The 230,686-nt window shown below is 63.3% G+C and carries 198 protein-coding genes and 5 pseudogenes (2 of these 203 running past the window's edge); 125 read left to right on the forward strand and 78 right to left on the reverse strand.

Going from position 1 to position 230,686, the window contains the following annotated elements:
- Positions 1 to 18: the 3' end of an SDR family oxidoreductase gene (locus tag ACVIIW_RS23290; RefSeq protein WP_456702868.1), read on the forward strand. 738 nt of this gene lie to the left of the window's left edge; the window shows 18 of its 756 coding nt (coding positions 739-756); its start codon lies off the left edge, out of view; its stop codon occupies positions 16 to 18.
- A 45-nt stretch (positions 19 to 63) separates the two neighbouring features.
- Complete coding sequence (locus tag ACVIIW_RS23295; protein WP_456702869.1) at positions 64 to 945, forward strand: NAD(P)-dependent oxidoreductase; 882 nt, start codon at positions 64 to 66, stop codon at positions 943 to 945.
- A gap of 4 nt (positions 946 to 949) precedes the next feature.
- Here the strand turns inward: ACVIIW_RS23295 and ACVIIW_RS23300 are convergent, their stop codons facing one another.
- From ACVIIW_RS23300 to ACVIIW_RS23330, 7 genes are all read right to left on the reverse strand, one after another.
- Complete coding sequence (locus ACVIIW_RS23300; protein ID WP_456702870.1) at positions 950 to 1,855, reverse strand: SMP-30/gluconolactonase/LRE family protein; 906 nt, start codon at positions 1,853 to 1,855, stop codon at positions 950 to 952.
- Between the two features lie 18 nt (positions 1,856 to 1,873).
- Positions 1,874 to 2,212 (reverse strand): hypothetical protein, encoded by a 339-nt coding sequence (locus ACVIIW_RS23305; protein WP_456702871.1) that lies wholly within the window; start codon positions 2,210 to 2,212, stop codon positions 1,874 to 1,876.
- 104 nt (positions 2,213 to 2,316) lie between these two features.
- Positions 2,317 to 3,417 (reverse strand): ABC transporter substrate-binding protein, encoded by a 1,101-nt coding sequence (locus tag ACVIIW_RS23310; RefSeq protein ID WP_456702872.1) that lies wholly within the window; start codon positions 3,415 to 3,417, stop codon positions 2,317 to 2,319.
- 103 nt (positions 3,418 to 3,520) lie between these two features.
- A complete protein-coding gene (locus ACVIIW_RS23315) occupies positions 3,521 to 4,573 on the reverse strand; it encodes an ABC transporter permease (protein ID WP_456705242.1) in 1,053 nt (350 codons plus the stop codon).
- 54 nt (positions 4,574 to 4,627) lie between these two features.
- On the reverse strand, positions 4,628 to 6,127 hold the full coding sequence (locus ACVIIW_RS23320; RefSeq protein WP_456702873.1) for a sugar ABC transporter ATP-binding protein: 1,500 nt from the start codon (positions 6,125 to 6,127) through the stop codon (positions 4,628 to 4,630).
- Between the two features lie 150 nt (positions 6,128 to 6,277).
- Positions 6,278 to 7,327, reverse strand: a complete 1,050-nt coding sequence (locus ACVIIW_RS23325; protein ID WP_456702874.1) for a LacI family DNA-binding transcriptional regulator — start codon at positions 7,325 to 7,327, stop codon at positions 6,278 to 6,280.
- A gap of 218 nt (positions 7,328 to 7,545) precedes the next feature.
- Positions 7,546 to 8,457: a LysR substrate-binding domain-containing protein gene (locus tag ACVIIW_RS23330; RefSeq protein WP_456702875.1), complete on the reverse strand. Its 912-nt coding sequence runs from the start codon at positions 8,455 to 8,457 to the stop codon at positions 7,546 to 7,548.
- Between the two features lie 204 nt (positions 8,458 to 8,661).
- Here ACVIIW_RS23330 and ACVIIW_RS23335 point away from each other — a divergent pair, with 204 nt between their 5' ends.
- The 9 genes from ACVIIW_RS23335 to arfA all read left to right on the forward strand — a co-directional run bounded on the left by ACVIIW_RS23335 (position 8,662) and on the right by arfA (position 18,896).
- Positions 8,662 to 9,996, forward strand: a complete 1,335-nt coding sequence (locus tag ACVIIW_RS23335) for a C4-dicarboxylate transporter DctA (protein ID WP_456702876.1) — start codon at positions 8,662 to 8,664, stop codon at positions 9,994 to 9,996.
- 24 nt (positions 9,997 to 10,020) lie between these two features.
- Positions 10,021 to 10,527: an ureidoglycolate lyase gene (locus ACVIIW_RS23340; RefSeq protein WP_456702877.1), complete on the forward strand. Its 507-nt coding sequence runs from the start codon at positions 10,021 to 10,023 to the stop codon at positions 10,525 to 10,527.
- A gap of 2 nt (positions 10,528 to 10,529) precedes the next feature.
- Positions 10,530 to 11,369 carry a bifunctional allantoicase/(S)-ureidoglycine aminohydrolase gene (locus tag ACVIIW_RS23345; protein WP_456702878.1) on the forward strand — a complete coding sequence of 280 codons (840 nt, stop codon included), beginning with the start codon at positions 10,530 to 10,532 and terminating at the stop codon, positions 11,367 to 11,369.
- Positions 11,370 to 11,632: 263 nt separating this feature from the next.
- Complete coding sequence (locus tag ACVIIW_RS23350) at positions 11,633 to 13,534, forward strand: ABC transporter substrate-binding protein (protein ID WP_456702879.1); 1,902 nt, start codon at positions 11,633 to 11,635, stop codon at positions 13,532 to 13,534.
- 56 nt (positions 13,535 to 13,590) lie between these two features.
- Positions 13,591 to 14,595, forward strand: a complete 1,005-nt coding sequence (locus ACVIIW_RS23355) for an ABC transporter permease (protein WP_456702880.1) — start codon at positions 13,591 to 13,593, stop codon at positions 14,593 to 14,595.
- The gene (locus ACVIIW_RS23360; protein ID WP_456702881.1) at positions 14,595 to 15,458 is read left to right on the forward strand and encodes an ABC transporter permease; all 864 of its coding nucleotides are present in this window, start codon (positions 14,595 to 14,597) and stop codon (positions 15,456 to 15,458) included. The genes ACVIIW_RS23355 and ACVIIW_RS23360 overlap by 1 nt, the downstream gene beginning before the upstream one ends.
- Positions 15,458 to 16,489, forward strand: coding sequence for an ABC transporter ATP-binding protein (locus ACVIIW_RS23365; protein WP_456705243.1), 1,032 nt, complete (start codon positions 15,458 to 15,460; stop codon positions 16,487 to 16,489). Before ACVIIW_RS23360 ends, ACVIIW_RS23365 begins: the two co-directional genes overlap by 1 nt.
- Positions 16,486 to 17,355, forward strand: a complete 870-nt coding sequence (locus ACVIIW_RS23370) for an ABC transporter ATP-binding protein (protein ID WP_456702882.1) — start codon at positions 16,486 to 16,488, stop codon at positions 17,353 to 17,355. Before ACVIIW_RS23365 ends, ACVIIW_RS23370 begins: the two co-directional genes overlap by 4 nt.
- Positions 17,352 to 18,896, forward strand: coding sequence for an arabinosylfuranosidase ArfA (arfA, locus tag ACVIIW_RS23375; RefSeq protein ID WP_456702883.1), 1,545 nt, complete (start codon positions 17,352 to 17,354; stop codon positions 18,894 to 18,896). Before ACVIIW_RS23370 ends, arfA begins: the two co-directional genes overlap by 4 nt.
- 39 nt (positions 18,897 to 18,935) lie before the next feature.
- Here the strand turns inward: arfA and ACVIIW_RS23380 are convergent, their stop codons facing one another.
- Entirely contained in the window at positions 18,936 to 25,172 is a 6,237-nt protein-coding gene (locus ACVIIW_RS23380; RefSeq protein ID WP_456702884.1) for an AAA family ATPase, read from the reverse strand.
- A gap of 443 nt (positions 25,173 to 25,615) precedes the next feature.
- Here ACVIIW_RS23380 and ACVIIW_RS23385 point away from each other — a divergent pair, with 443 nt between their 5' ends.
- Together ACVIIW_RS23385 and ACVIIW_RS23390 are read left to right on the forward strand one after the other, a co-directional pair.
- Positions 25,616 to 26,758, forward strand: a complete 1,143-nt coding sequence (locus ACVIIW_RS23385) for an AI-2E family transporter (RefSeq protein WP_456702885.1) — start codon at positions 25,616 to 25,618, stop codon at positions 26,756 to 26,758.
- Between the two features lie 16 nt (positions 26,759 to 26,774).
- Positions 26,775 to 27,230, forward strand: coding sequence for a potassium channel family protein (locus tag ACVIIW_RS23390; protein ID WP_456702886.1), 456 nt, complete (start codon positions 26,775 to 26,777; stop codon positions 27,228 to 27,230).
- Between the two features lie 34 nt (positions 27,231 to 27,264).
- Here ACVIIW_RS23390 and ACVIIW_RS23395 read toward each other — a convergent pair whose 3' ends face one another.
- Positions 27,265 to 27,948, reverse strand: coding sequence for a helix-turn-helix domain-containing protein (locus ACVIIW_RS23395; RefSeq protein ID WP_456702887.1), 684 nt, complete (start codon positions 27,946 to 27,948; stop codon positions 27,265 to 27,267).
- 302 nt (positions 27,949 to 28,250) lie between these two features.
- Here ACVIIW_RS23395 and ACVIIW_RS23400 point away from each other — a divergent pair, with 302 nt between their 5' ends.
- Together ACVIIW_RS23400 and ACVIIW_RS23405 are read left to right on the forward strand one after the other, a co-directional pair.
- Positions 28,251 to 28,874, forward strand: coding sequence for a response regulator transcription factor (locus ACVIIW_RS23400; RefSeq protein WP_456702888.1), 624 nt, complete (start codon positions 28,251 to 28,253; stop codon positions 28,872 to 28,874).
- A 182-nt stretch (positions 28,875 to 29,056) separates the two neighbouring features.
- Positions 29,057 to 29,425: a response regulator transcription factor gene (locus ACVIIW_RS23405; RefSeq protein WP_456702889.1), complete on the forward strand. Its 369-nt coding sequence runs from the start codon at positions 29,057 to 29,059 to the stop codon at positions 29,423 to 29,425.
- A gap of 16 nt (positions 29,426 to 29,441) precedes the next feature.
- Here the strand turns inward: ACVIIW_RS23405 and ACVIIW_RS23410 are convergent, their stop codons facing one another.
- Together ACVIIW_RS23410 and ACVIIW_RS23415 are read right to left on the reverse strand one after the other, a co-directional pair.
- The gene (locus ACVIIW_RS23410) at positions 29,442 to 30,026 is read right to left on the reverse strand and encodes an invasion associated locus B family protein (RefSeq protein ID WP_456702890.1); all 585 of its coding nucleotides are present in this window, start codon (positions 30,024 to 30,026) and stop codon (positions 29,442 to 29,444) included.
- Between the two features lie 188 nt (positions 30,027 to 30,214).
- Positions 30,215 to 31,903, reverse strand: coding sequence for an aspartate:alanine exchanger family transporter (locus ACVIIW_RS23415; protein ID WP_456702891.1), 1,689 nt, complete (start codon positions 31,901 to 31,903; stop codon positions 30,215 to 30,217).
- A gap of 135 nt (positions 31,904 to 32,038) precedes the next feature.
- Here ACVIIW_RS23415 and ACVIIW_RS23420 point away from each other — a divergent pair, with 135 nt between their 5' ends.
- The 6 genes from ACVIIW_RS23420 to ACVIIW_RS23445 all read left to right on the forward strand — a co-directional run bounded on the left by ACVIIW_RS23420 (position 32,039) and on the right by ACVIIW_RS23445 (position 40,141).
- A complete protein-coding gene (locus tag ACVIIW_RS23420) occupies positions 32,039 to 32,719 on the forward strand; it encodes a YoaK family protein (RefSeq protein ID WP_456702892.1) in 681 nt (226 codons plus the stop codon).
- On the forward strand, positions 32,716 to 34,419 hold the full coding sequence (locus ACVIIW_RS23425) for a SulP family inorganic anion transporter (protein WP_456702893.1): 1,704 nt from the start codon (positions 32,716 to 32,718) through the stop codon (positions 34,417 to 34,419). Before ACVIIW_RS23420 ends, ACVIIW_RS23425 begins: the two co-directional genes overlap by 4 nt.
- A gap of 137 nt (positions 34,420 to 34,556) precedes the next feature.
- Positions 34,557 to 37,310: a decarboxylase gene (locus tag ACVIIW_RS23430; protein ID WP_456702894.1), complete on the forward strand. Its 2,754-nt coding sequence runs from the start codon at positions 34,557 to 34,559 to the stop codon at positions 37,308 to 37,310.
- Between the two features lie 18 nt (positions 37,311 to 37,328).
- Positions 37,329 to 39,029, forward strand: coding sequence for an aspartate:alanine exchanger family transporter (locus ACVIIW_RS23435; RefSeq protein ID WP_456702895.1), 1,701 nt, complete (start codon positions 37,329 to 37,331; stop codon positions 39,027 to 39,029).
- A gap of 32 nt (positions 39,030 to 39,061) precedes the next feature.
- Positions 39,062 to 39,493, forward strand: a complete 432-nt coding sequence (locus ACVIIW_RS23440) for a hypothetical protein (RefSeq protein WP_456702896.1) — start codon at positions 39,062 to 39,064, stop codon at positions 39,491 to 39,493.
- Between the two features lie 195 nt (positions 39,494 to 39,688).
- Positions 39,689 to 40,141, forward strand: coding sequence for a hypothetical protein (locus ACVIIW_RS23445; protein ID WP_456702897.1), 453 nt, complete (start codon positions 39,689 to 39,691; stop codon positions 40,139 to 40,141).
- A 38-nt stretch (positions 40,142 to 40,179) separates the two neighbouring features.
- On the opposite strand, the gene ppk2 is transcribed toward ACVIIW_RS23445, so the two are convergent.
- Positions 40,180 to 40,980: a polyphosphate kinase 2 gene (ppk2, locus tag ACVIIW_RS23450; RefSeq protein ID WP_456702898.1), complete on the reverse strand. Its 801-nt coding sequence runs from the start codon at positions 40,978 to 40,980 to the stop codon at positions 40,180 to 40,182.
- A gap of 21 nt (positions 40,981 to 41,001) precedes the next feature.
- On the reverse strand, positions 41,002 to 41,454 hold the full coding sequence (locus ACVIIW_RS23455; RefSeq protein ID WP_456702899.1) for a hypothetical protein: 453 nt from the start codon (positions 41,452 to 41,454) through the stop codon (positions 41,002 to 41,004).
- A 155-nt stretch (positions 41,455 to 41,609) separates the two neighbouring features.
- On the opposite strand from ACVIIW_RS23455, the gene ACVIIW_RS23460 reads away from it, so the two are divergent.
- From ACVIIW_RS23460 to ACVIIW_RS23490, 7 genes are all read left to right on the forward strand, one after another.
- Positions 41,610 to 42,035: a hypothetical protein gene (locus tag ACVIIW_RS23460; RefSeq protein ID WP_456705244.1), complete on the forward strand. Its 426-nt coding sequence runs from the start codon at positions 41,610 to 41,612 to the stop codon at positions 42,033 to 42,035.
- A complete protein-coding gene (locus ACVIIW_RS23465) occupies positions 42,028 to 43,260 on the forward strand; it encodes an HlyD family secretion protein (protein WP_456702900.1) in 1,233 nt (410 codons plus the stop codon). The genes ACVIIW_RS23460 and ACVIIW_RS23465 overlap by 8 nt, the downstream gene beginning before the upstream one ends.
- A gap of 103 nt (positions 43,261 to 43,363) precedes the next feature.
- The gene (locus ACVIIW_RS23470) at positions 43,364 to 45,247 is read left to right on the forward strand and encodes a sensor histidine kinase (RefSeq protein ID WP_456702901.1); all 1,884 of its coding nucleotides are present in this window, start codon (positions 43,364 to 43,366) and stop codon (positions 45,245 to 45,247) included.
- Positions 45,248 to 45,340: 93 nt separating this feature from the next.
- On the forward strand, positions 45,341 to 46,321 hold the full coding sequence (locus ACVIIW_RS23475) for an ABC transporter substrate-binding protein (protein WP_456702902.1): 981 nt from the start codon (positions 45,341 to 45,343) through the stop codon (positions 46,319 to 46,321).
- Positions 46,322 to 46,430: 109 nt separating this feature from the next.
- A complete protein-coding gene (locus tag ACVIIW_RS23480) occupies positions 46,431 to 48,152 on the forward strand; it encodes a DUF3300 domain-containing protein (protein ID WP_456702903.1) in 1,722 nt (573 codons plus the stop codon).
- Positions 48,149 to 49,066 (forward strand): DUF2950 domain-containing protein, encoded by a 918-nt coding sequence (locus ACVIIW_RS23485; RefSeq protein ID WP_456702904.1) that lies wholly within the window; start codon positions 48,149 to 48,151, stop codon positions 49,064 to 49,066. The genes ACVIIW_RS23480 and ACVIIW_RS23485 overlap by 4 nt, the downstream gene beginning before the upstream one ends.
- Positions 49,050 to 49,508 carry a hypothetical protein gene (locus tag ACVIIW_RS23490; RefSeq protein ID WP_456702905.1) on the forward strand — a complete coding sequence of 153 codons (459 nt, stop codon included), beginning with the start codon at positions 49,050 to 49,052 and terminating at the stop codon, positions 49,506 to 49,508. The genes ACVIIW_RS23485 and ACVIIW_RS23490 overlap by 17 nt, the downstream gene beginning before the upstream one ends.
- 3 nt (positions 49,509 to 49,511) lie before the next feature.
- Here ACVIIW_RS23490 and ACVIIW_RS23495 read toward each other — a convergent pair whose 3' ends face one another.
- On the reverse strand, positions 49,512 to 50,048 hold the full coding sequence (locus ACVIIW_RS23495; protein WP_456702906.1) for an N-acetyltransferase family protein: 537 nt from the start codon (positions 50,046 to 50,048) through the stop codon (positions 49,512 to 49,514).
- 158 nt (positions 50,049 to 50,206) lie between these two features.
- On the opposite strand from ACVIIW_RS23495, the gene ACVIIW_RS23500 reads away from it, so the two are divergent.
- The 4 genes from ACVIIW_RS23500 to fabI are packed head-to-tail and all read left to right on the forward strand — an operon-like array spanning position 50,207 to position 55,432.
- Positions 50,207 to 52,435: a DUF3141 domain-containing protein gene (locus tag ACVIIW_RS23500; protein WP_456702907.1), complete on the forward strand. Its 2,229-nt coding sequence runs from the start codon at positions 50,207 to 50,209 to the stop codon at positions 52,433 to 52,435.
- Between the two features lie 29 nt (positions 52,436 to 52,464).
- Entirely contained in the window at positions 52,465 to 53,427 is a 963-nt protein-coding gene (locus ACVIIW_RS23505; RefSeq protein WP_456705245.1) for a phosphate acetyltransferase, read from the forward strand.
- A 5-nt stretch (positions 53,428 to 53,432) separates the two neighbouring features.
- The gene (locus tag ACVIIW_RS23510) at positions 53,433 to 54,647 is read left to right on the forward strand and encodes an acetate/propionate family kinase (RefSeq protein WP_456702908.1); all 1,215 of its coding nucleotides are present in this window, start codon (positions 53,433 to 53,435) and stop codon (positions 54,645 to 54,647) included.
- Entirely contained in the window at positions 54,644 to 55,432 is a 789-nt protein-coding gene (gene fabI / locus ACVIIW_RS23515; protein WP_456702909.1) for an enoyl-ACP reductase FabI, read from the forward strand. Before ACVIIW_RS23510 ends, fabI begins: the two co-directional genes overlap by 4 nt.
- Positions 55,433 to 55,605: 173 nt before the next feature.
- Here fabI and ACVIIW_RS23520 read toward each other — a convergent pair whose 3' ends face one another.
- The 5 genes from ACVIIW_RS23520 to ACVIIW_RS23540 form a co-directional block, all read right to left on the reverse strand.
- Complete coding sequence (locus tag ACVIIW_RS23520; RefSeq protein WP_456702910.1) at positions 55,606 to 56,064, reverse strand: MaoC family dehydratase; 459 nt, start codon at positions 56,062 to 56,064, stop codon at positions 55,606 to 55,608.
- 12 nt (positions 56,065 to 56,076) lie between these two features.
- Positions 56,077 to 56,727 carry a 3-oxoacid CoA-transferase subunit B gene (locus tag ACVIIW_RS23525; RefSeq protein WP_456702911.1) on the reverse strand — a complete coding sequence of 217 codons (651 nt, stop codon included), beginning with the start codon at positions 56,725 to 56,727 and terminating at the stop codon, positions 56,077 to 56,079.
- A gap of 4 nt (positions 56,728 to 56,731) precedes the next feature.
- Entirely contained in the window at positions 56,732 to 57,379 is a 648-nt protein-coding gene (locus ACVIIW_RS23530; protein ID WP_456702912.1) for a CoA transferase subunit A, read from the reverse strand.
- 76 nt (positions 57,380 to 57,455) lie between these two features.
- Complete coding sequence (locus tag ACVIIW_RS23535) at positions 57,456 to 58,070, reverse strand: hypothetical protein (RefSeq protein ID WP_456702913.1); 615 nt, start codon at positions 58,068 to 58,070, stop codon at positions 57,456 to 57,458.
- Positions 58,067 to 58,993, reverse strand: a complete 927-nt coding sequence (locus tag ACVIIW_RS23540; protein WP_456702914.1) for an alpha/beta fold hydrolase — start codon at positions 58,991 to 58,993, stop codon at positions 58,067 to 58,069. Before ACVIIW_RS23540 ends, ACVIIW_RS23535 begins: the two co-directional genes overlap by 4 nt.
- 128 nt (positions 58,994 to 59,121) lie before the next feature.
- Between ACVIIW_RS23540 and ACVIIW_RS23545 the strand changes: the two genes are divergently transcribed.
- Both ACVIIW_RS23545 and ACVIIW_RS23550 read left to right on the forward strand, forming a co-directional pair.
- A complete protein-coding gene (locus ACVIIW_RS23545) occupies positions 59,122 to 61,629 on the forward strand; it encodes an alpha/beta hydrolase (protein ID WP_456702915.1) in 2,508 nt (835 codons plus the stop codon).
- A 9-nt stretch (positions 61,630 to 61,638) separates the two neighbouring features.
- Complete coding sequence (locus tag ACVIIW_RS23550; protein WP_456702916.1) at positions 61,639 to 62,502, forward strand: alpha/beta fold hydrolase; 864 nt, start codon at positions 61,639 to 61,641, stop codon at positions 62,500 to 62,502.
- A 114-nt stretch (positions 62,503 to 62,616) separates the two neighbouring features.
- On the opposite strand, the pseudogene ACVIIW_RS23555 reads toward ACVIIW_RS23550, so the two are convergent.
- Positions 62,617 to 64,256 (reverse strand): annotated as a pseudogene (locus ACVIIW_RS23555) (acyl-CoA synthetase).
- Positions 64,257 to 65,075: 819 nt separating this feature from the next.
- On the opposite strand from ACVIIW_RS23555, the gene ACVIIW_RS23560 reads away from it, so the two are divergent.
- From ACVIIW_RS23560 to ACVIIW_RS23570, 3 genes are all read left to right on the forward strand, one after another.
- The gene (locus ACVIIW_RS23560) at positions 65,076 to 66,971 is read left to right on the forward strand and encodes a primary-amine oxidase (RefSeq protein ID WP_456702917.1); all 1,896 of its coding nucleotides are present in this window, start codon (positions 65,076 to 65,078) and stop codon (positions 66,969 to 66,971) included.
- Between the two features lie 100 nt (positions 66,972 to 67,071).
- Entirely contained in the window at positions 67,072 to 67,716 is a 645-nt protein-coding gene (locus tag ACVIIW_RS23565; RefSeq protein WP_456702918.1) for an MFS transporter, read from the forward strand.
- A gap of 26 nt (positions 67,717 to 67,742) precedes the next feature.
- Positions 67,743 to 68,219 carry an MFS transporter gene (locus ACVIIW_RS23570; RefSeq protein ID WP_456702919.1) on the forward strand — a complete coding sequence of 159 codons (477 nt, stop codon included), beginning with the start codon at positions 67,743 to 67,745 and terminating at the stop codon, positions 68,217 to 68,219.
- Between the two features lie 15 nt (positions 68,220 to 68,234).
- On the opposite strand, the gene ACVIIW_RS23575 is transcribed toward ACVIIW_RS23570, so the two are convergent.
- Positions 68,235 to 69,272 carry a response regulator transcription factor gene (locus ACVIIW_RS23575; RefSeq protein WP_456702920.1) on the reverse strand — a complete coding sequence of 346 codons (1,038 nt, stop codon included), beginning with the start codon at positions 69,270 to 69,272 and terminating at the stop codon, positions 68,235 to 68,237.
- A 639-nt stretch (positions 69,273 to 69,911) separates the two neighbouring features.
- On the opposite strand from ACVIIW_RS23575, the gene ACVIIW_RS23580 reads away from it, so the two are divergent.
- The 14 genes and pseudogenes from ACVIIW_RS23580 (at position 69,912) to ACVIIW_RS23645 (ending at position 86,904) form a co-directional block, all read left to right on the forward strand.
- Complete coding sequence (locus ACVIIW_RS23580) at positions 69,912 to 71,195, forward strand: ABC transporter substrate-binding protein (protein ID WP_456702921.1); 1,284 nt, start codon at positions 69,912 to 69,914, stop codon at positions 71,193 to 71,195.
- Positions 71,195 to 71,971, forward strand: a complete 777-nt coding sequence (locus ACVIIW_RS23585; RefSeq protein ID WP_456702922.1) for an ABC transporter ATP-binding protein — start codon at positions 71,195 to 71,197, stop codon at positions 71,969 to 71,971. Before ACVIIW_RS23580 ends, ACVIIW_RS23585 begins: the two co-directional genes overlap by 1 nt.
- Positions 71,968 to 72,735, forward strand: a complete 768-nt coding sequence (locus tag ACVIIW_RS23590; protein WP_456702923.1) for an ABC transporter ATP-binding protein — start codon at positions 71,968 to 71,970, stop codon at positions 72,733 to 72,735. Before ACVIIW_RS23585 ends, ACVIIW_RS23590 begins: the two co-directional genes overlap by 4 nt.
- Before the next feature lie 3 nt (positions 72,736 to 72,738).
- The gene (locus ACVIIW_RS23595; protein WP_456702924.1) at positions 72,739 to 73,620 is read left to right on the forward strand and encodes a branched-chain amino acid ABC transporter permease; all 882 of its coding nucleotides are present in this window, start codon (positions 72,739 to 72,741) and stop codon (positions 73,618 to 73,620) included.
- Between the two features lie 3 nt (positions 73,621 to 73,623).
- Positions 73,624 to 75,273 carry a branched-chain amino acid ABC transporter permease gene (locus ACVIIW_RS23600; RefSeq protein ID WP_456702925.1) on the forward strand — a complete coding sequence of 550 codons (1,650 nt, stop codon included), beginning with the start codon at positions 73,624 to 73,626 and terminating at the stop codon, positions 75,271 to 75,273.
- A gap of 61 nt (positions 75,274 to 75,334) precedes the next feature.
- A complete protein-coding gene (locus ACVIIW_RS23605) occupies positions 75,335 to 77,656 on the forward strand; it encodes a N,N-dimethylformamidase beta subunit family domain-containing protein (protein ID WP_456705246.1) in 2,322 nt (773 codons plus the stop codon).
- 79 nt (positions 77,657 to 77,735) lie between these two features.
- The gene (locus tag ACVIIW_RS23610) at positions 77,736 to 78,101 is read left to right on the forward strand and encodes a hypothetical protein (protein WP_456702926.1); all 366 of its coding nucleotides are present in this window, start codon (positions 77,736 to 77,738) and stop codon (positions 78,099 to 78,101) included.
- A gap of 59 nt (positions 78,102 to 78,160) precedes the next feature.
- The gene (locus ACVIIW_RS23615; protein ID WP_456702927.1) at positions 78,161 to 80,500 is read left to right on the forward strand and encodes a N,N-dimethylformamidase beta subunit family domain-containing protein; all 2,340 of its coding nucleotides are present in this window, start codon (positions 78,161 to 78,163) and stop codon (positions 80,498 to 80,500) included.
- A 103-nt stretch (positions 80,501 to 80,603) separates the two neighbouring features.
- Positions 80,604 to 81,299, forward strand: coding sequence for a glutathione binding-like protein (locus ACVIIW_RS23620; protein WP_456702928.1), 696 nt, complete (start codon positions 80,604 to 80,606; stop codon positions 81,297 to 81,299).
- Between the two features lie 84 nt (positions 81,300 to 81,383).
- Positions 81,384 to 81,980, forward strand: a pseudogene (locus ACVIIW_RS23625) (DsbA family protein); the annotation flags it as partial.
- 261 nt (positions 81,981 to 82,241) lie between these two features.
- The gene (locus ACVIIW_RS23630; protein ID WP_456702929.1) at positions 82,242 to 83,234 is read left to right on the forward strand and encodes a LacI family DNA-binding transcriptional regulator; all 993 of its coding nucleotides are present in this window, start codon (positions 82,242 to 82,244) and stop codon (positions 83,232 to 83,234) included.
- On the forward strand, positions 83,231 to 84,769 hold the full coding sequence (locus tag ACVIIW_RS23635; protein ID WP_456702930.1) for a sugar ABC transporter ATP-binding protein: 1,539 nt from the start codon (positions 83,231 to 83,233) through the stop codon (positions 84,767 to 84,769). Before ACVIIW_RS23630 ends, ACVIIW_RS23635 begins: the two co-directional genes overlap by 4 nt.
- Positions 84,762 to 85,814 carry an ABC transporter permease gene (locus tag ACVIIW_RS23640; RefSeq protein ID WP_456702931.1) on the forward strand — a complete coding sequence of 351 codons (1,053 nt, stop codon included), beginning with the start codon at positions 84,762 to 84,764 and terminating at the stop codon, positions 85,812 to 85,814. Before ACVIIW_RS23635 ends, ACVIIW_RS23640 begins: the two co-directional genes overlap by 8 nt.
- A gap of 97 nt (positions 85,815 to 85,911) precedes the next feature.
- Positions 85,912 to 86,904, forward strand: coding sequence for a substrate-binding domain-containing protein (locus ACVIIW_RS23645; protein ID WP_456702932.1), 993 nt, complete (start codon positions 85,912 to 85,914; stop codon positions 86,902 to 86,904).
- Between the two features lie 206 nt (positions 86,905 to 87,110).
- On the opposite strand, the gene lpdA is transcribed toward ACVIIW_RS23645, so the two are convergent.
- The 5 genes from lpdA to ACVIIW_RS23670 are packed head-to-tail and all read right to left on the reverse strand — an operon-like array spanning position 87,111 to position 92,280.
- Complete coding sequence (lpdA, locus tag ACVIIW_RS23650; RefSeq protein ID WP_456702933.1) at positions 87,111 to 88,505, reverse strand: dihydrolipoyl dehydrogenase; 1,395 nt, start codon at positions 88,503 to 88,505, stop codon at positions 87,111 to 87,113.
- A 7-nt stretch (positions 88,506 to 88,512) separates the two neighbouring features.
- On the reverse strand, positions 88,513 to 89,769 hold the full coding sequence (locus ACVIIW_RS23655) for a dihydrolipoamide acetyltransferase family protein (protein WP_456702934.1): 1,257 nt from the start codon (positions 89,767 to 89,769) through the stop codon (positions 88,513 to 88,515).
- Between the two features lies 1 nt (position 89,770).
- Positions 89,771 to 90,784, reverse strand: coding sequence for an alpha-ketoacid dehydrogenase subunit beta (locus ACVIIW_RS23660; RefSeq protein WP_456702935.1), 1,014 nt, complete (start codon positions 90,782 to 90,784; stop codon positions 89,771 to 89,773).
- A gap of 3 nt (positions 90,785 to 90,787) precedes the next feature.
- Positions 90,788 to 92,047: a thiamine pyrophosphate-dependent enzyme gene (locus tag ACVIIW_RS23665; protein ID WP_456705247.1), complete on the reverse strand. Its 1,260-nt coding sequence runs from the start codon at positions 92,045 to 92,047 to the stop codon at positions 90,788 to 90,790.
- Positions 92,044 to 92,280 (reverse strand): hypothetical protein, encoded by a 237-nt coding sequence (locus ACVIIW_RS23670; protein WP_456702936.1) that lies wholly within the window; start codon positions 92,278 to 92,280, stop codon positions 92,044 to 92,046. Before ACVIIW_RS23670 ends, ACVIIW_RS23665 begins: the two co-directional genes overlap by 4 nt.
- 165 nt (positions 92,281 to 92,445) lie before the next feature.
- On the opposite strand from ACVIIW_RS23670, the gene ACVIIW_RS23675 reads away from it, so the two are divergent.
- Together ACVIIW_RS23675 and amaB are read left to right on the forward strand one after the other, a co-directional pair.
- Positions 92,446 to 92,958, forward strand: a complete 513-nt coding sequence (locus tag ACVIIW_RS23675; protein ID WP_456702937.1) for an Lrp/AsnC family transcriptional regulator — start codon at positions 92,446 to 92,448, stop codon at positions 92,956 to 92,958.
- Positions 92,959 to 93,464: 506 nt separating this feature from the next.
- On the forward strand, positions 93,465 to 95,030 hold the full coding sequence (gene amaB / locus ACVIIW_RS23680; RefSeq protein WP_456702938.1) for an L-piperidine-6-carboxylate dehydrogenase: 1,566 nt from the start codon (positions 93,465 to 93,467) through the stop codon (positions 95,028 to 95,030).
- Positions 95,031 to 95,206: 176 nt separating this feature from the next.
- Here amaB and ACVIIW_RS23685 read toward each other — a convergent pair whose 3' ends face one another.
- Positions 95,207 to 98,503, reverse strand: coding sequence for a PAS domain S-box protein (locus tag ACVIIW_RS23685; protein ID WP_456702939.1), 3,297 nt, complete (start codon positions 98,501 to 98,503; stop codon positions 95,207 to 95,209).
- 354 nt (positions 98,504 to 98,857) lie between these two features.
- On the opposite strand from ACVIIW_RS23685, the gene ACVIIW_RS23690 reads away from it, so the two are divergent.
- The 3 genes and pseudogenes from ACVIIW_RS23690 to ACVIIW_RS23700 all read left to right on the forward strand — a co-directional run.
- Positions 98,858 to 99,649 carry an alpha/beta fold hydrolase gene (locus ACVIIW_RS23690; protein ID WP_456702940.1) on the forward strand — a complete coding sequence of 264 codons (792 nt, stop codon included), beginning with the start codon at positions 98,858 to 98,860 and terminating at the stop codon, positions 99,647 to 99,649.
- Positions 99,650 to 99,687: 38 nt separating this feature from the next.
- The gene (locus tag ACVIIW_RS23695; RefSeq protein ID WP_456705248.1) at positions 99,688 to 100,821 is read left to right on the forward strand and encodes a PAS domain-containing sensor histidine kinase; all 1,134 of its coding nucleotides are present in this window, start codon (positions 99,688 to 99,690) and stop codon (positions 100,819 to 100,821) included.
- Positions 100,822 to 101,369: 548 nt separating this feature from the next.
- A pseudogene (locus tag ACVIIW_RS23700) lies at positions 101,370 to 101,573 on the forward strand (hypothetical protein); the annotation flags it as partial.
- A 72-nt stretch (positions 101,574 to 101,645) separates the two neighbouring features.
- Here ACVIIW_RS23700 and ACVIIW_RS23705 read toward each other — a convergent pair.
- The 5 genes from ACVIIW_RS23705 to ACVIIW_RS23725 all read right to left on the reverse strand — a co-directional run bounded on the left by ACVIIW_RS23705 (position 101,646) and on the right by ACVIIW_RS23725 (position 106,104).
- Positions 101,646 to 102,875 (reverse strand): aminotransferase class V-fold PLP-dependent enzyme, encoded by a 1,230-nt coding sequence (locus tag ACVIIW_RS23705; RefSeq protein WP_456702941.1) that lies wholly within the window; start codon positions 102,873 to 102,875, stop codon positions 101,646 to 101,648.
- 177 nt (positions 102,876 to 103,052) lie between these two features.
- Positions 103,053 to 103,844 (reverse strand): amino acid ABC transporter ATP-binding protein, encoded by a 792-nt coding sequence (locus ACVIIW_RS23710; RefSeq protein WP_456702942.1) that lies wholly within the window; start codon positions 103,842 to 103,844, stop codon positions 103,053 to 103,055.
- Positions 103,841 to 104,503 (reverse strand): amino acid ABC transporter permease, encoded by a 663-nt coding sequence (locus ACVIIW_RS23715; RefSeq protein ID WP_456702943.1) that lies wholly within the window; start codon positions 104,501 to 104,503, stop codon positions 103,841 to 103,843. Before ACVIIW_RS23715 ends, ACVIIW_RS23710 begins: the two co-directional genes overlap by 4 nt.
- Positions 104,504 to 105,220, reverse strand: a complete 717-nt coding sequence (locus tag ACVIIW_RS23720) for an amino acid ABC transporter permease (RefSeq protein ID WP_456702944.1) — start codon at positions 105,218 to 105,220, stop codon at positions 104,504 to 104,506. It abuts the gene before it with no gap.
- The gene (locus tag ACVIIW_RS23725; RefSeq protein ID WP_456702945.1) at positions 105,217 to 106,104 is read right to left on the reverse strand and encodes an amino acid ABC transporter substrate-binding protein; all 888 of its coding nucleotides are present in this window, start codon (positions 106,102 to 106,104) and stop codon (positions 105,217 to 105,219) included. Before ACVIIW_RS23725 ends, ACVIIW_RS23720 begins: the two co-directional genes overlap by 4 nt.
- A gap of 281 nt (positions 106,105 to 106,385) precedes the next feature.
- Between ACVIIW_RS23725 and ACVIIW_RS23730 the strand changes: the two genes are divergently transcribed.
- The 7 genes from ACVIIW_RS23730 to ACVIIW_RS23760 all read left to right on the forward strand — a co-directional run bounded on the left by ACVIIW_RS23730 (position 106,386) and on the right by ACVIIW_RS23760 (position 113,718).
- Entirely contained in the window at positions 106,386 to 107,393 is a 1,008-nt protein-coding gene (locus tag ACVIIW_RS23730; RefSeq protein WP_456702946.1) for a LysR family transcriptional regulator, read from the forward strand.
- Between the two features lie 265 nt (positions 107,394 to 107,658).
- Positions 107,659 to 108,366, forward strand: a complete 708-nt coding sequence (locus ACVIIW_RS23735; RefSeq protein WP_456702947.1) for a gluconate 2-dehydrogenase subunit 3 family protein — start codon at positions 107,659 to 107,661, stop codon at positions 108,364 to 108,366.
- A 24-nt stretch (positions 108,367 to 108,390) separates the two neighbouring features.
- Positions 108,391 to 110,160 carry a GMC family oxidoreductase gene (locus ACVIIW_RS23740; RefSeq protein WP_456702948.1) on the forward strand — a complete coding sequence of 590 codons (1,770 nt, stop codon included), beginning with the start codon at positions 108,391 to 108,393 and terminating at the stop codon, positions 110,158 to 110,160.
- Positions 110,161 to 110,171: 11 nt separating this feature from the next.
- Positions 110,172 to 110,537 (forward strand): c-type cytochrome, encoded by a 366-nt coding sequence (locus ACVIIW_RS23745; protein ID WP_456702949.1) that lies wholly within the window; start codon positions 110,172 to 110,174, stop codon positions 110,535 to 110,537.
- Positions 110,538 to 110,662: 125 nt separating this feature from the next.
- Entirely contained in the window at positions 110,663 to 111,877 is a 1,215-nt protein-coding gene (locus ACVIIW_RS23750) for a hypothetical protein (RefSeq protein ID WP_456702950.1), read from the forward strand.
- A gap of 61 nt (positions 111,878 to 111,938) precedes the next feature.
- Entirely contained in the window at positions 111,939 to 112,850 is a 912-nt protein-coding gene (locus ACVIIW_RS23755) for an AEC family transporter (protein WP_456702951.1), read from the forward strand.
- A gap of 25 nt (positions 112,851 to 112,875) precedes the next feature.
- Positions 112,876 to 113,718: a DUF1932 domain-containing protein gene (locus tag ACVIIW_RS23760; protein ID WP_456702952.1), complete on the forward strand. Its 843-nt coding sequence runs from the start codon at positions 112,876 to 112,878 to the stop codon at positions 113,716 to 113,718.
- 289 nt (positions 113,719 to 114,007) lie between these two features.
- Here the strand turns inward: ACVIIW_RS23760 and ACVIIW_RS23765 are convergent, their stop codons facing one another.
- Both ACVIIW_RS23765 and mhpA read right to left on the reverse strand, forming a co-directional pair.
- Complete coding sequence (locus tag ACVIIW_RS23765) at positions 114,008 to 114,853, reverse strand: fumarylacetoacetate hydrolase family protein (RefSeq protein ID WP_456702953.1); 846 nt, start codon at positions 114,851 to 114,853, stop codon at positions 114,008 to 114,010.
- Between the two features lie 21 nt (positions 114,854 to 114,874).
- Positions 114,875 to 116,389, reverse strand: a complete 1,515-nt coding sequence (gene mhpA, locus ACVIIW_RS23770) for a bifunctional 3-(3-hydroxy-phenyl)propionate/3-hydroxycinnamic acid hydroxylase MhpA (RefSeq protein WP_456702954.1) — start codon at positions 116,387 to 116,389, stop codon at positions 114,875 to 114,877.
- Between the two features lie 208 nt (positions 116,390 to 116,597).
- On the opposite strand from mhpA, the gene ACVIIW_RS23775 reads away from it, so the two are divergent.
- On the forward strand, positions 116,598 to 117,746 hold the full coding sequence (locus ACVIIW_RS23775) for an ABC transporter substrate-binding protein (protein WP_456702955.1): 1,149 nt from the start codon (positions 116,598 to 116,600) through the stop codon (positions 117,744 to 117,746).
- Positions 117,747 to 117,914: 168 nt separating this feature from the next.
- The gene (locus ACVIIW_RS23780; RefSeq protein WP_456702956.1) at positions 117,915 to 118,955 is read left to right on the forward strand and encodes a cytochrome P450; all 1,041 of its coding nucleotides are present in this window, start codon (positions 117,915 to 117,917) and stop codon (positions 118,953 to 118,955) included.
- Here ACVIIW_RS23780 and ACVIIW_RS23785 read toward each other — a convergent pair.
- Positions 118,952 to 119,743: a DNA-binding transcriptional regulator gene (locus ACVIIW_RS23785; protein WP_456702957.1), complete on the reverse strand. Its 792-nt coding sequence runs from the start codon at positions 119,741 to 119,743 to the stop codon at positions 118,952 to 118,954. The genes ACVIIW_RS23780 and ACVIIW_RS23785 overlap by 4 nt on opposite strands.
- 161 nt (positions 119,744 to 119,904) lie before the next feature.
- On the opposite strand from ACVIIW_RS23785, the gene ACVIIW_RS23790 reads away from it, so the two are divergent.
- The 4 genes from ACVIIW_RS23790 to ACVIIW_RS23805 all read left to right on the forward strand — a co-directional run bounded on the left by ACVIIW_RS23790 (position 119,905) and on the right by ACVIIW_RS23805 (position 124,545).
- Positions 119,905 to 120,888: a VOC family protein gene (locus tag ACVIIW_RS23790; protein ID WP_456702958.1), complete on the forward strand. Its 984-nt coding sequence runs from the start codon at positions 119,905 to 119,907 to the stop codon at positions 120,886 to 120,888.
- 461 nt (positions 120,889 to 121,349) lie between these two features.
- A complete protein-coding gene (locus ACVIIW_RS23795; protein WP_456705249.1) occupies positions 121,350 to 122,027 on the forward strand; it encodes an RraA family protein in 678 nt (225 codons plus the stop codon).
- 123 nt (positions 122,028 to 122,150) lie between these two features.
- Positions 122,151 to 123,209 carry an amidohydrolase family protein gene (locus ACVIIW_RS23800; RefSeq protein WP_456702959.1) on the forward strand — a complete coding sequence of 353 codons (1,059 nt, stop codon included), beginning with the start codon at positions 122,151 to 122,153 and terminating at the stop codon, positions 123,207 to 123,209.
- A gap of 73 nt (positions 123,210 to 123,282) precedes the next feature.
- Positions 123,283 to 124,545 (forward strand): MFS transporter, encoded by a 1,263-nt coding sequence (locus ACVIIW_RS23805; protein ID WP_456702960.1) that lies wholly within the window; start codon positions 123,283 to 123,285, stop codon positions 124,543 to 124,545.
- Positions 124,546 to 124,596: 51 nt separating this feature from the next.
- On the opposite strand, the gene ACVIIW_RS23810 is transcribed toward ACVIIW_RS23805, so the two are convergent.
- From ACVIIW_RS23810 to ydiJ, 3 genes are all read right to left on the reverse strand, one after another.
- Complete coding sequence (locus tag ACVIIW_RS23810) at positions 124,597 to 125,520, reverse strand: SMP-30/gluconolactonase/LRE family protein (RefSeq protein ID WP_456702961.1); 924 nt, start codon at positions 125,518 to 125,520, stop codon at positions 124,597 to 124,599.
- A gap of 155 nt (positions 125,521 to 125,675) precedes the next feature.
- A complete protein-coding gene (locus ACVIIW_RS23815) occupies positions 125,676 to 126,440 on the reverse strand; it encodes an IclR family transcriptional regulator (protein ID WP_456702962.1) in 765 nt (254 codons plus the stop codon).
- A 529-nt stretch (positions 126,441 to 126,969) separates the two neighbouring features.
- Positions 126,970 to 130,002: a D-2-hydroxyglutarate dehydrogenase YdiJ gene (ydiJ, locus tag ACVIIW_RS23820; RefSeq protein WP_456702963.1), complete on the reverse strand. Its 3,033-nt coding sequence runs from the start codon at positions 130,000 to 130,002 to the stop codon at positions 126,970 to 126,972.
- Positions 130,003 to 130,192: 190 nt separating this feature from the next.
- Between ydiJ and ACVIIW_RS23825 the strand changes: the two genes are divergently transcribed.
- Genes ACVIIW_RS23825 through ACVIIW_RS23835 form a run of 3 tightly spaced genes read left to right on the forward strand, consistent with a single transcriptional unit; the run spans position 130,193 to position 133,828 of the window.
- Positions 130,193 to 131,560, forward strand: coding sequence for an MFS transporter (locus ACVIIW_RS23825; protein WP_456702964.1), 1,368 nt, complete (start codon positions 130,193 to 130,195; stop codon positions 131,558 to 131,560).
- 2 nt (positions 131,561 to 131,562) lie between these two features.
- Entirely contained in the window at positions 131,563 to 132,477 is a 915-nt protein-coding gene (locus tag ACVIIW_RS23830) for a DUF1932 domain-containing protein (protein WP_456702965.1), read from the forward strand.
- Between the two features lie 22 nt (positions 132,478 to 132,499).
- Entirely contained in the window at positions 132,500 to 133,828 is a 1,329-nt protein-coding gene (locus ACVIIW_RS23835) for an MFS transporter (protein ID WP_456705250.1), read from the forward strand.
- 251 nt (positions 133,829 to 134,079) lie between these two features.
- Here the strand turns inward: ACVIIW_RS23835 and ACVIIW_RS23840 are convergent.
- A pseudogene (locus ACVIIW_RS23840) lies at positions 134,080 to 134,343 on the reverse strand (hypothetical protein); the annotation flags it as partial.
- A 406-nt stretch (positions 134,344 to 134,749) separates the two neighbouring features.
- Between ACVIIW_RS23840 and dusA the strand changes: the two are divergent.
- The gene (gene dusA / locus ACVIIW_RS23845) at positions 134,750 to 135,802 is read left to right on the forward strand and encodes a tRNA dihydrouridine(20/20a) synthase DusA (protein ID WP_456702966.1); all 1,053 of its coding nucleotides are present in this window, start codon (positions 134,750 to 134,752) and stop codon (positions 135,800 to 135,802) included.
- Here the strand turns inward: dusA and ACVIIW_RS23850 are convergent.
- The 5 genes from ACVIIW_RS23850 to ACVIIW_RS23870 all read right to left on the reverse strand — a co-directional run bounded on the left by ACVIIW_RS23850 (position 135,799) and on the right by ACVIIW_RS23870 (position 140,525).
- Entirely contained in the window at positions 135,799 to 136,353 is a 555-nt protein-coding gene (locus ACVIIW_RS23850) for a TIGR02281 family clan AA aspartic protease (protein ID WP_456702967.1), read from the reverse strand. The genes dusA and ACVIIW_RS23850 overlap by 4 nt on opposite strands.
- A gap of 28 nt (positions 136,354 to 136,381) precedes the next feature.
- Positions 136,382 to 136,585, reverse strand: coding sequence for a DUF1289 domain-containing protein (locus ACVIIW_RS23855; RefSeq protein ID WP_456702968.1), 204 nt, complete (start codon positions 136,583 to 136,585; stop codon positions 136,382 to 136,384).
- Between the two features lie 43 nt (positions 136,586 to 136,628).
- Entirely contained in the window at positions 136,629 to 138,224 is a 1,596-nt protein-coding gene (locus ACVIIW_RS23860) for a sensor histidine kinase (RefSeq protein ID WP_456702969.1), read from the reverse strand.
- A 138-nt stretch (positions 138,225 to 138,362) separates the two neighbouring features.
- A complete protein-coding gene (nhaD, locus tag ACVIIW_RS23865; protein ID WP_456702970.1) occupies positions 138,363 to 139,640 on the reverse strand; it encodes a sodium:proton antiporter NhaD in 1,278 nt (425 codons plus the stop codon).
- Positions 139,641 to 139,652: 12 nt separating this feature from the next.
- On the reverse strand, positions 139,653 to 140,525 hold the full coding sequence (locus ACVIIW_RS23870; RefSeq protein WP_456702971.1) for an NAD(P)-dependent oxidoreductase: 873 nt from the start codon (positions 140,523 to 140,525) through the stop codon (positions 139,653 to 139,655).
- 192 nt (positions 140,526 to 140,717) lie between these two features.
- Between ACVIIW_RS23870 and ACVIIW_RS23875 the strand changes: the two genes are divergently transcribed.
- The 5 genes from ACVIIW_RS23875 (at position 140,718) to ACVIIW_RS23895 (ending at position 145,666) form a co-directional block, all read left to right on the forward strand.
- Positions 140,718 to 141,158, forward strand: a complete 441-nt coding sequence (locus ACVIIW_RS23875; protein WP_456702972.1) for a VOC family protein — start codon at positions 140,718 to 140,720, stop codon at positions 141,156 to 141,158.
- A 108-nt stretch (positions 141,159 to 141,266) separates the two neighbouring features.
- Positions 141,267 to 142,409 carry an Mrp/NBP35 family ATP-binding protein gene (locus ACVIIW_RS23880; RefSeq protein ID WP_456702973.1) on the forward strand — a complete coding sequence of 381 codons (1,143 nt, stop codon included), beginning with the start codon at positions 141,267 to 141,269 and terminating at the stop codon, positions 142,407 to 142,409.
- Positions 142,410 to 142,605: 196 nt separating this feature from the next.
- Complete coding sequence (locus ACVIIW_RS23885; protein WP_456702974.1) at positions 142,606 to 143,697, forward strand: TRAP transporter substrate-binding protein; 1,092 nt, start codon at positions 142,606 to 142,608, stop codon at positions 143,695 to 143,697.
- Positions 143,698 to 144,161: 464 nt separating this feature from the next.
- The gene (locus ACVIIW_RS23890) at positions 144,162 to 145,250 is read left to right on the forward strand and encodes a TRAP transporter substrate-binding protein (RefSeq protein WP_456702975.1); all 1,089 of its coding nucleotides are present in this window, start codon (positions 144,162 to 144,164) and stop codon (positions 145,248 to 145,250) included.
- Positions 145,251 to 145,321: 71 nt separating this feature from the next.
- Positions 145,322 to 145,666, forward strand: a complete 345-nt coding sequence (locus ACVIIW_RS23895) for a YunG family protein (RefSeq protein ID WP_456702976.1) — start codon at positions 145,322 to 145,324, stop codon at positions 145,664 to 145,666.
- A gap of 352 nt (positions 145,667 to 146,018) precedes the next feature.
- Here ACVIIW_RS23895 and ACVIIW_RS23900 read toward each other — a convergent pair whose 3' ends face one another.
- A complete protein-coding gene (locus ACVIIW_RS23900; protein WP_456702977.1) occupies positions 146,019 to 147,014 on the reverse strand; it encodes an alpha/beta hydrolase family protein in 996 nt (331 codons plus the stop codon).
- A gap of 29 nt (positions 147,015 to 147,043) precedes the next feature.
- Complete coding sequence (locus ACVIIW_RS23905) at positions 147,044 to 147,349, reverse strand: hypothetical protein (protein ID WP_456702978.1); 306 nt, start codon at positions 147,347 to 147,349, stop codon at positions 147,044 to 147,046.
- A gap of 103 nt (positions 147,350 to 147,452) precedes the next feature.
- Between ACVIIW_RS23905 and ACVIIW_RS23910 the strand changes: the two genes are divergently transcribed.
- On the forward strand, positions 147,453 to 147,725 hold the full coding sequence (locus ACVIIW_RS23910) for a hypothetical protein (RefSeq protein WP_456702979.1): 273 nt from the start codon (positions 147,453 to 147,455) through the stop codon (positions 147,723 to 147,725).
- Positions 147,726 to 147,760: 35 nt separating this feature from the next.
- Here the strand turns inward: ACVIIW_RS23910 and ACVIIW_RS23915 are convergent, their stop codons facing one another.
- The 4 genes from ACVIIW_RS23915 to ACVIIW_RS23930 form a co-directional block, all read right to left on the reverse strand.
- Entirely contained in the window at positions 147,761 to 149,311 is a 1,551-nt protein-coding gene (locus ACVIIW_RS23915; protein ID WP_456702980.1) for an efflux transporter outer membrane subunit, read from the reverse strand.
- 1 nt (position 149,312) lies between these two features.
- Positions 149,313 to 152,579, reverse strand: a complete 3,267-nt coding sequence (locus ACVIIW_RS23920; protein ID WP_456702981.1) for an efflux RND transporter permease subunit — start codon at positions 152,577 to 152,579, stop codon at positions 149,313 to 149,315.
- Positions 152,580 to 152,627: 48 nt separating this feature from the next.
- Positions 152,628 to 153,833 carry an efflux RND transporter periplasmic adaptor subunit gene (locus ACVIIW_RS23925; protein WP_456702982.1) on the reverse strand — a complete coding sequence of 402 codons (1,206 nt, stop codon included), beginning with the start codon at positions 153,831 to 153,833 and terminating at the stop codon, positions 152,628 to 152,630.
- A 417-nt stretch (positions 153,834 to 154,250) separates the two neighbouring features.
- A complete protein-coding gene (locus ACVIIW_RS23930) occupies positions 154,251 to 155,015 on the reverse strand; it encodes an outer membrane protein (RefSeq protein ID WP_456702983.1) in 765 nt (254 codons plus the stop codon).
- A 145-nt stretch (positions 155,016 to 155,160) separates the two neighbouring features.
- Here ACVIIW_RS23930 and ACVIIW_RS23935 point away from each other — a divergent pair, with 145 nt between their 5' ends.
- Positions 155,161 to 155,385 carry a hypothetical protein gene (locus ACVIIW_RS23935; RefSeq protein WP_456702984.1) on the forward strand — a complete coding sequence of 75 codons (225 nt, stop codon included), beginning with the start codon at positions 155,161 to 155,163 and terminating at the stop codon, positions 155,383 to 155,385.
- Between the two features lie 171 nt (positions 155,386 to 155,556).
- Here the strand turns inward: ACVIIW_RS23935 and ACVIIW_RS23940 are convergent, their stop codons facing one another.
- The 4 genes from ACVIIW_RS23940 to ACVIIW_RS23955 form a co-directional block, all read right to left on the reverse strand.
- On the reverse strand, positions 155,557 to 155,784 hold the full coding sequence (locus ACVIIW_RS23940) for a hypothetical protein (protein WP_456702985.1): 228 nt from the start codon (positions 155,782 to 155,784) through the stop codon (positions 155,557 to 155,559).
- Positions 155,784 to 156,509, reverse strand: coding sequence for a response regulator (locus ACVIIW_RS23945; protein ID WP_456702986.1), 726 nt, complete (start codon positions 156,507 to 156,509; stop codon positions 155,784 to 155,786). Before ACVIIW_RS23945 ends, ACVIIW_RS23940 begins: the two co-directional genes overlap by 1 nt.
- Positions 156,502 to 158,094, reverse strand: a complete 1,593-nt coding sequence (locus tag ACVIIW_RS23950; RefSeq protein WP_456702987.1) for a sensor histidine kinase — start codon at positions 158,092 to 158,094, stop codon at positions 156,502 to 156,504. The genes ACVIIW_RS23945 and ACVIIW_RS23950 overlap by 8 nt, the downstream gene beginning before the upstream one ends.
- Positions 158,095 to 158,460: 366 nt before the next feature.
- Complete coding sequence (locus ACVIIW_RS23955; protein WP_456702988.1) at positions 158,461 to 159,069, reverse strand: hypothetical protein; 609 nt, start codon at positions 159,067 to 159,069, stop codon at positions 158,461 to 158,463.
- Positions 159,070 to 159,511: 442 nt separating this feature from the next.
- Between ACVIIW_RS23955 and ACVIIW_RS23960 the strand changes: the two genes are divergently transcribed.
- From ACVIIW_RS23960 to ACVIIW_RS23975, 4 genes are all read left to right on the forward strand, one after another.
- The gene (locus tag ACVIIW_RS23960) at positions 159,512 to 161,143 is read left to right on the forward strand and encodes an outer membrane beta-barrel protein (RefSeq protein ID WP_456702989.1); all 1,632 of its coding nucleotides are present in this window, start codon (positions 159,512 to 159,514) and stop codon (positions 161,141 to 161,143) included.
- 68 nt (positions 161,144 to 161,211) lie between these two features.
- Entirely contained in the window at positions 161,212 to 161,934 is a 723-nt protein-coding gene (locus tag ACVIIW_RS23965) for an outer membrane beta-barrel protein (RefSeq protein WP_456702990.1), read from the forward strand.
- A gap of 222 nt (positions 161,935 to 162,156) precedes the next feature.
- Positions 162,157 to 162,438, forward strand: coding sequence for a hypothetical protein (locus ACVIIW_RS23970; protein ID WP_456702991.1), 282 nt, complete (start codon positions 162,157 to 162,159; stop codon positions 162,436 to 162,438).
- A gap of 241 nt (positions 162,439 to 162,679) precedes the next feature.
- Positions 162,680 to 162,898 (forward strand): hypothetical protein, encoded by a 219-nt coding sequence (locus ACVIIW_RS23975; RefSeq protein ID WP_456702992.1) that lies wholly within the window; start codon positions 162,680 to 162,682, stop codon positions 162,896 to 162,898.
- A gap of 47 nt (positions 162,899 to 162,945) precedes the next feature.
- Here the strand turns inward: ACVIIW_RS23975 and ACVIIW_RS23980 are convergent, their stop codons facing one another.
- Positions 162,946 to 163,782 carry a DUF2927 domain-containing protein gene (locus ACVIIW_RS23980; RefSeq protein ID WP_456702993.1) on the reverse strand — a complete coding sequence of 279 codons (837 nt, stop codon included), beginning with the start codon at positions 163,780 to 163,782 and terminating at the stop codon, positions 162,946 to 162,948.
- Between the two features lie 627 nt (positions 163,783 to 164,409).
- Between ACVIIW_RS23980 and ACVIIW_RS23985 the strand changes: the two genes are divergently transcribed.
- Both ACVIIW_RS23985 and ACVIIW_RS23990 read left to right on the forward strand, forming a co-directional pair.
- Positions 164,410 to 165,084 (forward strand): response regulator transcription factor, encoded by a 675-nt coding sequence (locus ACVIIW_RS23985; protein ID WP_456702994.1) that lies wholly within the window; start codon positions 164,410 to 164,412, stop codon positions 165,082 to 165,084.
- Between the two features lie 31 nt (positions 165,085 to 165,115).
- Positions 165,116 to 166,495 carry a sensor histidine kinase gene (locus ACVIIW_RS23990; RefSeq protein WP_456705251.1) on the forward strand — a complete coding sequence of 460 codons (1,380 nt, stop codon included), beginning with the start codon at positions 165,116 to 165,118 and terminating at the stop codon, positions 166,493 to 166,495.
- 3 nt (positions 166,496 to 166,498) lie between these two features.
- On the opposite strand, the gene ACVIIW_RS23995 is transcribed toward ACVIIW_RS23990, so the two are convergent.
- The 6 genes from ACVIIW_RS23995 to ACVIIW_RS24020 form a co-directional block, all read right to left on the reverse strand.
- Positions 166,499 to 167,788: a M20/M25/M40 family metallo-hydrolase gene (locus tag ACVIIW_RS23995; protein ID WP_456702995.1), complete on the reverse strand. Its 1,290-nt coding sequence runs from the start codon at positions 167,786 to 167,788 to the stop codon at positions 166,499 to 166,501.
- Positions 167,789 to 167,897: 109 nt separating this feature from the next.
- Positions 167,898 to 169,499 carry a TRAP transporter large permease gene (locus ACVIIW_RS24000; RefSeq protein ID WP_456702996.1) on the reverse strand — a complete coding sequence of 534 codons (1,602 nt, stop codon included), beginning with the start codon at positions 169,497 to 169,499 and terminating at the stop codon, positions 167,898 to 167,900.
- Entirely contained in the window at positions 169,496 to 170,035 is a 540-nt protein-coding gene (locus ACVIIW_RS24005) for a TRAP transporter small permease subunit (RefSeq protein ID WP_456702997.1), read from the reverse strand. Before ACVIIW_RS24005 ends, ACVIIW_RS24000 begins: the two co-directional genes overlap by 4 nt.
- Positions 170,036 to 170,348: 313 nt before the next feature.
- Entirely contained in the window at positions 170,349 to 171,401 is a 1,053-nt protein-coding gene (gene moaA / locus ACVIIW_RS24010; protein ID WP_456702998.1) for a GTP 3',8-cyclase MoaA, read from the reverse strand.
- 120 nt (positions 171,402 to 171,521) lie between these two features.
- Positions 171,522 to 172,040, reverse strand: coding sequence for a hypothetical protein (locus ACVIIW_RS24015; protein ID WP_456702999.1), 519 nt, complete (start codon positions 172,038 to 172,040; stop codon positions 171,522 to 171,524).
- A gap of 138 nt (positions 172,041 to 172,178) precedes the next feature.
- Complete coding sequence (locus tag ACVIIW_RS24020; RefSeq protein WP_456703000.1) at positions 172,179 to 172,871, reverse strand: HAD family hydrolase; 693 nt, start codon at positions 172,869 to 172,871, stop codon at positions 172,179 to 172,181.
- A 154-nt stretch (positions 172,872 to 173,025) separates the two neighbouring features.
- On the opposite strand from ACVIIW_RS24020, the gene rpiA reads away from it, so the two are divergent.
- Genes rpiA through gor form a run of 3 tightly spaced genes read left to right on the forward strand, consistent with a single transcriptional unit; the run spans position 173,026 to position 175,707 of the window.
- Positions 173,026 to 173,739 (forward strand): ribose-5-phosphate isomerase RpiA, encoded by a 714-nt coding sequence (rpiA, locus tag ACVIIW_RS24025; protein ID WP_456703001.1) that lies wholly within the window; start codon positions 173,026 to 173,028, stop codon positions 173,737 to 173,739.
- A 2-nt stretch (positions 173,740 to 173,741) separates the two neighbouring features.
- A complete protein-coding gene (locus ACVIIW_RS24030) occupies positions 173,742 to 174,263 on the forward strand; it encodes a DUF2059 domain-containing protein (protein WP_456703002.1) in 522 nt (173 codons plus the stop codon).
- Positions 174,264 to 174,318: 55 nt separating this feature from the next.
- Complete coding sequence (gene gor, locus ACVIIW_RS24035) at positions 174,319 to 175,707, forward strand: glutathione-disulfide reductase (protein WP_456703003.1); 1,389 nt, start codon at positions 174,319 to 174,321, stop codon at positions 175,705 to 175,707.
- A 40-nt stretch (positions 175,708 to 175,747) separates the two neighbouring features.
- On the opposite strand, the gene ACVIIW_RS24040 is transcribed toward gor, so the two are convergent.
- From ACVIIW_RS24040 to ACVIIW_RS24050, 3 genes are all read right to left on the reverse strand, one after another.
- A complete protein-coding gene (locus tag ACVIIW_RS24040; RefSeq protein WP_456703004.1) occupies positions 175,748 to 177,394 on the reverse strand; it encodes a porin in 1,647 nt (548 codons plus the stop codon).
- Between the two features lie 225 nt (positions 177,395 to 177,619).
- Complete coding sequence (locus ACVIIW_RS24045; RefSeq protein ID WP_456703005.1) at positions 177,620 to 178,018, reverse strand: hypothetical protein; 399 nt, start codon at positions 178,016 to 178,018, stop codon at positions 177,620 to 177,622.
- A gap of 172 nt (positions 178,019 to 178,190) precedes the next feature.
- The gene (locus ACVIIW_RS24050; RefSeq protein WP_456703006.1) at positions 178,191 to 179,330 is read right to left on the reverse strand and encodes a hypothetical protein; all 1,140 of its coding nucleotides are present in this window, start codon (positions 179,328 to 179,330) and stop codon (positions 178,191 to 178,193) included.
- A gap of 289 nt (positions 179,331 to 179,619) precedes the next feature.
- Here ACVIIW_RS24050 and ACVIIW_RS24055 point away from each other — a divergent pair, with 289 nt between their 5' ends.
- Positions 179,620 to 179,925: a hypothetical protein gene (locus ACVIIW_RS24055; protein ID WP_456703007.1), complete on the forward strand. Its 306-nt coding sequence runs from the start codon at positions 179,620 to 179,622 to the stop codon at positions 179,923 to 179,925.
- A 54-nt stretch (positions 179,926 to 179,979) separates the two neighbouring features.
- Here the strand turns inward: ACVIIW_RS24055 and ACVIIW_RS24060 are convergent, their stop codons facing one another.
- A complete protein-coding gene (locus ACVIIW_RS24060) occupies positions 179,980 to 180,609 on the reverse strand; it encodes an FMN-binding negative transcriptional regulator (protein WP_456703008.1) in 630 nt (209 codons plus the stop codon).
- 95 nt (positions 180,610 to 180,704) lie between these two features.
- Between ACVIIW_RS24060 and ACVIIW_RS24065 the strand changes: the two genes are divergently transcribed.
- The 5 genes from ACVIIW_RS24065 (at position 180,705) to ACVIIW_RS24085 (ending at position 183,548) form a co-directional block, all read left to right on the forward strand.
- Positions 180,705 to 181,085 carry a nuclear transport factor 2 family protein gene (locus ACVIIW_RS24065; protein WP_456703009.1) on the forward strand — a complete coding sequence of 127 codons (381 nt, stop codon included), beginning with the start codon at positions 180,705 to 180,707 and terminating at the stop codon, positions 181,083 to 181,085.
- 399 nt (positions 181,086 to 181,484) lie between these two features.
- Positions 181,485 to 181,934, forward strand: coding sequence for a TerB family tellurite resistance protein (locus ACVIIW_RS24070; RefSeq protein WP_456703010.1), 450 nt, complete (start codon positions 181,485 to 181,487; stop codon positions 181,932 to 181,934).
- 2 nt (positions 181,935 to 181,936) lie between these two features.
- Positions 181,937 to 182,299, forward strand: a complete 363-nt coding sequence (locus ACVIIW_RS24075; protein ID WP_456703011.1) for a hypothetical protein — start codon at positions 181,937 to 181,939, stop codon at positions 182,297 to 182,299.
- Positions 182,296 to 182,934 carry a TerC family protein gene (locus tag ACVIIW_RS24080; protein WP_456703012.1) on the forward strand — a complete coding sequence of 213 codons (639 nt, stop codon included), beginning with the start codon at positions 182,296 to 182,298 and terminating at the stop codon, positions 182,932 to 182,934. The genes ACVIIW_RS24075 and ACVIIW_RS24080 overlap by 4 nt, the downstream gene beginning before the upstream one ends.
- A gap of 41 nt (positions 182,935 to 182,975) precedes the next feature.
- The gene (locus tag ACVIIW_RS24085; RefSeq protein ID WP_456703013.1) at positions 182,976 to 183,548 is read left to right on the forward strand and encodes a TIGR00645 family protein; all 573 of its coding nucleotides are present in this window, start codon (positions 182,976 to 182,978) and stop codon (positions 183,546 to 183,548) included.
- Positions 183,549 to 183,569: 21 nt separating this feature from the next.
- Here the strand turns inward: ACVIIW_RS24085 and ACVIIW_RS24090 are convergent, their stop codons facing one another.
- The gene (locus ACVIIW_RS24090) at positions 183,570 to 184,508 is read right to left on the reverse strand and encodes a LysR family transcriptional regulator (protein WP_456703014.1); all 939 of its coding nucleotides are present in this window, start codon (positions 184,506 to 184,508) and stop codon (positions 183,570 to 183,572) included.
- Between the two features lie 157 nt (positions 184,509 to 184,665).
- Between ACVIIW_RS24090 and ACVIIW_RS24095 the strand changes: the two genes are divergently transcribed.
- Positions 184,666 to 185,235 carry a hypothetical protein gene (locus ACVIIW_RS24095; protein WP_456703015.1) on the forward strand — a complete coding sequence of 190 codons (570 nt, stop codon included), beginning with the start codon at positions 184,666 to 184,668 and terminating at the stop codon, positions 185,233 to 185,235.
- Between the two features lie 250 nt (positions 185,236 to 185,485).
- Positions 185,486 to 185,749, forward strand: coding sequence for a hypothetical protein (locus ACVIIW_RS24100; protein ID WP_456703016.1), 264 nt, complete (start codon positions 185,486 to 185,488; stop codon positions 185,747 to 185,749).
- Here the strand turns inward: ACVIIW_RS24100 and ACVIIW_RS24105 are convergent.
- From ACVIIW_RS24105 to ACVIIW_RS24115, 3 genes are all read right to left on the reverse strand, one after another.
- Entirely contained in the window at positions 185,746 to 186,531 is a 786-nt protein-coding gene (locus ACVIIW_RS24105; protein WP_456703017.1) for a COG4705 family protein, read from the reverse strand. The genes ACVIIW_RS24100 and ACVIIW_RS24105 overlap by 4 nt on opposite strands.
- A gap of 69 nt (positions 186,532 to 186,600) precedes the next feature.
- Positions 186,601 to 186,999 (reverse strand): hypothetical protein, encoded by a 399-nt coding sequence (locus tag ACVIIW_RS24110; RefSeq protein WP_456703018.1) that lies wholly within the window; start codon positions 186,997 to 186,999, stop codon positions 186,601 to 186,603.
- 59 nt (positions 187,000 to 187,058) lie between these two features.
- The gene (locus ACVIIW_RS24115) at positions 187,059 to 187,841 is read right to left on the reverse strand and encodes a COG4705 family protein (protein ID WP_456703019.1); all 783 of its coding nucleotides are present in this window, start codon (positions 187,839 to 187,841) and stop codon (positions 187,059 to 187,061) included.
- A 193-nt stretch (positions 187,842 to 188,034) separates the two neighbouring features.
- On the opposite strand from ACVIIW_RS24115, the gene ACVIIW_RS24120 reads away from it, so the two are divergent.
- Together ACVIIW_RS24120 and ACVIIW_RS24125 are read left to right on the forward strand one after the other, a co-directional pair.
- Complete coding sequence (locus tag ACVIIW_RS24120) at positions 188,035 to 188,694, forward strand: response regulator (RefSeq protein WP_456703020.1); 660 nt, start codon at positions 188,035 to 188,037, stop codon at positions 188,692 to 188,694.
- Positions 188,691 to 189,986: an ATP-binding protein gene (locus tag ACVIIW_RS24125; protein ID WP_456703021.1), complete on the forward strand. Its 1,296-nt coding sequence runs from the start codon at positions 188,691 to 188,693 to the stop codon at positions 189,984 to 189,986. The genes ACVIIW_RS24120 and ACVIIW_RS24125 overlap by 4 nt, the downstream gene beginning before the upstream one ends.
- Before the next feature lie 93 nt (positions 189,987 to 190,079).
- On the opposite strand, the pseudogene ACVIIW_RS24130 reads toward ACVIIW_RS24125, so the two are convergent.
- Positions 190,080 to 190,481, reverse strand: a pseudogene (locus tag ACVIIW_RS24130) (alpha/beta fold hydrolase); the annotation flags it as partial.
- 179 nt (positions 190,482 to 190,660) lie between these two features.
- On the opposite strand from ACVIIW_RS24130, the gene ACVIIW_RS24135 reads away from it, so the two are divergent.
- The 6 genes from ACVIIW_RS24135 (at position 190,661) to ACVIIW_RS24160 (ending at position 196,235) form a co-directional block, all read left to right on the forward strand.
- Complete coding sequence (locus ACVIIW_RS24135; RefSeq protein ID WP_456703022.1) at positions 190,661 to 192,049, forward strand: class II 3-deoxy-7-phosphoheptulonate synthase; 1,389 nt, start codon at positions 190,661 to 190,663, stop codon at positions 192,047 to 192,049.
- Between the two features lie 4 nt (positions 192,050 to 192,053).
- On the forward strand, positions 192,054 to 192,407 hold the full coding sequence (locus ACVIIW_RS24140) for a diacylglycerol kinase (protein WP_092230217.1): 354 nt from the start codon (positions 192,054 to 192,056) through the stop codon (positions 192,405 to 192,407).
- Between the two features lie 16 nt (positions 192,408 to 192,423).
- Positions 192,424 to 194,181 carry an NAD+ synthase gene (locus tag ACVIIW_RS24145; protein WP_456703023.1) on the forward strand — a complete coding sequence of 586 codons (1,758 nt, stop codon included), beginning with the start codon at positions 192,424 to 192,426 and terminating at the stop codon, positions 194,179 to 194,181.
- Between the two features lie 343 nt (positions 194,182 to 194,524).
- Positions 194,525 to 194,890 carry a hypothetical protein gene (locus ACVIIW_RS24150; protein ID WP_456703024.1) on the forward strand — a complete coding sequence of 122 codons (366 nt, stop codon included), beginning with the start codon at positions 194,525 to 194,527 and terminating at the stop codon, positions 194,888 to 194,890.
- Positions 194,891 to 195,181: 291 nt separating this feature from the next.
- Entirely contained in the window at positions 195,182 to 195,799 is a 618-nt protein-coding gene (locus ACVIIW_RS24155) for a hypothetical protein (protein ID WP_456703025.1), read from the forward strand.
- Positions 195,800 to 195,872: 73 nt separating this feature from the next.
- Positions 195,873 to 196,235, forward strand: a complete 363-nt coding sequence (locus ACVIIW_RS24160; RefSeq protein ID WP_456703026.1) for a hypothetical protein — start codon at positions 195,873 to 195,875, stop codon at positions 196,233 to 196,235.
- Here ACVIIW_RS24160 and ACVIIW_RS24165 read toward each other — a convergent pair.
- Together ACVIIW_RS24165 and ACVIIW_RS24170 are read right to left on the reverse strand one after the other, a co-directional pair.
- Positions 196,198 to 197,235 (reverse strand): hypothetical protein, encoded by a 1,038-nt coding sequence (locus tag ACVIIW_RS24165; protein ID WP_456703027.1) that lies wholly within the window; start codon positions 197,233 to 197,235, stop codon positions 196,198 to 196,200. The genes ACVIIW_RS24160 and ACVIIW_RS24165 overlap by 38 nt on opposite strands.
- A 70-nt stretch (positions 197,236 to 197,305) precedes the next feature.
- Positions 197,306 to 197,887: a hypothetical protein gene (locus ACVIIW_RS24170; protein WP_456703028.1), complete on the reverse strand. Its 582-nt coding sequence runs from the start codon at positions 197,885 to 197,887 to the stop codon at positions 197,306 to 197,308.
- A 177-nt stretch (positions 197,888 to 198,064) separates the two neighbouring features.
- Here ACVIIW_RS24170 and ACVIIW_RS24175 point away from each other — a divergent pair, with 177 nt between their 5' ends.
- The 3 genes from ACVIIW_RS24175 to ACVIIW_RS24185 all read left to right on the forward strand — a co-directional run bounded on the left by ACVIIW_RS24175 (position 198,065) and on the right by ACVIIW_RS24185 (position 200,141).
- The gene (locus tag ACVIIW_RS24175; protein ID WP_456703029.1) at positions 198,065 to 198,706 is read left to right on the forward strand and encodes a DUF4145 domain-containing protein; all 642 of its coding nucleotides are present in this window, start codon (positions 198,065 to 198,067) and stop codon (positions 198,704 to 198,706) included.
- A 149-nt stretch (positions 198,707 to 198,855) separates the two neighbouring features.
- Complete coding sequence (locus tag ACVIIW_RS24180; protein ID WP_456703030.1) at positions 198,856 to 199,206, forward strand: hypothetical protein; 351 nt, start codon at positions 198,856 to 198,858, stop codon at positions 199,204 to 199,206.
- A 116-nt stretch (positions 199,207 to 199,322) separates the two neighbouring features.
- Positions 199,323 to 200,141, forward strand: coding sequence for a hypothetical protein (locus ACVIIW_RS24185; protein WP_456703031.1), 819 nt, complete (start codon positions 199,323 to 199,325; stop codon positions 200,139 to 200,141).
- Positions 200,142 to 200,381: 240 nt separating this feature from the next.
- On the opposite strand, the gene ACVIIW_RS24190 is transcribed toward ACVIIW_RS24185, so the two are convergent.
- Both ACVIIW_RS24190 and ACVIIW_RS24195 read right to left on the reverse strand, forming a co-directional pair.
- The gene (locus ACVIIW_RS24190) at positions 200,382 to 201,569 is read right to left on the reverse strand and encodes a DUF2865 domain-containing protein (protein WP_456703032.1); all 1,188 of its coding nucleotides are present in this window, start codon (positions 201,567 to 201,569) and stop codon (positions 200,382 to 200,384) included.
- 143 nt (positions 201,570 to 201,712) lie between these two features.
- Complete coding sequence (locus tag ACVIIW_RS24195; RefSeq protein WP_456703033.1) at positions 201,713 to 201,994, reverse strand: hypothetical protein; 282 nt, start codon at positions 201,992 to 201,994, stop codon at positions 201,713 to 201,715.
- A gap of 295 nt (positions 201,995 to 202,289) precedes the next feature.
- Here ACVIIW_RS24195 and cysS point away from each other — a divergent pair, with 295 nt between their 5' ends.
- The 4 genes from cysS (at position 202,290) to ACVIIW_RS24215 (ending at position 206,273) form a co-directional block, all read left to right on the forward strand.
- Positions 202,290 to 203,687, forward strand: a complete 1,398-nt coding sequence (gene cysS / locus ACVIIW_RS24200; RefSeq protein WP_456703034.1) for a cysteine--tRNA ligase — start codon at positions 202,290 to 202,292, stop codon at positions 203,685 to 203,687.
- The gene (locus tag ACVIIW_RS24205) at positions 203,687 to 204,178 is read left to right on the forward strand and encodes a GNAT family N-acetyltransferase (RefSeq protein WP_456703035.1); all 492 of its coding nucleotides are present in this window, start codon (positions 203,687 to 203,689) and stop codon (positions 204,176 to 204,178) included. The genes cysS and ACVIIW_RS24205 overlap by 1 nt, the downstream gene beginning before the upstream one ends.
- Positions 204,175 to 205,773, forward strand: coding sequence for a citramalate synthase (gene cimA / locus ACVIIW_RS24210; RefSeq protein ID WP_456703036.1), 1,599 nt, complete (start codon positions 204,175 to 204,177; stop codon positions 205,771 to 205,773). The genes ACVIIW_RS24205 and cimA overlap by 4 nt, the downstream gene beginning before the upstream one ends.
- A 122-nt stretch (positions 205,774 to 205,895) precedes the next feature.
- A complete protein-coding gene (locus ACVIIW_RS24215) occupies positions 205,896 to 206,273 on the forward strand; it encodes a VOC family protein (RefSeq protein WP_456703037.1) in 378 nt (125 codons plus the stop codon).
- On the opposite strand, the gene ACVIIW_RS24220 is transcribed toward ACVIIW_RS24215, so the two are convergent.
- The gene (locus ACVIIW_RS24220) at positions 206,274 to 206,879 is read right to left on the reverse strand and encodes an LOG family protein (RefSeq protein WP_456703038.1); all 606 of its coding nucleotides are present in this window, start codon (positions 206,877 to 206,879) and stop codon (positions 206,274 to 206,276) included.
- A 200-nt stretch (positions 206,880 to 207,079) separates the two neighbouring features.
- Between ACVIIW_RS24220 and ACVIIW_RS24225 the strand changes: the two genes are divergently transcribed.
- The 12 genes from ACVIIW_RS24225 (at position 207,080) to ACVIIW_RS24280 (ending at position 221,252) form a co-directional block, all read left to right on the forward strand.
- A complete protein-coding gene (locus ACVIIW_RS24225) occupies positions 207,080 to 209,035 on the forward strand; it encodes an ABCB family ABC transporter ATP-binding protein/permease (protein ID WP_456703039.1) in 1,956 nt (651 codons plus the stop codon).
- 84 nt (positions 209,036 to 209,119) lie between these two features.
- Positions 209,120 to 209,818 (forward strand): phosphatidylserine decarboxylase, encoded by a 699-nt coding sequence (locus tag ACVIIW_RS24230; protein ID WP_456703040.1) that lies wholly within the window; start codon positions 209,120 to 209,122, stop codon positions 209,816 to 209,818.
- Positions 209,819 to 209,904: 86 nt separating this feature from the next.
- Entirely contained in the window at positions 209,905 to 210,786 is an 882-nt protein-coding gene (locus ACVIIW_RS24235; protein WP_456703041.1) for a CDP-alcohol phosphatidyltransferase family protein, read from the forward strand.
- Positions 210,787 to 210,908: 122 nt separating this feature from the next.
- Positions 210,909 to 211,628 (forward strand): RraA family protein, encoded by a 720-nt coding sequence (locus tag ACVIIW_RS24240; RefSeq protein WP_456703042.1) that lies wholly within the window; start codon positions 210,909 to 210,911, stop codon positions 211,626 to 211,628.
- A 15-nt stretch (positions 211,629 to 211,643) separates the two neighbouring features.
- On the forward strand, positions 211,644 to 212,468 hold the full coding sequence (locus tag ACVIIW_RS24245) for an SDR family NAD(P)-dependent oxidoreductase (RefSeq protein WP_456703043.1): 825 nt from the start codon (positions 211,644 to 211,646) through the stop codon (positions 212,466 to 212,468).
- A 214-nt stretch (positions 212,469 to 212,682) separates the two neighbouring features.
- Positions 212,683 to 213,456 (forward strand): motility protein A, encoded by a 774-nt coding sequence (locus ACVIIW_RS24250; protein WP_456703044.1) that lies wholly within the window; start codon positions 212,683 to 212,685, stop codon positions 213,454 to 213,456.
- A gap of 21 nt (positions 213,457 to 213,477) precedes the next feature.
- A complete protein-coding gene (locus tag ACVIIW_RS24255) occupies positions 213,478 to 214,305 on the forward strand; it encodes a flagellar motor protein MotB (RefSeq protein WP_456703045.1) in 828 nt (275 codons plus the stop codon).
- Positions 214,306 to 214,478: 173 nt separating this feature from the next.
- Positions 214,479 to 216,377 carry a potassium transporter Kup gene (locus tag ACVIIW_RS24260; RefSeq protein ID WP_456703046.1) on the forward strand — a complete coding sequence of 633 codons (1,899 nt, stop codon included), beginning with the start codon at positions 214,479 to 214,481 and terminating at the stop codon, positions 216,375 to 216,377.
- Positions 216,378 to 216,531: 154 nt separating this feature from the next.
- A complete protein-coding gene (locus ACVIIW_RS24265; RefSeq protein WP_456703047.1) occupies positions 216,532 to 218,460 on the forward strand; it encodes a potassium transporter Kup in 1,929 nt (642 codons plus the stop codon).
- 159 nt (positions 218,461 to 218,619) lie between these two features.
- The gene (locus ACVIIW_RS24270; protein WP_456703048.1) at positions 218,620 to 218,946 is read left to right on the forward strand and encodes a rhodanese-like domain-containing protein; all 327 of its coding nucleotides are present in this window, start codon (positions 218,620 to 218,622) and stop codon (positions 218,944 to 218,946) included.
- A gap of 7 nt (positions 218,947 to 218,953) precedes the next feature.
- Positions 218,954 to 220,132, forward strand: a complete 1,179-nt coding sequence (locus ACVIIW_RS24275; RefSeq protein WP_456703049.1) for an aminotransferase — start codon at positions 218,954 to 218,956, stop codon at positions 220,130 to 220,132.
- Positions 220,133 to 220,139: 7 nt separating this feature from the next.
- Positions 220,140 to 221,252: a polyamine ABC transporter substrate-binding protein gene (locus ACVIIW_RS24280; protein WP_456703050.1), complete on the forward strand. Its 1,113-nt coding sequence runs from the start codon at positions 220,140 to 220,142 to the stop codon at positions 221,250 to 221,252.
- A gap of 215 nt (positions 221,253 to 221,467) precedes the next feature.
- Here the strand turns inward: ACVIIW_RS24280 and ACVIIW_RS24285 are convergent, their stop codons facing one another.
- On the reverse strand, positions 221,468 to 226,615 hold the full coding sequence (locus tag ACVIIW_RS24285; RefSeq protein ID WP_456703051.1) for a beta strand repeat-containing protein: 5,148 nt from the start codon (positions 226,613 to 226,615) through the stop codon (positions 221,468 to 221,470).
- 246 nt (positions 226,616 to 226,861) lie between these two features.
- Between ACVIIW_RS24285 and ACVIIW_RS24290 the strand changes: the two genes are divergently transcribed.
- Positions 226,862 to 228,595 carry a winged helix-turn-helix domain-containing protein gene (locus tag ACVIIW_RS24290; protein WP_456703052.1) on the forward strand — a complete coding sequence of 578 codons (1,734 nt, stop codon included), beginning with the start codon at positions 226,862 to 226,864 and terminating at the stop codon, positions 228,593 to 228,595.
- Between the two features lie 2 nt (positions 228,596 to 228,597).
- On the opposite strand, the gene ACVIIW_RS24295 is transcribed toward ACVIIW_RS24290, so the two are convergent.
- The gene (locus ACVIIW_RS24295; RefSeq protein WP_456703053.1) at positions 228,598 to 229,530 is read right to left on the reverse strand and encodes a lipid A biosynthesis lauroyl acyltransferase; all 933 of its coding nucleotides are present in this window, start codon (positions 229,528 to 229,530) and stop codon (positions 228,598 to 228,600) included.
- An 11-nt stretch (positions 229,531 to 229,541) separates the two neighbouring features.
- A protein-coding gene (locus ACVIIW_RS24300) for a beta-ketoacyl-ACP synthase (protein ID WP_456703054.1) crosses the window boundary here: on the reverse strand, positions 229,542 to 230,686 show its 3' portion. The gene runs 133 nt beyond the window's last position; only the last 1,145 of its 1,278 coding nucleotides appear in the window; the start codon falls outside the window, past its right edge — the gene reads right to left on this strand; its stop codon occupies positions 229,542 to 229,544.

Genomic DNA, 230,686 nt, shown 5'->3' on the forward strand with positions numbered 1-230,686 from the left:
ATTACGGCTTCGCTCTGAGGCTTACCGTCGAAGCATCCACTAGGTCACCGCGGAGATGTCGTGATGCCCCGTCCAGTCGCATTGATCGGCGCCGGCGCCATGGGCGGCGCGATTGGCGCTCGCCTTGCCGAGACCGGGACCCGCGTCCTGGTGTTCGATCTCGATCCTGCCAAGGTCGCTGGTCTCGTTGAAAAAGGCGCAATCGCAGCCGCGTCTGCCGCGAGCGCTGCGGCCGAAGCCGACGCGGTGGTCCTCAGCCTCAACTCGCCGAGAATCGTGCGAGCGGCGGTGTTTGGACCGGCGGGCGTCGCGGAGGGCGCGCGGAAAGGCACGCTGATCATCGACATGTCCTCGATCGATCCGCAATCGACGCGCGAGCTGGCGAAAGACGCTGAAACAGCCGGCCTGCGCTGGGTCGACAGCCCGCTGTCGGGCGGCGCGCCGAAGGCCGCGGTCGGTCAGCTGACCTGCATGGCCGGCGGAGAGGCAGCGGATGTCGCGGAGGCACGAGTGGTGCTCGCCGAGGTCGCCTCGAATTTCACGCATATGGGCCCGAGCGGTGCAGGACAGACCACCAAACTCATCAACCAGGTCCTGTGCGCTCTCAACTTCGTCGCGGTTGCCGAGGCGACCGCACTGGCGGAGGCCTCCGGCGTCGATGCGGCCAAGATCCCGCGCGCGTTGCGCGGCGGCCGGGCGGACAGCGCCATCCTGCAGGAATACATGCCGCGCTTCGCCGCGCGCGACTACCGACCGACGGGACGCATCGACAACATGGTCAAGGATCTGAACGGTGCGCAGGATCTGGCGCGCCAGACCGGGATCGCGATGCCGATGACCGTCGTCTGCGCCGAGATCCATCGCCTTCTGACCGCAATCGGCTGTGGTGCGATGGACCAGGCTGCGCTGATGGAATTCTGGGCGGCGCGAACGCCGCCAGCGTGAGAATTCAGGAAAGCCCGTGCGCGTTGACGTAGATCGCATAGAGCGAAGTCTGCGCGGTGATGTAGAGCCTGTTCCGCTTCGGCCCGCCGAAGGTCAAATTGGAGACGATTTCAGGCACCGGAATGCGGCCAATCAGCGTGCCGTCCGGCGCGTAGACCGCAACTGCATCCGCCGTCGACGTCCAGATGTTGCCGTTCCGATCGACGCGGAATCCATCGTAGAACCCGGCCGGAGACGTCGCGAAGATGCGGCCTTCGCCAACCGCAAGCCCGCTCGATGCCACGTCGTAGGCGCGAATGACGGCTGGCAGGCCAGGCACGTGCGTCGCACCGGTTTCGGCCACATAGAGCAGCCGCTCGTCGGGCGAGAAGGCGAGACCGTTCGGCTTCACCATGTCGGTCACGACAGCGGACAACGCGCCGCTTGCCGGATCGAAGCGATAGACGCTGCTGGCGCCGATCTCGGTCGGTCCGGCATGCCCCTCATACTCGCTGTCGATGCCGTAGGTCGGGTCGGAGAACCAGATCGTTCCATCCGACTTGACGACGACATCGTTCGGGGAATTGAAGCGCTTTCCTTGAAAGCGCTCGACCACTCCGATCCATTGACCATCTGCTTCGAGCCGCGAGATCCGACGGCCACCGTGCTCGCAGGCGATCACGCGACCGAGCGCGTCGCGCGTATGGCCGTTGTGATAGCCGCAGGGGCTTTCGAACACCGAGACCGAGCCGTCGGTCTCGTCGAAGCGCAGCACGCGATCATTGGGAATGTCGGACCACAGCAGCGATTTGGCGGCCGGCACGTAGACCGGGCCCTCGGCCCAGCGGCTGCCGGTCCAGAGCTTGTCGAGCTTGGCGTGCCCGATGATCAACCCTGGGAAGCGCGGGTCGAGAATGTCGTAGGTGCTCACCGTGTCAGATCTCCGCGACTAATCCGTCGGTAGCGCAAAGTCGTCGGCCTTGAAGACCGTGTGGAAGATCGAGCCATCGAACATCTCGGTCAGCCCCTTGGTCACTTCGCGGCTCTCGAAGCGAACCGGCGAAGCAAGCGCCTCCTCGATGGCCTCGCGCGAGGGATAGCGGATCGCGAGCACCATCTCGTAACGCTGGGCATCGCTGTCGCTCTCCTCCTGCCGCAGCACGCGAACCTCCTCGGCACCGGGAAAGCGCGTCCACAGCGGCACGAGCTTCTCGCGAACATAGGCGGTGAATTCGGCTTCGCGTCCGGGCTTGACGCTGCCACTGAAGAAAGCACAACGGATATACATCGGCATTCGCTCGTCTGTCTGATAGTGGAAGGAAAATCGGCGGTCAGCTTGCGACCGACCGCCGAGGGAGCACGGTCATCGTGCTCGGGGAGCGGAGAGGAGGCTTACTGGAGGCCCCAGGCCTTCTTGTAGGCGTCGCGGTAGCCATTGCCCGGATCGAACGTGTTGGTCGGGCCGCCGTCGAATTCGATGTTGGCCTTGGTCACGACGTGCAGCGGCGAGACGTAGCCCGACCACTTCTCTCCGGCGATGGCGCGGTTCAACTCGTCGACGAGCTGCCAGCCCTGAAGATTGAGCGGCTCGGCCACGGTGACGGCCTGGTAGGCGCCGGAGCGGATGCGCTGATAGGCGCTTTCCGAGCCGTCGCCGGCGGCGACGTTGACGGGAGCGCCGGTGCCCTTGATGCCGGCCGCGGAGAGCGAGGGCGCCATGAAGTCATAATAGAGGTCGTTGATCGCCAGCGAATGCGTCCAGGCCGCACCATGCTTTTGCAGCAGCGAGGTGGTGAGCTGCGGCATGCGTGTCGAGGTCTCGGCGATCGGCGTATCGACCCATTCGAGGACCTTGCCCCCGAGTGCCTCGATGACCTCTTTCATCTTCTTGGCCTTGGCGATCGCGATCTCGTAGGTCGAGTCGGTGAAGATGATCACGCCCGGCTTGCCACCCGCGTCGACGAAGGCCCAGTTGGCCGCGGCGGTAGAGACCGCCATCGGATCGGTCGTCACATTGGCGAACACGCCGGCTTCGGGCACCGGACCGATAACGGGAGCGGCGTGCCAGGACACCATCGGGATCTTGGCGGCCTTGGCTGCTTCCATGCCGGGCTTCTGCTCGACCGCGTCGAAGCCGCAGATGACGAGGCCGTCGGGCTTGAGCGTCATGGCCTGGCCGAAGGCGGCGGTGCGGCCGGAGACCGAGCCGGCGCCGTCAAGCGTGCGCACGGTCCAGCCGGCGGCCTTGGCAGCCTCCTCGATGCCCTTGGTGACGCCGAGCACGCCGCCGTTCTTCATGTCGGACGCGAGCACGACGATGGTCTTGCCCTTCGCGATTTTCGGAGCGGTGGTCGGACCATCCCACTTGTCGACCCTGGAAGCATATTTGTCGACGAAGGACTTGGCGTCCGCGAGCGAGTCGGCGTGGGCAGACGCGAGACCGAACGCGAGCCCGGCGACGACGGCGCCGGTTCGGATGATCGAATGCAACATAGAGCGTTCTCCTTGGTGTGATGCCGTTTCTGTGTTTCGCCGGCCCTGCGCCGGACTTTCCGTTGTGACCGGCTCGTCGCAGGTCACGAACTTCATCAATGTTTCAGGGCTTTCGATCAGGTGCGCCGGCCGGGACCTTCGCAACGGCGCCGCGCTTTCGCTGCGCGTAGCCCGCCATGCCGATCGCGGCGAGCAGCGTCAGCCCATTGAAGAGCGGCTCGACCCAGAAGGAGCCGCCGAACTGCTGGATGCCGGCGATGCCGACCGCGAGCACGGCCACTCCGATGATGGTGCCCCAGACGTTGACGCGCCCGGGCTTGATCGTGGTCGAGCCGAGAAAGGCGCCAACCAGCGCGGGGAGCAGATATTCGAGGCCGACGCTGGCCTGACCGATGCGTAGCTTCGAAGCAAGCAGGACGCCGGTGACCGCGGTGAGGATGCCGGAGGCCATGAAGGCGCCGACCGTGAAGCGCTGCACCGGAATGCCGTTGAGTGCGGCCGTCTTCGGGTTGGCGCCGATGGCATAGATGTAGCGGCCGATCGGCAGATATTCGAGCATCAGCCACATCGCGACAGCGAGGACGAGCACATAGAAGCCGGTGATCGGCAGGCCGAAAACCATCGTGCCGTTGAGGGCGAGGAAGCCGTCCGGCAGCATCGCGACGACCTGCCGACCGCCGGTGTGCCAAAGCGCCAGCGCATAGAGCACCGTGCCGGTGCCGAGCGTGGCGATGAAGCTGTCGATGCGCGCGACCTCGACCAGCAGACCATTGAGGAGGCCGGTGAAGGCGCCGAGGCAGATCACGACGAGGACTGCGATGGGCCAGGGCAGGCCGAAAGCGGTTTGCAGGCTGATCACCAGGATGTGCCAGAGCACGATGCCATAGCCGACCGTGAGGTCGATCTTGCCGGCGGCCATGGGGATCATCGCCGCGAGCGAGAGCATGGCGATGATCGATTTGTCGGAGACGATCGAACGCAGATTGAGAAGCGTCGGAAACGTGTTGGGCAACAGGATCGAGAACAGGGCGATCAGCGCCACCGTGATGATCGGCAGGCCATAGACCGGCAAGAGGCGCGTGATTTTATGCGAAAATGACGCGCCGGCGAGATCGGCGCGCGTCGGCTCCAGTGCATTCGACTCGATCGAATTCATTCCCATGCGTTCCTCCCGGCGGGCGCCTTGCGTCGGCGTCGTGCGAATTGTCCGTTACGCGGCCTCGGAGGCCGAGGCGGCGGTGATCAGGGCTTCCGTCGTCAGAGCATCGGCGGCGATTTCGGTAATGATCCGGCCGCGGTTGAAGACGAGCGCGCGATGGCAGATATGCGCGACTTCCTCGAAGTCGGTGGAGACAACGACCACGGCGAGCCCTTCGGCGATGGCACGGGCGATGAGCCGATAGATCTCGGCTTTGGCGCCGACGTCGACGCCGGCGGTCGGATCTTCGGCCACCAGCAGCTTGCGTCCGGTCGCAAGCCAGCGGCCGACGACGACTTTCTGCTGGTTGCCGCCCGAGAGTCCTTCGATGGCGAGATGCGGATCATTGGGCCGCAAGCCCACCAAGGCGCCGAGCTTGACGGCCTCTTCCGCCTCGCGTCCTGGCGCGAGCACGTCGAGCAGGCCGCGCCCGGAGGCGCCTGGGTTGAGGAAGACATTTTCGCGGATTGACAAGGATGCTGCGATCGACTCCTCCGTTCGGTCGCGGGCAACCAGCCCAATGCCACCGGCCATTGCGGCCACGGGGCTGGATAGATCCGGCGCCGCGCCGTCGATGAGGATCTCGCCGCGATGCGCCACGGCGCCGAATAGCGCGCGGCCGACTTCCTCCTGGCCTGCGCCCCGCAACCCCACGAGCCCCAGGAGTTCGCCCTCGCGCACATCGAAATCGACCGGTCCGGCCTTCGGCGTGATCAATCCCCGCACCGTCACGCGCGTCTTGCCGGAATGGGAGGTGGCTTTCTCGAACATGTCGAGCAGGGGCCTGCCGACGATCAGGCGCACCAGATCCTCGGGCGAGGTCTCGCTGATCGCCTTCTCGCCGACGAGCAGGCCATCCCGCAAGACGACGACGCGATCAGCGATGCGGAAGATCTCGTCAAGCCGGTGCGACACATAGATCATGCCAACGCCCTGTGCGCGCAGGCGCCTCAGCGCCGCAAACAGGCGCTCGACCTCGTCGGCCGGCAAACTCGCCGTCGGCTCGTCGAGCACCAGGAAATCGCAATTGACGACGAGCGCGCGGGCGATGGCGACCAGCGACTTCTCGGTGCGCGACAGGCTCGATACGCGCGTGGTCGGATCGATATCGCAGCCCACCAGCGCGAGCGCCTTGGTCGCGCGTGCCTCGGCGCCGCGCCAGTCGATCAGGCCGAACGGCCGGGTTCGAGGAAAGCCCTGGGCGAGGCCAACATTCTCCGCGATCGTCATCCATTCGATGAGACCGAGATCCTGATGGATGAAGGCGACCGGCTGGTGCCCGGCGCGGCCGCCCGCGGCATGGTGATAGGGCTCGCCTGCGATCGTCACCGCTCCGGCATCCGGGCGATGGATGCCGCCGAGCACCTTGATGAGGGTCGATTTGCCCGCGCCGTTTTCGCCGAGCAAGGCGACGATTTCGCCTCGACCGACGTCAAAGCTCACACCCTTGAGTGCACGCGTGCCGCCGAACGACTTGACGATTCCATCGAAGCGCAGCGCAGCCGATGCCATCCCCGGTTCTCCTCCCGAAATCACCAGCCGATCGCGACCGGTTGGAGGGTGCCCAACCGATGACCAGGCGCTTGGCATCGCCATCCAGCAATGGCGTCATGTTTGTTATCGATAACATGCACCCGGCGGGGCGCCGCTGTCAAGCCGAGCTCAGGTGCTTTCGCGCTCGATCATTTGGAACGGCACGATCAATGTCTCCGGCCCGGGGCGCCTGTTTTCCCGAACGCCATCAATGGCGCGAAGCATGATGCGGCCGGCCTCCTGACCGATGTTGCGGCAGTCGACCGCGACGGTCGTGATCCGCGGCCAGGAGCAGCGCGACACCTCGAAGTCGCCGAAGCCTGCCACGGCGATCCGGCCCGGGACCGACCAGCCGCGGCGATGGCACTCCATGATGGCGCCGAACGCAGACAGGTCGGAAACGCAAACGGCAGCATCCACATCCGGCCATTGCTCGATCAGATGGACAATGGCCTCGCCGCCCTGTTCCATCGAAATCGGGGGATTGCCGAACGAGATGGTGCGTCCAACGGGCAGGCCGAGCTCCTCGACGGCGCGCCTGTAGCCCAGACGGCGATCGGCGCCGCGCGTGTCGCGGCGGCTTGCTCCGCCGATGAAGGCGATGTTGCGATATCCCTTCTGGTAAAGCCGATGCACGAGCGCACGCGAGGCCTCGGCGTTGGAGAAGCCGACGACGTGGTCGATAGGCTCAGCCGGCAGGTCCCAAGTCTCGACCACGGGAATGCCGGCGGATTGCAGCATGCGGCGCGCCTTCGGCGTGTGTCTTCCGTCCGTGACGATGATGCCGTCGGGTCGGCGCGTCAGCATCGCACGCACGAGGTGCTCTTCCTTCTCCATGTCGTAGTCGGTGTAGCCAAGCAGCATCTGGAGCCCCTGGCCTTCAATTGCTTCGGTGATGCCGCGTGCGGTATCGGAGAAGTTGGAGTTGTTGATGGAGGGGATCAGCGCCGCCACGAATCCGGTTCGCTTCGACGACAACGCGCCTGCAGACAGGTCGAGCACATAGCCGAGCTCTTCGACGGCGGCGAGGATCCGGCTTCGCGTCTCCTCCGAGACGGCGCCGTCGCTCCTCAACGCGCGCGAGACGGTCATCGCGGACACGCCCGCCCGCGCTGCAACCTCAGCCATAGTCGTCGACCGCTTTGGGCTCTTTCCGGTCTTCGCCCGAGTTTGTTTCATCTCATGCGATCTCTTCCTGGGCGCGCGTTGCGGGATCGAAGCTGGTACCGCCGCAGCACGCGTTAAAAGGATACATTGCTTACGATATCGATAACAATCCGCGCTGCAACGGTTTTGACCGGCTGCGTCCGCCGTGTGAGTGGTTCGATACGAACTGCATGCCCCGGCGAGGTCAGCGGGCGGACCACGGCAGGGGCCTGAGCGCGTTTGCGAAGTTTTTAGTCCCTTCGGCGCGCGCCTAAGCGGCTCCTGTGGCTCAGGAGCTGACCAGCAAGCTTGATGAAATTGTGGACCACCATCGATGTCTCGTCTTCTCTGAACACCAGGAACACGTCGGCTGCAGGCGGAGAGGGCCTGATCGGGCGAAACGCGATGTCGGCTGTGGTGAAGCGCGCGATCGACTGCGGCACGAGCGCGACGCCGAAGCCTGCTGCGATCAGGCTAGGGATCGACTGCGCGTCGACGACTTGCTGGGACACTTTTGGCAGGAAGCCGGCATCGACGCAGCAGGTCTGCACGTAGCGAGCGAAGTCAGAGCTGTTCGGGTCGAGGATGACGTGATCCTCAGACGCCAGTTCGCCAAGCGCGACGCGCTTGCGTTTCGCCAAATGGTGAGTACGGGGCAGGGCGAGAACGACCTCTTCCCGCCATGCCAGCTTGCTGGTCAGGTCGCGCTCGCTGGGGTTGCCGCGCATGAGCGAGATGTTGGTGGTTCGGTTGAGCAGCGCGGCGATCTGGAGCGCCGGCGCCTGCTCGTGCACGGTCATCCGGACCAGGGGCGCCACCTCGCGGTAGGCCGCCAGCAGCTCCGCGAGGCGGCCGCGCAGGATGGAGCCGGTTGCGCCGAGATCCAGCGTTCCGATCAGGCCGGCGCCGATCGAGCGCACCTCGTCCTCCGCGGATTTGACTTGTTGCAGGATCGCCCGCCCGCGCAGCAGCATTGCTTCGCCCGCCTGCGTCAGCTCCACCTTGCGGCTCGTCCTGTAGAGCAGGGAGGTGCCGAGCTCGGCCTCGAGCGCCTGGATATGCTGGCTGAGCGGCGGCTGCGACAGGTTCAGCCGCCTTGCGGCGAGGGTGAAGCTGCGCTCTTCGGCCACGGCAATGAAGTATCTGAGCTGGCGAAGATCCATAGCGAAAACCTATCAATCGTGTCGTTCTATATATTGGACTTGATGTCGCACCTGGTCAACGAATGAGCGATGGAGCCATTCCGGCCCGCGAACGGCGGGCGGCTCCGTGCGCAGCGGCGTCACGCCGCTGCCAATGACAAGAATGGCAGAGGCCTAGAGCCTGCCAAGCCAGACAGACACGAGCCCCCGCGAGCGAGGAAAGCCATGCCCAGGATATTCAAGTCACTCTTCTTCCAGGTCGTCGTCGCACTCGCACTCGGCATTGCGCTCGGCATGGCCTATCCGGATACGGCCTTGCAGATGAAGCCGCTCGGCGACGGGTTCATCAAGCTGATCAAGATGCTGGTCCCCGTCATCGTGTTCTGTGTCGTGGTGCAGGGCATTTCAGCGGCCGGAGACCTCTCGAAGGTCGGCAGGGTCGGCGTCCGCGCGCTGCTCTATTTCGAGATCGTCACCACCGTCGCCTTGGTGTTCGGCCTTGCGCTGGCCTATTATTTCCAGCCCGGCGCCGGAATGAACATCAACCCCGCGACGCTGGACGCCAGGGCGCTCAGCGGCTTCAGCCAGACCGCGGCGCAGGTCGCCGGCGGCGGCGTCTCCGAATTCCTGATGAAGCTGATCCCCTCGACGATCGTCGGCGCGTTCAGCTCGGGTGACGTCCTGCAAGTCCTGATCGTCTCGATCATGTTCGGCTGCGCCGTGTCGTTGTGCGGCGAGCGGGCAAGGCCGGTGGTCGATTTCGTCGAGCGCGTCAACGAGATCATCTTCAAAATGATGAACTTCGTCGTCCGGCTCGCGCCGATCGGCGTGTTCGGTGCGATCGCCTTTACCGTCGGCAAGTACGGCATCGGTTCGCTCAAGCAGCTCGGCGGGCTCGTCGGGCTGTTCTATCTCGCCGTCTTCCTCTTCGTGGTGATCGTGCTCGGCTCGATCATGCGGCTGTCAGGCTTCAGCCTGTTCAAGCTGCTCGCCTATCTGCGCGAGGAGCTGATGATCGTGCTCGGCACGGCCGCGGGCGACAGCGTGCTGCCGCAGACCATGCGCAAGCTCGAGCTGCTGGGCATCAAGCGATCGACCGTCGGCCTCGTCATTCCCACTGGGTACTCGTTCAACCTCGACGCGTTCTCGATCTACCTGACCCTCGCGGCAGTCTTCATTGCGCAGGCAACCAACACGCCGCTGGCCCTGGGGGACCTTCTGGCGATCCTCGGCGTCGCGCTGCTGACCTCCAAGGGCGCCCATGGTGTTCCCGGCTCGGCCATCGTCGTCCTCGCCGCGACGCTGTCAGCCATCCCGGCCATTCCGGCGATTGGCCTCGTGCTGATCTTGTCGGTGGACTGGTTTATCGGTATCGCTCGTGCGCTCGGCAATTATATCGGAAACTGCGTTGCGACGGTCGTTGTCGCCGCATGGGAAGGCGATCTCGATCGCGCGAAGGCGCATCGCGTCCTCAACGGCGAGATCGATGCCCGGGGTGAGGCGATGCGGGCGGAACCTGATGTTGCGGATGCTCCCGTAGCGGGTCTGCAAACGCTGTAAACGTGGAAGCACGCGAGGTTGACGATGGTGACACTTTCGATTGAACCCCTGACGAAGCAGGCGTTCGCGCCGTTCGGCGAGGTCATCGAAACTGCAGGGGTGACCCCGCTGTCGATCAACCAGGGCTTTGCGAGGCGTTTCAACGACCTTGCCAATATCGATGTGACCGTGGAAGGCGGACAGACCAACATCAGCTGGTTTGTCGCCTCGTTGCGTCCTGTGCCGATCGCAATTCGCCTGATGGAGCGTCATCCGCTGGGAAGCCAGCTGTTCATGCCGCTGGGCGGCGTGGACTGGCTGGTCGTCGTTTGCGCGAATCCGCGCGATGTGGCGAGCTATCGGGCGTTCGCGGCGACTGGGGAGCAGGGCGTGAACTATGCCCGCAACTGTTGGCACCACCCGCTGCTGGTTCTCAAGGAGGCATGCCCCTTTCTTGTGGTCGACCGCAAGGGCAAGGGTGATAATCTCGAAGAATATTGGCTGGACGAGACGATGCAGCTCGATCTGATGCCTGAGCACCACGAGGCCTGACGATGACATCGCGAAATTACCACGTCCCGCAGGGCGGTCTTCCGCCGCAGACCGATCTTCTGAGCGGCCGCGCGGTCTTCACGACCGCCTACGCCGTGATTCCCGGCAACGTGCAGCGCGATATCGTCGTCAGTCTCCTGCCGCATTGGGACAACACGCGCGTCTGGGTGCTGGCGCGCCCGCTTTCCGGTTTCTCCGAGACGTTCTCCCACTATCTGATGGACATTGCCCCGAATGGCGGCAGTGAGGTCCCAGAGCCCGAGAAGGGCGCCGAAGGCGTGCTGTTCGTCGTGGGCGGCCAAGTCACGCTCAAGCTGGCAGGCAAGGATAGCGAGCTGAAGGCCGGCGGCTTCGCTTACGTGCCGCCCGGTTGCGAGTGGACTCTGCGCAATCGCGGCCCGGTTCCGGCCCAGCTGCACTGGATCCGCAAGCTGTACCAGCGCGTGCCGGGATTGGCCGCTCCCGAGCCGATCGTGACCGACGAGGACTCAATGACACTGGTGCCGATGCCGGACACCGACGGGCGCTGGGCCACCACGCGCTTCGTCGATCCCGCCGACCTCAGGCATGACATGCATGTCAACGTCGTGACGTTGGAGCCGGGGGGAACGATTCCCTTCATGGAGACACACGTCATGGAGCACGGGCTGTATGTGCTCGAGGGCAAGGCGGTCTACCGTCTCAATCGCGACTGGGTGGAGGTTGAGGCCGGCGACTATATGTGGCTGCGCGCGTTCTGCCCGCAGGCCTGCTACGCCGGCGGTCCCGGCCGGTTCCGTTATCTGCTCTACAAGGATGTCAACAGACACATGAATCTGCGGCAGGGCGCGCCGCTGATCTAGTCGAAGCGCCAGATCAGCAGCCATAGCATGGAGAGCGACAGCGCGATCGGCGATCGCCACCGTTGGCGGCTCGCCCCGTAGCAAGGCGAGGGCCGCCGCGACGTCAGCGGATGCGCATGGACCGTCGGTGCTTGCGGCGGCGATGTGGCCGGAAACCCGCGGCGACCATCGTCGCCCTGCAAGATTCCTATTGTCCCGTGACTCCGGCGCCTCTAGCATCGCGTCAAAACGGGCGTCGGGACGAATTGTGCCGCGAGGACATCATGCGCTGCATTCGTGCATTGCTGCTGGCCGCGGGTGTGCTGGGGTCGCTGGTGCTCGCATCGGTGGTTCCCGGCCATGCGCAGGGGATACCGCAAAACATTCCGAGGAAGGATCTGCTGATCCTGGAAAACCCGGAAGGCACGGTCAAGAACGCCGGCTGGTTCAACATCTGGGTGATCAATGCCAGCTCGCAGAGCAACGGCCTGCAGCAGGCCGCGCTCGATACGCTCTGGTACATCGATCCCGAGAGCGGCCTCGACGGCGTCTGGGACAACTCGCTGGCCGCCGACAAGCCGCAATACAATGCCGACTTCACCGAGATGACGGTCAAGCTGCGCAGCGGCATCTTCTGGAGCGATGGCGTCGAGTTCACGGCCGACGATGTCGTCGCGACGGTAATGACCCAGATCAAGCATCCGGCGATGCGCTTCAGTGCGGTGCTAACGAGCAACGTCGCCTCCGTCGATGCGCCGGATGCGCACACCGTCGTGTTCAAGCTCAAGAAGCCCAATTCACGCTTCCACACCAATTTCACGGTGCGCTGGGGCGCCATATGGATCCTCCCCAAGCATGTTTTTGACAAGGTCGAGGATCCCGTCAAATTCGATTTCAATAAGCCTGTCTCGCTGGGCGCCTACGTGCTGCATAGCTACGATCCTGATGGCAAATGGTACATCTGGCAGCTTCGCGATGACTGGCAGCGCACTACGCTCGCGCGCTTCGGCAAGCCGGGTCCCAAATATCTCGCTTATGTCGACCCCGGCCCGCCCGAAAAGCGGGTGATCGCGCAGCTCAACCACGAGCTTGACGTGATCCACGACATCGCGCCGGAGGGCATGTTTGCCCTCGCCAAGCAGAGCAAGACGACGCGGGCCTGGTTCAAGGGATTCCCCTATGGCCATCCCGATCCCACGCTTCCCGCGGTGATCTTCAACACGCAGAATGAGAACTTTAGAAATCCGGACGTCCGCTGGGCGCTGGCGTTGTTGATCGACATCAAGGCCGTGGCGATGGCAGCCTATCGCGGCGCCGCTACCATATCGGCGATCGGCGTGCCGCCGACCGGAACCCATCCGGCCACCTACCACGCGCCGATGGAAGACTGGCTCGAGAGTTTCGAGATCGATACCGGCAAGCGCAAGATCAAGCCGTATGACCCGACAATCGGCAAGCAGATTGCCGACATGCTGCGGCCGTCCATGGGCGACCAGATTCCGGCCGATCCGGCTGATATCGCCAAGGCCTTCGGCAGGGGCTGGTGGAAGACGGATCCGGTCGCGGCGCAGGAGCTGCTGGAAAAGGCCGGCTTCAGCAAGCGCGGGGCTGCCTGGATCACGCCGGATGGAAAGCCCTTCAGCGTGCGCGTCATGGTGGAGGGCGATTTGCGTCCGGTGATGACGCGGGCCGGGACGATGATCGTGCAGCTGTGGAAGCAGGCGGGCATCGACGCCAAGATCGATGTCGCGCAAGGAACGCTGCCGACACGGCGGGCGGCCGGCGATTTCGACACTTTCATTGGCTGGAGCGTCGAGACCTGGGGCGGCCACCCGGACCTGTCCTACTTCCTCGACAGCTGGCATTCGCAATTCGTCGCCGAGCCGGGCAAGCCGCAGCCGCTGCGCAATTGGCAGCGCTGGTCCAGCCCCGCGCTCGACAAGATCATCGAGGAGATCCGCACGGTCGGCTTCGACGATCCCAAATCGATCGAGCTCGGCAAGGACTATGTCAAGCTCGCGGTGAAGGAGATGCCGACCATCCCGCTGATGGCCTACAACGTGTTCACCGCGATGGATCAGACCTACTGGACGGGTTTTCCGACCGCGGAGAATCCCTACACCAATCCCGTGCCGAACTGGGGCAATTCTCGCTACATGTTCGTCCGGCTGAAGCCGGCCAGCTAGGGCGCGATGATCCCGCTTTGCCCGCAACGACCTTGTCGAGCATCTCGGGTGCTGCCTTGAGCGGGTACGCCGGCTATGTCGGCCGCCGGCTCGCGCAGTTCCTGCTCGTCGTTTTCATCGGCATCAACATCGCCTATCTCGTTACGCATGCCTCGCCGATCGATCCCGTCGAGCAATCGATTTCGGCGGTGACCTCCTTTGGCAACACGGCGCCTGATGCGATCGAACAGATGCGGAATTCCCTCCGCGAGCTCTATGGTCTCGGCGGCACGCCCGTTCAGCAATATCTGACCTTCTGGAAGCGGATCCTGAGCGCCGATTTCGGCCCCTCGCTGTCCGCCTTTCCGACCCCCGTCGGCACCTTGATCGGACGCGCGCTGCCTTGGACGGCGGGCCTCCTCGCAGTCTCGACCCTCGTCGCCTGGGTGCTCGGAAATCTGTTGGGTGGACTTGCGGGCTACTACCGGCAGAGCCGCGGGCTGAAGCTGCTGGGGGTGATCGCCATGGGTCTTCATCCGATCCCCTATTACATCCTGGCCATGCTGCTGCTGATCCTGTTCGGCTTCATCTGGCCGGTGCTCCCGATCAGCGGTGGGGCGACGATGAATTTGCCACAGACCCTGACACCCGAATTCGTGTGGAGCGTGCTGCAACATGCGATCCTGCCGGCGCTCTCGCTGATCCTGATCGGTGTCGGCAGCTGGTTTCTCGGCATGCGTTCGCTGGTCTCCAACGTCCTGGCGGAGGACTACGTCGTCTATGCCGAGCTTGCAGGCGTGAAGTCCTGGCGCATCCTGACATCCTACGTAATGCGCAACGCGCTCGTGCCGCAGGTGACGGGCCTGGCGATGTCGCTGGGCGGAATCTTCAACGGTGCCGTGATCACCGAGAAGGTGTTCGGTTATCCCGGGCTCGGCTCGCTCCTTGTCGATGCCGTCTATGCCGGTGACTACGGTTTGGTCCTCGGCGTCACCACCGTCTCGATCCTCGGCGTATCGGTTGGCGTGCTGGCGATCGATCTTCTGTATCCACTGCTTGATCCCAGGGTGAAGGTCGGCTGATGGCGGTCTTTCTCCGCGACCTCTTGCGCTACAGGGCCGAGTTCCGGATTGGGGTCGCGCTGGTTGCCGTCGTCCTGCTGCTGTCCGTGCTGGCGAGCTTCTCGCCATATCCGCCTGACAGCGTCTATCTGGTACCGCCCGACCTGCCGCCGTCGTTGACTTACTGGTTCGGCACGACATCGCGCGGTCAGGACGTGTTCTGGCAGTTGAGCTTTGCGATCCGGAATACGTTGCTGTTTGGGGGGACGGTGGCCCTGGTCAGCCGCCTTGTTGCGCTCGCCGTCGGGTTGATCAGTGGCTACAAGGGCGGCTGGCTCGATCGCGTCCTGATGTCCGTGAATGACACCTTCATCGTCATCCCGCTGTTGCCGATCCTGGTGCTGTTCTATTTCGTGATGCGTGACCGGATCTCCTGGTTGATGCTGGCGCTGATCATGGCCTGTTTCGGCTGGGCTTACGACGCGCGGCTGATTCGTTCGGTGGTCATGAGCTTGAGGCAGCGCGAATTCACCCAGACCAGCCTGTTCTCCGGAATGAGCACGCGGCAGATCCTGACCGAGGAGCATCTGCCCTATGTCATGCCGATCCTGTTCTCCACGACCATGAACAACATGGTGTGGTCGATCGGACTCGAGGTGACGCTTGCCGTGCTCGGCTTCACCGATGTCAACACGCCGACGATCGGCGGCATGATCTATTGGGCCAATCAGCACACGGCGATGGTCGCGGGCATCTGGTGGTGGATCGCTTTTCCGACCATCACGGTGGTCATGGCATTCATCGGGCTCTTCCTGCTCGCGGTCTCGGTGAACGCGCATATCGATCCGAGAAGCCGCCTCTGGAGCGTTGGAGGGGCCTCGTGATACACGCCTACGCTGAGCAGCCGCACCGGGATCAAGATGCCCAGCCGCTTCTCAGCGTTCGCGACCTGCAAGCCTATTACCAGACCAGCCAAGCCGGCCTCAGGCGCGGCATCCGGGCGGTCGACGGTGTCAGCTTCGCTGTTCGCCGCGGCGAGATCTACGGTCTCGCTGGTGAATCGAGTTCGGGCAAGACGACGCTCGTCAAAAGCATCGCAGGCGCGATCAGGCCTCCGCTCGAGATCGTCGGCGGCAGCATGGAGTTTGCCTTCCTGCCCGGCTACGACGGATTGCATCGCGCGCCGCCGGCGGCGTTGGAGCGCATACGCTGGCGGCACCTGTCCTACATCATGCAGGGTTCAATGAACGTGCTGAATCCGGTGCGTCGGGTCCGATCCTCGTTCGTCGATTTCGCTTACCCGCATATCGGCGGTAGCCGAAGGCGGTTCGAGCAGCAGGTGGTCGCCCATCTGGCCCGGGTCAAACTTGATCCCTCTGTCCTCACCGCCTTTCCACACGAACTCTCAGGCGGGATGCGACAACGCGCCGCGCTGGCCCTTGCGACCATCTGCCGTCCCGGATTTATCATTGCCGACGAGCCGACCACCGCACTCGACGTGGTGGTGCAGAAGGAGGTGCTCGGCATGCTCAGGGGCATTCAGCGCGAGACTGGCTCGTCGGTTCTATTGGTCACGCACGATATGGGGGTGCACGCGCAGTTCACGGACCGACTGGCCATCATGTACGCCGGCCGTCTCGTGGAGGAAGCCGCGACCACCGAGATCTTTGGCAATCCCCTGCATCCCTACACCAAGCATCTCATATCGAGCCTTCCACGCATCGGTGACGACGCGCCGCGCCAGGGTCTTGGCGGCGCGCCGCCAAATCTGGCCGATCCGCCGTCTGGTTGCCGTTTCCACCCGCGGTGTCCGCTTGCAGGCGAGATTTGTCGCCGGGAGACCCCGGTGATGCGTGAAAGCGCCCCCGGGCATCGCGTTGCATGCTTCGCCGTAGACCAGGGCGTACGGGCATGAATGATGTGCTGCTCGACGTCATGGAGGTCAGCAAAACCTTCTTCCGCGGAGGGTTGTTATCGCGGGAGACGATCGTCGCGGTGAACACGGTAAGCTTCCGGCTTGGTGTCGGGCGACCCGAGATCCTGGCGATCATCGGCGAATCCGGCAGCGGCAAGACGACCCTTGCCCGGATGATCCTGAACACGGAAACCCCAACCAGCGGCAGACTGCTGCTGGATGGTGCCGACCTTGCGGCTATCAGCGGCAGTGCCGGCCGGCTGGCATTCATGCACAAGGTGCAGCCGATCTTTCAGAATCCCTTCGAATGCTTCAATCCCCTGAAGCGCGTTGAGCGGTATCTGCTTATGACGCGACGCCGGTTTTCCGGCACGGCAGAGGATAGCACGGCTGCGGCCGTTGATGCGGCGCTGCACAAAGTGGGGCTATCGCTCAAGGAGGTGAGCGATCGATATCCGCACGAGCTATCGGGCGGGCAGCTTCAACGGGTCGCGATTGCCCGTGCGCTGCTCGCCGAGCCAAAATTGATCGTGGCGGACGAGCCGGTCTCCATGATCGACGCCTCCTTGCGGATGTCCATCGTCAATCTGTTCAAGACTCTGAGGGACGACCTCGGGATATCGATCATCTATGTCACGCATGACCTGGCGACCGCCTACTACATCAGCGACCGCATCATGATCATGCAGAAGGGCAGTGTGGTCGAAAGCGGTGATGCGAGAACGGTGCTGAAGGCGCCGCGACATCCCTATACGCAACAATTGCGCGAAGCCGTGCTATTACCTGAGGTGAGCGACTCTACGGCAAACGTCAATCCCGGCATCAACGGTCCCATCGGCCCCGCGGCCCCCGAGAGAACAGCATGAGGAAAGCCAGAGTTCTGATCGACCGTGACTTCGCCATCGGTCACACCGACCCCCGCTTGTTCGGTGCCTTCGTCGAGCATCTCGGCCGATGCGTCTACGGTGGCATCTACGAGCCGGGCCATCCGACCGCAGACGAAAGGGGGTTCCGGAAGGACGTGCTCGCCCTGGTGAAGGAGCTTGGCCCGACGCTCATCCGGTACCCCGGCGGCAATTTCGTCTCGGGCTACAATTGGGAGGACGGCGTTGGTCCGCAGGAGACGAGGCCGGCACGCCTGGACCTTGCCTGGTTCAGCACCGAGCCGAACAGTTTTGGCACCAACGAATTCATGGACTGGTGCCGCGCTGCGGACGTCGCGCCGATGATGGCGGTCAATCTCGGCACCCGCGGGGGCGATGCCGCGCGCAACCTGGTCGAGTACTGCAACCATCCCGGCGGCACGGCATTGTCCGAGCTGCGTCGTACCCACGGCTGGGACAAGCCGCACGGCGTCAAGCTGTGGTGCCTCGGCAACGAGGTCGACGGGCCCTGGCAGATGGAGCACAAGAGCGCCGACGATTACGGAGCGCTCGCGCGCGAGGCCGCCAAGATGATGCGCTGGGTGGACCCAACCATCGAGCTGGCGGCATGCGGGTCCTCCGGGCGTAACATGCCGACCTTCGGCCAGTGGGAGGACACGGTCCTCGAGCACACCTTCGATCACGTCGACTACATTTCACTCCACACCTATCTCAACAATTACAAGCAGGACACGGCCTCGTTTCTCGCCAGCCCCGATCTGATGGACAGCTTCATCGACGAGGTCGTCGCGATAGCGGACGCGGTCGCTGCCAGGCGGCGGTCCAACAAGCGCTTGATGCTGAGCTTCGACGAATGGAACGTCTGGTATCGAACCCGCCGCAATCGCGCCGACCGGGTTAGGGAAGGCTGGCCGGTGGCGCCACCGATCCTCGAGGAAATCTATACGATGGAAGACGCACTCGCCTTCGGCGGCGCCTGCATCTCATTGCTCAATCATGCCGACCGGGTGAAGGTCGCCTGCCTCGCGCAACTCGTCAACGTCATCGCGCCGATCATGACCGAGACGGGCGGAGAGGCGTGGCGCCAGACCACCTTCTTCCCATTTGCGCATTTGAGCCGTTTCGGCCGCGGCAAGGTTCTCCGCACGCAAGCGGAGTCCGAAACATACGATTCATCGTACTACGATCCCCGCGGTACCCAGGAGCAGAGTTTTCCCGTCCCTGATGTGCCGTATCTGAAGATCGCTGCGGTGGCGACCGAAGACGGTGGCCTGTCGCTGTTTCTGCTCAATCGCGATCTGAAGCAGGAGATGGAGGTGAGCGTCGAGGCCAGACGTTTCGGCCGGATGAAGGTGAGCGAGAGAGTTGAACTCCGGCACGATGATCTGAGGGCGACGAATACCAAGCATGCGCCGGACACGATCAAGCCGGCGCCGTTGCAGGATGTGACCTTCGACGGCGGTCGATTGCAGGCGACGCTCGAGCCCGCGTCCTGGAACGTGATTCATCTCTCGGCAAGCTGAGCATAGCGCTTCGTACCGGCGCGGACATGAATGGAGAATTCAACGCGCGGCGTCCGGACCTTTCCGGGAGGCGAGGGCCTGACGAATGGCATGCGCCAGATCTGCCGGCCGGTACGGCTTGCTCAGCAAGGTGACGTCAGGGTCCAGCCGACCGTCATGCATCATGGCGGCTTCCGGATAGCCCGACATATAGAGCACGGGCAGGCCGGGGCGCCGCTGAAGGACGGCGTCGGCAACTTCGCGGCCGTTCATCCCGCCAGGCATGACGACGTCGGTGAATAGCAGGTCGAAGACGGCGCCCCGGTCGACGAGCTCGAGGGCCTCCGGGCCGTTGGCGGCCGTTATCGTGCGATAACCGAAGCTCTTGAGCTGCGCTGCAACGTATTTACGGACCAGATCGTCGTCCTCGACCAAAAGGATGGTTTCATTGCCGCGCTGCAGCTCGCCTTTCGCCGCAACGCTTGCAGACTCCGCGCTCTGGGTCGAGCGCGGCAGGTAGAGGCTGAAGGTCGTTCCTAGCCCTTCTTCGCTATCGATTCTGATGTGACCGCCGGATTGCTTGATGAAGCCATATACCATGCTCAATCCGAGGCCTGTTCCCTTGCCAAGCTCCTTGGTCGTGAAGAAGGGCTCGAATATCTTGTCCCGGATCACCTGTGGAATGCCCGAACCGGCATCGCTCACCGTGACCAGGACAAAGTCGCCGCGACTGTCGTCCGGGCCCGCATTGTCAGGACCAAAGCTGACATTCGCCGTGCCGAATGCGATCTTGCCGCCACCCGGCATCGCGTCGCGGGCATTGACGGCGAGATTGATCAGAGCGGTCGAGAGCTGGCCCGGGTCGATCAGCGCGTGCCAGCAATCGTCCTGCAGCGTGGAGCCGACCTCGATGTGCTCGCCTAGAGTCGGCCGCAGCAGCTTGGTGGTATCGACCACGAGATTGTTGACATCGACGTTGCGGGGTTGCAAAGGCTGCCTGCGCGCGAACGCAAGGAGCTGCATCGTCAGATCGGCGCCGCGCGCCGCCGCGTCGTCGATCATGTGGGCGATGGCGAGGAGGTCGGGCTGATCCGCAAGATCGTCGATCAAGATCTGGATCGTTCCGGTGATCACCGTCAAGATGTTATTGAAGTCATGGGCGACGCCGCCGGTGAGTTGGCCGACCGCGTCCATCTTCTGTGCCTGGCGCAGCTGTTGCTCGAGACGCAGACGCTGGCTGATGTCCCGGCCGATCACGATGATCAGCTCCTGGCGGCCTGTCGAGACGTGAGCGGCCGACATTTCGACATCGAGACCCTTCTCGTCGGGGCCATCCAGGCGAAGCTGTAACAAGCCCGCCGAGTCCGGCGCCAGCAGACGGGCGACTTCCGTCGCGTCGGCCGGAACGAGGATGGATCGAAACGGGAGGCCGATGATTTTCTCCCGAGGCCGTCCCAGCATCACCCCAGCCGTGCGGTTCGCCTCGATCACCAGGCCATCTTGGTCGAGAATCAGGATCGCGTCATGCGCCTGCTCCATGAGCAGGCGGTATTTTTCTTCCGCCTGCTTTCGCGCGGTGAGGTCGAGCACGAACGAGACGCATTGATCGGATGATGCGGCCAGCAGGGCGGAGCCGATGAGAACTGGAACGCGGCTGCCGTCCTTCCTGATGAACGCCTTCTCTCGCGAGGGGATCTGTCCCGACATTCTGAGTTGTTCGATCCGCTGCGCGTCCTCATCGCGGTATTCGGCCGGGGTCATGTCCTTCCAGCGAACGGCGTTCGACACCAGTTCCTGCCTGGAATATCCGGTCATGTTCAGGAAGGCGTCGTTGGCGTAGTTGATCTCGCCGCTGCCGTTCCAGAACAGGATGCCGATAATGTTGGAATCGACGAGCCGGCGGATGCGGGCCTCGCGCTCCTGAAGATCGCGATAGAGCAGCGTGTTCTCCAGCGAGATCGCGGCTTGAGCGGCCAGCAGGTCCAGCACCGCCACGCGATCCGGCGTGAAGGCATGCGTCGTCAGCGTGTTCTCGAGGTAGAGCAATCCGATGAGCTTGGCCTGTTTCAGGAGCGGCAGGCAAAGGACGGACCTTGGGTGTCGGCGGCACACGTAGTCATCGCCGTAAAGCGGATCAGGCCGCGATGCGTCGTCGACGATGAGAGGTTTTTGCGTGCGAATGACGTAACGAAGCAGGGCTTCGGGGCAATCCGGTGACGAGAGCGAGGTTTGGTTCATCACGACGCTGAACTCGTCGCCCCTGGATTGGCCCTCCGCCTCGATACAGAAGTCGTCATCTCGCGACAAGATCAACAGGCCGCGATCGGCGCCGGCGTTCTGCAGCACGATTTTCATCAGCGTCTCGATCAGCTTTGGCAGCTCGATTTCGCTTGAGACGGCCTGAGACGCCTTCACCACCGTGGTGACGTCCATCTGCTGGATGGTCGGCCGGCTTCCGGAACTGGTGTCCTCGGCGACGTGAAGCCGTGGATAAAGACGTTCGAGCTGCCTTACCTTGGGCTCGGCTCCCCAGCGAAGAAATCCGTAATGGGCATCGCGTAGATAGGCATAGGCGATCTTCTCGAACCCGCGCTTCGCATAGAAACGCCCGGCGAGCTCGTTTGCGATGGCCTCGTTGTGGGGAAAACCGTTTGCGTGCGCCGCGGCGATGGCCCAATCGTAGAAGCGCATTGCATCGAGCTCGCGATCTTCGATGTGCGCGATTTCCGCAGATATGAGCGCGGCGCGGTCGGCGAAGTCTTCCGGGCTGATCTCGGCCAATTGCTGGAGCACGCGGTGATGGTGGATCAGCATATCGAGATGCCGGGCCCGCTCGCCCGGCTCTGCGGCCTCGCAGCATGCGGCCTCGGCCAAGGCGGCATAGAAGTGAAACTCGACCCGGTCGAACAGGGCTTTCGATGTCCACAGCAGTTTGCCGGCCTTTGCCGCGGCAACGATGGCAGCACGATCGTTGGCGAGAACGCGCGCCTGCAGTTTGCGCGTCCAGTACCAAAACCCGGCCTGCTCCAGGTATGGCTCGGTCTCGAGACGACGCTCAAACTGCGCCTCGTTGAAACCAGCTTCATCGAAGCCGCCAAATTTCGTGGTGAGGCCGCGCAGCGACCGAATGAGCTGCAACTGCCCGGCGATGCGATCGGCGGCAAGGTCGACGTGGGCCCGGAGAGCGAAATCGAGGCCTGCCTCCGCTTCCCGCTGCACTTCGGCGAGGGGATCGCCGCAGGCGAGAAGGTGCGTTAGGAAGTGGTGTCGGGTGAAGCTCGCGTAGTTCACGTCGCCGACTTGCTGCGCAGCGTCGAAGGCCCGCTTCAGCCAGGGACGGCCTGAGTGCACATGTCGGGTCCAGCTTCCGAAGCCGAGATAGACGCGGGCCTTGAACCGGTCCAGTCCGCGGGTTTCGACCAGATCGAGGCCGAGCTGGGCAAAACGATAGCCGGCGTCATAGTTGCCGAAGTCGGGACCGAGCACGGTGCCGAGCACGATGTAGGCGAGGCACGATGCGTCGGAGTTGCCGTATTGCAGGCTGAGATTGGCCATGCGTCCAATGATGAGCCGGCGCAAGTCCTCGTCGATATACCAGGCCGGCGAGACCAGGACGGTGAGGACGTCCATCGTCCCGCGTGCGATCGGATCCGCCATCCGCGGCAGCTCGAGCAGCGCCTCGATCGGACGATGGCCGATCTCTTGCCACATCCGGTCGTATTCGCCGTGGACTTCGTCCGGCGTGGGATGCGCCGACCAGTCGATCCCGACGCGACGCAGATAGTCGAGCGCAATCTCGATGTCGCGATCGCTCGGCTCCATTCGCAATCGGGTCACGGCCGCGAGGTCGGGCAGGGTGGCCGCACGCTGTGCCAGTTCGGCAAGGCGCGCGTTCGCCTTGGCGTGTTCGCCGGCCAGGAACTCGCATTCGGCGCGCTGTAGCGCCAGCGTGAAGCTGAGCGCGTAATGCTGCTCCCGGCAATCCAGGGGCAGCATGGCCTCGCCGGTCGCGAAATGGCTCTGGGCCATGGCGAAGGCCGTAGCGGCCTTGGCTCGGCGACCGGCCAAAAGATTGAGCTCCGCCAGCCTGACGCGTTCCTCGGGCGAGGTGATCAAGGCCCTGCCGCGGTTGAGTTGTCCGACGATCTCGAAGACGTCCTCCTCGACGGCATTGGGCGCAGTTCGCGCGGCGAACAGGCGACCAATGCGAAGATGCGCCGCAGCCCGTTCCTCCTCCGGAATCAGCGCATAGGCCGCCTCCTGAAACCGGTCGTGGACGAAGCGGTAGGTGCCGGCTTGCGGCTCCACGAACTCCTGGCGAACGGCAGGCCACAAGTCGGCGTTGACCTGCTCATCAGAGATGCCGAGCACGATGGAAAGCACGGGGACCTCGGCGACATTGCCGAGACAGGCCATCTGCTGCAAGGCCGTACGCGTCGCTGCAGGAAGCCGGGTCAGCTTCCCCAGCATCAAGTCGATGACGTTGTCCGTGTATCGCTTGGCGTGAATGCGATCGAGGTCCCAGGACCAGCTGATAGCATCGTGGTCGAACGCAAGCAGGCCTTCGTCGACCAGCGAGAACAGGAACTGAATGGCGAAGAACGGATTGCCTGCGGTTTTCTCGTGCACGAGCTGGATCAGCGGGGCTGCGTGCCTGGGCTCGCAACGAAGCGTGTCCGCAAGCAACTGGCCGAGATGCCTGCGGCGAAGTGGTTCGAGCGTGATCTCTACAACCCGCCGTCCCCGCGCCTTGATGGCTTCACGCATGCGCATGACGGGATGAACGGAGTCCACCTCATTGTCGCGATAGGCGCCGATCAGCATCAGGTGCGTCAGGCCTGATCGGGTCAAGACATCCTCGAGCAGCTCGAGCGTCGCCATATCGAGCCATTGCAGATCGTCGAGGAACAGCACCAACGGATGCTCGGCCCGTGCAAACACGCCGATGAACTGCTCGAAGACGCGGTGAAAGCGGCTTTGCGCATGCTGAAGCGGCAGCTCCGGAACGGGCGGCTGGTCGCCGATGATGGCCTTCAGCTCCGGGATCAGGTCCACGACGAGCTGCCCGTTCGGGCCAAGTGCGCCGAGCAGGGCCTGGCGCCACGCGCTCAGCTCAGCTTCGCGTTTGCCGAGAAGAGGGCGAACGAGGCCCTGGAACGCCTTGACCAGCGTGGCGTAGGGGATGTCGCGTTTATGCAGGTCGAATTTGCCTGATGCAAACAAGGCGTGCGAGGACACCAGCACCTTGTGCAGCTCGTTCACAACAGAAGATTTTCCGATGCCGGAATATCCTGCGACCAGGGCCAGTTCCGGCGCGCCGCTTTTGACGATCCGTTCGAACGAGGCGAACAGCATCTCGCACTCGGCTGTTCTTCCGTACAGCTTCTCGGGAATGAGCAGCCGGTCGGGCGTGTCGTGCTCGCCGAGCGGGAAGTCTTCGATGCGGTGCTGAAGCTCCCATTCCGCAAGACAACGCTGCAAATCCCGCTCGGCGCCGCCTGCTGTCTGGTAACGCTCCTCGGCCATCTTGGAGAGCAGCTTCATGATCAGCCTGGACACCACGGCCGGCACGTTGCTCGATCGCTTGGCCGGGGCCTCCGGTTCTCTCGCGACGTGACAGTGCACCCATTCCATCGGATCGGACGCCACGAAGGGAAGCGAGCCCGTGACCATCTGGTAGAGGGTGACACCGAGCGAGTACAGATCGCTCCGGGAGTCGATCGAGCGGTTCATGCGCCCTGTCTGCTCGGGGGACATGTAGGCGAATGTGCCCGCAATCTGCGCGTCGGCAGCCGCGGACAGCCGTTCGCGCGGGCGGCGGGTTGCGAAGCCGAAGCCGGTGAGATGCACGCTGTCCTTGCCGCGGCTTACCAGGATGTTGGCCGGCTTGATGTCCTTGTGCACCAGGCCCTGCTGATGCACCTTGCCGAGCGCCGCGGCGATCTGGATGGCGAGACGCAGGAAGCTGCCCATCTCCATGGGGGCGTCGGTCAGCCAGGTCAGCGGCTCGCCACCGCGGTCCTCAAGGACAAGAATGGTGGGGCCATGGTCCTGCACCAGCTCCAGCGGCTTCGCCGCCCACGCGCTGTCCAGCTCGTCCTTCAATGCAAATTCGTGAGCCAGACGGTCGAGGCTTTGCGGGCTTGGGTGCTCGGCGGCCGGAACGAGGGCCAGCACGATCTGCCGTTCCCCGTCGATGCGTTCGCGGAAGGTGCGGCACAGCAGAACCCCTTCTTCGTCGGAGAGGACCTGCGGACCGTGGGCCCAGCCGGCACCCATAAACGATGAAAGGTTCATGTTCGTAGACCATGCCGCCGCCGAGCCCAAACGGGAGCTCAAGTTCGAGCCGAAGCTGGCTCGCCCGGTACTCTGCCTCACCCTCCCAACAAGCCGCCCCGACGCGACGAGGCCGGACACCGTGAAATCGTATCGGTGTGAAATCGTATCATTTGCCTTAATCGCGTCAACGGATCGACGAGACGACACGAGGCGAGGCGGCATGCAACGGAGCTCCCTTGCGGGGCCGCATCGCAACTTCAGGGAGATCAAACGCGTCAGCGACCACCGCAGCGGGAGCTTTCGCGCGAAGCCGGAGATTTCTTTCGAGCTTGAGCTGCGCGCTTGTTCGCCGATTTCGTCAAGCAGCCGAACGCCGAGCTTGATCTGGATCAAGCCCCCGAAGCGGGCCGCACCCCAGCTAGTCTGCAGCGTGCCGTCCGTCGATCAGGAGGCGACGAGCCTTGAAGACGCTTCGCCAGCTTGTGTCCGGGGAGGACATTGTCCAGCTCGTGATTCGGCTCGGCTTGCTCGGGCTGCTGATCTCGTGGACCTTCGTCGTGATCCGGCCGTTTGTGCCGATCCTGAGCTGGAGCGCCGTGTTGGTTGTGGCGTTTCATCCAGTCTTCGCCTGGCTCGCCCGACACCTTGGCGGCCGTCCCCGGACCGCATCAGCCGTTCTCACACTGATCATGCTGGGCATCGTCACTGGTCCCGCTGCCTGGCTGGGCCTGAGTGCGGTTGAAGGGCTTCGCTACCTTGCGGGCCAGATCGGCAGCGGAGATCTCGTGCTGCAGGGGGCGCCGGAACGGATCAGGAATTGGCCCCTGATCGGTCCGCAGCTCTACGCATTCTGGAATGAGGCTTACACGAACGTCCGTGCAGCGCTGCGCGAGGTGGCGCCGTATCTGAAACCGCTCGCCGGGATGATGTTGTCGTTTGCGGGTAATACCGGTATCGGAATGCTCCAATTCCTGCTGTCGGTGGTCGTGGCCGGTTTCCTGCTTCCGTACGGGGCACAGCTTGTTGCCGCGCTCCGCGGCTTCCTGTTGCGCATCGTGCCTGGCCGGAGCGAGCATTTCCTGGAGCTCGCCGGTGCGACCATACGCGCGGTCTCACAAGGCGTCATCGGTGTCGCCATCGTGCAGGCGTTGCTGGCGGGCATCGGTTTCAAGCTCGCTGGCATCGCAAGCGCGGGGCTGCTCGCAATCATCGTGCTGTTGCTGTCGATCGTTCAGATCGGCGCCGCTATCGTTCTTCTTCCCGTGGTCGTCTGGATATGGGTGGACAAGGACGTCACCGTGGCCCTGCTCTTGACGATCTATCTCGTCGTCGTAGGCCTTCTCGACAACGTCCTGAAGCCGCTTCTCATGGGGCGGGGGCTGACGACGCCCACGCTCGTGATCCTGATCGGGGTCATCGGCGGTACGCTTGCGCATGGGATTATCGGGCTATTCATTGGGCCGATCATCCTGTCGGTTGCTTGGGAATTGGCGGCTGCATGGATCGTGATCGATCGCGCCGAGCCGATTCGGGTCGGCCAGGCCGCCGCTGCAGCGACGGAAACCGTCGTCGTCGATCATGACGAACTGGGTCTCCAGAATTGAGGTCGGGTTCGCTGCTATGATGCTACAATTCCTGGTCGGCACTCTGGTCAGCGTGATCAATATCGGGCTCCACGCGCTGGTGACGGTGGTCGCGGTCGCCATCGCCCGCAGTGCAGGCCTGCGTCATAGCAATCGGCCGAGACTCCATCTCATGAGCGTCATGATCGCGGCTGCCGTCGTGTTGAAGATCGCCCACATGCTCGAAATCCTGATATGGGCGGCGACCTACCATATCGTCGGCGTCGCTCCCGGCGACACCGACATGCTCTATTTTGCTTTCGTCAACTACACCACGCTCGGCTACGGCGACATTACGCCGGTGCGCGAATGGCAGTTGATCGGCCCGCTGACCGCGATGAATGGTGTACTTTTGTTCGGCTGGTCCGCCGCCATTCTGTTCGAAGTCTTGCGCAAGACGCTCGAACATCTCGGGCTGACGGAGCCGCCCGGCAAAAGCTTACCACGGGTCTGATGCAGCGGGACGCGTGGATCCGCCTTTCGCCGGTTCAGGGCTGCAGATCCAGACTGGCGAGCTGGTGCCGGTCGAGCAGCACGATCTGGCGCTGGGTGTTGCCCACGAAGCCGAGAACGCCGACTTCATGCAGGCGTGACAGAGCGCGCGAGACGGTTTCCAGCGTCAGGCCGAGATAGTCGGCGATATCGCGCCGCGACATCGGCAGCGCCATGACGCCCGCCGCCGTCAGCCGCTTGTCCATTTCGAGCAGGAAGGCCGCAACCCGCTCGAGTGAAGTCTTGCGTCCCAGCAAGAGCATGTGATCTTCGGCGTGCTGGAGGTTGTTCGTGGTCATGCGCAGGAGATTTTTGGCCACCATGGCATCGTTCTGGGCCACCGTTTCAAGGCTTTGCCGCCTCACAAGGCGCACGGTCGTGTCAATGATGGCTTCCGTCGTGAACCGGTGTTCGTTGCCATTTTCGAGCCCGAAGATATCGCCGACGAGGTGGAATGCGCCGATTTGCCTGCGGCCATCCGATAGCAGCTTGTAACTTCGTACCGCTCCGGACTTGACCTGATAGACATATTCGGCCGGCTCTTTCTCGCCGTAGATCTCGGTTCCTTTGCGATAGGAAAATTCGCTTAAACTGACCATCGCATTTGATTCACTTCTCATGCCGAGGTCACGAAGGGAATTGGGGCGCGGTGCGGATTCCGTCGTGATGCGAACGAACATGGGCCAACTCCACAGCTTGTCGCCGAATGGTCGGTCAGACGAAAATTCTCGGCCGGAATGCGCCGCGCTATCCCACTCCCGCCGGAGCTGATTTTCGGCTATGGTGGTGGTTCAATCCATTGTCCCAAGGGGCATTGTACCAAGGGACAGCAAAGGCGTTTGATGCGCAGGATGAGAAGGCGTGGATGCTGCGCGAATATGGCTCTTGCGAAGCGACGACTTCGATTACCAAGCTGTTGATGATGATGTTTCAAGACGAGAGGACCTCAGCGGTCCCCATTTGAATGCGCGAGAGGTGGAAGGTGGCGGGCCTCGTTCACGTTGTCGATGACGATGAGTCCTTTCGTACGGCGATTGAACGCCGGCTGAAGCTTGCGGGCTACGATGTCGCCACCTATGCGTCGTCACAGGCGTTGCTGGAATCCGCGCCGAACGACGAGCAGGCGGGATGCATCCTGCTCGACGTGCGGATACCGGGATTGAGCGGCCCCGATTTACAGGCTCACTTGATCGCGTCCGGCTCGACTTTGCCGATCATCTTCCTGACTGGACATGCAGACACGCCGACCACGGTGCGGGCGATCAAGGCGGGTGCGGAGGACTTCCTGACCAAGCCGATCTCCTCGGAGCAGTTGATCGATGCAATCGAGCGCGCATTGGCCAGTCAGGAAATGGCGCGCGCCCAGCGCAGCAGGCTGGATGCATTTCGTGGTCATCTGGTGAGGCTGACGCAGCGCGAGCGACAGGTGTTCGATCTCATCGTTCGTGGCCGCATCAACAAGCAGATCGCCCATGAGCTCGGGACCAGCGAACGCACGGTGAAGGCGCATCGCCATCAGGTGATGGAGAAGATGCAGGTCCATTCGCTTGCGGAACTCGTTTCCATAGCGGAGCGGCTTGGCATGCTCGACAGCGACGAGCATTAGCTCGTCGGTCCGGTTCATTCCGGCGATGTGACTTCCCCAAAGGACAATACCGAGCCGCGTTGACAGGCGCAGCGCGCCGTGTGCAATTGTGCACAGAAGGCCCGCCCGGAACGCGAAGCATTCACATCCCGTTTCCCCGCACCGTCGCAGGACTTCGTCATCGTCCGGAAAGGCAGACTGCCTTGACCCAGCGCGAATCCGTGTTCGTCGTCGATGACGATCCATCCATGCGAGCCTGCCTGGATAGGCTGCTGCGCCGCCACGGTTTCGAGACCACGCTGTTCGACTCCGCCGGTGCCTTGCTCGAGCACGGCCAGTTCGATGACGCGATTTGCATCATCCTCGATATCAATCTCGGGGCAAACTCAGGCATTGATGCGCGGCATCGACTGCTTGAACAGGGCGTCACCGCACCGGTGGTTTACATCACCGGCAACGACAGCGACGCAAACCGCGCTGCGGCGACCGCATCGGGGTGTGTCGCTTATTTGACGAAGCCGTTTGCCGCAGACGTCCTGATCGAGTCGGTGACGCGCGCGACGGCCCCTTAGGGGCCGGCCAGTCACTTCACTCGTCGATATATTGCTCCAGCGTCTTGGCCGGCACGCCCTTGTGGGCGGTCGCGAATTGCGCCAACGGGATCGCAGTCGTGAGGGCGAGGAGGTTGGTATCGACGAGTTCGAGCGTCAGCGCCTTGCCGGCTTCCATTCCCTTGATGATGTCCGGTGCCGCTACGTCGTCTGCGATGCATTGATTGCTCAGGCACCAGGTGTAGGGCACGCGGACAGGGGGCCCTCCGTCGATGCTCAGCTTCGGCGCCTGTTGCAGGTACATGCCGACAGGCACGAACAGTCGCAGGCGGACGGTGGGTGCATCCTCGCGCTCGATCAGGTCAACGCGAACGGCCGTCTGTCCGGTCGGGAAATTTCCCGTGATCGAGGTCCGACACAGCATCGGCGCCCCGCCGGCTTTGAAGCAGAGCTTCTGCCAGTCGCCATAGGTGATGTCCTTGGCTTCGCGCTGACCGCGCGTTGCGACCTCCGCGGCCGTCTCGGCTTGCGCCGCTTTCGGCGCGGCGATGCCCGAGCTTGCCGCCGTCGCTATGATCGCGGCGCTCAGGAGACCGCAGAGAGCATCAAGAGGACGAGCCATCGCTGCAACTCCAAGATCCGGCCCGAGAACCGGGCTCATTTCGGCGCATCGAGAAATTTGGTACCAGCGGCGACCAGAGCGTTATCGCATCCGGCGAGCCGATGAAGAAATGTCCCTCGTTGCCGAACGGCGGCATCAGATGATACTCGGCCCGGCCGCCGGCGGCGATGAAGGCATCGCGGACTCCTTCAAGCAACGAAAGTCGCGGCAACCACGATCGGACCGAGCACTGTCAGCACGACGTTGCCGACCGCATAGGGCACGGCGACGCCGAGCACCGGCGTCTTGCTCTCGGCGACATCGCAGGCGCCCGTGACGGCGGCATCGACGGTCATGGCGCCGGCCAGCGCCCCGCAGATGACGACCGGATTCATGCGAAGAATGTAGCACGCAACGAGCGTTCCGACCGTCATCGGGATCAGCGTGACGGCGGTGCCCATGCCGACCAGCAGCAGGCCATGAGCCTGAATCGCGGACCAGGCTGCGAGACCGTTGCCGAGCCCGATCGCCGCGATGAAGCCGCCGAGGCCGAGGTCGCTCAGCGTCTGCTGGGCCGCCGGCGGCAGCGCGCCCATGGTCGGCTTCCGCGAGCGTAGCCAACCGCAGGCGAGGCCTGCGATCAGCGCGCCGCCACCGCCGCCGAGTGTCAGCGCGACCGCGCCGACCTTGATGCTGGCAAGTCCGGCGAGGAGGCCGACGGCGATGCCGGCGGCGAGGAAGGCCATGTCGGTGCGGTCGCCGGCGTTGAGCGCGTGGCCGACCTGCGCTGTCGCGCGCACGATGTTGCCGGTGCTGCCGACCAGCGTCATGACGTCGCCGACATAGACGCGCGTGTCGGGGCCGAGCGGCACGTCGCGGTCCATCCGTGTGAGGGCGCGCAGGAAGACGCCGCGCGCATCGTCGCCGACGATCTCGGCCACCTCACGGATCGATCGGCCGTGCAGCCTGCGGTTCTCCACCAGCACCTCGATCACGTTGCCGGGCAGGCTGCGCAACAGCTCGTCGGCATCGATTTCCCGGCCGATGACGGGCTTTGCCGTGACGATGGCCGCAGTCGGGCCGGTCAGGACGACGTCGTCGCCGTCCTCGAGCGTTGCGTCCCTGTGCGGGGCGACATCGGCGCCGCGGCGGACGATCCGCTCGACGATGGTCCGGCCACCGATGTCGGCCTCGATGGCCTCGACCGTGCGGCCTGCGGCGGTCGAGACCCGATAGGCGCGGGCCTGGAATTTGCGATAGGAAAGATTGTCCGTTTTCGCCGGAGCGCCGCCGGCAAGCTCCGCCTCGAGCTTCTTGGCTTCGGCCTTGAGATCGATCCCCATCAGCCGTGGCGCGACGAACGGCACGAACAGCAGCGTCAGAATGTATCCGAGCACATAGGTCACGGCGTAACCGGCCGCGATGTTGGCTTCCTGCTGCTTCAGCACATCGGCAGGCAGGCCGAGCTGTGCCAGCGCGCCCGATGCGGTGCCGATCACCGAGGACTGCGTCAGCGCCCCCGCGGTGAGTCCCGCGGCCGTTCCGGTGTCGAGCTTGAACGTGTGGGCGAAGATGAGCACGAGCACGAGGCCCGTCGCGCCGATCACCAGCGCCAGCACGACCTGCGCGAGAGTGCGGAGACTGAGAGAGGCAAAGAACTCCGGTCCCGACCGGTAGCCGATCGTGAAGACGAAGAGGCTGAACAGGATCGCCCGCAGGACCGGCGGGAACGTGAAGCTGCCGAGTTGTCCGATCAACACGGCGACGATCAGGATGCAGGCGGTGGTACCGATCGAGAAACCGCGAACCTTGATGCGGCCGAGGATGGTGCCGATCGCAAGCGCCAGCAGCAAGAAGATCTCCGGTGCGGTGGTGATGATCCACCTGACGGTGTCCATGGTCGCGTTCCCCGGGCGCTTTGGTGCGATTTGATTGGCGGCCGGGGAAGATTGCTTGATCCAGATCAAGCCTCGGCACGAACGAGGCGATGCCTATGATTTGATGAAGCGTTTACGACAGCCCTCCTTGCCGACATGAGTAGCTTGGACGTTGCAGCCGGCGCGATCCGCCGCGATGAAACCGTTGAGATCGTCCTGCTGCTGGCCTTCGCCGGCGGCTTCATCGACGCCTACACCTGGATCATCCACGGCGTGCTGGCGAATGCGCAGACCGCCAATGTGATCTTTCTGTGGGTTCATGCGATGGGAGGTGAGTGGGCGCAGGCATTGCACTTCGTTCCGCCGATCCTCGCCTTCACCGTGGGCATCGTGATCGCCGCCTGGCTGCGCCGCGTCGCCGGCGAGAGGGCCAGCGCACTCAGCGTCCTGCTCGAGATCCTGTTCCTGATCACGATCGGCATCCTGCACAACCGACTGCCTGATCTCGCCGGAACGCTCGGTATTTCCATGGTCGCGGCCATTCAGGCGGCGATGTTCGTCAAGGTCGAGGGAACGGTTTGCAGCACGGTGATGATCACCGGTAACATGCGACAGCTCGTCGAGAATCTCCTCGCGATCGTGTTCGGAGGTGCGCCGCTCGGGACGTTGCGCAAGTCGGCCATCTTCTATGCGCTGTGTGCGGTGTTCGGCTGCGGCGCGGCCGTCGGCGCTTTTGCCACCAGGTCCATTCCAAACCTCGCGCTTGGTCTTCCCGTGGTCGCGCTGCTGATTGTGCTGCTGCGCTGCGAAGCAACCCCACGCGAGGTGACCCAATGAAGTTGCCTTCCGATCCCGGCTGGACACGTTTCTTCCCGCCGTTCGGCTGGCTCGCCGCCTATCGCCGCGAATGGCTGCCGTCCGACGCCGTCGCCGGCATCACGCTGGCCGCTTACGCGATCCCGGTCTCGCTTGCCTATGCGGCGCTCGCCGGCTTGCCGCCGCAGATCGGCGTCTATGGCTACATGCTCGGGGGCATCGGCTATGCGCTGCTCGGCTCGTCGCGCCAGCTCGCGATCGGCCCGACCTCGGCGATCTCCTTGATGATCGCCGCGACCGTCGGCGCGCTGGCCGGAGGAGAGGCGGTCCGCTACGCCCAGATCGCCAGCCTCGCAGCCTTTGCGGTGGCGGTGCTGTGCTTCGTCGCCTGGCTGTTCAAGCTCAGCGTGCTCGTCCGCCTCGTCAGCGACAGCATTCTGGTCGGCTTCAAGGCCGGCGCCGGACTCACCATCATCATGAGCCAGCTGCCAAGCCTGCTCGGGGTTGCCGGTGGCGGCCACAATTTCTTCGATCGCGCCGGCAAGTTGGTCGGGCAGCTTGGCGGCATCGATCCGCTGGTCCTGGGCATCGGCGCCGTCGCGCTCTTGTTCCTCCTGCTTGGCGAGCGGCTCCTGCCGGGCAAGCCCGTCGGCATCACCATCGTTGCGGCTGCGATCATTCTCGCAACACTCCTGGGCTTCCCCGGTCTCGGCGTGCCCGTTACCGGGAAGATACCGGAAGGTTTGCCGGCGCTGGCGATCCCGACATTCGGCCTGCTGGAATTCGACGATCTGTTTCCGCTGGCCGCAGGTTGCGTGCTGCTGGCCTATATCGAAGGCGTATCGGCGGCTCGCAGCTTTGCCGCCAAGCATGGCTATCAGCTCGACGTCCGTCAGGAGTTCCTGGGATTGGGCGCGGCGAACCTCGCCGCTGCTTTCGGCCATGGCTATCCCGTCGCCGGCGGACTATCGCAATCGGCTGTCAACGACAGCGCCGGTGCCCGGACTCCGCTGGCACTGGTGATCTGCTCGGTAACGCTCGGGCTTTGCCTGCTGTTCTTCACGGGCGCGCTGACCAATCTGCCCAAGGCGGTGCTTGCGGCGATCGTCCTGGCCGCGGTCTACAGGCTGGTCGATGTCCGCGCGCTGCTACGAATGTGGCAGGTCAGCGGGATCGATTTCTACGCGGCGGCGATCGCCCTGGTCTCCGTGCTGCTGCTCGGCATCCTCCAGGGCGTTCTGCTGGCGTCGATCGCCTCGATCTTCCTGTTGCTGGCGCGGGCCTCGCGGCCGAACGTCGCGTTCCTTGGCCGCTTGCCCGGCAGCGGGCGCTATTCGGACACCGCGAGGCATGAGGGGATCGAGCCTTTGGTCGGGATCATCGCCTTCCGGCCCGAAGCGTCGCTGCTCTACATCAATGCCGAGACCATCCTGGAGACTGTTCTGATCGCCCTCCGGGCGGCGCCGGGCGTCCGGCTGGTGGTCTGCGACTTGTCCGCATCGCCCTATATCGATCTGGCAGGCGCGCGCATGCTGCACGAGCTCCATGACGAACTTGCGTCACGCAGCGTGACCTTCTGCATCGTCGGCGCGCATGCGCAGCTCCGCGACCTCCTGCGCGCCGAAGGACTCGCGGCCAAAACCGATAGCGGCCAGTGGCTACGGTCGCTCGATAGTTTGCTCGGCGATGACCAGGCGACCAACGCGCAGCGAACGGCCTGACGCCGTCTTATTGCGATGCGAACGGCTGGCATTGCGTGCCCCGAATGCACGCGACTGTTGACTTGGATCAATGGAGCTGCCGGCGCCGCACTCACGATCGCGCATCAACTTTCGCGTCAGAGGATCGGGAGAGTCATATGTCCAAGGACACCAAGGCCGCGCAGAAGCGCATCGACCAGTTCTTTTCCGGTCCCGGCGCGCGGGCGGACGACTGGCGTGATCTGGTCGAGTCCGCGAAGGTCTGGGCCCGCGGGGGCAATCGTGCGGGGTATGACGCTGCGCTCGCCGGCCTGTCGATCACTGAAGAATTCCACGGCTATCCCGGCCTGCAATTGATGGCCGCCCTGCGCGAGGCAGCCTCGAGCGGCGATGCGGCAGCGTCGTTGTCGCTCGCGACCCGGATTACGCAGGCTTTGGCCACGCGATCCTTCCGCCAGCATGCCGGTGACTGGAATGCGAAGGATGACGGCAATGGCGATGCGCCCGAGCTGGTGCCGCCGACCTTCGCGGGGCACAAGGGACGCCGGCCTTATTTCGAGACCTTGATTGTGACAGGCGTGCCGTCCAGCCAATGGCCGGCACTGGCAGCCGAATGGCGCAAGCTGCGCCGCCCCGAAGATGGCTTCATCTATGAGCCCGTGATCGTCGGCAGCCTCGAAGACGCCTTCTGCGCGACGATGCTCAATCCCAACCTCGGCGCCGCCGTCATCAACGAGGGCTTTGGGCTGCGCTCGCGGCACGATGCGCCGGTCCTCCGTTCGATGACGGCTATGGCCAACCTCAAGGACGAATCCGATGCGTCCGCGCTGCGGCTCGCCCAGATCATCAAGCGGATCAGGCCCGAGCTCGACCTCTACATGATCTCGAACCGCGACGTCGAAGAGCTCGCCGGCAACCCCGAAGCCAGCGTCGTCCGTCGCATCTTCTATTCTGTGGAAGAGCTGCTGGAGCTGCATCTGTCGATCCTCGAAGGTATCCAGGATCGCTACGACACGCCGTTCTTCGACAATCTCAAGAAATACGCGCAGCGTCCGATCGGGACGTTCCATGCGCTGCCGATTGCCCGCGGCAAGTCGATCTTCAAATCCGACTGGATCCGCGACATGGGCGAATTCTACGGCCCGAACCTGTTCCTGGCCGAGAGCAGCGCCACCACCGGCGGTCTCGACAGCATGCTGGAGCCGACCGGCAACATCAAGAAGGCGCAGGAGAAGGCAGCGAGGGCGCTCGGCGCCGATCGCGTCTTCTTCGTGACCAACGGCACCTCGACCTCCAACAAGATGGCGGTGCAGGCGCTGCTCGCGCCTGGTGACATCGCGATCGTCGATCGCAACTGTCACAAGTCGCACCACTACGGCATGGTGCTGGCGGGCGCCCAGCCGCTCTATGTCGAAGCGTTCCCGATGACGGAATATTCGATGTATGGCGCGGTGCCGCTGAAGACGATCAAGCAGGCGCTGCTCGGCGCCAAGGCCGACGGCCGGCTCGACCGCGTCAAGATGCTTGACCTGACCAACTGCACTTTCGACGGCCACATCTACAATACCCGCCGCGTGATGGAGGAATGCCTCGCCATCAAGCCCGATCTGATCTTCCTGTGGGACGAAGCCTGGTTCGGCTTTGCACGCTTCTCGCCGTTCCTGCGCCGACGAACCGGGCTCGGCGCCGCCAATGAGATCGAAGCGTGGATGCATGATCCGAGGTCGGTCGCGGCCTACGAGAAACAGCAGGCCGAGCTCGGCAAGAATCCGTCCGACGAGGTGCTGCTCAAGACCCGGCTGATTCCCGATCCGCGACAGATCCGCCTGCGCGTCTACCAGACCAACTCAACCCACAAGTCGATGTCGGCAATCCGGCAGGGGTCGATGCTGTCGGTCAAGGATGTCGAGTTCCACACCGTTGAGCAGCAGTTCAAGGAGGCCGTGTTCACGCACGCCTCCACCAGCCCGAACCAGCAACTCATCGCCAGCCTCGATATCTCGCGGCGCCAAATGGAGCTGGAGGGCTATGGCCTCGTCGCCAACGCCATCGAGATCGCGTTCGCGATCCGCCAGGCGGTCAACAACAATCCACTGATCTCGAAATACTTCCGCATCCTCGGTGCCGACGCCATGGTGCCGGCGCAATACCGCCAGAGCGGCTTCACCGACTTTCTCGCCGACGGCGTCAACTGGGCAAACACGCTCAAGAGCCTGGACGAGGACGAGTTCTGTCTCGACCCGACGCGTATGACGCTGGTGTGTGGCACGGCCGGCTACGACGGCACGCAGTTCAAGGGCATTCTCGCCAACGAGTACAACATTCAGGTCAACAAGACCTCGCGCAATTCGGTCCTCGTCCAGTCCAACATCAACAATACCCGCAGCGACGTTGCGCATCTCATCCGCGTGCTCGCCGAGATCGCGGGTGAGGTCGACCGTGGCTTGGCGCAGGGCGGCGAAAATGCGCGCAAGACGTTCGAGGCCCGGGTCAAGAGCCTGATGAAGGACGTGCCTGATCTGCCGAACTTCTCGCATTTCCACCCGAGCTTCCGTGGCGATGCCGGCGACAAGACCAATGAAGGCGATATTCGCAGCGGTTTCTATGCCGCCTATGACGTCGCAGGCTGCGAGCACATCCGCCTCAACGATCCCGAGATCGATCGGCGGCTGAAGGCCGGTCCCGAACTGGTCTCGGCCAATTTCGTGATCCCGTATCCGCCGGGCTTTCCGATCATGGTGCCGGGCCAGGTGATCACGCAGGAGACCATCGACTTCATGCGCAAGCTCGATGTGAAGGAGATCCATGGCTACGACGCCAAGGAAGGGCTGAAACTCGTGCGCGCGGAAGCCTTGGCGAAGCTCGGCCGGCCGAAGCCCGGTGCGCAACCGAAGCTCAAGGCCGCGTCATAAGTCCTGGAGGGGACCAACATGAAGCCGTTTTTCGAGTTCTTGCAGCAATATCCGTATCTGCTGCTGTTCTTCGTCGTCGGGCTCGCCGTCTATATCGGCCGGGCCAGCATCAAGGGTTATGGCCTCGGCATGGTCGCCGGCGCCATCGTGGTGGGCGCGGGCCTGTCGGTGTGGTCGTCGACCTATGGCGTGAAGCTCGAGCTGAACAATTTTGCCAAGAGCCTGTTCTATTATCTCTTCATGTACGGCGTCGGTTTGCGCGTCGGCCCGTCCTTCATCAACAGCCTCAAGGGTGACGGCCTCAAATTCTGCCTCTTGGCGGTGGTGTCGAGCGTGCTGGGCCTCGCGCTCGTCGTTCTCGGCGCGAAGATCTTCGATCTGCCGGTCGGTGCCGCCGGCGGCATGCTGGCGGGCTCGCAGACCATGTCGGCGGCGATCGGCTCGGCCGAGCAGGCTGTCACCTCAGGCGTCGTCAAGCTGCCGGAGGGCATGAAGCCCGAGCAAGCCTCCGGCATGATCGCGCTGTCCTACGGCATCACCTACATCTGGGGCACCGTCGGAATCATCCTGATCTGCAAATATCTGCCGCGCTGGTGGGGCGTCGACGCCAGGGCCGCCGCAAAGCGATACGAGCAGGAATTCGGCGTGAAGGATCTCGAAGGCGGCGGTCTCACCGGCTACCGCCAGTTCGGCCTGCGCGCCTATCGGCTGGAGAACCCGGCGCAGGTCGGGTTGAGTATCGCCAAATTCCGCACGATGAATCCGGAATACCGGATCGTCAATGTCGGGCGCAACGGCGAGCCGCAGGGCGCCGATCCCGAGTTCGTGCTGCAAAAGGGAGACATCGTCGCCCTCGGCGGTTCGACCGAGCATCTTACCGAAAAGATGGGCCTCATTGGTCCGGAGGTCGCGGATGCCAAGACGCTCGGCATCCCCATGGACCAGGCGGACATCCTCGTCATCAACAAGGACATGGTGGGGCGAACGTTCGAATCCTTCCGCGATACCGCGATTGCCGGCCAGTTGCAGGTCACCAAGGTCGAGCGCGGCGGAGTTCAGATCCCGGCCGGTCTCAAGACCAAGCTGGAGCGCATGGATATCGTCTCCGTGGTCGGTCTGAAATCCGCGGTCAACGAACTCGGCGAAATGTGGGGCCGCATTGCGCGGGCCAACACGTCGACCGACCTTCTGACCCTGGCCGTCGGCATGATCATCGGCTTCCTGATCGGCATGGTCGAATTCCCGGCCTTCGGCGCCAAGGTCGGCCTCGGCAACGCCGGTGGCCTGCTGCTGTCGGGCGTGATCGTGTCTTCGGTCGTCTCGCGGCTCCGCTTCTTCGGCAACACGCCGAATGCGGCGCGAAACGTGCTCGAGGATCTCGGCCTCGTCGTCTTCGTCGCCATCGTCGGCGTTAATGCCGGCGCGGGCCTGCTGTCGCAGCTCACGGGCGCGATCGCCTTGAAGATATTCATCGTCGGCTTCATTGCCTGCACGATCCCGCCGTTCATCGTCTGGGCGATCGGGTTCCACGTCTTCAACATCAATCCGGCCGTGCTGATGGGCGGCGTCGCCGGTGCGCGGTCGCATTCAGGCCCGTGCCGCGAGGCGGCGGTCGAAATCCAGAGCTCCGTGCCCTGGATCGGATTCCCGGTCGGCTATGCCGTCTCGGGCATCCTGCTCACCATCTTCGGCTACTTCGCAATGCTGCTGGCGCAATAAGCGGCGCAACCACAAACGTAGAAAGGATTGTCATGCGGAAATCTGCCATCGGCGCCATCCTGGCCGCCTTGCTCACAACCGTCGCCTTCAGCACGCCATCGCGTGCCGATACCGGCCAGGTCGCGGTCGTCTTCACCAAGGGCGGCTTCGTCGTCGGTGTGGGTGGCGGGGATGGGGTGCTGCTGTACAAAGGCAAGAAGTATCCCTTCACGGTGTCCGGCATGAGCGTCGGCCTCACCATCGGGGCCTCGACCACCAAATATGTCGGCCGAGCCCTGAACCTCAGGGGACCGGAGTCCATCGAAGGCTCTTATGCCGTGGGGGGAGCCGGCGGGGCAGTCGCCGCTGGCGCCGGCGCCGTTCAACTGCAGAACAGCAATGGCGTGATCCTGCAACTCAGCGGCCCGAAGGTCGGTGCGGAAGTGTCGGCCGCGGTCGGCGGCGTCACCATCCGTCTGAAATAAAGTTGATCCCGGCCCGCAGCGGGCACGTTCACGTGCGCGCTGCGCGGGCCCACCTCTCAAAGCTTTCGTATTATTGATTTAAGTCAAGCGCGAACTCAGATCGATAACCGACCTTATCGTCGGGTGCCCATCGCGGTCCTGCGGCGGCATCACCGAAGAGCGAGTGACGGCACCCCAATCAACGGAGGAGATGCCATGCTTCGTTATCTTCTGGCTGCCCTTGCGGTCCTTGTCCTGCTTGCCGTCAGCCTCGTTCCCGACAACGCTTTCGCTCGCCGGGGTGGTGGCGGCTTCCATGGCGGCGGTGCGCGGGCAGGCGGCTTTCACGGCGGAGGTTACCGCGGTGGTGCGGTTCATGCCGGCCGGGTCCATGGTGGGTATCGCGTCGCCGGACGTGCACGTCCTGCTCATCCGATAGCCGGTCGTCCCGGCCGCTATCCGGTCGCCGGCCGGCCGGGTCGTCCCGTCGCCGGCTATCCCGGATACCGTCCCCGCTACGGCTACGGCTACGGCCGCGCAGCCTATGGTGCGGCCGCGGTCGGCGCCGCAGCAGCCGGCGCCTACGGCGCTTATGGCTACTACAACAACAGCTGTTATGACAGCTACGGCAATTGGATCTGCGCGCAACGAAACCCGTATGGCTATTGAGCGAACGACGGATCAGGCCGCTCGGCGGCCTGATCCGCTCAATAGCGCTGCGCGACGAAATTCATCCCCTTCAGGCTGGCCTGGTCGTTGTAGCGTCCCTTGTCGGAGCGTTTCGGCAGCTTGATCTTGTCCTTCTTGATACGCTTATAGGGGACGGCGCCGAGAAGGTGGGCGATACAGTTCAGCCGTGCCTTTCGCTTGTCATCCGATCGGATGATGTACCAGGGAGCTTCGTTCGTGCTGGTTTTCTTCAGCATCAGGTCGCGCGCCCGCGAATAGTCGTACCATCTCGAATAGGACTCCAGGTCCATAGGGCTGAGCTTCCATTGCCGGACGGGGTCGTCGATGCGCGCATGGAAGCGACGCTCCTGCTCCTCCATGCCCACTTCGAGCCAGATCTTGATCAGGATGATGCCGCCATCGATGACATATTTCTCCATCTGCGGGCACAGCCTGAGGAAGCGCTCGTGCTCGGCGGGGGTACAGAATCCCATGACGTATTCGACGCCGGCGCGATTGTACCAGCTTCGGTCGAAGATCACGATCTCGCCGCCGGCCGGGAATCTTTCCATGTAGCGCTGGAAGAAAAGCTGCGTCTTCTCGCGATCCGACGGCGCGGGCAGGGCAACGACGCGGAACACGCGCGGGCTGACTTTTTCGGTGATGGCCTTGATCGTCCCGCCCTTGCCGGCGGCGTCCCGGCCCTCGAACAGAATGATGACCCGTAGCTTGTTCTCCCGCACGTAGTCCTGGAGGTGACAGAGCTCGACCTGAAGCTTCTCAAGCTCCTTCTCGTAGTCTTTTCGCTTCATCCGCTCCGCAGGTACGTCCCTGGCCATGCCGATTCCTTCTGTTGCGCGTCAATCGTCCCAGGAGATGGTGACGCCGATATCGCCAGGCACACCGCCGGGGAACTCGATGATCTGATAGGCGATGCGATAGCCGCGCGGCTTCAGATAATCGGTCCAGAGCTGGAAGATCTCCTTGGGGATGCCGGTCAGGGTATTCTCCCAGCCCTTTTCCATCTGGTTGATGGCGCGGCCCTTGTCGGTGCAGAGCGAGTTCGGGAAGCGATAGACCATCACTTCGGTCATCCCGTTGCGTACCGCGCGCTGGATGATGGTCGAGGCGAGCTTGATCTTCTCCTCCTCGGTCTTGCCGGAGGGCTTGCTCAAGCGCTCGATCAAAGCCCGCTTTTCGGCCTCGGCAGCGGCTGCAACGCGGACATATTCCTCGGCTTTCTCAGCCTCCTTGAGAGCGGCTTCCTTCCGAATCTGGGCAGCGTTGGGGATGAGATCGTCGAGGGCGGGCATGGCTAGCGCCTCCTGAGGGCAGTGCGATCAACGCTAGGTCGGGCAGGGGGCGTTCCCTTGATTCAAATCAAGCAAACGGACGGACTTCCGAACACACTGCCGCAAGTACTCATTCGCGGACCGAGGAGAGACGTTTGAGCGACCAGCTTCATCCGATGGCTCCGCACCATCTGCCGTTCTATCTCGCGCCGGGAAGCGGCACCGATACGCTAATGGTGGTGATGGGCATCTTCCTGATCGGCACACTGCTCTGGCTCGGCACGCTCTATTGGAAGCTGCACAGCCTGCCCGAGCGGTTGGCGCACAAGTCGCAAAAGTTGCAGTTCGAGTTCGTCGCGGTACTCGGCCTGATCTCGCTGTTCACGCACATGCACATCTTCTGGATCGCGGGCCTGTTGCTTGCGCTGATCGATCTGCCGGACTTCGGTACGCCGCTGCGCAGCATTGCCGGGTCCGTCGAGAAGATTGCAGAGGCGACGCCGGCCGGGGATGGCGAGGAGGTCCCGGCAGAGGCCGCGCCTGCGCCGGCTCTGCCGGAAAAGCCGGGGTCTGCCAAGGAGAAGGAGCACAGCCATGCTTGAGCTCATGATCTGCTCCCTCGTCACGATCCTGCCCGACTACCTCTATCGTCGCTACGCTCAGGGCAAGCGCTTTGGCAAGGAGATCACCTTCTTCTCGGTCTGGTACGAGCTGCGCTGGGGCATCACCGGCTGCCTGATGCTGACGGTGTCGCTGATCACGATGATCTTCTATTTCCACCCCGCGACGACATCGGCGACGCTCTATTTCCGCACCGTGCCGATCCTGCCCGAAGGTTCGGGCCGTGTGGCCGAGGTCAAGGTCGGCTTCAGCGCGCCGGTGAAGAAAGGCGATGTGCTGTTCACGCTGGACGCCTCGAAGCAGCAGGCCGCCTACGACACGGCGAAGCGGAAGGTCGCGGAGGTCGACGCGGCCATGCAGACGGCGCAGGCCGACGTGGCCAAGGCCGAGGCCCAGGTTGGTGAGGCAATGGCCAATTATCAGCAGGCCAAGGACGAGCTCGAGGTCAAGAGCGAGCTCCAGCGCCGCAACCCCGGCATCGTCCCGCAACGGGACATCGACAAGCTCCAGGTCCTGGTCGATCAGCGTCAGTCCGGCATCGATGCCGCGAATGCCGCGAAGCAATCGGCATCCATGCAGGTCTCGATCTTGCTGCCGGCGCAGAAGGCCAGTGCGGAAGCCGCGCTGGACCAGGCCCAGGTCGATCTCGACAAGACACAGGTGCGCGCCGGCGTCGACGGGCGCGTCGAGCAGTTCCTGGTTCGCCCGGGCGACGTCGTCAATCAGCTGATGCGCCCGGCGGGCGTTCTCGTTCCGGAAGGCGCGGGCCGCAAGGTCCTCCAGGCCGGCTTCGGCCAGATCGAGGCGCAGGTGATGAAGGAGGGCATGGTGGCGGAGGCGACCTGCATCTCCAAGCCATGGGTGATCATCCCGATGGTGATCACGACGGTGCAGGACTACATCGCTGCCGGACAGTTCCGGTCCGGCGAGCAACTCATCGATCCCCAGAACGCCGTCCGTCCCGGCACCATCCTGGTATTTCTGGAGCCGCTCTACAAAGGCGGCCTGGATGGGGTCACGCCCGGCAGCAGCTGCATCGTCAATGCCTACACCAGCAATCACGAGGAAATTTCGGCCAACGATACCCCAACCAGCCGGAAGATCGCGCTGCACGTCGTGGACGGCGTCGGCCTCGTCCACGCGCTGCTGCTGCGCATTCAGGCGCTGTTGCTGCCGATCCAGACCCTGGTGCTGAGCGGTCATTGAGCGGGTTCTGGAGGAATTGGCGCTGTCCGCGCAGGGCAATTCCCGCTAGAATTGCCCGTTGAAGCAGCCGTTGGAAGCTGCGCGAAGGGAGCTGAGCGGGCGCATGTCCATTGTTTCGGTCAGGCCGTGGCCGGCCGCAGCCGCATGGTTATGCCTGACCCTGTTGGTCGCCTTTTGCCTGCCCCCCGGGCGAGCCGGGGCCGTCGAGCGAAGCCGGGGCGGCGAGCTCAAGCGCGTGCTGGTGCTGCATTCCTTCGGCCGCGAGTTTCGGCCCTGGAGCGAGTACGCGCGTGACATCAAGGCCCGGCTCGAGCGACAATCGCCTTGGCCGCTCGACATCCAGGAGCATGCGCTGCTCACGGCGCGCTTCAACAATCCCGGTCCCGAGGCTCCGTTCGTCGACTATCTGCAGTCGCTCTACCAGGGCGCGAAGCCCGACATCGTGCTGAGCATCGGCGCGCCTGCCGCCCGGTTTGTGCAGAAATACCGCGCGCGACTATTCCCCGATACGCCGCTGATTCTTTCCGCGGTCGAGGATCGGCTGATCGATCGCGCCGATCTCCGCGACAACGACGTGGTCGTGGCAATCCGCAACGATTTCGTGGCCGCATTCGACAACATCCTTCGGCTTCTTCCGGACACCAAGTCGGTTGCGATCGTGATCGGAGCCTCGCCGCTCGAGAAATTCTGGATGGAGGAGGTGAAGCGGGAGTTGAAACCTCTCGGCGACCGGTTGGAGCTCGTCTGGTATTCGGATTTGTCATTCGAGGACATATTGAAGCGCGCATCGACCCTGCCGCCGCATACGGTGTTGTTCTGGGGGCTGATGTCGGTCGATGCGGTCGGGGTCGTCCACGAGAGCGACATTGCCCTGCGCAGCCTGCACGCAGTCGCGAATGCCCCGATCTTTTCCTACCAGGAGCCCTTCTTCGGCGACAGCACCGTCGGGGGACCGATGCATCTGGTGGCGGAAACGACTTCGAGGACCGCGAGCGCCGCGATCGGCATTCTCGGCGGAGCGGATCCCGCCAGCTTCAAGTATGAGCCCCTCGGCTTCGGTGCGCCCAAATATGATTGGCGGGAATTGCAGCGCTGGGGCATCAGCGAGAGTCGCTTGCCTCCGGGCAGCGAGATCGTGTTTCGCGAGCCGAGCGTTTGGAAGCGCTATCGCTGGCAGATGGTGTTGATCACCGCGGTATTTCTGGTGCAGGCGGGTCTGATCAGCGGCTTGCTGCACGAGGGACGCGGTCGCAGGTTCGCCGAACTGGAATCCCGCCAGCGGTTGGCAGAGCTTGCTCACGTCAATCGCTATTCCACTGTCGGCGAGCTGACGACGTCGATCGCCCACGAATTAAACCAGCCGCTTGGCTCCATCCTGACCAATGCCGAGACGGCGGAGCTGATGCTCAAGGGCAACTCGCCCGATCTCGACGAGCTCAGTCAGATCCTTGCCGATATCAGGCGGGACGACCTGCGGGCGAGCGAGGTGATCCGCAGGCTCCGCGCCGTTCTGAGAAAGACGCCGTTCGAGGTCAAGGACATCGAGCTCAACGATACCGTTCGCGAAGCGATCGGGCTTGTGGAGGCCGTCGCTCACGGACGCCGCATCGCATTGACCTACATGCCTGTCCTGGTGAATCTGCACGTCAAGGGCGATCCGGTCCAGCTTCAGCAGGTCATTCTCAACCTGATCATCAACGCGATGGACGCGGTCTCCGAGACGAACGGCGAAAAACGCGAGGTCAGCGTCTCGACCCTGCGTGCCGGCCATCACGCCGAGATCAGGATCACCGACACCGGAGCCGGAATAGCCGCGTCCGATCTTGCAAATGTGTTCGATCCGTTCTTCACGACCAAGCCGGAAGGCATGGGTATGGGGCTCGCGATCGCCAAAACCATCGTCGAGGCTCATCACGGCATGATCAGCGCGTCAAACCAGTCGGCGGGGGGCGCGCTGTTCACGATCCAGCTTCCGATCGCGCGCTGACGGGACGGTATCTTGATCTTGATCAAGCCCGCAGGGCTCCGCGGCGCTTTCTCTATCCCGGTCGCATAGTCGGGATAGGCGGGCGTGAGGAGCATGAGACGCCGTGACTTCATGTCGCTGGTCGGTGCAGCGGCCGCGTTTCCGGTCCTGGCGAAAGCCCAGGACCGGATGCCCTCGGTCGGGGTGCTGACTGGAAATGTGATCGGCGATCCCGGCGCACAGATGCGGATCGCTGCCTTTCAGCAGGGTCTCACCGATCGCGGCTGGACCGCCAATCAGAACTATCGTCTGGAGGTGCGCTGGCCGGGCCCCAATCCCGCGCGGCAAACATTGGAGGCACTCGAGCTCGTCGCCGCGGCGCCGGACGTGCTGCTCGCGACCAGCACAGGAACGGCGCGGGCGCTGAGCGCAGCGACGCAGCGAATTCCGATCGTTTTCGTTGGGCTCTCCGATCCCGTCGGCACCGGTCTGATCGCCAATCTGGCGCGGCCGACCGGCAATCTCACCGGCTTTTCGCTGTATGAGCACTCGATGAGCGGCAAGTGGCTGGGGCTGCTGAAGGACATGGCGCCTGGGATCAGCCAGGCGGCGCTGCTGTTCAATCCGGAATCGTCACCCTACGCGTCGTCTTATCTGCGGGCGGCGCATCAGATGGAAAGTCGTTTGGGACTCAAGGTGATCGGCGCCAGCGTTCGCAGCGGCGCCGAGATCGCGGATCTGATCGAGACCACCTCGCGCGCCGGCGGCGGTCTGGTCGTGCTGCCGGATGGCGGCTTCTTCGGAACCCAGAGCGCGATGACGATTGCGCTGCTGGCCCAGCATCGCGTGCCCGCGATCTTCGCCGTCCGCTTCTACGCGGTGAATGGCGGGCTGATGTCCTATGGTGCAGATCTCACCCAGCAATTTCGTGATGGCGCCGGTTATGTCGACCGCCTTCTGCGCGGTGCCGGGATCGGCAGCCTCCCGGTGCAATTCGCCACCAGGTTCGAACTCGTCATCAACATGAAAGCGGCCAACGCCCTCGGCCTGACGGTGCCGGGCCGGCTCCTGATGGATGCTGAACTGATCGAATGACGCTTCGCTCTCGCGCAGCAGTAGCACGATCGCGTTTCGTTGATCTCGATCAACGAACGCCGGCGTGTCGGCTCGATCTTCCGACGCGGGAAGTGTGAAGGAGGATGCGATGTTTCGCTGCGGCAAGATCCTGGTGGCGCTTGCGTTCACAATGGCGACCTGGTCCGCCGCAATGGCGCAGACCGAGACGCCACCCGCGAATCCCGCTCCGCAGGCACAACCGGCAGCGTCGACGGCACCGGCGGCCGAGCTGCTGAAGCCGGAGCAGCTCGAAGCCTTGGTCGCGCCGATCGCGCTCTATCCCGACGAATTGCTGGCCAACGTGCTGGCCGCTTCGACCTATCCGCTGGAGGTGGTGCAGGCCGACCGCTGGCTGAAGGAGCGCAAGACGCTGAAGGGCGATGCGCTCAGGACGGAAGTCGAGAAGCAGAGCTGGGACGACAGCGTCAAGGCGCTCGCCAGTACCGCTGATGTCCTGGCCATGATGAGCGACCAGCTCGATTGGACCAAGAAGCTCGGCGACGCCTTCCTCGCTCAGCAGCCCGACGTGATGGATGCGATCCAGCGGCTGCGCAACAAGGCCTATGACAACAAGAAGCTTGTCACCACCAAGCAGCAGAAGGTCAGTGTCCAGTCTCAGGAGGGCAAGCAGGTCGTCGTGATTCAGCAGGCTGATCCCTCGGTAATGTACGTGCCTTACTACGATCCGGCGACCGTCTACGGCAGCTGGCCCTATGCGGAGTATCCGCCCTATTATTGGGGTTATCCATCCTATGTCGGCGCCGGCATGGTTGCCGCCGGCATCGCTTTCGGCACGGCATGGGCGATCGGGCGCTGGGCCAATTACTGGGGCGGCGGCTGCAACTGGGGCAATCGCAACGTCTACGTCAATCATCGCACCACCAACATCGGCAACGGTTGGCAGCACAACCCCGCGCATCGGGGCGGCGTACGCTACGCCAACAACAACGTGCAGCAGCGCTTCGGCAACAACAACATCAGGGCCGGTGCGGCGGACCGGATGGATTTCCGTGGCCGCGATGGCAACCAGGTGCTGCATCCGAGCCAGGGCGCTGGCGCAGGAGATCGTGCAGGAGATCGTGCAGGGGATCGCGCAGGAGATCGTGACGGCCCCGGTGATCGCGGCGGTGCTGGCAATCGTGGCGATCGTCCGGGGGCTGGCGATCGGCCGAGCGCTGGGACGCGTGATCGGCCTGGTGCTGGTGATCGTGCCGGAGCCGGTAGTCGTGCGAAGGGCGGTGGTGATCGGGCCAAGGGTGGCGGCGATCGTGCCAAGCCTGCGACCAAGCCTGCGACCAAGGCTGCGAACCGTGCCGGCGGCGGTGCGGCCAATCGCGGCGACGGTAATCGCGGCGGTGCCATGAACGTCTCTTCGGGCCGCTCGGCAGCCGCCGCGTCCGCCCGCGGTCGCGCCAGCATGGCGAGCATGCCGCGCGGTGGCGGCGGACCGGGCATGGCCGGGCGCGGCGGCGGGGGCGGAATGGCGATGCGTGGCGGCGGAGGCGGTTTTGGGGGAGGCGGCCGCGGCGGCGGCGGTGGCCGGCGCTCCGATATCGCGCTGAAGCACGATATCGTTCTGCTCGGCCGTCTTTCCAACGGCCTCGGCTATTACCGCTTCAGCTACATCGGCAGCGAGAAGGCCTATGTCGGCGTGATGGCGCAAGAGGTCGAGCGGGTGATGCCCCACGCCGTAACCCGCGGCAGCGATGGCTATTTGCGCGTCTATTACGACAAGCTCGGACTGACATTCCGCAGCTACCGCGACTGGCTCGCCGGCGGCGCGAAGATTCCTGCGGAGGTGAAGCCATGACCGGGTTGAAATCGTTCTGCCGCGCAGTGTTGCCGGGCTTCCTGGTGTTGGCGGTGCTTGGCTCTGCATCGCAGGCGCAGGAATCCTACAAGACACCGGAAGACGCCGCGGCTGCGCTGGCGGCCGCGGTCAAGAGCGGTCCGAAGGACATTTTGAAGGTGCTCGGCAGGAATGCGCAGGATATCGTCTCCTCGGGTGACGAGGTTGCCGACGTCGATATCCGTCAGCGCTTCGCATCGATGTACGACGCCAAGCACGGCATCAAGGCGGAAGGCAACAAGACCGCGACCTTGATGCTGGGGCCGGATGATTTCCCGTTCCCGATTCCGCTGGTCAACACCAAGGCCGGCTGGGAGTTCGACATCGGCGAGGGACGCATCGAGGTGCTGCGCCGGCGCATCGGCCGCAACGAGCTCGATGCGATCCAGACCGCGCTCGCTTTCGTCGACGCCCAGAACGAATACGCCGACAAGGACCGCGGCGAGGGCGTCGGCGTCTATGCCCAGCGCATCCTCTCCTCGCCCGGCAAGAAGGACGGCCTGTTCTGGCGCGACGACAGCGACCCGAGCCCGCTGGGGGCGCTGGCAGCCGAGGCTGCGAACGAGGGTTATCGCGCGGGCGATGTCGGACCTGTGCCCTATCACGGTTACTACTTCCACATCCTCAAGGGGCAGGGCCGGGATGCGCGCGGCGGTGCGCTCAACTATGTCGTCAACGGCAAGATGATCGGTGGCTTCGGCCTGATCGCCTGGCCCGCGGAATACGGCAACTCCGGCGTCATGACGTTTCTCGTCAATCACGAGGGTATTGTCTACCAGAAGGATCTGGGCAAGCGCACCGAGTCCATCGCCGAGCGAACCACGCTGTTCGATCCCGACGAGACCTGGAAGAAGGTCGATGCAGCAAAACCCTAAACCGCGCCCGCGCCTGTTCCGCCTGAGCGCGGCTATTCTGCTGGCGCTCGGGCTGACCATTCCGGCGACGCCGTCCCTGGCGCAAGCCGCCGGCCATGTCCGCGCGAAAATCGTCAAGGCGGGCCTTCTGGTCGGCGGCGGCGCCGGCAGTGGTGTGCTGACCTATCGCGGCAAGACCTATCCGTTCAGGATCAGCGGCCTGAGCTTCGGTATCACGGTCGGCGCGACAGTCGGCCGCTTCGATGGCTGGGCGTCAGGCATTCGCGAGGTCGGCGACTTCGCCGGCACCTACAGCTCGGTTGGCGGCGGCTTTGCCGTGGTCGGGGGCGTCAACGGCGTCCATCTCCGCAATGAGAAGGGCGTGAACATCGTGCTGCAAGGCCCGAAGGCTGGCCTCGAGCTCGCCGCCAATATCAGCCAGATCACGATCGCCTTCAGATGAGGCTCACGCGGACCGCGTGTGGGCGAGATCGAGAACGAGGCGCAGCGTCGCCGGATCATGGCTTCGCGCAATTCTGAAATCGGCCTTTGCGAACACGCGGCGCATCGAGGCGTTGCCGGACAGAACTTCGGCCGTCAGCTCCCGCATCCCATGCTCCCGCGCAATATCGATGAGATGCCTCAGGAGCAGGGAACCGATGCCGCGGCCTTGCCAGGCGTCCACCACGACGAAGGCCATCTCGGCCCGACCGGGGTCCGTGACCACATATCGCCCGCCACCGACGATCGCAGGACGCCCTTGTTCCTCGACAAGGGCAGCAAGTGCGACGTGATTGCTGAAATCCAAGTCCATGAAGAACGCTCGCTCCTTCTCCGAGAAGTGCCGCTTCATGACGAAAAACCGGCTCCGGAGCGAGTCCGGCCCGGTGCGCTCGATCGCCGCCAGCATGTCGGCCTCGTCGTTCGGGCGCAGCGCGCGGATCTCGATCGGTGTACCGTCCCTCAGCGCCGCCCGCGCGCGGTAATTTGCGATGTCTGACATGCCGATGTCGCTCCGGCGGCATTCGGCTCGCCAAGCAAGCCGTGCCTCGTGCCTGTGCAGGATGAGAGCCTTTTGCGCGGGCAGATCACCTTGACCTAGATCAACGCTCGTCCTCGCCCGGCATCATCAATTGTCGAACGCGACGGAGAGGTCGAAACATGTCCATGGACAAGGCACAAATTCCGAGCGGACCAATGTCGGGGCTGGTTGCTTCGGCGGTCGAATACATGGTCGATGCGGGGCAACGCAGTGTCCTGTTCCTGGACATCATGCGTCGCCGCGGCGACCAGTACCGGGAACACATCGCGCAGACCGCGCCGCATGTTCTGCAATATGCCGCAGAATTGATCATGGATGGCCGCAAGCTCGATGAACCCGTCAACTACGCGCTGGTGCGCATCTTTCCGCCTGAGAATGTCGAGATCGACAGGGATCGGCGGCCATTCGTCGTGATCGACCCACGCGCGGGCCACGGCCCCGGCATCGGCGGCTTCAAGGCCGACAGCGAGATCGGCGTCGCCATGAAGGCGGGGCACCCCTGCTATTTCATCGGCTTCCTGCCGGATCCGATGCCAGGACAGACCATCGAGCGCATTGCGCGCGCCGAAGCCATCTTCATCGAAGAGGTCATCAGCCGTCATCCGAATGCGGACGGCAAGCCCTGCGTCATCGGCAATTGCCAGGCCGGATGGGCCGTCATGATTCTGGCCTCGCTGCGCCCCGAGCTGTTCGGACCGCTGATCATCGCCGGCGCGCCGCTGGCCTATTGGGCCGGCGTGCGCGGCAAATATCCGATGCGCTATTCGGGCGGGTTGTTGGGCGGAAGCTGGCTGACGGCTCTGACATCCGATCTTGGCGCCGGCAAGTTCGATGGCGCCTGGCTGGTGCAGAACTTCGAAAACCAGAACCCGTCGAACACGCTGTGGACGAAGCAGTACAACGTCTATTCCAGGGTCGACACCGAGGCGGACCGCTACCTCGAATTCGAGCGCTGGTGGGGCGGCCACGTCAACCTCAACGCCGAGGAGATCCAGTTCATCGTCGACGAGCTGTTCGTCGGCAACAATCTCGCCGCGGGCAACATCGAGATGTCCGACGGCCGCAAGGTCGACCTTCGCAACATCAGGTCGCCGATCGTGGTGTTCTGCTCCGAGGGCGACAACATCACGCCGCCGCAGCAGGCGCTGGACTGGATCCTGGATTGCTACGCCGACGTCGATGAGATCAGGGCCTACGGGCAAACGATCGTATATACCGTCCACGAAACCGTCGGCCACCTCGGCATCTTCGTGTCCAGTGGCGTCGCCAAGAAGGAACATGCCGAATTCTCCGAGAATATCGATCTGATCGACGTGCTGCCGCCTGGGCTCTATGAAGCCACGTTTGACGCCAAGGCCGCCGATACGACAAATGCCGATCTCGCCATGGGAAATTGGGTGATGCGCTGCGAGGCGCGGACGCTCGATGACATCCGCGCCATGGGCGGCAACTCGCCCGAGGACGAGCGCCGCTTCGCCACCGCCAAACGCGTTTCGGAGATCAATCTCAAGGCCTATCAGAAATTCCTCCAGCCCTGGATCAAGGGCATGGTGACGCCGCAAATGGCCGAGTGGGCTCACAAGATGCATCCGCTGCGGCTGCAATACGAGCTGTTCAGCAGCAAAAATCCCTATATGGCGACGGTGAAATCATTGGCCGAGAAGGCCGAGGAGAAGCGCAAGCCAATCTCGAAGGATAATCCGTTCCTTGCCTTCCAAGAACAGATGTCGAAGCAGATCGTGCATGCTCTGGACAGTTGGCGAGATCAGCAGGAAGCTCTGAGCGAGGCGATGTTCCTCAGCATCTATGGGTCGCCGGCGCTGCAAGCCGCGGTCGGAATTGATCCCGGCTCCGCACCTTCCGCACGGAGGGAGATGTCGGCGGAGCATCGCGCGATGCTCGAGAAGCGCGTTGCTGAACTCAAATCGCGGATCGGCGAAGGCGGCCTTCGCGAGGCAGCGCTGCGCGCCTTGCTCTATGTCGGGTCGGCGCGCGGGATGGTCGACGAACGAAGCATCGAAGCCCTGCGGCAGATCCGGAGGGACCAGGACGGGGCGCGCATGACCCTGCCCGAATTCAAGATGCTGGTGCGGGAGCAGTTCTTCATGCTGCTGCTCGATCGGGACGCCGCGCTGGCCGCCATCCCCAAGATGCTGCCTGACGACGTCAATTCTCGTTGCCGCACCTTCGAGGCGATCGAGCGGGTGCTGTCGGCCAGCGAGGACGTCACAGGTGAGCGCGCGAGGCGGCTGGGGCAGGTTGCCGGCCTGTTCGGCATCGACACGTCGGAGGGTTCCGAAAGAGGGTCGAACGTTGCCCCTTTCGATCCCAGGGCGAAGGCATCCTAACGCGGGTTGCAAGGACCGGGAGCAACATGATGTCACCAGATGCGGCGGCTACGCACTCTCCCAGCAAGTACGATCGCCTGATCGCCGCGGCCAGGGCGATCCCGCCCGCGCCCACCGTCGTCGTGCATCCCTGCGACGAGACGTCGTTGCGGGGCGCCCTGGACAGCGCGGCTGCGGGCATCATTCGGCCCGTGCTGGTCGGACCGGAGCGGAAGATCAGGGATACCGCCGCCAAGTTCGGTCTGGACATCTCCCGCTGCGAGATCGTCGATGCCGCGCACAGCGACGATGCCGCAGCGAAGGGCGTCGAATTGATCCACTCCGCGAGAGGTGAACTTCTGATGAAGGGCAGCCTGCACACCGACGAGTTGATGCGGGCCGTGACCGCCAAGGTCGGCGGGCTGCGGACCGATCGGCGCATCAGCCATGTCTTCGTCATGGACGTGCCGGCCTATGCCGAGACCATCTTCGTCACCGACGCCGCGATCAACATCTTCCCCGACCTCGATGCCAAGCGCGACATCATCCAGAACGCGATCGATCTCTACAACCAGGCCGGGTTCGGCCAGTCGCCCCGGGTCGCCATCCTGTCCGCCGTGGAGACGGTCACATCGAAGATTCCGTCGACGATCGAGGCTGCGGCTCTTTGCAAGATGGCGGACCGCGGGCAGATCACCGGTGGCGTGCTTGACGGGCCGCTGGCGTTCGACAATGCGATCGATGTCGAATCGGCGCGCATCAAAGGTATCGAGTCCGAGGTCGCCGGCCGCGCGCAGATCCTGGTCGTGCCTGATCTGGAAGCGGGCAACATGCTCGCCAAGAATCTCGCTTATTTCGCCAAGGCCGACGGCGCCGGCATAGTGCTCGGCGCGCGGGTGCCGGTCGTCCTGACCTCGCGCGCGGACAGCGCGAGGGCGCGAATGGCATCCTGCGCCGTCGCCGCGCTTTATGCCAACGCCCGGCGCCAGAGTGCGCCGACCATTGCGGCGTGATTGCCATGGACAGCATCCTGGTCGTCAACGCCGGCTCCTCGAGCGTCAAGTTCCAGGTCTTCGCAGTCGACGATGAAGGCAGGCTTCGCCGGTTGATCAAGGGACAGGTGGACGGCATCGGCAGTCGTCCGCGCCTGCGGGCGAATGGAGCTGGCGGCGATCCCATGGCCGATCGCGCCTATCCGATCGAGGCGATCGGGGACGTTCCGGCGGCGATGGCGATCGCCGGCGAGTGGCTGCGCAATGAAGTCCGCATCCAACCCTTGGCGGTCGGGCACCGAGTCGTCCATGGCGGGCCGGAATTCGAGAGGCCGGTTCTGATCGATCATGGCGTGGTGGCACGGTTGGAGCGCTTCGTGGCTCTGGCGCCGCTGCATCAACCCCACAATCTGGCGCCGATCCGTTCGATTCTCGCCAATTTCCCTACAGTGCCCCAGGTCGCCTGTTTCGACACCGCGTTTCACCGCACCCATGGTCCGCTGGCCGATCATTACGCGATCCCGCACCAGCTCCACGCCGAAGGCGTGCGCCGCTACGGGTTTCACGGCCTGTCCTATGAGTACATCTCCCGTACCTTGCCGCAGATCGCGCCCGATATCGCAAAACGCCGGGTGATCGTCGCCCATCTGGGCAGCGGTGCGTCGATGTGCGGCATGAAGGGCGGACAGAGCGTCGAGAGCACCATGGGATTCACCGCGCTCGACGGACTGCCGATGGGCACCCGCCCCGGTCAGCTCGATCCGGGAGTCGTGCTGTACCTGATCTCGGAGAAGGGGATGACGCCATCGAAGGTGCAAGATTTCCTTTACCGCGACTGCGGCCTGAAAGGTCTCTCCGGCGTCAGCAACGACATGCGCGAGCTGCAGGCGAGCGGCGATCCGCAAGCAAAGCTGGCGGTGGACTATTTCGTCTATCGCATCGGTCTCAGCGCCGGCATGCTGGCCGCGGCGCTGCAGGGCATCGATGCCTTCGTCTTCACCGCCGGCATCGGCGAGAATTCCAGCGGCATTCGCGCGCGCGTGGCGGAGCAACTCGGCTGGCTCGGCGTGGCACTCGACGCAGCCGAAAACGCGCGCCATTCGCGCCTGATATCGGCGAAGGCCAGTCGCGTGCCCGTCTATGTCGTACCGACGGACGAGGAATTGATGATCGCACAGCATACGCTGTCGCTGCTGATGAACGGCCAATCGCCCGGCCCCAGACATGAGAGGGTGTCATGATCCCAGTATTTCCGGACAGCAAGGTTGCTCTGAAGGGGAAGAAGGGCCTCGTCGTCGGCATCGCCAACGACCAGTCGATCGCCTGGGGGTGCGCCAGGGCGTTTCGCGCGCTCGGCGCCGATCTCGCCGTCACCTATCTGAACGAGCGTGCCAAGAAGCACGTCGAGCCGCTGGCCCAGGCGCTCGAAGCGCCGATCTTCGTGCCGCTGGACGTCATGGTCGAGGGGCAGACCGAAGCGGTGTTCGAACGCATCAAGTCGGAGTGGGGGCAGCTCGATTTCCTGCTTCATTCCATCGCCTTCTCACCCAAGGAGGCGCTGCACGGCCGCGTCGTCGACGTCGGCCGCGACGGCTTCCTGAAAACCATGGACGTCTCCTGCTGGTCGTTCCTGCGGATGGCACATCTCGCCGAGCCGCTGATGAAGAACGGCGGCACGATGTTCACCATGACCTATTACGGCAGCCAGATGGTGGTGGAGAACTACAACATCATGGGCGTGGCCAAGGCGGCGCTCGAGGCGTCCGTTCGCTATGCGGCTGCAGAGCTCGGGCCGAAAGGCATTCGCGTGCACGCGATCTCGCCGGGACCGCTTGCGACCCGCGCGGCCTCAGGCATTCCCGAGTTTGACGAGCTCATGGACAAGGCACAGTCCAAGGCGCCCACGCGCAGCCTCGTCAGCATCGACGATGTCGGCAATGCCACCGCGTTCCTGGCGCTCGACGGCGCGAAGCTGATCACCGGCGGTGTTCTCTATATCGATGGTGGCTATCACATCATCGATTGATGGTGGATCGGAGCGCTGTCGCGCCGGGCCGGGTGGCCTCGGCACGTGGGTTGATGATGGCATATTGCCGGTGTTTTGCCCGACGGGGCAATGCATTTTTTCGTAAAAGCAGAAGATGCGGTGCGGTGGACCCCATGGCTACTGTGCATGGGGTTGTTTTCGAGTTTCTTCTTTCAGCGGTAGTGCAGGGCGATCAGCTCGGCGACGCAGGCGGGCTTCCTGCCGCCCTCGATCTCGATCACGAGGTGGTAATTGACACGCAATCCGTCGGGCGGCACGTCCTCGGCTTCGGCGACCGTGACGCGGCCGCGCAGCCTTGAACCAGCCGGCACCGGCGCCAGATACCTGATCCGGTCCGCGCCGTAGTTGAGCGTGTTGCGCAGGCCCTTCAGGCCGATGACCGAGCGGATGAACAGCGGGGCCAAGGCGAGCGAGAGAAGGCCATGAGCGATGGTCTTGCCGCCGGGCATTTCCTTGCTCGCGCGCTCCTGGTCGACATGGATCCATTGCTCGTCACAGGTCGCCTCGGCGAACTGGTTGATGCGCGCCTGCGTGATCTCGATCCAGTCGCTGGCACCGATCTCGGTGCCGACAGCGGATTTGATCTCGTCGAAGTCGCTGAATATCCGCATGGGTTCACCTGCTCAGAGTCTCATTTCCGGAACATTGTCGGGAATGGCGAGCTCAGCCTCGGTCAGCGCCAAGACTTCGCCGACGCTGATGCCGGGCGCGGTTTCCAGGAGTGTCGCCTTGCCCCCGGGGAAGCCAATCACGGCCATGTCGGTCACGACGAGGTTGACGGGGCGTGCCGAAGTCAGCGGCAGCGTGCATTTCGCCACGATCTTCGACTTGCCCTTTGCCGCGTGCTGCATGGCCACGATGACGCGCTTGGCGCCGCTCACGAGATCCATGGCGCCGCCCATGCCCGGCACCATCTTGCCGGGGATCATCCAGTTGGCGAGATGACCATGTGCGTCGACCTGGAGGCCGCCGAGCACGGTGACGTCGACGTGACCGCCGCGGATCAGCCCAAACGACATCGCGCTGTCGAAGGTCGAGGCGCCCGGCAGCGCGCTGATCGGGCGCCCGCCGGCGTCGGTGAGGGTCGGATGGGCCATCCCCTGCTCGGGAATCGGCCCGGTGCCGATCAGGCCGTTCTCCGACTGGAAGAAGACTTTCAGATCGGACGGCACGTAGTTCGCGACCAGGGTCGGAATGCCGATGCCGAGATTGACGAGATTGCCGCTCCTCAACTCCTTGGCGACGCGCCGGGCGATGATGATCTGGGGATCCATGATGTCACCCGTTGGTGATGAGGTAGTCGACCAGCGGTGCGGGAGTGACGACGTGATCGGGCGCGATCACGCCGACGGGGACGATATGCTCCGCGGTCACGATGACGGTGTCCGCCGCCATCGCCATGATCGGATTGAAATTGCGCGAGGTGAGCGCGTAGGCGAGGTTGCCGAGATAATCGGCAAGGAAGGCGTGCACCAGCGCAAACTGCGCGCGTAGTGCCGTTTCCAGCAGGAATGCCCGGCCATCGACCTCGATCTGACGCTTGCCTTCGGCAACGAGGGTCCCGACGCCCGTCGGCGTCAGCACGCCGCCCAGGCCGCATCCCCCGGCGCGGATGCGTTCGACGAAGGTGCCTTGCGGGACTAGGTCGACGGCGATCTGGTTCGCCAGCATCTGCTGTTGCGCCTTCGGATTGAGGCCGATATGCGTTGCGGTCAGCTTCGACACCAGCGCCTGATCGAACAGCTTGCCGACGCCCCTGCCGGGCGTCGCGGCGTCGTTTGAGATCAGCGTCAGGCCTGCCTTGTGCTGGCGCGCGACCTCGTCGAGCAGGCGCTCCGGCGTCCCCACGCCCATGAAGCCGCCGACCATGATGCTGGCGCCCGCCGGGATCATTGCAACGGCTTCTTCGACGGAAACGGCCTTCATGGTTGAAACTCCCGGTCGGATATGGCAGGGCAGTAGCGGATGTTTGCCCACCTTCACCGCGGTCCTTTGATTTGCATCAAGGCTGACCGCCATTTGAATCATCGACGGCGATCCCGATGCTTCGGAGCATGTCGTGCCAAAGCTTGCGCACCTCACGGTGGCGGCGTTCCAATGCGGAATTGATGGCGTCGCGATGGGGCTGCAGGGTTGAGCTCTTCAGGATCATGATCTGGGTCTGGAGCATGCGGCCGCTCTCGAACTCGATCCGGCGCAGCGCCATCACGAACGGATCGGCCGCATTTGCGGCCGTCGGCAACAGTGCAGCCGGCCGGATCGCGGCGTGGACGGCATGCGCAAGCGTCGCGAGCCCTGCCGCCATGGCGAGGGGCCAATCGGGTATGTCGTGCACCGGTGCCGGGTACCAGGCGCTTTCCCAGCCGACGGCCATGTAACCCAGGCCGGGGTCAGGCGCCCAACTCGTGGCGCGGATCAGCAGGGAGACGATTTCAGTTTCGCGGAAGAGCTGCGCATTCAATTCGGTTTGCCAGCCGGACTCAAGCGTTGCGGGCAAGGTCAATGCGGACTGCCGCGCCAGCGCGCCATGCGCCGAGATCAGGAACGCTGCGATCCGCGTCTGCTGGTGCGGTGGAATGCGGCCGTCTGATGCGAGAGGATCGAGGAAGCCGCTCATGGCAGCGCTCGCTTGACCGGAATGGCGCGCAGATGATCGTAACCGGCGGGGAAAGGCGTAAGCTCGCCGCCAGGTTCCTCCGGCGCCACCCAGACGGCTTGATTGCCTTGCCAGCGGCCGGCCAGCACGTCCTCGGCAAAGCGTGCAAGCAGATCGGCCGTCAACGCGCCTTTCTCCAGCGTGAAGGCGTGGTAGGCCTTTGGAATGATCACCATCGAGCTGTTGGGAATCTCGATGCGCAATGTTTCGTGCACACTGCGCGGCGTCAGAAAATCGAACTCGCCGTTGAGGATCATGGTCGGAACAGCGATCGCCGACAGACGCGGCGTCAGCGGCTGGAAATCGAGAAACGATTCCATCAAGTTCTGAAGTGCGTAGACGTCGTTCACCAGCCAGCCCTGGCGCTTGACGCTGTCGAGCTTGTCCAACAGCGGCTCCAGCCATTGGTCTGACAGATTCATCGGCAGCAGCAGGTCCTGGAGATAACTCGTGCCGCCGAGGATCAGTCCGGTGCGCAGGGCGTTGCCAAGCAGCAAAAGCTGGGGTGACAGCTCCGCAAAGCAACTCATCGGCACGAGCCCGGAGAGCCGCCCGCCATGATCGATGGCGTATCGCAGCGCGATCAGGCCGCCGAAACTGACTCCACTCAGGAAGATGGGACCGTCCCCAAGCTCGTCGATCAGAAGGCGCAATGCACTGACCTGGTCGTCCTGGCTAATGTAGAGCGTCGGCTTGTCCGAGGCGCCCTGACCAAGCAGATCGAATGTCGCAACGCGAAAGCCTCGCGCGAAAAGCGCGGCGCGATAAGCGCCCCACAGCTCGGAATATTGCGTAAGCCCGTTCACGAGCACGTAGGCAGGCGCGCCCGTCGGCCCTTCGAGCTCATAGCGTATCCGATACGAGCCGTGGCTGAGGAAAGGCATCGCAAAAACTACCGACGATCTGATGCCTCCAATCCTCGACCTCCGCGCTGGAATTCCATTGAGTTAGATCAAAGCCCCCCGTGCCGAAGTGCCTAGCGTACGAAAAACTGTCCAGGGAGGAATCCGTCATGACCGGGACCGATATCGCGAAGCGTTGCTTCCTTGGCTTGATCGTGCTGCTGGTCGGCACCGCTCTCGCTGCCGCACAACCCTTTACCCGCCGCTCGTCGCAGGTGCAGCATGACGGCTTGAAGAAGACCTACGAAATCGCCAACTTCCGTCTTGGCGGCAAGTACGACCTGACCGATCCCTCCAAATGGGAGAATGGCGGCGAGGGAGGGGTCACGCTGGAATCCCTCGGCGCCGGCAAGCTGCGCACCGCCTATATTGCCATCGGCAACGCGCGTCGCAACGCCGCCGGCGAGATCACCAATGCCGTCGTGATCAACTCCTACTATTCCGGCGATTCCACCGACATGTACGAGCAGTGGGTGAAGGGCGCCGCGCTCTCAGGCGGCGTGCCGATCATTGGTCCGGGCCGCCCGATCGATACCGATCGCTACTATGTCATCATGGTCGACCCGCTCGGCACGTGGGGCGCAAGCAAGCCGTCCGACGGGCTCGGCGTCAAATTTCCACAATACAGCTACTACGACATGGTGCAGGCCAATTATCGCCTGCTGCGGGACGAGTTGAAGGTCGCGCGCGTCGCGCTCGTGACCGGCGTCTCCATGGGCGGCACGCAGACTTACGTCTGGGGCGTGATGCATCCGGAGTACATCAACGCCCTGATGCCGATCGGCGGAACCACGCAGTCGGATGGCGACGACCCCGTCGGCAATTGGACGTTCCAGATGATGACGGCAGCGATCCAGTCCGATCCGGTCTGGCAGGCCACCAACGGCGATTACTACAAGCTGCCCAAGGAGAAGCATCCGGTGCCGGGCGTTGCGTTCGGCTGGTCGATCCTCGGAATGACGGGTTACGACTTTGCCTTCCGTACGACCCAGAACTGGCCCGCCGTTCAGCCCGAGATCTTCTACTGGGATCCGCCGAACGAGAAGGCGGGATTGAACGTCACCAACCGCGCCAAGCTCTATGACGCAGTCGACCTCGTCTGGCGTAACCGGGTCGGCGAGACCCACAACATCAACCCCTATCTCGGCCGCATCCAGGCGCGCACGCTGGTGATGCACATTACGAACGACCTCTGGCTGAACTTTAAGCTGGCGCAGAAGGCCGTTGATCGCGTACCCGGCGCGGACCTGATCGCGCAGGAGAGCCCGGTCGCCCATTACGGCGTGTTCCCGATCATCAATCAGCGCAAGAACGATCCGAAGTTCGTTGCCTTTATGGACGACGTGGCAGCGCTCGATCGCGCCCAGAAATTCGTCGACAAGAATTATCGCACGCCCGATGTCGCCCAGAAGATCGATCCCAAGAAGTCGTTCTGGAAGGCCTATGTGACCTATCCCTATCCGGTCAAGTTCGCCGACGCCAAGGACAAGAGCGGCAATTCCTGGGAAATCGGCTACATGGACGAGTATGCCGGCACCGACAAGGACCCGAAGGTCCTCGTCATCATCCACGGCAAGGGCGCCTTCGGCGGCCACTACGGCAATATCATGCAATACGCATTGCGCAGCGGCCTGCGCGTGATCGTACCCGACCTGCCGCATTATGGGATGTCCGGGCCCGGAAATCTCGACAAGAGCCCGGCGCGCACGATGCAGGACATGCGCGAGGTGATCTACGACCTCGTCGTCAACCAGCTCGGCGTCAAGAAGGCCTACTATCTCGGTCATTCGCTGGGCGGTCAGTTCGTGGTGGGCTATGCCCTGACCTGGCCCGACGCGGTGCAGGGCCTTGCGCTGGAAGCGCCGTCGGGCCTCGAGGAATATCCCCGCGAGATCACCATCGCGAAGGACAAGAAGGCTCCTCTCTTTGCGGACGGTCTCGGCCGTGACTTCGACAAGTGGAAGCAGGTCTGGGACCAGACCGGAATCCTGGCAGCGGAGAAGGCGCGCGACGAGCAGAACATCCGCGACTTCTTCTATTTCAAGAAGCGTGACCCGGACACCGGCGCGGTGTCGGCCGCAAAGAGCGGCTATTTCTTCAGCGACAGCGAATACGCTCGCTTCCACACCGAGCAGCGCGTTGGGCTCACCAAGGGCAACCCGAAGGAGCTCGAGCAGTGGTGCAACGTGTTCATCTTCGACATCTACACCATCGGCGCAGAGCTTCAGCAGGACGACCCGAAGAACCTCTACGAAAGGGTCACTCAGATCAAGGCGCCGATCTTCCTCGCCTTCGGCGACAAGGAACCGTTCATCCCGACGCCCGCGTTCAACGGGCTGACGGACCTCGGCCGCGACGTCATCACGCCGTTCATGACGCGGATGACGAATGCCGGCAATCGGCCGATGCTCAAGATCTATCCGGAGACCGGACACTTCATCCATACCGACAACCCCGTGGAATATGCCGCCGATGTCGTGGACTTCGTGACGAAGGGAACGGTCGACACCTCGTCGCCGCTCGGCACCGACCGCATGATCAAGGGCGCGGTGGTATCGGCCTTGCCGGTGGCGCCAACGCCGCCCGGTGCGGCGCCGACGGCAGGTCTGAACAAATAGGATCCGTCCATGCCGAGAGTGCAGGCGGGCGACATCCAACTTGGCTGGAGGGAGTGGGGACGAGGCGACGTCACCGTCGTCTTCATCCACGGCAATCTCGCCAGCAAGGATTGGATCGAGCTTGCCGCGCCGATGTTTCCGACTGGACTCCGCGTGGTCGGAATTGATTGGCGTGGTTGCGGAGACAGCGACCGGCCAAAGCCGGCTTCGGACCATTCCAACTACACGATGCAGCAGCACGCTGAAGACATGCTGGCCGCCCTCGATGCGCTCGGAATCAGATTCTGCCACCTTGCGACCCATTCGACCGGAGGTATCATCGCCGCGCGCATGCTGTTGAAGCAGCCGCAGCGGTTCGGCCGCGTCTTTGCGCTGGATCCGGTGACCCCGCTCGGCATTGCCTTCAATGCCGAACAGATCGGGCTGTTCAGGGCGATGATGGCGAGCAAGGAGCTGACGCGGTCCGTGATGGCCACCGCCGCCTCTTCGCTGTTTGTCCCGGAGACCATGGGGTCAGGCAAGATCCCACGCTTTCGCGAGGGTCTCGGCGAGATCCAGGCTCTATTCGACCGGATCATCGAGCAGACCTTCGGCGTGTCGGAGGGGATCTGGATCGGAACGCCGGTCAACCTGACGCGCGAGAGCGAGAGCCGCGAGCTTGAGGGGCGCATGTCGGAGATCCGGCATCCGCACCTCGTTTTGTGGGGCGAGTCGGACGGTTGGATTGCACTCGCGGATCTGCGCGCCATGGCCGATGCGATGCCGGATTGTCGGCTGGTGATCGTGCCCCGCATCGGTCATTCGATGAACCTTGAGCGGCCGGCGCTCTATGCCGGCTATTTCGGAGCCTGGTTCGGAGGACTCACCGCGTAGCAGTCGACTTTGAAGAAGCTATTTCATAGTCGACTTGCGAGATGAGTATAAGCGCACTGATGCCGTCTCAGCGTCGCTGCGACACCAAGCGCATCCCATGATTTTGTCGCGTACTCAGGTCGAGATCGCCTTGGCCGATCCGACGCTGTCTCGTAGAACGAACTTCTGAATCTTTCCGGTGGACGTCTTCGGCAGCTCTCCGAATACGACGGCCTTCGGCGACTTGAACCCCGGCAGGTGCTCGCGACAGTAGCCGAGCATGTCGGCTTCGGTGGCGGTCGCGTTCGACTTCAACTCGACGAAGGCCCAAGGTACCTCGCCCCACTTTGGATCCGGCTTGGCGACCACGGCAGCGAACAGCACCGCCGGATGCTTGTAGAGCACGTCCTCGATCTCGACCGAGGAGATGTTCTCACCGCCGGAGATAATGATGTCCTTGGAGCGGTCCTTGATGATGACATAGCCGTCTTTGTCGACCACGCCGAGGTCGCCAGTATGGAACCAGCCGCCGGCGAAGGCATCGCGGGTGGCGTCGGCGTTCTTGAGGTAGCCCTTCATTACAATGTTGCCGCGGAACATAACTTCGCCGGTGGTCTCGCCGTCACGCGGCACCGGCTGCATGGTGTCGGGATCGATGACGGTGACAGCTTCCTGCAGCGGGTAGGGCACGCCCTGGCGGCGGGTGAGCTGCGCGCGGTCATCGGTTGAAAGGTCGTCCCAGCCAGGCTGGGCCGCGCAGAACGCCGCTGGGCCATAAACCTCGGTCAGGCCATACACATGAGTGAGTTTGATGCCGATGCTCTCGGCGCCGGCGAGCACGGCGACCGGCGGGGCCGCGCCGGCGATCAAGCCGTGGACGAATTTGGCGGCGTTGCCACGAGGTGCCCCCGGCGCATTGATGAGCGTGTTGTAGACGATCGGAGCACCGCTCATGTGGGTGACGCCATGTCGGGCAATCAGTTCGAAGATCTTGGCGGGGTCGACCTTGCGGAGGCAGACGTTGATGCCCGCGGTAACCGCAATGGTCCAGGGAAAACACCAGCCGTTGCAGTGGAACATCGGCAGCGTCCACAGATAGACCGGGTGCATGCCCAGGTTGGCCGCCAACACATTGCTGACTGCGTTGAGATAGGCCCCGCGGTGGCAGGTGACGACGCCCTTGGGATCACCCGTGGTGCCAGATGTGTAGCTGAGCGCGATCGCATCCCATTCGTCTTCGGGATAGCGGGGCAGGAACTGCGCATCGCCCTGGATGATTGCCGCTTCATATTCGACCTCGCCGATCCTTTTCCTGCCCTCGATTGTCGCATCGTCGACGTCGAAGATAAACGGCTTCTGTCCGGTCAGCAGTGTGGTTGCCTCCGTGACCAGGTCAGAGAATTCCGGGTCGACGAAGACGACCTTTGCGCTGCCATGGTCCAGCTGAAACGCGATCGAGGCAGCATCGAGCCGCAGGTTTAGTGTGTTCAGCACCGCTCCCACCATCGGTACGGCAAAGTGGGCTCATGCATGGCGGGCACGTTGGGCAGCATGGCTGCGACGGTGTCGCCGCCACCGACGCCGAGCGCGGTGAGATAGGCGGCCAGACGCCGACACCGATCGTAAGTCTCGGCCCATGTGAATCTGCGGTCCTCATAGATGGTGCTCGTGAGGTGCGGATACACGGTGGCCGTGCGCGTGAGGAAACTCAGCGGCGTCAGCGGTTGGAAATTGGCCGGGTTCTTGTCCAGGCCAGTGTTGTAGGGGCCAAGCATGTCTCCTCCTGTTGCACGAACATCGGGCCGGCATTCCAAACGGTCTCGTCGCGAGCCAACCGCGCGCAGTCTTAGCATCGCGCCGGCACCCCCAGAATCGGTCAACTAACGTATTGCAGCACTCCGCTGCGCAACGCAGACTCAACCATCCGGCCGTTTTCGCAATTCAAACGACAGCGCTCGAAGAACTAATCGAGCGAAATCGACGGGAGGACATCTACGGGAGGAGCAAATGCGCAACAGCTCGCAATGTCTTCGGAATAGCTCAGAAAATCGCTGTGTGATCTGCAACGGAAAGTTTGGTCTCGTCCGGTACTACAGTTGGCGAACCGCCCTCTGTTCAAAGAAGTGCCTCGAGCAGTTCAAATGCCGCGAGCAGAGTGATCGAAGATGGTTGCTCCGCTGGGTTCAGGCCGCTTGACATTTGGATCCTGCGGCGAGGCACACACAAGAAAAATTCAACGTTCGCGACAACGGAGGGTGCGCGGTGATGAGCGACTCGATTGTCCATTCGTACCTTCCGGAGCTCGAAGCATAAAACGTCCAACGATCCGCAGTGTTCGGCGAACGGATCATCGAAATCGGTCAGCTGACGTATTGTCGAATGGAGATGCGCGGACGAAAGTCGGCTGTCCGTCTGCGAGTAAACCGGGCCGGACGTTCGCCTGATGAGAAACGATCCGTCGAGGTGTGATCTACGGGCGAATTTCGTCGCTGCGCTCGTCTGCACCCAGTCGCCTATGCAAGGAGGTAACCCATGGACACTGCCGCCGCTTCCTCGTCCTGCACGTGCGTCCCGGGCACGCCTAACCGGATGCCGTGAAGCATCCTCTCGACCCGCTGACGGCAGCCGAAATCGCTGCGGTGATCCGGATCGTCCGCAATGATCCACAGTACGGCGCCGAATTTCTCTTCGAGACGATCGAACTTCTCGAACCTGAGAAATCGGTCGTACGTCAGTACAAGCCCGGAAATCCCATAAAGAGGGAGGCTCGGGTCAATCTGTTCAAGGTCAGGGAGGATGGCGTCTGGCGTCTGACGGTTTCGCTTGCGCAAGGAACAGTTCTCACGTCGAAATATGTGCAAACCGCCAAGCCGATGATTCAGCTCGAACAGTTCACGGCCATCGAAGACGCCGTGCGCGCGGCTCCCGCGTTCATTGCTGCCTGCAAGAAGCGCGGCGTCGAGGACATGTCGCTTGTCTGCATCGATCCGTGGTCGGCGGGCAATTTCGACATTCCGGGCGAGGATGGCCGATATCTCGCGCACATCTTCGCCTGGCTGCGTCTGCGGGAGAACGACAATCTCTATGCGCACCCGATCGGTGGCCTGAACGCCGTGGTCGATATCAAGACCTACGAGATCATCCGCGTGGACGACCATGAGATCATCCCGATTCCCGAGGCAGAGGTGAACTACGAGGCGGAGTTCATCAAGAAGCCGCGCACGCCCTATAGACCACTCAATATCGTTCAGCCCGAGGGCGTTTCGTTCAAGCTCGATGGACATCGGCTGGAATGGGACCGGTGGTCCGTGCTTGTCGGCTTCAATTCACGCGAGGGGCTAACTCTTCATGATATCAGCTACGATGGGCGACCGGTCGCGCACCGCGCCTCGCTGGTGGAAATGGTCGTCCCATACGGCACGACGGAGAAGGGGCATTTCCGGAAGAACGTCTTCGATATCGGCGAGTACGGCATAGGCAAGCTCGCGAACTCGCTGAAGCTCGGCTGTGATTGCCTCGGTGCCATAGCCTATCTCGATGCTCATCTCGCAACGATGGAAGGCAACGTCGTCACGATAGAGAACGCGATCTGCATCCACGAGGAGGATGCCGGCCTGCTGTGGAAGCATTGGGACTTCCGCTCCAACAACGTTGAGTCACGGCGTGCCCGAAGGCTGGTCATCTCGTGCATCGCGACGGTCGCCAACTACGAATATGGGCTGTTTTGGTACTTCCATACGGACGGCTCGATCCAGTTCGAGCTCAAGGCGACTGGCATCATCAACACGGCCGCCTGCCATCCGGGCCAACCTGGCAAATACGGCAGGGAGGTCGCCCCCGGCGTCGTCGGTCACATTCACCAGCACATCTTTTGCGCGCGGCTCGACATGAATGTCGATGGTGACGACAACAGTGTCGTCGAGCTCAATACGAAGGCCGATGCCTGGGGGCCGGATAATGCCTACGGCAACGGCTTCTACGAGGAGGAGACGGTTCTCAAAACCGAGCTTGGCGGGTGCCGCCAGGTGAACCCAGCGACCCATCGGGCCTGGAAGATTATCAACCCCAATCGCAAGAACTGGGTCGGCACGCCGACAGGGTACAAGCTCGAGGCCAGTCACCCCGTGACACCATTCATCCATCCCGAGTCGCCGTCGGGCAGGCGCTCGACTTTCATCAAGAACCAGCTCTGGGTGACGGCCTTCGATCCCGAAGAGCGATATCCGGCTGGTGAACACATGAACCACTCGGATGGGACGGGAGGTGTCTCCGACTTTGTCAGGAAGAACCGGAATATCGAGAACACTGATATCGTGCTCTGGCACGTCTTCGGTCTTCACCACCAGGTCCGCCCTGAGGACTTTCCCGTTCAACCCTGCATCTTCACCGGCTTCAAGCTGATGCCCAGCGGCTTCTTCGATCGCAATCCTGGCATCGATCTCGCGCCCGAGAGGAATGCCGCGAGTTGTCGTGCGCAGGCCGCCGAGTAGGGTGCAGCCCGCCGGCAAACCCGTCGCATTCCAGCTCGTCCGACCGGCGTCGTGCGCCGGTCGTGCCTCCTCCAGCTCGATGGCCTCCGCGGTGGTCGCTTTGGCGATCTTTGCAGGCTCGGCCGCACGGGTCCTCCCCGCGTTGCTGGCCGTCACGATCCAGCAAGATCGGGGCTTGCAGCCCTCCGACGTGTTCTTGCCGATCACGCTCGGCATTGTAGTCTCCGCGTGCGCATCGCCGTTCGCGGCGTACAGCCTCGAACGCTGCGGCGTTCGAGCGCCGTTGATCGCCAGTCTGGCTCTCCTTGCGACATCGCTGGCGTGGACGACGTGCGCCGCATCGCCATGGCATCTCACTGTGGCCTGGGGCCTGGGTTTTGGTTTCAGTGGCTCTTTGAGCGCCTCCCTTCTCGGCGCGATGGCCGGCAGCCGTGGCGACGCAGTGCATTGTGGGACACGGTTCGGTTTCCTGGCGTCGATGCAGCCGCTGGGATCGGCGGCGGGGCTGCTGCTGGCATCGCGTGCGGCCAATGCGCTCGATTGGCGCTTCGTGTTCCAGGCCGCTGCCTTCGGGGTGCTCGCCACGGCGTTCGCCGTGTCCTTGTCCCGATATCCCGACGAGGAGACTTGCCGCGAGAGCCCAAGTCCAAGCGGCACGCGGCATTGCGTCCAAAGGAGAAGAACTGGCGGTTCTGGGTCCTTGCCACGATCTTCTGCATCTGCGGCGCGTCGACATCCGGGCTGATCGATGGCCAGCTCGGTATGCTCTGCATGGGCGCGGGTCTCGACCTCACATCGAGCGCGGACGTCATGGCGATTGTCGTATTTGGCGGTGCGATAGGGAGTGTGGTGAGCGGGCATATCGCGGACCGTTGTTCAGCGCGAACGCTGCTGGCGCTCTACTTTTGCGTCCGCGCGCTCCTCTTGCTCTACCTTCCGTTTACCGGCTTCAGCCTGGTCGAATTGGCCCGGTTCGGCGCGCTCTATGGTCTTGATGCGGCACTGACGTTCCCTGTGCTGGTCAGATTGATGTCCGGAAATCTGGGCACGCGTCACGTCGGCAGAGCGATGGGCTGGATGACCGTGATGCACCTGGCAGGAGGCGTTATCGCTTCGGCCGGGATCGGCGCCCTTGGCCTGGGAGCCTATGCGGTCGGATTCGTGGGCGTCGGCCTCGCCTGCCTCGTGGCCGCGGGTCTCGTGGTGCTTCTGAAGGATGGGACTGCGCAAGCCGCGCCATCCAGCTGAAATTGTCGCTGCGGATCAATGGCCGGCAAAGGTCCGAGATCGCCGCGCGGGGGACTCCGCCAGCAGCAGTCCTTCGGACACCGCAAGCGCCGCGAGTCGCGTGCGCGAGTCGCAGCCCATCTTTGCGAGGATGTGCTCGATGTGCGTGGAGACCGTGCGGGGCGACACGAAGAGCTGCTCGGCGATGTTGGGATTTGACGCGCCGCTGGTCACGAGATGCAGGATCTGTACCTCCCGGAGCGAGAGATTATACGGCCAGCGAATACATTGTTCTGTGATCAGGAGGATGTTTCCACGGCAGGTCGTGATCGCAACCTGGTGACAGCGGCCGGCCTCGTCCGGCCAGACGAAGCGTTGAGCGCTGAGCGATTTCGCCTTCTCCAGCACCAGCCGGCGAAGTTCTCCGCCCTCGCCGAGATGCGGGCCCGGACTACGGTTGGGGAGGTGAAACGCAAAACCGTTCGGCGAGACGGCGATGGCATAGGCGCCTGGCGCCAGCTCATCGGCCAGCAGCTGTGGTGTCCTCAGCTGATCACATATGTTCAGCAGAATCGGGCGGAAGCGCTCGGTCATCTCGCGGTGCTCGTCCTTGGCGTGCGCCTCCTTGGACCAGCTCATGTGGATCGCCCCGATGTACCGGCCATCGGCGACGCGCAGGCACATCGTCGAGCCTTCCCTGAAGCCATCCGGCATCAGGTATTCCTGGGCGGTGAAGGTATCCGGCAGAGAGAGATTCCAGTCGCGCTTGTAATCTCGCCAACGCAGCGAGTGCGTGTCCCTTTCGCGCGCTATGGCGTAAGCGGGGCAGGTCCCAGGGAAGCCGTCCAGCACGTAGGACATCGTTTTGTCCGTGTATCCGTCAACCGCCAGGAAACGGTGATTTCGGGATATCGGATCCATCGCGACTAGCGCGATCGCCTCGCTCCTCACGAACTCGCGTAACAGACGAGTGACCTGGGTCGCTTGATCGATGATCTGATCATTCAGGGCTGCCGGCTGTGCATCGAGCTGCACCGTAGCCGACGTCGCGTGGTCGATCGCTGCCGATTTCACTGGGAGCCTCCAGCTCGTGAAAGATCTTGCCAACGGTTCTTGATCAAATCTTCTTCTTGGCCGCTATTGATCCGTTGGACCGGCGGCACCGCGTAGTGTTTCGCGTCCTCAGCAGAGCAAGGACCGCGCCAACCAATGCGAGCTGCCACATGACGATGTGGTCATTCGCTCTGCTATCTCGATCGTCCCGATCGAACTGAGACGCCGAGCTGGAAGCTGCAATTGCATGTTAGAGGCGGTCACTCCTTTAGTCAAAACAGTGTCACACTGCACCTCATTCAAGGCCAGCAATTCTGACGCAAGATGACCTTCCGCGCTGCCGACTGATGAAAATCTGGGCGCGGCTTGCTGCGCAAGTCGTCACCCTGAGCTCGGTTCGCACCCGCAGCGTAGTTCTGGCTCACACCAGGCCCTCCAGGCCACTTCAAAATCGGTCAGCTGACGTATTGCTGAAAATCGGCAGAAGACCGAGGCTCTGACAAATGCGGTTCGGCCGAAACCACCACAGTCCGTGGGATCCGGATCGAGGCCGCACCACCCGACGGTGTTTGCGCGCATCGTCTTGCTCTAACAGAGGTCGGGCCCGGTCTCGGTCGTGATGCCGAGAACCCGCGCGCCATTGCTGGAAAGGTTGCTCGGATGGTTCTCAAACTCACCAGGCGTTCAGTGACCGCGGGCATCGGCGCAGCCATGGCCGCACCATTTGTCGGACGGTCGGCGCTTGCCGCACAACCGATCGTTCTCGGCGTTCCCTACTGTCAGACGGCTGCAGCGGGTGTCGCGGATCACCAGGACTTCCTGAACGGGACGACGCTCGCGATGGAAGAGATCAATGCCGCAGGCGGCATCCTCGGCAGGCCGCTGAAGCTGTTCACAACGGACATGAATGTTCTCTCCCCGGAATCCTCGAAGCAGGCGCTGGCCGCCTGCGTTGATGCCAAGGTCGACGCGATCTCCTTTGCTTTCACGCTCGTCCCCTTGCCGGCGATGGACGCGACGGCGAAGTACAAATGTCCCTACATCAACGGCAACGCGCAACGCGCCGGCACCGCTGCCGTCAAGGAGCAGCCGGACAAATACAGTCACATCTTCCAGTTCTGTCCCTCTGAGGTGAACTACGGATGGAGCTATGCTGTCTGGCTGGAAGACCAGGAGCAGGGGGGCGTCTGGAAGCCGAAGAACCGCAAGGTTCACATCATTCAGGAGCAGATCGGTTACTGCCAAACGATATCGCGCGCGGCCCAGGAAGCGATCAAGCGGCGCGGCAAATTCGAGGTCGCCCGCATTACGGATATCCAGTATCCCGTGCAGGACTGGGCACCGGTCATTCGCGAGATGAAGGAGGTCGATGCCGCCGCGATCATGGTGGACCATTGGGTGGCTGCTGAATACGCCGCTTTCTGCAAGCAGTTTGTGGCAAGCCCCGTGCGCGACTCGCTCGTCTACCTACAATACGGCCCCTCGCAGCCGGAGTTCCTCGAGCTTGCCGGTTCGGCGGCGAACGGCTTCGTCTGGGGCACGACCATGGGCATCTATGGTGACCAGAGGGGGCTCGCCTACAGGCAGAAGTACAAGAAGCGCTTCCCCGGCATTGCCGGGCTTGCCTATACCGGCATTGCTTACGATCAGACCTACTACCTCAAGAGGGCCTGGGAAGCAGTCGGCGATCCCCGGAAGTTCAGGGAGGTCTGCGACTGGATCCGGACCAACCCGCAGCGCGGCGTCTGCGGCTACGTCGATATGGGCAACCCATATCAGGAAGCGCTCCATTTCCCGGACAATGGAGGCGACGAATTGCAGGCGCGCAAGCTCGAGGCCGGCGTCGCGCAGCTCTATGTCCAGATCCAGGGCGGCGAGCACAAGATCGTCTATCCCGGCCCGGTCTCGGAAACGAAGCTGATCTCTGCGCCGTGGTGGAGCTGATGCTCAGACAAATCTCCCGAAACGATGCAGCTGAACGGGGCGGAAAGGCCGCCCTGTTCTCCTGCACCGGCATCGCGCTCGATCTCGGCGGTCGCGAGATCCTCCGCGACATCAGCCTGCATGTCGAGGCCGGGGAAGTGCTGGGCATCATCGGGCCGAACGGCGCGGGCAAGACCAGTCTGTTTGAAATCCTGTCCGGCCGTATGCCGCCAAAGAGCGGCTCAGTGTGGTTCAAGGGCGAAAATGTTACGGGCCTGCCGTTGTATTCCCGCTCGCGCCTGGGGATCGGCCGCACGTTCCAGACGCCGGTGGTGCCTGACGAACTGACCGTCGGCGAGACGTTCAAAGCGGCGCGTCAGGCTCACCGTCCGTTTCTCACGAGGTTCGACGCCGAATATGGCGCCGACCTCGTCGGTCTGAAGATCAGTGACGACACGCCGGCGACGCAGCTCGAGACCTTCAACCGGCGCAAATTGTTGCTGGCCTGCCTGCTGATGCGCCGGCCCTCGTTGCTGCTGCTGGACGAGCCGGCGGCCGGCCTGATCAATTCGGAGGTCGACGAGATCGATACTCTGCTGCGGATCCTCGCAAAGGAGATGAACATTGCGATCCTCATCGTCGAGCATCGCATCGAACTCCTTGGGACGATCGCCGACCGCATTCTGGTGATGGACGCCGGCGAGGTCATTTCCGAGGGCCTGATGGACAACGTCATGGCGGATCCGAAGGTTCACGCGGCCTACTTCGAGGACTTCAGCGAAGAGGCGGATACATGAATATCTCCGTGAGCAACCATTTGCCGGGAGCTCCGGCACGTCAGCCGCAGCGCGAAGTCCTGAACGTCAACGGACTGTCCGCAGGCTATGGGCCGGTTCGCGTCATCCACGATCTTGACCTCGTCGTCCAGTGTGGGGAGCGGATCGGCATCGTCGGCCTGAACGGCCACGGCAAGTCGACCCTGTTCTATGCAATCGCCGGACTTACCGGCTGGCAGCGCGGCTCGATCAAGCTGAACGGCAGGGAGGTCGGTCGCACGCGAAGCCAGGGGCCGGGGCGCTACACCCACGAAATCGTGCGCGCAGGATTGGCGCTGATTCCTCAGGGCGACGAGATCTTCCATGGCCTGACCGTCGAGGAGCATCTCGATTCCGGGGCCTACACCGCGGCGGCCTGGCGCGATCGCGCGGCGCGCAAGCTCCGCATCCTGGAGATATTTCCACCGTTGCGGAAGCTGATGAGCGTACCCGTGGGGCGCTTGTCGGGCGGGGAGCGGCGCATGGTGTCGATCGGCCGCGGCCTGATGACGGACGCGTCGCTGTTCCTCGTCGACGAGCCATCGCTCGGGCTGGCGCCAAAGATCGGCAAGAGCGTGATCAACGCTCTGATGGCCGTCAAGCTCGGGAATGCCGCGATGATCATCGCGGAGCAGAACGTCGCGCTGCTGGAAGGACGGGTCGACCGCATCATCGGCATGCATGTCGGAAAGCTCAAGGGTGAGGCCTCGGCGGCCCTCGCGTTGAACGTTTATCGAAAGGCGTAAAACGTGGATATCTGGTTCATCGTCAGCAACACCATCGTCCTTGCGTGCATTTACGGCACGCTTGCGATCGGAATTTCGATCACCTGGTCGAGCCTTGGCCTGCTCAACCTCGCCTACGGCTTCATATTCGCATTCTCGGGCTATGGCGCCTGGCTGTTTGCGCAGCATGTCTCCACATCCGGGCCCGCGGTGCTGGCGGCGGGTATCCTCGCAGGCGCGCTCGGAGGAGTGATCATCTGCGCGATCGGGTTCATACCGATCCACGACAAGCCACACTTCACCATTCGAGGTCTGATTGCGACGCTCGCGATCAATCTGATCGGCACGCAATGTCTGCTCTGGTGGTTCGGCCCGCGTTCGAAGAGTCTGCCGGATATCTTCGGCAACTGGTCGGTGTCCCTGCCGGGTGTGGTCTTCACGGCCGACAAGATCGGGAACGTGGTGACATCCGTCCTGATATTGGCGGTCGTTCTGAGGTGGATGCAGTCGAGCCGCCGTGGCCTCGAAATCCGCGCCATGATGATGAATCCGCATGCGGCATCCATCGTCGGCATCGGCGTTCGGCGAACCTCGTTCTATGTCATGGGCATCACGGGCGGGTTGGCGGGTCTCGCGGCCGTTCTTCTCTCCCAGACCTACTACATCTCGCCGTTCGGCGGACTGATGCCGATGATCAAGGGGGTCAGCATTGCGCTTTGCGGCGGGCTCGGCAGCGTGCGCGGCGCCGTCATCGCCGCCATCGTGCTCGGCCTCAACGAGGCGCTGACGAGCATATCGATCGGCGGCCGGTACGTTCTCATCACCCAGTTCGTCGTGATCATCGCCATTCTGTTGGTCCGCCCGCGCGGCATTGCCGGGCTGCTCGACAGGGCGAGGGAGGCCTGAGCAATGTCAATGGATAGCGGCATCAAGTGGCGCAATCCGCTCTTCGTGTGGGGCGGCAAGCGCGACGTCGAAGAGCTCCCGACCATTCCGTTCCGCAGCCATCAGGAGGTCTGGGAAGGAACTCGTCGATCGGCAACGAAGCTGAATGCCGTCGGCCGGCTTCGCTACTACTACAAATGGCCAGGCCACGGCGGAACGATGTGGAATCGCCTTCGCTACTGGCCGACCCGCCGCCGCGTGCTTCGCCTGCGCGGGGAGTACAACCCAAAGACCTTGCGCGCGGAGAAGACGATCGTCGACAAGCGGCCCCTCTGGTGGATATTGGGGCTTCTCGCGCTGGCGATCGCTCCCCTGTTCACGCCAGGTGATCTGCAGAACACGCTGCTGACGGCGGGAGCCACGTTCGGCATCTATGCAGCTATCAGTCTGTGCTGGATGCTCATCATGGGAACCGCGGGCGTCTTTTCGCTCGCAACCTATGCAGTCGTCGGGACGGCAGCGTTCGTGACGGCCTTGCTTGCCGTCAAGTTCGCATTGCCCTGGTGGTTGTTGCCACCGATCGGGGCTCTGGTGGGGCTGGCTTTCGGTGGGATTATCGCGCTGCCGGCAACGCGGCTCGACGGATTCTACTATGCGCTTCTCACCCTAGGGCTCAACGAGCTCTGTCGGGTCTACTTCGTGACGTCAAAGGAGTTCGGGTCTGCGAATGGCGGCCTGTACGGCGCCGTGACTTACATACCGGAAGACTGGTCGCAGTTAGGTCAGCTGCTGCTGGCGTATTACGCCTGCTTCGGCCTGATGCTGCTGGCTTTGCTGCTCTACCGGTTCGTCAACGGCCGCCGGCTTGGACGAATCCTGCGCATGGCGCCCGAAAAGCGCGAGGCCTTCGCCGAGGCGACCGGGGTCAACTTTCGCCAGGCGCGCGTCTGGGTGTTCCTCATCTCGTCGGCGGCGCTGGGTTTCATCGGCGGATTCTATACCTCGAATTTCGGCGGGGTGGCCTTCTCGATCTTCAACTTCGATACCGTGCTGCTCGGCCTCGCCATGCTGGTCATCGGCGGCGTTGGACGCGCGGAAGGCGCGGTGGTCGGCACGCTCATCGTTGTGTTCTTCGACCAGGTGCTGAATACGTGGGGTCCGGCTCGCTTCATGATCATCGGGCTCATCATGCTCCTGGTCGTGCTCTACCTGGGTAACGGGCTGTTCGGCATCAAGGCGCAGTTCCGTGCCTGGCGGGACAAGAAGAAGAGCGAGCGGCGATCGACGCGAGCGGAGAAGGGCGGCGAGATGCTGCCCGAGGAAGCGACCGAGACCGAGGACAAGAGCGTCATCTACCAGCGGCGCCACGACAAGATGGCCCGCGACCATCTCAAGACCCTGGTGTCACCGGAGATCATCGAGGAGCATCGCCACTCCCTCAACGGGCAGCACAGTGAGGCGCTCGAACGGCTCCTGATCTACTTCCGCACCCGTCCTCAGGTGGAGAAGTACGCCATCATGGCCGTGGAACGCTTCGAAGGCTATCGCATCGTCGCCCTGTCAGGACACCGTGGCGTAGCGCCGCGTGTGGTGGAGGACCGCATCTACGCGACGCCGGACGAGGCCTGCCACGGCGTCTTTATGCGGCGCGTTCAGGATCTGCTGGAGTCCTGATCACGGATGAAGCGTTCCGACCTGCGCGGCGAACGGCGGGCTTTAAATGAGGGAGTTGGCGGTGACACCGGTCAGACTTTTTGGCTACACGGACAGGATCTCGGTCAAGCCGGGTGAGACGATTCAGTTTCATGTCAGCGCCGAGGGGACTGATACCGCCGAGGCGCAACTGGTGCGCCTGATCCATGGCGATCAGAACCCATCAGGACCAGGCTTCGTCGAGGAAGAGGTGGCGTGTACCGCGAACGGCAGGTGGCAGGTCGAGCGGCAATTCACCCAGGTAGGATCGTTCCTCGAAGTGGATGACCCCGAGGCCCGGCTGGCGTTCGCAAATAGCTTCACTCTGTTCGCCTTCGTTCACCCGACATGGCCGGCATCCGGAAAACGGCAGACCATAATCGGCCGATGGGACGGCGATCGGAAGCAGGGCTACGGCATCGGCATTGACGAGAAAGGCTATCTGCAGTTTTGGAGCGGACGGGGCGAGGAGATCGAGCGCCTGACCGCCGACGTGCCGCTGCAGGTGCAGATGTGGTATTTCGTGGCCGTGACCTTCGATGCCCAGACCCGGCGCACGACCTTGCACCAGGTCGGCGTCGGCAACAGGTACAACGGCCTGTTGGGCAAGGTCGCGCTGGTGGATTACGAATCCCGCACGTCTGCGACTTTCCTGAGCAGGCCCGGCAACCTGGCCTCAACTCCGTTTCTGATGGCAGGTTCGCGTAGCCGCGACGCGCAACAGCGGACGTGCGTGTCGGAGCTCTATTGGGGCAAGATCGACCGGTGCGGTGCATTTGGCCAGGCTCTACAGTCGGCCGAGCTCGACACGATCAGGAGCGGGCTCGTGCCCGCGATGGACAGCCTGGTCGCGTACTGGGATACGAGCGCGGGATACACCGATCGCGGCATCGGTGATCTCGTGGTCGACGTCGGTCGGTACAAGCTGAATGCCCGAGGATACAATCGGCCCGTTCGCGGCCAGACCGGCTGGAACTGGGACGGCTTCACCGATTGTTTCCGCCTGGCTCCGCAGGAGTTCGGGGGCATCGAGTTTCATGCCGACGCGCTGACGGATTGCAATTGGAAGGCGACCAAGACCGTCGCCCTGCCGCACGGCCTCAAAAGCGGTTGCTATGCCATGAGGCTGCGATCCGGCTGGGGAAAGAGCGTGAGCGAGGAGCATGTCGTGTTCTTCGTGCGGCCAGGAAGGCCGCGGGCGCGTATTGCATTCCTGTTTCCGACGCTCACCTACCTTGCCTTTGCGAACGAGCGCCTGAGTTTCGATCACCCGGAGCGCGAAGCCTTGACGGGACAGTCGGCTGTGCTGTCCGATATCGACATCGAGATGTATATGCGAAGCGATTTCGGGCTGTCGACATACGACATGCACGCCGATGGCAATGGCGTGTGCTACAGCTCCTATCACCGTCCGGTCATGAACATGCGGCCGAGGTACAGGATGCCGAGCCTCGATGTGGCTTCGGGATTGGCTGCAGACCTATCGATCATCGCATGGCTGGACCAGAGCGGCTTCGAGTACGAGGTCCTGACCGACGAGGACCTCCATCGCGACGGGGCGGAGGCGCTGTCGCCGTACGCATGCATTATCAGCGGCTCGCGTCCGGAATACTACACCGAGCAAATGTTGGATGCGACTGAGGATTATATCGCCGGCGGCGGTCGTTACATTTATGCAGGCGGCAACGGGTTCAACGCCACGGCGGGCATCCGCGATGGCGAGCCATGGATCATGGAATGTCGACGCCGCGATGATGGATACAAGCCATGGGTGTCCCGCTACGGCGAGCACTACATGGCAACGGACGGGATGCGTGGTGGTCCCTGGAAGGTACTCGGACGGGCGACCCAGAAGCTGGTTGGCATAGGCCTGAGCAGCGCGGGCGGTGGACGGAGCGAATTCTACCGCAGGATGCCGGACAGCTATCACCGCACAGTGTCCTGGATCACCAAAGGTGTCGATGGCGAGATCATCGGTGACGCCGGTCTTGCCAACGACGGCGCCGCGGGGCTGGCGCTCGATTATTACGACCGCGCTCTGGGCACGCCGCCGCACACCAAGATCATCGCCTCGTCAGGGGGCCACACGGATAGCTATGTCGTGAACCAGCAGCTCGTCCTCTATTCCTACCTTGGGCTCTATGGGTCGTATGACTGGCGGGTTCATGCCGACATGACCTACTTCACGGCCCCCCATGGTGGCGCCGTGTTTGCATGTGGCTCGGTCGCCTTCGCGCAATCGCTACCGATCAACAATTTCAGCAACAGCGCATCCCGAGTGTTGGCGAACGTCGTGGAGGCGTTCGCGGGGGCCGGCCGATTGCCGGGGCTTGCCTGGGTCAATGAGGAAAAGCAGTGGGCTTGATGCATCCGTCAGGGGGAGCCGCGTCGGCGCGTTCCGCGACCATGGCTTACGTTGAACATTTGCAGGTGGAGAGCTGAGGATGCTGCCTCTCGAATACGACAGGTCCGAGGACCGCGACATCATCGTCCGGGATCGATTCGACGGCTTCCGCCGCGAGTATCTGCGGACGCTGGTGAACCCCGAGGTCATCGAGGAGCACCGGCAATCGGCGCTGGGACAGCACAGCGAGAGGCTCGAGCGACTGTTGATCTATTTTCGTCAACGCCCGCTTGAACAAAGATATGCGGTCAGAGCAATCGAGCCGTTCCGGCGCTATCAGGTCGTCAGGCTCTCAGGACGTCGGGGAGTCCCACCGCGTTTGATCGATGGTGCCATTTACACATCGGCGAACGATGCCCGTCACGGCCTGTTCCTGCGCTGCATCCGCGACCTTCTCGAAACCTAGCGCAACACGTCTGCCGGGCAGGGCACCTTGTTCGGCTTCTCGATGGGAAACTCCGCACCATGGCGCAGATCAAGATATTCGGTTACGCAGACAAGATCTCGGTAAAGCCGGGCGATACCATACAATTTCATGTCAGTGCCGATGGGACGTCGACCGCGGAAGCCCATCTCGTGCGCCTGATCCACGGCGACGAGCATCCGCATGGTCCGGGATTCATCGAGGAAGAGATCGACTGCGTCGCCAACGGCACTTGGCAGGTCGAGAAGCAGTTCACGCAGGTCGGTGCCTTCCTCGAGGTGGCCGACCCCGATCGCAAGCTCGCGCTCGACGGCAGCATCACGCTCTGCGCATTCATCTGGCCGACATGGCCCGATGTCGGGCATCGGCAATGCCTCCTGGGCCGCTGGGACAACGACAGGAATCACGGCTATGGTCTTGGAATCAATCCAAGCGGCAGGCTGGAGTTCTGGGTCGGGTGCGGAAACGAGATCGACTACCTGCAGGCTGAGCTGCCGCTGCACAAGCAGGCTTGGTACTTCGTCGCGGCCACTTTCGATGCGCGAAGCGGCCGCGCCACGCTGCACCAGGAAGGCGTCGTCAACCGCTACAACAGCCTGCTCAGCAAGGTCGCGCCCGTCGAATACCGCTCGCATGTGTCGGAGATGTTTCGATTCAGGCAGAACAACCTGCCCGATACGCCGTTCCTTGTGGCGGGCTCGCGCGACTGGCACGCCTTGCGCGGTCACTTCGTGTCGCAGCTCTACTGCGGGAAGGTCGATCGTTGCGGTGTGTTCGATCGCCCGTTGGCTCGCGACGAGCTCGATGCGATCCGCGCGGGCGGGAAGCCGCCATCGGACGGCATGGTCGCATATTGGGACACGACGAAGGGGTATACAGATCGTGGGATCGGCGATCTCGTAGTCGACATTGGACCAAACCGACTCGATGCGAAGGGGTACAACAGGCCGGTGCGTGCACAGACCGGCTACAACTGGAACGGCCGCAACGACTGCTTCCGGCTTGCCCCGCATCAATACGGCGGCATCGAGTTCCATGCCGACGCGATGATCGACAGCAATTGGAAAGCCACAAAGACGCTGGAGCTGCCCGAAACGCTGCGCAGCGGAGCCTACGCGATGAGAGTACGCGGCGGCGACGGCAAGGGCCTGGCCGAAGAGTACATCGTTTTTTTCGTTCGGCCCCGCATGCCTACGGCGCGAATTGCTCTGTTGTTTTCCACCGCGACCTATCTGGCCTATGCCAACGAGCGCTTCGCAACAGACGGCCAGATCGTGCAGCCAATGGCGGGTCAGCCGCCGACGGTCTCCGAGGTCGATATCGAAATCTACGAAAATCCGGAATTCGGTGCGGGGTGCTACGACACGCATGCGGACGGCGCCGGCGTCTGCTGCACGAGCTACCGTCGTCCGATGGTGAACATGCGGCCCAAATACCGGATCGCCGCCTTCGACTTGCCCTGGAATTTTCCGGCAGACCTCTCGATCCTGGCATGGCTCGAGCACAAGGGCTACGACTACGACGTGCTGACCGACGAAGATGTACATCTGGAGGGTGTCGCCGCGATGGCGCCCTATGCGTGCATTCTGAATTCCACGCATCCGGAATATCATTCGGAGCGCATGCTCGACGCGCACGAGGATTACATCGCCGGCGGCGGTCGCTTTATCTGCATGGGCGCGAACAGCTTCTGCTGCAATGTGGCGTTTCGCGACGACGAACCGTGGATCATGGAGTGCCGCAAGACAGGTGGACACTGGATTGCCTGGGCGGCGCGGCCGGGCGAGTACTACCTCGCCACGACGGGACAGATGGGCGGAATCTGGACCGGCTTCCAGCGCTGGGGACAGAAGCTGGTCGGCAATACGTTTGCCGGCGAAGGCTTCGCCCATAGCCAGCCCTACCGGCGGATGCCCGACAGCTACGATCCCGCGCTCGCATGGATCACCGAGGGGATCGAAGGCGAGATCATCGGTGATTTCGGCCTGGGCAACGGCGGAGCGGCGGGCATTGAGATCGACTGCTACAAGCTGGGGTTCGGCACGCCGCCCAATGCCAGGATCATCGCATCCTCGGGCGGACACCCCGACAACTACATCGCCCACGACGAGGAGGGAGCCCACGCCCACCAGGGATTCAGCGGGACGCACAACTACATCCTGCGGGCCGATATGGTGTACTTCGAGGCACCCAACAATGGTGCAGTATTTGCAACCGGATCCATCGCATTCGGGAGTGCCCTGCCGATTCACGGATTCGAGAACAATGTCTCGCAGCTTCTGAGCAACGTGGTGGACACGTTCGTCAGGCCGGGTCCGTTGCCCGGCTCGTCGAACAGACCCAGGGAGAATACAGGAAGACTTGAGCCGGCTGATCCCTAGATCGAGCAACATCGAGCTCACGTGGCGAGTTGTCGAGTCCGGGTCCAGAGATGGCAAGCAGCGCGCGCAATTGGGTCGATCGTGATTTCGAGGAAGGTCCGGAATGATTGACTTGCACTATGCGCCGACCCCAAACGGCTGGAAGATCTCGATCCTGCTCGAGGAGCTGGGGCTGCCGTATACCGTCGTTCCGATCGATATTCGCGCGGGTGAGCAGTTCAAGCCCGAGTTTCTGGCCATTAGCCCGAACAATCGTATTCCGGCGATCGTTGATCGCGCGCCGGCCGACTGTGGCGGGCCTCTCTCTGTGTTCGAGACAGGTGCTATTCTGATCTACCTGGCCGAGAAGACGGGACGCTTTCTGCCAGTGGATGTGCGCGGCCGTACCCGGGTTGTCCAATGGGTGATGTGGCAGATGGGCGGGCTTGGACCAATGCTTGGTCAGCACGGTCATTTCCGTCTCTATGCGCCGGAGAAGATCCCGTATGCGATCGACCGTTATCAGCGTGAGGCAACGCGACTATATGGTGTGCTTGATAATCAATTGGGCAAGACCGGGCGCTTTGTTGCTGGCGACGAATACACGATAGCCGACATGGCCTGCTTCCCCTGGACGATGACCCATCAGGCGCAAGGTTTCACACTCGACGACTTCCCGAACGTAAAGCGCTGGTATGCGGAAGTTCGTGAAAGGCCACAAGTTCAGGCCGGCCTTGCAGTCGGCAAATTCGTGAAAGAGCCGTTCTCCGACGAAGCAAGGCGAACCATGTTCGGCGCATCCAGGTTCGTCACGGAGTGAACGGCATGGAGGCCTCTGGCGAGTGAAAATCGAAATGCCGGCCCGCAAAATCGCGTACCGGAGAGATGGTGAGTGTAACGATCGATGATCGAGTTTTTCTTCGACTGCTCAAGTCCGTGGACCTATCTGGCCTTCCACAACATTCAAAAATTGGCGAAGGAGTTTGGCGAGTCGCTTTCGTGGCGGCCCGTGCTGGCTGGCGGCATTTTCAATACGGTCAATCCGGGCGTTTATGCCTCGCGCGAAAATCCGATCGCGTCGAAAGCGCAGTACATGCTGAAAGATCTCGCCGATTGGGCTCGTTCGGCCGGTCTTGTGATCAGGATGCCGCCGACGGTCTTTCCAGTGAACAGCGTAAGAGCAATGCGCGGCTGCGTCTGGCTCGGCAGCGACGGGATGGTCCCGTTCGCAACTGCCGTGTTCGAAGCCTATTGGGGTGAGGACCAGGACATCTCCCAGGATTCTGTCCTGACGAACATTTGCAAGAAGGTGAGCATCGATCCTGCGGAATTTTTCCGAGGTATTAACGAAGAGGCGGTCAAGAATCAGCTCAGGCTCAACACGGACGAGGTAATCGCACGCGGCGGCTTCGGATCGCCTACAGTGTTCATTGACAGAACCGATATGTATCTTGGCAATGATCGTCTGCCTTTGATCCGCGAACTGTTGGAGCGTCGGAAGACACGGTGTCATCCGGCCTGCAGTGTTGCCCCCGTGGCTCTCGAGCTCCTTCATTCCCCTGATGAGTATCGGCATTCCCGAGAATGCGGTCACCGGGCTGATGATGGCGGCGCCCCGGCCGCGCTGATCGGGCGCAATGCCGCGCCAATGATCGAGAAAAACTGGCATACAAGATAGAAAAACGATTGCGCAAACGTTTTCGTATGCCATAGTCCTGCAAAACTTGGATTGCCCAACAATTATCCAGGCACGGGAGGGGACGTGGCGACCATCGCTGATGTCGCGCGCAAGGCGGGGGTTTCGGTCTCGACCGTCTCGCATGTCGTGAACGGCACGCGGCGCGTTGCGCCGGATACTGCGCGCGCCGTGGAAACGGCGATCGCCTCCTTGGGCTACCGTCCCAACATGATGGCGCGGAGCCTGAAGGCCGCTTCGACACGCTCAGTCGGCATCGCCATCTCCTCAATTTCCAATCCCTATTTCAGCGACATCATCTGTTCGATCGAGGCCGAATGCGCGCGCCTCGGCATGATGATGTTTCTGTCCGACACCGAGGATGACCCGGACCGTGAGCTCGATGTCGTGATGGCGCTGCATCAGCGGCGCGTCGACGGCATTATTCTCGCGCCCAGCCCCGATCCCGGGCGTCGCGCGCTCGCCTATCTGCGCGACGTCGGCCTGCCCTGTGTGCTGGTGGATCGCATGCCCGATGCCGCGTTCGATCAGGTCGGCATCAACAACCGCGAGGCGATGCGCAATCTCGTCGAACGCGTCGCCGCGCTCGGTCATCGCCGTATCGGCTATGTCGGCGGCAATCCCGGATTCGCGACCACGCTCGAGCGCATCGCCGGCTATCGCGAGGGCCTCGCCGGCGTGATCGACGAACGCCTTCTCGTCACCGGCAGTGCGACAACGAACAGCGCGATGCAGGCCGCGGAGCGACTGCTCGACCTCGATGAGCCCCCGACGGCATTGGTCGGCGGCAACAATCTCGCGACGATCGGTATCATGAAAGCGATCCACAGGCGCGGATTGCGGGTGCCGAAAGATATCTCGATCGTCGGCTTCGACGATTTCGAATGGGCCGATTGCTTCGAGCCGCGCCTGACGCTGGTCGCGCAGCCCTGCGCAGAGATCGGCCGGCGCGCCGCCTTCCTACTCATGGAGCGGATTGCCGCGCCGCAGGGGGCGCGGCGATCCATTCAACTCGATGCTGTTATCATCGAGCGCGAATCCTGCGGGAGGCCGAAATGAACACGGGCTCTCAGACCCCGCTGCTCGCCATGCGTGGCATCATCAAGAGCTTTGGCGGCGCGCAGGCGTTGCGCGGCGTCGATTTCGATCTCGCGAGCGGGGAAATCCACGCGCTGCTCGGCGAGAACGGCGCCGGCAAGTCGACCCTGATGAATGTTCTCTCCGGCGTGATCGCGCCGGATCACGGCGAGATCCGCGTCGACGGGACCTCCGTCCGCTTCGCCGATCCGCGCTCCGCGCAAGCCGCGGGCGTCGCCACGATCTTTCAGGAGCTCGATCTCGTCCCGAGCCTCGATGTGACCGCCAATCTGTTCCTCGGTCGGGAGTTGACGCGGGCCGGCGTGCTCGATGGCCGCGCGATGCGCCGCGCGGCGCGGGCGAGGCTCGACGAGATCGGCTTCGATGTGGATGTCGATCAGCCGGTCGGTGAATTGTCGGTCGGCAGGCGGCAGATCGTCGCGATCGCCAAGGCGCTGACCTACGCCTCGCGAATTCTCGTGATGGACGAGCCGACGGCCGCGTTGACCGCCGCGGAGGTGCAGCGGCTGTTTCACGTGATGCGCGACATCGCAAGGCGCGGTGTCGGCATCGTCTACATCTCGCATCGGCTCGAAGAGGTCCCGCGCGTCGCCGACCGCGTGACGGTCTTGCGCGATGGCAGGATCGCGGGGACGGCGCCGCCGACCGCGCCGCAATCCGATCTGGTGGCATTGTTGGTCGGACGGCCCCTCGCGGAGCTCTATCCGCGCCGTAGCGGCACGTTCGGCGGCCGCGTCCTGCATCTGGAGCAGGCCGCCTATCGCCCGCGCCGGCCCAGGGCTGGTTGGCGGGCGCCGCGCGAGGTCTCGCTCGAGGTGCGCGCCGGCGAGGTCGTCGGTCTCGCCGGCATCATGGGAGCGGGACGGACCGAGCTGCTCTCGACGCTCTATGGCGCTGGCGGCCCCGGCGCCTGGTCGGGCCGCGTCGAGGTCGAGGAGCGGCCGGCCAGGCTGACGTCGATACCGGAGGCGCGCGGCGCCGGCGTCGCCTTCGTCAGCGACGATCGTCGCGGTGCCGGCTTGATGCTGCGCGACAGCGTCGAGCGCAACCTCGTTGCCTCGGTGCTGCGGCGCGTGTCGCCGTTCTTCCTGATGTCGCAGGCGCGACAGGCGAGGCTCGCCGGTCAGGCGATCAAGGCATTCGACGTACGGCCGCCGCGGCCGGAACTCGCGGTCGGCGCCCTCTCCGGAGGCAACCAGCAGAAAGTCGCACTTGCCAAGGAGGTGCTCGGGGAGCCGCGCCTGCTTCTGCTCGACGAGCCGACGCGCGGCGTGGATGTCGGGGCGAAGGGCGAAATCTACGCCCGGATTCGCGAGCTCGCCGGGCAAGGGGTCGGCATTCTCGTCGCCTCCAGCGAAATGCCCGAACTGATCGGCCTGTGCGACCGCATCGTCGTGCTGCGGGGCGGGCGCACGGTTGCCGAGTTTCCCGCCGGCGCCGCGGAGGACGATATCCTCGCGGTAGCCGAATCCAACGAGGACGACAGCGATGAATGACGCCGCAACAATCGTGAAGTCCGCGCCAGCGCAGTCGGCACCGGCGCGCCGTCTCGATTTCTTCGCCATCGCGGTGCGCTTTCAGAGCGTCATCGGCCTGATCCTCGTTGCGATCGGCGGCGTCATCTTCTCGCCGCGACGGCACGGCTCGGTGCTGTTCCTGGCGCCGGACAACATCGCGAATATCGTCCGGGCGATTTCCGAGACGGGCATCATTGCCGTCGGCATGACCTTCGTCATCATCACCGCGGGGATCGATCTCTCGGTCGGCGCGTTGCTCAGTCTGTGCAGTGTGCTCACCGCCACGATCATGACGACCTGGGGCTGGGGACTTGTTCCGACCGTGCTGTTCGTCATGATCTGCGGCGCCCTGTTCGGTTGCATGCAAGGTGCGATCTCGACCCGATTCCGCCTCGAGGCTTTCATCGTGACACTGGCGGGCCTCCAGGTCGCACGCGGCCTGGCGCTGGTGATCTCCAACAATCAGTACATCAACATTTCCTACGGCAATGGTCCGGGTCTTGCGCCGCCGATTTTCTCGGTGCTGGGCGATCGCCTGTTCGACAACACGGTTCCGGTCGCGACTCTGGTGTTTCTCGTCGTCGCCATGGTGGCCACCTTCGTGCTGAACTTCACGCGCTTTGGCCGCTATGTCTTTGCCGTCGGCGGCAACGAACGGGCGGCGCGGCTCTCCGGCGTACCGGTCACACTGGTCAAGATTTCGGTCTACGCGATCACGGGTCTCGTGTCGGCCATCGCCGGCATCGTCCACGCCGGCCAGTTCAATTTCGGCAGCGCCAACGATGGCACCGGTTATGAATTGACCGCGATAGCGGCGGTGGTGATCGGCGGGACCAGCCTGTTCGGCGGCGCAGGCTCGATGATCGGCACGATCGCAGGCGCGATCATGCTCGGCGCATTGGCCAACATCCTTCAGCTCAACAACATCAATGCGGCGCTGCAGCTGCTCGCGACCGGCGCGATCATCGTCGTGGCCGCGGTTCTTCAATCTCTCGTTCGTCGCCGCGAGGGATTGGGTCGTTGACCCCAATGGCGACGTCAGGATCTGGTGGTGACCGGCGACCGCCGGCAAGTGACCGCTCGTGAGTGGCGGATATTCGAAGCAACAGGGGAGTGAAATCATGCGACGCGTATCTACGAAGGCAAGGTTCTGGTCCAATCTGGTGCTGGGCGCCGGCACGGCGACGCTCGTCGCCGGGGCAGCGCAGGCTGCACCGCTCGCAAAGGAGTGCAGCAAGACCGGGGAGTTCGTCATCGGCTTCTCGCAGGCGAACAATGCTGAGCCCTACCGCCAGCACGTCAACGACCAGCTGACCGCTGCGGCGAAGAAAGTGCCGCAATTCAAGCTGCAGATCGCCGACGGCGCCGGCAACGTGAACACGCAGACCTCACAGATGGACAATTTCATCACCCAGAAGGTCGATCTGATCCTGATCTCTCCGTTCGAGGCCGCGCCTCTGACGCCGGTGGTCGCGCGGGCGATGAAGGCTGGTATTCCCGTCATCGAGCTCGACCGCAAGACGGTCGGCGAGGCCGGTAAGGAATATACGGCCTTCATCGGTGGGGATAATTTCAAGATCGCCGAGGAGGCGGGAAAATACGTCGCGGACAAGCTCCTGCCGCAAGGCGGCGAAGTGGCGATCCTCCAGGGCCTGCCAAGCTCGACGCCCGCCGTCGAACGGCTCAACGGTTTCAAGGCCGGCGTGAAGGACAATGCAAAGGTCCAGGTCGTCGCCGAACAAGCCGCCGACTGGCTGCCGGATAAGGCGCAGACTGCGTTCGCCGCGATGCTGCAGGCCCATCCGAACATAAAGGCCGTCTATGCGAGCAACGACATGATGGCGGCCGGTGCGCGTCTCGCGGCGAAGGGCGCCGGCAAGCTCGATCAGGTGAAGATCCTCGGGACTGATGGCTTGCCCGGGCCCGCCGGCGGCATCCGCGCGGTTGCGGAAGGCGAGTGGGCGGCAACCTTCACGTATCCGACCGGAGGCCCGGAGGCGATCGATATGGCAAAGTCCATCCTGCTCGATTGCGCGGACAAGGTGCCGACCGTGGTGACCGTGCCGACCACCGCCATTACGCCCGACAATGCGAAGCAGCTGATGCAGAACTGAACGGAGTCCCTCGCACATTGCTCGGTGTGGCGGGCGCGGCCTGACGACGGCCGAGCTCGCTGCGCTGCCGGCAGGCAGATCGCGAAAGGCCATTAGGCTTGCGATGGGTGCAGACCCGACGCGGCGAAGGTCAGCCCACCATCGTCATGGTGGGACCGGTGTAGTAGCTGGTGGTAGTCTGGCTGATGGTCCCACCTTCATTTTTTTTAGATGTGAATCGGATGCCCCAGCGACTTCAGAGCGGCCTCATGAAAGGCCTCGCTTTGGGTCGGATGCGCGTGGCTGGTGAGGGCGACGTCCTCGAGACGCGCACCCATTTCCAGCGCCAGGCTGAACGCCGCAGAAAGCTCGGCGATGCCGGCTCCGACGCCCTGGATGCCAAGCAGGACATGATTGTCCGCCCGCGCCACGGTCCGGATGAAACCGTCCTCGCGTTGCAGCGTCAGTGCGCGGCCGTTGGCCTTGAACGGAAACAGGTCCGTCTTGATGTCGAAGCCCTGGGCGGTTGCCCCGTCGGGTGACAAGCCGACGGTGACGATCTCGGGATCGGTGAAGCAGATCGCCGGGATCGAGACCCGGTCCCAGGCGCGGTGACGGCCGGCGACGATCTCTGCGACCATCTCGCCTTGTGCCATGGCACGATGCGCCAGCATCGGCTCTCCCGTGACATCGCCGATGGCGAAGACGCCGCGCATCGAGGTGCGGCATCGGTCGTCAATCCGGATGAAAGGTCCTTTCATGTCGAGATCGAGAGTCTCGAGGCCGAAACCCGATGTCACGGGGCTACGGCCTACGGTCACCAGAATCCTGTCGGCATCGAGCGTCTGCTGGCCGTCGGCGGTCTCGACCGCGAGCGCCGTGCCGTCCGAAACGAGGGCTTTCGCCTTCGCGCCCGTCAGAACTGTGATCCCGAGCGCGCTCAGGCGCGTTCGGATCGGCGCGCTCAGCCCGGCATCATATTGCGGCAGAATGCGTGAGGTGGCTTCGACGACGGTGACGGCCGCGCCGATCTTTGCGAATGCCGTGCCGAGCTCCAAACCGATATAGCCGCCGCCGACCACGATCAGCTTGCTCGGAATATCGGTGAGCGCCAGGGCCTCGGTGGACGAGATCACAGGGCCTCCGAACGGCAGAGTCGGAATCGCAATCGGCTCAGATCCTGTCGCGATCACCACCGTTTCCGCATGAACGATCTGCGAGCCGGATGGCGTCCTGATCTCGACGGACTTGCCGTCGCGAAAGCGAGCGTGCCCGGCAATGAGCCTGACGCCGGCCTTCTTCAGCAGGCCAGCCACGCCACCGTTCAGGCGCCGGACAATGCCGTCTTTCCAGGCGACGGTCTTGGCGAAATCGAGCGCCGGTTTTGCGGTCGAAATGCCGGGCACGCTCTTGCCCTCGGCGGCGGCTGCAATCTTTTCATACTCGCCGGCCGCGTGGATCAGCGCCTTCGAGGGAATGCAGCCGACATTGAGACAGGTGCCACCCGGCTTTTCGGATTCGATGACGATCGTATCGATACCGAGCTGGCCGGCGCGGATGGCGCAGGTATAGCCACCGGGGCCGGCGCCGATGACGAGGAGCTTACAGGTGATCTCGGTCATCGTTCTTTCAGTCAATGAAGATCATGGCCGGCGTCTCCAGCAGCAGCTTGATGCGCTGCACGAACTGGGCGGCATCGAAACCGTCGATCACGCGATGATCGAAACTGGACGACAGGTTCATGATCTGGCGCGGCACGAAGGCTGCACCGTCCCAATGCGGGCGGATGGCGATCCGGTTGACGCCGACGATCGCGACCTCCGGATGATTGATGATGGGCGTCGTCGCCAGTCCTCCCAGCGCGCCGAGCGACGTGATGGTGATGGTCGAGCCGGTGAGGTCGTCGCGGGTGGCGTTGCCGTTCCGAGCTGCTTCCGCGAGCCGCGCCACTTCACTGGCGCAATCCCAGAGGTCGCGCGCTTCGGCGTGCCTGATGACGGGGACCACCAGGCCGGTCGGGGTCTGGGTTGCGATCCCGATATGAACGCCGGCGTGCTGGTGCACGATCCCGGCCTCATCGTCGAAATGGGCATTGAGATGCGGCAGCTCGGCGATCGCGCGCACCATGGCGCGCATCAGAAACGGTAACAATGTCAGCTTGGGCTTGCCCGGCAGCTTCCGGGCGTTGATCTTTGCGCGCAAATCTTCGAGCGCAGTGACGTCGATCTCTTCGATATAGGTGATGTGCGGAATGCGCGCGCTCGCAATCGACATCTTCTCGGCGATCTTGCGCCGCAGGCCGACGATCTTGATATCGGTGACCGCGGTTTGTGCCAGGTACGGCGTCGCCGTCGTTCCGGCGCTGCCGCGCGAGAGAAGGGCATCGAGATCATCGTGAGTGATCCGCCCAACCGGACCCGTGCCGCGAATCTGCCGCAGGTCGAGGCCGGCTTCCCGCGCGCGGAGCCGGACGGCAGGGGCGGCCAAAGGCCGTTCGATCGCGTGGTTGAGCTGCGAAGCGGATGGCTGCGACCTCTGCGCGTCGGGCGGAGCGCTCGCCGGCGCGCGCGGGGCGCTTGCGGCCTGATCTGCACTTGCTGGGGATGATGCTCGTTTCGCCGGCTCGGGCACCGGCTCGCTCTTACCGTCGACATCCAGCCGAACGAAGTCCGAGCCGATGGCGAGAAGGTCGCCCACATTGCCGGCGAGCCAGGTGACGCGTCCATCGGCGGGCGAGGGGATTTCGACGGTCGCCTTGTCGGTCATGACGGCGCCGAGTACGGCATCCTCACGAACGACATCGCCGACCTTCACGTGCCATTCCACCAGCTCGGCTTCCGCGATGCCTTCGCCGACGTCGGGCAGCCGGACCACACGCTCGGCCATCTCATGCCTCCACCGTTTCGATCAGCGCGCGGCCGATCCGCGCCGGACCCGGGAAGTAGTCCCATTCCTGGGCGTGCGGGTAGGGCGTGTCCCAGCCGGCGACGCGCACGATGGGAGCTTCAAGATGATAGAAGCATCGCGTCTGGACCAGAGCACAGAGCTCGGCCCCGAAGCCGGATGTGAGCGTTGCCTCATGAACGATCACGCAACGTCCGGTCTTCTTGACGGAGGCTTCGATGGTGTCGAGATCGAGCGGCAGCAGCGAGCGAAGATCGATGATCTCGGCATCGATGCCGGTTTCGGCCGCAGCGGTCTCGGCGACGTGAACCATCGTGCCGTAGGCGAGGATGGTGACGGCCTTGCCCTGCCTGCGGATCGCGGCGCTGCCGAGGGGAACAGCAAAGTGTCCGTCGTCGACCTCGCCGAGATCGTGCTTCGACCACGGCGTCACCGGCCGGTCATGGTGGCCATCGAACGGGCCATTATAGAGACGCTTCGGCTCGAGAAAGATCACGGGATCGGGGTCCTCGATGGCCGAGATCAGCAGGCCCTTGGCGTCGCGGGGATTCGACGGCACGACGGTCTTGATGCCGCACACATGGGTGAACAGCGCTTCCGGGCTCTGGCTGTGCGTCTGCCCGCCAAAGATGCCGCCGCCGGTGGGCATGCGAACGACAAGCGGGCAGGTGAACTGGCCGTTGGAGCGGTAACGCAGCCGCGCAGCCTCCGAAACGATCTGGTCGTAGGCGGGATACATGTAATCGGCAAACTGGATCTCAACGCATGGCTTCAACCCGTAGGCCGCCATGCCCACCGCGATGCCAACGATGCCGAGCTCGCTGATCGGGGTATCGAAGCAGCGGCTCGTTCCGTATTTCGCCTGCAGTCCCTGGCTCGCGCGAAACACGCCGCCGAAATAGCCGACGTCCTCGCCGAACACGACGACGCCGTCGTCGCGCGACATCATCACATCCATGGCATCCCTGATGGCCTCGATCATGGTCCGCCGTGTCATGATTCAAACTCCAGCTTCCTGGCGCTGGCGGCGCAGATGCGGGGGCATTTCGGCGAACACGCCCTCGAACATGTCGCGTGCCGTAGGCCGCTGCTCGGAATGGAGCGTGCCGTAGCTTTCGGCCTCCCTTTGGGCCGAGATTACGGTGTCGAGAATCTCGGCCTCTGTCTGCTTGTGCCTCTCCTCAGACCAGGCACCGCGAACGATCAGATGGTTCTTCAGCCGGATCACGGGATCTCCCAGCGGCCATGCGTCGGATTCCGTTTTCGGCCGATAGCCTGCCGGGTCATCGGAGGTGGAGTGGGCGCCGACGCGGTAGGTGACGTGCTCGACGAGAGTGGGGCCGAGATTGCGGCGAGCGCGTTCGCAGGCCCATTTTGCGACCGCATGAACCGCAAGGTAATCGTTGCCGTCGACGCGCAGCGCCGGAATGCCGAAGCCGAGACCGCGTGCGGCGAACGTGCCGGAGCCCCCGCGTGCGATCCCCTGGAAGGTCGAGATGGCCCACTGATTGTTGACGATATTAAGCACGACCGGCGCGCGATAGGTCGAAGCGAACACCAGCGCGGCATGGAAATCGGATTCAGCGGTTGCGCCGTCGCCGATCCAGGCGACGGCAATCTTGGTGTCGTTCTTGATGGCCGACGCCATCGCCCAGCCGACCGCCTGGATGTACTGGGTGGCGAGATTGCCAGAGATCGAGAAGAAGCCGTGCTCCCTGGAGGAATACATCACGGGCAATTGGCGCCCCTTCAGGGGGTCGTGGGTATTGGAATAGATCTGGCAGGCCATCTCCACCAGTGGGTAACCGCCGGCGATCAACAGTCCCGCCTGGCGATAGGTCGGAAAATTCATGTCGCCCGGTAGAAGCGCCTTGCGGAAGGCGCAGCTCACCGCTTCTTCGCCCATGTGCTGCATATAGAACGACGTCTTGCCCTGGCGCTGTGCCATTTGCATGCGCGCATCGAACGCACGCAGCGTCATCATGTGGCGCAAGCCCTCGAGCAGTTCACTATCCGAGAGCGCGCCGGCCCAAGGACCAACCGCTTCGCTGTCGCGATTGAGGACGCGAATGACCGAGAAGGCGAGATCGCGGATCGCCTCGGCATCCACGTCGACGCTGGGACGATCAACCTGGCCGGCGCGCGGGATGCGGATGTTCGAGAAATCAGGCGTGCCGCCCGGGCGCACGGCCGGTTCCGGCACGTGAAGCTTCAACGGCGCAGGCACGGGGGATTGAGCCACCTCGCGCCGCGGGCTCATGGTGTCATGTGTGAGGTCGGAGTCGGGCATTGGCTTTCACCTCTCACCTCGATCGCATCGATGCAGAACAACGCGCCGACGCGGCGAGCGATCCGGTCGACGGCGTCGCGATCACCGATGTCTATGGAGGCCGAGATGCGGCATTCGCTCGCGTCCGCGCGCGCGCTGATGGCCGCGAGCCGAAGGCCCGCGACGCGCGTCTGGTCGAGCAGGCGGCCGAGTGCAGCGTGCATGTCGCTGGTCTGGAGTTCGAGAAAAAACACCGCGTCCGGTCTCAGTTTGTTAGTAAATCGTACTGCCGGATGTCGGGATTGTCGTTCCGTTAATCCCGGTATACCGTAAATCTGCAGTACAAAATTTCTACATATTGCTGGATAAACCAGAAAAGGGTTCTTGGTATGGCGCCAGCTAGACGTGCCACAAGGCCGGTCAAGGCACCGCGCAAGGATGCGCTTCGGCTCGACGAGATCGATCGCAAGATCCTGCGCGCCTTGCAGCAGGATGCACGGCTGACGACGGCGCAACTCGCCGAAAAGGTCGGTCTCTCCACCACACCCTGCTGGAACAGGCTCAAGCGTTTGGAAACGCAGGGCTATATCGATGGCTACGTGGCGCTGCTCAATCAAGACAAGCTCGGCCTGCCCGAGACGGTCATCATAGAGTTGACGCTCGATCGTCACGACGAGGAGATGCTTGAGCGTTTCGGCCAATTGCTGACGAGCTTGCCGGAGGTGATCGAGGCCTATCTCACCACCGGCGACTATGACTACGTCGTGAAGGTCGCGGTCGAAAGCACCGCCGGCTACGAACGCTTTCTGCGCGAGAAGCTCTACCGCATTCCAGGCATTCGCCACAGCCGCTCATCGTTTGCGCTGCGCTGCCTGAAGAAGCTGACCTCGGTGCAGGTCTGAATGCATCCGCAGTCACCGCAGTAATTCTGGACGGTGTCAGTTTTTCGCAACGAGCGATGTGGCGCGGGTTGAAGCGATCGGTAGATCAGAAAAACAAAACAGGGGGTCAGAAAAAGCGCCTTGCATGAAGTAGGGCGACGTCGCTCATCCTGCGCCATCAAAAAAAGCCTGTCGCAAGCGAGGAAACGATGGTTGCGAGCGGTTGGTCCGGCGCGAGAGCACGGTCGGTACGATCCTCGTCGGCGTCGCGGTCAGTGCGGCCGGCATCTTCCAGTCGAACCTTGGCGGCGACGCCCAGCGGAACTAAGCCGTGGATTCGAACCGCGCCGCGTTCGAGGCGGCGCTTGGTGCACCCGTTCACCGAATTGCAGCGCCAGGCGACCGCGTGAGAGGAGGAATAGGGATTGACGAAAGCACCACTTCGGTTCGATCAAAGGGCTGTCGCGCGCGCACGATCCGCGTGATTGCGACCGTTCAGATTCACGACGAGCTCCGGAAACATTGCCATGTCCGTCACATCCGCCGCGCACACCCAGGCCCTCACCGTTGATCTCGCCATGGAGGCCGACAGGCTTCTTTCGACACTCGGCGTGACCAGGGAGAGCTACACGAAAGGCTCGCTGGTGGTTCGCTCGCCGATCACCGGCAAGATCGTCGCCGAGGTTAGGGAAACCAGCGTCGAGGCCGCCAAGGCGGAGATCGAACGCGCCGAAGCGGCGTTTCGCGCATGGCGCCTGGTGCCGGCACCAAAGCGCGGCGAGCTGGTGCGGCTGCTCGGCGACGAGCTGCGTGCCGGCAAGGAGGCGCTCGGCCGGCTGGTGTCGATCGAGGTCGGCAAGATCATTTCCGAAGGCCTCGGCGAGGTCCAGGAGATGATCGACATCTGCGATTTCGCCGTCGGGCTGTCGCGCCAGCTCTACGGCCTGACGATCGCGACCGAGCGCGGCGAGCATCGCATGATGGAAAGCTGGCATCCGCTCGGCGTCACCGGCATCATTTCCGCGTTCAATTTCCCGGTGGCCGTGTGGGCCTGGAATGCGGCGCTGGCACTCGTGTGCGGCAACAGCGTCGTCTGGAAACCGTCGGAGAAGACCCCGCTGACCGCGCTCGCAACCCACGCCCTGTTCGACCGCGCGCTGGCGCGCTTCAGGAAGGATGGCGGCAGCGCGCCGGAAGGGCTCGCCACGGTGCTGCTCGGTGGCCGCGACATCGGCGAAACGCTGGTCGATCATGCGAAGGTGCCGCTGGTGTCGGCCACCGGCTCGACGGCGATGGGCCGCGCGGTCGGCCCGCGGCTCGCCAAGCGGTTCGCGCGCGCGATTCTCGAGCTTGGGGGCAACAACGCGGCGATCGTCGCGCCGACTGCCGATCTCGACCTGACGCTGCGCGGCGTCGCCTTTGCGGCCATGGGCACCGCCGGCCAGCGCTGCACGACGCTGCGTCGCCTGTTCGTCCATGACAGCGTGTATGACGGCTTCGTGCCGCGGCTGACGCGCGCCTATGCCTCCGTGACGGTCGGCAATCCCCTCGAAAACGGCACGCTGGTCGGTCCGCTGATCGACGGTGCGGCGTATCGCGCCATGCAAGGCGCGCTCGAAGCGGTCAGGGCGGCCGGCGGCAAAATCCACGGCGGGGAACGGGTTGCGATCGATGGCGCGGCCGACGCCCATTACGTCCGCCCGGCGCTGGTCGAGATCGCCTCTCAGACCGGACCGGTCGAGCACGAGACTTTCGCCCCGATCCTCTACGTGATCAGATACCGCGACTTCGATGCCGTGCTCGAGTTGCACAACGCCGTTCCGCAAGGACTGTCGTCGTCGATCTTCACCAATGATTTGCGCGAGGCGGAAACCTTCCTGTCGGCACGCGGCTCCGATTGCGGCATCGCGAATGTGAATATCGGCCCGTCCGGCGCGGAGATCGGCGGCGCATTCGGCGGCGAAAAGGACACCGGCGGCGGCCGCGAGTCCGGCTCCGATGCTTGGAAGGCCTATATGCGCCGGGCCACCAACACCATCAATTACGGCCGGACGTTGCCGCTCGCGCAGGGCGTCAAGTTCGACGTGGTGTGAGAAAGATCGAGACGTGAACGTTCCCGTTGCTATGCCGTCGTCGTTCCGGCCGTCGAGCCGCCCTTCGGGCAGGCCTCGCGCGACATGGGGCGGATCAATGTTGGGCGCCGGTCGGGGGTCAAAGGCCGCGCGGTAGCGGCCGGATCGCCCGGCAACGGAACGCGGCCTTCACTCACTTATCCGCCAGTCGATAGGCTGGCGAGTTTCGCAGCGAGGTCGCCAATGCTGAATGGCTTGACCATCCGCGGAAGATCAGGCGCGACGCCCTCGCTTTCCGCGTAGCCCGACACCAAGAGCACCTGCGTTCCAGGCACTTGTGCGCGTACGAGCCGAGCCAAATCAGTGCCGTTCATTCCCGTCATCAAATGATCGGTAACAAGGAGCTGGGGTTTGACGCCGCCACCGATCAGCCGGATTGCTTCTTCCGCCGAGGCAGCTTCGAGAACCGCGTATCCAAGGTCCGTTAGCATGTCGGCGGCTGCTGCACGAACGAGAGGCTCGTCATCGACGAGAAGGGCGGTCCCGAGCGCCCCGCCGCTGGGCACCGATGCCGGCTGCTGGTTCTCCGACGCCACAGGCTCATCGGTCGATGGAAGCCACATTTCTATATTCGTGCCCACCCCAGGCCGGCTTTGAATGGTCAGCGCGCCGCCCAGTTGCGATGCCAGGCCGTGAGCCATCGATAGACCGAGACCCGTGCCTTTTCCGATGCCCTTGGTCGAGAAGAATGGCTCGATCGCCCGGGCCTTCACGGATTCGTCCATGCCGACTCCGCTGTCCGCAACGGATAGCCTGACATAGCGTCCAGGCCTCAAGTTGGTCCGATGTCCCGCATCGACCTGTTGGGCGTCTGCGGTAATACGCAACGTGCCGCCATCGGGCATCGCGTCACGCGCATTCACCGCGAGATTGAGGAGCGCCATCTCCAGCTGATTTTCATCGACCTTTGCGGCCGGCAGGTCCTGCTGGATCTCCACAGAGACTTTGACCTGCGGGCCGGACGTGCTGGAGATCAGCTCGCCCATTCCGTGAATCAGGTCCCCGACCCGCGTTGCTCTGGCTTGGAGGGGTTGCCGCCGTGCGAATGCGAGCAGCCGCTGGACGAGAGTCTTGGCCCGATCTGCTGATTGCATCGCTCCGGCGATCAATCGCTGCTCGCGCTCCCCTCCTACGCCTCTGCGCTGCAAGGCATCGAGGGCTCCGAAGATTGGCGTCAACAGGTTGTTGAAGTCGTGGGCGACTCCGCCGGTAAGCTGGCCCATCGCCTCCATTTTCTGCCCTTGGCGGAGCTGCTCCTCCGCCCTTGCGAGCCGCTCCTGCTCCCGAATACGCTCCGTCACGTCATAGACGAACTGATAGGCGCCGATCCGCTCCCCCTTGCTGTTCCGCAAGGTATTGTACTTCATTTCATAATGGCGACGTTCGCGGTCTCCAAACGCCGCGATTTCGGTGAATTCCTCTCCGGATAGCGCGCGCGCCCAAACCGCGCGCACGGCTTCTCGCTCGATAGGTAGATGCGTCAACAGGTCGAGCATGCATTGCCCGGCCTGTGGACGAATTTTGAATATCTTCTCGAATTCATTAGCCGCGGCCTTGTTGATGGCCAGCCAACGGAATTCCAGGTCTACGACCTGGACGAACGCATCCGTCCCTTCGACAATGTCGGCCAAAACCTTCCTTTCGGCCAGGACCTCGGAGATGCGGCGCTCCAATGTCTCGTTCAGCTCTTTGAGCCTTTCTTCATCAGCCTTGCGCGCAGTGATGTCGATCGCGGTGCCGGTCACTCGCACACAGCGGCCATTGTCATCAAACACGCCGCGTCCCTTCGCAGCGACCCAGCGAACGCGACCGTCTTCTTTGCCGATGGTTCGATACTCAACATCGTAGAGAGCACGCTTATCGGGATCTCGCGCCGCTGCATAAGCTTCGCTGACGAACTCCCGGTCTTCGGGGTGGAGGCCCGAGTAGAACTCCAGCATCGACACGGGGCTGTCTGGCGAGATACCGAACATCGCCTTGACCAAGGGTGGCCAGTGCAGGACCTGGCTGATCTCATCCACGTCCCAGAAGCCGACGTCCGCGTTGGCAGTAGCGAGTCGCAAGCGTTCTTCGTTTTCGCTCAGGGCGACATTCATCGCTCGCAATTCGTCTTCGGCACGGCGACGTTCGGCTTCGACTTCCTCTCTCTCGGTTACATCGACGTTGACGCCAATCATCCCGAGGAATTCACCGGAAGCTCCGAACCGAGGATGCGCGACGGTTTCCAGCACCCGGTATGCTCCTGAGGCGCTGCGGTATCGCCCCTTCAGCTCTACGGGGACGCGTTTCACCATTGCGGCCCCAACCTGTTCGCCGACGGCCCGAGCGTCGTCGGGATGAATGGTCGCCGACCAATCGAAGTCGGAAATGGCTGCTTCCTCTACCCCCCAGAAGCTGCGGAGCAGCCGATTGAGGTGAAGGCATTTGCCGGCGGAGTCGCTTATCCAGATCATGACAGGAGCGTGCTCCGACATGAGACGAAAGCGCAGTTTGGATTCCCTCAATTGCTCTTCCGTCATTATTCTGTCCAGTGACAGGCTCAACTGGCGTGCAATTGTGCTGGCTAGACGTGTCTCCCCCTCGCTGAATTGATGCGGGCACCTATAGTACGTCATGAACTTGCCCATGACGCGTCCGTTGCGGACAAGCGGAATGAAGGCGAGACCACGAATCCCTTCACCCTCGATTACCTTCTTGAGGGCATCAGGTTCGTTCGTATCCCGAATATCAGTCACGAAGATCGGGACCGCATCAGTCGTCTCTAGTGTCCACGGCGAGTGACCGTCTACGGCTTGGCGGTACTCCTCGCTGATCCCCTTCCATGCGACGAAGCGCATGACGGAAGCCGAATCGAAGAGCAGGATCGATGCACGCTCGCAGCCGAGCGCATCGGTGATCGCCTCGAGCGCCGCCTCGTAGACCTCTTGGGCGGATTTCGCAGCCTGTAGGCGCTCTGTCAGGTGGAATAGCGTTCCAAGCTCACGAACAGTCCGCGAAAGCGATTCCGCAGCGCTCTTACGCTCGCTGATGTCTCGGCAAAACGATGCTCCGCCCACGATCGATCCGTTCTCATCGCGCAGCGGGACGACCGTAATCTCCACGGCCAGGCCTCTACCATCTTTGGCCACCCTGACGGTTTCGAAGGGGCCAAAGGATTCGCCAGCGCTCACGCGAGCGATCATGTTCTCGGCGGCTGAACGTTCCGCGTGCGTGACCAGATCCAGCAGGGAACAACCGCCGATCTCCGAAGCCTCGAAGCCCAACAGGCGTTCTGCCGCGGGATTCCACTCAGTGATGATGCCGTCGGTGCGCCAGCACCAGATCGCGTCGGGCGAGCCGGCAAGGATCGCCGAAAGCACCACCGGTCCGGGTCCTCCCTCCATGCGCCGACTTGGCTTTGAGGCGGAAACCGGCCGGTCGGCCCCACTGGACATCTTTATCCCTCCCGGCCACCCTTCGAGAAGACGGCTGCCATACGCCTGTTTTTGAACCCGGCCAACAAAACCTTACCCAACCAAGAGGATTGAGATTGGTTCCAAGAGTGGGCCGGAGAATCCATGCGGGGCAGAGAGCATCAAGCGGGGCCCTCCTGCAGGGGTTGAAATCGGACGAAGCGTCAAGCGGTTTCTCAGGCAACTTCGGCTGCGGACATGATACACGTTCATGGACGCCGGACCCGGGCGGCGGGTCCGTGCCGTCCCACATCCGCCACCCTCCCAAAGTAGACAGCACTGCGAGCCGCGACGGCATATGGTGCATGCAGCCAAGCTCCACAGAAGGGACTTTTCATGCCGGGAGTGCTCGAACGCAACAACGTGAAGGTCCGCGGAGCCGGTGAACAGCCGATGATGTTCGCGCATGGCTACGGGTGCGACCAGAACATGTGGCGATTCGTCGCCCCGGCCTTCGAATCGGATTTCAACACCGTGCTGTTCGATCACGTGGGGGCGGGCGGGTCCGACCTCAGCGCCTACAACAAGCGCAAATATTCCAGTCTAGGCGCTTATGCCGATGACGTCGTCGAGATCGGGCGAGGGCTGGAGCTGCACGATGCCGTGTTCGTCGGCCATTCGGTCAGCGCCATGATCGGTGTCCTCGCCTCGCAGAAGGCGCCCGGTATGTTCGGTAAGCTCATCCTAATCGGTCCATCTGCCCGCTACATTGACGACGAGGGGTACGTCGGCGGCTTCAGCGCGAAGCAGATCGAAGAGCTCCTTGAGTTTCTTGAGGCCAACCACATGGGCTGGTCCGCGCAGATGGCCCCCTTGATCATGGGGAATCCTGACCGGCCAGAACTCGCGGAAGAGCTCACGAACAGCTTTTGTCGCACAGATCCGGACATCGCAAAGGCGTTCGCCCGTGTGACCTTTACCTCCGACAACCGCAAGGATCTCGCCGGGGTGACCGTCCCGACTCTCATCCTCCAGTGCAGCGAAGATATCATTGCCTCCGAGGCGGTGGGCGAGTTTGTGAATCGCAACATTCCAAACAGCCGCATGATCGTTCTCAAAGCCACCGGGCACTGCCCGAATCTCAGCGCACCGGACGAAGTCGTCGCCGCCATGCGGACTTTCGTGTGAGCCGCGTGGACATCAACTCGCGCCCGGACTTCGAGGACATGGTGGAGAACGGGCCGTTCGGCTACGTATCTCTGCTACCCAACGGTCGCGTCGGATACGTGAACAGCGCGCTCCTGGAATGGAGCGGATACACGGCTGGCCAGATACTTGGAAGGCCGCTGGTCGAACTTCTGACGGTGCCCGGGCGCATCTACTACGAGACCCATCTTGCTCCTCTGCTTCGGATGCAGGGCTTCTTCTCCGAAGTTGCCCTTGACCTCCTCAAGGACGACGGCGAGCCGCTGCATACGATCGCCAACGCCAAGGAAGCGCGGGACTCAGAGGGAAGGCCGACTTCGATCCGGATCGCGTTCATCAAGTCCATCGATCGTCGCCGGTACGAACAGGAGCTGTTGAGATCACGCGAGATGGCCAGGGCCGCCGCCGAGGCGACCGAGGAGAAGCTGAAGCGAGAGCATCAGATGGCCGAGTTGCGCGAGCAGTTCATCGCCGTGCTTGGTCACGATCTGCGCAACCCTCTTGCCGCGCTCAGCGCTGGCGCTCGAATTCTTGATCGCACGGTGCAGAGCGAGAAGGAGCGCCAGATTATCGCAATGATGCAGACCACGGTCACGCGAATGGCCGGCCTCATCGACGACGTCCTCGATCTCGCGCGCGGCCGCCTCGGCGGCGGAATCGCCGTCGAGCACAAGGCAGGCAAGCCGTTGGAGTCCGTCCTCACCCAGGTCGTGGACGAGTTGCGGCTGGCCTCGCCGGGGCGGGAGATCCTGGTCGATCTCCACGTCAACCGGCCTGTCGATTGCGACAGCTCACGCATCGGGCAGATGCTGTCTAACCTGCTTGGGAACGCCTTGACGCACGGGTCGGCCAGCAAGCCCGTCATAGTCCGTGCGGAGACGCGCGACGAGGCCTTCGAACTGTCGGTCAGCAACGCGGGAGAACGGATTCCCCCCGAGGCCATGGACAAGCTGTTCGAGCCGTTCTTCCGCGGGAAGGCCCGCGCCAGCAGGCAAGGATTGGGGCTTGGCCTCTACATCGCGTCCCAGATCGCTAAGGCGCATGGCGGCGAACTCGTTGCTACGTCAAATCCTGAAGAGACCAGATTCACGTTCACGATGCCCGTGCAAGCGGGGTCGCGTGATCGGATCGATGGTCCGGTGGACAGCATGTGAGCCGACATAGGTGCGCGGTGAGTCGCCGTTATGCCCCACCTGCGTTCGAGGGAACGCCAAGTCCCGGGCAACCAGGGCTGACAGCACTGCACCGGCATGAACAGCACGAAATTGGGCAAGCTGAACCATCGCGCCGTCACCGCCGGGCTCATGATTGGTGTCCAGACATTCACGACGGCGATCGCGGCGACGATGCCGACGAGGCAGCTCCGGCGCAGGCGCGGATCTCAAATTCGAGGTGCCCCGCGAGCCGCTGGATAGTCTCACGTGCGTTGTGTCCGGTCCGGCGCGGGTTATGGCCGCAGCGATTGTTTGGCCGGCGACGCCGTTGCGCGAAACGGCAGGCGGTCATCCCGCAATAGAAGAAGTACAGTTGTGCCGGCGGTCGATGCTTGCCAACTGGGCGAACTCAACAACGTAAAGCGCTTCGCGATATGGGAAATGCATGTGATGAACGCAGCGACCGCCGACATCGCAACCAGCTGGCTGCCGAGTGTTCGCGCGCTCGGCGAGTTACAGGCAACAGCTATTGCTCACCGATGCGTTTTGCGGCAACACGGGAATTCGCTCGGAACATCCACAGGCCGCCCAAGGCACCGGAGATGTCAGCGCCGGGGTCACTGCGGTGCAGCGGAGCGCGGTCGAAACCGGTAGCGCATCGATTCAGCGCCTCATCTGCCCAGCTTTTGTCGCGCGATTCGACGCGGCTCAAGGACGAGGTCGTGCATTTCCTGCACAGCGTTCGGGCATGACGCTGGCCTACGATGGCGAGAGTTGGAAACAACACCGCCCAACGGAGTGAAGGAACTTTCAGCGCCGAAGCGTCAGCTTGCGTTGCGCCAGCGCGCCTGGCGCGAGGCGACGGATACGGTGTCGAGAAAGCGATCGATATCCTCCTCGCTGGTGTAGACGTGAGGGGCAACGCGGTTGATGGCATCGAGGCACCTCGCCTCCAGGTCCGCCCGCGCGTAATCGCGATCGACCACTGCGGCGGCGATATTGGCGTCGGCGAGACGATCGTTTAGCTCGACCGGCACGATAGCGCTGGCTGTGAAAGTGAGGAACGCGGCATTCGCTGCATCCTCCTCGAACACGGTCACCCCAGGAATGGCCGTCAGCCCTGCACGGAGGCGGACAAGACGCACGCGGATCACGTCGTCGATGTTCTCGATCCCGCATTCCAGGGCACGCGTCATTGCCGCACCCAGCCCGAGCCTGCCGGCAACCGAAAATTCGTAAGTTTCGAAGCGTTGCGCATCGGCCCGTGTGGCATAGCTGTCGATCGATGTCCAGTTGGAGCCGACTTGGCTCAGAACCGGAGGATCACCAAGCCGCTCCAGGGCACGATCAGAGAGCGCCATGATCGCTTCGCCGCGCGGACCACGCAGCCACTTGCGGCTTGGTGCCACCAGCACATCGGCACCGGTACTTGCCATCCCTGCAGGCAATCGTCCAACCGCCTGCGCGCCGTCGACGAATAAAAGGCACCCCTCCGGCCGCGGCAGTGCGGCGATGAGTTCCACGGGCTGTCGTACGCCCGATCCGCTCGCCACCACCGGGAGGCAGATCGCCACCGTCCGCTCGTCGATCAGTTCGCCGACGCGCTCGACATCGATGCGGCCGGTGCGCTCGTCGACCGGCATGATGTCGATCGCGATGCCGTCGATCAGACGCCGTTTCATCAGATTGAGGACGTTGCCGGCCCATTCCGAACGCGCAACCAGCACGCGCGCCCCGCGCTTTATCGGCATGGCTAGGAACGCCATGGCCCACATCGTGCCGGCGCTGCCCCCGAATGCGACATTGTGCGGGCGGCATTGCAGGAGTTCGGCGGCGACAGCACGGACGCCATGGAGTTCGTCCTGCGCCCGCGCGGCCGCCCAGTGCGGACCGATACTTGCCTCCTCGGCAAGGTGACGCATGACCGTCTCGGTCACGATGCGTGGCGGCAGTCCGGCGCCGGCCGCATTCAGATGAATCACCGTTGCCGCGCCGGGCGTATCGGCGCGAAACGCGACTGCGTCGAAATGGTCGCGGGAAGGGGCGATGCGCATGGTCGTTTCTCTCCTTGGTGTTGTGCCGGCGTGTCATTGGCGACCGCGGCCGGAGCGATGAGATCGAAATCGTCATCAGTTCCGAATTATTGTTCGAGCATGGTCTCCGTGCAGACGCCTCTGGCGCCTGTTGCGACCGAAGACCGCTGCGTGCTTCTCGGAATCATGATTGGAATCTCATTGGCGCAATATCTTGGACAGGAAAATGCGTGCGCGCTCGGTCGAAGGCTGCGCGAAGAAGACGGAGCTCGGAGCCTCCTCCAGGATACGCCCGCCGTCCATGAACACGACACGACCGGCAACATGGCGCGCAAACCCCATCTCGTGGGTCACGACCATCATGGTCATGCCGTCGCGCGCGAGCTCGGTCATGACGTCGAGCACATCCTTGATCATTTCAGGGTCGAGCGCCGACGTCGGTTCGTCGAACAGCATCGCGATCGGATCCATGGCCAGCGCGCGGGCGATGGCGACGCGTTGCTGCTGGCCACCCGAGAGCTGGGCGGGATGGCAACCGGCCTTGTCGTCCAGGCCGACGCGGCGGAGCAGCATCATGGCTTTGTCGCTCGCCTCGACCTTCGACCGGCGCAACACCTTGACCTGTGCCAGCGTGATGTTCTCGAGCACCGACAAATGCGGATAAAGCTCGAAGTGCTGGAACACCATGCCGATCCGGCTTCGGAGCCGGGTGAGGTCGGTACGGCGGTCGCCCACGGGCACACCGTCGACCACGATCGTCCCGCTCTGGAAGGTCTCGAGGCCGTTGACGCATTTCAGCAGGGTTGACTTGCCCGATCCCGACGGTCCGCAAACCACGACAGCCTCGCCTTTCCGAATGCTCATGGAGCAGTCGTTCAAGACTTCCAGCGCGCCGTAACTCTTGGAAATTCCGATAATCTCGATCGTCGCGGGTTGCTCGACGGATGCGTCTGCGATCGGGGATACCTTGCGGAGGGCAGAGATGCTCATGGACTTAGCGGCGACCTGTTGAGAAACTGGATTGATTGGGAGGCTGCGAAACAGAGCGTGAAGTAGACGATGACTGCGAACAGATAGAATTCGACCAGATGTCCGTCCCGATTCGCCGTCACCGAGATTGCCGTCATGAAGTCGTGCAGGCCGACGACATAGACCAGCGAAGTATCCTGAAACAGGGCGATGCTCTGCGACAACAGGATCGGCAGCATCTTCCGGATCGCTTGTGGCAGGATCACGAAGCGGTAGGCTTGAAACGGGCCGAGTCCGGATGCGAGGGCGGCGGCGAGCTGCTGCTTCGGCACGCTTTGGATGCCGGCGCGGATGATCTCGGCATAATAGGCGGCCTCGAAGATGACGAAGGCGATGAGCGCCGAGGTGAACGCGCCGATCGGGCGTCCGATCACCAGCGGCACCAGGAGATAGAACCAGAAGATCACCATGATCAGGGGCACCGAGCGCAGCCCGTTCACATAGCCTGCCGCGATGGCGGCGATCGGCCGTGATCCGGCGATACGCATGACCGCGAGGATGGTGCCGAGCAGCCCTCCGCCGGCCATCGCCAGCAGCAACAGGCCGAAGCTCGTCTGCAGCCCATCCCAGAGAAACGGCGCCACGGCCTTGAAGAGATCGGGATCGAGATCGTTCATCAATCAGGTCCGTCCCATCAAACCGGGAATGGCGACAAAGCGCTCGACGGCACGCAGCGCGGCGATCACCGCTGTCGTCAAAACGACGTAGGTCAGCGTCGCCGCGGTGAATGCCTCGATGCCGTGAAACGTCGCGCTCTCGATCTGGCGGCTCTGGCCGGTCAGTTCGAGCAGGCCGATCGTCAGCGCGAGCGAGGAGTTCTTGACTACGTTGAGAAATTCGGATGTCAGCGGCGGCAGGACGTTCCGCGCAGCGATCGGCAGCAGGATGTAACGATAGCTCTGCGCCAGCGTGAGACCGCTCGCCGCCGCGGCCATCGCCTGGCCACGCCCGATCGCCTGGATGCCGGCGCGGGTCTGCTCGGCAACGCGCGCCGCCGTGAACAGGCCGAGACCGATAACCGCCGTCCAGTATTCCGGCAGCGGCAGGTCGCGCTTGATCCAGTTGCCGATTGGCGTTGGCAGCAGTTCCGGCAGCACGAAATACCAGACGAACAATTGCAGCAGCAGCGGGATGTTGCGGAACGTCTCGACATAGGCCGTCCCGATCAGCCGTGGCGTACGGCCGGGCAGTGTCCTGATGATGCCGACCGTCACGCCAACGAGCAAGGCCAGCACCCAGGCCGCGCCCGCGACGAGCAGGGTCCATCCCAGTCCCGCGAGCAGCCAGCCGAGATACGGCTGGGAGACCAGAACGCTCCAGTCCCAACGATAGGTCATTGCGGCAGAGCCTGGATCGCGAAGGCGGTCTTGAGCTCGGGCTCGATCTCGATGCCGAGTGGGCCGAACCATTTGGTGTAGAGCGTCTCGGCCTCGGGCGAGCGGAACGCATCGGCGAAGGCGCGCTTCACGAGCAGGGCAAACTCCATGTCCCCGCGCTGCATCATGGCAGAATAGGGATCGTAAGTGAGCAAGCGCCCGATCACCTTGAGCGCTCCCTTCGGCTGCGCCTTGGTCGCCGCGTAGACCTTGATCTGGCCGCCATCGGCGGCAAAGCCGTCCACCCGCCCGTTGGTTACGAGCAATGCGCCTTCTCCGAGATCCTTGGCATAGACCAACTCGATGCCGAGCTTCTCGGTCTCGTTCAGCATCCGCAAGGATTGCTCGTTGCTGGATCCCTGGAGCACGGCCACGCGCTTGCCCTTCAGGTCTTCGACTTCCCGGGCCGCGTTGTCAGCCTTGACCATGACTTGCGTGCCCGTGATGTAGAAGATCGGTGAGAACTCCACCTGCTCCTGGCGGGAGAGCGTGTTGGTGGTCGTCCCGCATTCCAGGTCGATGGTGCCGTTGGCGACCAGCGCAATGCGGTTCGTGGTGTTGATCGGCACATACTTGACCTCGAGGCCTGGCATCTCGAGCCGGGCCTTCACCGCCTCGACGACCTTCATGCAGAGGTCGATGGAATAGCCCTCGACCTTCTGGTCACGGTCGATGAAAGAGTAGGGGGCGGATGCTTCGCGATGACCGATGGTGATTGCGTTGCGCGCAGCGATGCGTTTCAGGATCGGGCTGTCGCCCGGGCCGGCGGCCTGGGCCGGGCCGGCCAGGGCGAGGGCTCCAAGCAGGCCGACGATCGAGCAATACCAAAAGCTACGCTCTTGCATGGAGGTCTCCTCAGAATGATGGCCGCGCGTCGCCGCTCGCCGCGACGGCTGCACAGCCGGCTGGCGATTGGGAAGTGCCAAGAGATGTCCCAGATGAGGTCAACACCCGGTTCGGCCGAAATCGACTGAGCCGGGATCAAGAAGAGATTAACCGTGGCCAAGCGGCTCAGCCAATGCCGATCGCTCGGTCTGCGATGCGAAATTCGCATGATGCATCGCGAGTGTGACGTGGCATCATCTCGGTGAGGTGGTGGGCGGCTGTTTCGGCTGGAGGGGCTGCAATGCTCGACATACGTTGGCTCGAAGACTTCATCGTGGTCGCCGAGACCCGCAACATCACCAAGGCTGCCGAACTCCGTAATGTGACGCAGTCAGGCCTCAGTCGCCGCATCCAGTCGCTGGAGAACTGGGCGGGCGCGGCCCTGATCGACCGCCGCCATGCCCCGCTCGAACTCACCGAGGCCGGCCACAAGTTGCTGGATGTCGCCAACGAAGCGCTCGGTCGCCTGAACGGCATCCGTCGCACGATCCGCGAAGACCAGAACGAGCGCTTGCGAAGCATTCGCTTCGCGGCGCCGCATATTCTGTCGGTCACCTTTTTTCCGCGCTGGCTGCTGGCCATCCAGGCGAAGCTCGGCTCCACCCGCCTGTCCGTCACCTCCGACAATCTGCCGGGTTGCGCCAATCTGTTTGAAGACGGAGCGGTCGACTTCGTGGTCTGTCTTGTCGATGCAGAAGGGGCGATTCTCCGCGGCGCGGGTCGGCCATTGACCATCGAGCGCTGCGCATCGATCTCGATCGGCAAGGAGCGGCTGATTCCGCTCTCGGCCCCGGCCGCCGACGGCAAGCCGCTGCACCGGCTCGACCTCAACCCGCGGCTCTCCACATCCTATCTCGCCTATAGCCGTGAATGCTCGCTCGGTTGGGCGGTCGAAGACCTCATCGCGCGACGGCCGGACTTGGTGCAGCTCCATAGCTTGTACGACAACTCCCTGGCCGATGGCCTGAGGACCATGGCGCTTGCAGGCCTGGGCGTCGCCTGGCTGCCGCTGACGACCACGCATAACGACATCATTCGCGGCAAGCTGGTGCGAACCGGCGATCCGCAACTCGCCATCGATCTCGATATTCGGCTCTATCGTCCTGCGCAGCGGCTGGCGAAGAAGGCCGAGGAGCTCTGGTCCCGGTTGACGACCGAAGGTCTGGGAGCTCTGCTGGCGCCCGCTGCTTTTCCTCCTGACATCGCCACGACGATTCACAGTGAGGATCCGCAGACGATTCGGCAGTGACCGGCGCGTCTGCCCCGCACGTTCAGCTCGAACGTTTGTCTAACGCTTTGTTGTCGTCGGCAGGCGACGGGCAGTGTTCGGCTGCGTCGTTCACGTCACAACGTTTGCTTGTTATGACGGCAGCTTGCACGACCTCATGCCGCGGATATGAGCGAATATCGGCCTGATGCGAAGTTGTCATGGCCGAATTCGTCTTCGGAATTGGACAAAGCATTTCGCGCCGCAATAATTCGAGCATCGCAATTGCAGCAAAGGGGCTGGCGCGATGTTCGATCGACGTGGCTTCATCGCATCAGGTGGCGTTCTTGCGCTCGTACCCGGCGGCGCCGCCGCTGCGCCCGCGACGGATGCGAGCACGAAGGCCAGTCTCCCTGTGGCCTCCGACGCGACCGTAGAACCTCTTTATGCTCTGACGCCGAGTGAGGCGGAATTTCTGGCGGCCGTCGTCGATGCCCTCATTCCGGCCGATGACCTGTCGCCATCCGGTTCCGAGTGCGGCGTCGTCACCTTCATCGATCGACAACTCGCCGGCGCCTATGGCGCCGGGGCGCGGCTTTATCAAGAAGGGCCCTTTCAGCCGAGCAGCGGACAGCCGCAGTTCGGATCGCAGTCGCCGCTCGCACCGCTGGCATTTATCCGGCTCGGCATCGCCGAGCTCGACGCATGGACGGCGGCGCAGCGCGGCGCCCGGGTCAGCCAGCTATCGCCGCCCATGCTGGAGGCGCTGCTGCGCGACGTCGAAGGCGGCAAGGTCGCTCTTGCGCGCATCGATGCACGCGCGTTCTTTGCTGCGCTGCTGCAGCTCTCGATGGAGGGTTTCTTCGCGGACCCGATCTATGGCGGCAACCGGGGTAAGGCGTCGTGGCGGATGATCGGCTATCCGGGCCTGCCGGCGACCTACGCAAAGGCGATCAAGGAGCATCGGGGACGGCGCTATGAAGCCGAACCTCGATCGATCGCTGACTTCCTCTGATCGATCGGTGAATTGGAGCACATCATGGCAAAGGTCTTGAAGGCGACGGATGCCGTGATTGTCGGCCTCGGATGGACGGGTGCGATCATGGCGCGCGAGCTGACCCGCGCCGGCCTCGAAGTATTGGCGCTGGAGCGCGGACCGGATCGCGACCCGGCCGCCGACTTCGCATTGCCGGCGATCCGCGACGAGCTGCGCTACTCCGTTCGCCAGGAGCTGATGCAGGATCCGAAGATGGAGACGGTTACGCTGCGCCATCGCCTCGACGACGAGGCGAGGCCGGTGCGGCGGTTCGGGGCCTTTCTGCCCGGTGACGGCGTTGGCGGCATGGGTACCCACTGGAACGGCAACACGTTTCGCTTCCTTCCCTCGGACCACAATCTCAGAACGCATCTCACCGAACGTTACGGTCGTGGGCGTATTCCCGACGACATGACGATCCAGGACTGGGGCGTTACCTATGACGAGCTGGAGCCGCACTATGCGCGCTTCGAAGCCATCTGCGGCGTGTCGGGCAAGGCCGGCAATATCCGGGGCAGGATTCAGGCGGGCGGGAATCCCTTCGAAGGGCCGCGCAGCGGCGAATATCCGAACGCACCGCTGGTGTCGTCTCACGCCAACGAGCTGTTCTCGCGCGCGGCGACCGAGCTCGGTCTGCACCCGTTTCCGGCGCCGGCCTCCAACTCCAGCGCGCCCTACCGCAATCCGGAAGGGGCCCAGCTCGGAGCCTGTCAATATTGCGGTCATTGCGATCGGTTCGGATGCGAAGCGAACGCCAAGGCGACGCCGCTGAGCACGCTGGCACTGGCGCTCGGCAAGGCGCCCGGCTTTCGCAAGGTGACCAACGCCTATGCAACGCGCGTGCTCTACGACGCGCAGACGCGACGGGCGACCGGAGTGCGCTACATCGACCTGCGCTCGGGGGAGACCTACGACCAGCCGGCGGAAATCGTCATTCTCTCGGCCTGGGTGTTCGGCAACACCCGCCTGATGCTGCTGTCGGGAATCGGCCAGCCCTACGACCCCCGCACCGGTACCGGCGTGGTCGGCAAGAACTACTGCTACCAGATCCAGCCGACGCTCCAGCTTTTCTTCGAGGCCGAGGAGTTGAACCCGTTCATGGGGGCCGGCGGTCTCGGCATGGTCGTGGACGATTTCAACGGCGACAATTTCGATCACGCCAATCTCGGATTCCTCGGCGGCGGCTACATTTCGCTGAACAGCACTAATGGCCGGCCGATTTCGTTCCGCCCGACGCCGCCCGGAACGCCTACATGGGGCGCGGCTTGGAAACGGGAAACCGCGAAATGGTACCGCAAGACCGCGATGGTGCTCTGCGAGGGCATGAACTACGCATCGCGCACCAATTCGATGGATCTCGATCCGACGTATCGCGACATGTTCGGTCAGCCGCTGCTGCGGATGACGTTCAACTTCACGCAGAACGATCGTGCGATGGCCGATTATCTACTGGCCAAAGCTGCCGAGATCGGTCGCGCGATGAATGCGACCATCGTCGCGCCGCAGCCGCGCAAGGGCGATTTCAACGTCGTCTCCTATCAGTCGAGTCACAACAGCGGTGGCACGATCATGGGGCGCTCGCCCATAAACAGCGTGGTGAACCGTTATCTGCAGAGCTGGGACGCGCACAATCTGTTCGTGCTGGGATCATCGGTCTTCCCGCAAAACGCCGGCTACAACCCGACCGCCGCGGCCGCAGCTACCGCCTATTGGTGCGCGGATGCGCTGGTGAAGACTTACCTCAAATCTCCCGCTCCGATGGTGCAACTGTGACGACACGCTGGATGACTGGACCTGGTCTCGCCGCGCTGCTGTTCGGCATGACGGCAAACGCTCCGATCGCCGCGGCCGACATCGTCGCCGGCAAAGCCCTGTTCGAGCAATGTGCGGCCTGCCACGGCGCGAGCGGCGACGGCACCGAACAGGGCCCGTCGCTTCATGGCGTCGTCGGACGCAAGGCCGGGCAGATGCAGAATTTCCGTTACTCCCGCGCGATGCAGCGCAGCGGGATCGTGTGGAGCGAAGAGACGCTGGCGCGATATCTGTCCGATCCGCAGGATGTTGTTCCCGGCAATCGCATGCCTTTCGGGGGGCTCGCCACGCCCGAGGAGAGCAAGGACGTCGTGAGCTACCTGGAAAGCCTGAAGTAGCCAATCGCCAAAGACCGATCGAACGCATGGCCGGCGCATATCCATGAGCCGGACGCGCCACCCCTTTGCCTGAAGCCAGACCAAGCAACGACAAGATACCCTTTCAAACAAGCAAGAGGACGAGAATGCCGAAGACCCTGATACTTGGATGCTGCTCGACCGGTGCGAAATACACGCCGCTGAACCATCATCCGTCCGGCGATGCCGTGCTCGACCGCATCTGCACCGGCGTCGACATCGCCATCACGGAGGAGGAGATCGCGCACGAGGTGGAGCAGCTGACCAGCCTCGGCTGTCGCTATTATCATTATCATGGCCGCAACCCGCTGACGCGCGAGCAGACCACGGACAACGACACCTATCGCCGGATCAGCCTCCTGGTGCAGCGTATGTCGCCCGACATGTTGATCAGCTTCGGTGCCAGCCGGAATGGCCGGGAAGTGATCCAGCGCATCAGCGCCCATGGCGAGTGGGAGCGGGTCAGCCACGCCGGCCTGTCGCTCGGCGCGGGCGGCGCGCATTTCATCACCATGCAGGCCGCCATCGAGCTGCAGATCGTCTGCGACCTGGAGGATCGCATCGGTCCGCTGACGCGCGAGCTCGTCGACAGCGATCTCTTCCTGCGCGAGGTCGAGCGCTATCAGCCTTCGACCCGTCAGGAGGAGGTGAAGATGAACACCAATTCGACAGCGAACGGCAATAATTACGGCCGCTCATCGCCCGCGGTCCAGTTCATTGCTTATGGGCAGGCGGTCGCGGCACGCAGGCGGCTGCATCTGCTCGACGAGATCGAGTGGGTCCAGACGATCCGCAGCTATGCGATGTCGCGCATGGCGATCGCGCGGCACGACGTCAGGCTGGCCGGAGCCGACCAGCTCAACGTCACCCTGCTGTTCGGCTTCTCGCCGAAGCTGCCATTCCCGGAGACCTACGATCATTTCCGGTCCGTCGTCTCCATGGCCAAATCGCTCGAGCGTGATACGCCGGAGGGGGTGCGCAAGCGGAAGGTCTCGATCACGGTCGGAGCCGCGATCCTGCCGCATCATGCTGCCCGCGAGGTGCGGGTCATGGATGTGGGTCCGCTGGCCGGGCATTCGCTCGACGCCGTGCGCAGGGTGATCGGCTATGCCGCGCAGGACGACAGCGAGGTGGATGTCGTGCGCGTCGGCATGGAGGACACGCCGTTCCTGCTCGGCGACGACGGCAAGATCAAGCCGACCACCAATGTCGAGCTCTGCACCTTGGCGGCCGACACGCTGGATCGTCACGGCGTGGCGGTGCAGACCGATCCATCAAACATCACCGAGCGGCGCGCTCCGTTGATGCGCGCGGCGGCATGATCGGCATTGCGCCGGGCCGGGCTGGCGCGTTTGCGACTACGCCAATCCATGGAGAGTCCTGATGACGCTGACCGTCCTCGTGCCGATCTTCGCGCTGCTCGCGCTGGGCTTTGCCGCTGCCCGGAGTGGGCTGCTCTCGGCCGAGGCGAATGCGGGGCTCCTGAAACTGGTCGCGTGCTTCGCGATCCCGGCATTGCTTTTTCGGTCGCTGGCGGCAGGCGCGCAGGCGTCGAACGGCGGCGAGATCGCGCTGATCTACCTGCTGGGCTGTGCGGCGTTGCTCGTCATCGCCTTCATCTACGGACGTGCGGCGCTCGGGTTGAGTCTTGCCGAGTGCGTGGTGTTCGGCATGGGCGTGATCTATTCGAACTCGTCGTTGATCGGCGTTCCCATTGCCCAGGCCCTGCTCGGGGACCAAGGCGTCGCGCTGTTGAGCCAGATCATCGCGATTCACACGCTCGTCCTGATCCCCGTGGCCACGCTCTTGCTCGCATTCGGCAGCAGTGCAGGGGGCGGCTCGAAGGCCCTGGTCGCCGCCATCAGCAATCCCATGACGCTGGCTCTGGCGGCCGGTCTTGTCTGGCGCCGAACCGGGCTCGCACTGCCTGAAATGATTGATCACGCCATCGCCATGCTGGCGGCCGCAGCGCCGGCATTGTCGTTGATCGCGCTCGGGGCCACCGTGGCGCGCGTGCCGCTGCCGACCAATTTCGCCGCGCCGGTCGCTTCCGTCGTGTTCAAGCTCATCGTTCACCCGCTGCTGATCTGGTCGATTGCGCATGCGATGGGTCTGCCCCGGGAGCAGATCCTGATCGCGACGATGACGGCGGCGCTGCCGCCCGGCATCAATGTCTATGTCTTGGCCGCGCATTTTGGCCGGCATGCCGAGGACGCCGCGCGCTCCTTCGCGCTGGCGACGACGCTGTCGGCCGTCAGCATTTCCATTGTCGTCCAGGCCGTCGCCTGGCGTTGAGTCAAGCCACGAAAGGGAGAGCAGCATGACACCGACGATTGCGATCATCGCGCCTGGTGCAATGGGGAGCGCCATCGCGACGCGCCTGACCCGGCAGGGCGTCAAGGTCCTCACCTCGCTCGAGGGCCGCGGTGCCGCAAGCCGGCAGCGGGCGGAGGCGGCGGGCATGCATCATGCCGACGATCAGCGCCTGGTGGACGAGGCCAGCGTGATCCTGTCGATCGTGCCGCCAACCGAGGCGAATGCGCTCGCCGAGCGCTTCGCCGCACGCCTCGGACGCGCAGATCACGCGCCGCTCTTCGTCGATTGCAACGCCGTCGGCGTTTCGACCATGGTGGGAATCGATCGCCTGTTTCGGCGCACCGGCGCGCGCCTCATCGACGGTGCCATCATCGGCTTTCCGCCGAAGGCCGATGATCCGGGGCCTGCCTTCTATTTTTCGGGCGATGCAGCGTCAGACCTCAAGGTATTGGCCGAATATGGTCTCGACATCCGCATCGTCGACGGTCCAATCGGCGCGGCCTCGGCATTGAAGCTGTCCTACGCGGGAATTACCAAGGGGCTGGTGGCAATCGCGACCGCGATGGTGCTTGCTGCCGAACGCGCGGGAGCAGGTTCGGCGCTGAAGTCGGAACTGGCGGCGAGCCAGCCGCAACTGTTGACCCGCTTTGCCAAGATGCTGCCGGACATGTACCCGAAGGCCTACCGCTGGGTCGAAGAGATGCACGCGATCTCCGAATTCATCGGCGGGGATTTCCCGGAAGCGTTGATCTACAGGGGCGCGGCCGGTCTTTATGAGCGGATCGCGGCCGACGTCGCGGGCGATCGTGACGCGTGCAAGCGCATCGATGCGTTCCTCGCGTCGTAGCGATGCGACCGGCGACGGACCGTTAACGCCTGTGCAGGCCAGCCCGACCCTGCGAGTTCCGTGCTTGATGCGGGCACTCGGCGAGGCTTGCGGGTAGTGCATCGACTCGCGATGCACATGTCCGTGAAGTCCAGGGAATCGGCTACGGGCGAGAATAATGGATGTTGGCTACCGATGCCAAATGATCTGGGAGACAAGATGCGTCGCTCCGACAACGAGGAATCTTGTCGCGGGCTTCGATGCACGATGAGCGGCGTTCTTGTCGGAATGGTCAGCCAACATCAGTGCTTTACTCAGCGATCACTGAGTTCCGGAGGACGCCGATCCCGGAGATTTCGACCTCGACGGTGTCACCGGGCTTCATCCACAGCGGCGGGGTGCGCTTCAAGCCGACACCGCCGGGCGTGCCCGTGACGATGACGTCACCGGGGACAAGCGGGGAGATCGTGGAGATGTAGGCGATCAGCTCGGGGATCGCGGTGATCAGCAGATCGGTCGTCGTGTTCTGCACGACGGCCCCGTTGAGGCGGGTCTGCAATGTGAGCTTTGAGGGATCGGGGATTTCGTCCGTCGTCACCAGCCAAGGGCCGAAGCTGCCGCTATTGGCAAAGGTCTTGCCGGAAAGGAACTGGCTGGTATGACGCTGCCAGTCGCGGACGCTGCCCTCGTTGTAGCAGGCGTAGCCTGCGATATGGTCGAGCGCTTGGCCGGCCGGGATGTGGCGACCTTCCTTGCCGATCACCAGCGCGAGCTCGCCCTCATAGTCGAAATTGTCGCTGACCTTCGGCCTGACGATCGGCTGCATGTGGCCGACCTGGCTGCAGGCGAAGCGCGCGAACAGCGCCGGCTTCTCGGTTACGGTGCGGCCGGTCTCGGCGACATGGTCCCGGTAGTTTAGACCGACGCAGATGATTTTGTCGGGGTCCGGGATGACCGGGGCGAAGGCGATCTTGTCGATCGCACGGTCGGGCGCGTTGGCTGCGACCAGTGCGGCTGCCTCGAAGACACGATTGGTCTCGAGCAACTGCCGCAGCGAGGCGCAGCCGGGCATGCGCGTACCGAGATCGACGACGCCGTTGTTCTTGACGGCACCAAAGGAGGCGCGGCCGTCGGCGCTGAAAGAAAGCAGCTTCATAAGATATCCTTGGAAATGTGTTCAGGCCGCGGACGGCACGTGGGTGGGATGGATGATGGCGGCGGCGAGCCGGTCGACTTCCGCGTCGTTGCGGGCGGCACCGAGCACGTAGCGGTCGGGCCGGACCAGAGCGGCCTTGAGGCCGTTATCGCGCAGCCAAGTGCCGACGCCAGCGGTCGCGTCGCCGGTGATGATCGACGCGCCGGCATCGCCGAACGCGCGTTGCAACGCGGACGGGATGACGCCGGCGGCCTCGGTGAGCAGGACGTAGGCGTAACCGATGGCGTCGTCGCTGCGACGGCCGTCGGGCAGGGTGAATTGCGGTGCGAGATGTCCGGCCAACGGCAGATCCGACAGCGCAAGACCGGGGCCGAGCAGGGGCTTCTTCACCTCGAGTTTGACAGGCGCGTTCTCGCGGGCCTGGCCGGCGGCGAGGCCGGCGTCGACCGCCTTGGTGTTGATCAAGCCCCCGAGCCGGATGGCGAGCTCGACGAACTCGCGCACATGCGGCTGGCGCTCGCTCTGATAGGTGTCGAGCAGGCGGCCGTCGGCATGGCCGCCAAGGATCGCATTGAGTTTCCAGGCAAGGTTTGCGGCGTCGCGGATGCCGGCGCACATGCCCTGGCCCAGGAAGGGCGGGGTCTGGTGGGCCGAATCACCGGCGAGCAGCAGGCGGCCATCGCGCCATTTCTGCGCGATGGTGGAGTGGAAGGTGTAGACCGCGGCGCGCTCGAGCTCGGCATCCTCGGGCGTGATCCAGCGCGCCAGCAGTTCCCAGACCTTCGCCGGCTGGGTGACGTCTTGCGAATCTTCGTCGGGCAGAACCGTGATCTCCCAGCGCCGGCGCGTGCCGGTGCCTCGTACATAAGTCGCGGGCCGCCTGGGATCGCAATGCTGCAGGCTGTAGTCGCCGAGATCGTCGCGAACTCGCTTCAGCAGAACGTCCACCACAAGCCAGCGTTCGTGGAAACCAAGATCGTCCATGCCGGAGCCGATGAAGCGGCGCACCAGCGAGCGGGCGCCGTCGCAGCCGATCACATAGCCGGCCCGGACCTCGGTGAGCTGCCCGTTGGAGAGGTCTTCGTAGCGCACGCGCACGCCGGTCTCGTCCTGGTCGAGCGCGAACACGTCGCATCGGTTGCGCGTCGTCACGTGCGGCCAACGCCGCATGCCGCCGATCAAAACCTCCTCAAGATCGGGTTGATGAAAGCGATAGCTGAGATTCCAGCCCTGCGAGGTGAGCGTCGGCGGACGCGACCAATCCAGCAGCATGCGGCCCTCGGCGTCGAGAAAGAGCATGCCGGGGCTGAGGATCACCTGCGGCAGGATCGCATTGGCCAGACCGATGGTCTGGAACACGCGCATGCATTCGTCGTCGAAATGTACGGCGCGCGGCAGATGGTAGGCGTGGGCTTCGCGCTCCAGCACTAGCGTCCGCACGCCGCAAAGGCCGAGGAGATTGGCGAGCGTGGCCCCTACGGGCCCGCGGCCGACGATCACGACATCATAGCTCTGAGAAGCGCAACCATCCTGCATGGCGCCATTTGTTTCTCAGCGGCGCTCCGCTTTCAACGTCGAGTCGCCAACTGTCCGCGCAGCGGACAAGGCTGCGCTGCTCGGTGGCCTGTCCGCCAGCCGGACAGCTTCGCGATAATGCTACTCGCGCGCAATCCGGTTTCGCTAGGGAGGAAGCAAAGCCAACAAGGCCGGTCTGCCGAGGCAGTCCAAAGCGGAGGAAATGACGATGCTGCGATCCGTGCTGAGTGCATGTCTTGTTGCGCAATTATTCGCTGCGCCGAGCTTTGCCGCCGACATCAACGTCGGGATCCTTTTGTCCGCGACGGGGCCCGCTGCAGCCATCGGCAGCGCCGAGCGCAACGGCACGGCCTTCGGTCCCGCCGAGATCGCAGGGAAGAAGGTCAACTATCTATTCCTCGATGAAGCTTCCGACGTTACGGCCGCCGTGTCGGCGCTGCGCAAGCTGCATGAGGAGAGCAAGATAGACCTGCTGATCGGGCCGACCACCACGCCGGGCTCCTTCGCGGTCATCGAGCCGGCGGTCGAGTACAAGACGCCCATGATCACGCTCGCGCCAGTCAATGCGCTCGTCGCACCGGTCGACGCCAGGCGGCGTTGGGTGTTCAAGACCACGACCAACGACGATCACGAAGCAACGCCGCTGTTCGCGAACATGAAGAAGTCCGGCGTGAAGAAGCTGGCCCTGATCGGTTTTGGCGACTCCTATGGCGACGCCTGGAGCAAGGTCAGCGCCGACATGGCCAAGGCCGCCGGCATCGAGCTCGTCGCAAACGAGAAGTACGCCCGGACGGACACGACGGTCGTGGGACAGATATTGAAGATCATCGCAGCCGGTCCGGATGCCGTTCTGATCGCGGCCTCGGGTGCGCCGGCGGCGCTTCCGCTGTTGCAATTGCGGGAGAAGGGGTACGAGGGGCAGATCTACGGCACGCTCGGCGCGACATTCGGCGATTTCAAGAAGCTCACAGGTGTCCAGGGCGACGGGATCTTCGTTCCACTGAGCCCCGCCGTCGGCGCCGCGTCCTTCCCCGACGACTATCCCGCGAAGAAGTCCGCATTGGATTTCATCCAGCGCTACGAAGCGAAGTTCGGGCCGGGAAGCCGCAACATCTTCGCGGGAACGGCCTACGATGCTTTGCTTCTGCTCGAGAAGGCCGCCCCGATCGCTCTGAAGACCGCCGAGCCGGGTACGCCCGAGTTCAGAGAGGCCTTGAGAGGCGCGATCGAATCCTTGAAGGGCGTTGCCGGGTCGCGAGGCGTCTACAATTACGGCCGCGACGATCACACCGGGCTGGACCAGAGCGCGTTGGTTCTGGGCAAGCTCGAAAACGGCGAGTGGGTCGCGGTGCGTTGACACCAGCATCCAAGCGGACAGAATTCTATGACTATATCAGACCTGGACGCGCCTACCTACGACGTCGACCTCTACAGCGACGAGGTTCTTCGCGATCCCTATCCTCACTATCGAGCGATCAGGGAGCGCGGCGCCGCCATCTGGCTTCCTCGGCACGATCTCTATGCCTTGGGCCGCTTCGATGACGTCCGAGCGGCGTTGAGGAATCCGACGGTCTTCTCGTCCGCGGAGGGCGTCGCAGCCAATGACACCGTCAACGAAATAGCGCGGGGCACGACTCTTGCGAGCGACGCCCCCTTGCATGACCGGCTTCGGGCGATCATCGGCGCTCCTCTTTCGCCCCGAGCTCTCGAAGAGATCGGTCCACAAATCCGGGCGGAAGCAAGACGGCTCGTTGATGATCTCGTCGAACGGGAGCAATTCGACGCGGTCACGGATCTGGCGCAGCATTTGCCGCTCACGATCGTGTCCAAGTTGGTCGGCCTCGAAGACTACGGCCGTGGCAACATGCTCAGGTGGGCTTCGGCCACCTTCAACGTGCTCGGCACGATGAATGAACGCGGCTGCGCCGCCATGACGGATTTCCGCGAGATGCGCTCCTACCTGAGCGTTCCGGATATTCGCGAACGGTTGCTGCCCGGGAGCTGGGGCAGGCGCATTTTCGAGGCCGCCGATCGTGGCGAGGTCGAGCCGGAGCGTTGTCCTGTCCTGATGCGGGACTATCTCGGGCCCAGCCTGGACACGACGATCTTCGCGACGGCCAATCTGCTCCTGTTGTTCGGCAGACATCCGGATCAATGGGAGCTTGTCCGCAACGATCCCAAGCTGATCCCGAACGCCATCAACGAAGCGATCCGCCTGGAATCTCCGATCCGAGGCTTCACGCGTCATGCTGCCTCGAACGCTAACGTGGGCGATGCGCATGTTCCTGCAGGAAGCCGGGTGCTGCTGCTGTATGCGTCGGCCAACCGTGACGAGCGCAAATGGCAAGATCCGGAGAAGTTCGATGTGCGCCGGCGCGCCAACGACCATCTCGGTTTCGGAAACGGCACGCACATGTGCGCCGGCCTGCATCTCGCCCGTCTCGAAATGACGGCTCTTCTCGAAGTCCTTGTCGAGAAGGTGCGCAGCTTCGATATCGGCGAACCCGTGCTTGCTCTGAACAACGTGCTGCGCGGCCTGGCCTCTCTGCCCGTAAGGGTGAACTAACCGTCGATGGCGATCGCTGCTGCGGCTTGGCGCATTGGCATCACGAACTGCGAAACCGCCTCCTCAAGAGAAAGAGCGGAGCGGATCCAGATGATCGAAATGCAGCCGAAGACGGCTTCGCCTCGGACGATCGACACCGCGATCGACGCCGTCTTGGGATTGTATTCGCCCTCGTTGCGGATCCCGTATCCACGCTCGCGGGTCTCCACGATCATGCGTTCGAGCCAGTCGCGTTCGAGGAAGGGGCGGTCATCCGCCTCGTCGATCCGCCGCAAATGATTGACGATCAAGTTTCGCTCGCGCTCCGCGGAGGCCGCCAGATAGGCCCGACCGGCCGACGTCCGAAGGATGGGCAGGCGTTTGCCGATCATACCGCGGTCGATCGACATTGGACTGCGAGAATGGGTGGTCTCCTGGACCACCATCGCGGCGTTCTCATAGGTGGAAAGGTCGACGGGCCAGATGAGGGTCTTGCTCAACTCGGCGAGGTAGGGCGCCGCCGCCTGGCAGATGACGACGCTAGGATTGTAGCCGTCCCCGAGGCTGGAGGCCAACCGAGTCACCCGATAGCGGTCGTCGCTCGCCGAACGAGCGATATAACCGAGTTCCTCCAAGGTCTCGAGCAGCCGGTAGACGGTCGGCCGGGGAAGATCGAGCGCGCGCGCCACGTCGGCGGCCCTGACGCCGCCGGACCTGTTGACCTCGGTGAGGACGTCCAGCCCGCGCTTGAAGGCGCGTACCCCCGCCGAGGCTTTCAGTCGTCCGTCGCTCGTCCGCTCCTTGGACATTTCTATTTTCGTCCTTGTGCCGCCGGGTGCGGAGGCTCACGATGCTGCAAATGCGATGCTGCCGCAAGGCTTTCGGCACGATCGCACCGCGTCGGAATCAAACTCTGGCGAAGTGGCCGCGCGCGACCAGCGCGTGCGAAGAACACACTGGAGGAACGTGTATGGAGATTTCTGCGCTCGGCTACATCGGCATAGGCTCCTCGCAGCTGGATCAGTGGAGCCACATGGCGACGAAGCTACTCGGCATGCAGCAGGTCGATCGCGGCGGAAAGACGCGGGCTTTCCGGATGGACGACCGTAGGCAACGTTTGATCGTCGACGGCGGCAACGACTCCGGTCTTGCGGTGATGGGCTGGGAAATTCCGACCCCAGCGGAACTTGATCGTCTCGCCGCCAGGCTGGAAAGTCATGGTGTCGTAGTCACGCGCGGATCGCACGCGCTGGCCGATGAACGGCACGTAGGCGACTTGATCCAGTTCGCCGACCCAACTGGCAACCGGCTTGAGGCGTTCTGCGAGCCGTCCCTCGCGACGGATCCGTTCCGACCGGGGAGGCCGATCTCTGGCTTCCGCACCGGCGCCCTCGGAATGGGACACGTCGTACTGAACGTCGAGAACGTCGATCTTCTGCTGCCGTTCTATCGCGACGTGCTCGGATTCCACGTGTCCGATTTCGGGCTCAAGCCCTACGGCCTGTATTTTTTCCATGTGAACGGACGCCACCACAGCTTTGCGATGGTGGGCTCCGGCCGGAAAGCGCTGCACCACTTCATGGTCGAACTCGGCAGCCTCGACGATGTTGGTCAAGGCTACGATCTTGCGCAGTTGGATGACGGGCGGGTCGCCTATACCTTGGGACGACACACCAACGATCACATGACGTCGTTTTACGTAAACACGCCGTCGGGCTTCTTCATCGAATACGGTTGGGGAGCTCGCGTCATCGATCCGGTTACCTGGCAACCGCATGAGACGTTTGATGGGCCATCGCTCTGGGGGCATGAGCGGCTCTATATGCCCGATGAACAGCGCAAGCGCTTACGCGACATGCGGATTGATGCGGCGGAGCGCGGCGTACGCGCGCCGGATCCAGTCGTGCCGCCTCTGAACTGCGCGTGGCTCGATGCCGTAGTTGCCCGGGAATAGCCTCCGCGCTCGCGTCGGTACAATCTCGGTTGTTCATGCGCGTCGGCTGTTCTCGCCGCGCCCATTCAGACAGTGCGCGGACCCTCGCATGTTCTCTGAAAGATCCAGGTCTGCAATGGCATCCTGGGCGGGCTAACGTCCGAAGCCATCGCCATTCAATGCGGCGTCGCAAGCGTACTGACGTTCAGAAAGAACCTGTACAAGAAACTCGGCATCGTCTCGCAAGCGGAACTGTTCTCGCTCGCGATCCAGGTTTCTGAATCCCTGACGGCTTAGCCCTTGCCGCCGCTTTTACCTTCGGAGTCCGGGAAAACGCGGCTCTGTTATATAAAATAGAACACTATTTCAATATGCAATTTTTCGTGGACGCATGCGGCGTCGGAAGTTTTGGTGCTTGCCAAAATGAAACGCCGTTCTATATTGCTAAAAAAATCGAGCATTGCAAAAGGGAGGTTGCGCTGATGGCCGTTGGGTTCAAGATTGTGAAGCGGACGAGGAAGGTTGGCGCCGACATCGTCGAGCGCTTTTCCCGTCTGCCCGTAGCTAACGTGAGCGATGCCATGTCGCGTATGACGGCGGGAGGGGCGAGCCTGCGCCCGATGCATGCCGGCGGCGGGATGGCGGGCGTGGCTTTGACCGTGAAAACGCGTCCCGGCGATAACCTTATGATTCACAAGGCGATGGCTATGGCCGAGCCGGGCGACGTCATCGTGGTCGACGCCGGTGGCGATCTGACCAACGCCCTGATCGGCGAGATGATGCTAACCCGTATCATCGAGAGCAGGATTGCCGGCTTGGTTATCAACGGAGCCGTTCGGGACTCCGCCTTTATCCGCAGCAACGAATTTCCTGTCTTCGCAGCCGGTGTCACTCATCGGGGGCCTTATAAGAACGGACCGGGCGAGATTAACGTGCCGGTCGCATTCGATGGCATGGTTGTCGAGCCTGGCGATCTGATCATCGGAGACGATGACGGCTTGCTCTGCGTTCCGTTTGACGACGTGGACGAAGTCTTGAAAGGGGCTACCGCAAAGCTCGCAGCGGAGCAAAAGCAGATGGCAAACATCAAGGCGGGAACGCACGACGCCTCTTGGGTCGACAAGGCCCTGCGCGAGCTCAAGTGCGAGGGGCTGGACTGAAAGCGTATCACTGGAACAGGGCTTCCGGAGGCGAGGGGCATTGAGGCTTCGCCGCCGGCACCCATCGATGACCTGACAATTGGCTGCAGTCGTTTCACCGACCTCAATTAGAGAAGCGCGCCTATGTCGACGACATCTCCGCATCTTTCCGTGCGTGAAGATTGGTTGAGCTTGAAGACCGAGGAAGTCCTGGAGCCAGCTCAGCCGATCGTCGATGCTCATCACCATCTTTGGGATCGGCCCGGAGCGTGCTACCTGTTTCCGGAATACCTCGCAGATGTGCGTTCGGGCCACAATGTCGTGGCGAGCATCTTTGCGCAATGTAGATCTATGTATCGCGATTCCGGTCCTGACGAGATGCGACCGGTCGGTGAGGTCGAGTTCATCAACGGCGTTGCGGCGCAGTCAGCGTCTGGGATATACGGACACTTCCGCGCTTGCACGGCAATTGTTGGATTTGCTGACCTCACTCTCGGTGCCAAGGTCGCTCCTGTGCTGCAAGCTCTGGTGCGGGCCGGAGGTGATCGCCTCCGAGGCGTGCGCAATACTACGGCGTGGCATGAAGATCCGGCTATCCGCTCAAATCCACAGCCGCCGCCGCCCGGGCTGTTGTCCAACGAAGGGTTTCGCCAAGGTGTCCGATGTTTGGCTCGAGAAAACTTGTCTCTGGATGTTTGGGCCTATCACACCCAACTGAACGAAGTCATGGAGCTCGCACAGCAGAATCCGGACCTCTCCATAATTTTGGATCACGTCGGCGGTCCCCTTGGCCTGGGACCGTATGCCGGGCAGCGCGACGCCGTGTTTTTGGATTGGAGGGCAAGTGTTGCGAAGCTTGCAGCCTTGCCGAACGTGACAGTGAAGCTTGGCGGCCTTGGCATGAAAACGACCGGCTTCGTTTTTCATGAGCAATCTCGGCCACCGGGATCCCGGGAGCTGGCACAAGCCTGGAAGCCTTACATCGAGACGTGCATCGAACTCTTCGGCCCTGTCCGCTGCATGTTCGAAAGCAACTTCCCCGTCGACAAGGGAATGTGCTCGTATCTGATCCTCTGGAACGCCTTCAAGAGAATCGTCGAGACATACAGTCAGCCCGAGAAGCAGGCGTTGTTCAGCGGCACGGCAATGCGCGTGTACCGTATATCGCCGAATATCCTAACGGATCATGCAGCCATGCCTTGAGACGGCGCGAATATCCACGACCCAGCAAAATCAAAACCGCTGGTGATAAAAAACACAAATTGAGGAGACGGCCATGGATGCGAGAAAGATGACGTTGGTCGCCCTTTTAGGCGCCGGCATGTTTATCAATGCTATCGACCGCGGCGCTCTCGGCGTCGCTGCTCCCCAAATGCTTGCTGATCTGAAAATGGATCCTGGTGTTATGGGTCTGGCGCTATCGGCCTTCTATTGCAGCTACATTCTGTTCATGGTCCCGGTCGGGAGATATTCCGACAAGTATGGCGCGAAGGCCGCCTATGGTTGGGCGGCTGCCTTTTGGTCGCTGGCTTCCGCGGCAACGGGGTTGATCCAGGGGTTTTATGGGTTGATGGCCGTGCGTCTTGCCGTTGGTGCCGGCGAGTCGGGTGCCAATCCGCTGGGCGCCAAGGTCATTAATGAAAACTTTGGCTCGGAAGAGCGTGCGAGAGCGATGACCTGGTGTCTGTCCGGCACGAAGCTGGGACTCGCGGCCGTGCCTGTCCTGATGGGCTTCCTGATGGCAACGTGGAATTGGCGCGTCGCTTTCATCGTGACGGGACTTGCAAGCTTGCTCTGGTGCCTTGCGTGGTACGCTCTTTTCAAAGAGAGCCCCAGGGCGGCTGATGGTGCCGCGAAGAAAGACGAGCAGGTACCGTGGAAGAAATTGCTTGGCAACCGGACGACTTTGGGCCTGATGCTTACCAAGTTTTTCCTCGACTACCTCTGGGTCGTATTCATCAGCTGGTTGCCAACCTACCTGGTCATGGAGCGGGGATTCTCCATCTTGAAAATGGGCCTATATGCTTCGATTCCGTGGATCGTCGGTTTCGTCGCACAGCCAGCCATGGGGCACTTCTCTGATTGGCTCATCAAGAAGGGCGTAAGCGTCACCAACGCGAGGAAATATTGTCTGGTCGGATCGCAACTGGTCGCAGCGCTTGTCATTGCGGTAGGCTTCGTCGAAGACCCGATGATCGCGGTCGCGCTTCTCACCATCAATATTGCAGGTGAGTCAGCGTCAGCCGGCATCATGTGGACGATACTGTCCGAGGTGTCGCCCAAAGGCCTCGGCGGAACGCTGTCCAGCGCCGTCAATACCGTCAGCTCCGTGGCAGGCGTCATGGCGCCGACCGTTACGGGGTTTGTCTATCAATTCACGGGAAGCTTCCAAATGGCCTTGCTCCTCGCCGGATTGGGAATCTTGATATCGGCGTGCTCAATTCTCTTCATCGTTCCGGAAATCCGGCCCATAGAGCTCGGCGACGAAAACGAGGAACTGTCGACCGGCGCACTGGTGCAGGGTGGGGGAGCTCGATGAAACGAACTCCTCGCGGCGCTAACCGGCACGCTTTAGTGAAAGGCGCATCGGCTAGGTCGCGTGTGAGAACATCGGCATCCCCGGCGTATCGAGTGTCGCCTGCAGGAGCGATCCGGTTCGGCTCTCAGTGATGAAGAGGGTTTTTTGCTCGGGACCACCGAACGCGAGGTTGGTCGTCCCCACGCCGGCGCAGGAAACGATGCGATCCAGCGGCTCGGCCAACGGGGAAAGACGCCACACCGAACCAAAGCCGGTGTGGCAGATCAGCAGGTTTCCTGCGCTGTCGAACGCCAAGCCGTCTGGGCCTCCGGGGCCGCCGTGCAAATGCGCGAATACACTGACTTTGGTGATCAGGCCGCTGGCCGGTAGCGGGACGCGCCAAATCTGGTTCGCCCGCGTTACTGCGACAAGCAGAAAGCTCTCCTCCGGATCGACGACGATTCCATTTGGGCTCGGTATGGTATTTACAAGACACGTCAATTGGCCTGCGGGCGTCAGCTTCCAGACGCGACCGGTCGGATCGTGCATTCCGGTCTGGCCCTGATCCGTGAAGTAGAGAGCCCCCGTATTTGCAAAGACAAGATCATTCACGCCCTTGAAGCTTTCGCTGGCGGCCGTCTCCAGAAAAGGTGTCACCGATCCGCGCGCAGGATCGAGCAGCATGATCCCCCGCTTGTAGTCCGTAATGAAGATCCTGCCGTCACGATGGATCTTCAGCCCATTCGGCCAACCATCGTATTCGGCGATGAGCTCCCATTGGCCTTCGGATGAAACTCTGAAGATGCGACCGTAGGGAATGTCGGTGATGTAGAGCCGTCCCTCTCGATCGAACGAAGGGCCCTCGAGGAAACAGTCGATCGCACGGCCGCCTTGGTTTGCATCGGCCCACGCGGTACGACGCGGTTTGCGAAACTGATCCGGCAATCGTGTGAAGACGGTCGTCTCGATCCGACGCGGAGGGGCAAAGAAGGTCATTTGGTCACCGGGCGAAAGCCGTAGAGCTCAACGGGGTTATCAACCAAAATGCGCTTAAATGTTGCGTCGCTTCTGATGATGCCACGGCGTCCGGTCCCTGTTCCTATTGAGCCTAGGCATTTTAGATCGCCGTTGCAAGGAAACGTCGTTTCGTTTTAGGCGGCGGCTCCCGTAGCGCGTCCTGCTGTGCGTTTGCGTCCGCGTTTGCCCGTGGTTGCTGGCGGTGTTCCGCCGCAGGCTGTCGATAGCTTGTGCGCCATTTCAACCAGATGCTCTTTGAGTTGTTCGGCTCGCGCTGCCGTCAGTCGGCTTACAGGTCCGGAGATATTCAACGATCCCATCAGTACGTTGCCGATGCCGAATATTGGCATCGCGAGAGAGGCCGCATGGGGGTCCGTAACGCCTGACGTGAAGAGCGGAAGTTCGTCATCCGAGAGAGGGCCGGATTCATATTTTCGCAGCACCTGTGCAATTGCGGACTTATCCATCGGGCGCGTGTCACCCGGTTGCACGTGCATGCGGATCCGGCTCGGACTCTCCACGCGAAAGAGACAAAGGCGTTCGTCGCCGTTCCTCACATAGAAGGAGGCGGTCTCTCCTGTCTTAGCCGCGAGTTCGTCCAAAACGGGGATGACGTGATCCGAGAGGCTAAAAGCTTGTTGATAGGCGGTTCCAAGACGCAGGGTTTCTGAATCCAGCCGATAGCTCCCGTCGGGTAAGCGCGCCAGCAATCGATACTGCTCGAGGGACACTGCAAGACGCATGATCGTGCTTTTGACCAAGCCGGTTCTCTCAGCAAGGTCGGCTAAACTCAAGGCGCCGTCACCCCGACGGAATGCCGTCAAGACGGCTAGTGCTCGCTCGGCGGCCGAAACGCCCTTGACCGAAGATGCTGCCTCGCTCCGGGTTTGCTTTGCCATCTAAGACCTTCTACTTCCTTCATTTTAGACTGAACACGCCTACTATTGCGGAAAGTAACCTTAGATCCCGAGTCCACCTTCCGCTGCACGTTGCCGCGTACTCGATAGTTGACGCAACCGGGCGCTGCAAGCGCCGTCTGGCGCGAGCGAGAATCGGCAAGGCATGGCTAACCTGCTGTTTATCATTCATTTTCTGAGTGCGGGAGGTGGGTCTGTGCAGCGGCGTTCAAAGACCTCTGCTGCCATGATGGCGCGGTCGCCCGGCAGCGGTGGCTTTTGGCTAACGGGGATTGCGTTGCAGTACGGAGTGGTCAGCGCTTGTTCAATTGGAAGACCGCCGCCGCCCGCGGCATCGATCACCGTATTGACGACAAACGCGGCTCGCTCAATCTCTCGATGCTCCTTAACTGCGGCGAGAGCATCCAGCCATTCTCAAGTTCCACCGTGTCGGAGTCTTTCATCGCATCCATTACTCCCTCCCGTGAAATTTTGTCTATCGTCAGTATGGAAGCAGTTGTGTTGGCTGCGATCAGCTCCCGCGCAGGCAGACCAGCAAGGCCTGCGCCGGATGGCGTAACCTCTCTCGGTCGATCAGTTTGACCTGCGAGCGGCAAGAATAGCCGGTCGCGAGCAGGCGGCCGCCCGACGCCCATCTTTCGACATGGCCCCTCCAGCTCATGTCATAGATTTTCTCAGATGTGGCGCGGTGCTCGGCTTCGTGGCCGTAGGTGCCGGCCATCCCGCAGCATCCCGACGACAAAACGCGCAGGCTGGCGCCTGCAGCAGCAAAGGCCGATTGCCAGCTCCGCAGGCTGGTCAAAGCGATCGAGCGCTCCGAGCAATGCGGCAACAGCAGATACTCCTCATTGGATTTCGCGCTCTCGGCAATCGCATCGAGGTGGCCAGCCAACCACTCCTGGACGAGGTGGACAGGAGGCGGCCGGTCGGCTTCCGGCAACATGCCGTATTCGGATCGGTAGGTCAGCGTCATGGATGCGTCGACCCCGACCAGTTCGACGCCGGTAGCGGCGAGGTCGCGCAGCATGGCCGCATTGCGGGACGCGGTCCGGATGAACGCACCGAGAAAGCCGTGGACATGCAGTGGCTTTCCGTTGGGACGGAAGGGCGCCACATACGGCTGGAATCCCATGACCTTCATGAGATCGAGGACTGCCAAAACGATCTCTGGGTCGTACCAGTTGGTGAATGCGTCCTGAACCAGCACCACACTCCGCGCGCGCTCTCCGGCGGAAAGGCCCTTGAGCACATCAGCATTCGCAACCTTGATCCCGCGCGCTTCCAATTCCCGCCGCATCGATAGAGACGAGAATTTCGGCGTATGAACCAACCCAATCCTGCGCATGGCGAGACGGCCGATGGGTGTTGCAAGAACCAGATTATAGAGGCCGCCGATCTTGCTCATCGTTGGCAGCATTGCCTCAAGCGATCCCACCAAGTGATCGCGAACAGGCCGCAGATAGCGCCCGTGATAGAGTTCGAGAAATTTCGCGCGAAAGGTGGGCACGTCCACCTTGATCGGACATTGCCCGCTGCAGGATTTGCATGCGAGGCAGCCGTCCATCGCATCCTTGACTTCATGCGAAAAGTCTTCTTCGGACGACCAGGTGTTACGCATTCTGGCCAGCAAGTCGCGCCAGCCCGATCCCTGTCGCAGGGCAGCGGCTTCGGCTTCGGGATCCACACCCGTGATGGCCAATTGCCGGAGCCATTCGCGGGTGAGGGAAGCCCGTCCTTTTGGCGAATGCCGGCGATCGCGCGTTGCCTTATAGGATGGGCACATCGCCTCGTCGGGATCCCAATTGAAGCAAGCGCCATTGCCGTTGCAATGCAACGCCTCGTCGTAGGCGGTGCGTGTTGGACCGGGGATCGCCCTGTCGAGCTGTCCTCGCGTGACCAGCCCATCGATCGAGAGCAGATGGCCGCCCTCGGGGGCGGCGATCTTTCCGGGATTAAGCTGATTGCGTGGGTCGAACGCTGCCTTGATCGATTGTAGCGAGGGATATAGCGGTCCGAAGAAGCGCGGCGAGAATTCAGAGCGCACGCCTTTGCCATGTTCCCCCCACAGGAGGCCGCCGTATTTCTTGGTGATCCGGACGACGTCTTCCGTCACCTCTCGAATGAGGACCTCCTGTTGTGGATCTTTCATATCGATGGCAGGACGAACGTGAAGCACGCCGGCATCCACGTGGCCGAACATGCCATAGCTCAACCTGCGGGCATCCAGCGCTGCACGAAACTCCGCGATGTAGTCGGCGAGATGCTCGGGCGGGACCGCGGTGTCCTCGACGAACGGGATCGGCCGCTTGTCGCCCTGCATATTACCGAGCAGCCCGACAGATTTCTTTCGCATCTCCCAGATTGCGTTCACCTCGAGGTGGCCGCGTGCAACGGTGAAGCCGCGCCGCCCATGCGAATGGTTCGCTGATGCAAACGCCTGCGTTATCCGGCTAACTGGATTTTCAAACTCCGCTTCGGAGTTGCCGACGAATTCGACCAGGTTCACACCTGTAGCACGTTGTCCATTGTCCTCCGGGAAGTATTGCCGGACCGAATCCCAGATGACGTCGCCTTGTGCAAGGCCCAGCACCTTCGAGTCGACCGTTTCGATTGAGGCCGCCCCAAACCGCATCAATTCCTGCGCGTCCCGCAGGGCGGCATCGAAGCTGTCATAGCGCACGTTGACCAGCGCGCTGTGTTTTGGAATCGGCACCACGTTCAGTTTTGCTTCCGCAATCAGCGCAAGCGTGCCTTCGCTGCCGCAAAGAATCGAATTGAGGTTGAACCGCCCGGCGTCGTCCCGGATATGCGCCAGATCATAACCCGTGAGACAACGGTTCAACTTCGGGAAATGGGCTGTAATCAAATCCGATTGCTCGCGCTGAATGGTATCGACCAGCCTGTGAACGGCGCCCACGCGATCCTTCCGCTGCTGGATCCGCCGAAGTTCCTCGTCTTCTATCGGCCCCGACGTCCAGACCGTGCCATCCAGTAGGACGCACGTTAGCTCGAGCACGTGATTGCGCGTCTTGCCGTACAAGCAGGAACCCTGGCCGCACGCATCGGTGCTGATCATGCCGCCGATCGTAGCCCGACTGGAGGTCGAAAGTTCTGGCGGGAAAAAAAGCCCATGTCCGGCGAGGGCGGCATTGAGCTGGTCCTTCACGACCCCAGCCTGCACCCGCACCCAGCCCTCCGCCGGATTGATTTCCAGAATCCGGTTCATGTGGCGAGAGACGTCCACCACCACGCCGTTCGTCAGCGACTGACCATTTGTACCAGTCCCGCCGCCCCGCGGTGCGAACACAATGTCCTCGAAGCGCGGATCTCCGACCGCGCGTGCGATGCGCGTCAGGTCCTCGATCGTGCGCGGGAAGATCAGGAGTTGCGGAAGAAGCTGGTAGATCGAGTTGTCGGTCGCCGAGACGATCCGGTCGCCGTATGCCGGCGCAAGGTCGCCCTCGAACCCCCGCACACGAAGTTCCGTTGCGAGATCGATATGCAGGGAAGTCGAGGTCGGTACCTCGGAAATGCGTGGCAGCATTTTGCGTTCCTACCCGTAACCCGCGCAGCGCACTGCTTTTTCATGAAACTTGGGCCCAGGCGATAGTCGAGCGCTTTATCGCCGACGCCATCAAAATGAAACACCGTTTCAAAAAAGTTTGCAAGTCGTCCTTCTTTGAGTTATTGGGCTTGGGACAGGCCGGGGTAACGCCGGCCGAGGGAGGGAGTAGATGCCGAGCAGTCCTGCCGCGTCGACCGGTACAGATTTTACCGCGGTGCAAGAGCGGATCCTGTCCAAGGTGCTTTGGCGGATCGTGCCGTTTCTGCTCCTCTGTTACGTCATCGCCTATCTTGACCGGGTGAACGTCGGGATTGCGAGCCTGACGATGAACAAGGACATCGGGATCTCGCACTCCGAATTCGGGTGGAGCGCCGGGCTTTTCTTTTTTGGCTATTTCCTGGCTGAGGTGCCGAGCAATCTGGCCCTCCAGGCGGTCGGCGCCCGCAAATGGATCGCTCGCATCCTGATTACCTGGGGCTTGCTCTCGGCCTGCACCGCGTTCGCAGTCGGGCCTACGAGCTTCGGCGTCATGCGCTTTCTGCTCGGTCTCGGTGAGGCTGGTTTTACGCCGGGTGTATTCCTCTATTTCACGTACTGGTTCCCGGCGCGTGTGCGCGGTACGGCGACAGCCGCGTTTTTGCTCGGCATCCCGATCGCCAACATCATCGGAGCGCCGATATCGAGCTCCCTCTTGGCCCTCGACGGCGTTGCTGGACTACACGGTTGGCAGTGGCTTTTGATCCTCGAGGGTCTGCCTGCGACTGTCCTCGGATTCGTTTGTCTCTTCACGCTCACCGACAAGCCCGAAGAAGCCAAATGGCTGACCGAAGCGGAGCGCGCCTGGCTCGTCAGCGCGCTTGCGAGTGAGCGTCAGTACATCGCTTCCAAGCATCCCACGAGATTGAGGGACGCATTCACCAATTGGCGCGTTCTTGTGTGCGCGGTCGTCAATTTCTGTGCCATCATTGGTTCGGTCGGGCTCGGACTATGGATGCCGCAGATCCTGAAGGGCTTCGGCTTTGGCGTTGTGACGGTCGGCTTCATCGCTGCTGTCCCCTACATCTGCGGTGCCATCGCGATGATGTTGTGGGCCAGGCTGTCGGATAAGGGCGGAGAGCGAAGCTGGTTCGTGGCCTCGGCCCTCCTTTTGGGCGCCGTTTCTCTGGTCGCTTGCGGTCTGGCGACATCTTCCGCGCTCCTTTCCATCGTAGCTCTCTGCGGCGCGGTCGTCGGGATCATGTGTTACCAATCCACATTCTGGCCGATACCATCCAGCTTCCTGACCGGCAGCGCAGCCGCCGGAGGGATCGCCCTCATTGTCTCGATCGGCAATCTTGGTGGCTTTGTCGGTCCCTACCTTATCGGTGAAATCCGCGAGTCGACGGGTAGCTTTGCGTGGGCACTGATCTCAGTGGGCGCATTTCTGACCTTGGCCGCGATCCTCATTCGGGTCGTCGGGATCAGTCTCCGACAACCGCAGCCGGCAGTGGCTGGCGGCGGCGTCCACCCGATTTCCACTATGTCAAAAGGAGTTTGACGATGAGCGACAAGAAGCAGTTTCGTCTCGGGTTAGTCGGCTACGGTGAAATCGGCAGCACGCTTGGAAAGGGGTTGCGCGAAGCCGGCCTGCAAGAAGTCTTCTGCTACGACAAGTACGCGTTCAATGGCCCCTACGCGGAGCTTATTCAGGAGCGCGCCAAAGCAGCCGGCGTTACGCTTGTGAAGTCCAACAAGGAGCTCGCCGACGCGGCGGAGCTGATCTTCAGTGTAACGCCAGGTTCCGCTTCGCTCGAAAGTGCCGACGCTTTTGCGCCATTTATCACGGATCGGCACACCTTTCTCGACTTCGCGTCCGCGACTCCGAAGATCAAGAAGAGCGTCGCGGCCAAGCTTGCATCAAGCGGCGCCCTTCTCGGCGACGGCTCGATCGAGGGAACGCCGCTTCATGGTTACTCGATGCGCATGCTGTCGAGTGGTCCCGCAGGCGAGCGCGTTCGGGATTGGCTCGTCCCGTGGGGCATGCAGATCGAATTCACCGGGCCAGTTCTCGGCACTGCATCCGGCATCAAGATTATCCGTTCCGTCCTCATCAAGGGCATTGAGGCGCTGACGGACGAGATGCTGCTGGCAGCCCGTCAATACGGGATCGATGAGGTCGTCCTTGCCTCCGCTTCCAAGACGCTCGCGCGGCCCTTCATGGATACGGTCCACAGCCTCACTCCGTCGGGCGTGATCCACGCCAAGCGCCGCGCGGAGGAGCTTGAAATGTCGGCTGATGCCGTCGCAGACGCCGGTGTCGAGCCAATCATGGCGCGCGCGATCGCGGCCCGCCTGCGGTGGAAGGAAAGCTTGGGTCTGAAGGACCACTTCAAGGGCGTTGTGCCGGCCAACTACAAAATCGCTATCGATGCGATCGTCGAGAAGATGCAGAGCAAAGCAAGAGCAGCCGAATAAGGCGACGGATAGGGAGGTGGAAGTGGCGAGCGCTCGAACAGATCTGGACCAGTTTGAAAAGGCGACGATGCGCAAGGTGATCTTGCGCCTCGTACCCTTTTTGATGGTCTGCTATTTCTTTGCGTTGCTGGACCGCGTCAACGTCGGCTTTGCTGCTCTGCAGATGAACAAGGATCTCGGCCTTACTCCGGCAGTGTTCGGTTTCGGCGCGAGTCTGTTCTTCGTCTCGTATTTTCTCGTTGAAGTTCCCAGCAATTTGGCGCTTCAGAAGGTGGGCGCCCGACGCTGGATCGCGCGCATCATGATCACGTGGGGCCTTGTGACGGCGTGCATGGCCCTTGTTGTCGGGCCGCATTCGCTTTACGCCATGCGGTTCTTGCTCGGTGCGGCGGAGGCTGGTTTCTTTCCCGGCGCAATCCTCTACCTGACCTATTGGCTTCCGTCGCAATATCGCGCGCGTATCTTGGCGACTTTTACGGTCTCGATTCCGCTTGCGACGTTCCTGGGGTCACCCTTATCCGTCACTCTGCTCGAGCTCGACGGCGCGCTCGGACTGCGCGGCTGGCAGTGGCTCTTTATTCTGGAGGGATTGCCCACCGTGCTTCTCGGCTTTGCCTGTCTGTTCGTCTTGACCGACAAGCCGGCCCAGGCCACGTGGCTCACGACCGAAGAGAGGGAGTGGCTGACGGGGCGCATAGAGGCCGAGGCCGCCATGCGCAAGCCGGTGGGGCATCTCTCGCTTTGGCAATTGGCGACAAACAAGTACTTCCTTGTCATGGCGCTTGTTTGTTCCGGTGCGTCGGCAACCGGGAGCGTCTTGTCGGTATGGCAACCACAGCTTCTGAAGTCGTTCGGATTGACGAACCTGCAAACCGGCTTCGTCAATGCCATTCCCTATGGCATTGCAACGGTCGTGATGGTTCTGTGGGGACGGCATTCTGACGGAACCGTAGAGCGTCGCTGGCACACCGCTATTCCACTCTTGCTCGCGGCAGGTGGCTTCACCGCACTGGGCCTGACGGGGACTGCGGTCGTTCCAACGATCATAATGGTCACCTGCTGCCTGGTTGGGGCTTATGCCTTCAAAGGCCCATTTTGGGCGCTTTCGGCAAGCTGGCTCTCGGCAAGCACGCTCGCGGCGGGTCTCGCTGGCATCAATGCTATCGCTAATCTGATCGGCGGCGGGCTCATGGTCAACGTGGTCGGCCTCGTCAAACAATGGACAGGCAGTTTCGTTTTGGGAATGTTGCCGCTTGCGCTGCTCTGTGCGGTTGCTGCCATCAGCGTATTGGTGCTCGGCCGGCGCACGACACGCGCGGCGGATACGGATGTTGCGACTGTAAAGCCATGATCGAGCTGGCTACCGACGTCTCGAATAGAGACTGCGCCATGTGAGAATTGGCCCTCGCTCGCTTCAGCGAGTAGACGCTGCCGCAGCCCATCGTGCCTGCGCGGGCGATCTCTTCCTTGGTGAAGGCCGCTTCGTCGACCAGCAGCGGGATGGACGTGCGGGCCGCGACGCGCGCCATGAACGCCGGCACGTTGTTCGATCAGGGCAACACCCAATTCCCCCAGCCCGGGCATGAAGCGGATGCATTCGGCCTCGGTCCAACCCTGGTTAACATCGACGATCAGGCGGACCTCGTCGCCGAGGCCGGCGCGCAGTGCCGAGCGAGAAACAGCATGAAATTGCGGAGCTTCGTACGTTCCAAGTGGGTTGATCACGCAGCCGATTGGATCGCGGCGCGGAGCGCCGTGACCGGCGAGCCGGTCGCGCTCGTCCCCAACGGCGGCATCGAGATGAGAGATCCGATCGGGTATGGCCGCTCCGCCGGGGGCCCAAACCTGCGAGCGCTTACCTTCCACCAGCGCGCCGACCTCCTGAAGAAAAGATCGGCCAGTTTCTGACAGAGCGGAAAGACGAGTTCTATCGGCTCTGGCTGTCCACAGGCGGCTGCCCGTTGGTCAAAGGCGAGAAGTTGAAGCCGTAAAGCGCTAAATTAGGCGCGTGAAGAGCTGCGCGGTACTTTCCGGCCGAAGCAAATTGATCAACAAAGGTTGGGCGCAATCAGCGCGGTACTGCACGCACTCAACAGGTGCCGCAACGGTACCGGGCGGCCCGAAAGACCCGTAGTCGACCTGGCGAGGCAATCACGCAATCTCGGTAACCGATTGGAAAAGTGAGAGAATGCATCGACGATGAATATCTGAACTGCTATCGCCCCGAAAAACGAATAGACCGATCGATGTCCGAAGTGCTAACAGAATCAGCATGTTAGTACATCGTTTTTGCGTTGCACCCATGATGGATTGGACTGACCGGCACTGCCGGGTGTTCCACCGTCATCTGTCGAAGCGGGCCCTGCTCTATACGGAGATGCTGACCACCGGGGCCGTCATTCATGGTGATCGGGAGCGGCTGCTTGGGTTCGACGCGAGCGAGCATCCAGTGGCGCTACAGCTTGGCGGGTCGGATCCGGGCGATCTCGCGAAGGCTGCGCGGATCGGCGAGGAGTTCGGCTATGACGAGGTCAATCTCAATGTCGGGTGCCCATCCGATCGCGTGAAGGACGGCCGCTTCGGCGCCTGCCTGATGGCGGAGCCGGAGCTCGTGGCAAGGTGCGTCGAGGCGATGAAGGGCGCGGTCGCCATTCCCGTCACGGTGAAGTGCCGCATCGGCATCGACGATCAGGATCCGGACGTGTCGCTCGACGCGCTTGCACGGGCCGTCGTGGCTTCAGGCTGCGACACGCTAATCGTGCATGCCCGCAAGGCCTGGCTCAACGGTCTGTCGCCGAAGGAGAACCGTGATATTCCGCCGCTGGACTATGATCGCGTCTATCGTCTCAAACGAGCGATGCCTGACGTGCCCGTCATCATCAATGGCGGTGTCCTGAGCGTCGAGGAGGCGAAGGCACACCTCGATCATGTCGACGGCGTAATGCTCGGCCGTGCCGCATATCAGGAGCCGTGGCGGCTGCTCTCCGTCGATTCCGACATCTTCGGCCAGGCAGCGCCGCATGCGACCATGCAGGACGCATTCGAGGCGATGATGCCCTATATCGAGGCGCAGCTCGCACGCGGCACGCGCCTGCACGCCATCACGCGGCATTTCGTTGGCGCGTTTCATGCTGTCCCCGGCGCACGAGCCTTCCGCCGCCATCTCGCCGAACAGGGCGTGAAGCCGGGAGCCGGCGTCGACGTCTTGCGCGATGCGATCGCAAGAGTCGGGGCCCGTGCGCCGGCGGAGCAAGCTGCCGTGTTCAATGACTCTCAAAATTGGAGTGACTGCGCGCGGACAGAGGGCGCCCCGGAGCGCGTCTAATCGACCGCCGTGCGGGAGCGGCGATGGCTGGCCTGAAGTTCCGGATAGCCGGTGAGCATCAGCTTATCGGACCGCACACCCCAGCTCTCGAGGCGATCAAGGAAGCTCATGCCGAGCAGATTGGTCTTCATCTGCCCACGCTGGACCACGAGAGCCGGCACCGATTTCTCGACGAGATGGCCGACGGCGAGCCGGTCGATCGTGAGCCGCGCCGCCTTGGTGTGACCGCCCGCGGTTTCGAGGTCGACGTCGTATTCGAGCATCTCGAGCGGCAGCCCGATCGCCTTCGCGGTCTCCCAGGTCAGCACCACCGACGTCGCACCGGTGTCGATCACCATCGGAGCAGCCACGCCGTTGATCTTGGCGCGCAGCGCGAACTCGCCGCCCTGGCCGCGCTCGATCTGTACGGCAGGAGCGGGCGTCGCCGTCTGTGCACGAAACATGTGCGAGACCTTGTGGCTGGCCCGCGCGATCTGATCGGGATCGCCATAGGCGACGACGGCGCCGGCCGTGCCGGCAAGCATCATGAGAACGAGCAGAAAGCGGATCATCGCGCGCCTCCGATTGCACGCAAGCTGGTCAGGCGCGCTTCGGCGATCCCGCGATCGGCTGCAAGCCCGCATCCGCCATGCGCGCCGGCAGCAAAGCCATGAGTGCGAGCCGTTCGGCGCTTTCCATCGCGTGCCACCGCGCGATCTCCGGCAAGGTCCGGCCGCAGCCGAAGCACAGCTTGGTCCTGGGATCGATCATGCAGACGGCGACGCACGGCGTTTCTTTGCTCATGGGGATATAGTGGGGGATCGGCGGGCATCTCTGCAAGCATGTGCTACGATCCCGTCCCCGCGCTCATGATCGGCTTGTGGCGCGGCCTGCGCTTCTCGTCCGGGAGCATGGAACTCTCGGGCTGGAGCGGCGGCGCATCCTCCGATAGCGGCGCCAGCGCGCTCATCACGCGCTCCGGCGGGAAGGTGACGATCACCTCGGTGCCGATGCGGAGCTTCGATTTCAGCGTGAATGTGCCGCCATGCAGATCGATCAGGTTCTTGGCGATGGGCAGGCCGAGGCCTGCGCCCTGTTCGGCCGACTTGATCGAGTTTGAACCCTGGCCGAACGAGGCGAGCACGACCGGGATCTCGTCTTGCGGGATGCCAGAACCGGAATCCTTCACCGACAGATACTGTCCGCCTGACGCCGTCCAGCCAGCCTTGAGCCAGATCTCGCCGCCTTGCGGCGTGAACTTGATCGAGTTGGAGAGCAGGTTGAGCACGACCTGGCGGATCGCACGCTCGTCGGCCCAAAGCCGCGGCATGGCCTGCTCGAACACCTCGTGGATGGTGATGCCGCGGCTGGAGGCGCGCAGCTTCATGAGATGATGGCAGTCGGCGACGATGCCCACCAGCGACACCGCCTCCTCGTTCAATTCATAGCGCCCGGCCTCGATCCGCGACAGGTCGAGGATCTCGTTGATGAGGTTGAGCAGGTGCACGCCGGAATTATGGATGTCCGCCGAATATTCCTTGTAGACCGGCACCGCATGCGCGCCAAAGATCTCGCTCTTCATCACCTCGGAGAAGCCGAGAATGGCATTGAGCGGCGTGCGCAATTCATGGCTCATTTGCGCGAGGAAACGCGATTTAGCCACGTTGGCCGACTCGGCACGGTGGCGGGCTTCGTCCGAGATCGCCTTGGCCTGTTCGAGCTCTCCGATCAACGCGTCCTTCTCTGCGCGCGCCTCGAGCGTAGCGAAGGTCGAGGAGTGCAGGCGATGCGCCAGCAGCACGAAATAGCCTTCGGCGCCGAGCGCGAGGGCCGCCAGGATGTAGTTGTCGAGTGAGCCGCTCATCGCGAAGCTCAAGGCCATCGCGACCGCAACGGGCGCGGTCGCGGCGAGAGCTGCGATCGGCAGATTGGCGGCGAGCATGCTCGACACTGCGATCACCAGCAGCATCAGGAACATCATCAATGTTTCCGTGACGGTGTCGAGCACGGGATGGATCAGGATCGCCATCCAGCACAGGCCATGGAGCAGGTCGAGCACGACAAAGCGTGTCCGCCAGGCGCGCGTTGCGGTGGGCGAGGCAGGCTCGGCCAGGAAGCGGCTGCAACTGCGGATCATCGCGGCATGGATGCAAATCATGCCGGCGGTCCAGGCCGCGGCCGGGATCGGCTGCATCCATAGTCCGAACAGCACGCCGGTGGCGACCACCAGCAGCATCACGACATAGGAGGCAGAGAGCCTCGTCTGCGCATATTGGCGCAACAGCTCGGCGTCGAAGGCCGGTCGGGTTCCGCTGGTCGACGTTAACTTGTCGCGCGCCTCGCGCACCCGCTGCGCCGCAGCCCTTCGGCTGCTCGCTGATGGAGCGCTGACCGGCTCGGCCGGGAGCTGCACTACCTCAGGCTTTTCAACGGGGTTACTCATCAAGCAACAACGATTCCTGCCCACGTCGGACGCGGGCCTTCTGCATTGTCTATCTCTGGCAAGAAATCCTTAAGAGGTGACTTAAGGAGCTAAAGAATTACGTTAACCGGGCGTTAATTTCGATCGGGCGGCAGCCACTCAGTGCAGCCACGTATGCTGCGCGACATAGACCACGGCGCCGGCCAGGTAGCCCGCAAGTGCAGGCACGGCGATGCGACGGGCGTACCAGAGGAACTCGATCCGCTCGAGCCCCATGGCTGCGACGCCTGCGGCTGATCCGATGATCAGGATCGAGCCGCCGGTGCCGGCGCAATAGGCGATGAACTCCCAGAGGAAGCTGTCCGGCGGATAGTGTGCGAGGTCGTACATGCCCATGGTCGCGGCCACCAGAGGCACGTTGTCGACGAGGGCGCTGAGCAGGCCGAGCACGACGACGATGACGTCCTGGCGCCCGATGCTCGCCTCCAGCCACCTCGCCAGCATCGTCAGAAGGCCGGCATGTTCGAGGCAGGCGACCGCCAGCAGAATGCCGACGAAGAATACGATCGAACCCATGTCGATCCGGGTCAGCGCATGCGCCAGCGAAAGGGGGCGGCGTACATGCTCGTCCTTGTCGCGGTGAACGATTTCGCCGACCAGCCAGACGAGGCCGAGCCCGAGCAGCACACCCATGAAGGGCGGCAGATGCGTGACAGTCTTGAACGCTGGCACCGCGATCAGCACGCCAAGGCCGAGATAGAACATCAGGTTGCGCTCGAACCTGACGACGGCGAGCAACCCGCTGTCCCTTTGCGGCGCCGCGATGCTCTTGCCCCTGAGCGACAGGCTGATGAATGCCAGCGGCACGAGCAGATTGACCAGCGAGGGCAGGAACACCGCGCGCATGATGTTCAATGGCGTGATTTGTCCACCGATCCACAGCATGGTCGTGGTGACGTCGCCGATCACGGTCCACGCGCCGCCGGCATTGGCGGCGATGACGATGACAGAGGCGAACAGCAGGCGGTCGTCGCGCCGGGCGATCAGCCGCTGGATCAGCGAGACCATCACGATCGTCGTGGTCAAATTGTCCAGGATCGCGCTCAGAACGAACGAGACGAAGCCGACCAGCCACATGAGTGCGACTTGACTCGTGGTGTTGATGCGCGAGGTGATGACCTCGAAGCCGTCATGCGCGTCGATCACCTCGACGATCGTCATTGCGCCAATCAGGAAGAACACGATCTGCGCGGTCGAAGCGACGGCTTCGTCGAGCTGATGGTTGATCAGCGCATGATCGCTGATCGTGACTGCGTAGATTGTCCAGAGCAGCCCCGCGCCGAGAAGCGCGGTTGCGGTCTTGCTGATCCCGAGGGGATGCTCGAGCGCGATCGCCGCATAGATCACGACGAAGATTGCGGCGATCGCGGTCAGCAAGGCAGTATCAGGTCAGCGATTGAGGCGCGCGAGAAGGCTCGACGTATCCCAACGCTTGCCGCCCATGTTCTCGACCTCGGCGTAGAACTGGTCGACCAGCGCGGTGACTGGCAGATTGGCGCCGTTGCGGCGGGCCTCGGCCAGCGAGATCGAAAGATCCTTGCGCATCCATTCGACTGCGAAGCCGAAATCGTACTTGTCCTCGTTCATGGTCTTGTAGCGGTTCTCCATCTGCCACGATTGCGCCGCGCCCTTGGAGATGGTCTCGATCACGGCCGCGACGTCGAGACCCGACTTCTTGGCGAAGTGAATACCCTCGGAGAGACCCTGTACGAGCCCGGCGATGCAGATCTGGTTGACCATCTTGGTCAACTGGCCGCTTCCGGCGGGCCCCAGCAGCTTGCACATCCGGGCATAGGCGCCCGTGATGATCGGCTCGGCGCCGGCATAGGCATCGTGGGCGCCGCCGCACATCACCGTCAGCACGCCGTTCTCGGCGCCGGCCTGGCCACCCGAGACGGGAGCGTCGATGAACTTGAAGCCGGCCTTGGTCGCGGCCGCATCGAGCTCGCGCGCGACCTCGGCCGAAGCGGTCGTGTGGTCCACGAAGGTTGCGCCCTTCTTCATGCCGGCAAAGGCACCGTCGGCGCCGATCGTGACCGCGCGCAGATCGTTGTCGTTGCCGACGCAGCACATCACGAAGTCCTGGCCTTCGGCCGCAGCCTTTGGGGTTGCCGCGGTCTTGCCGCCGAACTTGTCCGCCCATTGCTTCGCTTTGGCGGCGGTTCGGTTGTAGACGGTGACCTCATGGCCCCCTTTTTTCACGAGGTGTCCGGCCATGGGGAAGCCCATCACGCCGAGACCGAGGAATGCGACTTTAGCCATGTGTGGTATCCGTAGCTTGAGTTTTACGGTTGCAGCCGGGCGGGGGGACGCCAGCCGGGGGTGCTTGGGTTCCGCCTGATGGGGAACGCGCGCACCATAAACCCTTAAGGGCGGAGGGCAACGGCTTCGTTTGGCGGCCTCCTGTGCTAGGATGGCGGACCTCAAGGACTTGCATAAAAAAGGGAGTGAAGCATGGGCGGCGTGAGTGTTGGCGTGCTCGATCATTTCAACATCCGGACCCGGAATCTGGCTGAGACGGTCCGCTTCTACGAGGAGGTGCTGGGCCTCGAAAAAGGCGCCCGGCCGAATTTCGCCTTCCCGGGGGCCTGGATGTACAGCGAGGGCAAGCCGGTGGTGCACCTCGTCGATATTTCCCCGACCTCCGAGCCACAGAAGCCGGATTCCGGCGTTGTCCACCACGTCGCCTTCGCCAGTCGTGGCTTCGACGGCATGAAGGAGCGTTTGGCGTCCAAGGGCATGAAATTTGACGCCCGCCAAGTGCCCGGGGGCGAACTCTGGCAGATCTTCGTCCACGACCCCAACGGGGTCATGATCGAGCTCAATTACGAGGCGGCCCAGGAGGAGCAGGGGGCCGCGCCCGCCGAGATGGCTGACGATATCGGCAGGCAGTAGCCTTTTGGCCGTTTCCGCTCTAATGGGGCATCCTGATGTCTTGAGCATGATCGGGCCGGAAAACCGCTTCACACTTTTCCGGATCATGCTCTCTCTGGGAGATGCGCTTTGAGCGTGACGCAGCAACAGGTCCTCGACAGCCTGGCCAAAATCAAGTCGCCGCGCGGGGTCGCGCTCACCAACGCCAATGTGCTGAGCGCGATCAGCGCTTCCGAGGGCAAGGTGTTCTTCTCGATCAATGTCGATGCCGCCGAGGCTCGGGCCTGGGAATCCGTCCGCGCCGAAGCCGAGGCCGCCGTGCGCGCCTTGCCCGGTGTCACCACCGTGATGGTCGCTCTGACCGCCGAGCGCAAGGCGGGCGCTGCACCGCCGCCGTCTCCGCAGCCGGGCCGTGGCACCCCCGGCGTGCAGCCGGTCCACGCCCACAAGCCGCCGCCGCAGGGCGGCGCCCAATCGCCGATGGCGCGGCAGTCCGAGATTCCGGGCGTGGCGGCCGTGATCGCGGTGGCTTCCGGCAAGGGCGGCGTCGGCAAGTCGACGACCGCGCTCAATCTGGCGCTGGGCCTTCGCGACCTCGGGCTCAAGGTCGGGTTGCTCGACGCCGATATCTACGGCCCCTCGGTGCCCCGTCTGACGGGCCTGCACGAGAAGCCGGAGCTGGACGGTGAGCGCAAGATGATTCCGCTGCGGCGCTTCGGCCTTGCCATCATGTCGATCGGCTTCCTGGTCGAGGAAGAGACCGCGATGATCTGGCGCGGCCCGATGGTGATGTCGGCGGTGACGCAGATGCTGCGTGACGTCGCGTGGGGCACGCTCGACGTGCTCGTCGTCGACATGCCGCCGGGCACGGGCGATGCCCAGCTCACGCTGGCGCAGAACGTGCCGCTCAAGGGGGCCGTCATCGTCTCGACCCCGCAGGACCTGTCCTTGATCGACGCGCGGCGCGGGCTTGCGATGTTCAAGAAGGTCAACGTGCCCGTGCTCGGCATCGTCGAGAACATGAGCTACTTCCAGTGTCCGCATTGCGGCACGAAATCGGACATCTTCGGCCATGGCGGGGCGCGCCACGAGGCGGAGAAGCTCGGAGTACCATTCCTGGGCGAGATCCCGCTGCACATGGCGATTCGCGCCACCTCGGACGCCGGCAATCCCGTCGTCGACAGCGAGCCTGATGGGCCCCATGCGGCGATCTACCGCGCCATCGCGGGACAGGTCCGCGACCAGCTCAAGGGCGTCATCGCAGCGGCATGAAGCGATTGCTGGGGACATGCGACTTTCGTCGCCCCCCGTCATGCCATTGTCGCGTTCCGCGGAAGTGGCTTCCGTGTTAAACGCCGACCGCAGCGAAGCCCCCTTCGGTTTGACGCAGGCTGGGCCCCGCGTCGCCGGAATGCGCGGCACCAAAGAGGAAGTTCGGGGAAACGCCCCAACAAGGAGAGACCTGAAGATGAAGCGTCGTGATTTCCTGAAAGTGTCGGCAGCGGGTGCGGCGGCGTCAGCCGCGGTGGCCTCGCCGGCGATTGCGCAGTCCTTGCCCGAGATCAAGTGGCGCATGACGTCGAGCTTCCCGAAGTCGCTCGATACCATCTATGGCGGCGGCGAACAGGTGGCGAAGTACGTCGCCGAGATGACCGACAACAAATTCCAGATCCAGGTGTTTGCGGCCGGCGAGATCGTCCCCGGCCTGCAGGCGCTCGACGCGACTTCGAACGGCACGGTCGAGATGTGCCACACGGTGTCGTATTACTATGTCGGCAAGGACCCGACCTGGGCAATCTACGCCTCGGTGCCGTTCGGCCTCAACGCGCGCCAGCAGAACTCCTGGTGGTACCAGGGCGGCGGCGAGCAGCTCGGCAACGAGTTCTTCAAGAAGTCGAACGTGATCGGATTCCCCTGCGGCAACACCGGCACCCAGATGGGTGGTTGGTTCCGCAAGGAGATCAAGACCGTTGCGGATCTGTCCGGCCTGAAATTCCGCATCGGCGGCATTGCCGGCCAGGTGCTTCAGAAGGTCGGCGTGGTGCCCCAGCAGCTCGCCGGCGGCGACATCTATCCAGCGCTGGAGAAGGGCACCATCGACGCGGCCGAGTGGGTCGGTCCGTACGATGACGAGAAGCTCGGCTTCGCCAAGGTCGCCAAGTACTATTACTATCCGGGCTTCTGGGAAGGCGGTCCGATGGTCCACGCCTTCACCAACCTCGACAAATGGAATGCGCTGCCGAAGAACTACCAGGCGATCCTCACCAACGCGACGGCCAACGCCAACAGCTGGATGGCCGCGCGCTACGACATGCAGAACCCGGCCGCGTTGAAGCGTCTGGTCGCGGGCGGCACCCAGCTCCGCCCCTTCACCAACGAAGTGCTCGAGGCCTGCCTCAAGGCGACCAACGAGCTGTGGGGCGAGATCTCGGCGAAGAACGCCGATTTCAAGAAGTCGATCGACGCCATGCAGGCCTACCGCTCCGACGAATATCTGTGGTGGCAGGTCGCCGAATACACCTACGACAGCTTCATGATCCGCTCGCGCACCCGCGGCTGATCTTCGGCTGAAACTGTCGGACTGAATGGCCCGGCCTCGTTCGCGAGGCCGGGCCTTTTTTATCGGCGATGTGGCAGGGCGCATTCAAGATCCGCAAAACAACCCCATGCACAGTAGACGCCTACGAGCGCACGTTGCAGCAGTGGATGCTGCCTCTGGCCTGCTTCGCTTCGATCGCGATGACGTCTGGATGGAGTTGAGCTTGACCCGTCGGGCAAAACAGTGGCATGTATCCATAATCGCTTAATCCGAATTTTGTGGGGCGCGATGTTCGGGACGATGAGCTTCGGCGCGCACCTCTGAGGCTTTAGTCGCAAGACCGGGCGGCCTGGCCCCGTGTAGAGACCGGCTTTTTCTTTGCCGCAGTGCGATCACGATGGCGTTCGGCGCGTCGCTGCGTCATGCTCCGTTCCAAGCCTCGGCAAGAAGGCTCACAATCACCGTTACACCAGGGGGAGGAAACCATGAAAAGAAGAGACTTCATCAAGGTCACGGGACTTGCTGCGGCCGGTGCCGCCACGCTCGCGGCTCCTGCGATCGCGCAGTCGATGCCGGAGATCAAATGGCGCATGCCGACAAGCTGGCCGAAATCGCTCGACACACTCTATGGCGGCGCCGAGATGATGAGCAAGATGGTTGCGGAAGCGACCGACAACAAATTCCAGATCCAGACTTTTGCGGCCGGCGAGATCGTGCCAGGCCTTCAAGTGCTGGACGCCGTGCAGAACGCGACGTGCGAGATCGGCCACACCGCATCATACTATTATTTCGGCAAGGACCCGACCTTCACCTTCGGCTCGTCGGTGCCCTTCGGCCCGAACATGCGCATCAACCAGGCCTGGTACATGCAGGGTGGTGGGCGCGAGGTGCTCAACGAGTTCTACAAAAGCTACAACGTCATCTCGCTGCTGGCGGGCAACACCGGCTGCCAGATGGGCGGGTGGTTCAGGAAAGAGATCAACACGCCCGCGGATCTCAGCGGCATGAAATTCCGCATCGGCGGCTTCGCCGGCCGTGTGCTCCAGAAGCTCGGCGTGGTGCCGCAGCAGCTCGCCGGCGGCGACATCTATCCGGCGCTGGAGAAGGGCACCATCGACGCCGCCGAATGGGTCGGCCCCTATGACGACGAGAAGCTCGGATTCTACAAGATCGCGCCGCACTACTACTATCCCGGCTGGTGGGAAGGCGGGCCGATGCTGCTCGCCTTCGTCAACCTCGACAAATGGAACGCGCTGCCGAAATATTACCAGAGCGTGCTCGAGCAGGCCGGCCACACCGCCAACAACTACATGATGGCGCGCTACGACCAGGCCAATCCGCTGGCGCTGAAGAAGCTGCTCGCCAGCGGCACCAAGCTGCACGCGTTCTCGCCACCGATCATGGACGCCTGCTACAAGGCGGCGAAGGAGCTGCACGCCGAAGTCGGCGCGACCAACGCGAACTTCAAGAAGGTCCACGACAGCCTCGCAAAATTCTCCAGCGACGGCTACGCCTGGTTCCAGGTCGCCGAGGTCGGCTACGACGTCTTCATGGCGCGGCACGCGCAGAGCTGATCGCGGCATCTCGCGACTGTGGACCCCGGAGCGAGAGCTCCGGGGTCTTTGCAACGATCGTTGAACTGACAATGAGCTTTGACCCCGCCGAGATTCAGAGCGCGCTGCGCAGGGCATGGTCGCCGTCGACAGCCGGCCAATGGACTCCGGACAATCCCGCGGCCGGGCAATGCAACGTCACGGCGCTGCTCATTCATGAGCTCTTCGGTGGCGATCTGCTGAAGACGCCGCTCCCGGCCGGCGATCATTTCTACAACAGGATCAAGGGGCGGCGATACGACTTCACGGACAGCCAGTTCGATCGGCCGATCGCTTACATGGATTTTCCGGCCAATCGGACCGAGGCGGAGCGGGGAGCGACGAGCGGCCAGTTGGCCGAGCTCAGAGCCGCTTTTCGGGAGCATCGTTCCAAATGAGTTGCGGCGTAGGATCTACGCTCGCCTTCCACCGAATACCGAGCTGAATGCGCGGGCGGCCTCCGGCGCCCATGATATTGCACCGAGAGCAATGTTATTATTGTCCTGAGATGAATATCGGAGCATATTGCGAGCAATCAGAAAATTGCACCGGGAGCGCCCGCAACCACGGAGCTACACCAATGCCCCCCAGTTATCTCGACCTGTTTCTCGCATTCATCGGATTATCGTTTGGCGTGCCCTCGGCGCTGCCCCGGCTGTTTTTCCGGAGCGAGGACACATCGCGCCGCCCGACTTCGTAGAGGCTAAGTATTTAGGGTAGCCGGCGCGTGCCGGTCATAGGCCGCTCGTCTCACCTTGCCGGTCTCAGATGCTGCCGGAAGAACGCCAGCGTGGCCGCATCGAGTTCGTTGTGGAATGCGACGCGATCGAAGCCGGGCCTGTCGGTGCAGAGATTGGGACGCTTCTTCGCGAGCGCCGGCGTGCAAGGCGGTAGGAATGCAAAGTGGCCGGCATTTTGCACCAGATGAAAGTCGGGCTTGACCGGCAGGTCGCGCACGATCGTGGCGACGTAATCCAGCGTGACTTCGCCGCCGGTCTGGTCTTCTCCGCTGAGCGCCGAAGCCCAGAGCTGGATCGGGACCGTCACCTCCTTCAAACCATCAGGGTCGAACAACGGGCCGAAGGCGGGATCGGCAATGACCAGGGCCTTGATGCGCTGGTCATGCGCAAATGCCGGCGTCGGAAATCCAGACTTTCGCAGCTCGGCACAGCCGGGGTTCGGAGCGCTCTCCGGGCACAAGGCCGACATCTTTCGCAGATCGGGATTGCCGCCCGCGACGACCAGGCCGGTGTAGCCGCCGCGCGAGAAGCCAAAGAAGCCGATATGCTCCGGGTCGAGTTTCGCCTGATCAGGCCATGAAGTGAGCATGTAGTCGATCAGCCGCGTGATGTCCGCCGGCCGCTCCGTGAACGCGGCGAGCGTGTCCGCGCGGCTCATGTCGCCGCTGCCTGCATCGACCGGATGACTGAGCGCGACGACGACGAATCCGCCATCCGCGAGCACCTCGGCCGTGTCGTGGTGCCCGGTGAAGCCTCCGCCATAGCCATGCGAGATCACGATCATCGGCAGCTTCTCACCCGAGACGGCGCAGTCCTGCGTCGCAGCTAGGGTCAAGGCGCGAAGCTGGACCTCGCCCACGGGCTCACGGCAGGGCGACCACACCGCCGCTTGGATCGCTGGAGCGCCGGCCGCGGCGGGTACGTCGACGAGGCGAAAGCCGGCGGCGTGGGCCAGTGTCGCCGTCACGCAGACGGCGGCGGCCAGCGCGAACTTGATGATTTGCATGCGTTACTGCTGTCGGGGACCCGGAGGCTTCAGAACGGGAACGGCAATTCGCTGTTACCGAGGCGGTCAAATCCGGCGCCCGTTGCAGGTCCGGTGCGGTAGTGGCCATTGTAATAGCCGAGGGCAGGGCGGTCTTTTGGCCGCGGCGGACAGGCCAGATCGGGGCGGTCGGCGAGAAGTGGCCGGCGCTCCCGATAGCGCGTCGGCCAGCAATTGCAGTTCTGGTCGCACACCATCCGTACCGCGACGGTCGGCGGCTGATCATCGTGATGGACGGCGGAGCCGCCAGCCGCGAGCAGTGCGACGTTGATAACGCCAACGAACAAATTGACCATGTCCTGATCTCCGGGGGATGCAGTGAAGCGCCACTGTTTCGCGCTGCGACATGACGACCTCATTGGCCTGTGCTAAGATTCGGCTCGGCGCTGGATGACATAAATGCGGTTGCTCGGTCTCGCTCTGCGGACGCTCTTCCTTCTGGTCGTGATCGTGGTCACCTTCCGCGTTGCCACGCCCCAGAGCGAGAGCTTGTGGACGGCTTATGACACGCCGTCCGATATGATTCGCTTCATCATCGGCGTGACCGTCTGCATTTTTCTCGGGGTTCAGATTTTTCAGTACCCGAAGAATCCGACCGACATGGGCAAATGGGTTCCCATCGGAGTGGCCGTCGTGCCGCTGGCGCTGCTTTGCGCGCTTGTTATCTGGTAAGCGCTCCGCGCGGTCCGTCGGCAAAGTCGTCGCTTTCACCTGGTTTCACTGACCTGAATGGGGGCCGGGGAGGCGTCCGCCAGCACGCAGCTGCGCCAATCCGTCGTCGTGCATTGGGCCGGCCAGCCACCGCCGAGCGCCAGGAACAGGGCCGCCGTGTCCGAGAGGCGCGTCGCCACCGCCTGCACGCGGGCGATCGCGGCGTTCAAATAGATCTGCTGCGCGTTCAGCACGATGACCTGATTAACCTGGCCGAGCACGAGCTGCTTCTGGATGATATCGAGGCTGGCCTTGGCGGCGTTCTCCGCCTTGATTGCGGCCTGAACCGCGCGGGCATCGGCCTGCAGGCTGCGGAGCGCGTCGGCGACGTTCTGCATCGCCGTGATCACAGTTTGCCGGTAAAGCGCCTCCGCCTGCTCGAGGGTGGCTTCGGCCGCCTTCTGCTTGTGATACAGCGTGAGGCCATCGAATAGCGGCTGGGTCGCGCTCGCCGCGACCGTATAGAAGAGCGTCCCCTGTGTGAACAACTCGGCCGCCTTGAAGGCGCTGCTGCCGGGATTGGCGGACAATGTCAGATTGGGCAATCGCGCGGCGATCGCGACGCCGACCAGCGCGCTGGCTGAATGCATGTTGGCCTCGGCTGCCCGCACGTCCGGGCGCTGCCCCACCATCGTGCTGGGCAGGCTCACGGGGAGATTGGCCGGCAGGGTGAGAGTTTGCAGGTTGAACTTCTGCAGCACCTCGTCGGCGGAGAACTGCCCGGCCAATGCGGTGAGGAGATCGCGCTGTACCGCGAGCTGCTTCTGGAGTGGCGGCAAGGTCTGCTCGGACTGGGCGAGCGTCGCCTCCTGCGCCAGCACGTCGACCTGGGCCGCCTGGCCGGCGCTGAACTGATTCCTGAGTATGGCGAGAATGTCGCGCTCGATCTTGATGATGCGCTCGATAGCCGCGATCTGTCCGCGCAGCGAGGCCTCCTGGATCGCCGCGGTTACGACGTTGGCGCTCAGTGCGAGATAGGCGGCTTCGAGCTGGAATTGCGCCTGTTCGGTCTGTGCATCGAGGCTCTCGACCGCGCGGATGTTCTGGCCCCAGACGTCGGGTGTAAAGCTGATGTTGAGCTGGGCAGTATGCAGCGTATAGCGGGTCTGCGGTGAAACGACCGGGTTGGAGTTGAAATTGTTCGACGTCTGCTGGTCGGACGGCGTGTAGTTGACGCCGACCTGCGGAAAGAACAGGCCGCGCTGTGCCAGCGCGTTGAAATTGGCGACCCTGATCGCGGCCTCGGCCGCCTGCAAGGACGGATTATGGTCCACCGACAGGCGGATCAGCTCGTTGAGCGGTGCGGAGCGGAACGCCGCCCACCACCGCGTCGGGATGTCGGCACCATCGACAAAGCGTTGCCGCGGCACGCCCGGCCCGCCGGCATCGCTGCGCGGCGATGCGGTCGGCTCCGGCGTGTATCGCGAGACGTCGGGGGCCGGCGGCGGGCTGAAATCGGGCCCCACGGCGCAGCTCGCGAGCCAAAGGCTTGCGCCACCCGTTGCGAGTCCGCGGATGAGACGGCCCAAGGCTGTCACGCGACGCATCTCAGCCGCCCTCCGGATGGGCCGCCTCGGGCGGCGGCGAGGCGGCCGTATTGTTCTGCTCCGACGGCGCCGGCTCGCGCGACAGGAAGATCTTGCGCAGGGCAGGCGCCACGGCGAGCAGCAGCAGGGGACCAATGAACATGCCGCCGACGACGACGGTCGCCAACGGCCGCTGCACCTGGCTGCCGATGCCGTGCGACAGCGCCGCCGGAAACAGGCCGACGCCGGCCGACAGCGCGGTCATCAGCATCGGCCGCATGCGCTGCTCGGCGCCGTTGAAGACCGCGTCGCTGATGCTCATGCCGGTGGCGCGCAGCTCGCGGAAATAGGTGATGTTGAGGATGCCGTCCATGACGGCGACGCCGAACAGCGAGATGAAGCCGATCGCGGCCGAGATGCTGAAATCGAGCCCGGCCAGAAACAGCGCGATCAGGCCGCCGCCGACGGCGAAGGGAATGCCGGCAAGCGCGAGCAGGCTGTCGCGCACCGAATTGAACAGGCTGTAGAGCAGCACGAAGATCAACAGCAGCGTCACCGGCACCACGATCATGAGGCGCGCCTTGGCGGCCTCGAGATTGTCGAACTCGCCGGACCAGATGATGCGGTAGCCGGTCGGCAGCTGCACGGCAGCGGCGACGCGGGCTTGCGCCTCCGCGACCGTGGAGCCGAGGTCGCGGCCGCGCACGCTGAACTTGATCGGAATGTAGCGCTGGCTCTTCTCGCGATAGATGAAGAGCGCGCCGGTATCGAGCGAGATGTCGGCAAGCTCGCTGAGGGGAATGTAGGCATTGGTGCCCGACGGCGTCGCGTAGGCGACCTTCAGGCTTTTGATCTCGTCGATATTCTGCCGGAATTTGGGATCGAGGCGCACGGCGACGCCGAAGGTGCGATCGCCCTCCAGCACGTTGGTGGCCACGGAGCCGCCGAGCGCGGCCTGGACCACAGTGGTGACGTCGCCGGTGTTGAGCCCGTAGCGCGCGGCCTTCTCTCTGTTGACCCTGATGTCGAGATTGGGCTGACCGACCAGGTGGAAGATGCCGAGATCGGCGACGCCGTTGATGTCACGCATCACCTCCATCACCCTGGTCGCAGTCTGTTCGAGCACGTCGAGGTTGGGGCCGATGATCTTGACCGAATTGGCGCCCTTCACGCCTGACAGCGCTTCCTCGACATTGTCCTGGATGTACTGGGAGAAATTGAAGGTGATGCCGGGGAGCTCTTCGTCGAACTCCTTCTGCAATTCCTCCGTCAGCTTTTCCTTGGTCAGGCCGGCTGGCCATTCGTCGAACGGCTTGATCGGAGCGAACAGCTCGACATTGGAGAAGGGCGAGGCGTCGCTGCCGTTGTCGGGCCGGCCATGCTGCGAGACCACGGTGATGATTTCAGGGTGGCGCAGCAGGATGTCGCGCATCTTGCGGGTCGCTTCCGTGCCGGCATCGAGCGAGATCGTCGGCGGCATCGCGGCGCGGATCCAGAAATTGCCTTCCTCGAGCGCGGGCAGGAACTCGCTGCCAAGCTGGCTGGCCGCGAGGGCGGAGAGCGCGAGGAAGACGGCGCCTGCGGTCACGGCGAGCCTGACGCGGCCGAGCGCCCAGCGCAGCACCGGCGTGTAGAGCCGGCGCAGCGCCCGTACGATGATGGTCTCGGTCTCCTCGATGTGCTCGGGCAGCAGCAGCGAGGCGAGCACCGGCGTGATGGTAAAGGTCGCCAGCAGTGCGCCGGCGAGCGCGTAGCCATAGGTGCGCGCCATCGGCCCGAAGATCTGGCCTTCGACGCCCTGCATCGTGAACAGCGGCACAAAGGCCGTCACCGTGATCGCGGCGGTGAAGAACACGGCCTTGTCGACCTGGAGGGCACTGACGAAGATCATCCTGAGCCGGTCGGACCAGCGCGCGGCCGAGGGCTGGCCATGCGTCAGCGCCGTCGGATCCGCGCCCCAATAGCCCTCGGAGAGATGCTGCAGCACGCGGGCGCGGGCCGCCGGGCTCGATTGGAAATTGCGGAAGATGTTCTCCATGATGATGACGGCGGAATCGACGATGATGCCGAAATCCACCGCGCCGAGCGACAGCAGGTTCGCATCCTCGCCCTGCAGCACCAGGATGATGATGGCGAAGAACAATGCGAATGGGATGTTGGCGGCCACGATCAGCGCGCTGCGCAGATTGCCCAGGAACACCCACTGGATCACGAACACCAGGAGACAGCCGAACACGAGGTTGTGCAGCACCGTGTGCGTGGTCACGCCGACGAGTGCACTGCGATCGTAATAAGGCACGATCCTGACGCCGGGCGGCAGCGTGCCGTCGCTGTTGATCTTCTCGACCTCTTCCTCGACCTTCGGAATGATGTCGTTGGTGTGCTGGGTCCGTCCCATCACCACGATCGCGGCGGCGATGTCGTCGTCCTTGTCCTTGCCGGCGATGCCGAGCCGCGGCACGTAGCCGATCGTGACCTTGGCGACGTCCTTGATCTGGATCGGCAGCCCGTTCTGCTGGGTCAGGACGATGTTCTCGATGTCCTGGACCCGGTAGCCCTTGGTGACGTCGTCGGCGCCGCCGGAATCGATCAGGCCGATGCCGCGGATGTTGACCGACTGCTGCCCGATCGCGATCTCGCGGCCGCCGACATTGGCGTTGGAGTTGCCGAGCGCGGTGACGAGCTGGGGCACCGTGATGTTGTAGGATTCGAGCTTGGACAGATCGGCATCGACGTTGAATTGCTTGGTGGTGCCGCCCCAGGCATTGATCTGCACCACGCCCGGGAGGGTCATCAGGCGGCGGGTCACGACGTAATCCTGCAGGGTGCGCAGGTTGGTCAGGCCGAAATTCGGCGGCCCGACCAGCCGGTAGCGGTAGATCTCGCCGACCAGGCTCGACTGCTGGATGGTCGGCACCAGATTGCCGGGAAGCTGGATGTTCTGCTGGATGCTGTTGGCGGCCTGCGTCAGCGCGAAATAGTAATCGACGCCGTAGCGGAAGGTGACGCGGACAAAGGACAGGCCGTAGAAGGAGGTCGAGCGGATGCCGACGACGCCCGGGGTCGGATACAATCCGACCTCCATCGGGATCGTGTAGTACTTCTCCATCTCCTCTGCCGACAGCCCCGGCGCCTGCGCGGTGATCTCGAGGATCACCGGCGCCGGATTAGGATAGGCCTCGATGTTCAGCTTGCTGAAGGCGGCAAGGCCTGCGGCGCAGAACACGACGAGGCCGAGCACGACGATCGCGCTGCGGGTCAGGCCGAACTGGAGGAGACTCTTGATCAAGATCGCACACTTGCACTGAGCGGCAGTTGAGGGGGATGCACGACGGGGTTAGCCCGTGGCCGCAATGGCGAACTTGTTGCTGAGGAAGATTGCACCTGACGAAGCGATCAGATCTCCTGCGTTCAGACCGTCGAGGATCTGGCGCCAGCCATTCTGTTCCAGCCCGACCTTCACCGTGCGCCGCTGGAAGCGGCGCCGGTCGGTGGTGACCCAGACTGTCATGGATCCGTCACCCTCGCGGACGATGGCGTCGGAGGGGACGGCGACCGACGCTTTCGGCCCGTCGATCTCGATCGAGAAGCTGGCCAGCATGCCGGCACGAAGCTTGTGGCTTGGATCTTCGACCACGGACCGAACCAGCTGGCGGTGCGTGGCGGGATCGATGTTGAGCCCGAGCGTCGTCACGGTGCCGCGAAACAATTCGTTCGGATAGGCCGGCACGGTGACGGCCACCGGCTGGCCGAGCCGATAGGCGGGGGCGTCGGTCTCGACGACGTTGGCGACCATCCACATGGTGGAGAGGTCGGCGAGCGTGTAGGGCGCGGGCGCGTTCCCGGGCTGGACGTAGAGGCCCGGCGCCGCGCTGCGCGACACGATCTGGCCCGAGATCGGGCTCGGCACGCGCAGGACCGAATCGACCTTGCGATCGGCGAGGATGCGGTCGATCTCTTCGTCGGTCTTGCCGAAAATGCGTACGGCATCGCGGCCGGCCTTGTAGTTGCCCTCCGCAGTCTGCTGGTCGGAGGTCGCCTGATCGACGTCCTTTTGCGCGCCGCCGCCCGTCTTGAGCAGCTGCTTCACGCGATTGAGCGTCCGGGTCTGCAGCTCAAGCACGCCGGCCGCCGCCAGCAGGGAGGATTCGGATTGAAGCAGGTCGGGACTGTCGATCGTGAACAGGGTCTGTCCCTTGGTGACGGTATCGCCGACGTTGAGGACCACGTCGACGATCTTCCCCGGGTTGGTCGTGAACGCCTGAACCAGCATGTTCTGATTGAAGTCGATCGACCCGACCGCATTCTTGACGACCCGAAAATTGCGCTCCTCCGCGGCTAGGATCCTGAACCCGGCCGCCTGCTTCTCGCTGATGCCGACGGTCTGCTGCGCGATGTCGACGTCGCTGTCCGCGGCGGGTTGCGCCGCCGCCTTTGCAGATCGTACTTCGCCCGTATGGGTGAAGAACCAGGCTGCACCGATGGTGACGCCGATGGCGGCAATGCCGGCCGTCATCCCCGCATGCTTGATGCGAAATGCCATCACAGAGCCCCGTTCTACGCGCTTCGGATGTCCGTCCTCGATCTGCCGGATCGCTGCGCAGACTCTGCGGAGTGAAGCGATTGAGGCGGACGAAATCTCGTTAACAAGCCCAACTGACGTCAACCTTACAGTGCTGCGACGCCAAGGTTGCCAGAGGTCAGTACTAGCGGCACGTTTATTTGTTTTCGATACAGGGGAGAGCGAATTTGAATACACAAATGATAGCGTCCGACGAGCGCAACGGCGCGATTGAACAAAAGCCGGTCGACTGCACAACGTGTTTGCCTGCGCGCTGATCAACTGAAATTTATCGACGCGCGGCTGCAGTTCGGATGTCGTCTTCGGCAAGGCGGCGGTCGCAGAAAAAAGCCCCGGCAAACCGGGGCTAAATTCGTTGAGGGTTCTCGGAAGGAGTTTTCAGTATCTGGCGACCACCGGGCTGTCCCAATGCAGCTTGTAGTTGACGCCGACGAGCACGGTCTGAACGCGCTGCTGGGAGTTGATGACTTCGCCTGCACCCCCGCCGGCCAGAGTGAAGGCCTGCGCATTGTCATCATGGAACCACATGTAGTTATATTCGGCGAAGACCGACCAGTTCGGGGTGAACATCCATTCCGCGCCGATGCCGACGGTCATGCCAGGTTGATAGAAGCTTGCGGATTCGACCAGTCCGCCGCCCGGCGCAAAGACCTGATTGCGATTCTTGATGTAGGCCGCACCGCCCTTGAGGTAGCCGAGGAATTGGGGAGTCCAGAGATAGCCGATGCGGCCGGTCGCGGTGTAGATCTCCTTCAGGCTGTTTGACTCCGAGAAGGTCGGGAAGTCCGCCAGCGCGTGGCGACCATTGATGTTGCCGAAATCGAAACTGCCTCCAATGCCGAACACGAGATTGCCGGTCTGGAAGTCGCAGCCGACCTGGCCGCCGCCGATGACTGCGCTGTCGTTCTCGCGGCCGTAATTGTTCGGAGCCGCGGCGCCGGTGACGTCCAACACACGCGCGGTGTCGAGCCTCGTCCATCCGCCGCCGACGTTGGCGCCGAGATAGCAGCCGGTCCAGTCGTAGAGAGACATTGCGGGCATCGGCCGCGCCTTCAGCGGCAGGTCGGCAGCATTCGCCGTGACCGCAGCACCAAGGCCAAGCAATACTCCCGCGACGAGAGCGGATTTCAGTCTAGCGTTCATTCAAGCCCCCTACATGGCCGTGTGGCCCATTCGTTGTCGATGACGATCTTATGGAGGGCAGGCGGATTCCGCGATGCAGAAACGGCGCAAAAGTCGCCGAGATGCTGGTTTTTGAGCGCTCGTTGCGCGCTCGCGACATCGCAAAGTGCTACAAACAATTAAGAGAAAATATCTTTCGTCGGCGCGAGACGGTCTGGAGATTGAAGCGATCGAATGGTTCGACGATTCAGCGCAATGCTGTCGGACGGCGTTGACGCCACTGGTGATCGGCTTTCGTGTCCGCGGCGTCGATCAGGCGCGATCGCGTGTACGCCAGGCGAAGATGATGAAAATTGCGACAACGACGGCACCGGCAAGCATCCAGTACTGAACGTCGACACCAAAAACGTTGAATTTCTGAACGAGGAAGTCCACTGCGTCCGCCCCTTTGTTGTGCAAGGTAAGCGGTTTGCGCGACAAAATATATTATTTATTTACGGGCGTGGAATCGCTCGGCGGTCCGGGCTGCTCTGGATTGCCCGGGTGGAGACCGGGGCGGCGATCAGACCGCCGGGCGCGCGGCGCGCTCGATGACGAGGCCGTTGAGGAAATCCTCAAGCGCAATCCGGCCCGCCTGATCCGCGGCGTGACGTGAGGGAAAGTTGGATCCGCTGAGCCTGACGCCCATCGCCTTTCGCTTGCGGCGAATTTCCCAGAACCCGCCGTCCTGCGCGTTGCCGCTCCAGGAGACCGCGACGTAGAACGAACGACGCGGGCGAGGGCCAAGCATCAGCTCACCCGATCGGCGACAGGCACGGGGTCGAACCGGTTCTGAAGCCGGTAGCCCACCCCGGATTCCGTGATCAGCAGCCGTGGCTGATTCGGATCGCTTTCGATCTTCTGGCGAAGCTTGCGCACGAGGATGCGCAGGTACTGGATGTTGTCGCGCTGATTGCCGTTCCAGATATCCTTGAGGAGCTGGTCGTGGGTTACGACGAGGCCGACATGCATGGCGAGCACGTGAAGCAGCCGGTACTCCTTTCGCGTGAGGCGAATCGGGCTCTGGTTCAGCGACACCGTGCGGGTGACGAGGTCGACCGAGAGCGGGCCTGCGATGACGACCGGATTTTCCGTCGCCGATTTGAAGTAGCGCCGCAGCGCGGCTTCACTGCGCGCCAGCAACTCGGCCATGCCGAAGGGTTTCACGACATAGTCGTCGGCGCCGGCCTGGAGCAGCCGCACCTTGTCGTCTTCACCCGCGGCCACGGACAGAATGATGATCGGCACGTTAGACCAGGCGCGGATCCGTTCGAGAACCTCGGCGCCGTGAAGATCCGGCAGTGCCAGATCCAGAACAATGAGGTCCGGCGCGCTGAACGTGGCAATCTTCAAGGCTTCGGTCGCGCTCTCCGCCTCGAGCACGACAAAGCCGTTGATCTCGAAGCCGGCGCGCAGGAAGCGCCTGATCTTCGGCTCGTCGTCGATCAGGAGAACAACGTTTGCGGGCTTACTCATTGAAAGCCATGGGTTCAGGCGCGGTGGCAGGCAGGGCGATGGTGACGGCGGTTCCTTGGCCATGTCCCCGGCTCTGAACGGAGATCGTTCCGCCGTGGGTGTGCACAAAGGTCGTAGCGATCCAGAAGCCGAGGCCGGAGCCCGGAACGGATGCCTGATGACGCGACCCGCGGAACGATCGACGGCCGAGCTTTCCCTGCTCGTCCGGCATGATGCCGACGCCTTGGTCGGAGACCCGGATGATGAAGCGCTCCGGCTCGGGCCTGACGTCGACCGAGATGGTCGTACCGGATGGCGAATATTTCGCGGCGTTCTCGAGGATCTGGCCACAGGCTTCCTCGATCAATCCGGAATCCACGTAAAGCAGCGGCAGCTCATCGGCGAAGGCCATCTCGATCCGGTGCGCTGCGAGTCGGCGTCCGCGCCTCTTGACCGCGCCGATCTCGATCCGGTGCGCTGCGAGTCGGCGTCCGCGCCTCTTGACCGCGCCGTTCACGATGTCTCTCGGATCGGCCCATTCGAGACGCGGGCTCAGGCCACCCGCCGTGACGCGTGTCGCACTCAGGAGGTTCCTGATGTAGCCGTCGAGCTGGGCCGTCTCCTCGGAGATCGCGTCGACCAGCGCGCGGATGCGGCCATCGGCCCGGATTGCAGGAATCGAATCGAGGACGCTTGCCGACCCCTGGATCGCGGCGAGGGGCGAGCAAAGCTCGTGGGACAGGGTGCCGTGGAAGGCGTCGCGCAGCAACTGCCCCTGCAAGTGCAGTCGTGCGCGCTCCATGGCCTTGCCGATGTCCAGCCGCTGCAGCGTCAGCGCGGTCTCTTCGAGAATGGCCTCGATGCGGCGCGTGCGGGTCGCGATCGCCGGCTGCGGACCGACGCCGATATTCACCGCGATAACCCCGTGAATCGTGTCGTCCGAGGCAATCGCTCGCAACAGCCAAAGCTCCCTTCTGTTCTCGTCGACGATCGTCCGCGACATCGGGCCGATACCGGCATTCATGGCGGCGGCGTCCGACTGCACCGTGGGGGGTGCGAAGCCCGAGTTCGCCGGTTCAACGTGGCCATCGGACATGGTGACGAAGAAGGTGGCCGGGTGGCCGAAAGCCTGCGCGAAGTGCTGTTGAATGGCCGCGATGAGGTCGGCGATGGTGAAGCAGGAGGCCAGCCTCCGTGAGAATTCATAGAGCGCCTGCATCTCACGTTCGCTGCGCCGCAGACGTTCGGTTTCCTGGCGTAGCCGCGAGGCCAGATTGCTGCTGACCAACGACACGATCAGGAACAGCAGCAGATCGACCGCCTCCTGCGGGTCATCGACGCGAAAACTGTAGACCGGCGCGAAGAAGAAGAAGTCGGCGGCCGCCATGGCTGCGATCGAGGCGACCATGGCAGGCCAGACGCCCCACCTGGTCGCAGCGAAGATCACCGGGATCAGATAGGCAATCGGCACCAGGCTGGTTGCGACGGTCCGGCTGAATGTAAGCAGGGGCGCCGTGAACAGGGTGATTCCAAGAACCGAAAACAGGAAAGGCGACAGCGTGCGCCATGGCGCGTGCGGCTGCTGATGCTCGTCCGCAGCCGCCAAGTGGCCATCTCCAGCGTCGGGTCTGGTCGTCCGCATGCTCGCCATCGAGGACATGCGGCCAAGTGGGAGATTTGCGATCAAAGTACGTGTGCGCTTTCAGGATAAGACATCATGGATTGATGCGGGCGCCTGTCTGCGCACCACAGCGGATCACGTCAGGGTGCAAACCCACCCTTGATGTCGTCAATTACCCGGCAGGCCGACGATGTGCCGGATCGGCGTAGAAAATCTATGTCGTTCGATGCTGGCGAACATAAAAAAGTAATAGTCGTTCGGGTCCGTAGATCTACGGATTCCAAACGACATCGTCCGCCGGAACGATGGCGACCCGACGGAATGCCGTGGCAGTGCGGGTGCTTTCCGCGATCAAGGCGCGGCGGCGCTTCTCGCGGCGGATTCCTGCTCGTTTCGGATCATGCTCGCATATTGAAGCGCGCGCCGCTCGCCCGATAGTTCGGGGCGCGATGCATGATGGAGGCCGAGTTCCTCACCTGATCGGCTTGCGGGAGGCGTCAGCGTGGCAATGGCGGCCGCGCTGATCTGCTTCGGCGGATAAAGATAGAAATCCATCAGCGGCATGTGCGCCCCGTGAGCATTCCGTTGCAGGACTTCGCGCGCCGCTTCGCCGGCGATCGGATAGATTGCGTTCCAGCCGGCAAAGCTGCTGGCCAGGATCTCCAATGCGAGAATGGTGGTCGCGATCTGGACGAATCCCTCGTTGGCCTTCTTGGCGCTGCGTGTGGTCGATGCCTTGCGCAGGAGTTGCCGGAGCTCCTGATGGCGCTCGATCAGGGGACCCATGCGAAACTGCCAGAGCATGTTCGGCAGCGATGCGAAGCCGTGCACCTCGTGATACGATTCGATGAGGTTGCGGCATTGCCCGACCAAGGTCGTGGGCAGGAACGTGAGATCGGATCCGGCATCGTCATGCGCCGGGTCGCCGCTGAGGCGCGCAGCATGAGTCACGGCATCCATCGTCGAACCTCGCCAAGCAGAGTCTAGGCCTGGCGCGCAGACTAGCGGGTCCGGACATAAATCTTCGATCGAGAATCTCGCCCGCTTGCGTAGCAAAAAAATAGCTGTGGCACGTTGCGCGGACTGTTCTGCGCGCAAGTCGAGCAGGCGTTTCGCGCAAGTATGACGAAAATGACACAGCTGGCACGAAACGTTTGCGCCGCGATATCGTGTGTCCGCGAAATCTTCATGTTTTCGCCGACGCATTAGGCAAGCCCCACGTGCAATTGATGAGTCCGCGTGCAAACGACGGAGCAAAGCTTCGTTGCACTATGTTTTTTTAACGAACGCGCGCGGCAAACCGTATCGCCTTTTTCTTCGCCTCTCGCGAAGGATGACACCCGGCTTAACGAAACCGAAAGAACGCTGAAGGCGTCGGTACTCAACCGCTTGGGGCAACATGATGAGAAAGTATCTTTTGGCAGGCGCATCGCTCGTTGCGATGATGGGGATGGGCGGCGCTGCCAATGCGGCGGACACGCTTGCGCCGGTGGGGCAGACGTTCTGCGATCCTTACAAGAAGTATTCGTGTCTCGACAGCTATCTCGGCAGCGACTTCTTCACGCGCTTCATCAACTACTACCGGCTTGAATGGAATCACGATTCCGCGCCCGCCGATCCGAAGGCGCCGCCGTCGCGGCGCGCCGAATGGCCCGCGACGCCGCAGAGCACGCCGCCGATGCCCTTCACCGAGTGGCCCTATGGCGGCACGACCAATCTCGGCGTGACCCGGCCGAGCTCGGTTGACAGCCCCTTGATGAGCGCCCTTTCCAACACGACACTCGGGTCATGGATGAACGACGCCCATATCCAGGTCTATGGCTGGATCGATCCGGGCGGAAACCTCAGCAGCAACACCGTCCGTGGCGGCAATGCCCCTGCCGCCTATAGCTATAATCCCAATACGGTGCAGCTCGATCAGGCGGTGGTCTACATCGAGCGCCTGCCCGACACGGTCCAGAAGGACCATGTCGATTGGGGTTTCCGCATCGCGCCAATCTATGGCGAGAACTATCGCTACACTACCGCCTACGGCCTGTGGAGCAATCAGCTGCTTCAGCAGAACAAGAACTACGGCTACGACATGCCGATGGCTTACGGCGAAGTCTTCATTCCGCAGGTCGCGCAGGGTTTGAACATCCGGTTCGGACGGTTCATTTCGATCCCGGACATCGAAGCGCAGCTCGCGCCTAACAACTACATGTACTCGCACTCGATGACCTACACGTTCGACAACTACACCAACACGGGCGTGCAGGCGACGTTGGCGGCAACGAAAAACCTGATCTTCCAGTTGGGATCCACGATTGGCACCGAAGCCATGCCCTGGCAGTGGGGCGCCAAGATCGCCAATACCAATCCCAATCCGCTTTATCCGGGCACCACGATGCTGAAGGATCCGGGTGCAAAGCCGAGTGTCACCCTGGGTGTTCGCTATACGACCGATAGCGGAAACGACAGCATCAACGTCGTTGCAGATGGCATCAACGACGGCGTCTGGGGTTACAACAATCTGCAATGGTACGGACTGACCTATTACCACAAGTTCAATGACCAGTGGCACATCTCGTTCGAGAGCTACAACGGGCATCAGAGCGGCGTACCGAACCTCAACAATGCGGTGGTTCAAGCCATCAACGCGGCCGGCGCGGGCACGCCATTCTCGGCGAACGTCATGCCATTCAACGCGCCGGGCCAGGCGTTTTGCGCCAACGCGGCTGCACTCACCTGCAACGCATCCTGGCAGACTTACCTGATGTATGTGAACTACAAGGCGACGCCGCTCGACAACATTTCGTATCGCCTCGAATGGTTCGACGACAAGCAGGGGCAGCGCACCGGCACCAAGACCCGCTACGTCGAAACCGGGATCGGCTGGCAGCACTGGTTCTCACCGCAGATCGAGATGCGGCCGGAGGTTTCGTTCTACAGGTCGCTGGATGCGTTCGCGTTCAACGGCAACTCGAATCTCGGGATTGCGCCGAACCGCAAGAACGCCCTCATCGGCTCGGCGGACATCATCATTCACTTCTGATGCGCGTCAAGGCGCGGCGGCCTGGATCGCCGCGCTTCCATCGGAACAATTCGACAGGGGTTTTCAAAATGAAGCGGCTTCTTCTCACCACGGCCTCGCTCTGCGCGCTTGGTCTCGCATCACCGGCACTCGCGGCGGATCTCCCGATCTACGGCAAGGCGCCGGCGATGGCGACGCCGGCCTACGACTGGAGCGGTTTTTATGTCGGCGTGTTTGGCGGCTACGGCCTGGGCAACCACAATTTGAACAACGCGACCGGTCCGGCGGGTTTCGCGAACTTCACCGCCAACTACGATTCAGCGGGCGCTCTCGGGGGTGGCGAGGTCGGCTACAACTGGCAGTCCGGCAACATCGTCTTCGGCGTTGAGGCCACCGGCTTCGGGGCGGACATCAAGGGTGGCGACAACTTTGCGCTGGGTTGGGACGACGCGACCAAGCTGCGTTGGGGCGGCACGGTCCGTGCGCGGGGCGGCATCGCGGTCGACCGGCTTCTGCTGTTCTTCACCGGCGGCTGGGCCTACGGCGCGCTGACCCATACCGACACCAATCCGGGCGTCGGAGTCGACACGTTCAAGACGACGCGCAGCGGGCTCGCCGCGGGCGGCGGCATCGCCTATGCGATCACCGAGAATCTGATCGGCAAGTTCGAATATACCTATCTCGATCTCGGCACCTTCCGTCGCGATGCACCGACCAACGGTGTGCTCGCCTACAACGTCGCCAACACATATTCCCTCGTCACGCTCGGCCTCGACTACAAGTTCGGCGGGCCGGTGGTGGCGAAGTACTGAGGCCCCTGGAGGAGGGAACAACATGTCCTGTTCGAAGCTCGTTCGGACAATGGTGACCACGATCGCTCTTGCGGGTCTGGGTGCATGCCTGGCCGGATGCGTGAGCGATCTTGGCGCAACGACGGGCGAGGCGGGCGCCTCGTCCCAGATGCGCTATTACGGCGGGCCGAAATCTCCGATGTGGCCGGCACAATGAAGCGGCCAGATGGGACGAGAACGATCATGAAGTCGGCGGTACGCACCGCAGTTGCAATGGTTGCGGGCGTGCTGCTGCTGGTCTCCCGGGTGAACTCCGCAGAAGCAAGGCACAGCCACCACAGGCAATGGCACGCGCATCACGGAGTGGCGACGCCGGTCCGACTGGCCGAAGCCGCGAGGGCCGGACGGCTGGCCTGGGCCGCAGCGCCAATCCAGGCCGTCGCGCTGGCGCCGACGCAACCCGGACCGATGCGCTACTATGGCGGACCGAAATCGCCGATGTGGCGCGGCCCCGCCGACAATTAGACCCTGACGTCCGCCGGCCGCGCCGCGTGTGTGATCGCGTTGTGTCGGCCGGTGTTTCGCCTTGGTTTTGGGCGGCGGGTTGCGTTGCTGCATTTTTCGTCATCTGCTGATTAACCTTGCGATCGATGCGAATTAGGATCAGCATTGGAACGCAGGGACAACTGCGCGGCGGATGGAGTCGCAGATTGGAAATGCACAGCCTCTTCCGTTGAAGTTGTCCCGCTTCACATGGAGGATGCAGATGCCCAGGACTTTCGTTCTCAGCGCGATCGTGATTGCTGTAGCGCCGTTGTTGCTGGCGCAGTCCGCTTCGGCCGGCGGCTCCGCCAGCGCGCCGTCGAAATACAGCCCGAACAGGCACGTGACGGTCGCCCACCAGACGCGTCAAATGCAGAAGAACGATTTTGCGATCACGGAATATTCCTCGTCCTCAGCGAAGACAACTTCGCCGAAGCGGTGATCTCGCTGGCGAGCAATTGCGAGATAGCTTGAGGCCATCGCTTGTCGTCAATCCGAGTGCGCAAGCGCGGGCGCGCTCGCTTGTTCGCGCGGATTGTTGCGCTCGACGAGATCCCGGGCCGCCGGCAGGACCGCGGGAAGGAGGCTTTCGACGTCCTTCCTGGTCATGCCCGGCCGGATTCGCGGATCGTAGAGGATGTTCAACAGGTACTGGTCGTAGATGTCGAAAAAGCCCATCTGGACATCGTCGTTGAACATGGTCCAAGGGACCGAACGATCGTCGTTGATCGCGCCCAGGGCCTGTAGCAGTTCCTCATAGGCACAATCGTAGAAGGTAAACTCTCCGCCATCGACCGGCAGGATCACCTCGGCGCGCCGGATCCGGAAGGCGCTGTCCTTGGCAATTCCCGACAGGCATTGGGGATTGAGGGAATGCTCGATCTGTCCGGCTTTCTCGATGCCGAACCGGGCGCGAATGGCCTGGCGCAGATGGCGGGCGGTCACCAACGTCACGACAAGATTGGCCGCGCTGCGATCGTCCGTCACCGCAATGTCCAGGTGATCGATTCGCGCGCGGATATCCTCGACGACGGCACCAAGCGCTGCGGTGTGCTCAGGCGCGGCCCTGCCATCGACGAAGATCCGGACGGGTTCATCGAATTTGCGGATGCGATGGACCTTCGCGCCGAGTTGCAACTCGGCGTCCAGCGCGATCTTGAGGAAGCCCTCCTGGATTTCGGCGTCGCTGAATGTCCGTCGTTGCTCAGCGCGGCGATGTGAGATGTCGGGACTCTCCCCGAGCGCTGGAACCGCAAGGGCAACAAGTGTGATTGCAGCGCCAAGGGCTATTGCCGGAAGCCGGATCATCGCTCGCAAATGCCTCATGAGATCGCGCAGTGCCAAGCAAGATTCGTACCCGCGAATTCAGAAGCCAGTATCATCGCCGAGCGGCTATGAATTCGAGGGGAGGCGGCCGGTGATTGTATAGGCGCGGCATAAGATCGGCGCGAACTAGGGTGCTTCGAAGGGGCGGAGGGTATTTTCGGTGCACGCGCCCGCCTTGAATCTCCTTCGCTACGTTCTTGCTGCTGATGCGGCCGACGAATGATATGGATTTGCTAATGTCCGGGCGGGCAATTGATCGGCGCTGTCTGTCGAGCAGACCTCTCGACGGCCCCCAAGGGCCCGCAGGGAGCGGCCCCGTGACCGATTTCACCGAGGGCGCGTTCAACTGTTCCGACGCGTGTTGTTGAAGTCAGTGCGATGTCGGGTCCGCAGACGCGCGCACCTGTCTGGTGCGGCCCGTCGAACCGTGCCACGACCTGCAGGTTGCAGCGCAGCAGACCGAGCGGCGACCCGATCAGCGCGAAATGCTTACACCAAGCTGACGAGAAGCTGATGGCAGGCAAGGCGGCGCTCGCCTTTTTGCTGGCCGAAAGCCCGCCGATGGTGGAAGACAGCAAGCATGCGGTGCGAGCCGCCAGGTGAACCGGAACATCCGGCGGGAATGAAATGCGCCTTCTGATCGTCGAGGACAATGTCGAGCTGTCGCGGCTCGTTGCCAGCGGGCTGGCGGCGGCCGGCTATGAAAGCGATATCGTCGGCGGCACCGAGGAGGCGCGCGAGGCGGTGCACAATGTCAGCTATGCCGCGATGATCCTCGACCTCGGCCTGCCCGACGGCGACGGCCTGTCGGTGCTGCGCGAGCTGCGCCGGCAGATGGAGCCGCTGCCGGTGCTGGTGCTGACAGCACGCGGCGGCGTGCAGGACCGCGTCAACGGCCTGCGCAGCGGCGCCGACGATTATCTCGCAAAGCCGTTCGCGATGGAGGAGCTGGTCGCGCGACTGGAGGCGATCCTGCGCCGTCCGGGCCAGCTGCTCGGCCGCTCGTTGCGGCTCGCCAATCTCGTCTACGACACCGAGAGCCGCCAGATCTTCATCGACGACAAGCCGCGGATCATTTCCTCGCGCGAGACTTCGGTGCTGGAAATCCTGTTGCGGCGGCAGGGCCGGGTGGTGCCGAAGAAGAACGTCGAGGATCATATCTTCGGGCTCGAGGGCGAGGTCGCCTCCAATGCGGTCGAGGTCTATGTCTCCCGCCTGCGCAAGCAGCTCACCGAGCACGGCGCCAAGGTGGTCATCCATACCATTCGCGGCGTCGGCTACATGATGGCGGAGGAGAAATAGCGTGGCCCGGCTCGGATCCCAGAACGGGTCCATGACGGGATCGCAAGCTGGATCTCGTGCCGGGTTCTTGGCCGGGTTCTTCGGCCGGCCGCCATCGTTCAAATCGCTGATCTCGCGCATCGTGTTCCTGCACATCATCGCGGTCGCAGTGGTCGCGATCTTCCTGCCGCTGGTCCTGTTCTGGTTGTTGAGCTCCGAGATCGACCAGCTGCATCGGGCCGCGATGCGGGCGCACGCCGAGACGCTGGCCGAGCGTATTGCCGTCCAACCGGACGGCAAGGTGACGTTCAATCTCCCCGACAGCCTTCGCGGCCTCTATTCGGAAGCCTATGGCCGCTATCAATACGACATCCGCGATGCCGACGGCCGGCTGCTGTTCTCGTCGCACAGGAAGACCAGCGATTTCGCGACGGAGACGAGCGCCGACGTGACCCAGACGATCGGCGACACCACCGTTCGCATTCACGTGGCGGAAGACCTGTCCCATCGCGACGTCATCACGGACGACATCGTGTCCAACTTCTTCCGCCGGGTCGGCTGGATCACCATTCCCATTCTCCTGATCCTGCTCGCGACCGACATCATCATCTTCCGCCGCGCCATCGCGCCGCTCTGGAAGGCCTCGGAACTGGCCAGCAATATCGGCCCGTCGCGCACCGACATTCGCCTGCCGACGGAGCAGATCCCGCGCGAGATCGTGCCGCTGGTCACCGCGGTGAACCAGGCGCTGGATCGCCTCGAGGACGGCTTTCGCGTGCAGCGCCAGTTCACCGCCGACGCGGCCCATCAGTTGCGCACGCCGCTGGCGATCCTGCGCACGCGGGTCGAGACGCTCGGCGACGGTGCGGCCAGGCAGGCGCTGCATGACGACATCCAGGGCATGAGCCGCATCGTCGCCCAGTTGCTGGAGATCGCAGAGCTCGACACGCTGGTGCTCGATCCCAGCGAGACCGCGGATTTGCGCGCGGTCTGCGCCGAAGTGGTCGGCGCGATCGCGCCGTTCGCGATCGCGCAGCACAAGGACATCGCGCTCAAAGGCGCCGACGCGCCCGTGCTGATCCACGGCAATTCCGAGATGCTCCAGCGCGCGGTGTTCAACCTCGCCGAAAACGCCATCAAGTTCACCGCGAAGGAGACCTCTGTCGATGTCGAGGTCGGCGACGACGGTTCGGTACGCGTGCGCGATTGCGGCCCCGGTGTTGCCGAAGCCGAACGCGAGCTGATCTTCCAGCGCTTCTGGCGCAGGGATCGCCAGCGCAGCGACGGCGCCGGTCTCGGCCTTTCGATCGTGCGCGGCGTCGCCGACGATCATGAGGCGACGGTCGCGGTGGGCAATCTTCCCGGCGGCGGTGCCGAGTTCACGCTGCGGTTCAGGCTGGCGGAGCAGGGAGCTTCCGCCCTTCGAAGCTGAGCGCTATTTCAGCTTCCCCGTGGACAGATCCATGATCATGCGCGTGGTCAGGTAAAGGCGCGGCACGATGCTGTTGATCTGGACATATTCGGCATCGTTGGAGTGCGCGCCGAAGCCTGACAGGCCCATGCCCTCGACTACGGCACCTTTGGTCTTGAGCGCGGCGAACGCGGCATCGGTGCCGCCGCCGGTCGCCTTCTCGTCGACCTTCAGCGGCAGTCCGATCTCGCCGTAGATCGTCGTGCCGTAGGCGGCCACGCGGCGCGAGGCGTCGTTGGCCTCGAGCGGCGGGCGGCGCACTTCGAATTTCAGCTCGACCTTGGAATCCGGCAGCAGGCGATTTTTGATCTTCTCCTGCAGTGTCTTTTCGAGCTCGTCGAAATCGGACACCTTGAGCGCGCGCGCATCGGCCTGCGCGGTGGCTTCGGCCGGAATCACGTTGCGGTTGGTGCCGGCCTTGGCGACCGTCCAGTTCAGCTTCAGGCCCTGCTCCGGCTTGGAGAGGTCCTTCATCTGCAGCACCTGGTGCGAAAGCTCGTAGAGCGCGTTGATGCCGCCCTCGGGCCTTGCGCCCGCATGCGACGACTTGCCGTGGACCGTGAGATAGGCCGAGCCGATGCCGCTGGTGGCGAGCCGCAGCGTGCCGTCGGCGCCGCCGCTCTCGAACGAGAACACCGCGTCCTGCTCTGAAGCAAACTTCGTGATCGTGCTGCGCCAGCCCGGCGAGGAGATTTCCTCGTCGCCATTGGTCAGCACCGTGAGCGTGCCGTAGTCTTTGAAGTTCAGCTTCTGCAGCATCGCCACGGTATGGAGAACGAGTGCGACGCCCTGCTTGTCGTCGGCGATGCCGAGGCCGTAGGCCTTGTCGCCGTCGATGCGGAACGGCTGATCCTTCAGCATGCCCTTCAGGTACACCGTGTCCATGTGGGCGATCAGCATGATCTTCCTGGTGCCGGTGCCCTTGAAGACGGCATGCACGGCCGGTCCGATCTTCTCGGGCGTGTCGTCGAGGCGATAGATGTCGGTGGGCTGCAGGATCTCCACCGCGCCGCCGAGTTGCTTGAGCTGGTCCGCGACGCGCCCTGCGATCACGTTCAGGCCCTCGACATCCCTGCTGCCGGTTTCCACGTTGACGAGGTCGCGCAGCGTGTCCAGCAGCGGCTGCTGCTCCTTCTGCGCCAGCGCCTGGACGTCGGCCACCGGCTCGGCCTGCGCGACCGTTGCCGCACAGGCGAGCCAGAACGAGGCGATCAGCGGACGAACGAGCGGGGGAGCGGGGAGCGATCGGAGCATGCGCGGCATTCCCAAGGTTGAAGGAACGTCCGGTATGCCCGTCTTTGCCGCGCCTGTCACGAGCGTCATGCTCCGCGGAGGCGGAGCATGACCGCACGGGCTGCGCCCGCTACTTCTGCGGCGGGCCGAGATCCAGCGGTGGGAGATCGATCTGCGGCACCTCGATCTTGACCTTGTCGAGGTCGACGTTGGCAGGCTTGTCCAGCAGGCCCGTCACCGTCACCGGGAAGGCGATCACGATCAGCACCATGATCATCTGCAGTCCGATCCAGGGCATCGCGCCCCAGTAGATGTCGGAGCTCTTCACTTCCTTCGGCGCAACGCCGCGCAGGTAGAACAGCGCGAACCCGAACGGGGGATGCAGGAACGAGGTCTGCATATTGACGCAGAGCATGACGCCGAACCAGATCAGCGCCGGTCCGTCCCCGACCACGGGGCCGAGGATCTTCTGTGCGATCGGCGCGATCATCGGCAGGATGATGAAGGCGATCTCGAAGAAGTCGAGGAAGAACGCCAGGAAGAAGATGAACAGGTTGATGAAGATCAGGAAGCCCCAGACGCCGCCGGGCAGCGAGGTCAACAGGTGCTCGAGCCAGACGCCGCCGGAGACGCCGAGGAACACCACCGAGAAGCAGGTCGAGCCGATCAGGATGAAGGTGACCATGCAGGTGAGCCGCATGGTGGATTCGTAACCCTGCCTGATGAGGTCACGCAGCTCGGGGATGCGCGCGGCCGAGATGCAGATCCAGGCCACGGCGAGATAAGTCAGCGCGAACGAGACCTTGAAGATCAGGTTCTCTGTGAACAGCATCGCGACGATGGTGCCGATACCGGCGGCGATCACCCCCACGATCAGGATCTTGCGGTCGGTCGAGGAGAAATTCTTGTGATGGATCGCGGCGAGCACGATGGCGCCGACGGCACCCATGGCACCGGCTTCCGTCGGGGTCGCAAGGCCCATCATCATGGTGCCGAGCACGACGAAGATCAGCACGGCCGAGGGGATGATGCCCATCAGGCACTTCTTCCACAAAGCCCAGCCGGTCAGCGTGCGCGCTTCCTTCGGAACCGGCGGCACGTGCTCGGGCTTGATCAGGCCGAGGACGAAGGTGTAGCCGGCGAACAGCAGGATCTGGAACACCGAGGGACCCCAGGCGCCGAGATACATGTCGCCGACCGACTTGCCGAGCTGGTCGGCGAGCACGATCAGCACCAGCGAGGGCGGCACCAGTTGCGTGATGGTGCCCGAGGCCGCCAGCACGCCGGTGATGTAGCGCATGTTGTAGCCGTAGCGGATCATCACGGGCATCGAGATCAGCGCCATGGCGATGACCTGGGCCGCCACCGTGCCGGTGATGGCGCCGAGGATGAAGCCGACGATGATGACGGAATAGCCGAGGCCGCCTCGGACAGGGCCGAACAGCTGGCCCATCGAATCCAGCATGTCCTCGGCTAGTCCGCATCTCTCCAATATCGCGCCCATGAAGGTGAAGAACGGGATCGCCAGCAACAGCTCGTTGGAGAGCACGCTGCCGAACACGCGGCCGGGGATCGCCTGCAGGAAGTTGAGATCGAAGAATCCGAGATGGATGGCCAGGAAGCCGAAGGAGAGACCGACGGCGGCAAGCGTGAACGCGACGGGGAAGCCGATCAGCATCGCCAGAACCAGGCCGCCGAACATCAACGGCGGCATCATTTCCAGCGTAATCATTGGGTCGGCCTCTCGTACTTGGCGTCGATCGTCACATAGCCCTGGAGAGCCGCGATACGCTTGATGACTTCGGAAATGCCCTGGAGCGCCAGCATGACGAAGCCGGCGGGGATCACGAACTTGATCGGCCAGCGGACCAGGCCGCCGGCATTGCCCGACATCTCGCCGACGTCATAGGCCTGCATGAAGAACGGCCAGGACAGATAGGCGAGCAGCAGGCAGGAGGGGATCAGGAAGAACAGCGTGCCGATCAGGTCGAGCCAGAGCTGACCGCGCTCGGACAGGGTCAGATAGAAGATTTCGACCCGCACATGCTCGTTGCGCTTGAAGGTGTAGGACGATCCGAACATCACCAGGACCGCGAACATGTACCATTGCAGCTCCAGCCAGCCGTTCGAGGAGTAGCTGAAGGCGTAGCGGATCATGGCGTTGGCCGCGCTGACCAGGCAGGCGAGGAGCACGAGCAGGTTACAGACGTACCCAATCTTTTCATTGAGGGCGTCGATGGCGTTGCTCAACGCCAGCAAGGGACGCATCTTACTTTCTCTCCGTCGCGGCCTAACACTTCTGCGGGAGGCTTCGGCGCGCAACGCCGGCCAGCGTGCGATCAACACGCGACCGCACGGATCATGGTCCGAAAGCGATTGCGGCGTCAGTCCTCCCCTCGTGCCTTGCCGTCTTGACCGCGACCGCCAACGGGGCGGGCCGGCTTATTGTTGCCGGGCAAGCAAAGGCGGTCGCACCAAACCAGCGGGCTTGTGCGCCGTCAATCGGAAAATGGGCAAATTATCGGCGCGTCAAAAGCTTAAGTCGCAAAAGCTTGAGACGGAGCGTCAGGGCGACGAATCCTCAGCCGCCGGTGACGCTCATATGCCTGGAGACGCTGGGCCGGTCGTGGCGGCGGTCGATGATGAAATCGTGGCCCTTGGGCTTGAGCCCGATGGCGCGATCGATCGCAGCCGCCAGCAGCTCATCGTCGGTGGATGCACGCAGCGGCTTGCGCAAATCGGAGGCATCCTCGTGTCCGAGGCAGGTGTGCAGCGTGCCCGTGCAGGTGATGCGTACCCGGTTGCAGGATTCGCAGAAATTGTGGGTCATCGGCGTGATGAAGCCGAGCTTGCCGCCGGTCTCCGCGACGCTGACATAGCGCGCCGGGCCGCCGGTGCTTTCGGCCAGATCCGTCAGCGTGAATTGCTGGGCGAGACGGGCGCGTACCAATGACAGCGGCAGATATTGGTCGATGCGGCCCGCGCCGATCTCACCCATCGGCATCACCTCGATCAGGGTCAGCCCCATGCCCTTGCCGTGGGCCCAGCGCAAGAGACCGGGGAGTTCGTCCTCGTTGAGGTTCTTCAGCGCCACCGCGTTGATCTTCACGGCGAGGCCCGCAGCGCGCGCGGCCTCGATGCCTTCCAGCACCTTGTCGATCTCGCCCCAGCGCGTGATCTCGCGAAATTTCTTGGCATCGAGCGTATCGAGCGAGACGTTGATGCGGCGGACGCCGCAATCGGCGAGTTCCCCGGCATGCTTTGCCAGCTGCGTGCCGTTGGTGGTCAGCGTGAGCTCGCCCAACGCCCCGCTGCCGAGATGGCGCGAGAGCGAGCGCACCAGCGACATCACGTTGCGCCGCACCAGCGGCTCGCCGCCGGTGAGCCGCAGCTTCTTCACGCCCTTGGCGATGAAGGCAGAACAGAGCCGGTCGAGTTCCTCGAGCGTCAGCAGGTCCGCCTTGGGCAGGAAGGTCATGTCTTCCGACATGCAATAGAAGCAGCGCAAATCGCACCGATCGGTGACCGAGACGCGCAGGTAAGAGATCGTCCGACCGAACGGATCGGTCATCGCGCTCGACAGGGCGGCGCGGGGGCTCGCCGAGGCGAGGGAGGTCGCGGGAGATCCGTTCATACGAGCTGCCTTGTCACTTACGGCGACGGGCGCACCTTTGCTTCAGCCGTGCTGTCGACGCAATCTAAGCATCGGACGCGGCTGAGACAATCGGGTGGTATACGAAGATTAAAACCTGGATCAGCGCTTGCCCGCGTTCGGATCGGGGAACGCCGAGCCCGCAGCCGGTGGCGGCGCAGCGGGTGGCGGCGCAGCGTCGGCCGGCGCCGCGTCGGGGGCGGCCGGGGCCGGTTTCGGCCGCTTCGGCCTGTGCGGCTTCTTCTTCACGGGCTTCGGCGGCACCGCCGGCTGGAGCTCCGCGAAAACGGGATTCGGATCGGTGGTCACCGAAGCAGGCGTGGTGAAATCGCCGGCATTCTTGATGACATTCACCGGTATGCTGGTCGGCTGGTATTTTGGTAGCGCGAAAGCGACCGTGAACGGAGCGTCGGGCGCGGGTACCGAGACCGAGCAGGGGGTCTTGCAGCCCGGACCCAGCGAGGTCGTGGCATCAGCACCCGGCGGATTGGATTCGAGCCGGACCTGGGCGGTCGGCGGCGTCGATTTGAACATGTCCCAAGACATCGAGGAGCAGCCACCAAGGCTTGTTGCTCCCAGGAGGCTCACCCCCGCTAACGCACTCGCGATGACACGACGCATGACCATCCACTTCTACTGCGACGAACCGCCACATAACCCCGCGGGGACCTTAGGGGCGTCGTTTCGGGCAAGCAACCGGCCGGCCGCGCATAGTTAATAGATGGTTAATGCACGATTCCTCAGGATATCAGAGCTAGCTCAGGGCGTTGTCGATGCCCGGGCCGTCATCAGGCTGTGGGCGGCAGGCGGCAGCTCACGCATGTGATGGATCACCCTATCGGGCTTCAGCTCGACGATCGGCACATCAGTATAGCCGAAGCTGACCCCGATCACGGGCACCCCGGCGCGCCGGGCCACCCCGACGTCGGTTCCGGCGTCGCCCACCATGATGCTGGCTTTGACCTCGCCGCCGGCGCGGGCCACGGTCTCGCGGAAGATGGCCGGATCGGGCTTCTGGACGCCAAACGTATCGGCGCCACAGATCGCTGCAAACCGCCTGGTAAGGTCGAGCTGATCCAGGAGCCGCTTCGACAGCCATTCCAGCTTGTTGGTGCAGACCGCCAGGCGATGGCCCTGCGCCGCCAACAGGTCGAGCGCGTCCGGCAGCCCCTCGAACGGGCGGGATTCCACCGCGATGTGGTCGGCGTAATAGGCGATGAAATCAGCCGTTAGCCGGTCCATCTCGGCTGGCGTGACCGAGCGGCCCTCGGCCTCCAGCCCCCGCTCGATCAGCTTGCGGGCACCGGCGCCGATCATGTTGCGGGCCGAGGCCATCGGCACCGGCGGCAGGCCTTCGCGGTCGAGCACATAATTCAGGGCGGTGATCAGGTCGGGCGCCGTATCCACAAGCGTGCCGTCGAGATCGAAGACGAGGGTGTAGGGCGAGTTCATGCAAGAAGCGCTATCGGTCCGGCCAGGCCGGCGCAAGGGGCGGGGCTCTGAGATCCGCTCATAGGCCTGTTCCGGCGAGGAAAACGAGGCTACATAGGCCGCCGCAAGCCAGTTTGACCGGCGGCATTCCTGACTTCGAGAGGCGGGCGCAAACGTGAACATGGACCAGTTGAAGCGGCAGGCTGCGGCACGCGCCCTGGACGAGGTGCGCGACGGCATGCAGCTCGGGCTCGGCACCGGCTCGACCGCCAAGCACTTTGTCGAGCTGCTGGGAGAGCGCGTCGCTGCCGGCCTCAAGGTGATCGGTGTTCCGACCTCCGAGGCGACCCGCGCGGATGCGGAGCGCTGCGGCGTGAAGCTGACCACGCTCGATGAGATCGACCATCTCGACATCACCGTCGACGGTGCCGACGAGATCGATCCCGAGCTCAACCTGATCAAGGGCGGCGGCGGTGCGCTGCTGCGCGAAAAGATCGTGGCAGCCGCCTCGGATCGCATGATCGTCATTGCCGACGAGACCAAATGGGTACCGACGCTCGGCAAGTTTCCGCTGCCGGTCGAGGTGATCCCGTTCGGGCTTGGCGCGACCCGTCGCGCCATCGACAAGGCATTTGCGGAATGCGGCGTTTCCGGGCAAATGGCGCTCCGCAAGGCCAAAGATGGCCACGTTTTCGTCACCGATGGCGGCCACTGGATCCTCGATGCCCAGCTCGGACGTATTGCCGATCCAGCGAGCCTCGCCAAGGCGTTGAGCGCGATCCCCGGCGTGGTCGAGCATGGGTTGTTCATCGGCTTGGCCAGCTCGGCTGTTTTGGCGGGTGGCGAAGGAATCCGCGTGATTGAACGGCGTAAGCCGAAAGGAGACTAGGAATGAAGAGCGTCTTGAAGATCGTGCCCGCTGCGTGCCTCGCCTTCGCGTTGGCTCTGGCGGCAGCGCCTGCGATCGCGCAACAGCAGGCGGCCCCGGCAGCACCGACCCCGGGGGCGATCGCCGCGGCAAAGGAGATTTTGCAGCTGAAGAATGCCAGCGCGATGTACGCCGGCGCCGTGCCCGGCATGGTGGAGAAGGTCAAGACCACGCTGATCGGACAGAACCTCAACTACCAGAAGGATCTCAACGAGCTCGCCCCCGTCATCGCCAAGCAGCTGGCCGGCCGTGAGTCGGAGATCGGCGACGGCATGGTGGGAGTGTATGCCGGCGAGTTCACCGAGCAGGAGCTGAAGGATCTCGTCACGTTCTACAAGTCGCCGCTTGGCCAGAAGCTGCTCACCAACGAGCCCAAGGCCATCAGCCTCAGCATGCAGGTCATGAACGACTGGGCGCGGAATTTCTCCGAGGTCGTCGCGAGCGCGTTCCGCGCCGAGATGAAGAAGCGTGGCAAGGAAATCTGACGGTACCTATCTGATCAGAATCAAGATCACGCTTTAGGAGAGGTCGGAGTGGACAATGGCTGAATTCGACGTCGACCTCTTTGTCATCGGTGGTGGTTCGGGCGGCGTGCGTGCCGCCCGCATCGCAGCCGGCTACGGCGCCCGCGTGATGATCGCGGAAGAGTACCGCATGGGCGGCACCTGCGTGATCCGTGGCTGCGTGCCGAAGAAGCTGTTCGTGATCGGCTCGCATTTCCGCCACGAGCTGGAAGATGCCGCCGGCTTCGGCTGGACCGTTCCGCCCGCGACCTTCGACTGGCCGACCTTGATCGCCAACAAGGACAAGGAAATCGCGCGACTGGAGGCCGCCTACACGACCAATGTCGAGAAGTCGGGCGCGCAGATCGTCAAGAGCCGCGCGGTGATCGAGGACAAGCACACCGTCCGCCTGCTCGCGGACGACAGGAAGATCAGCGCAAAATACATTCTCATTGCGACCGGCGGCGCGCCCAACCACGGTGCCGCAATTCCCGGCATCGAGCATGTGATCTCTTCCAACGAAGCTTTTCATCTGAAGAAGCTGCCGAAGCGGATCGTGATCCAGGGTGGCGGCTATATCGCGCTGGAATTCGCCGGCATCTTCGCCGGCTTCGGTTCCGACGTCACCGTGATCTATCGCGGCGACAACATCCTGCGCGGTTTCGACGAGGACGTTCGCGCCCACGTCCGAGCTGAGATGGAGAAGCAGGGCATCACCATTCTCACCGGCTGCACGGTCAACAAGGTTGATCGCCACGGCGAGGAATTCACCACGCACCTGTCGAATGGATCGAGCCTTGCTTCCGACCAGGTGATGTTCGCGATCGGGCGGCACCCCAACGTCGCCAATCTCGGCCTGGAGAACGCCGGCGTCGCCATCAATCCTGAGAACGGCGGCATCGCGGTCGATCATTTCTCCAAGAGCTCGGTCGACGGCATCTACGCGATCGGCGACGTCACCCATCGCTTCAACCTGACGCCGGTCGCGATCCGGGAGGGCCATGCCTTCGCCGACACCGTGTTCGGCAAGCGTGCGGTGCAGGTCGATCATTCCTCGATCCCGACCGCGGTGTTCTCGCAGCCGGAGGTCGGCACGGTCGGTCTGACGGAGACCGAAGCGCGTGCGCAATTCAGCCACGTCGACATCTACAAGACGACGTTCCGCCCGATCAAGGCGACGATGTCCGGCCGCGACACCCGCGTGCTGATGAAGCTCGTCGTCGACGGCGCGACCGACCGCGTGCTCGGCTGCCACATCGTCGGCGATTGCGCCGCCGAGGTCACGCAAGTGGTCGCGATTGCCGTGAAGATGAAGGCGACCAAGGCCGATTTCGACGCGACCATCGCGCTGCATCCGACCGCGGCCGAAGAGCTGGTGACGATGCGCACGCCGACCGCGCGCTACGTGCGCCAGGCGGCGGAGTAATTGACGGGGAGCCGCGACCGGCTCCCCGCTGTCTTCTTCGTCAGAAGTCGAACGTCATGCCTGTCGTGACCGCTTCGGCCTTGTTGCCGGCAATGACGTTGTTGTTGGCATCTCGTCCGCAGACGGCGTAGCCATGTCCGCTGGCGCCGAGGCAGTAATGCGCGCCCGGCCCGTTGCGCAGATAACTGCCGACCATGTACCAGCTCACGAACGGGCTGAAATGGTACTTCACGCCGATCGCGTACTGGTCTGCGCTGGAGTCCACCGTGTTGAGCGCGAAGTCGGCGGCACCCGCCGGCGCCGAAACCGCGACCCCCGGGGTGGGATAGGCGTTGAGGACGCCGGTGCCCGGCGAGCCCGGCGAGGCGTTGGCATGAGCCCAGGATGCGCTGACGTCCCACTTCTCGACCGATTGGGTTGCGCTCAGGAAGTAGCCGTCGCGCGAACGCTCGTTGAACGCGGCGACCGTATGCTCGCGGCGCATCACCTCGTAGATGCCATAGAGCTGCAGGCTGCCGATCACGTCGTTGAACTTGTAGCCCGCGCCGACCTTCGCGGCCCATTCGTTGGCGATGCCGACCGCACCCGCCGGCACGGTGAGAACGCTGCCGTTGCTCAGCGCCGTCACCGCCTCGTCGCCGGTCCGGTTGGTTCCTTCGTGGAATTCGTAAGCGGCGATGCCCGTGAACCCGGCCTGGTTGTAGGTCAGCGATGCGCTGTAAAGATTGCCGTAGGAGCCATCGGTACAGCCCTCCGGCGCCGATGTGGCCGGGAAGCCCGAGCCGCTGCCGCGCGACGACGTGGACGGGCAGTTGAAATCGCCGAGCGCGTAGTCGCTGTTGTCCTTGGCGGTGTTCTGGCCCGGCGAGACCATGACCGAGGCCTGGAAGCCGTTCCAGACAGGCGATTCATACCAGACCGCGTGCCCCGCGCGCCAATCGAACTCTGCGCGCAGATCGCCGCCGGTGTTGCCCATGATCGAGTTGTAGTCGCCGAGCGTGGCCGAGAACGGATCGAACTTCGCTGTGGCCTTCTTGTAGGGCGTGTCCGCCTTGCCGGCCTTGATCGTGCCCCACGGGCTCTCCATGCCGAGGAAGCTGTCGCGCGTGCCGAACGCCGCGCGTTCGGTCGGAACGGCTGCGACCTCGACGAGCGATTCGAATTGCGCGACGGCGGCCCAGCCGGGATAGCCGTAGGGATCGAGATTGTGCCGCGCCCTCACGCCGAAATAGGTGAGGTTGCTGGAGACGCCGAACTTCGTGCCCTGGTCGTAGACGCCGGGATTGAAGACGTCGCCGGATAGATCGACATGGCCGTAGAGCGTCACGGTGGTGTTGTCGATGAAGGGATTGGATCCGGACGCCTTGCTGTAGAGCGGAGCGCCGCCGATGCTGACGACGGTGTGCTCGGGCGCCGCGGGCGCCGGTGAGGGGGCGACCGCCGCATGCAGAACGGGATTGCCCTTGGGTGAAGCCGGCGCGACCGCCGTCGCCGCAGCCCTGGGCTCACCGATGCGATTGACGCGTTCGCGAAGCTGCGCGTTCTCCCTGGCGAGCTTGGCGTTGCTGCGCTCGAGCGCATCGAGGCGGGCAACGACATCGTCGATGGTTGCAGCTCGCAAGGGTTGGCTGATTGTGGTTGCACACAGGGCCGCAAAGCCTGTGCCGAGCAAAAAGGCCTTCCTCATCTGGTTCCCCTTTATCGCCGCGGACTCTCAGATGGGTCCGGGATAAAGGGGAAGGTAATGTATGCCAGATGCCATATACAATCGTGCTGGTATGCTAGAGCTTGCTTTCGCCGCGAACTGTGTCTGGAGGGCAACTGTTCCTGACAAAGCACGTCGCGCGGCGATCTGCCGCATTGCGGTGAACCGAATGCATCCCGAAAGGGCGAATGATTTCCGCGGCTTACTTCAATCGCCCCACGGCGTTTCGCCGCGTTCGAGGCGGCTGGCGATGTCGGTCTGAAACGCCGGCGGTCCGAAGGCGAACCACTCGTCGCCGATCTGGTAGACCAGCAGCCTTCTATTCTCGGTGCAAAACCGCATCAGCCAGTCCATGGCCTTCTTCTTCGGCTGCTCGCCGACCGGGACGACGACGTCGACCGGGAGGCCGCGCCAGAAGAAATTGGCGGCCAGCATGATCATGCTGGATTGATCCGGCCGCATCCAATCCGGCAGCGGGCTGGAAGCAACCAGCCAGCCGCAGACGAACTCGCGGCAGGGATGCTGCGGGCGCTCCGGATAGATCGTACATCGATGCGCGACGCTGAAGGGGCACGGCTGTCCCTTGCGCACCTTGTGTCCACGCACCTCGATCTGCAGCCAGCCGTCGCAACAGGCAGTGCAGCTTCCGCAGGTTCTGGTGATGGCGGGGCTCACGGGCGAAGCAGGTGCTCCAGGCACATCTCGATCGCTATGAACTACCAGCACCATTTACGGACGGGCAAGACCCGCAAGGGAGGAGAAGCTGCAGCACTCGCGGCTACGCGTAGAGATATCCGACCGGCTTGCCTTCGGTGCGCAGGGGACGAACGTCCTTCTGCGTGATGATCTGACCGGCGAGGCCGTCGATCTCGTCGCGCTGCGTCGGCGTCCAGCTGCGAAGGTTCTCGATGCCGTTGAGAAGACCGAGCCGGAGCACTTGCGTGTTCTCGCCGACAGCGATGAGCCTGATCGAGCCGTTGCCCGCGGTGACGACATCGCCGGCGGCGAGCTCGAACGTCTCGGAGGCCTTGTTCTTGAACTCGGCCGAGCCGCGAATGACGCGGTAAATGACGACCTCGCCCTTGGCGAACGCGGCGGCGTCCATTGATGCCGATGTGCTCTTCGGCAGCAGCGACTGGCCGCGCGGATCGGTTGCGATGATGTGGCCGGTGACGAGGTGACCGCTCGGTGTCTCGATGCCGGTATCGCGCACGTATACCGGCATGAGGGATTTGACGGAGCCGTCGCTGAGCGGCTTGAACAGCGCATCCAGCGCCAGGGGGTCCTGAAGCCAGAAGCCGGCATCGGCCGGCCGATCATGCAACGGATGGCTCCACGCCACGCGCGGCGTCTCGGCTTCGTCGATCTGACCGGGCCCCACGATGGTCGGATTGGGAAAGCTGGTGGGATCGGTGATGAAGGCTTCGAGGAATTTGCCCGAATAGCCCATCGAGATCGGATCCGGCACCACCGTCTGCGGCGTCTTGAGGTTCTCTTCAGTCGACAGCCCCGACCAGGTGTAGAACAGCTGGCGATGCACGATCGCGCTTTGCAGCATCACGGCGCCCGGGCCGACATTGTAGAACCGCCCGTCATAGTCGAAGGTGAAGGCCCCCGAGGTGACCAGCACCAGCTGAAAGCCGCCCGGCGGAAGATGCAGATGGAAGTCGGTCGGTCCGGTGTCGGGCCGGTAGATCGGCAGGTTGGTCGCAACTTCGTGGAGCAGGAAGGTTTCATTATTGGCGTGAAAGCCTTCATTGGCCCGGTTATAGAGCGCTTGCGGGCGATAGGTCGCCTCGAACCTCGCGTCCTTGTTGCGATCGATCGCGACGAAGTCCTTCGTGTTGAGGCGGAGCGGCGTGCCGTTCGGATGGGTGAGGCCGAGCGTCTTGAGATCGCCCGCAGCATGCACGTTCATGACGTTCTCCGCTCTGCGCCATTGCCAGCTCGCAACATCGTTGCGAATTTTGGGCCAGTTGGTTTGCGCAGCGGCAAGCAAGCCTGGCGCCTCGCTGCGGAAGCGGAAATCCGGTGGCTGCACTGGAGGTTAGATCGCCCGTCGGCCCTGATCGCCGGTCGGGCGTTGCGATTCCGAAGCGGTGAAGCTCTGTCTAATTTGTCGGCAAGCCCTGCCAGAGCGCGCGCAGTTGCCGATTGACACGTCGTTCATGTTTTGTTCTTATGCTGCGGCCGAGAGGGAGGCAGCTATGGACAATCGCATCAACGAACTCCGCAGAACCATCAGAGCACTCCGCGTCAGCATGCGCGAGGCCGAATCCATCATGCATGAGCAGATCAACCGCGGTGAGGATTGCAGCTTCGTGGCGCAGGAAGTCATCAAGATGCGCTCGGTCATGAGCCTGCTCGTGAAGGAGCGAACCGCGCTGGGCGATTTCGAGCCGATCTTCGTGAACAGCTTCTCCATCCCGCGGCGCCGGTCGGCGCGAAAGCTGGCGGCTCTTCCCCCGATGATCGAGTCGGTATTCCGTCCACGCCTGGTGGCGAAGGTTTGACGCGAAGGGCGGCCGCCCCATTGAACGATCGAGGCGCCGCTCCGCCCCAGCCGCTCAGCTCGGCAGCGGGATCAGCGGCGCGACCTCGCGATCACCAGCGTCGTCACTTGCCGCAAGGCCAGCTGCGACGCCGATGCGGTCGGCCTCGGGCCGGTTCTGGCTCATCTTGCGCTTGCCCTCGAAGCGCGCCACGGGGATGCGTACGCCGACGATCCCGCGCAGCTGCGCGGCGATGAAGTCCGCGGGCGCATCACTCACCGACCACGGCTTTACGCGAGCGCCTTCGTGCCTGTTGGTCAGCCGTGTCACCACCTCAAGCAGACGCTCGTGCTCCTGAAAGAATTCCACGGGGCCATAGGCGTGCACGGCGATGTAATTCCAGGTCGGCACGACCTTCTCGGTTTCCTGCTTGGTCGCGTACCAGGACGGCGTCACATAGGCGTCGGGACCTGGGAAGATCGCCAGCGCATCGCCGATCGGCTGGAGCTTCCATTGCGGGTTGGCCCTGGCGACATGCCCGTACAGCACACCTTGCTCGCCTTCGCTCTCGTCGAGGAACAGCGGCAAGGGTGTGGCGACCGGACCGTCGGTGGTGGCGGTGACGAGGCTCGCGAGGCGGGCCGCGCGGATCGTCGCGCGGATGCTCTCGATGTCGTCGTCCCTAAAGGCGGGAGGAATGTACATGGCGTTTCTCCGTTCCGGTTACGGCAATAGCCGGAATATGGCGTGATTGTATATCTTCTTTCCCTGGGGCGTCGGCTTCAAGAGCGGAGACTGAGATGGACGACCAAGCCAAACTGACGGCGCTGCAGCGCCATTGGGATGCGTCGGACGCGAATGATTTCGAGGCGGAGCATGACATTTATGGCGAGGATGCCGTGCTCGACTATCCGCAGTCCGGAGAGCGCATCCGCGGCCGCCGGAACATTCAGCAGAGCCGCTTCGTGCAGCCGAACACCAAGCGCTTCGCGGTCCGTCGGATCATCGGCGCCGGCGAGCTCTGGGTGAGCGAGTTCGTGCTGACTTATGACGACGTGCCGTCCTACGTTGTCAGCATCATGGAATTTCGCGACGGATTGGTCGCGCACGAAACGCAATATTTCGGCGACCGGTTCGATCCGGCACCGTCGCGCGCACATCTCGTGGAGCGAGCGGGATAAGGCGCGCGCTCTGTCATTGCGAGCGGAGCAAAGCAATCCAGAGTCTTTCCGCGGGGGCACGCTGGTTTGTTTCGCTCCGCTCGCAACGACCGTGTTGATGCAGTCGGGCATGAAACGTGCACGGCTGCCTGACGAATCCGCTCACGCGGAACCGGATGCGGCGGCTGGCCGCAGGCTGTTGCCTTGATTCCGGCTGACCTCCTCTTATTTTTGGAGCGAACAAGAATCCGGGCCCCTCTGGCGAGGACGCTGACCGTGTCAGCAAAACCTCGCGATGTCGGATGACCTGTCCCGCGCGAATGCGATGGATCGGCCGATCGTCGGGCCTTCTTGAGTTCTCTCCGACCCAATCGTCCCATCGCAGCTCCGCGCGGCCCTGTCGCAAGAAAAGGAGCAACGATGTCTGACGCCAACACGTCCACCCCGATCGAGATCGAAATCACCGAGCCGCGCAGCTTCGACGAGCAGGCTGCGGCGGCGCTGGTGATAGCAGGCGCGCTGGTCGCCGTGGCCGACCGGCGCGTGTCGCCGGTCGAACGCGACGAGGTAATCCGCTTCATCAGGGAGCGCGGATTGGCGCCGCATATCGAGGACGATCGCCTGTTTGCGATGTTCGATGAGCTCGCCGAACGGCTCGAAGAGCCTGATTTCGCCAATGTGGTGATCGAGACGCTGCGGCCGGTCTCGGACCTGCCGCTGTCATCCCATCTTATCGCGCTCTCGGAGCGCGTTGCAGCCGCCGACGAGGACGTGCATCCGCATGAGGTACAGGCGATCAAGCTGTTGCGCCTGCTGACGCTGGCGCTGCCGCGCGCGAAGCCGGTCGGTCCGGTAGCCGTCAAGGCGTGAGCATGAGCACAGCTTCGGAGGAGCAAAGGACGAGATCCAAGGGCGACAGCGGCCAGCCGGCTGGTGGAGATCCGCGGCTTGCCGCGCTCGTCCATCGGCTGCCGCCGCGTCTTGCCGGCGCGGTCGACTATCTCCTGCAACCGTCCAGCCGTTGGGTCCGGATTCCGTCGGGCGTCCTGCTCGTGCTCGGCGGTGTGCTGTCCTTCCTGCCGGTGCTCGGCATCTGGATGCTGCCGCTTGGTCTCGCGCTGCTCGCCGAGGACGTGCCGGCGCTGCGTGGGGCTCGCGCGAAGGTGTTCGACTGGATCGAGCGCCGCAAGCCGCACTGGCTGGATCCTGCCGCTCCCAAAAATCACCGAACATGATCGAATTCATCACCGCCGAGGCCCTGACCGCGCTGCTCCAGGTCATCGTGATTGACCTCGTGCTCGCCGGCGACAACGCCGTCGTCATCGGTCTCGCGGCCGCAGGCCTTCCGGCCGAGCAGCGTCGCCGCGCCATCGTCGTCGGCATCGTTGCGGCCACCGCGTTGCGCATCGCCTTTGCTGGTGTCGCTGCCCAGCTTCTGCAAGTGATCGGCCTGCTGCTCGCCGGCGGGGTGCTGTTGCTGTGGGTGTGCTGGAAGATGTGGCGCGAGCTGCGTGAGCAGGCGACGCTTGCGAACGAGCTCGTGCCCAGCCTTGCTGGCGGGGCGACCGACCTGGCCGCGCCGCGCAAGACCTTCAGGCAAGCCGCGTTGCAGATCGTTGCCGCAGACGTATCGATGTCGCTCGACAACGTGCTTGCGGTCGCGGGCGCGGCGCGTGAGCACCCTTATATCCTCGTCTTCGGTCTGGTTCTGTCGGTTGCGCTGATGGGCATCGCCGCCGATCTGCTCGGCCGCGTGCTTCAGAAGCAGCGCTGGATCGCCTATGTCGGCCTTGCCATCGTCGTCTACGTCGCCTTCGAGATGATCTATCGCGGCTCGCTCGAACTCGCGCCCGTGATCGCAAGTTTCTGAGATCTGTCTTCGTTTTCCCGCCTCGTTTGCTGGAGTGATCGATGTCGTCTGAACCCCAACCATCTTCGGCGAGACCGCCGGTCGGCCTGTTTCCGCGCCTGATCTTCGGATCGCGATGGCTGCAATTGCCGCTCTATGTCGGCCTCATCGTCGCACAGGCGGTCTATGTGCTGCTGTTTCTGAAGGAGCTCTGGCACCTGGTGGCGCACTCGTTCGACGCCAGCGAGCAGCAGATCATGCTGGTCGTGCTCGGCCTGATCGACGTGGTCATGATCTCGAACCTGCTGGTGATGGTGATCGTCGGCGGTTATGAGACCTTCGTCTCGCGGCTGAACCTGCGCGGCCATCCGGACGAGCCGGAATGGTTGAGCCACGTCAATGCCAGCGTGCTCAAGATCAAGCTCGCGATGGCGATCGTCGGCATCTCCTCGATCTCGTTGCTCAGGACGTTCATCGAGGCCGGCAATCTCGGCACCGTCAGGAGCAATTTCACCGAGACCGGCGTGATGTGGCAGGTACTGATCCATCTGACCTTCATCATCTCGGCCATCGGCATCGCCTGGGTGGACCGCCTCGGCGATAACGGGCATCGCAAGGAGAACGCTCACGCCTGAGCGCCGAGCGAACCACGCAGATCAGGCGATGGGCGGATAGGCCGAATTCTCCCGCCGTTCGCGCTCGCCCAGTTCGCGCACCAGTTCCTGGAGAAATGATTCCGTGAAGGCGGGCAGCGTGCGCTCAGCGCGGACGTAGATGCCGAGGTCCGACCATAACGGGCTGCCGGCATTGTCGAGTGGCAGGAATACGAGCTGCCCGTCGCGTGACAGCCTGCCGATGCCGAGCTGGGTCTGGAAGGCGACGCCAACGCCGCGCACAGCCAGCTCGCGCATCAGGTCGATCGAGTTTACTTGAATAGCAGGCTCCGGCGTCTCCGAGAGCTGCGCGATCAGCGGCTGGAGCAGATGATAGATCGACAGCTCCGGCAACGCCTGGATGACGGGAAAGGCGAGGCATTGCTCCAGCGTCACGGTCCTGCGGCGCGCCAGCGAATGCTCGCGGGCAACGAGGGCGCCGAGGCGGAAGCGTTTCAACGCGACCTGCCGCAGGTCTGGTGGATGCTTGAGGGCAATGGCGATGCCGATATCGGCCTCGCCCCGGCGCAAGGCTTCGAGCACGTCGGACGATCCCATCACCTCGGTGGTGAAGCTGACGCGACGCGCCCGGCTGCGGTGCGAGGCGATCAAATCCGGCAATACGGACTCGGTGAGGGACTCGATGCAGGCGATGCTGACATTGCCGTGCCAGGCGCCGGACAGGGACGCAACGTCGGAGCGGAAGCGGTCGAGGTCCTGCAGCACGTTCATGACGTGACGCGCCAGCATCTCGCCAACGGTGGTCAGGATCAGGCCGCGCGCCGTCCGCTCGAATAGGGGTGAGCCAACTTCTTGTTCAAGCTTGAGAATTTGGCGGCTGACCGCCGAGGAGGCGACGTTCAGGAGGCGCGCTGCGGCGCGGATCGAGCCGGTGCGACGGACGGCGTGGAAGTACTGGATGGCCGGTGAGTGAAAGCGCATGGGACCCTCCCGGCACTATAGCCGTTGCCGAAACGGCAGCAACATGTACGAATTTCTCTGCCTTTTGAGGACGCGCGTTTCACCCTAGTGTCACGGGCTGACGGGCCCTTCGGGCCCGCGCGGCGGCGCGCCCGCAAACGATGCGTGGGGGATTGAGGTGAACGAGAGGATTGCGTGCGACCTGGAGGGCGGGCGTGATGCCCGTCTCGTCGACCGCCGCCGCGCGGCCGCTCATGTCGGCGTGACCGCCGGCCGCTTCGAGCAATTGGTGCGCGACAACGTCGTGCCGCCGCCGGTCATGGTGAACAACAAACGACGCTGGCCGATCGCGTTGCTCGATGATGCCAAGGAGGCGGTCGGCAGCAGCGCGCCGTCGTCGCCGGTGGCGAGCGCCGGTGTCGAAGCGCCTCGCGGCGACGGCGCCAGCATGCCGTCTTCGCGCGAACTGCCCGATGCGGCCTGGTTCGAGCAGCGCGCGAGCTTCGTGCAGCGCGTCCGCCGCTCGTTGCTGTCAGGCAACGAGATCCGCCTGCTGCGCGAGTTCAAGGTGCTCAGGCAGAACGAAATCAGCATGTATGGCTATTATGGCAGCTTCGAAGCGCTGATGGTGCGCGGCTATATCGTCGAGACCGATCGCAAGCCGCCATCGAGTCGTCCGCTGGTGACCTACCGCCTGACGGCGCCGGGCGAGCAGGTGATTGCGGCGCTGAAGGAGCCGGTGTTCTGATCGGACGCGACGAAGCCCTGACGCAGCCGATGGACCCAAGGCTCTGGATGAATTTGGCCGTTTGACACCTCCCGAGCGGGCAATCCTGAAGCCCGGTTGATCCTGTCAAGGCGGGCTCTCTTTCCCCGATCGATAAAATTGTCTGCAATCCGCTCAAGCCCGGCAAACCCTGCGGACAAGAAGCGTGGCCCCTTAAACCTCGGCTTTGGAACCGGCGTGCATCCTCACCGCAAAAGGGCGAGGCATCAGCATGTCAGTTCTCAAGGAGATCGTCGTGGCGGTCGCGGGAGTCTACGCACTCCTGTTCGTCTGCGACGCATTGTTCGGCGTCGGCGAGCCGCGCTTCGACGACGCCTATTACCGCGCCAGCTTCTACGCGCCGAAGCCGCAGCAATTCCGTTTCGCCGGCGATACGCCGCCGGCGGTGCGCGTCAGCGACGCCTTCGCGCAATTCTCGGCGGCCGAGGCCAGGCCGAACAAGCGCTACTCGTCGCTGACGACGATCATCCGCTAGGCGCGCTCGGCCTGGTCATTCCTCGGATGCTGTCCCGCGCGCTGCGGGATCAGCAACAGGCAGGCCACCATGAACGCGGCGATCACGGCGGAAGCCAGCGGCCGGCTTAGCGCGAGCCCACCATGATCGAGTGGCTTGTCGAGGAAATCACCGACGGTCGCACCAAGCGGCCGGGTCAGGATGAAGGCCGCCCAGAACAACGTGACACGTGAGACGCGGGTCCAGAAATAGAGCGCCGCAATGACGGCCGATCCCGCGGCGAAGATCAGCGCGCCGCCGCGATAGCCCAGATCGCCGGTATCGGCGATCCAGTCGCCAAGCGCGGTGCCCAGCGTCTGCGAGAAGGTGATCGCGCCCCAATAGAAGGCTTCGACTCGCGGTGTGTTGACGCTGTTGACCGAGATGGTGCCCTCGGCGCGATACCAGAGCCCGAGCACCAGCACGAGGCAGGTGAGGAGCAGCGTCGAGCCGCCGGTATAGCCGATGCCGAGCGAGCGGTCGGCGAAGTCCGCCATCGTGGTGCCGAATGTGGTCGAGGCCACGATGGTTGCCCAATACAGCGCGGGATGGAATCGTTGCGCGCGGATCTGCGCGGCGACCAGGACGATCAGCGCTGCCAGGAACAGGCACGTGCCCGCGAGGTAGCCCCAGTTCAGCGTCATCGTGACGGTGTCGCCGCCGGTTTCACCCAACGTCGTGGCGGCGATCTTGATGATCCAGAAGCCCAACGTGACTTCGGGGACCTTGCTCTCGCCGAGGATGCTCTTCGTGTTGGTGGCCATGCTGTCCTCCTTGCAACACCAGCCGCGAATCTCCGTTCGCGGCTGGCGCGGTAACGATGCGTGGACGCATCACGTCCTGGTGACGCTATCCATGATCGCGAGCAGATCGCTGATCGCCTGCTTGCACTTTGCGGGGTCCGGCGTGCCGGCGCGGAGCGCCTCCAGCGCGCGGTCGATCGCCTTGTCCACGGTGTGCCAGTCGGCCGCTGCGCGCGGCTTCAACCCGGCTTCGGCCTCGTCCCATCTGGTTTCGAGGTCCTTGATCCTCGTCCTGGCACCGGGCAGGTCGCCCTTGTCGACCAGCGCGGCGACATCGTCAGCGATGCTGCGGAACGGCGTGAGGTCGCCGAGCCTGGCGGTGGCGGCCTCGGCGAGCGGGATGAAGCCGAAATGCTGGTTGGCGTGCGTGTTTGGTTCGCCGGACATGGTCGTCACAAGGCAAACGGCGATGGCGGGGATGAGTTTCATGGCTCTCTCCTGATGTGGCTCCTGCGTCCGTGCAGGATGGGTTGAAGCTGTGATCGGGGTTACTGCGCCGGACCGGCCCGACGCGTGCCGTCGCATTCGAACGTCACCCAGGCGACGAGGCCGACGATCGCGGTCAGGAAGACGATGCTGGTCTGGATCGTGCCGAGGCCGATGCCGCCGTATTCGCGCGACTGCGACAGCAGATCGCCGAGCGAGGCGCCGAGCGGCCGGGTCAGGATGTAGGCGAGCCAGAAGGTGAGGACGGGATTGGCGCCGATCGTATGGGAGAGGGCCACCGCCACGATCAGCGCGCCGAATGCGACGACGCCGAGCTGGAAGCCGAGGCCAAGCGCTTCTGTTGCAAGGTCGCCAGCCGCCGTGCCCAGCGCGAAGGTGAACAGGATCGCGGTCCAGTAGAACAACTCGCGCCGTGTCGTCACGATGCCATGGATTGATAGCGTGCGCTCGGCGGCGTACCAGATCGCAAAGGTCGCGGCGAGCGCGCAGGCAAACGCGGCGGTGCTGACGTAGAGGCTGATCTCGAGCTTATCGGTCAGGAGATCCGTGAGCTGGGTGCCGACGATGCTGACGAGGACGACGGTGAGCCAGTAGATCCACGGCACATACGCGCGACGGCTCAGCTGCAGCAGCAGCACGGCAATCAGCAATCCGGTCATGCAGATCGCGGTGAGGCTGGCACCGAGGCCGACATGCACCGCCAGATAATCGGCGCCGGTCTCGCCGACCGTGGTCGAAAGGATCTTGATGGCCCAGAAAATCGCGGTGACCTCCGGAACCTTGTTCAGCAGCCGTCTTGCGCCAAGGTCTTGATGTCGCGACATGCCCGAATCTCCCTCCGTCGAACCGATGCCGGACCGTCGCGTGGAGGACTTAGGCCCGACTTAGGGATGAGAAATTTCCTGCCGATGCGGCCTCGGCCGCAATTTGGGCCTGCTGGCGCTTCCTAACTCTGCGCTAAGTGTTGGTGCACAGGATGCGGCGGCCGGACCGTCCGGCAGAGCTTGAGGACCGGTTTTGCGGGTGTTGCTGATCGAGGACGACAGGATGGTCGGCGCCGCCGTCGAGCAGGCGCTGAAGGATGCCGCTTACGCCGTCGATTGGGTTCGCGATGGCGAAACCGCACTGCTTGCGGCCGCCAGCGAATCCTACGAGGTGCTGCTGCTCGATCTTGCTTTGCCCAATACCGATGGCCGCGACATCCTGCGACGGCTGCGTGCGGACGGCCGCAAGATTCCGGTCATCATCGTGACCGCGCGCGATGCCCTCGACGACAGGATCGAAGGGCTCGATCTCGGCGCCGACGATTATCTCGTCAAACCGTTCGAGATCCGCGAATTGCTGGCGCGGATGCGCGCCGTCACGCGCCGCGAGGCCAGCGGCGCGCCGGCATTGCTCGGCAATGGAGCGCTGCGTCTGGACCCCGCGAGCCGCGAGGCGTCGTACCTGACCAAATCCGCGGTGCTCACCGCGCGCGAGTTCGCGCTACTGCAGGCGCTGCTGGCCCGGCCCGGCACGATCCTGTCGCGCGGAGAGCTCGAGCGGCAGCTCTACGGCTGGAACGAGGAGGTTGCGAGCAATGCGATCGAGTTTCTGATCCATGCGGTGCGCAAGAAGCTCGGCTCGGATGCGATCCGCAACGTGCGCGGCGTCGGCTGGATGGTGGATCGGCCATGATCAGGTCCTTGCGGGGCCGTCTGTTCGCCGGTCTCACTGCGATCATCCTGCTGACGGGACTCGTCGGCGGCCTGTTCGCCTATCGCTGGGCGTTCGACGAGGCGATCGAGATGCAGGACTCCGTCCTGATCCAGATCGCAGGCCTCGTGCTGTCAGGCAGTCTCACCGGCGGCCGGGAGTTGCATGGTGTGGATGCGGATGCCGAGGTCTGGCTGATCGATCAGGCGTCAGAACACGACGCCAGGCTCTGGAGCTTCAAGGACGGCTTCGCGCTGTCGACCCGAAAAGGGCGGCCGATCCGCGTGCTGCTGCGGACCCGGCCTGACGGCACAAGGTTCGCGGTCGCACAGAGCACCTCCGTCCGCGACGAGATCGCAAGCGACATGGCCTTCCGCACGGTGCTGCCGATCGCGGCGCTCGTTCCCTGTTTGCTGCTGGTCACTGCCATCGTCATCGCGCGCTCGTTGCGACCGATGGTTCGTCTGGCTGATGATCTCGATGGACGCCGTGCCGATGACATGACGCCGCTGCCAGCCGGGCAGATGCCCAGCGAGCTGCATCCGTTCATCGTCTCGATCAACGGATTGCTGCAGCGGATGCGTCTCCTGATGGACCAGCAACGCCGGTTCGTGGCCGACGCCGCACACGAGTTGCGCACCCCGATCACCGCGCTGAGCCTGCAAGCGGAGAATCTTGGATCGGTGGATCTGCCTTCAGGTGCGCGCGATCGCGTGGCGATGCTCCGACAAGGCATCGGCCGGACCAAGCATCTGCTGGAGCAATTGTTGGCGCTTGCAAGACAGGATGCCGGATCGGCGGATGGAACGGCAATCCCGACCGTCGCCCTGGATGCTACGGTGAAAGAGATCGTCGCCGATATCCTGCCCGAGGCCGCCAGGCGCGGCATCGATCTCGGTTTTGCCCGCATCGAAGCGACTATGGTTCGCGGAGAAACCGTGATGCTCGCCGCCATGGCCCGCAATCTTCTCGACAATGCGCTTCGCTTCACCCCGCATGGCGGACGTATCGATGCCTGGGTCTATCGCGATGGAGAGGCAGCGATCGTCCGGATCGAGGACAGTGGTCCGGGTGTTGCGCCGGAGGACATCGGCCGGATCTTCGAGCCGTTCTTCCGGGGCCAGCGTCCTGAGGGCGATGGCGTCGGCCTCGGCCTGTCGATCGTCAAGCGGATCGTCGATCGGCTCGGTGGATCGATTGAAGCCGTGAACGTTGCGGAGAGCGGACGCACCGGACTGCGGGTCCTGGTCAAGCTGCCCGCAGCGTCGGCCTGACCGTCACTCTGCCTGAACCCATTCCGCTACGCCGCGCCACAGCGTGTCGCGATGCTCGGAGCGAAAGAAGCCGAAATGGCCGATCGCCGTGGGCCCGAGCGCCTGGCCGCCATAGGAGTGGCCGACATAGGCGAGGGGCAGGGGATTGTAGCGCTCCCGCATCCAGCGCACCGCGGCGGTGACGTCGAGTGCCGCCCAGTCCGACATCGAGGCCTTGAAGCCGACCAGCGATTTCGGCTGGAAGTCGCCGACCATCGCCGGCTGGCGGGAGCCGCCGATGCCGCGATAGTCGTAAGTGAGCACAGCGCAGCCGCGATGGGCGAGATAGGAGGCAAAGCCCTTGTAGATCTTGCGGGGCACGGCGGTGGCCGAATTGATCAGCACGGCATGCCGCTTGGTCCCGCGCGGCAGGAACAGGGTGCCTGATAGCGCGTACCCGTCGGTCGCCGGGAAGTTGATCTCGTCGATGAAAACGTCGTCCCGTGGCGCGTCCATGGTGGAAGCTGTCTTGCCGGCCTCTGCCGCCCCCCAGCAAATGCGAATTCAGCTTTGCCCGCAAGGGTTTGCCTTGCCAAACGGATTTACAACTGGCGATGTCGTGCCAGCCTGTGTATAAGGCGGCCCTCGCAACCCACAGATCAGGTTGCACTTTTTGCTTTCACGGAGAGATTGCGATGTCCGAGCGGTGGACGCCCGAGTCCTGGCGCAGCAAGCCGGTGCTACAGGTGCCCGATTATCCCGACGCCAAGGCCTTGGCCGACGTCGAGGCGCAACTTGCAACCTTCCCGCCGCTGGTGTTTGCCGGCGAGGCGCGCAACCTGAAGAAGGCGCTCGGGCGCGTGGCGGCCGGCGAGGCCTTCCTGCTCCAGGGCGGCGACTGCGCCGAGAGCTTTGCCGAGCACGGCGCCAACAACATCCGCGACTTCTTCCGCGTGCTGTTGCAGATGGCGGTGGTGTTGACCTATGCCGGCGCGGTGCCGGTGGTGAAGGTCGGCCGTATCGCCGGTCAATTCGCCAAGCCGCGCTCCTCGCCGACCGAGAAGGTCAACGGCGTCGAGCTGCCGAGCTATCGTGGCGACATCGTCAACGATATCGCGTTCACCAAGGAAGCGCGCGTGCCGGATCCGCAGCGGCAGCTGATGGCCTATCGCCAGTCGGCCGCGACGCTGAACCTGCTGCGCGCGTTCGCGACCGGCGGCTTCGCCAATCTCGGCAGCGTGCACCAATGGATGCTGGGCTTCCTCAAGGATAGCCCGCAGTCCCGCCGCTACAAGGAATTGGCCGACCGCATTTCCGAGGCGCTCAACTTCATGCGCGCCTGCGGCCTCGATCTTGAGAGCCATCCGGAGCTGCGCGCCACCGATTTCTACACCAGCCATGAGGCGCTGCTGCTCGGCTACGAGCAGGCCATGACCCGCGTCGACTCCACCACCGGCGACTGGTACGCGACCTCGGGCCACATGATCTGGATCGGTGACCGCACCCGCCAGCTCGATCACGGCCATGTCGAATATTTCCGCGGCATCAAGAACCCGATCGGCCTGAAGTGCGGCCCGTCGCTGAAGCCCGACGAGCTCTTGAAGCTGATCGACATTCTCAACCCCGACAACGAGCCGGGCCGGCTGACGCTGATCAATCGTTTCGGCTCCGACAAGGTCGCCGATCATCTGCCCGGCCTGATCCGCGCGGTGAAGCGCGAGGGCAGGGTGGTGGTGTGGTCATGCGATCCCATGCATGGCAACACCATCACCTCCACGTCGGGCTACAAGACGCGGCCGTTCGACCGCGTGCTGTCGGAGGTGAAGTCGTTCTTCACGATCCACGCCGCGGAAGGCACCCACGCCGGCGGCGTGCATCTGGAGATGACCGGCCAGGACGTCACCGAATGTATCGGCGGCGCCCGCGCCATCACCGACGAGGATCTCAACGACCGCTACCATACGGTCTGCGATCCCCGCCTCAATGCCGAGCAATCCATCGACATGGCCTTCCTCGTCGCGGAGCTCCTCAAGCAGGAACGCGTCGGCAAAGCCAAGCCGATGCCGTTCGCGGCGGGGCTCTAGGACCTTGCTGCGGATCTGGAAGGCCACGATCAACTCCCGCAACGGTCTGGCCTTTGCGTTCCGCTCGGAACAGGCCGTCCGCGAGGAGATCTTTGCGCTGATCCTGGCGCTGCCGGTGGCGTGGCTCGTCGCCGCCACCGCGACACGCGCGGTCGAGCTGGTCTGCTCGGTCGCCTTCGTGCTGGTGGTGGAGCTGCTCAACACCGCGATCGAGAAGCTCGCCGACCGCCTGACGTTGGATCACGACAAGCAGATCGGCCGGGTCAAGGACATGGGCTCGGCCGCGGTCGGCGTCGCGCTGTTGATGGCCGGCGCGTTCTGGATCATCGCCATCATCGAGCGATTGGGATTCCTCTAAAGCGAGGACGGCGGCCATGACCGAACGTCTCAACGCATTCGCGGTGACGCTCGCCCAGCTCAATCCGACCGTGGGCGACATCGCCGGCAATGCTGCAAAGATACGTGCTGCGCGTGGGCGAGCCGTCGCCGACGGCGCCGATCTCGTGCTGTTTCCGGAATTGTTCATCGCGGGCTATCCGCCCGAGGATCTGGTGCAGAAGCCGTCCTTCCAGGCCGCCTGCCGCTCGGCCATCGAGGCGCTGGCGCGCGAGACCGCCGATGGCGGCCCGGCGTTGCTGGTCGGCACGCCCTGGGTCGATGACGGCAAGCTCTACAATGCCTGTGCGCTGCTCGACGGCGGACGTATCGCTGCGCTTCGCTTCAAATGCAACCTGCCGAATTACGGCGTGTTCGACGAGAAGCGCTTGTTCGCGCGGGGGCCCGCTTCGGGTCCCGTCACGGTGCGCGGCGTGCGGATCGGCGTGCCGATCTGCGAGGACATCTGGCTGGAAGAGTCCGAGGATTACGAGAACGTGGTCGAGACGCTGGCCGAGACCGGCGCCGAGATCATTCTGGTGCCGAACGGCTCCCCCTATGCCCGCGACAAGAACGATGTGCGTCTGTCGGTCGCTGTCGCGCGGGTCACCGAGAGCGGCCTGCCGCTGGTCTATCTCAACCAGGTCTGCGGCCAGGACGAGCTGGTGTTCGACGGCGCCTCCTTCGCACTCAACGGCGATCTCTCGCTCGCCGCGCAATTGCCGGCGTTCGCGGAAAGCATCACCACGCTGCGCTTCAGCCGAAATGGTGGCGATTGGCATTGCACTGGTTCCATTGCCGAGCAGCCGGAAGGCGACCGCGCAGACTATGCCGCGTGCGTGCTGGGTTTGCGCGACTACGTCACGAAAAACGGTTTCCCCGGCGTGTTGCTCGGCATTTCCGGCGGCATCGATTCCGCACTTTGCGCTGCGATCGCTGTCGATGCACTGGGCGCCGATCAGGTGCACGGCGTGATGCTGCCTTATCGCTATACGGCGGCACATTCGATCGCGGACGCTGGCGAGCTCGCCGGCCATCTCGGCATCCGCTACGAGGTGTTGCCAATAGCGGAAGCGGTGGCCGGCTTCGAGACCATCCTGTCGGGCCTCTTCAAGAACCTGCCGCCTGACATTACCGAGGAGAACCTCCAGGCCCGCGCCCGTGGCACGCTGCTGATGGCGATCTCCAACAAGACCGGGTTGATGGTGGTGACGACGGGCAACAAGTCGGAGATGTCGGTCGGATACGCCACGCTCTACGGCGACATGAATGGCGGCTTCAATCCGATCAAGGACATCTACAAGACGCAGGTGTTCCGGCTGGCGAGCTTGCGCAATGCATGGAAGCCCGATGGGGCGCTCGGCCCCGCCGGCGAGGTGATCCCGCCCGACATCATTTCGCGTCCGCCGACGGCGGAGCTGCGCGAGAACCAGACCGATCAGGATTCGCTGCCTGCCTACGAGGTGCTCGATGCGATCCTGGAGCGGCTGGTCGAACGCGAGGAGCCGCTCGACCAGATCATCGCCGCGGGCTTCGACCGCGAGACGGTGACCCGGATCGACCATCTCCTCAACGTGGCCGAATACAAGCGCCGTCAGGCCGCCCCCGGCGTGAAGGTGACGCGCAAGAATTTCGGCCGCGACCGCCGCTATCCCATCACCAACCGCTTTCGCGATCGCGGCGAGAAGCTGCCCGCGCCCGATGAGACCCTGGTCTCGCGCGGCAGCAAGGCCTCGATCGACGCGTTCGAGGGGTAGGGCAGGTTACGGATTATCTCTTCGATACCCGCGAGCGAGAGGGGCGTTAATGTGCCCTCGCCCCTTGCGGGAGAGGGCAGCACCGCCGTCGAAACGAACTCAGTTGGGTGAGGGGTTCTATCCGCGTACTCTCATGTACACGTGTGAGCTCGGACAGAACCCCTCATCCGGCGCTTCGCGCCACCTTCTCCCACAAGGGGAGAAGTAGCCTTATATACGACTCTTTCCGCGTGCATACTCCTCCCCTTAAGTCATTGACGGTACTCGCAAAGTCTCTATTGGATGTCATAGGCATTTACACGCCTCCACACACATTTCCGAGACAGAAACCGGGGACAGAGACATGGCACGCAAGCTCAGACACGCCACGCTGGAAAATCGCAGCAACCGATTGAAGCTCGCGGTCCGCTTCAAGCCATACGCTGGCGTGAAGCTCGCGCGTGGTGCGAGCCTGCTCTGTCGCCGCAATAAGGGCAACGGCACATGGGTCGTGAAGGTGAGCGACGGCAGTTCGCGTTATTGGACGAAAGGCTTTGCGGCCAGCGATGACTTCGACGCCGCAGACGGCAAGACCATTCTCGATTTCTATCAGGCGCAGGACGTGGCGAAGACGTGGCGCGCAAGCAGCCCGAAGTCGTCGGCGGCGAGGACTGCCGGCCCGCGACCGTGGCCGAAGCGCTCGACGCTTATGAAAGCGATCTCAAGGTGAGGGGCGGCAGCATCCACAACGCGAGAGGACCGAAAAAACATTTGAGCAGCGTGCTGCTGAGCAAGCCGGTGCAACTACTCTCCGCCAAGGAGCTGAAGGCATGGCGCGACGGTCTACTCGACAAGGGTTTGGCTGCTTCGAGCATCCACCGTTATACGAAGTCGCTAAAGGCCGCGCTGAACTTGGCGGCTTCGGACGATGCACGCATCCAGAACGCAGTGGCGTGGGAATCGCTGGAGGCGCTCCCCCGGCTCGACTGTCGCCCGCAACGTCATCCTGCCCGATGCGACCGTGAGCGCCATCGTTCGCGCCAGCCACGACCACGATGCCGCGCTCGGACTTTTTGTAGATGTGTTGGCGGGCACCGGCTGCCGACCGAGCCAAGCCGCGCGACTGCTGGTCGAGCGCATCGAAGCGGCACTGAAGCAGCTCGCCGATCTCGTGGCCGGTGACTTGCAATGCGCCGAAGTCTCGCGACTGATGCGATTGCCAGGATCGCACAACACCAAGGACGATGGCTGGATCGCGGTCGAGATCATCGAACAGAATGATGACCGATACGAGTTGAGCGATCTTGAAGAATGGCTGTCGGAGCAGTCGCCAGTGTTGTTGCGAAAAGACCGATCGAAGGCGATGACCGCAGGCGAGACGAATTATTTCACTGAGTATGCCGAGACACACACGTTCAAGCCGAGCGTCGATGTCAAGGCGCGGCTCGACGCGATGGGCTACATGGCTGGCGGTGAGGCCAACATCCATCAGACGCAGCTCAGTGTCACCGCAGCCCTGCTCAACGCCGGTCAGCCGATTGACAACTCGTGCTGGCCGCAACGCGCGAGTTGGTGTCGTCGCCGGGAGCCGCCGCGTCGCCATCTCGAAGCATCTTTCAGACGGACTCGCTGGCGCTGAAACTGACGATGGACGCGTCATGGACGCGGCGTGGTGCTGGCGGAATTGCACTTGGCCGTAACGAGGTGACGCCATGACCGAATCGCTCAATCAACGTCATCGCCGCGAGATCGCCGAAACCGAAGAGCGGTGGGCGCGCGAGCGTGCAGCAGAGGAACGCGCGGAGCGCAGGCAGAGGCTTCCGTTGATCACCGTGGCTGATGTCGCCGCGATGATTGCAGCGGCATTGGAGGAAGAACGAGCCACCGTCATAACAGAATTGGCCGATCATCTCGCCGAAAAATTTGAGCAGCAACGCGACCGATGCTACGAGCTGCTTTCGCAGATTCGAACGCTGACGGCGGCCTTCGAAAGTTTGAACGCCAGCTTCGCTCGGCTTGAAGGCGCGAGCGCGCGGATCATCGACGGCCCGAAGCCGTTGCGGCGGGCGAATTGATCGGAACACTTCCGTCTGGGCTAGTAGCAAGGGCTGGCTCTGCTCCCCCAAAGCCCCATGTCTGCTCGAATTGCCAACCATATCGCTCCGAAATAGCTCTTTGGATCCGCTCCATGGCAAGCGCCAGATCATGAAGCGTTTGCTTCACTGAAACATCATTCAAATCCAAGTCGAACGAAGCTTGATGCACGAAGCGGTTCCGTTTTTCTGCAAGACCTTCGAGCATATCAAATAGGGTGGGTTGGTTTGGACGCTCCTTAAGCGGCTTTCTAAGTGGGGCAGCTAAGTCTAGACTCGTGTCGATGCCTTCAAAATTTTTGCAAGCTATCGAAATACGTTGGAACGATAGTGTTTCAGCTACAGCATTCTCAACGCTGTCTTGCCCATCGGAAATCCTCGCCAGCTGATCGCCGCGAAGTCGAACACCTCTCAGAAATCGTTCCTTCTGCGGCGAATACTTCAGCAAAGCCACAAAGCATGACTTCAAATATTCTTCGATGATTGAAACGCAGAATGCCACGAGCATATTGCCGGATAGATTTTCCGGGTGAAGTCCCACTTGGCTGAAAAAATTGTCGAAAGCGTGCGGCTTGTGATTTGGAAACGTACGAGCCTGCGAATACACGACGGCCTTGCCAATATTCTGCCCAAGCCGTGAAAACGCGAGATGGCAACCTGAAGCAGCCGGTGTGGGTGGGTCTGATCTAGGTCTCATGCACCTATTGACGCCCGCATCGGTGGTAAACGAGCCGCCAAATCTCCTGCGAAGTGCGGAGATCGTGTGATTTTGTTTCTCTAGATCAAAATAGCTGCGACTGACGACGGTCCGCGTTGATACGGAGAGCTTTCCGTCCTTGGTCTTATCGATGGACAATTCGACGCCGCTCCATGATCGATAGTCGGTGTCGTCGAACCAATGGTAACTTTCCCAGCTTAGGCCTTGGAAGCGCGTCCACCCGCTCGCCTTTTTATACCCGAGCGAAAGGATGAATTCACGCAAATCGGCTATCCGAGGGCTGCGTGGGGGAAAAACGTTCTTAGATGAATAGCTCATCTCAAAGGGTCCCGTCCTATTCAGAATTGGAATCCTGCCGGCGAGTACGCCCCAGCACGTCTGCAACAATCTTTCCGCTTGTTGGATGCACACTAATGCTCATTGATCGGACGCTGTCCTGAATAGCGTCGATCAAAACGCTCTCAAAAAGTCGCAGGTCAATCTCTAGCAACCGGTTGTCGCGCCGGTTGTAGGAATTCACCAGAAACGAAACTATGGACTTTGCTTGCTCATCAACCACGATCTTAAAAACGTAGCTGTGCATGATCTCGCTCATGAGATCGAAGCAGCTTAAAGTGGCCTCCTCGGGGTTCGTCAAATCGTAGTCATCATTTACGTCGGCCAAGCCGGAAAAGGTTGAGACCCGATCTGACACAGGTCGGAGAGCACGGTACGCTTTGCAGCGCACCGAGCGGTCACGTACTGGGTCGGTCACTTTGCGGTTTTCCATTAACTTGCGAAGAATGAATGCAGATAGGAAGACCGCGCGCTGTATGTAAAATTCAGCGCGTTCGGATGTTGGTTTTGATGACCACTTCCTCAAAGACTTTAGAAGACGCTCAACCTCCTTTTTCCATGGAAAGCTCTCGAAAATCATCCGCTCCTCCGGCGAATCGCGAGCCTATACGATGGCACAATGCAGGGTAGCAACACGAGGGCTTGGGCTATTGTCCCAATTATTCACAGGACCTATAGCCCCGGCTGCTGCGAACTAGGACTCGGAACTCGGGCTCGTTCCAGTTAAAGTTGCACGGTCCATTTTTCCGGTATCCGCATGACGTACCCACTGATCGCCGCGCCTTGCTCGAATTGTGTAGGTTTTAAAAACCATTCGGTGTTGTTTCAAAAATCAACCTCCGACGGCGGTGAAGAATGCACCTTCCGCATGATCGAGTGCTGCGGCTGCGGTCGCATTTCGATGAGCCTTCGCTCTGACGTTTATTTCGCAAATGAAGACCCTATCACCGACTACTTCCCTTCCCCGGTTTTTCGAAGGGAGCCGGATTGGGTAAGGTTGGCAATTATAGAGTGCCTTCCAATAGAACGGCAGGATATTGAGCAACTGATGTCTCTGCTCAAAGAAGTGTACCAAGCCGTAGCTGGAGGCCAATATCGGCTTGCTGCGATGGGTATCAGGGCGTTATTGGAGCAGGTTATGATTATGAAAGTCGGCGATCTTTCTACATTTAATGAGAAGCTCGATGCCTTCCAGCACGCGGGCTATATTTCTGCAATCCAGCGCAAGGCGATGCGTACTACACTTGATGTCGGGGATGCGGCCATGCACCGGGGCTTCGTCCCATCCGAGCACGATCTGAACGTCGCTCTTGATATCGTTGAGGGTGTGATGGCCCCGATCTATGGTCACGCCAACGACGCTCAGAGGTTGGCGAGTCGTGTACCGCCAAGGCAATAGCTGCCTTGTTAGCGCCTCCGTCCTGTGGACGTGCCGCTCACTGTCCGACATAGGTGGTCGAAGCGATTTTTTTGCGGTCGCAGAAGCCGCTTCTTCAGCACTATCGTTCACTATGCACGGAGTCGGTCCTCGTTAGAGGAATGGGGCGATTGTCCCGGTTATTCACCGGGCGCTTCGCGCCAGCCAACCTGCTGATCGTCCGCAGCTCACCGCTGATACCGCCCCGGCCTGTTGGCGTGATTCATCTGCTCAAACGCCTTCGTCAGTTCGTCGGCGCCGTGCTGCTCCTTGAAGGCGATCCATGCTGCCTTGAACCGCGCCTTGGCTTGGTCGATGGACTCGGCGTCGCCGAACGGCGGGCCGGGAATCGTGACAGTGACGGTTCAGAGCCAACGCGGCGGCACGCGGTCGCGGGCAAACCGGATGCGGCCAATCAGCTGGCCGTCTTCGTGGACGCTATAGTCGTCGGCACTGATCCGGCGGCGGGTGAGCATCTATAGATTTTAAGCCGAGTGCATTCCCGGTGCTACTCGTACCCTCTTCTGGGCATCTTTGTTGTTGTTCGAATTGTGCGCGATTAATATGTTACCTTTGATTGTGATCTCGGGGGTTGGGGGTGGATCAGTTGCTAGCGGCTTCTTTGAAGGCTCTCGGCTACTCTCAGCCGCTCTTATATGCATCTGTTGTTGTCGGGCTGTTTTGGTGGTTGGATCGCAAGGCGGCTGCGAGGGCAAGAAGGACGATCACAGAATGGTTTGCGCGGCCAAGCTATAACAAGGTCGACGTATCGGCCGTGATCGTGGAAATTTTCGATTTGCTCTATACGCGACCGCTTTGGGGTTGGAGGGCAATCCTCAGGTCTGCATTGATCTCTTCGATTTTGACAATCGTAGTTGCTAATCAGCTTTACCCGACTTGGGGGATCGTGTCGCGCGTTCCCGAACTCTGGTATTATGCGGCGCGACAACTCGGCCAAAACATCGCTTCAGATTATGTTTCGCTTTTTTTTATTCGGCAGTGGCTGGTCATGGCGGGCAGGCGGCCACTGTTCGCGCTCTTCACAGCACCGCTTATCGGTGCGTTCATTGTCGCAGGTTGCTATGCCTTGATTGATGTAGTGACCTTTTCGATTTCGATGGGTGAGTTTCACTGGCGCTATTTCCTAGAGGATGCTGCGATGTGGAACAGACTTATTCATCATGACGGTGTTCGCCGGTCCTTGTTAGTACCAGCCTTTACAGTTCATCTTTGGCTGCCGCTTTTTGCGTTGGGGGTCTTGATCGCTCAATTGCTCAACTCGGTCCGGTTGGCCGGGCGGTTTTCGCAGTGGTTTTTCGCGCAGGGCGAATACCATCCACTTCGATCAATCGGATACATCGCTGGAGCACTAACGTTTGTGTTGATGGCCGTAGTCATGTTCCTTCAGCTTAGCTAAAGGTATCCTTGGCGCGGCGTAGGATTGTCGTGCAGCATCGACAACGGGAGTCTCTCAGGGCGGGCAGCGCGCCCCCGCTGGCGTTTTCCAGCGGACGCACCAGCGGGCTTCCCACAGGTTTTTCGCGCCGGTCCCGGCGAGACAGAACGGAGGACAGTGGCCCTCCATTCCGTTGTTTTTACGGGGTTATTTCCAACCGTACGTCTCCCGCAAGGGGAGAAGGGAAGTAAGAATCCTTTACTACTTCTGCTGCGGCAGGAAGGTCGGGCCGACCGAGCGGATCGGCTTGTTCTCCGGCGTGGTCGTGGTGTTCGCGTCCGCGGGCTGCGTTGCTGCCGGTGCATTCGCCGTCGCCTGCGCCGGAGCTGCGCCCTTTTTTCCGTTCGCAGGCGCGCCCTTGGTGAGCTGCCGCTGCTGCATCTTCCTGGCGCTCTCTTCGGTGACGATGATGTCACCCTGCTGCTCGACGGCCGCCTTGTCGTCGGCGGATTTCAGCGCGTCGGCCCAGCTCTGGCCGGCCGCCTTGCAGGAGCAGGACGGGTTGAACTCGCTGCGGAATTTGAAGGCATTCGGCAGCGACGTGTAGGGCTGGCCGCTGATGGAGACAGCCGAGCTCATGTCCTCGCCGGGATTGCGGTGGGCATACAGCACGGCTTCGGCCGCCGGGCAGAGCGCCTTGCAGGTCCTCTCGTCATCGGGGAAGCGCGCCGGCACGGTCGCAAACGAGATCGGGAAATAGGCGCCGTCGCAGGTGCGCACGCAGACGGTGCGATAAGTGCCGCTCTGCGGTCCGAGATCAGCGGGCGGGACGCCCGGCTGCTGATTGTTGGGGTTGTTACCGCCGCCGAAGAGATTGGTCAGGAAGTTGCCGCCGCCCTGCGACTGCGCGGCATTGGCATATTGCGGGCCGCAATTGTTCTGCGCGAGCGCAACCAGCACCGAGCGGCGCTGGCTGTCCCGTTCAGGGTTGCCGCCACCGGGACCGCTACGCAGGCGTTCGAGATTGCCGGTGATCTGATCCAGATTGGCGCGCATCTGCTGGATCTGGGTGTTGACAGGACCGCATTGCGCCGACTGGCCGTTGAACAGCGAGAAGAAGCCGGAGGATTCGCAGCCCATGCGCTTGGCCTGCATGGTCACGCGATCGAGCTCGGCCTGCTGGCGGCTCTGGGAATCCTGGTAACGGCGGATCTGTTCCTCGCGCGCGGGATCGCCGCTCGCCCCGCGGTCGAGCGCAGCGAGCTGCCCTTCCAGCCGCACGCACATCGGGTTCGACCCAGGGCCGACTTGGGCAGGCGGAGGCGGCGCGCCGGGCGGCCCGGCCTGGGCAAACGCGCCGGTGGCGAGCACGATCGAGCTCAGAAGCACGGTGCACGCAAGGAGAGATCGGGGACGAGACAGAGACAAAGATTCAGGCATATCCGCCATTCTAGCGAGGTCACGGCCCGAAGTGACTTTCCAATGCGATTTGGAGGGCCGAAGCGCGCCCTCCAATAACCGCTTCCTGCGGCATCGTCACGTCGTTTCAGGGGCCGTAAACGGGTCCTAAGGTCCGCCAGTTCCGAGCGAATTCAGCGCTGGCAGGTGATTGCGACATATTCGTCGCAATGGCCATGGGAGCAGTTTGCGCCGGATTTGGGGACAGAGCCGGTAATTTCGTCGGGATCGACCCGGCGGTAGCTTGATGCCTGTGCAAAGTCCCGTGACTGGCAGTAGGTGCGGGCGACCTGCGCGCCGCATTTCTCGCCCTTGGCAAGGCACTCCTCGGTGATGATGAAGACACGGGTCTCCGCGAAAGCGCCGGATGCCGCAAGGATGGAGGCGCAAGACACGAGTGCGAGCAGGGATCGCATGAAACACCTTGGGGCAAAAAACTGGAAACTGCCGGTTCCAGAATGGGCTCAAATGGTTAAGGATCATGAACCATCAAGACGGGGCCGCGGCCCATCGCCGAAATAAGCCGGCATTTTCGCGGCTCTCTTGACGGAAGGCGCCTTCGTGGCCCATATGTCGCCGCATGAACGGTCTCCTCGCCATTTGCATTATTTGCCGCGAGATTACGAGCTAGCGATTCGCTGGCTGGAGCCGTCTTTTCTCAAAACACATTGAGAGCACTGGACGCCCGGCCAACAGCCGACGGGTGCCCCAATGGAATTGCGTCTTTACGATACGTTGAGCCGGGAAAAGCGCACCTTCGTGCCGCTCGATGCGAACAACGTCCGCATGTACGTCTGCGGACCGACCGTCTATGACTTCGCCCATATCGGCAATGCGCGGCCGGTGATCGTGTTCGATGTGCTGTTTCGGCTGCTGCGCCACATCTATGGCGAGGCGCATGTCAAATATGTCCGCAACATCACCGACGTCGACGACAAGATCAACGACCGTGCCGCGCGGGATTTTCCCGGCCTGCCGCTGAACGAGGCGATCCGCAAAGTCACCGAGCAGACCGGAAAGCAGTTTCACGCCGACGTCGACGCGCTCGGCGCGCTGCGGCCGAGCGTCGAGCCGCGCGCGACCGAGCACATCGGCGAGATGCGCGAGATCATCGAAATGCTGATCAAGGGTGGCTTTGCCTATGCCGCCGAGGACCACGTGCTGTTCTCGCCGCAGGCGATGAACGCGGCGAACGCCACGCTGCCGCGTTATGGTGCGCTGTCGAGGCGCTCGCTCGACGAGATGATCGCCGGCGCGCGCGTTGACGTTGCGCCTTACAAAAAGGACTCCACAGACTTCGTGCTTTGGAAGCCGTCGAAACCGGGCGAGCCGTCCTGGCCATCACCGGCGGGCATCAAGACCGAGGGGCGCCCGGGCTGGCACATCGAGTGCTCGGCCATGGCCTGGAAACATCTCGGCGAACAGTTCGACATCCACGGTGGCGGCATCGATCTCGTATTTCCGCATCACGAGAACGAGGTCGCGCAGACCTGCTGCGCCTTCCACCAGCAGCGCATGGCGAACTATTGGATGCATAACGGCTTCCTGCAGGTCGAAAGCGAGAAGATGTCCAAGTCGCTTGGTAACTTCATCACCATTCACGAGCTGCTGGTGGACTGGCCGGGTGAGGTGCTGCGCCTCAACATGCTGAAGACGCACTACACCTCGCCGATCGACTGGACCATGAAGTCGCTGGAAGAGAGCGCCAAGACGCTCAATGACTGGTATCGCCTTGCGGCCGACGTCGCGCCGTCGAAGCCGGGGACAGCAGTGGTCGATGCGTTGCTCGACGATCTCAACACGCCGCAAGCAATCGCGGCGCTGCATGGTCTGCGCAATGCGTCCGATGCGGCCGGCCTTTCGGCTTCCTTGCGCCTGCTCGGTTTCCTGTCCGAAAGCGCGGCGCAATGGGAAGGTCGTAAGCAGCAGGCGAGTGGCATTGATGCCGCCGAGATCGACCGTCTCATCGCGGAGCGCGCGGCTGCGCGCGCGCGAAAGGATTTTAAGGAGTCCGATCGTATCCGTGACGAACTCGCGGCCAAGGGCGTCGTGATCAAGGATGGCAAGGATGCCGATGGTAAACCCGTGACGACGTGGGAGCTCGCGTGATGGCACAAGCGCATCCCAAGCCTGGCTTGCGGCCGTTCCTGCCGGCCGATGTCCCGATGCTGGCCGCGATCTTCGTCGCCAGCATCCAGGAGCTGACCGGCGACGATTACAGCGAGGCGCAGCAGGAAGCCTGGATGGAGGCGGCCGAGACCGAGGAGTTCGGCAAGCGGCTCGCCTCCGACCTGACGCTGATCGCCACGCTGGATGGCTCGCCGGTCGGCTTCGCTTCGCTGCGCGGCCCGGATCACATCCGCATGCTCTATGTGCATCCGGCCGTCAGCCGGCAGGGCATCGCGACCATGCTGGTCGATGCGCTGGAGAAGCTCGCCGGCGGCCGCGGCGCTGCGGCGCTCACCGTCGATGCCAGCGACACCGCGCAAAACTTCTTCGCCAAGCGCGGCTACACCGCCCAGCAGCGTAACAGCGTCACGATGAATGACGAATGGCTCGCCAACACCACGATGAAGAAGACGCTCGGAGCACCACAATGAGCAAGGAGCGCCTTTATCTGTTCGATACCACGCTGCGCGACGGCGCGCAGACCAACGGCGTCGATTTCACGCTTGAGGACAAGCAGGTCATCGCCGGCATGCTCGATGATCTCGGCATCGATTATGTCGAGGGCGGCTATCCCGGCGCCAATCCTCTCGACACCGAATTTTTCGGCACCAAGCCCAAGCTCGAGCACGCGCGCTTCACCGCCTTTGGCATGACCCGGCGGGCAGGGCGCTCGGTGTCCAACGATCCCGGCGTTGCGGGACTTCTTGAAGCAAAGGCGGACGCGATCTGCTTCGTGGCAAAGTCCTCGGCCTATCAGGTGCGTGTCGCGCTGGAGACGACGAAGGAGGAGAATCTCGCCTCGATCCGTGACAGCGTCGCGGCGGCGAAGGCCGCCGGCCGCGAAGTCATGCTCGACTGCGAGCACTTTTTTGACGGCTACAAGGAAGATGCGGGTTTTGCGCTCGCCTGTGCCAAGGCGGCCTATGACGCCGGCGCGCGCTGGGTGGTCCTGTGCGACACCAATGGCGGCACCATGCCAAACGAGGTCGAAGCCATCGTCACTTCAGTGACGAAACATATCCCCGGCGATCACGTCGGCATCCACGCCCATAACGACACCGAGCAGGCGGTGGCCAATTCGCTCGCCGCGGTGCGCGCCGGCGCGCGGCAGATCCAGGGCACGCTGAACGGCCTCGGCGAGCGCTGCGGCAACGCCAATCTCTGTTCGCTGATCCCGACCTTGAAATTGAAGAAGGAGTTTTCGGAGGCTTTCGAGATCTCGGTCACGCCGGAGAAGCTGGCGACCCTCGTCAAGATCTCGCGCACGCTCGACGACATGCTCAACCGCGTGCCGAACCGGCATGCGGCCTATGTCGGCGAAAGCGCCTTCGTTACCAAAACAGGCATTCACGCCTCCGCCGTGATGAAGGATCCGCAGACCTACGAGCATGTGTTGCCGGAGACCGTCGGCAACCACCGCAGGGTGCTGGTGTCAGACCAGGCCGGCCGCTCCAACGTGATCGCCGAGCTCGATCGTGCCGGCATCCCTTACGAGAAGAGCGATCCGAAGCTGACGCGGCTGGTCGAGGAGTTGAAGCAGCGTGAGGCGGCCGGATACGCTTATGAATCCGCCAACGCCTCGTTCGATCTGCTGGCGCGGCGCACGCTGGGCAAGGTGCCGCATTATTTCGAGGTCGAGCAATTCGACGTCAATGTCGAGCAGCGCTACAATTCGCACGGCGAGCGCGTCACCGTTGCCTTGGCCGTGGTCAAGGTCGACGTCGCCGGCGAGCATCTGATCTCGGCCGCCGAGGGCAACGGCCCCGTCAACGCGCTCGATGTTGCCTTGCGCAAGGATCTCGGCAAGTACCAGAAGTACATCGAGGCATTGAAGCTGATCGACTACCGGGTGCGTATCCTCAATGGCGGCACCGGCGCGGTCACGCGCGTCCTGATCGAGAGTGAGGACGAGAATGGCGATCGCTGGACGACGGTCGGCGTGTCGCCGAACATCATCGACGCCTCGTTCCAGGCGCTGATGGATTCGGTGATCTACAAGCTCGTGAAATCGGGCGCGCCGGCGTAGGGTGTAACCACATTAACCCTCATTGGGAGCGCAGCGAAGCAATCCAGACTGTCGCCACGGAAAGACTCTGGATTGCTTCGCTGCGCGCGCAATGACGAGGAGGAGAGGGAGGAGCGCGACCAATGATCGACCACATCTCCGTCGGCGTCAGCGAGCTCGAACGCGCTGCTGAATTCTACGAGGCCACGCTCGCCGCCCTCGGGCTCGCACGCCTCGTCACGCGCCCGCGTACAATCGGCTTCGGCAAGGCCTATCCCGAATTCTGGATCAATCTGCGGGAGGCCATGGCGCCTGTAGCCCCGGAGAGCGGCGTGCATGTCTGCCTGCGGGCAAAAACGACGGCCGAGGTCGACGCGTTCCATGCCGCAGCGCTTGCGACCGGCGGCGCATCCGACGGCGCGCCGGGCCTCCGCCCGCATGACCGCGTGCGCTATTACGCGGCCTTCGTCACCGACCCCGATGGCAACAGGATCGAGGCGGTGACGTTTCCGCAGGACTGATTACAGCTTCCGGGCGACGTCCGGGGCCATCTGCTTTTCCGCCTCGGCGATCTGGGTCGCGGCCGATCTCAGCTTCGGCAGGATATCCTCGACGCGATCGGCCTTGAGAATATCGACCGAAAGGCCGGCGCGGATGAACTCGGTCTGGCGCATGTGCGACAGCAGCGAGAACAGCGGCTCCCAGAAATTGTCGATATTGGCGAGCAACACCGGCTTGGCGTGACGGCCGAGCTGTTTCCAGGTCAACTGCTCGACCAGCTCTTCCAGCGTGCCGACGCCGCCCGGCAGCGCCACGAAGGCGTCCGAACGCTCGAACATCAGCCGCTTGCGCTCGTGCATGTCGGGCGTGACGATCATCTCCTGCACGCGGGTGAGCGCGTTCTCGCGCTTGCGCAGGAATTCGGGAATGATGCCGGTGACAGTGCCGCCGTGATCAAGCACGGAGGTCGCCACCGAGCCCATCAGGCCAAGCGAGCCGCCGCCATAGACCAGGCGGATGTTGCTCTCGGCAAGCGCCTTGCCGAACGCCTTGGCGCCTTCGGTGAAGTGGGGATTGGTTCCGGGACCGGAGCCGCAATAGACACAGACGGTTTTGATCGTGCTCATTGATACCATGATGCATTGCAGCGAAGGGGCGTCAAGCCCCTCGGGTGATTCGGACTACCCGGAAATCTACCGGTAAATGACGACAAACAATCGAATATTCGCCATCTGGCGGGGTGCGTTGGCATCGGGAAGTCTCTATATCATGGGCGCAAATCGTTAATCGCAGCGCCGCCGCATCCGGTGGGCTCTAGGCTTTCTTGATGGATCAACCTCAATCGCCCGACGGCTCCGACGTTCCTGCTTCCGCGGCTGGACCGCTGGAGCGGGCCACCCTGATGGGCACGCTGGCGCATCTGTGGCCTTATATCTGGCCGGGCGACCGCTTCGATTTGAAGATGCGGGTGGTCTGGTCGATGGTGCTGCTGCTCGCCGCCAAGCTGATCACGCTGACGGTGCCGTTCAGCTTCAAATGGGCAACCGATGCGCTCACCGGCGCCAACACCGCGCCGGTGCAAGCCAGCAACTGGCACCTCTGGGTGGTTGCATCGCCCCTGATTCTGACCGCGAGCTACGGCGTCATGCGTATCGTGATGGCGGTGCTGACGCAATGGCGCGACGGCATCTTCGCCCGCGTGGCCATGCATGCGGTGCGCAAGCTCGCCACCATCACCTTCGTCCACATGCACGAACTCTCGTTGCGCTTTCATCTTGAGCGCAAGACCGGGGGGCTGACCCGCGTGCTCGAGCGCGGCCGTGAAGGCATCGAGGTCATCGTGCGCATGGTGATCCTGCAGCTGATCCCGACCATCGTCGAGGTCTCGCTGCTGATGGCCGTGCTGCTGTGGCAGTTCGACTGGCGCTACGTGGTCGCGACCCTGATCACGGTCACGCTCTACATGTACTACACCTACATCGCGACCGAGTGGCGGATCGGCATCCGCCGCAAGATGAACGATTCCGACACCGAGGCGAACACCAAGGCGATCGACTCGCTGCTCAACTACGAGACCGTCAAATATTTCAGCGCCGAGGCCCGCGAGGCGCAGCGCTACGACAAGTCGGTCGCGCGCTACGAGGAAGCGAGTATTCACACCTATACCTCGCTAGCCGTGCTCAACACCGGCCAGGCCGTGATCTTCACGCTGGGACTGACCGCGACCATGCTGATGTGCGCGATCGGGGTGCGCAACGGCACCCACACGGTCGGCGATTTCGTGCTGGTCAACGCCATGATGATCCAGCTCTACCAGCCGCTGAATTTCATGGGCATGGTCTATCGCGAGATCAAGCAGGCGATCATCGACATCGAGAAGATGTTCAACGTGATCGGCCGTGAGGCCGAGATCAAGGATGCGCCAAATGCACAGCCGCTGGCGGTCTCCGCCGGCACGGTGCGGTTCGAGGATGTGCGGTTTGCCTATGAGCCGACGCGGCCGATCCTGAAGGGCATCAGCTTCGAAGTGCCGGCCGGCAAGACCGTCGCCATCGTCGGCCCTTCAGGCGCCGGCAAGTCGACCATCTCGCGGCTCTTGTTCCGTCTCTACGACGTTTCCGGCGGCAGGATTTTGATCGACGGCCAGGATATCCGCGAGGTCACGCAGGCGAGCTTGCGCGCCTCGGTCGGCATGGTGCCGCAGGATACCGTGCTGTTCAACGACACCATCCGCTACAACATCCGCTACGGACGCTGGGATGCCGGCGATGAGGAGGTCGAGGAGGCGGCGCGGCTGGCGCAGATCGACCATTTCATACGCATGGCGCCGATGGGCTACGAGACCCAGGTCGGCGAGCGCGGCCTGAAACTGTCAGGCGGCGAGAAGCAGCGCGTCGCGATCGCGCGCACGGTGTTGAAGGCGCCGCCGATCCTGGTGCTGGACGAGGCGACCTCGGCGCTCGACACCCACACCGAGCACGAAATCCAGGGCGCGCTGGACCGCGTGGCAAAGAACCGGACGTCGCTGGTGATCGCGCACCGGCTCTCGACAATCGTCGGTGCCGACGAGATCATCGTGCTCGACCAGGGCCGCATCGCCGAACGCGGCACCCATGCCAGCCTGCTCGCGCACGACGGTCTCTACGCCAGCATGTGGAACAGGCAGCGCGAGGCCGAAGCCGCCCGCGAGAAGCTGGCCCGGATGGCCGATTCGAGCGACGCCCCCAACCGGGAGCCGCCGCTTGTCGAGGACACCCTCACGGCGCAGGCGGCCGCGGAGTGAGCTTGTCTCCAGTCCCAACTCTGGCCTAAACAACCCCGGTGCGCGAGACGACCCGCGCCATCACCCTCCTGAGCGGCAGATAGCATGTCCATTCTCGATTCCATCCAGCGTCAGATCCCGCCGATCCACAAGGAGGGCTATCCCTTCATCGGCGGCTTTGCGCTGGCAAGCCTCGCATTGTTCTGGCTGTGGTCGCCGCTGGGGTGGATCGGCACCATCCTGACCGTGTGGTGTGCGCTGTTCTTCCGCGATCCCGTGCGCGTGACGCCCCAGCGTGACGGGCTCGTGGTGTCGCCGGCCGACGGTCGGGTCTCGATGGTCACCATGGCGTTGCCGCCGGCTGAGCTCGGCCTCGGCGACCGGCCTCTGCCGCGCATCTCGGTGTTCATGAGCGTGTTCAACTGTCACGTGAATCGGAGCCCGATCGCGGGCAGGGTGGACCGCATCGCCTATCGCCCTGGCCTGTTCATCAATGCCGAACTCGACAAGGCGAGCGAGGACAATGAGCGCAATTCGCTCGTCATCTCGACCCCACAGGGCCGCATCGGCGTGATCCAGATCGCTGGCCTCGTGGCGAAGCGCATCGTCTGCTTCGTCAGGGAAGGGCAGGCCGTCGGGGCCGGTGAGCGGTTCGGCCTGATCCGCTTCGGCTCGCGGCTCGATATCTATCTGCCTGTCGGCACCAAGGCGCTGGTCTCGGAAGGCCAGACCGCGATCGCCGGGGAGACCATCCTGGCCGATCTCACCGGAGACGACCCCGGCCGCGCCTACCGCGCCAGTTGACAGGCAGCCCGTGTCGGGGGCCCACCGCCGCAATGGCGCAGGGGAGCACGGCTTGCTATATCTCGCCTGCAGGTGAGGACGAGCCAATGACCCCCTACGACTTCCGAGATCCAGATCTTCGCCGCCGGCGGTTCCGCCCGATCCCGGTGCGGATGCTGGTGCCCAATGTCATCACGCTGCTGGCGATCTGCGCCGGCCTGACCTCGATCCGGCTGTCGATCGAGGGGCGGATGGCGCTGGCCGTTTACGCGATCGTGTTCGCGGCCGCGCTCGACGGCATCGACGGGCGCGTCGCCCGCATGATCAAGGGGCAGTCCAAATTCGGCGCCGAGCTCGACAGCCTCGCCGACTTCGTCAATTTCGGCGTCGCGCCCGGCCTGATGCTGTACTTCTGGCAGCTGCACGAGCTCGGCAATGCCGGCTGGATCGCCGCCATGGTGTTTGCGATCTCAGGCGGTTTGCGGCTCGCGCGCTTCAATGCCACGATGGACGATCCGAACAAGCCCGCTTTCGCCGCCAATTTCTTCACGGGCGTACCGGCGCCGGCCGGTGCGATCACCGTGCTGCTGCCGATCTATGCTGCCTTCCTCGATCTCGGCCGCGCGCCGGCCGCTTTGACGGCTGCCTATACGCTGCTGATCGCCTTCCTGATGGTCTCGCGGCTGCCGGTGTTCTCCGGCAAGACCAAGCGTATGCGTGTGTCGCCAGAACTGGTGTTGCCGGCCTTCGTCGCCGTGGTCGTCTTCATTGCGATCCTGATTGCCTATCCCTGGCACGTGCTCCTGGTCGGTACGGCGCTCTATTTGCTGGGCCTGCCGCTCGGCTACAAATCCTACCGCGACCAGGCGCGCGCAACGCAAGCCACTGCGCCCGTGGCCGGCGAAGTTTCGTCGCCGCCGTCGGCGCCGACAATGGCGAGCTTGTCTGAACCTCCGCACGAGGATGACCGGCCCGGACGCTTGCACTGAGCGATCGCACGCGGATATCTGCCATGAGAGCGCCCGAGTTGGGTTGAGGCCCGATCTCGGCTATATCGCCCAGTGCCGGCGGCACCGCGTCAACAGCGGCCGCCAACCTGGGAGAGAACGCCGTGACTGATACCGCGACCGGGCCGCTGCCCGCTGCCGTCCTCGAAGCGCTGGGCCGCTACGATACGCCGACCATCTGCAACGCCATGGAGCTGATTGCACCGGAGCGACGGTTGATCGGCTTCACCACCAAACAGCTGGTGTGCCCGTTCCCCGAGCTGCCGCCGATGGTCGGCTACGCCCGCACCGTGACGATCCGCGCAGTGCAGAAGTCCCCGCTGCCCGCGGCAGAGCAGGCCAGGCGACGCATCGAATATTACGAGTATGTCGGCACCGGCCATGGCCCGCGCATTTCGGTGATCCAGGACGTCGACGGTCCCGATATCGGCTACGGCGCGTTCTGGGGCGAGGTGCAGAGCAACGTCCATAAGGCGCTTGGCTGTCTTGGCGTCGTCACCGACGGTTCGATCCGCGATGTCCCGCAATGGGCGCCGGGCTTCCAGGCGTTGGCCGGCTCGATCGGTCCGTCGCACGCGTGGGTCCACGCGGAAAGCTTTGGCGGTCAGGTCCGGGTCGCCGGCATGACGGTGAATTCCGACGATCTGATCCACGCCGACCGGCACGGTGCCATCGTGATCCCGCTCGATCTCGCGGCAAAGCTGCCCGAGGCCGCCGAGCTCTGCGGCCGCCGCGAGACGCCCATCCTCGAGATCGCGCGCAGCCCCGACTTCTCGCTGGAGAAGCTCAAGGCCGCGCTGAAGCAGTCGGCGGAGATTCACTGAGCCTGGAGTGACCTCATGGACATGCGCGGTAAGACGGTGCTGATCACAGGCTCGACCGACGGTGTCGGACGCTACGTTGCAAGCCGCCTTGCCGCCGAAGGTGCGCGCGTTCTCATTCATGGCCGCGATGCGGAGCGTGCAAGAGCGCTGATCGACGAGATCGTGAAGGCCGGCGATGTTGCGCCGACCTTTTATCAGGCCGATCTGTCGTCCATGGCGGGCACGCGCGAACTCGCCAGGGCCGTAACGCGGGATCACGCGCGTCTCGACGTCCTGGTCAGCAATGCCGGCATCGGCTCGCAGAGCGACGGACCGCAAAGGCAGGAAAGCCGCGATGGCCACGAGCTGCGTTTTGCCGTGAACTACCTCTCTGGCTTCCTGTTGGTCCATCTGCTGATGCCGTTGCTGAAGGCTGCCGTGCCTTCGCGTATCGTGAACGTCGCCTCGCTTGGCCAGCATCCAGTCGATTTCGACGACGTCATGATCACGAAGGGCTACAGCGGCACGCGTGCCTATGCGCAGAGCAAGCTGTCGCAGATCATGTTCACGATCGATCTCGCCGAGGAATTGAAGGACGCCGGGATCACCGTGAACGCGCTGCATCCGGCGACTTACATGAACACCACCATGGTGCGTGCCGGCGGTATCGCGCCGCTGTCGACGGTCGAGCAGGGTGGTGCGGCGATCCTGCATCTGATCGAAGGCGACGATGTCACGGGCCGAAGCGGCCTTTTCTTCGACGGCATGAACGAGGCGCGCGCCAATCCGCAGGCCTATGATGCCGATGCGCGCAGGCGTTTGCGCGCGCTCAGCCTGAAGCTGACAGGACTCTCCGCCTGAGGGCCGCTTTTATGGTTAGCAAAGGGTTGAGATTGAGTGTCGCAGAACGGCAAAGCAGCCGTTCCTGTCGCCCCAAGCACGCTGCTCCGTCGCATCGGCTGAACTTAACCTTTACGCGGCTTTAAGAGCACCGCTCTAGGGTTTCCGGTGCGGTTCGGGGTTGGACCGCGCTCCGGCCAGGACGGCCGTTGCTGCGTTCGCTTTGGAGACTCCCATGGATATTATGACGGGCGCCGGCCTCGTGGCGGGCATGATCGTCATCGCGACGATGGTGTTTCTGGGCGGCGATCTGCACATGTTCATCAGCGATCATGCGGCGATCATCATCTTCGGCGGATCGTCCGCAGCGACCATGATCCGCTTTCCGCTCTCGGTGCTGGCGCACGGCCTGCCGCTCGGTCTCAAATTCGCCTTCACGATGAGCCGGCTGTCGGCGCATGACCTGGTCGACGAACTCGCCCGCATCGCCGAGATCGCGCGCAAGCAGGGTCCGGTCGGCCTGGAAAAGGTCGAGACCGACGAACCGTTCCTCGCCAAGGGCATCCGCTACGTCGCCGACGGCTACGACCTCGACTTCATCAGGGACAATATGGAGCGCGACCGCGACAATTTCCTGTTGCATCTCAACGAAGGCAGCAAGATCTATCGCGCCGTCGGCGACTGCGCGCCTGCGTTCGGGATGATCGGAACGCTGATCGGCATGGTGCAGATGTTTTCGAACATGTCGGATCCCTCCAAGCTCGGCCCGTTCATGGCGACCGCTCTGCTGGCTACTCTCTACGGTGCGCTGGTCGCGAACCTGCTCTGCCTGCCCATCGCCGACAAGCTGCATGGCAAGCTGATCGACGAGGAAACCAATCGTACGCTGATCATCGACGGCATCCTGATGATCCGCGACTCCAAGAGCCCGACTCTGGTGCGCGAAATGCTGCTGGCCTATCTGCCCGAAAAGCACCGCCACGGCGAGGGCGAGCCGGTTCCGGCGTAAGGCGGACTCGGGATCCGAGCCATGGCGAAGAAAAAGCGCGAGGAAGCACACGGCGGCCATGGCTGGTTCGTGACGTTCGCCGACCTGATGGCCTTGCTGCTGGCGTTTTTCGTGATGCTGGTCGCGTTCTCGACCCAGGATGCCAACAAGCTGAAGATCGTCGCGGGCTCCATGCGCGAGGCCTTCGGCGTCCAGAGTGAAGCCCGCTATGCCGGCATCATCGAATCCGACGGCCTGCCGACCCGCGCGCGGCTGAAAAACGTCGACCACATCCAGCCCGAGGAATCGTCGAACACACCGACACCGGACCAGGAGGACCGCGACCGCACCTCGGGCGCAAAGCTGAAGGTCGATCGCAATTTTGCGCTCGCCGCCGCCTCGCTGCGCCAGGCGTTGCAGGACATGCCGGAGCTGACCGAGATGTCCAAGCACATCATGTTCGAGGAGACCAAGCAGGGGCTGAATCTGGAGATCGTGGACCAGGACGGCCGCTCGATGTTCGCTGACGGCTCCAAGCTCCCCTACGATCGTACCCGCCGCCTGATCGAGAAGCTTGCGATCCCGCTCAAGGCGACCCCCTTACGCGTCTCCATCGCCGGACATACTGCGGCCGGTTTCGTGCCGACCCGCAGCGACTACGGCGCCTTCGATCTGTCGGCCGACCGCGCCAACGCGGTCCGCCAGATCCTCGAGCGTGAGGGCCTGCCGCCGTCGCACATTTTTGCCGTCTCCGGCAAGGCGGACACCCAGCCTCTGTTCCCTGACGATCCGTCACTCGCCGCGAACCGCCGCGTGACCATCACCTTGATGCGTGAAGATCCGCCGCTGCCGCCGAACTTGAAGCCCTAAACCTCTTGCGCTACCATTTTACCTAGGACCGTCAGTCGCGAGGGCGGAGAGCGTGGCCGTGCCGTTACAGCATCCGCGGAGACTCCTGCTATGGTGGCGGGTCGATTGACAGGCGCCCCGGAAGCGTCAATAGGCGCCGGATCAATTCCAGGGACGAAGCGTTTTCCCCTCTCATGACGGCGAGCATCACATCGACCGAGACCCGGGACGGGCCGGTCACTTCGGGCTTTTGGTCCCTCACGCTCGGGAGCATCGGCGTTGTCTTCGGCGACATCGGCACCTCGCCGCTCTACGCATTCCACGAAGCGGTTCGGGGAGCGGCTCACGGCGAGGCGGTGACGCGGATCATGGTGCTCGGCGTGCTCTCGCTGATTCTGTGGGCCCTGCTGATCGTCGTCACCGCCAAATACGTGCTGCTGCTGCTGCGCGCCGACAATAACGGGGAGGGTGGCACGCTCTCGCTGATGGCGCTGGGCCAGCGCGCGCTGGGGCGACGGAGCTGGTTCCTGCTCGCGCTCGGCGTGGTCGGCGCCTCCATGTTCATCGGCGACTCCATGATCACGCCGGCGATCTCGGTGCTGTCGGCGGTCGACGGCCTCAAGCTCGCGACGCCGGCGTTCGAGCATTATGTCGTGCCGCTCACGGTGCTGATTCTCGTGCTGCTGTTCGCGGTCCAGAGCAAGGGGACTGCGATGGTGGCCTCGGCGTTCGGGCCGGTGATGGTGGTCTGGTTCACGTGTCTCGCGCTGCTGGGCGTCATTCACATCGCCGACGATCCGTCGGTGCTGGCCGCGATCAATCCTTACTATGCGCTGCGGTTCCTGCTGTCGCACGGCACCATCGGCCTGGTGACGCTCGGCGCCGTGTTTCTCGCCGTGACCGGTGGCGAAGCGCTCTATGCCGATCTCGGCCATTTCGGCCGCAAGCCCATCCAGTCGGCCTGGATGTTCTTCGTCCTGCCCTCGCTGCTGATCAATTATTTCGGGCAGGGCGCTCTGGTGCTGTCCGATCCAAGCGCAATTGAGCACTCGTTCTATCGCATGGTGCCCGAGCATCTGGTGCTGCCGCTTGTGGGGCTTGCAACGGCAGCCACCGTGATCGCGAGTCAGGCGGTGATCACCGGCGCTTATTCGCTGGTCTACCAGGCGGTGCAGCTCGGCCTCTTGCCGCGCTTCGAGGTGCGCTACACCTCCGAGACGCATGCCGGCCAGATCTATCTGCCGCGCGTCAACCGGCTGTTGCTGATCGGCGTGATGCTGCTGGTGCTGTTGTTCCACACGCCCAGCAATCTCGCTTCGGCCTACGGCATCGCGGTCTCCACGACGATGGTCGCCGACGGGATCATGGGCTTCGTCGTCATCTGGAAATTGTGGAACTGGAAGGCCGCGACCGCTGCAGCCGTGATCCTGCCCTTCGTCATGGTCGACATGACCTTCTTCAGCGCCAATCTGCTGAAGTTGCTCGAAGGTGCCTGGGTGCCGCTGTTGTTCGGCGCGGCCATGGCGGGGACGATCTGGACCTGGCGACGCGGCTCGGGGATTCTGATCCAGAAGACGCGCCGGATCGAAGTGCCACTCGACGATCTGATCCGCAGCCTGGAGAAGCGCCCGCCGCACATCGTCAAAGGCACGGCAGTGTTTCTGACCAGCGACCCCGCCTTCGTCCCGACGGCGCTGTTGCACAATCTCAAGCACAACAAGGTGCTGCACGAGCACAATGTGATCCTGACCATCGAAACCGCGCACACGCCGAGGGTCGATCTCTCAGAACGCTTCAAGATGGAGAAGATCAGCGAAAAGTTCTCCAAGGTCCGCCTGCGCTTCGGCTTCATGGAACAGCCGAACGTGCCCAAGGCGCTCGCGATCGCGCGCAAGCAGGGCTGGCAGTTCGACATCATGTCGACCTCGTTCTTCGTGTCGCGGCGCTCGCTGAAGGCGTCGGCGCAGTCCGGCATGCCGTTGTGGCAGGATCACCTTTTCATTGCTCTCAGCAGGTCTGCTAACGATGCAACTGACTACTTCCAAATTCCGACGGGGCGTGTGGTTGAAGTCGGAACCCAGGTCACCATTTGAGGGGTCCATGGGAACGCAACGGGCGAACCTATGCCGTTTTCGCATGCCACAGGCCCGAAAACGGGCTAGGCTATGCCATCAGCGCAGGACTATAAGCCGCGCGCTCCTGCGCCGTTGTGCAGTGAAGCATTTTTAGAGGCCACCAGGCTCTCCCATGACGAGTGACGTAGCAGTTCCCGCCCCGGAAACGGCGGCGGCCAATGGGCATGGCGACGCCCACACCACCGCCGGTTTCGGCGCGCTGACGCTCGGCAGCATAGGCGTCGTCTATGGCGATATCGGCACCAGCCCGCTCTACGCGTTCCGTGAGGCCGTGATGGCGGCTTCCGGCGCCGAGGGCGCGCCGACGTCCGCCGCTGTTCTCGGCGTTGTCTCCCTGATCCTGTGGGCGCTGATCGTCGTGGTCACGCTCAAATACGTCGTCATCCTGTTGCGCGCAGACAATAACGGCGAGGGCGGTACGCTGGCACTGATGGCATTGGCCCAGCGCGCGGTCGGCACCCGCGGGGCGACCATCGTTCTGCTCGGCATCATCTCCGGGGCCCTGTTCTACGGCGATGCCGTGATCACCCCGGCGGTCTCGGTGCTGTCGGCCCTCGAAGGCATGAAGGACGTCACGCTGCGGTTCGAGCCCTACATCGTTCCGCTGACCGTGGTGATCCTGATCGTCTTGTTCGCCGTGCAATCGCGCGGCACCGCCCGCGTTGCGACGTTCTTCGGCCCCGTGATGTGCGTCTGGTTTGCGGTGATCGCGGTCGCCGCGGTCCATCCGATCATCGCTCAGCCGCAGGTGCTGTTCGCGCTGAACCCGCTCTATGCCGTCTCGTTCATGCTTCACCACGGCATCATCGGCTTCGTGACGCTCGGCGCCGTCTTCCTGGCGGTGACCGGCGCCGAGGCGCTGTATGCCGACCTCGGCCATTTCGGCAAACGGCCGATCCAGACCGCCTGGCTGTTCATCGTGCTGCCGTCGCTGGCCCTGAACTATCTGGGGCAGGGTGCTCTCGTGCTCGGCGATCCCAGCGCGATCGAGAGCCCGTTCTTCCAGTTGTTTCCGCAAGGTCTTATTCGGGGCAGCGTCGTCGTGCTGGCTACCGCCGCCACCGTCATTGCGAGCCAGGCCGTCATCACCGGCGCCTATTCGCTGACGCGGCAGGCGATCCAACTCGGGCTGCTGCCCCGCTTCGAAATTCGCCATACCTCTGAAGCCCATTCCGGCCAGATCTTCATCCCGCGGATCAATCAGCTGCTGCTGGTCGCCGTGATCATGATGGTGCTGCTGTTCCGCTCCTCGAGCGCGCTGGCCTCCGCCTACGGTATCTCCGTCACCGGGACCATGGTGGTCACGGCATTGATGGGCTTTGTGGTGATATGGAAGGTGTGGCGATGGTCACCCTTCGCCGCGGCAGCCCTGATCGCGCCGTTCCTGTTCCTCGACCTGACCTTCCTCGCCGCGAACCTGCTCAAGGTGTTCGAGGGTGGCTGGGTGCCGCTCGCGCTCGGCTCCCTCATGATCATCATGATGTACACGTGGCGGCGCGGCAGCCGGCTCTTGTTCGAGAAGTCGCGCAAGCTCGAGTTCCCGCTTGCCGACCTCGTGGCGATGCTGGAAAAGCGGCCGCCGCAGCGGGTGCCCGGCACGGCCGTGTTCCTGACCAGCGACCCCCTGAGCGCGCCGACCGCGCTGATGCATAGTCTGAAACACTACAAGGTGCTTCACGAGAAGAACGTCATTCTCACCATCGAGACCGCGCAGACCCCGCGCATCGATCCGGCCGAGCGGGTGAAGCTGGAGGCGATTAGCCCGACCTTCTCCAAGGTGACGCTGAAGTTCGGCTTCATGGAATCGCCCAATGTGCCGAGGGCACTGGCAATCGCCCGCAAGCTCGGCTGGCAGTTCGACATCATGTCGACCTCGTTCTTCCTGTCGCGCAGGGCGCTCAAGCCTGCTGCCCATTCGGGGATGCCGCGCTGGCAGGACCGGCTGTTCATCTCGCTCAGCCGCTCCGCCAACGATGCCACCGACTATTTCCAGATACCGTCCGGCCGTGTCGTCGAGGTCGGCACGCAAGTGACGATCTAGGCCGGCGAACCAAAGCCGCACTTCAAGTCGCTGCGATTTAGCTTTAACTTGCGCAAGGCAGCTCAAGCCTTTGTGGCGCTTGATTTTCGCGTGCCGAGAGGCGAGGTTGCCGCCGGCCGGGATCGCCCGGCGAGCGCGCCCTGGACGTTGGAGGATGATGTGGCAAATCAAGTACAGGATATGACCCCCGAGGAAGTTTCCAAGGGTGTCGCAGAGGGCCGCTATCTGCTCGTCGACGTCCGCGAGCCGAACGAAGTCGAGGCCGAGGCCTATCCCTACGGTGTCGTCGTGCCGCTCTCGACTTTCGATCCCGCGGCGATCCCCGATCCCGCCGGCAAGGAGGTCGTGTTCGCCTGCCGTTCCGGCAAGCGGTCCGTCACCGCCTCGCTCGCAGCGCAAGCCGCGGGGCTGCCTTACGACAAGCATCTGGCCGGCGGCATGCTCGGCTGGAAAGCGGCGGGGCTTCCCAGCAAGGTTGGTGGCTAATCCCGCGATGACCAAGAGCACTTCGCTGAACAGGGTCTTCGCCGACCTTCCTGTCACCATCTTCGAAGCGATGTCGCAGGCCGCGCGCGACAACAACGCCATCAATCTCGGCCAGGGCTTCCCCGATGATCCCGGCCCCGAGGATATCAGGCGCGCCGCGGCCGACGCCTCGCTCAACGGCTACAACCAGTATCCGTCGATGATGGGCATCCCGGAACTGCGCCAGGCCATCGCGACCCATTATGATCATTGGCACAACCTCAAGCTCGATCCGATGAGCGAGGTGATGGTGACATCGGGCGGGACCGAGGCGCTGACCTCGGCGATCCTGTCGGTGGTGCAGCCCGGCGACGAGGTGGTCTGCTTCCAGCCGGTCTATGACTCCTATCTGCCGATCATCCGCCAGGCCGGCGGCATTCCGCGCCTGGTGCGGCTCGAACCGCCGGGCTGGCGATTGAATGAGGGCATGCTGAAAAGCGTCTTCAATTCAAAGACCAAGGCAGTGCTGTTCAACAACCCCTTGAATCCTAGCGCGGTGGTCTATCCGCGGGAGGATCTCGAGCTGCTCGCACGCTACTGCCAGGAGTTCGACGTCATCGCGATCTGCGACGAGGTCTGGGAGCACGTCACCTTCGACGCGCACAAGCACATCCCACTGATCACCATCCCCGGCATGCGCGGGCGCACCATCAAGGTCGGCTCGGCGGGAAAGATCTTTTCGCTGACCGGCTGGAAGATCGGCTTCGTGTGCGCGGCGCCACAGCTGTTGCGGGTCGCCGCCAAGGTGCACCAGTTCCTGACCTTCACCACCGCGCCGAACCTTCAGACCGCCGTCGCCTACGGCCTCGGCAAGCCCGATGAGTACTTCCTGTCGATGCGGAAGGACCTCACGCGGAGCAGGGACCGCCTGACCAAGGGGCTGGAGAGCCTCGGCTTCCCCGTGCTGAAGTCGCAAGGCACCTACTTCCTCACCGTCGACCTGTCGCCGCTCGGGCTCAACGAGAGCGATGCCGAGTTCTGCTGGCGGATCGTGAAAGACTACAAGGTCGCCGCGATTCCGGTCTCGGCGTTCTACGAGCAGGACCCGGTGACCTCGGTGGTGCGCTTCTGCTTCGCCAAGAAGGACCAGACGCTCGACACCGCACTGGAGCGGCTGTCGGACGCGATACGCGGACGGAAGAGGTAGACCTGAGATGACGAACGTCAGCCGCTCCCGGTTTCGCCTGGGTTTTGCAATCGCCGCGGCGCTGACATTGCTTTCGCCTCCCGCCGGGGCCGAGGAGCGGGTCGTCAACTTCTACAACTGGTCGAACTACGTGGCACCGGGAGTCCTGGAGGACTTCACCAAGGAAACCGGCATCAAGGTGGTCTACGACACCTTCGATGCCAACGAGACGCTGGAGACGCGGCTGATGGCCGGCAAGTCCGGCTACGACCTCGTGGTGCCCACGGCTTATTTCCTGCAACGCCAGATCAAGGCGAACATCTTCCAGAAGCTCGACAAGTCGAAGCTGCCGAACCTCGCCAACGCCTGGCCGATGGTAACGAAGAATCTCGCGACCTATGATCCCGGCAACGCGTTTGCCGCGAACTACATGTGGGGAACGACGGGCATCGGCTACAACGTCGCCAAGGTGAAGCAGATCCTCGGGCCCGACGCCAAGATCGACAGCTGGGACATCGTCTTCAAGCCGGAGAACCTCGCCAGGTTCAAGGACTGCGGCGTGCATATGCTCGATTCCGCCGACGACATCTTTCCGGCGGCGCTGAACTTTCTCGGGCTCGATCCGAATTCGACCAAGCAGGCTGATCTGGAGAAGGCCGCCGATGTCGTCGCAAAGGTCCGTCCCTTCGTGCGCAAGTTTCACTCCTCCGAATACTTGAGCGCACTCGCGACCGGTGAGATCTGCTTCGTGGTCGGCTGGTCCGGCGACATCATGCAGGCCCGTGCACGGGCGGCGGAAGCCAAAAGCGGCATCGAGATCGGCTATGCCATTCCGAAGGAGGGGGCGCAGATGTTCTTCGACAATCTCGCGATCCCCGCGGATGCCAAGAACGTCAACGAAGCCTACGAGCTGATCAACTATCTCTACCGCCCCGACGTCGCCGCCAGGAACTCGGACTTCCTGTCCTACGCCAACGGCAACCTCGCCAGCCAGAAGCTGGTCGATCCGAAAATTCTGAACGACAAGAACATCTATCCGGACGACGCGACGCTCGCAAAACTGTTCGTCATCACCGCCCGCGATCCCGCCACCCAGCGCATCATCAACCGGCTCTGGACCAAGGTGAAGACGGGGCGGTAGAGGGGCCGCGATCGGTGGCGACACCGATCCGACGACTCAAATCCGCAAAACAACCCCATGCACAGTAGGACCGCGGCGTGAACCGCCGACCGAGCGCGCCGCGTCAGGCTCTCCGGTCATTTGACACGTCGGGCAAAACACCGGCATGATGGCATCCTGCCCATCATGTCCAGACGCCGCTCTCCGCACGAAGCATCGCGAGCGCAGCGCACTGCTTACCACTCATACCGCACCGTGCCCTTGCCGGCGTAAGAGCGCGTCACGCTCGAGAATTCGCCTTCGAAACTTGCCGCGGCCGACCAGCCGTTTAGCCACTTCATTTCCGCGGAGGCGGTGGTAAGGGCGGCCTCGGCTGCCGGTCGGGCGCCGCTGACGACGTAGCTCGCGCCGGGAAGGGCCTGGAACGTCGCGGCGACCGAGTGATCCGGATTGAAGTCGTGCGCCCAGGCTGCGCGACCGCGCAGGGTGAGGATGCCGTTCGCAAGGCCGAAGGATTTGTCGGTGCGCAGGCCGAGCTCGCTGCGCGTGTCGGTCACGCTCTTAGCCGCATAGCTCAGCGCGAACGGGCCTCCGCCTGAGACGACGGACTCCGCATAGCCCGGCAGATTGAACGTCGTGAACTGGCCCGCGGCGTAGGGAGTCACGCCGACGCCGCCGAGCCACGGCGCAATGAGGCGATAGCCGCCTTCGAGACGGCCGCTCCAGGCATTGGCGTTGAACTCCGCGCGCAGATGATCGACGCCGGCAAGCGTGACCGTGCGATCGGTGGTGACGTCCTGCCAGCCATAGGCGAGCGCCGCCGAGATGTAGCCCGGACCGTTGCTGTGGCGAACATAAGCGCCAGCCTGGAACAGGTCGGAGCGTCCGGTGCCGCCACCCACCACGGAGAAGCTGGTGCCGCCACCGGCGAGCGCAAAGCCGGCCAGCGTCTGTGGCGAGAAGGCGTATTCGGTGCCTACGGCGGTGCCGAACAGGTGGCTGGTCGCGCTGTTCGTGCCCTGCGCGATGTTGCCGTCCGTCGTCTGCGATCCTCCGAAGCCCGTAGCCCACACGTTCCAGCGCTGCTCGAAGGTGTTGGCCGGCGGCAGCATCGCGAAGGCGTCGCGCGCGGCGGCGGCCGGCGCGGTTTCGGCATAGGCCGGCGGCGAGGATGCGCCGCTCTCGCGGCCGGCGCCCGAGGGATCGGTGAGCAAGCCCATGAACTGGCCCATGGCCTGGAACGTCGTTTGCTGAGAGCCTGCTGCGGTCTCGCCGGAGGCCTGTGTCAGGCCTTGCGCCGTGAGGCCGCTATAGACCAGCGAGATGCCGCCGGTGCGGTTGAAAAAATCGATGATGGCGTTGCCGACATTCTGCTGGTTGCCGCTCGGGCTGCCGCCCGATGGCGCAACGAAGGTCAGGGTCAGGTTCAGATAGGCGTGCGTGCTGTCGTAGCTCAGTTCGCTATGAAAGTTCGACGGCAGGTTGGTGTTGACGAGCGAGCCGAACGTGCCGCTGATCGCGCCCGCCTTCAGAATGGTATATTTCTTGGCGACGTAGCTGCCGCTGGCATAGACCGCGGTCGCGGTGGCGCCAGACAGCGTCGCGGTGCCCGTGACGCTGGCGAACGAGGCGGTCGAGGGGTTGATCTGAACCAGATAAATCGCGCCGGAGGCGAGCGCGAGGCTGCCGGTGACGGACGCCGAGGTGCCTGGGGTGGTGCCGGGCGCATAAGTGCCACCGCTGTTGACGTTCAGCGTCGCCGTCGAACCCGTGCCGGTGAGGATGCCGCCGTTCACCGTGGTCGTTCCCAGGATCGAACCCGAGTTGGTGGCGGTGCCCGAATTGTTGGTCAGGCCGCCGCTCAGCGTGCCTGAATTGGTGACGGCGCCGCTGTTGGTGATGAGGCCGGATACCGTGCCGCCGGCGTTGTTGATGAAGCTGCCGGCGTTCGCAACCGTGCCGGTCCACACCGCGTTGTTGGTGACGGTGCCGGTGTTGCGGACGACGTCTGCGGTGTACGTGCCGCTGTTGGTCACGCTGCCGGCGTTGTCGAGGGTGTCGCTGATGCTGCCGCCCGCGGAAACCACGATCGTGCCGGATGAATTGTTGACGATGCCGCTGGCCGTCGCCGTCAACTGTCCGGTACTGGCGACCATGATCGCGCCGCTATTGGTCAGAAGACCCTGAATGGTGTAGTCGCCGTTCGCGTTGATCGCCAGCGTCGCGCCATGGGCGTTGGCAAAGGCGGAGTCGCTCATCAGGATGCCGCCGACGTTGAACACGCCGTTGGCATTGTTGGCGATGTCGCCGTTGATCGCGCCGCCATTGGCGTTGACGGTGGCGGTGTTGGTGAGGCCTCCCGCAATAGTGTTGGTGGTCGTCAGCGTGCCGCCAAGGACGTTCACGCCGCCGTTGAGCCGGCCTGCATTGTTGGTGGTTCCGGTGGTGGTGAAAAGCCCGCTGACGATGCCAGCGGCGTTGTTGAGGAAGATTCCTGCGTTGGTGGTGCCGCCGGTCGTCGTCACCGTGCCGTCGTTAGTGAAGACGCCGGCATTGTTGGCGATGGCAGTGGCGCCGAGCGTTCTGCCTGAGGAGACAATAACGGCCGACGCTGAGGTCGAATTATTGGCGAGAGTGGTTATGCCGCTGAAATTGCCGCCGGAGACCGCAAGCGTCGCCGTGCCGCTGTTGGTGAAGTTGCTGTTGGACGAGAGCGCGCCGGCCACCGTGAACGAGCCGGTGCCCTGGTTGGCAATGCCGTCGTTGGTCGCGCCGGCGGCATTCACGATGCCGGTATTAGTAAGGCCGCCGTTGACGGTGCCGGTGGTGGTGAACGTGGCGCTGTTGGTGGTGCCGCCCGTGGTCGTCACCGTGCCGCTGTTGGTGAAGGTACCGGCGTTGTTGGCGATGGCGGTGGCGCCGAGCGTCCTGCCTGAGGAGACAATAACGGCCGACGCTGAGGTCGAATTGTTGCCGAGAGTGGTGATGCCGGTGAAATCGCCGCCGGAGACCGCCAGCGTTGCCGCGCCGCTGTTGGTGAAGGTGCTGTTGGACGTGAGCGCGCCGGACACCGTGAACGAGCCGGTGCCTTGGTTGGCAACGCGGTCGTTGATCGCGCCGGTGACGTTCACGGTGCCGGTATTGGCAAGGCCGCCGTTGACGGTGCCGGTGGTAGTGAACGTGGCGCTGTTGGTGGTGCCGCCCGTGGTCGTCACCGTGCCGCTGTTGACGAAGGTGCCGGCATTGTTGGCGATGGTGGTGGCGCCGAGTGTCATGCCCGAGGAGACAATAACGGCCGAGGCTGACGTCGAATTGTTGGTGAGGGTGGTGATGCCGGTGAAATTGCCACCGGAGACCGCAAAGGTTGCCGTGCCGCTGTTGGTGAATGTGCTGTTGGTCGTGAGTGAGCCGGTCACCGTGAATGTGCCCGTGCTCTGGTTGACAATGCCGTCATTGACCGCGCCCGCCGCATTCACGGTGCCGCTGTTGGTAAGACCGCCATTGACGGTCCCGGTGGTGGTGAAGGTGGCGCTGTTGGTGATACCGCCGGTGGTCGTCACCGTGCCGCTGTTGACGAAGGTGCCGGCGTTGTTGGCGATCGTGGTGGCGCTGAGCGTCCTGGCAGAGGAGACGTTGACGGCCGAGGCTGACGTCGAATTGTTGGTGAAAGTGGTGATGCCGGTGAAATTGCCGCCGGAGACCGCGAGCGTTGCCGTGTCGTTGTTGGTGAAAGTGCTGTTGCTCGTCAGCGCGCCGGTCACCGTGAATGAGCCCGTATTCTGGTTGACGATGCCGTCGTCGACCGCGCCCGCCGCATTCACGGTGCCACTGTTGTTAAGGCCGCCATTCACGATCCCGGTGGTGGTGAAGGTTGCCGCACTTCCGTTCGTGGTGCCGCCGGTCGTCGTCACCGTGCCGTTGTTGGTGAAGGTGCCGGCATTGTTGGCGATGGCGGTGGCGCTGAGTGTCATGCCGGAGGCGACAATAACGGCTGACGCCGACGTCGAATTGTTGGTGAGCGTGCCAATTCCGGCCATGTTGCCGCCGGCCAGCTTCAACACGCCGCTGTTCTGGTTTGTGATGTCGCCTGTGACGGCGACGTTGCCGCCGAGCACGTTGATGTTGCCGTCATTGACGATGCTGTTCGTTCCCGAAGACAGCGTCGCCGTTCCGCCTGGACCGTTGAAATTGATCGTGCCGCCGCCAAGATTGTTCACTGCACCGGCGTCGGCAATGGCACCGCCGGCGCCGACATCGATGACCGCGCCGTTGTTGAGCGTGTTGCCGACGCCTTGCAACCTCGCCCCGGCGCCGATGCTGATCGTGCTGGCATAGTTGGTGATCGTCTGGGCGCTCAGCGTGCGGCCGGCGCCGATGGCGATGGTGCCGTAGTTCGTCAGACTCGTGATGCCGGTTGCGTCATTCGCCGCCGTCGCCCCTGTCACCGACATGGTGACGCCGCCATTGACCTGGACCGTGCTGTTGAAAGCGCCTGCCATGGTCGTGGCGCCGAAGAGCTCGATCGCGCCGATGTTGCTGCCGGCGAGCGCAGTGATGCTGTTGACGCCACCGGTGATGACGATGGCGGACGACAGCACGCCGGTCCCGCCGCCAAAGGGGCTGTGGTTGGCGCCACCCTCCTCACCGCCGGCGATCGTGCCGCTGTTCACGATCGTCAGGTTCTGGCCGACGATTCCGTAACCGCCGGCCTGCGGCCTGGAGGAGATATTGACGTTCTGGAAATCTGTGCCGCCGCCACCGCCCTTGATCGAGCCCGAATTGGTGATCGTCAGCCCGGCGGAAGCCGTCGCGGTCACGCCGTTGCCGCCGCGCCCGCCGATGCCATCTGCGGGAGACGACGGAAAGGGGACGCCCGGACCGTAACTCGAACCACCGCCGCCGGCATCGCCGCCGGCGATCGTGCCGGTATTGACGAGATGGCTAGCCGTCGTGGCGATGACGCCCGACCCGCCGCCGCCACCACCGCCGCCGGCCCCAAAGGCATAGGACGGGAAGAAGGGCGAGGCCCCAAAGCCACCGTTGCCGCCGTTGCCGCCCGTGATCGCGGCATTGTTGGTCAAGTCCGAGCTTACGGTCAGCCCGGCGCCGCCTGCGCCGCCGCCGCCGCCGCCCGACCCAAAGCTGTAGCCCTGGCCACCCCCGCCGCCCTGATCCGAGCCGCCGCCGCTGCCGGCGGAGCCATTGCCGCCGGGCCCGGTGCCGTTGCCGCCGTTCGTGCCAGTTGTCGAGCCGTCGCCGCCGAGACCTGCCGCGCCACCCCCGCCTGCTGCCGAACTTGACCCGTTCCCGCCACCCGCACCATTGGCGCCGGTGCTTTGCGCCAGCGCCGGCAGCGTCGATAGCAACGCTAAGGCCGTCGACACTAAAAAGAGTGCCCGCAAGCTGCGGGCTGCTTTGAAATAATTTTTCCCCGTCCGCACTAACTTCCCCCGGGCATACGATCGCGAGTCCACGGTTGGATTCATCGCATCGGGCGGGGGTGGCGTCCTGATAAGGCGTTGGCTAGTTTCTGAAAGTTTCTGATATTTCCATTTCAGACCCGATCTTTGGGCATTTTCGGCAGACTTCCGCTATACGACCCGGCCGGGAGAGTTGCTTTGGGGGATCATTTGCTTCGTTTCGCCGGCTTCGAGCTGGACCTGCAGCGCGCGGAGCTGCGCGGGGCCGATGGCACGCCGATCAAGCTCCGGCCCAAGACCTTCGAGATGCTGCGCTTGTTCGCGAGAAGCGGCGGGCGGGTGCTGAGCAAGCAGGAGCTGATGGAGGCGGTCTGGCCGTACGTCCATGTCGGTGAGGACAGTCTGTTCCAGTGCATCCGCGAGCTTCGCACCGCGCTCGGAGACGAGCGGCGGCAGCTGATCAAGCTGGCCTCCGGCGGCGGCTACCTGCTGGCGGCGGAGGTCGTGGACACGCCTGATGCCACGGCGCAGGCAGAGGCGACGCCGTCGGCTGCAACCGAGGCGGGCGAGCGCGGCCGGCCCGCCTTGGTCGCCACGCAGCCCGTGCGACCGCAGCGTGCCATCTTCGGTTTGAGCCGTCGTGCCGTCGCCGCCGCCGTGGCGGGGCTCGGCGTGATCGTCATGGGGCTCGCGGTGGCCGCGCCCGTGCTGAAGCCGGACCTGCTGTTCAAGCGGACGCCGCCGCGCGTCGCGGTGCTGCCGATCGTTGATGCCAGCAACGATCCCCGGGGCGTGGCGATGGCAGCGGAAGTGACCGGCCGCCTCACGGATGGTTTTGCCAAGATCCAGAACATCAGCGTGGTGGCGCCACGATTGGCGGCGGTCGCGGGCAGCGAGAGCACCGCACCGGCTGCGTCATCGGAGTACGAACTGCGGGGCGAGCTGCAACTCGGCGGTGAATCCTGGACGCTGCGGGCGCGGATCATCAAGGCGGGCACCGGCGAAGTTCAATCGGTTGCGGCGGCGTCGATCAGTGCTGACGAGGCGGACGCGCGGCTTGCGCAGGCCCGGCTTGCTGCGGGCGTCGGCCATGTGCTCGCGAGCGGCCTGAATGAAATCCTGGAGCCGAGCGCATCGTCATCCGCACGCCGCAAATCATCGGCGAGCGGCGACAAGGTGGCGGTCGAGCAGGCGCTCGCCTCGATCAACCAGACCACGCGCGAGCGTTTCGGTGCGGCGCAGGCCATGCTGCAGAAGGCGATCAGCGAGGATCCAGACAATGTCGATCTTGCCGTCGCGCTCGCCTCGCTGCAGATGCGCGGCATCCAGATGGTCTGGTTCAGCCCGGAGGAGGCCGTTGCAGTCGAGGCCAGGGCCAACGCGACGCTCGAGCAGGCGTTGCGATCGAGGCCGAATTCGATTCCGGTGCTTGAAGCGCGTTGTCGCTTCCTCAGCGCGACCAACCATTTCGTGGAAAGTCTCGTCACTTGTGCCAAGGCCTTGAGCTTCGATCCGTGGAACGGGTCCGCGCTCTATTTGATCGGGCTCGGGCAGATCTTTCTCGGCCGCTTCGACGATGCGCTCGCGACGTTTGAGCAGGCCGATCGCTACGACACGCCGCAGGCCTCGCGCTGGACCTGGCTGCTCGGCGCAGGCACCGCGAATGCCTTGATGGGGCGCTACGAGGAGGCGCTGCCGTGGCTGCAGCGTTCGATCGCGATCACGCCGGCAACCGGCCGCTCGCACTTTCTTCTCGCCGCCACCTACCAGAGACTGGGTCGCAGCGGGGAGGCGAAAGCGGCGATCGCGGAGGGGCTGCGCTTGCGGCCCGGCACGAACGGACAAAGCGTCTGGCCGCCGATGAAGAACGTCAGCCCGGTGTGCGTCGCAGCCTGGGAGCGGGTCGTGCAGGCCGAGGTCGACGCAGGATTGCCGGAGCAGTAGGCCTACCGCCACCTGCGATGCAGCCAGAGCCACTGCTCGGGATATTCGCGCACCCAGCCTTCCACCACGTCGGTGACGGCCTGGGTCGTGCCCTGGATGTCGATCTTGCCTTCGGCGTCGCGCACCGGCGGGATCTCTTCCGTGAGCTCGGTGCGGAAGCGGAAGCCGGGAAGGCGGATGACGCGCACGCCGTGGATGGGGCACTCGACCTGGCGCAACAGGCGCGCCAGCGTCGGGTTGGCGCGGGTCTTGCGGCCGAAGAAGGTGACCTCGACGCCGCCGGTCAGGTACTGGTCGATCAGGATGGCAACGTGCTTGCCGTCCCTCAGCGCCTGTCCGAGCCGTAAGGGTGCGTCGCGGCCCGCGGGGATCAGCGTGCCCATGTTGACCTGGCGCATCTGCTGGATGATGCGGTCGGCGGAGGCAATGTTCGGCCGGCGGTAGAGGATCGCGGCGTCGAGGCCGTGCGCGGGGGCCGCGAGCGCAGGCAATTCCCAATTGGCCAGATGCGCGGCGAAGATCAGGGCCGGCTTGCCGTCGTCCCTGATGCGGTCGTACAGCTCGATGGTCCGCGGCGACAGCTCGATTCGGCTGCGCTCCGGATGCGCGCGATCGTAATCCCAGACATGATCGATATGGGCGAACTCGGCGCCGACGCGGCCGAGATTGTCCCACACGCCCATCAGGATCTCTTCGATCTCGTCCGGCGACTTCTCGGGAAAGGCCGCGGTGAGATTGGCGCGGCCGATGCGATGCTCGCGCAGCCGCGGGCCGATGGCCTTGGTGACGCGCGCGAAAAAGTCCGATGTCTTGATCGGATCGAAATAGCGCGTGGTGCGCAGCATGCCGACGGTGGCGGCGCCGATCAGGCCTCCGCCGATCGACTTGGCTGCGTTCCGCGCGCGAATCTTCGTGCTGATGGGAATCAGCGCCATGCTGCGTCCGGTCAGGCCGGTTCGCGGGTCAGGATCAGCGAGGCGTTCTGGCCGCCGAAGCCGAACGAGTTCGACATCACCGCGGTGACGCGGGCGTCGCGCGCCTTGTTGCCGACCACGTTGAACAGGATCGTGGGATCCGGCGTCTCGTAGTTGATGGTCGGCGGGATGCGCTGATGCTCGAGGGTGAGCAGCGAGAAGATCGCCTCGACCGCGCCGGCGGCCGAGATGGTGTGGCCGACCATCGACTTGTTCGAGGTGACCGGAATCTTCTGCGCGAGATCGCCGAACACGGCCGAGGTCGTGTTGAACTCCATCTTGTCGTTCTCGGGCGTCGCCGTGCCGTGCGCGTTGATGTGGTCGATCTGATCGGGGGTCATGCCGGCATCGGCCAGCGTCTTGTTCATGCAGCCGATGATCGGCTTGCCGTCGGGCGAGGAGCGGGTGCGATGGAACGAGTCCGTGAGCTCGCCGCAGCCGGCAATCACACCGAGGATTTTTGCGCCGCGCGCGGTCGCGGCTTCATAGCTTTCCAGCACCAGGGCACCGGCGCCTTCGGCCATGACGAAGCCGTCGCGGTTCTTGGAGAAGGGGCGGGAGGCCGCCTGCGGCGGATCGTTCTGGGTCGACAGCGCCGAGAGCAGCGAGAAGCGCACCAGCGCCTCCGGATTGACGGTGCCGTCGGTCGCGACGCACAGCGCCGCATCGGTCTCGCCGCGGCGGATCGCCTCGACGCCGAGCTGGATCGAGGTCGCGCCCGACGCGCAGGCCGTCGACAGCGAGATCGGCGAGCCCTTGGTGCCGAAGGTCTCGGCGAGGTGAGCGGCGACCGAGCCGAACATGAAGCGGTGGTGATAGGCGCTGTACTTGCCGCCGCCGGAGATGCGCAGCAAATCGTCATAGGTGAAGTCGGGCGCGCCGACGGCGCGGCCGAGCTCGCGGCGCTGCGGCCACTCGACTTCAACAGGCGCAACCGCGAGGAAGAGCGGGCCGGGGAAATCGGCCTTGGCGCCGATGCCGGCCTGCTCCAGCGCTTCCTGCGTGACCAGCTCGGCCATGCGTTCGGACAGGCCGGTGGAGGAGAACGGATCGACGCTGACGAAATCGACGGTGCCGGCCATCGTGGTCTTGAGCCCGTCGACCGGAAAGCGCGTGA

The sequence above is a fragment of the Bradyrhizobium sp. USDA 4449 genome (assembly GCF_054056275.1).

Coding starts and splice junctions, on each gene's coding strand:
- ACVIIW_RS23295 (WP_456702869.1), top strand. CDS start 64: ATGCCCCGTCCAGTCGCATTGATCGGCGCCGGCGCCATGGGCGGCGCG.
- ACVIIW_RS23305 (WP_456702871.1), bottom strand. CDS start 2,212: ATGTATATCCGTTGTGCTTTCTTCAGTGGCAGCGTCAAGCCCGGACGC.
- ACVIIW_RS23310 (WP_456702872.1), bottom strand. CDS start 3,417: ATGTTGCATTCGATCATCCGAACCGGCGCCGTCGTCGCCGGGCTCGCG.
- ACVIIW_RS23315 (WP_456705242.1), bottom strand. CDS start 4,573: ATGAATTCGATCGAGTCGAATGCACTGGAGCCGACGCGCGCCGATCTC.
- ACVIIW_RS23320 (WP_456702873.1), bottom strand. CDS start 6,127: ATGGCATCGGCTGCGCTGCGCTTCGATGGAATCGTCAAGTCGTTCGGC.
- ACVIIW_RS23325 (WP_456702874.1), bottom strand. CDS start 7,327: ATGAAACAAACTCGGGCGAAGACCGGAAAGAGCCCAAAGCGGTCGACG.
- ACVIIW_RS23330 (WP_456702875.1), bottom strand. CDS start 8,457: ATGGATCTTCGCCAGCTCAGATACTTCATTGCCGTGGCCGAAGAGCGC.
- ACVIIW_RS23335 (WP_456702876.1), top strand. CDS start 8,662: ATGCCCAGGATATTCAAGTCACTCTTCTTCCAGGTCGTCGTCGCACTC.
- ACVIIW_RS23340 (WP_456702877.1), top strand. CDS start 10,021: ATGGTGACACTTTCGATTGAACCCCTGACGAAGCAGGCGTTCGCGCCG.
- ACVIIW_RS23345 (WP_456702878.1), top strand. CDS start 10,530: ATGACATCGCGAAATTACCACGTCCCGCAGGGCGGTCTTCCGCCGCAG.
- ACVIIW_RS23350 (WP_456702879.1), top strand. CDS start 11,633: ATGCGCTGCATTCGTGCATTGCTGCTGGCCGCGGGTGTGCTGGGGTCG.
- ACVIIW_RS23360 (WP_456702881.1), top strand. CDS start 14,595: ATGGCGGTCTTTCTCCGCGACCTCTTGCGCTACAGGGCCGAGTTCCGG.
- ACVIIW_RS23370 (WP_456702882.1), top strand. CDS start 16,486: ATGAATGATGTGCTGCTCGACGTCATGGAGGTCAGCAAAACCTTCTTC.
- arfA (WP_456702883.1), top strand. CDS start 17,352: ATGAGGAAAGCCAGAGTTCTGATCGACCGTGACTTCGCCATCGGTCAC.
- ACVIIW_RS23380 (WP_456702884.1), bottom strand. CDS start 25,172: ATGAACCTTTCATCGTTTATGGGTGCCGGCTGGGCCCACGGTCCGCAG.
- ACVIIW_RS23390 (WP_456702886.1), top strand. CDS start 26,775: ATGATGCTACAATTCCTGGTCGGCACTCTGGTCAGCGTGATCAATATC.
- ACVIIW_RS23395 (WP_456702887.1), bottom strand. CDS start 27,948: ATGTTCGTTCGCATCACGACGGAATCCGCACCGCGCCCCAATTCCCTT.
- ACVIIW_RS23410 (WP_456702890.1), bottom strand. CDS start 30,026: ATGGCTCGTCCTCTTGATGCTCTCTGCGGTCTCCTGAGCGCCGCGATC.
- ACVIIW_RS23415 (WP_456702891.1), bottom strand. CDS start 31,903: ATGGACACCGTCAGGTGGATCATCACCACCGCACCGGAGATCTTCTTG.
- ACVIIW_RS23420 (WP_456702892.1), top strand. CDS start 32,039: ATGAGTAGCTTGGACGTTGCAGCCGGCGCGATCCGCCGCGATGAAACC.
- ACVIIW_RS23425 (WP_456702893.1), top strand. CDS start 32,716: ATGAAGTTGCCTTCCGATCCCGGCTGGACACGTTTCTTCCCGCCGTTC.
- ACVIIW_RS23430 (WP_456702894.1), top strand. CDS start 34,557: ATGTCCAAGGACACCAAGGCCGCGCAGAAGCGCATCGACCAGTTCTTT.
- ACVIIW_RS23435 (WP_456702895.1), top strand. CDS start 37,329: ATGAAGCCGTTTTTCGAGTTCTTGCAGCAATATCCGTATCTGCTGCTG.
- ACVIIW_RS23440 (WP_456702896.1), top strand. CDS start 39,062: ATGCGGAAATCTGCCATCGGCGCCATCCTGGCCGCCTTGCTCACAACC.
- ACVIIW_RS23445 (WP_456702897.1), top strand. CDS start 39,689: ATGCTTCGTTATCTTCTGGCTGCCCTTGCGGTCCTTGTCCTGCTTGCC.
- ppk2 (WP_456702898.1), bottom strand. CDS start 40,980: ATGGCCAGGGACGTACCTGCGGAGCGGATGAAGCGAAAAGACTACGAG.
- ACVIIW_RS23455 (WP_456702899.1), bottom strand. CDS start 41,454: ATGCCCGCCCTCGACGATCTCATCCCCAACGCTGCCCAGATTCGGAAG.
- ACVIIW_RS23460 (WP_456705244.1), top strand. CDS start 41,610: ATGGCTCCGCACCATCTGCCGTTCTATCTCGCGCCGGGAAGCGGCACC.
- ACVIIW_RS23465 (WP_456702900.1), top strand. CDS start 42,028: ATGCTTGAGCTCATGATCTGCTCCCTCGTCACGATCCTGCCCGACTAC.
- ACVIIW_RS23470 (WP_456702901.1), top strand. CDS start 43,364: ATGTCCATTGTTTCGGTCAGGCCGTGGCCGGCCGCAGCCGCATGGTTA.
- ACVIIW_RS23475 (WP_456702902.1), top strand. CDS start 45,341: ATGAGACGCCGTGACTTCATGTCGCTGGTCGGTGCAGCGGCCGCGTTT.
- ACVIIW_RS23480 (WP_456702903.1), top strand. CDS start 46,431: ATGTTTCGCTGCGGCAAGATCCTGGTGGCGCTTGCGTTCACAATGGCG.
- ACVIIW_RS23485 (WP_456702904.1), top strand. CDS start 48,149: ATGACCGGGTTGAAATCGTTCTGCCGCGCAGTGTTGCCGGGCTTCCTG.
- ACVIIW_RS23490 (WP_456702905.1), top strand. CDS start 49,050: ATGCAGCAAAACCCTAAACCGCGCCCGCGCCTGTTCCGCCTGAGCGCG.
- ACVIIW_RS23495 (WP_456702906.1), bottom strand. CDS start 50,048: ATGTCAGACATCGCAAATTACCGCGCGCGGGCGGCGCTGAGGGACGGT.
- ACVIIW_RS23500 (WP_456702907.1), top strand. CDS start 50,207: ATGTCCATGGACAAGGCACAAATTCCGAGCGGACCAATGTCGGGGCTG.
- ACVIIW_RS23505 (WP_456705245.1), top strand. CDS start 52,465: ATGTCACCAGATGCGGCGGCTACGCACTCTCCCAGCAAGTACGATCGC.
- ACVIIW_RS23510 (WP_456702908.1), top strand. CDS start 53,433: ATGGACAGCATCCTGGTCGTCAACGCCGGCTCCTCGAGCGTCAAGTTC.
- fabI (WP_456702909.1), top strand. CDS start 54,644: ATGATCCCAGTATTTCCGGACAGCAAGGTTGCTCTGAAGGGGAAGAAG.
- ACVIIW_RS23520 (WP_456702910.1), bottom strand. CDS start 56,064: ATGCGGATATTCAGCGACTTCGACGAGATCAAATCCGCTGTCGGCACC.
- ACVIIW_RS23525 (WP_456702911.1), bottom strand. CDS start 56,727: ATGGATCCCCAGATCATCATCGCCCGGCGCGTCGCCAAGGAGTTGAGG.
- ACVIIW_RS23530 (WP_456702912.1), bottom strand. CDS start 57,379: ATGAAGGCCGTTTCCGTCGAAGAAGCCGTTGCAATGATCCCGGCGGGC.
- ACVIIW_RS23535 (WP_456702913.1), bottom strand. CDS start 58,070: ATGAGCGGCTTCCTCGATCCTCTCGCATCAGACGGCCGCATTCCACCG.
- ACVIIW_RS23540 (WP_456702914.1), bottom strand. CDS start 58,993: ATGCCTTTCCTCAGCCACGGCTCGTATCGGATACGCTATGAGCTCGAA.
- ACVIIW_RS23545 (WP_456702915.1), top strand. CDS start 59,122: ATGACCGGGACCGATATCGCGAAGCGTTGCTTCCTTGGCTTGATCGTG.
- ACVIIW_RS23550 (WP_456702916.1), top strand. CDS start 61,639: ATGCCGAGAGTGCAGGCGGGCGACATCCAACTTGGCTGGAGGGAGTGG.
- ACVIIW_RS23570 (WP_456702919.1), top strand. CDS start 67,743: ATGGGCGCGGGTCTCGACCTCACATCGAGCGCGGACGTCATGGCGATT.
- ACVIIW_RS23580 (WP_456702921.1), top strand. CDS start 69,912: ATGGTTCTCAAACTCACCAGGCGTTCAGTGACCGCGGGCATCGGCGCA.
- ACVIIW_RS23585 (WP_456702922.1), top strand. CDS start 71,195: ATGCTCAGACAAATCTCCCGAAACGATGCAGCTGAACGGGGCGGAAAG.
- ACVIIW_RS23590 (WP_456702923.1), top strand. CDS start 71,968: ATGAATATCTCCGTGAGCAACCATTTGCCGGGAGCTCCGGCACGTCAG.
- ACVIIW_RS23600 (WP_456702925.1), top strand. CDS start 73,624: ATGTCAATGGATAGCGGCATCAAGTGGCGCAATCCGCTCTTCGTGTGG.
- ACVIIW_RS23610 (WP_456702926.1), top strand. CDS start 77,736: ATGCTGCCTCTCGAATACGACAGGTCCGAGGACCGCGACATCATCGTC.
- ACVIIW_RS23615 (WP_456702927.1), top strand. CDS start 78,161: ATGGCGCAGATCAAGATATTCGGTTACGCAGACAAGATCTCGGTAAAG.
- ACVIIW_RS23620 (WP_456702928.1), top strand. CDS start 80,604: ATGATTGACTTGCACTATGCGCCGACCCCAAACGGCTGGAAGATCTCG.
- ACVIIW_RS23635 (WP_456702930.1), top strand. CDS start 83,231: ATGAACACGGGCTCTCAGACCCCGCTGCTCGCCATGCGTGGCATCATC.
- ACVIIW_RS23640 (WP_456702931.1), top strand. CDS start 84,762: ATGAATGACGCCGCAACAATCGTGAAGTCCGCGCCAGCGCAGTCGGCA.
- ACVIIW_RS23645 (WP_456702932.1), top strand. CDS start 85,912: ATGCGACGCGTATCTACGAAGGCAAGGTTCTGGTCCAATCTGGTGCTG.
- lpdA (WP_456702933.1), bottom strand. CDS start 88,505: ATGACCGAGATCACCTGTAAGCTCCTCGTCATCGGCGCCGGCCCCGGT.
- ACVIIW_RS23655 (WP_456702934.1), bottom strand. CDS start 89,769: ATGGCCGAGCGTGTGGTCCGGCTGCCCGACGTCGGCGAAGGCATCGCG.
- ACVIIW_RS23660 (WP_456702935.1), bottom strand. CDS start 90,784: ATGACACGGCGGACCATGATCGAGGCCATCAGGGATGCCATGGATGTG.
- ACVIIW_RS23665 (WP_456705247.1), bottom strand. CDS start 92,047: ATGAGCCCGCGGCGCGAGGTGGCTCAATCCCCCGTGCCTGCGCCGTTG.
- ACVIIW_RS23670 (WP_456702936.1), bottom strand. CDS start 92,280: ATGCACGCTGCACTCGGCCGCCTGCTCGACCAGACGCGCGTCGCGGGC.
- ACVIIW_RS23675 (WP_456702937.1), top strand. CDS start 92,446: ATGGCGCCAGCTAGACGTGCCACAAGGCCGGTCAAGGCACCGCGCAAG.
- amaB (WP_456702938.1), top strand. CDS start 93,465: ATGTCCGTCACATCCGCCGCGCACACCCAGGCCCTCACCGTTGATCTC.
- ACVIIW_RS23685 (WP_456702939.1), bottom strand. CDS start 98,503: ATGTCCAGTGGGGCCGACCGGCCGGTTTCCGCCTCAAAGCCAAGTCGG.
- ACVIIW_RS23690 (WP_456702940.1), top strand. CDS start 98,858: ATGCCGGGAGTGCTCGAACGCAACAACGTGAAGGTCCGCGGAGCCGGT.
- ACVIIW_RS23695 (WP_456705248.1), top strand. CDS start 99,688: ATGGTGGAGAACGGGCCGTTCGGCTACGTATCTCTGCTACCCAACGGT.
- ACVIIW_RS23705 (WP_456702941.1), bottom strand. CDS start 102,875: ATGCGCATCGCCCCTTCCCGCGACCATTTCGACGCAGTCGCGTTTCGC.
- ACVIIW_RS23710 (WP_456702942.1), bottom strand. CDS start 103,844: ATGAGCATCTCTGCCCTCCGCAAGGTATCCCCGATCGCAGACGCATCC.
- ACVIIW_RS23720 (WP_456702944.1), bottom strand. CDS start 105,220: ATGACCTATCGTTGGGACTGGAGCGTTCTGGTCTCCCAGCCGTATCTC.
- ACVIIW_RS23725 (WP_456702945.1), bottom strand. CDS start 106,104: ATGCAAGAGCGTAGCTTTTGGTATTGCTCGATCGTCGGCCTGCTTGGA.
- ACVIIW_RS23730 (WP_456702946.1), top strand. CDS start 106,386: ATGCTCGACATACGTTGGCTCGAAGACTTCATCGTGGTCGCCGAGACC.
- ACVIIW_RS23735 (WP_456702947.1), top strand. CDS start 107,659: ATGTTCGATCGACGTGGCTTCATCGCATCAGGTGGCGTTCTTGCGCTC.
- ACVIIW_RS23740 (WP_456702948.1), top strand. CDS start 108,391: ATGGCAAAGGTCTTGAAGGCGACGGATGCCGTGATTGTCGGCCTCGGA.
- ACVIIW_RS23745 (WP_456702949.1), top strand. CDS start 110,172: ATGACTGGACCTGGTCTCGCCGCGCTGCTGTTCGGCATGACGGCAAAC.
- ACVIIW_RS23750 (WP_456702950.1), top strand. CDS start 110,663: ATGCCGAAGACCCTGATACTTGGATGCTGCTCGACCGGTGCGAAATAC.
- ACVIIW_RS23755 (WP_456702951.1), top strand. CDS start 111,939: ATGACGCTGACCGTCCTCGTGCCGATCTTCGCGCTGCTCGCGCTGGGC.
- ACVIIW_RS23760 (WP_456702952.1), top strand. CDS start 112,876: ATGACACCGACGATTGCGATCATCGCGCCTGGTGCAATGGGGAGCGCC.
- ACVIIW_RS23765 (WP_456702953.1), bottom strand. CDS start 114,853: ATGAAGCTGCTTTCTTTCAGCGCCGACGGCCGCGCCTCCTTTGGTGCC.
- mhpA (WP_456702954.1), bottom strand. CDS start 116,389: ATGCAGGATGGTTGCGCTTCTCAGAGCTATGATGTCGTGATCGTCGGC.
- ACVIIW_RS23775 (WP_456702955.1), top strand. CDS start 116,598: ATGCTGCGATCCGTGCTGAGTGCATGTCTTGTTGCGCAATTATTCGCT.
- ACVIIW_RS23785 (WP_456702957.1), bottom strand. CDS start 119,743: ATGTCCAAGGAGCGGACGAGCGACGGACGACTGAAAGCCTCGGCGGGG.
- ACVIIW_RS23790 (WP_456702958.1), top strand. CDS start 119,905: ATGGAGATTTCTGCGCTCGGCTACATCGGCATAGGCTCCTCGCAGCTG.
- ACVIIW_RS23795 (WP_456705249.1), top strand. CDS start 121,350: ATGGCCGTTGGGTTCAAGATTGTGAAGCGGACGAGGAAGGTTGGCGCC.
- ACVIIW_RS23800 (WP_456702959.1), top strand. CDS start 122,151: ATGTCGACGACATCTCCGCATCTTTCCGTGCGTGAAGATTGGTTGAGC.
- ACVIIW_RS23805 (WP_456702960.1), top strand. CDS start 123,283: ATGGATGCGAGAAAGATGACGTTGGTCGCCCTTTTAGGCGCCGGCATG.
- ACVIIW_RS23810 (WP_456702961.1), bottom strand. CDS start 125,520: ATGACCTTCTTTGCCCCTCCGCGTCGGATCGAGACGACCGTCTTCACA.
- ACVIIW_RS23815 (WP_456702962.1), bottom strand. CDS start 126,440: ATGGCAAAGCAAACCCGGAGCGAGGCAGCATCTTCGGTCAAGGGCGTT.
- ydiJ (WP_456702963.1), bottom strand. CDS start 130,002: ATGCTGCCACGCATTTCCGAGGTACCGACCTCGACTTCCCTGCATATC.
- ACVIIW_RS23825 (WP_456702964.1), top strand. CDS start 130,193: ATGCCGAGCAGTCCTGCCGCGTCGACCGGTACAGATTTTACCGCGGTG.
- ACVIIW_RS23830 (WP_456702965.1), top strand. CDS start 131,563: ATGAGCGACAAGAAGCAGTTTCGTCTCGGGTTAGTCGGCTACGGTGAA.
- dusA (WP_456702966.1), top strand. CDS start 134,750: ATGTTAGTACATCGTTTTTGCGTTGCACCCATGATGGATTGGACTGAC.
- ACVIIW_RS23850 (WP_456702967.1), bottom strand. CDS start 136,353: ATGATCCGCTTTCTGCTCGTTCTCATGATGCTTGCCGGCACGGCCGGC.
- ACVIIW_RS23855 (WP_456702968.1), bottom strand. CDS start 136,585: ATGAGCAAAGAAACGCCGTGCGTCGCCGTCTGCATGATCGATCCCAGG.
- ACVIIW_RS23860 (WP_456702969.1), bottom strand. CDS start 138,224: ATGAGTAACCCCGTTGAAAAGCCTGAGGTAGTGCAGCTCCCGGCCGAG.
- ACVIIW_RS23870 (WP_456702971.1), bottom strand. CDS start 140,525: ATGGCTAAAGTCGCATTCCTCGGTCTCGGCGTGATGGGCTTCCCCATG.
- ACVIIW_RS23875 (WP_456702972.1), top strand. CDS start 140,718: ATGGGCGGCGTGAGTGTTGGCGTGCTCGATCATTTCAACATCCGGACC.
- ACVIIW_RS23885 (WP_456702974.1), top strand. CDS start 142,606: ATGAAGCGTCGTGATTTCCTGAAAGTGTCGGCAGCGGGTGCGGCGGCG.
- ACVIIW_RS23890 (WP_456702975.1), top strand. CDS start 144,162: ATGAAAAGAAGAGACTTCATCAAGGTCACGGGACTTGCTGCGGCCGGT.
- ACVIIW_RS23895 (WP_456702976.1), top strand. CDS start 145,322: ATGAGCTTTGACCCCGCCGAGATTCAGAGCGCGCTGCGCAGGGCATGG.
- ACVIIW_RS23900 (WP_456702977.1), bottom strand. CDS start 147,014: ATGCAAATCATCAAGTTCGCGCTGGCCGCCGCCGTCTGCGTGACGGCG.
- ACVIIW_RS23905 (WP_456702978.1), bottom strand. CDS start 147,349: ATGGTCAATTTGTTCGTTGGCGTTATCAACGTCGCACTGCTCGCGGCT.
- ACVIIW_RS23910 (WP_456702979.1), top strand. CDS start 147,453: ATGCGGTTGCTCGGTCTCGCTCTGCGGACGCTCTTCCTTCTGGTCGTG.
- ACVIIW_RS23915 (WP_456702980.1), bottom strand. CDS start 149,311: ATGCGTCGCGTGACAGCCTTGGGCCGTCTCATCCGCGGACTCGCAACG.
- ACVIIW_RS23925 (WP_456702982.1), bottom strand. CDS start 153,833: ATGGCATTTCGCATCAAGCATGCGGGGATGACGGCCGGCATTGCCGCC.
- ACVIIW_RS23930 (WP_456702983.1), bottom strand. CDS start 155,015: ATGAACGCTAGACTGAAATCCGCTCTCGTCGCGGGAGTATTGCTTGGC.
- ACVIIW_RS23940 (WP_456702985.1), bottom strand. CDS start 155,784: ATGCTTGGCCCTCGCCCGCGTCGTTCGTTCTACGTCGCGGTCTCCTGG.
- ACVIIW_RS23945 (WP_456702986.1), bottom strand. CDS start 156,509: ATGAGTAAGCCCGCAAACGTTGTTCTCCTGATCGACGACGAGCCGAAG.
- ACVIIW_RS23955 (WP_456702988.1), bottom strand. CDS start 159,069: ATGGATGCCGTGACTCATGCTGCGCGCCTCAGCGGCGACCCGGCGCAT.
- ACVIIW_RS23960 (WP_456702989.1), top strand. CDS start 159,512: ATGAGAAAGTATCTTTTGGCAGGCGCATCGCTCGTTGCGATGATGGGG.
- ACVIIW_RS23965 (WP_456702990.1), top strand. CDS start 161,212: ATGAAGCGGCTTCTTCTCACCACGGCCTCGCTCTGCGCGCTTGGTCTC.
- ACVIIW_RS23970 (WP_456702991.1), top strand. CDS start 162,157: ATGAAGTCGGCGGTACGCACCGCAGTTGCAATGGTTGCGGGCGTGCTG.
- ACVIIW_RS23975 (WP_456702992.1), top strand. CDS start 162,680: ATGCCCAGGACTTTCGTTCTCAGCGCGATCGTGATTGCTGTAGCGCCG.
- ACVIIW_RS23980 (WP_456702993.1), bottom strand. CDS start 163,782: ATGAGGCATTTGCGAGCGATGATCCGGCTTCCGGCAATAGCCCTTGGC.
- ACVIIW_RS23985 (WP_456702994.1), top strand. CDS start 164,410: ATGCGCCTTCTGATCGTCGAGGACAATGTCGAGCTGTCGCGGCTCGTT.
- ACVIIW_RS23990 (WP_456705251.1), top strand. CDS start 165,116: ATGACGGGATCGCAAGCTGGATCTCGTGCCGGGTTCTTGGCCGGGTTC.
- ACVIIW_RS23995 (WP_456702995.1), bottom strand. CDS start 167,788: ATGCTCCGATCGCTCCCCGCTCCCCCGCTCGTTCGTCCGCTGATCGCC.
- ACVIIW_RS24000 (WP_456702996.1), bottom strand. CDS start 169,499: ATGATTACGCTGGAAATGATGCCGCCGTTGATGTTCGGCGGCCTGGTT.
- ACVIIW_RS24005 (WP_456702997.1), bottom strand. CDS start 170,035: ATGCGTCCCTTGCTGGCGTTGAGCAACGCCATCGACGCCCTCAATGAA.
- moaA (WP_456702998.1), bottom strand. CDS start 171,401: ATGAACGGATCTCCCGCGACCTCCCTCGCCTCGGCGAGCCCCCGCGCC.
- ACVIIW_RS24015 (WP_456702999.1), bottom strand. CDS start 172,040: ATGCGTCGTGTCATCGCGAGTGCGTTAGCGGGGGTGAGCCTCCTGGGA.
- ACVIIW_RS24020 (WP_456703000.1), bottom strand. CDS start 172,871: ATGAACTCGCCCTACACCCTCGTCTTCGATCTCGACGGCACGCTTGTG.
- ACVIIW_RS24030 (WP_456703002.1), top strand. CDS start 173,742: ATGAAGAGCGTCTTGAAGATCGTGCCCGCTGCGTGCCTCGCCTTCGCG.
- gor (WP_456703003.1), top strand. CDS start 174,319: ATGGCTGAATTCGACGTCGACCTCTTTGTCATCGGTGGTGGTTCGGGC.
- ACVIIW_RS24040 (WP_456703004.1), bottom strand. CDS start 177,394: ATGAGGAAGGCCTTTTTGCTCGGCACAGGCTTTGCGGCCCTGTGTGCA.
- ACVIIW_RS24050 (WP_456703006.1), bottom strand. CDS start 179,330: ATGAACGTGCATGCTGCGGGCGATCTCAAGACGCTCGGCCTCACCCAT.
- ACVIIW_RS24055 (WP_456703007.1), top strand. CDS start 179,620: ATGGACAATCGCATCAACGAACTCCGCAGAACCATCAGAGCACTCCGC.
- ACVIIW_RS24060 (WP_456703008.1), bottom strand. CDS start 180,609: ATGTACATTCCTCCCGCCTTTAGGGACGACGACATCGAGAGCATCCGC.
- ACVIIW_RS24065 (WP_456703009.1), top strand. CDS start 180,705: ATGGACGACCAAGCCAAACTGACGGCGCTGCAGCGCCATTGGGATGCG.
- ACVIIW_RS24070 (WP_456703010.1), top strand. CDS start 181,485: ATGTCTGACGCCAACACGTCCACCCCGATCGAGATCGAAATCACCGAG.
- ACVIIW_RS24075 (WP_456703011.1), top strand. CDS start 181,937: ATGAGCACAGCTTCGGAGGAGCAAAGGACGAGATCCAAGGGCGACAGC.
- ACVIIW_RS24080 (WP_456703012.1), top strand. CDS start 182,296: ATGATCGAATTCATCACCGCCGAGGCCCTGACCGCGCTGCTCCAGGTC.
- ACVIIW_RS24085 (WP_456703013.1), top strand. CDS start 182,976: ATGTCGTCTGAACCCCAACCATCTTCGGCGAGACCGCCGGTCGGCCTG.
- ACVIIW_RS24090 (WP_456703014.1), bottom strand. CDS start 184,508: ATGCGCTTTCACTCACCGGCCATCCAGTACTTCCACGCCGTCCGTCGC.
- ACVIIW_RS24100 (WP_456703016.1), top strand. CDS start 185,486: ATGTCAGTTCTCAAGGAGATCGTCGTGGCGGTCGCGGGAGTCTACGCA.
- ACVIIW_RS24105 (WP_456703017.1), bottom strand. CDS start 186,531: ATGGCCACCAACACGAAGAGCATCCTCGGCGAGAGCAAGGTCCCCGAA.
- ACVIIW_RS24110 (WP_456703018.1), bottom strand. CDS start 186,999: ATGAAACTCATCCCCGCCATCGCCGTTTGCCTTGTGACGACCATGTCC.
- ACVIIW_RS24115 (WP_456703019.1), bottom strand. CDS start 187,841: ATGTCGCGACATCAAGACCTTGGCGCAAGACGGCTGCTGAACAAGGTT.
- ACVIIW_RS24125 (WP_456703021.1), top strand. CDS start 188,691: ATGATCAGGTCCTTGCGGGGCCGTCTGTTCGCCGGTCTCACTGCGATC.
- ACVIIW_RS24135 (WP_456703022.1), top strand. CDS start 190,661: ATGTCCGAGCGGTGGACGCCCGAGTCCTGGCGCAGCAAGCCGGTGCTA.
- ACVIIW_RS24145 (WP_456703023.1), top strand. CDS start 192,424: ATGACCGAACGTCTCAACGCATTCGCGGTGACGCTCGCCCAGCTCAAT.
- ACVIIW_RS24150 (WP_456703024.1), top strand. CDS start 194,525: ATGGCACGCAAGCTCAGACACGCCACGCTGGAAAATCGCAGCAACCGA.
- ACVIIW_RS24160 (WP_456703026.1), top strand. CDS start 195,873: ATGACCGAATCGCTCAATCAACGTCATCGCCGCGAGATCGCCGAAACC.
- ACVIIW_RS24170 (WP_456703028.1), bottom strand. CDS start 197,887: ATGATTTTCGAGAGCTTTCCATGGAAAAAGGAGGTTGAGCGTCTTCTA.
- ACVIIW_RS24175 (WP_456703029.1), top strand. CDS start 198,065: ATGACGTACCCACTGATCGCCGCGCCTTGCTCGAATTGTGTAGGTTTT.
- ACVIIW_RS24190 (WP_456703032.1), bottom strand. CDS start 201,569: ATGGCGGATATGCCTGAATCTTTGTCTCTGTCTCGTCCCCGATCTCTC.
- ACVIIW_RS24195 (WP_456703033.1), bottom strand. CDS start 201,994: ATGCGATCCCTGCTCGCACTCGTGTCTTGCGCCTCCATCCTTGCGGCA.
- cysS (WP_456703034.1), top strand. CDS start 202,290: ATGGAATTGCGTCTTTACGATACGTTGAGCCGGGAAAAGCGCACCTTC.
- ACVIIW_RS24205 (WP_456703035.1), top strand. CDS start 203,687: ATGGCACAAGCGCATCCCAAGCCTGGCTTGCGGCCGTTCCTGCCGGCC.
- cimA (WP_456703036.1), top strand. CDS start 204,175: ATGAGCAAGGAGCGCCTTTATCTGTTCGATACCACGCTGCGCGACGGC.
- ACVIIW_RS24215 (WP_456703037.1), top strand. CDS start 205,896: ATGATCGACCACATCTCCGTCGGCGTCAGCGAGCTCGAACGCGCTGCT.
- ACVIIW_RS24220 (WP_456703038.1), bottom strand. CDS start 206,879: ATGAGCACGATCAAAACCGTCTGTGTCTATTGCGGCTCCGGTCCCGGA.
- ACVIIW_RS24225 (WP_456703039.1), top strand. CDS start 207,080: ATGGATCAACCTCAATCGCCCGACGGCTCCGACGTTCCTGCTTCCGCG.
- ACVIIW_RS24230 (WP_456703040.1), top strand. CDS start 209,120: ATGTCCATTCTCGATTCCATCCAGCGTCAGATCCCGCCGATCCACAAG.
- ACVIIW_RS24235 (WP_456703041.1), top strand. CDS start 209,905: ATGACCCCCTACGACTTCCGAGATCCAGATCTTCGCCGCCGGCGGTTC.
- ACVIIW_RS24245 (WP_456703043.1), top strand. CDS start 211,644: ATGGACATGCGCGGTAAGACGGTGCTGATCACAGGCTCGACCGACGGT.
- ACVIIW_RS24250 (WP_456703044.1), top strand. CDS start 212,683: ATGGATATTATGACGGGCGCCGGCCTCGTGGCGGGCATGATCGTCATC.
- ACVIIW_RS24255 (WP_456703045.1), top strand. CDS start 213,478: ATGGCGAAGAAAAAGCGCGAGGAAGCACACGGCGGCCATGGCTGGTTC.
- ACVIIW_RS24260 (WP_456703046.1), top strand. CDS start 214,479: ATGACGGCGAGCATCACATCGACCGAGACCCGGGACGGGCCGGTCACT.
- ACVIIW_RS24265 (WP_456703047.1), top strand. CDS start 216,532: ATGACGAGTGACGTAGCAGTTCCCGCCCCGGAAACGGCGGCGGCCAAT.
- ACVIIW_RS24275 (WP_456703049.1), top strand. CDS start 218,954: ATGACCAAGAGCACTTCGCTGAACAGGGTCTTCGCCGACCTTCCTGTC.
- ACVIIW_RS24280 (WP_456703050.1), top strand. CDS start 220,140: ATGACGAACGTCAGCCGCTCCCGGTTTCGCCTGGGTTTTGCAATCGCC.
- ACVIIW_RS24295 (WP_456703053.1), bottom strand. CDS start 229,530: ATGGCGCTGATTCCCATCAGCACGAAGATTCGCGCGCGGAACGCAGCC.